Here is a 230,686-nt window from a genome sequence, read left to right on the forward strand (position 1 = left end):
GGCGCAGCGCCTGCCGGGCCCCGGGCATCCGCGGCGAGGTCTCGGGGACCAGGATCGTGCCGATGGCCTCGATCGCGAACAGCACGATCAGCACCAGGTACACCGTGTGCCGCGGCCACGGCAGGAACTGGACGAGCGCCGCGGAACCCAGCGCGCCGACGGCCAGTCCCGCCACCGGGGCGACGCTGTTCACCAGCGGCCCGTGCGGTCGTTCCGCGTCCAGAATGGCGGCGGCGAGCGCGCCGGTCGCCGCGCCGGTCGCGAGGCCCTGCACCATCCGCGCCGCGATCAGCAACGGCACCCCGTCCGCGGTGCTGAACACCACCATGGCCACCACATCGAGTCCGATGGCGGCCAGGATCACCGGGCGGCGCCCCACATGGTCGGACAACGACCCGACCGTGAGCAGCGCCAGCAACAGGCACACCGCGTAGACGCCGAAGATCACGGTCAACATGCCCGAGGAGAACGCCCATCGCGCCTGGTAGACGCGGTAGAGGGGCGTCGGGGCGCTGGACGCGGCCAGGAACGTCAGCATGGTCGCCGCGGGCACGACGGTGGCCAGTCCGGACGATATGCGCCGGGTGGCCGGAGCGATCAGCATGGAGAACTCCCACATCGACTAAAGCAAAGAGCGTTGCTTTAGTAGACGGTACACGGAGCCGGAGTTAAAGCAAATACCTCTGCAATAATGGTCGCATGTCGGCCACCACACCAGCCCGCCGGCCGGGCGGGCGCAGCGCGAAGGTCCGCGACGCCGTCTACACCGCCGTCGGCCAGCTCATGGGCGAGGGCAAGGCGGACCGCATCACGATCCCGCTGCTGGCCACCCGCGCCGGGGTCAACCCGACCAGCATCTATCGCCGCTGGGGCGACCTGGACGCGTTGCTGGAGGAGGTCGCCGTCGCCGCCCTCACCAAGGACGGCGACGAACCGCCCGACACCGGCTCACTGCGCGGCGACCTGTCCGCCTGGGCCGGAATCGTCATCGACGACATCACCCAACCCCGCCGCACCCGCTACCTGCGCGCCATGATCTCCGCCCGCGACGAGATAGCCACCTGCCCGTGCTGGGAACAGCGCCGCACCCAGGCCGCGACAATGCTGGACCGAGCCCGCGCCCGCGGCGAACGCACCCCCACCGAGCAACAGGTCCTCGATCACGTGATCGCCCCCATGTACCACCACGTGGTCTTCGGCCTGTCCGCCGACCGGGAGTATGCGGAGCGACTGGTGTCGGACGTGCTCATGATGGCGTAGGGCCGCAATCCGGTTGCGGCCCAGGCCAGTACACGCGACCGGTTCGTCGGCTCCCGGTACACTCGGCAGTCGATCACAACGAGCCCGGGCGGGGAGGTCGTGAGTACACCAGAGATCGATCCGGACGACCGGCGTAAACACCTCGACTACCTGCAGGCGGCCATCACCCGGATGGCGGCGGCGTCGGCGACGACCAAGGGCTGGCTGCTTCCGGTGGTCACCGCGACCTACGGGTACGCGCTCACCAAGCGGGCGGATTCGATCGCTCTGCTCGGGGTCGGCGCGGTCGTGTTGTTCGCCGTGATCGACACCAACTATCTCGACCAGGAACGCGCGTTCCGGCGGCTGTACAACGCGGTGGTCCGGGGGACGCCCGCGATTCCGGTGTTCGAGATGGATCCGACGCTCGCCGCGCCCCCGGCGTCCCCGGTCGGCGCGGGCCGGTGGCGGCGCGTACCGACCAGGCTCCGACAGTGGTTGCCCGCGTGGCGAATCTGGACGTCGTGGGCGATCGCCCCGCTCTACGGCGCGCTGCTCGTCATGGGGCTGGCGATCTTCGTCGGCGTGCACTGATGGTCGCGAGCGGGGCCGACGTCTTCGTCAGCTATCGCACCCTGGATTCTCGATACGGCACCGCGGACGCGCACGAATACCTGGTTCAGCGATTCGGCGCGTCCCGCGTGTTCCTCGATTTCGCCTCCATGGACCCCGCCGCGCCCTACCCCGACGAGATCCGGGCCGCCCTGGAGCGAGCGCGCGTGCTGGTGGTGATGATCGGCCCGAACTGGGCCGGTCGCGCCGAGGGCGCGGCCAGGGGTGCGATCGACGATGACCGCGATTGGATCCGGCGCGAGGTCCGGCGCGCGCTGGAACGCGAAATCCCCGTTCTGCCGGTGCTTTTCGACGGCGCGGCGATCCCCCTCGAGCTGCCGCCGGACATCGCCGAACTCCGGCTGCGCCAGGCCCTGACGATCGGACACAAAACCCTCGCCGCCGATCGGGCACGACTCGCGGACACCGTCGTCGGCCGCGTACCCGAATTGGCCTTGCCGGACCTGTTCGAATCACCGGTCGAACTCCCGGCGACGCCATTGCCGAGCGAACTGCTCCGGCCCGAACATCGCGTCGTCGACTTCGATCCGTTGGACGAGCTGTACGACACCCTGCGCGCGTGGCTGTCGTCGTCGGCCCCGCTCGAGGTGCGTCTGGTCGTGGGACCGGGCGGGCGCGGGAAGTCGCGGCTCGCCGCCGAACTGATCCGCTCCGGCGAAAGTGCCGGAATGCACGCGGGATTCGTCCGCGCGGAGTTCGCCCCCGTCGTCCTCGAGCGCATACGCGTGGTGCGCGGTGGTCTGCTCCTGGTCGTCGACTACGCCGACTCCCGCCCCGGCGATGTGGTGACGATCCTGAACGCCCTGCTCGATCGCCCCGCCGATCTCGGCCCCGCGCGGGTTCTCCTGCTGGCCCGTTCGGCGGGGGAGTGGACCCGGGTGCTCGAGCGGCACGAGAACCCGGCCCTGGCCGGTCTGGCGGCCGACCTGATCTCCGCGCGCGCCGGACGGGTCGAACCGGGCGAACGACGACGGGAGCGGTTCCTGGCGGCGGTCGAGCGGTTCGGCGAGCACCTCGGTGTGGCGCCGGATCGGGCGGGCGTGCCGGGCGATCTGGACGACGACCGCTACGACCAGATCCTCGATCTGCACGCCGCGGCGTTGGCGGCGGTGCTGGACGTGCGGTATCCCGATGCGCGGCACGGGGATTCGCGCGCCCGCACCGACCCTGTGCTGCGCGTACTGCATCACGAGGAGCGGTACTGGATCCGTTCGGCCCCCCGACACGGCCTGCCCGCGCGTCCGGAAGAACTCCGGGTCGCCGTCGCCGCCGCGACCCTCGCGGGCGCCGAGGATCGCGGCGCCGCTCGCGCGCTGCTGTCGGCGCTGCGGCCGATCGGACCGGACGAACCGCGCCTTACCCGGCATCTCGCGTGGCTGACGCAGCTGTATCCCGGTGCGGCCGCGCTCAATCCGCTGCGCCCGGACCGGCTCGGCGAAGATCTCGTCGCGCTCGTCCTCACCGACGGCGAATACGCCTGTCCCACCCTCGCCGCCGACCTGTCCCCGATTTTGGACGCCCGGCAGGTCTTTCGCGCCTTCACCGTGCTCGCCCGCATGGCCGACCGGCACCGGGACGTGAGCGTCCGGGCGATGGCGGATCTGCTCGGCGCCGAGACCGCGAGCCGGGTGGGGATCGCGATAGCGGTGGCGGCGCTGACGGGCGAACCGACGCTGGCCGCGGTGATCGGCGAGTTGCGCGGCGGCATCGATCTCTCGGAGACGATCGTGGCGAACCTGCCCGACACCAGTCTCGCCCTGGCGGAACTCGGTGCGGCGCATACCGAGAGGCTGCTGGCACACGAACTCGGCCGGCCGGATTCCGATCCCGAGTTCGTCGCGGAGCTGCGGCACAACTTGGCGCAGCGGTTGTCCGAGGTCGGTGAGCGGGACGCCGCGCTGGTCATGGCGGCGGAGGCCGTGCGCGACTATCGGGCGCTGCCGCGCGGGCCGCTGGTGACGTTCGAATTGGCCGGGGCCCTCACCCTGCTGGCCGGTATGCACGGCGATCTGGGGCATCACGACCAAGCGATCGAATACGCCGAAGAGGCCGTGCGGCTTCTCGACGACGCGACCGTGGCCGCCGCGGTCGAGCCCGGCGAATTCACGAGGACGCACGTCACCGCCCTGCTGGCGTTGGCGGACATGGGTCACGAGCTGGGTCACGACGACAGGGCCGCCGAGGCCGTCGAGAAGGCCGTCGCGATCCTGCGGACGGCGCCGGAGACCGCCGACTCGGATCCGGATCGGCGGGAGCGGCTGGCATTCGCCTCGGACCTGGCGGGCTCGGTGCACCGCGACCCGGCGGCGGCGTTGCGGGCGACGCGCGACGCGGCGGACATGTACCGCGAACTCGACGCCGAGAACCCCGACCGGTATCGGGACTCGCTGGTCCGGGTCCTCGGGAACCTCGCGGAAGCCCACGGCCGCCGGGGCGATTGGCAGGCCGCCCTCGACGCCGGAGACGAGGCCACCGAACTCGCCCGCGCCATGATCCGTCGCTACGGCGAGAAACACCTTGTGGCCCTGGCGACTTCGCTCAACAACGCGGCCGTGGCGCTGCGCAGGGGCGGGCACCCGGATCTCGCGCTCGCCCGATACGACGAGGCGGACCCGATCCATCGGCGGCTGTCCGACCGGATTCCGGGGGTCCATCTGCGGACCTTGGCGGACGCGCGCACCAACCACGGCAACGCGCTGCACGACACCGGACGGCACGCCGAGGCGATTGATGCCTACGAGGAGGCGAGCGAGATCTATCGCAAGCTGTCGGGTCCGGATCGCGCGGGGGTGAACGAATCGCTCGCCGACGCCCTGGTGGGCGCGGCACTGGCTCGGATCGCCCTGAGCGACGACGACGAAAGTCTGCGCGCCGCATGGAGTTTGGCGAACGAGGCCGTCGACCTGCTCGAAAACGTCCGCGACACCCCGTCGCCTCGCCCCTTGGCGGCCGCACTGCACCTCGCGGCGACCATCGCCCGCGATCTCGGGATGACCGAATCGGCCGAGCGCGACGCGGCACGCGCCGCCGTGCTGCTGGAACGCGCGGTGTCCGGCTCCGATCCGCTCGATACGCGTTCGGAATACGGTGCGGCACTGCATCTCTGGGCGTGCACGCTCGACGAACGCGGTGACCACGATCACGCGGCGGCCGTATTCGGGCGCGCGATCGAGGTCTACCGGGACCTCGGCGACAGTGCCGACCTCGCCGACACCCTGGTCGACGCGGGGACGTGCGAAAGCGAACGTCCGGGCGGAACCGATACCGCGCTCGAATTCGTCGTCGAGGCCGTCGGCCGATATCGCGCCCTCGTCGCTGAAGGCGGCGACCCCCTCGCGCTGGCCCGCGCCCTCAACAACCTGGCCGACCTCTACCACGACAGCGGGGAACCGGACCGTGCGCGCGCCTGCGCGGCGGAGGCGGTGTCCCTGTGCGAAAAGCATTGTGCGGAACCCGAACTCGGCGTCTACGTCCGCATCACTCACGCCTACGCCGTCCATTCGCTCGATGCCGCGGCCGCCGCGCGCAGTCTCGCGGCGGCGTCGGATATCGCCCGGGGGGACAGGGCGCTGCGAGCAGTGGTCCGGGAGGCGGCTGATGAACTCGGTATCGATCCGGGCTGACGTCCGCTCGGGGTCGGCCGGGCATCACTCGAACAGCGTCGGGTTCCCCCAGGCGAGCGCGGGCAGTTTGCTCGAACGGCCCACGGCCGCGATCGCTCCCGCGAGCATCGGGTTGGCGACCGTGTCGGGGCGGTAGGCGACGAGCTTCAGGCGGAGGACCCCGCTGATGTCGTAGCGGATCTTGGCAGGTCGGCCGTACCCGACTTCGACCTGCTGTTGGGCTTCGCCGTCCAGGAAGACCTGGAAGTAGCCGAGCTGTCCGGCGTCGGTGGCGTCGTCCAAAATGCCGACGACGGATTCGAATTCGCGAAAGGTGCGGCGCAGGGTGAATTCGATGGGGCTGCGGGGGTCTCCGCAGAAGGCCGCGCAGCGGTGCACGATGCTGTTCCCGTAGTGGATGCCGTTGAGATCCGCTCCGGTGAGGCGCAGGTCGGCACCTCGGACCACGGGTTCCAGTGCGACGGTGAGCAATCGGGCCTTGCCACGGCCCGAGGCCGCGTCGCGGGACTGCTGACGGGCGAACGTCGGCCCGACATACGTTCCGCGGGGCGGGGTGGGATGTTCGGCGACGCCGCTGAACGCCGCGAGCAGATCGTTGACGCCCTCGGTGGTGAATTCGCTGATCGTGTAGCGGGTGGTGGAGTGGGCGAGGAGGAAGGTCGGGATCTCGTCGATCGAGCGTCCGGGAAGCACGATCGGGAGGATCCGGCGCGTTTCCGCGCGCAGGTCCCGGGTGAGGCCGTCGCGAATGATCGCGGCCTCGAACTGCGCGCCGCGGCCCTCGTCGGCGGCCGCGGTGCCGTCCGCGCGGCGCTTGTACTCGGGGGAGGCGATCACCAGAACGAAATCGGCCGATTCGAGTTGGTCCATCGCCCACAACGACCAGTCCCGGCGTTCGTAGTCGTCCCACACGTCGAGGCGGACGTCCACCCCGGACTCGGTGCGGAGGAAGGTGCAGAATTCGCGCACCAGACGTTTGTGTTCCTCGGTGTCGTGCGAGTAGGAAACGAAAACCCGTGGGACGCTCGTCTCCGAGGTGTGATCCGCGCTCACCATCGGCTACCGGGTCGCCCGCAGATCGCCGAACACCGCGTCCGAATCGCCACCGCCACTGAGGTCGGTCACCTGGAGACGCAGGCGCAATGGCTTGTCGAATTCGAGATGGATCGGAACGGTGGCGCCGAGTTTCACCGTCTGGTCGGCGACGACCACCCCGTCGGCGTAGATCTGGAACTGCATGGCGATGTCACTGGGCGTGGAATCGTCCCGGACCCCGAGCACACCGTCGAGTTTGGTGAACTTGCGTCCGAGGTCGTATTCGACGAAGGCCAGTTCCTTCCGATAGGGCTGGATCATGACCGATCGCGTGTAGGGCGTGCCCGACACCGTGCCGGGGCCGGTATTGAAACTCCAGTATTTGCTACTGGACAGAATTTTGAAGTCCATCAAGTATTGCACCGCGTCGGTGCTGACACCGGCCGCGAGCGCGGTGGTGCTCGACGCGGACGTGGCCGTGGCCGTGGCCGATCGGGTGGTCGTGGCGGTCTCCGCGGTCGAGGACGCCGTGGTGGTCACCGCGGCCGCGAGTGTGGTGGCGGCCGCGGGAAGGCTTGTCTGCGAGGGTGATTCACGTCGCGCCAACACCACCACCGCGCCGATCAGCACGACGCAGGCGACACCGAGCGTGCCCGCCACCAAGGGCCACCGGCCGCGCCGTGCCTCGGCCGGTGCCCGAAGATCGGCGAACACCGCGTCGAGATCCGCCTGGGTGGTGGCATTCGCGATCTTCTGGGACCGCAGATCGAACTCCTGGAAATCGATTCGCCCGGCGGCGTGATGGTCGTTCAGAAGTCTCAGTGCGCGTTGTCTTTCGGCCGTCCCTATGCGAGGCGGCGGGTTCTCCTGCATTCGGGGGAGTGTAGTGCAGTGGCGAGCGAATGCGAGTCCATTGCAACAATGCCAGCTGGTCGGTTCGCGAATTGCTCGCATTCTCATGCCTTTTGGGGGGATGAGTCACCCACTTGATCCGATACCCGGACAGGTCGCGAAACCCCGGCTAGGCTCACCGAAACGGGGACGATCTCCGGCGCCTCCGCGGCGTCGGAACCCGCCAGCAGTACCGGGAGCCGAAATGGCCGATATCGCCTTGCGACTCGACGGGTCCGGAATGGAACCCGGCACCGAGGGCGAGCAGTTCTCCGTCGGCACGATCCGCGTGACTAGGCCGCGGGTCCGGCCGATCCGCGACGCGCGGGACGAATCCGGTCGCGCCGCATATCTTCTCGAATTCGACTTCGAGCTGGAAATCGACCGTGCGGTGCGATTGTCCTGGTTCGAAATCGGTCTCGCCCTCGACGCACCCGGTGCGGCGGCGGTGGTCGACGCGATTCCGCGCACCACGCTCGAGCCCGCGAACGCGCGGGCCTACGGGGTGGACCGCCAGCTGCGGTTCGGTCCGGGCGAGACGGTGTCGCTGCCCGCCGAAGCGGCGACCGTCGATGTGTTCGGGCTGGGCGGCCGCCAGGTGCGGTGGCGCCACAGCGATCTCGCGGCGACGGGGAGCCCGGTGGGACGGCATGCCGCGGCGTCGACGGTCGTCGTGCCGGTCGGTTGCGCGGAGCTGGCGGTGGTGGTCTCGGCGCGCTTCGACCTGTCCGCGGCGGACCGAGCCGAGCGCACGCCGATCGCCGAGCAGACCGTCGTGCGGCTCGCCCTGCCGCGCGGGGACGACGCGACGGCCGTGGTCGCGGCGGGCGATCGGCCGAATCCGGCGACGCCGCGACCGGTGCGGGTGTTCGTCTCCTACGCCCACGACAGCGACGAGCACATCGAGGCGGTCCGCCGCTTCGCCGAATTCCTCGCCGAGACATGCGGATTCGATGTCCACATGGATCGCTGGGATCTCGATCGGCGGCGGGACTGGTACCTGTGGGCCACCGAGCAGCTCGGCGAGGCGGACTTCGTGCTGATCGTCGCGTCACCGCGATGCAAGCTCGTCGGCGAGGGCCGCGCGGACAACCTGGCGAACCGAGGCATGCAGTCGGAAATGGCGTTGCTGCGCGAATGGCTGCACGCCGACCGCGCGACCTGGACGCGGAAACTGCTGCCCGTCGTCCTGCCCGGCGGATCGCCGTCCGACCTCCCGGCGTTCCTGCAACCGCAGACCGCGGACCACTATTTGGTCACCGAGTTCACGATCGCGGGTGCGGAGGATCTGCTGCGCGCGTTGACCGGTCAGCCCAAGGATCGGCAACCGACCCCGACCCCCCGGCCGCTGGTCCTGCCGGGCAGACCGCGGATCGCACCGCGCACTCCGGCGAAAGTTCCGACGCCGCAACCGGATTCGGCTCCCGAGACACCCGCCCCGCCCGCCACGACCGTCGCGCACCAGGGCATCGCCACGGGAGCGATCACGGCCGGGGGCTCGGTCAGGATCAGCAACAAGGTGGTCGAGGCGGCCCGGAACCACCCGGTGCTGACCCTCGTCGTCCTCGTCGCCGTCGTGGGCGCCGTCCTGTTCGCGCTGCGGGCCGCCACCGGGGGGAACCCGTCGACGACCGCGGGAACCGTTGGCGCGGAATCGGTTCTGCCGATACCGCCGGGCACGGTCGCGCCCGCCAGCGACACGAGCGGCGGGCGGGGCATCGAGGTCGGCCCGTCGGCCCTGGTCGGGACGTGGACCTCCTCGGACGGCACGGAGGCCAAGTCGTTCACCGAGAACGGTGGCCTGTGCGACGGCTTCTTCTACTCCGGCGGTCGGCCGCTCGACATCGGCGGCCCCGCGTACTGCACGCTGTCCGCCAAACCCGACGCCGCGAATCGGTACACGCTGCTCGTGCGGCAGAGCGTCAACAGCGGACGGTACCAGGTGGTGTTCTCCTCGAAAGACCATGCGGCGGTGTACGATTCGAATGGAACCCCGCTCTACGAGCTGAGCCGATTCTGACCCTGGGCCTCAGTCCGCGGTGAGCGGGCCCAGCCGTTCGAGTTCGGCGAGCACCCGCTGCCTCCCCGGCATGTCGTGCAGCGTCGAATACCCCGCCAGGGCGCACAGCAGATGACGATGCGCTGCGGCCGGATCGTCGCGGGCGATGGCGACGAGACCCAATCCTTCGTGCCCCCGGGACTCCTCGAGCACGCTGCCCGCCGCGCGGCCGACGTCGACGGCGCGTTCGAAGGCCGCGTGCGCCTGAGGGAGTGCGGCCAGGCGCCGGTACGCCTCACCCAGTTCGGTGCACGTCATCGCCTCGTCGATCCGCAGGTCGTGGGTCGCGAACAACTCCAGCGCATCGATCAGGCGGGGTACCGCCTCGGCATGGCGGTCGAGGGCGATCTCGATCGAGGCGGTGTCGCGCATCAGGATCGCGTGGTTGCGCACACTGCCCCGCTCCGCGATGTAGGCCAGCGCGCGCAGGCTCTTGCGCAGCGCCTCGTCGAGTTCGCCGCGGTACACGTGCACCCAGGCGTGGTGGGCGAGCGCGATGTGCTCCCCGTGACCGTCCCCGACCTCGGCGAACAGTTCGCGGGCCCGGACGTACATCTCCTCGGCCCCGGCGTGCTCGCCGCGGCGGAGCAGCGCCAGCCCGAGATTGTTGCGCATCACCGCCTCCGCGTACCGGTTTCCGGCCCGCCGCGCGGCGGTCATCCCGTACCGGTGCACGGTCGCCCACAGTTCGATGTCGTTGGTGATGAACGCGTAGCCGCGCAGCGCGAACGCGAGCTGCCAGCACTGCTCGTCGCGGCCGAGGTCGTGCGCCGCCCGGGCCGCGGCGATCATATTGTCGCGCTCGGCGCTCATCCACCGCTTGGCCGTGTCGTAGTCGGGTCGCTCGACGGGCTCCGGGGCGGGCGTCATGCCGACCCGATGCCGATGCGGGGTGAGGACCCGATCCGCGGCGTCGGCGCGCGCCAGATAGTGCTCGATCACGCGGGCCGTCGCCGCGTCCAGGTCGCGGCGCGCGAGCCGCGCGGTCGCCCGTCGCCGGACGAAGGCGCGCACCAGATCGTGGAACCCGTACCGGGCCGCGCTGCTGGATTCGAGCAGATTGACCTCCACCAAGTGGCGCAGGATCTTTCGGATCGCCGCGGGCTCGACCCCGGCCGTCGCCGCCGCCGCGGCGGGATCGAAATCGAATCCGACGTGCGCGCCGAGCAGCGTGAATACCTGTGCCTGCTCGGGGTCCAGCCGCCGCACCGAATGTTCGAAGAGGTCCTCGAGGTCGCGGTCCCCGTCGTAGAACACCTCGATGCCGACCGTGCCGTCCGTGGGCTCGGCGGTCGGCCACGGCTCGGAGCGCACCAGGGCCGCGGCGATCCGAATCGCCATGGGCAGGCCGTGGCACTGCCGCGCGATCTCGGCCAGTTGCCGGTCGCTCGGTCGGTGCTCGGGCGAAAGATCCTGGGTCAGTTCGCGAATCAGGCCCGCGGACTGCCGCGCCGAGAGCGCGTCGAGCCGGACGTGCACCGCGTCGTCGAGGCCGTTGAGGTTGCTCCGGCTGGTGATCAGCACCCGGCTCGGCCCCTCCGCGGGCAGCAGCGGCCGAATCTGATCGGTGTCCACCACATTGTCGAGGATCAGCAGGATCCGCCTGCCGCGCAGCTGCTCGCGCAACAGCGCCGCGGCCTCGTCCGCGTCGGCGGGGATCGACCGCGCCGCGATACCGCTCTGCCGCAACAACTTTCGCGCGGCGTCCGCCGCCGTCACGGGCACGTCCGTGGCGTAACCCCGCATATCGACGAACAGGCGGCCGTCGGGGAAGCGATCCTGGAGCCGCCGCGCGGCGCGGACCGCGAGCGCGGTCTTGCCGATCCCGCCGAGACCCGACACGACACACGCGACGCCCTCGCCGGGATCTCCGCCGAGCGCGGTGAGGATCCGGGTCAGCGGCAGTTCGCGGCCGACGAGGGTGACGATGTCGCGCGGCAGGTCCGGGGCGTTCGCGCCCGGCGAACCGGCGGCCGCGCCCTTGTCCCGGACCGAGCGTTTGGCGATCTCGACGCGGTCGCGCAGGGCCACCAACCGCGCCGCGTCGCGATCCTCGATCTTCAGTTCCGCGAGGAGTTTGTCGAAGATGTCGGCCTTGGGCAGGGTGGTGCCCTTGAGATAGGCGTAGACGCTCCCGGCGGAGACGCTGAGCCGCTTCGCCACCTTTCCCCGATTCACCGAACCGTGCGCCTTCTCCGCGCGCAGCACCGAATAGCTCAGTGCCGCAATGTATTCGCGGAACAGGACATCGGCGTCCTCGGCGCCGAGCTCCTTCTCGGCCACTTCCACACCTCCCGCGCCGTCGGCCGACCGAGTGCAGCGTATTCAAGCGCTTTCCAGTCGTCCAGGGGCTTGAAGCCGCCGGCGTGGTCCAGTGGTCACACCGTATTCGGTACCCGAGAGGAGTCGATCATGAACCGGCACAGCGGATTTCCCGCACCGATCGTCGCGGCGTTCGTCGCGGCGGGGGTGCTCGCACTGACCGGATGTGGTGGTTCGTCCCACCCGGCCGCGAGCGCGGGCGGGGAGACCACCTGCAAGGACTTCACCGCCGCGAAGTCGGCGACGAAGGACGAGATCATCCAGAACTATCTGCGCGGCATCGGCAAGGACACCAGCCGCGGCAACGTCGCCACCACCAGGCTCTCCGCCGAGGCGTTCTGCCGAACGAGCGGGAAGAACAAGCTGGTCCGGGACATCACGACCGGCTGAGCACGGGAATCGGATAGGGATCATGGAGTTTCTGTTCATCGTCATCGTCGTCGCCTTCGTGGTGAGCCTCGTCTCCGGCGTGGTCCTGAGCGCCGCGGCGCGCAAGCAGCTCGAGACGTACTCGAAGGCCCCGCGAAACCGGGTGCGCGACACCGTCGTCGACCATTTCGGCTCCGTCTGGTGGCGCGACGTGGAGGGCCCCGGCGATTTCAACTACCAGGCGCGGGGATTCGGTCTGGCGTCCGCCGGACTGCGGCGACCGGTCGTCTCGATCGATGTCGTCACCCTGGACAACGGCAACACCAGCGTGGCCGCGTGGATGTCGGCGTGGTCGCAGCGCATGGGCATCGTCGGCTGTTGCGACCGCGTCTATTTCAAGCGCCGCGGGCTGATCAGGAAGATCGAAGCGCTCTAGCTTCGGGGCGGAAGGAGAACCGAGATGGAACCACGCTCCGGCACCGGCGGCCGCGACTGGGCGGAGATCGCGCAGGAGTATCTCGCCGGCGGCGACGACACCCAAGCGCACCGGGCGGCCCAGGAGGCGACGAACCAGCGGCCCGACGACCCCGTCGCGTGGCACCTCCGCGCGCAGGCGTCGTTGAGTCTGGGCCGGCAGGCCGACGCCTTGTTCGAGGTCAACGAGGCGGTTCGGCTCAGCCCGTACGTGGCCGAGTTCCACGCCACGCTCGGCGACGTGCGCTGCGCGGAACAGGATTGGCCGCGCGCCCGCGAGGCGTATTCGCGGGCGCGGGAACTCGATCCGGCGAATCCGGCCTATGCTGTCGGGGTCGCGACGACCCTCGTCGACGACCTCGACACGGCCGTCGCGCTCTGCGAGGAGGCCGTGCGCGAGCATCCCTCGAACACCTACTTCCGGGAGTGTCTGGTGGCGGCGCTCGCCGATTCGATCACCGAGGGGTGGAGCGAACTGGCGGACGGCGATCGCGCGATCACCAACGCGGCGCAACTGCGGCACGCGCGGGAGCGGCTCGCGCGGATAGCGACGGTGGACCTGTCGGAACCCGAATTCGAGGAGGTCCGCGCGCACCTCGACGAGATCCGCCGGATCACCGACCGGGCCGAGCGGGTGCGGTGGTACGGCTCCGACCACATGGCCGCGTATCTGGGCGGCATGGCGGTCGCTGTGGTGGCGTTCCTCATCGGAACCGGTTCCGGCAGTGGCGGTCTCGCGTTCCTCGCCGTTCTCGTCGGGGTCGGGATCGCCGCCGTCTACGTGGGGCGGCATCGGATGGCGGGGTGGCGGTGGACGCGGCGGCACGTCACCGACAGCGTGCGCAGAACGGGTCTTCAGGACGGCTCGGGCTGAGGCCGCTCACCGCACGTCGACGACGACCGCGCCCTGTTCGGTGATCACGACGATCGAGCCGTGATCACCGCAGGCGAGGTCGTTGATCGGCGCGCCGAGGCGGATGGGGCGGGGGTCGTGCGGGTCGAACGGCCGCAATTCGAGGATGTCGCCGCGGGCCAGTACCAGCCCGTGCCCGGGATGCGTTGTCAGGGCGGTGATCTCGCCGGGCCTGTCGACGCGCCGGGGGTCCCGGCGCCCGCGCAGCCGTCCGAACCAGGGCCGGGGCAGCAGCTCCCCGAGCGGCCACTCGAGCAGGAGGCCGCCGGTGTGGGCGACGTAGAGCACCTCGTTCCCGCCCGCGGTCGCGGCGAACAGGCGGGTGATCGGCAGTTCGCCCGTCGACTCCCAGACCTTGCGTCCCGTCGGCAGATCCCACGCGACGATCGTCGGGGAGAGCACACCCGCCACGAACGCCGTCGGCCGCCCGCGCAGCAGCACGGCGGCGACCACGATCCGATCGGTGGTCCCCGCCGGGACGGGGTTCTCGATGTCGGCGCCGAACGGCTCGCCGGATTCGAGGTCCACCGACCGCAGCGCCCGTTTGTCGCCGCGCACCACGACGAGCCGATCGCCCAGGGGCAGCACGTCGAGTTCCGCGGCCTTGTCGTTGACGGTCTCCCACGCCGGAAGCGGCGACATCGTGCGCGCGTACCACGCCTGCACGCCGAGATAGCCTGCGGCGAGGACGATTTCGTGGTCCGCGGCGGTGACGGTGCGCATGGCGGTCAGCCGGGATCGGGAGGGGACCGGGACGTCCACCCGCGCGCCGGTGAGGCTGTCGCGGCAGACCACCTTCGCGGCGCTGGAGGCGACGACCACGACCCGGCGACCCCGGTAGGTGGCGACCGTCCCGGCCGAGGGGTTGGCCGGATCGGTGTCGATCAACGCGTGTCCGGTCAGGCCGTCGACGCATTCGAGGGCCCCGTCCGCGCCGCCGATCACCACGGCGAGCCGCCCGCCGGAGGCGGTGACCGCCACGGGAATCCGGTTGACGAATCCGAGCCCCACCACGCCGATCGGTCCGGCGGGCGGGAGGTGGGTGTCGAGTTCGCGCACCCACACCTCGCCATTGTCGCCGACCACCAGCAGCGCCGGGCGACTCCCGTCCGCGGCGATGCGGCGCGCCGCCCGAATCCTCGCCGGAAAGTGCTGTGCCGCATGGGTTTCCCGGCGCGTGCGGGCGTCGATCACCCGCACGGCGGCGACCGCGCCGGGCCGGTCGGAGGTCGTGGCGACGATCAGGCCGGGACGGTCGCCGAACACGGCGACGCCGACCACGCTGTCGTGATCGACCGTGCCGCCCACGACCTCGGGGACGAGGCCGCCGACGATGAGATCGACCGCGGTGCACCGCGTCCGATCGGCCACGACCGCGACGGGTCGGCCGTGCCAGGTCGTGATCACCAGGCCGCGAATGTTGTTCATCCCGGTCGCGGTCGCCGGTCCCACGGGCGACCCGGTCAGCGGATCCCACGCCCGCACCGCGCCCTCGTTGTCGGCCGCGACCGTGATCGGATCGGGGCCGAGAACGGTGACATCGAGCGCGACGATCCGATGCTCCAGCCACATCCACGCGCTCCGGTCCGCGGGCCGGGGCACCGTGTCCACGCCACCGTCGACGTCGCCGGTGACGATCAGCGGTCGTCCCAGATGACTCGTGACGGCCAGCGCGGTCACGGTCGTGCGGGTCGGATAGCTGTCGTCGAGCAGCGGCGGCCACCCGCCCCGGCCGCCGCGTTCCAGATCCCAGATCCGCACGCTGTGGTCCCCGCTGCTGGTGACGATCAGGGACGCGAATTCGCCGGTGCCCGCGGCGATGTCGACGATCCGGTCGGTGTGGCCGACCAGCGCCGCCTCGGGGGCCGCCGCCGCGGAGACGTCCCACTGGCGCAGCGTGAAATCCATTGCGGCCGTGAAGGTTCGGAGCCGGGTGCCGACCTCGCCGAGCGCCAGCGCGGTGATGCGACCGGTGTGCCCGAGGTAGGGTTCGCCGAAGCGCGTGCCGCTGCGGATGTCGGTCACCAGGGTGCGGTGGTCCGCGCCGGTCGTCACCGCGAGGGCCTGTCCGTCGAGGCGGCCGACGGCGACGGCGGTGACGCTCTTGGTGTGCCGCGCCAACTCGCCGAGGAAGGCGCCGGTGCTCAGATCGTGCAGGCCCACCGAGCCGTCGAGATGGCCCACGACCGCCCAGAGGATGTCCTGGTTCGCGACTCCTCGCGCGTCCCGGAAGGGGTGGAGGACATCGATCGCGGTGGGCGAGCCGACCTCGAGCACGAGGGTGGTGAGGACGGTCCCGTCGGACAGCGCGACCACCCGCACCCGATGGTCGTCGTCGGCCGTGACCAGGACCGGTCGTCCGGCCAGGGACGCGGTGACCATGGCGGTGGTCTTACCCCCGGTCTCGATCGTCCGGATCTGCGTGCCGGTCGGGGGATGCCACACCCGCAGGCGGGGTTCGTAGGTGGCGGTGACGAGTTCGAGCCCGTGCGGTTCGCGGACCAGGTGTATCGCGACCACGCGTCGCGGGCCGTCGGGCGGCCCGGGCAGGGCCGTCGGGCGGCCCGCCCACTCTCCGGATTCCCCGCCCCGGTAGCGCAGCACCCCGATCTCGCCCGTCCAGGTGCCCAGGGCCACGTACAACGCGCCCTCGTGGATCACGGCGTGCGTCGCGGAGATGCGGTTGTCCCTGTCGTCCGAGGCGAACAGCAGCGCCCGTTCGCGACCGGTGGCCGGATCGTGGATCGCGATGGTGAACTCACCGGCGGCGACGAGGATCGGCGTGCCGTCGAGGGTGAGCAGTGCGAGGTAGTGCTCGGCGGTTCCCGGCACCACGTGCGCCGGACGCTGGGTGTTCCACCAGGCCCAGCGCGCCCGCCACGGCGCGGTGGCGGGGCCCTCGCCGATGAGCCGATCGATGTGGGCGGCGTCGACCCGGAACTTGTGCAGCGCCAGCCGAAGATACTCCCGATGCTCGGCGATCGGGTAATCGGTTGCGCGGCGGTCGAATTCGAGCACGGCGCGGACCGCTCCGGCGATGCTCTCCAGATGTTTCCCGGGTCGCCGGATGCGGTCGAGGACGACGAGCATACGGTGGATCTGGCTCTCGCCCAACATGATCGTGCGTCCCGAGCCGGGCGCGCTCGCGTCGATGCGGTCGGCGAGGACGGCGAGCAGCCCGTCGTCGTCGCCCCACACCGCGCTCACCAGGTACTCGCCCAGCCGATCGGGTTCGAGTGGGGCCCAGACGGTGTGCGGATCGGGATACAGCTGGGCGAGCCAGTCGACGATCCGGCGCACGTCGGCGTCCGCGGCGCCGCTCGACGCGGGCAGCGCGCGCACCAGCCCGGCGGCCTGGTCGCGGGTGGCGGCGCCGAAGAGGGTGAGCCCGGCGACGGCCTCCCGCAAACCCTCCGGGGGCAGCGGCACCGAATGCGCCGCGGCGGTCCGTTCCCAGTACCGGGTCTCGTGGTCGAGCAGGATCCGCTCGACCGAGGCGCCCGCGGCGCTGTCCACCGAGTCCGGGCTCGCCTGCAACAGGTCCGACAGGGCCTGTTCGTGGAGGGTCAGCGCGTGCCGGTACCTCGGCTGGCGCAGGAAGTCCGGCGGCCGCAGCCCGGACGCGAGGGCGGTCCAGTCCACCGTGTGGTAGCCGCTGAGATGGAGCATCCGGGAGGCGAAGGCGCGCACCGCGTTTCGATACATGTCCGGGACCTCGCGCGCGCTCGGGGACAGCGGTTCGAGCGCGAGCGGTTCGGCGGTGAGGTGCAGGGTTCGCGCGAGCGTGTCGAGTTGCTTCCACAGGGCGTCCGGGAACCGGGCGACCAGCAGCAGGCGGACGGGCGCGGTATGGGTCCGGTCGCGCTCGGCGCACAGCTGCAGGATGCGCACGACGGGATCGGCGGTGCGGGCGTCACCGCCGCGCCAGGCCTCGGCGTAGTCGATCACGAGCAGTACCGGGACCCGGCCCGCGGCCAGACCGCGCCGGACCTCGTCGCGGCCCAGCGCGTCGCGCATCTCGTCCAGGTCGGTGACCGTGACGCCGCACGCCCAGCCCCGGCTCTGCCGGTCGCGCAGCAGTTCCAACGCCAGGCGGGTCTTGCCCTGGCCGCCGGGCCCGTGGATCAGCATCACGCCGACTCCGGTGCCCGCGCACCAGCGTCGCAGCCGATCGAGTTCACGCTCCCGCCCGTGGAACGCGACGACCTCGTTCTGGGCGCGCAGGAGATGCACCGGGGAGACCGGGACCGGTGGCGGCGGGAAGGGGGCGAGCCGGATCAGTTCGACGGCCTCGATCGACAGGCGGTGCCGTCCCTCGGCGGTCAACGCGCGGCGAAAGTCCTCGCGCGCAAGGATTTCGGTGATCGGCTCGACGACCAGCCTGGCCTCGCTCCACCCCCGGGCGGCGCCGACGACCACGCCGACGAGCAGCCCGGAGGCGAACACCGCCGCGCCCGCCATACCCCGCCACGGGCCGCGGTCGCCGGTCTCGGCGGTCGGCGAGGTCGGCAGGGAGCGCGGCGCGGCGCTCACCTCGAACTCCAGTCGGCCCAGCACGGCCCCGGAGCCGCAGGCGATCGTCCCGACGGCGGGTTCGATCTCGCGGAAGTGGTTGCGCCGCTGGGCCTCCGGGAAGCCGTGGGCCTCGGCGGCGACGGTGCCGCTGCCGGTGATGACGCGTCCGGGGCGCAGCGGTTCGGCGTGCGCGAGTTCCTCGGGCAGATCGCCGTCCAGGCGCAGCACGGCGGCGTCGAGGCCGTCCGCACCGGCGGTGGTGCACACCACGCGGGCGGGCCGCGGCCGGGCGTCGCCGAGGAATCGGATCATCGCGTGACCGTGCGCTCGCGGGAGCAGGCTCCCGGCCGTGAGGACGGTGCGCGGTCCGACGAGACAGCCGGAGCCGTAGGACAATTCGTTGTGTCCCGGGGCGATCACCTCCACCACGCGCGAGGCGTGCGGTGCCGTCGTCGCCCGGGTTTCCGCGCTCGTCATCCGCCGGTCGTCGTTCGTCGCGTGGGGGCGGTGGCCGAGGCGTTCAGGCGCGGCCGGGGTTGACGTGCCGGAACTTGCGCAGCGCGTCGGACTCGCTCTCGTGGTCGGTGTACCACGACACCGTGCGACAGCTGTCGCTACAGGCGATGCAGAAGATGCCGCTGCCGGGCTGTTGTTGCCGACGGCAGTGCCCGCAGTAGTAGACCTCGTTCATGGTTGTCGCTCCTCGGATAGCGGTGTGTGCGTCCGGAACCGACGATAAGGGCGCCGATCGCCCCGGCGGCGTGCTCGAACGTTCAGCGGATTTCAGAGGTTTCCAGTCCCCGCCCGCGGACGCGGTCACGGGCTGCTGTCCTAAATGTGCCCCCAGTCCGCGATGAAGGAGTGCGCCCGTGCCGACCGACGACCGAGTCCCGCCGTCCGCCGAGTCGAATTCCGTCGCGCTCCTGCTCGACGAGAGCGGCGGCGGAACGGATCTCGCCGAGCCGCGCCGAATCGCTCTGGGCGCGTTGCGGATGCGGAGCTGGCAGGTGTTCCCGGTGCCGCCGCGGCCGGACGGGTTCGGCGCGCACGATCCGTACCTGCTCGAGATCGATTACGAGCTGACGCTGGAACCGGGCGGGCCGCCGCTGCCGTGGTTCGAGGTGTCGTTCGGGCTGCGGGTGGCCGGGGGCGGCGAGCCCGAGGTCGTCGACGCGATTCCCGGCTGTGTGCTGGAAACGCAACGACCGCGGACGTATGCGCTCGACAGCTACCTGACCTTCGTCCCCGGCGACGACATCGCGCTGTCACCGACCCAGCCGATCGTGGACGTGTTCGGCACCGGCGGCCCCGAGGTCCGGTGGCGCTACACCGCTCCTACCGACGCCGGGGTGCGGCCGGGCTCGTACACGGCGTGGGCGAGTCTCGTCGTGCCCGAAGGGTGTTCGCGGCTGACCGTCGACGTGCACGCCCGCTTCGACCTCGACGCCGGCTCCGCGTTCGCGCGGCGCTACGCACCGGTCTCCGAGCCGACCCGGCTGGACCTGGACCTGAGCGGGTCCGGCCGGTTCGGCGGAACGCTCGCGCCCGCCGCGGGGTCCGCGCCCGCCGCGCCGGCGTCCGTGCCGAGGGTCTTCGTCTGCTACGCGCACGACGATCCCGAACACGCGACCGCGGTGCTGCGATTCAGCGAATTCCTCGCGGGGACCTGCGGTCTCGACGTGCACATGGACCGGTGGGATCTCGACCACCGCCGGGACTGGTACCTGTGGGCGATCGATCAGATCGGCCGGGCCGATTTCGTCCTGGTCATCGCCTCACCCGACTGCAAGGCCGTCGCCGACGGCCGGACGGAGAACCTCGCTCATCGCGGGCTGCAATCGGAGCTGTCGGTGATCATGGATCGGCTGCACACCGATCGCGCGGCCTGGCGGCGCAAGTTGCTGCCCGTCGTTCTCCCGCACCGGACGATCGACGACATCCCGCTGTTCCTGCAGCCGGGCATCGCCGATCACTTCCTCGTCTCCGAGCTGACCGTCGAGGGCGCGGAGGACCTGCTCCGCGTGATCACCGAGCAGCCGCCCTACGCGCGCCCGCGACGCAATTCGGCCGTCGTGCGCCTGCCCACGAGACCGACGGCGTTCTGATTCCGCACCGCGATCGAATACCTCTGGGAGACAATAAAATTCACCTTTCCCGGCTGTTCGGGCGGGTGCGGAGCGCGGTGTCCACGGCGTCGAGGTCGCGGCCGTCGATCCAGCTGCTGTGGAAGCCGGAGGGGATGCGGCAGGGGAGGGTGACGGTGGCGACCGCGTCGCCGGTGGGATCGGTGGCGTCGAGGATCATCAGGCGGCTGGTGTCGTGGTCGGTGTCGTAGATCAGGTGCAGGAGCCAGCCGTCGTCCTCGGCGTCGCCGCGCGGGACGAACAGGGCCTCGGTGGGGACGGCGCCGGATCCGTAGTCGCGCACCAGGGTTCGGCCGGTGGTGAGGTCGTGTTTCATCACGCCCGTGGGTTGGCGGTCGGCGATGTCCTCGGGGGAGCCGGTGACGGCGTAGTAGTAGCGGCATCCGGTGGTGGTCGTGCGGGGGTGCGAGCGGGGGAGTTCGTTCATCCGGTCGTCGAGTTGCCGTTCGGAGATCCGGCCGGACGCGAGGTCGATCTCCCATTCCCACAGACAGCCGCCGCCCCCGGCCAAGGGGTCGTCGGAGTGGTCGAACATGCGCTCGTACCGGATGGCGCGCAACGTGATTCGCTCCTCCCGCTCGGTGGCGGTGACGGTGTGCAGCACGAAGCCGGGATCGATCGGGAACCAGCGCAGCGTCGCGTTGCGGCGCGAGAGGACGCCCAGCCGGGGCTGGTGTTCGTGATCCCAGCGGTAGGGCAGCTGACCGCGAATGGCCACCGAGGGCCGGAAGCGCACGGGCGAGTCGAAGAACAGGGCGTGATTCTCGGTGAAGGCGACGTCGTGCACGAGCGGGCGGCCGCCGAAATCGACGCGGTCGCGGCGCTGGACGACGCCGTTCCCGTCGACCTCCACGTATTCGCCCCAGGTGAGCAGCGGGGTGTGCGCGATCATCACCAGCCGCCCGGTGCGCGGGTCGATCTTCGGGTGCGCCGACACGCCGTGGCGCAGCCCGTGCCGCAGATCGGTGTACTCGACCGTGTCCAGCGTCGGCGTCAATCGCGCCGGGAGGCAACCCGTTTCGACCAGCGCCAGCAGCAGATCGCCGTGGCAGACGACATTGGTGTGGACGACGTCGCTGAGGAAGTGCCGCGGGCCCGGCGGCCGCGGTTCGGCCATCTCCCGGCACACCCGGCGCGAGCGGATCCAGCGATTGCGGAACCATTCCGCGCCGCCGCCGCGCAGGCGGACACCCGCGACGTGCCCGTCCTGCCGGAACCACGCGTAGTGCCGTTCGCGGTAGCCGACGGGCGGCACCACCGGATTGGGGCCGATGTAGGTGAACAGCCCGTCGAGTTCCGCGGGGACCGAGCCCGTGACGGGCAGCCCGAACTCGGTGTGCTCGGTGTAGATCGGCGCGTACGCGTCGAGAAGGTAAGGGCTGGTGGACATGTCACGCCGCTTCCTGGGAAAGCCGTGGGGTGAGCGGACCTTCGGGGCTCGGCCCGGTGCGCAGCGGCCCGGGCAGACCGGACAGCCGATGCTCGACCGCCGGATGACACGCGAGCACCAGTCCGTCGACGGTCAGCAGGCTGGTGGCGAGGAAGAAGACGATCTCCTCGATCGGCAGCCCCGCGAGCAGCAGGCCCGTGGTGTGCGCGGGGGAGACCTGCCAGGCGGCGTGCCCGATGGCCACGCGATCCGCGACCCACAGATACACCACCGGCAGCAGCGCGATCAGCCGCAGCGTCCGGAACCGGTGCAGCACATCGGCTCCCGCCGCCCGTTGCAGTGCGATCGGCACGCCCAGCCACAGCAGCGTCGATCCGAGGTACAGCAGCCGGGGGGAGGCGGCGGCGAGGACGAGCCCGGCGACCGCGATCGCGAGCCAGAGTCCCGCCGCGGCCAGCCGGGTGAGGCCCGCCGGGGCCCAGGGCCAGGGGGCGCGCGGATCGTACCCGTCCACGCGCCCGGCCAGCAGGACCAGCGTCCAGACGCCGACCACGAGCACCTGCGCCGCGATGAAGGCGTACTCCTCGAGCGGCACCCCGAACAGCGTCGCGGTGACCGAGCCCGGCGGATAGGACCAGACGCCGCGGTGGATGATCCAGCTGTCCCACGGCGTGGTCCACCCGAGGGCGACCACGAGCAGGACGCCGAGCCAGATGCCGCCGCTCCGCCAGATCGGCGTCCGGCCGCGGATCCGGATCGAGAGCGCGGCGGCCGCGACGGCGAGCACGAGCGCGGGCAGGATGAACAGGGCGAGGAAGTGCGCGTAGCTCATGCGGGGACTCCCTTCCGGGCGGGCGGCGCGCCGAAGGCGGAGCGGGCGCGCAGGTAGGCGGGGGCGGCGATCGCGGCCCGGCGCGCGAGTCCGACGCGCGCGCGGCGGTGCAGGATCTGGTGGTCGAGTCGTTCGATCGCGTCGAGGATGCCGGAGTACAACGCGTAGGCGGTCTCGACGCAGGGGCGGCTCGAGGGTTCGAGCATGTCGATCCCGGGACGCGCGGACGCGTAAATGGTTCGGGTGCGGTCGATTTCGTAGGCGATCAGCGCCCGCACCCGGTCGTCGGCGCGGGGAGCGGCGAGATCGCTCGCGGTGACGCCGAATCGGTCGAGATCCTCCTGGGGGAGGTAGACGCGCCCGCGCTCCAGGTCCTCGCCGATGTCGCGGATGAAGTTGGTGAGCTGGAAGGCGTAGCCGAGCTCCTGGGCGCGGTCGAACGCCTCGTCGTCCAGGGGACCGAGGATCGGCGTCATCTGCAGGCCGATCACCGCCGCGGACCCGTACATGTAGGCGCCGAGGTCGGCGTGGGTCGGGTAGCGGGTCACGGTCAGATCCGCCGCCATCGACGCCAGGAACGCCTCGACGTGCGCGCGGGGGATCGCCCAGGTGCGCAGGGTGTGTCGCAGCGCGCGGGTGACCGCGTCGGCCTCGGCGTCGCCGTCGAGCCGGGCCGCGACCGTGGCCCGCCAGTGATCGAATTCCGTTGCGCGCGAATCGGGTTCGCCGTTGTCGACGATCTCGTCGGCGTGCCGCGCGAAGCCGTACAGGGCGTGCACGTAGGGCCGTTTCCACGGCGGCAGCAGTTTGGTCGCCAGGTAGTAGGACCGCCCGTACCGGGCGTGCAAGCGACGGCAGTGGGCGTAGCTCGCGCGCAGTGCCGGGCCGGTGATTCCGGCCGCGTCGAGGATCCTGCTGTCGGTCGAGGCCATCAGCGGGTCCTCCCGGTGCGCCGCAGGGGTCCGGTGATGCGCTCGGCGGCGAGCCTGCCGCTGATCAACGCCATCGGCACGCCCACGCCGGGGTGCGTGCCCGCGCCCGCCAGCACCATGTTCCCGCCGATCAGGCTCTTGGTGCGGAAGGGGCCGGTCTGCCGGAACAGGTGGGCGGCGCTGAACGGCGTCCCCGCCGGGCAGCCGTCGGCCCGCCAGTCCAGCGGGGTCACCACGCGCAGCGCGTCGAGGTCGTCGAGCGCGTCGGCGTAGCCCCGCCCGCGCATCAGCCGGCACAGCCGGTCCCGGAACGCGTCGCCGTCGCGCTCCCAATCCACCGTTCCCACAGCCAGATTGGGGACGGGCAGCAGGGCGTAGTAGCAGTGCCGCCCGGGTGGGGCGAGGCCGGGATCGGACACGGTCGGCGCGCTGACCAGGAAGGAGGCGTCGCTCATGGGGTCGCCCCGGGTGAGTTCGGTGAAGGAGGTCTTCCAGTTGCGCCCGAAGTGGATGTTGTGATGGGCGCCCGGTGTCCCGCCCGCGCCCAACAGCAGCAGCAGACACGACGGCGCGTACTCGAGCCGCCGCCCGAGCGTCGCGGGTTCGCGGCCGAGCAGTTCCGGCAGCGCCACCGACGGGTCCGCGGTGAGCACCGCGGCGTCGCCCGCGACGCGTTCGCCCGCCGCGGTGATCGCCGCCCGGAACCGGCCCGCCCCCGTGGTCTCCAGGCGCACCACCGGATCCCCGTAGCGGAACCGCACCCCGTGGGTCTCGGCGGCCGCGGCCATCGCCCGGGGCAGCGCGTGCATCCCGCCGCGCGGCAGCCACACGCCGCCGACGGTGTCCATATAGGTCACCATGGCGTACATCGCGCGCGCCTTTTGCGGGGCGACGCCCACGTACATGGCCTGGAAGGAGAACAGCCGGCGCAGCCGCGGATCCTCGAAGTAGCGGTTCACCCCGGCCTGCAGGCCGCCGAACGCGCCGAGCATCGCCAGGCGCAGCAGCGGCCAGGGTGGCAGGCTGCCGAGCCCGTCCAGATTCCGGTCGACGAAGCGCGGGTACGCGTACCGGTAGATCCGCTCGATGTGGTCGCGGTATCGCAGGAACGAATCCGCCTCGGCGGCACCGCATTTCGCGGTGATCTCCGCGACCGTCCGGTCCCGGTCGGCGGACAGGTCGAGGTGGCCGCCGTCGGGGAAGTGCGCGCGGTAGGCCGGTTCGACCGCCAGCAGCTCGAGGTGGTCGCCGGACTTCTCGCCGACGGCGGCGAAGGCGTCCTCGATCAGTTCCGGCATGGTGAGCACGGTGGGGCCGTAGTCGAGTTGATAGCCCTCGGTGTGGATCGCCGCGGCCTTGCCGCCGGGCTCGGAATGCTTCTCGCACACGGTCACCTCCCGGCCCGCGCCCGCCAGATACAGCGCCGCGGACAGACCCGCGAGCCCCGCGCCGACGATCACCACCTTGTCGGTCGGATATCCCATGACTCGATCGACGCGCATGCGACTCCTCGGAACAGGTTGGGGGACAGGGGTTTCAGCGATCGCGGTGCGCCACGAACAGCGCGAGCGCCCGGAATCCGGCGAACGCGGGGGTGTCGGGAAGCGTGGCGAGCGCGGCGTCGATGCGCGCGTTCGCGGTGGCCTCGGTGCGCTCCCGGCCCCCGGCGCGTTCCACGAGCGCGGTCGCCGCGGCGATCTCGGCGGCGGTCCACGGCTCCGGCGACTCGTACCGCTGGGCCAGCCGCGCGCCCGCGGGGTCGCCGGATTCGATCGCCGCGACGACGGGGAAGGAGCGTTTGCGGCGGGCCAGGTCGTGGCCCACGGGTTTACCGGTCACCGCCGGATCGCCCCACAGCCCCATGAGATCGTCGATGAGCTGGAAGGCGATGCCGAGTTCGCGGCCGCGGGTGTCCATGGCGGTGACCTCGGACCGATCGGTTCCGGCGCACAGGGCGCCCAGCGCGCAGGCGCAGCCGAGGAGCGCGCCGGTCTTGGCCTCGGCCATGCGCAGGTATTCCGGGCCGCCGACCGCGGGGCGGCTCTCGAACGCGCAGTCGAGATACTGGCCCACGCACAGATCGATCGCCGCCCGGTCGAGCAGGGCGAGCGCGGCCGTCACCGATTCCGGCGCGCAGCGGCACAAGGTGCGCGTGGCGAGTGCGTGCAGCGCGTCGCCGAGCAGGATCGCGTTGGTGGAACCCCATCGGCGCCAGATGGTTTCGCGGCCGCGCCGCAGCGCGTCGCCGTCCATGACGTCGTCGTGGATCAGCGAGAAGTTGTGCAACAACTCCACCGCCGCCGCGGCGGGCAGGGCACGCGCGGTGTCGTCGTGATAGGCCGAGAAGGCGGCCAGCAGCAGGGCGGGGCGCAGCATCTTGCCGGTCGGGGCCGCGTCGGCCCGGCCGCTCGCGTCGCACCAGCCGAACTGGTAGCCCGCCATGAGCCGGAACGGTTCGGGCAGGGCGCGCACCGCTCGGCGCAGCTCGGGTTCGACCAGTTCCCTTGTGGCGGTGAGCATTCGGTCGATCTCGTCGGCCGCGGTCCGGCGAGTCGGCGGCGGTCGGAGCATGGGGCCTCCCGTTCGGTCGGTCAGGCGGTCGGACAGGGCGCGAGCAGCGAGGCCAGGAGGGGGTCGACGAGGAGTCCCGCGTGGCGACCCGGCCGGACCAGGTTCGGCAGATCGCGGTCGGATTCGACGTCGATCCGCACCACCGCCGCTCGCGCGCGCCCGGACAGCCGGGCCGGGATCCGGCGCAGCTCGCCGTCGGGGAAGGGCTGCCAGATCGTGAACTTCTTGCTCATCGGCACGGCCGGTCCGAAGGCCCGGATGCGCGCCGACACCCGCCACCGCACCCCGGAGGTCGAGGTGGCGGTCACGGTCTCGGCATCGGCGAGGTCGCCGCGAAACTCCGCGAGCACCTTGGGAAGTGCCCAGTTCTCGCGGCCCGCGACCAGGCTGGGCTTCGAATCCACGGAGATGAACGGGCAGTTGAAGCGCATCCGCGCGCCGACGCGCACCATGGGGGCGGCGAGGATCTCGTGATAACCCCCTACCGGGGTCTCGCGGTAGTCGATCAGCGCGTTGAGGACGGTGAGCGGCCGGCCGGTCCCCGGGGGCAGGGTGGTCGGGGTGTCCGGGGACGGGCGGGACAGCCAGATCAGGCCGACGCACCGATTCCGCCAGGGCGCCGGGGGCACCCGCTCGGGGAATTCGTCGTCGGGCCGGTCGTCGAGATCTGTTTCGGGGATTCCCCGCACCGCGTGTAGCCGCATATCGCGAAGTTAGCCGCGCGGTGCGGCTCCCGATCCAAACGAATTCGGTTCGTTCCGACGGAAAAGTTGGCCGCGGCGATTTGGCGCGAGGGTCACGCGTGTGGCGGGGAGCAGCGCGGGCGCGCGCGGGTCGCGGGGCGGGCGGCGGCGGTGAGGCGGGACAGTTCGGCGCGCAGGACGGGGTTCTCGCGGCGGAGCAGGAGTTGGAGGGTGCGCTGCGCGTCGGCGTCGTAGCGGAGTTCGTCGTCGCCGCACGCGGCGGCCTTGGTGAGTTCGTAGGTGGCGGCGACGTCCTGGTGGGTGACGGCGAAGCTGTGCGCGAGGACCACGTGGTAGCGGGAACGGCTGGCGATCGGGCAGTCGGCGGGGAGGTCGGTGTCGGCCGCCGCCGCGATCGCGTCGTGCGGATTACGTTGCGCGAGAGCGATTTCCATGCGCTCGAGCCCGAGTTCGCCGGGTCCGAAGACCACGCCCTGGACGGATCGTTGGCGGCCGAGGCGGTCGGCCAGCGCCGCGGCGGTGGTCAGCAGTGCGTCGCAGGACTCGGTGTCGGCGATCGTGGCGGCGGCCCGCGCGGCGAGAGCGCGGACGGCTCCCGCCACGGCCGCGAGGTCCGCCGTCGCGCCGGATTCGGCGAGTGCCGGCTCGGGCAGGGCGGCGCTCGCGACGCGGAGGGCGGTGTCCGCGGCGGGGGTGTGCAGGAGCGCGGCGGTGAGGTGCCAGGACGCGACGAGGTGCGCCAGCGAGCCGGGGTGGGTCAGGGTGTCCTCGAGGGCCCGGTCGGCGGCCAGCAGCGCCTCGTGCCGGTGGTGTGTAGCCAGCAATGTCTGGCTGGTCAGGTTGTAGATCTGGGGGAGGACGCGGCGGACGGTCGCGTCGTCGCGGACCAGGCGCAGGTGCCGGGCGGAGGCGAGCAGGTCGGGTAATCGGGCCATCGTCTGGCGGTGGCGGCGTGGCGAGGCGAACCATAGGTCGCGGCAGCGGAGGAGTTCGCGCTCGAGGGTCGTCGTGTCGGTGATCGTGCCGGGCGTCGTGGGCGGGGCGTGCAGCGCGCGGATCGTCGCCCGCGCGCCGGGGTCACCCGCCGGGGCGGGGTGGAGCATATCGTGGGCGCGCTGGCCGGGCACCGAGATCAGCGTCGAGATGTCGTCGATCCGGAGGACGTCGGCGAGGGCCATGATCACCTTGACGCTGTCCAGGGGTTGTCTGCCGGTCTCGACGAGACGCAGCCATTCCTCGCTGCGGCCGACGAGATTCGCGAGTATCCTCCGGGAAAGTCGCCGTTCTTTTCGGCACATTTCGATATGTTCGCCCACCGAAATTCTCCGGTCCACACGAATATCGTTGGTTGCCGGTATTTGGGCATGCTGATCCGCTCGCATCGACACAACTCGCTTTCGCGCACGATCCGCGCCCGCGGCGCGGCAGTTCGAACCGAATCAGCGACGCCCGGCATCGTGAGGTCCGGCGAAGACGGTACGGGCTGCCCGGTTGAACCCGTACGCGGAAGGGGATCAGGCGTCGCTGAACCTCATGGTACCGAACGAAAGCGCGCCGATCGGGCCGATCAGCGCGCCGAAATCAATGGCGCGAACGACCGGGTCGGTCGGTCCGATTTTCGTGATTGTGAGAATGTGCTTTCAGGCGAAATCCTCGACCGTGGCCGGGCGCGGATATCGAATGCGGGAATTCGGAACGGGGAATCGCGAACAAATCCCCGACTCGGAACACCGAGGACCGGCGACGCCGCGAATCAGCTTGGCCGGGTACGGGTTTCCGGTGCCGCGCGCTCGGGGAGGACGGGGTGCGCGGGAGCGGTCCACGAGGAGAGGATGCGGAGCTTCTCGTGGGCGGGCGTGCCGGGCTGGGCCGACCACAGGACGAGCTGTTGTTCCGGATCGCCGGTGTAGCGGAAGGTGTCCCAGTCCAGGGTCAGTTCGCCCACCTCCGGGTGGTCCAGGGTCTTGGTCCCGAATTCCTGGCGGGCGACGTGCCGGGCCGCCCACCACTGCCGGAACTGGGGGTCGGCGATCGACAGCTCGCCCACGAGGGCCGTGAGCCGGGGGTCGGTGGGGTTGGCCGCCGCGTCCATGCGCAGGATCGCGACACAGGTCTTCGCCACCGACTCCCAATCGGTGTAGCGGGTCCGCATGGCCGGATCGGTGAACACCAGGCGCACGTAATTGCGTTGCGCCACAGGCAGTTTCGAGAAGTCCGTCAGGAGTGAGGCGGCCAGGTGGTTCCACGCGAGGATGTCGAGGTAGCGGCCGAAGACCAGGGCGGGGGTTTCGGTGAGCTGATCGAGCAGGCGCTGGATCTGCGGCCGGGCGACCGGCTGGCGGCGTGGGGGAGCGACGTGATGCACGAGGCTCTCGACGTAGGCGCGCTGGTCGTCGTTCAGGCGCAAGGCGCGCACGAGCGCCTCCAGGACCGGTTCGGAGGGCGCAAGGCGGCCCTGCTCGATGCGGGTGTAGTAGTCCTGGCTGATCGCGACCAGCTCCGCGACCTCCTCGCGGCGCAACCCGCTCACCCGGCGGGTGGAGCTGCCGCGCATCGGCAGTCCGACGTCGGCGGGAGTGAGCTCACCACGCCGGGCCTTGAGGAAGTTTCCCAGTTCGCGCAGATGGGGGGCTCTCTCGGTCATGGTTCCACGCTATGCCTCTGGTCGGGGTCGTGCGGGGGAGAATACTTTCCCACCCTGGCCGCGGGCGGGACCACGCGTCCGCCGCGACCGGCGGACGCGTCGTGACAGTGGTTGTGCCTACTTCCCGACCGCGCTCAGATCCTGCTTCTCGATCCGGTCGAACGGGACGTGGGTGGCCGGGTCGAGGATCTCGTCGAGGTGTTCCTGCACCAGCTCGGGGGTGAGTTCCTTGCTGGTGAAGCCATTGTTGAAGCCGAGCACCAGCCGCTGCGCCTCGCCGCCCTGGGCCTGGATCACCTCGCCGTTGATCGCGCACGCCTCGTGGGCCAGATACGCGACCACCGGGCTGACCAGCGAGGTCGGCAGGTTGTCGCGCATGAACTGCTTGAACTCCTCCGGCAGGTCCGCCTCGTCGGACATCCGGGTCGCCGCGGTGGGCGCGATCGCGTTGACCTTGATGCCCACCGGCGCGGCCTCGAAGGCGAGGGTCCGGGTGAACGCGAAGATCGCGCCCTTGGCGGCCACGTAGGGCGTCTGCTCCGGGAAGCCGATCAGCGTGGGGGAGGTGGTGTTCACGATGCGACCCGAACCGCTCTCGATCAGATGCGGCCAGGCGGCGGCGGTGACCCCGGCGGTACCGAAGAAGTGCACCTCCATGTGCCGCTTGATCGACGGCAGGATATCCGGGCCGAAGGCGTGCACCTGGTTGATCCCGGCATTGTTGACCAGGATGTCGAGGCGGCCGAACGCGTCGATCGCCGTCCGCACGATGCCCTCGGGGTTGTCGGAGACGGAGTCGAAGTTCGCCACCGCGCGGCCGCCGTTCGCCACGATCTCGGCCACCACCTCCTCCGCCGGAGCCGCGCTGGACCCCGTGCCCTGGGCGGAACCGCCCAGATCGTTGACGACCACCGCCGCGCCGCGCGCGGCGAGGAACTTGGCGTGCGACGCGCCGAGGCCGCGCCCCGAGCCGGTGACGATGGCGACGCGTCCGTCGAATGACAGCATGAAAACTCCTCGATCCTTCGATTGATGCACGCATAATATAAAATATTGATGGCGTTGTCATGGGTATGAATTCTCCCCTCCACAGCACGAGCGGCGCGGGGCAGGCTGAAGGACGCACGGTTTCGATCCACCTGGGAAAGGAGTGCGACGATCATGTCCACCGAGAACATCGAGCGCGTCGGTATCAAGGCCCTGGCCTGGGATATCGCGGCCGACATCCACTATCCGCCGGGATTCGACCCGGGGCACGAGTACACCACGATCATCACGGCCCACCCGACCGGCAGCTGCAAGGAGCAGACCTCCGGCGAGATCTACGCCCCGGCGCTGGCCCGGGAGGGTTTCGTCGCGGTCGCGTTCGACGCCAGCTTCCAGGGCGACAGCGGCGGCGAACCGCGGCTGATCGAGGATCCGGCCTTCCGGGTGCAGGACTTCAGCTGGGTGATCGACTACCTGGTGACCCAGCCGTGGGTCGACGAGAACCGGATCGGGGTCCTCGCCATCTGCGGCAGCGGCGGCTACGCGGTCAGCGCCACGATGACCGAACGCCGCATCAAGGCGCTCGGCACCGTCACCGGCGCGAATGTCGGCCGCCGGATGCGCGAGGGCTTCACCGAATACGACCCGCTGGGCGCGCTCGAGGCCATGGCGACCCAGCGCACCGCCGAGGCGCGCGGCGCGGAGGGACAGGTCAACGATCTGCTGCCGCCGTCGCCGGAGGCCGCGCGGCAGGCCGGGCTGACCGACGTCGACCTGGTCGAGGCGACCGAGTACTACAAGACCGATCGCGGCCGTAAACCGCACGGCCTCACCAGTTTCCTGTTCTCCCGGCAGGCGACGCTGGTCGGCTGGGACGCGTTCGATCGCGCCGAGGTGCTGCTGACCCAGCCGCTGTGCATCGTGGTCGGGGATCGGCCGGGGGCCTTCGGCGCGTATCGCGACGCGTACGAGCTGTACGGCCGCGCCGCCTCGTCCGACAAGGAACTGGTGGTGCTCGAGGGCGTGTCGCACTACGAGCTCTACGACAAGCCCGAGCCGGTGCGTCAGGCGCTGGACCATCTGGTCCCGTTCTTCAAGAAGCACCTCTGATCCGGTCGCCCGGTCGAGTGTCCAAATATCTGGACACTCGGGGGTGCGGCGCCCGGACAGGATGGGTGACGCAGGCCACCTGCGACATCCGATAGGAAGGCACCGACCACCGATGAGCACCACCCCCGACCAGGCGACCATCGCACTCGCGGAGAACTGGGTCAAAGCGCTGAAGAACATCGACCTGTTCCTGGAGATCAGCTCCGAGGACTGCCAGGTGTGGCACAGCGCGGACGACAAGTGGGTTTCGGTGGCCGACGCGGTCGCCGCCGTCTACGAGCGGTCCGGTGACGGCGGCGTCCCCGACTTCCAGGCCCGGGGCATCACCTACACCGAGCACGGTTTCTTCAACCAGTGCTACACCGAGGTGCAGATGAATGGCCAGCAGGTCAAACTGCACCTGATCCAGGTCGTGGAGGCCCGCGACGGCAAGGCCGTGCGGGTGCGGGAGTACATCGGTCCCGAGATGGGGATCCAGCCCTAGCCCTGGTGAACCGCGAAAAGCGCGTCGGCCGAAACCCGGTCGACGCGCTTTTCGTATCCGCGGCAATGGTCAGAGCGGCCACTGCATGTGCTTGAGCTCGAAGAACTCGCGCAGCCCCTCCTCGCCGCCCTCCCGGCCGATCCCGCTGTACCCCGGTCCGCCCCACGGCGCGTCGGCGCGCATTCCGCCGCCGCCGTTGATGGTGACCGTGCCCGAGCGCAGCCGCCGCCCGAAGGCGATCGCCTCGGGGGTGGGTCCCCAGACATTGGCGTTCAGCGCGTATTTCGCGTCGTTGGCCATCCGCACCGCGTCGTCGAGGTCGGTGTAGGGCAGCACCACGCCCACCGGCGCGAAGAGTTCCTCCTGGGCGATCTCCGCGTCGTGCGGCACGTCGGTCACCAGCGTGGCCGCCAGGAAGAATCCGTCGTCGAGACCGGGCGGGCGGCCGCCGCCGATGGGCATCCGCGCCCCGGCGTCGCGGGCGCGGTCGAGGAAGCCCTCGACCTTCGCCCGGTGCTCACCGGTGATCAACGGCCCGAGGACCGTGTCCGGGGCCAGCGGGTCGCCGATCGTGAGACCGCTCAGGAACTCCGCCGACCGCTCGACGTATTCGTCGAAATCGTTGCGCGGCACCAGGGTTCGCGTGGTGGCGCCGCACGCCTGCCCGCTGTTGCGGGTGAAGCGGAGCACCGAGGCGGGCACCGCGCGTTCCAGATCGGTGCCGGGCAGCACGATATTGGGGGATTTGCCGCCGAGTTCGAGCACGACCTTCTTCAGCGTCGGCGCCGCCAGCGCGAGGATCTTGCTGCCCACCGCCGCCGATCCGGTGAAGCTCACCAGATCGACCCCGGGCGCCTCGACCACCCGGCTCGTGGTGCCGGGTGGCCCGAACACGAAATTCACCGCGCCGGAAGGGAATCCGGCCTCGTCGAACAGCCGCACGACCGCCTCGGTCAGCAGGATCGCCCGCGGCGAGGTGACCAGCACCGTCGAGCAGCCCGCCGCCAGCGCCGCGCCCAATTTGTACGCGCACATCATGACCGGCACGTTGTAGGCGACGATGGCGGCCACCACCCCGGCGGGTTCGCGCAGCAACATGCTGCTGGAGGTGACCGGATCGTGGTCCAGGGGCAGCGGCTGTTCGTATCCGTCGCGCGGCCCGCGCGCCGCGGCGTCGGCGAACCACCGGAAGAACTTCGCCGGAAGGTCCACGTGCAGGGTGGGCGCGCCGCTGATCGGGGTGCCGACCTCGGTGGCGGCCAGCCGCGCGATGTCGTCGCGGCGTTCCACGAGCAGATCCGCGAAACGGTGCAGCAGCGCGCCGCGCTCGCGCGGGCCCAGACGACTCCACTCGCCGCCGTCGAAGGCGCGGCGGGCCGCGGCGACCGCCGCGTCCACCTGCGCCGGACTCGTCGATGGCGTCAGCGCGAGCTGGCGGCCGGTGCTGGGGTTGATCGAGGCGATCGGCTCGCCCTCGCCGGTGACCCAGCGACCGTCGATATAACTCGCGGCCTCGCCGATCAAGGTGGTCATGATCTCAATCCTTCGTGAAAGGTGTTCGGGTGCACGATGATTCGCTCACCCGGCCAGATATCCGCCGTCGACGACGAACGTGCCGCCGGTGGCGTAGGCGGACCGGTCGGACAGCAGCCAGCAGGCCATCTCGGCGATGTCCTCCGGCTGGGCCAGCCGCGCGGCGGGGATGCGCGCCATGATCGCGTCGCCACCGCGGCGCATGGCGTCCTTCATCAGGTCGGTGTCGGTGTAGCCGGGGCACACCGCGTTGATCCGGATGGCCGGGGCGTAGTCGAGCGCGGCGGTCTTCGTCAGCCCGACGACGCCGTGTTTGGCCGCGGAGTACCCGGCGGTGGTCTTGAATCCGGCCAGCCCGGCCAGCGACGCGGTGTTCACGATCGCGCCGCCGCCCTGGGACCCCATCTGCCGCAGTTCGGCGCGCAGGCACAGCCACACGCCCTTGAGGTTCACCGCGAGGGCCCGATCGAACGCGGTCTCGTCCCATTCGCCCGCGCGCCGCCCGCCCTGACCGATCTGACCGCCGCTGACACCGGCGTTGTTGAACGCGCCGTCGAGCCGTCCGTAGTGCTCGACCACGGCGGCGACCATCGCGTCCACCGACTCGCCGATCGTCAGATCGGCCGGAACCTCCAGGGCCGCACCGCCTTTCGCGCGCACCTCGGCGGCCACCGCCGCCAGCCGGTCCGCGGCGACGTCGGTCAGCGCCAGGCGCGCCCCCTCGCTCGCGGCGAGCAGGGCGGTGGCCCGCCCGATCCCCCCGGCCGCGCCGGTGATGAGGACGACCTTGTCCTCGAGCAACAACTTCGCCATATCGGAGGTCCCTTCTCAGCCGACCCGGGAGGCGGGCCAGTCCCGGGCGGGCGAGCGCCACGCGGGCCAGTGGTCGTCGGGCTCGGGCCGGGTCACCGCCACCGGGTACAGGCACCGCTGGCACTTCACGACCATGCGGGGGCCGAGATGATTGGCCACGGGGTACCGGGCCAGGCTCGTCGCGCCGCATTCGGGGCACGTCCCCTCGACGGGGACCCGCTCGACGGATACGCGCGGCGTCTCGGGCCGGGGGAACAGGAGTCGATCGACTGCCATGAACTTGCCTCTCTCTCAGACGATCCAGGTGGTGGGATTCGCGACGGGCACCTGCCAGCGCCCCCGCTCACGTTCGGCGGCCAGATGCGCGCGCCGGTCGGCGGTGGCGGCCTCGTCGACCACTCCGTCGGCGAACACGACTCCGTATGCGGCGTAAGCGAATTCGGCGCTGACGAGCCCGGCCCGCAGATCGGCCGCGACCCGCTCCACCGCGCGGGTGAGCGGATCGCCCCAGCCCCCGCCGCCGCCGATGACGAACCGGATCGCGTCCCCGGCCCGCAGCAGCAGGTTGGAGAACTTGCCGGAGGTGTAGCGGGCGCCGCGGCCGAATTCGCCGGTGTTCGGATCGGGGCGGCCGTGCTCGTCGAACATGCCGAACAACGGTTCGGCCCCGCGCAGATCCAGCGGGTCGCCGTGCACGGCGAGGTCGAAGTTCTCGATGTACCAGCCGTAGGCCGACGTTCCCGCGCCGCCGCCCTTCGAGCCGGGCGCGCCGCGCCGCAGCCGGTCGGCGACGACGGTGACGATGGTGTCGGATTCGGCGAAGATCGAGTACACCGAGCCCAGGCCGCCGCGGAACCGCCCCGCCCCGGCGGTGTCGATCACGATCTCGTGCTGCGCGACGACCAGCGGGCTCTCGATCTCGACGTGCTCCTGCACCGACGTGCGGCAGTTGCCGATCGGCGCCACGCAGAACGACACGCCGTCGTCCTTCCACGTCCCGCCCCAGCCGCCGCCCGCGAGACCGTAAGCGCCCCAAGGGGTTCCCTCATGTCCCGGGCGGGTGTCGATACCGCTGAAGCCGACGTAGAGCGCGGTGCCGGTGTCGGGCGCGAACGATTCCTCGACCGCCTGACTCAGCGCCTGGCTCACCACATTGATCGCGCGCGGGCCGATGTCGGCGTGGCTCGAGCAGCTCGACGGCGGCAGCACCTGCACCACGCTGCCCGCGGGGAGCAGCACGTCGATCGGCCGCAGGGTGCCGCTGTTGACCGGCGTGGACGGATCGACCATCAGCTTCACCGCCTCGATGCAGCGGCCCGCCTCGCACCAGGCGGTGCCGCAGTTGCCCAGCGGCTGGCGGCCCGAACCGGAGAAGTCGATCTCCATGCGGTCGCCGCGCACCTTCACGGTGACGCGCACCGGGATCGGCTCGTCGGTGACGCCGTCCTCGTCGAGGAAGTCCTCGGCGGTGTAGTCGCCGTCGGGGATGCTCGCGATGCCGCGCCGCATACTGGCCTCGGTGGCCTCGATCGCGTACCGGCCCGCCGCGCGCACCCGGTCCAGGCCGCCGCGGGCGATCAGATCGTGCAGCTGGCGTTCGCCCACGACCAGGCAGCCGTGCAGGGCGCGCAGGTCGCCGAGGACCAGCTGCGGCACCCGGTTGTTCTCCAGCAGGAAGTTGAACGTCGGGCGCACCGGCACATCGCCCGCGTAGAGCAATGTGGGCGGCAGCTTCAGCTGCTCCTCGAAGTGGGTCTGCGCGCCGTTGGAGAACCCGCCCGGGATCGGGCCGCCGAGGTCCACCAGATGCGAGGTCGACTGCAACAGGAATTCGACCCGGCCGTCGACGAAGACGGGCCGGAACAGGTTCACATCGGCCTGGTGCAGCGCGCCGCGCCAGGGATCGTTGGTGAACAACACGTCGCCGGGGCGCAGGGTGTCGATGTCCCAGTCGTCCATCACGAAATTCGCGATGTGCGGGGCGATGAAGGCGTGCTGCATGCAGCCCTCCCACAGGGCGGCTGCCTCCCAGCCCTCGTCGGTGCGCATGTGGATGACGACCGTGCAGTCGAGGATGTCGCGGCAGATGGGCGAGAACGCGCTGCGCATCAGCGAATCCAGCATCTCGCGGGCGACCTCGGTGAGCCCGTAGCGCAGGATGTCGAGCTCGACATCGACTGCGGGGCCGGTGTTTTCGATCGGGGTGGAAAGGGTCATGGCTCGTTCCTCAGCTCTGCGGCTCGATGATCAGGTTCAGGTCGTCGTCCAGCGACGCGGTCCGCCCGGGCAGCACGAGCGTGGTCGCGTACTTCTCGACGACGAGCGCGGGTCCGTCCACCCGCTCGGCGCGGCCCAGTCGTTCGCGGACGTGGATGGGGACCTCGACGGGCTCGGTGCTGCCCGGCACGGTGAGACGCGTTGTGCGCAGGAAGGATTCACCGTCCTCGGGCGTCACCTCGGGCTTGCGCTGGGCGCGGGCGATGATCGCGGTGACCTCGACGGTGGACACCACCACCGGGATCTCGGTGGCCGCGAATCCGTAGGACTCCCGGTAGAACTCGTGGAATCGGGGGATGAGGGCGGCGACGGAGTCCGCGGTGAGCGGGGCGGGGGGAATGGGCATCCGGTTGTCCCACGTCTGCCCGCGGTACATGGCGAAGACGGCGCGCTCGAAGCGGAGCCGGTCGACGTCGGCGCCCTGGGCCTTCAGTTCGTCGCGAATCCGGTCCTGGAGAGCGGCGAAGGCGGTCTCGATGGCGTCGGCGTTCGCCGGATCCAGCCCGGTCATGATCGACTGCGCCCGCGTCACCGTCAGATCGCTGCGCAGCAACCCCAGCGCGGAGAACTGGCCGGGGCTCGGCGGCACGATCACCGTGTCGAGGCCGAGGATCTGCGCGACCCGGTCGGCCAGCATCGGCCCGGCCGACCCCGACGGCTGCAACGCGAACTCCCGCATGTCCAGTCCGCGGTAGACCGAGATCGTGCGCACCTTGGCCGCGATGTCCTGGCACGCGACTTCGTATGCGGCGCAAGCGAGTTCGACGGCCGACATGCCCCACTGGGCGCCGGTCCGGGCGAGGGCGGCGGTCGCGGCGTCGACGTCGAGGCGGATCGCCCCGTTCGCGAACAGGTCCGGTTGCAGGATGCCGAGCGCGGCGCAGGCGTCGGTGAGCGCGGGTTCGGTGCCGCCGCGCCGGTAACACACCGGCCCGGGGTCGGAGCCCGCCGACGCCGGGCCGACCGCGACGGTGCCGAGCGCGCTGGGCCGGATGAGGCTGCCCGCGCCGGAACCGATGCTCTCCACGTCCACCAGCGGCATGGTCAGCGTGAGGCCGGTTTCCAGGGTCCAGGTGTCGGTGAGCGGGGTCCGGCCGCCGCGGATCGCGGCCACATCGGTACTGGTGCCGCCCACGTCGACGGTGAGCAGATTCGGCCAGCGCCCCTCGTCCGCCAGCTTCACACTGCCGCTCACCCCGCCCACCGGGCCCGAAACCAGTTGGAACACAGGGGCTTTCCCGGCGTCCGAGAAGGTGGCGACGCCGCCGTTCATCATCATGATCCACAGCGTGCCGCGGTAGTGGCGCTCGGCGAGGCGGTCCATCAGGCGGTTCAGGTAACCGACCACCGCGGGCCCGACGTAGGCGTCCAACGCGACCGTCGTGGTGCGCTCGTGCTCCTTGGTGACCGGATACAGCGCGGAGGTCTGGATGTAGGCGTGCGGAAGCTCCTCGGCGACGATCTCGGCCGCGCGCCGCTCGTGCTCGGGGTTGGTGTAGGAGTTCAGCAGGCAGACCGCGACCGACTCGGTGCCTCGTTCCGCGAGCTCGCGGGCGGCGGCGCGGACCGCGTCCTCGTCGAGCGCCAGCAGCACCGATCCGTCGTAGCGCAGCCGCTCGGCGACGCCGTAGCGCGATTCGCGCGCCACGATCGGGCGCTCCTGATGCGGGCGCACCCAGGTCGGGTCGTAGAAGCGGTCACCGAACTCGCGGTGCATCCGGCCGATGTCGAGCAGATCCTTGTGCCCGCGGGTCGAGATCAGGCCGGTCGGCGCCCCGGTGCGGCTGAGCAGCGCGTTGATGCCGACGGTGTGGCCGTGCACGATCTCGGCGATGTCGGGGATCGCCACGTCGATGGCCGCGATGCTGTCGAGCACCCCGACCTCCTGGTCGCGGGTGGACAGGACCTTGCCGTCGCGGATCTCCCCGGTGCTCTGATTCAGGCCGATGATGTCGGTGAAGGTGCCACCCACATCGATGCCGACGATCCAGTCGGCCGTCCGTTCACTCTCCGTCATACCTCTGCGCCTCCAGTCGCCCTTGCTGCCCGCGGCGTGCTGCCGCTTTGTGGTGCAGCTCACTGTCTCGCGGCGCGTCGCGCGCGACATCCCACGCGGGTCAGGGATTCGTACGACCTTCGGCCGAACGGCTCCCGGGTGGTCAGAGCCGCGCGAGCGGGGTCGTCGCGGAGGTGCGCAGCCAGATCGACACGGCCTCGGCGCGATTGGCCGCGCCCAGTTTGCGCAGGATGCGGGTGATGTGGGTCTTCACCGTGCCCTCGGAGATGGTGAGCCGGCGCGCGATGCGGGCGTTGGAGTCACCGGCCGCCATCAGGCGCACGATCTGCGCCTCCCGGCGGGTGAGGACAGAGTCGTCGGCGCGGGCGGCCGCGACGGATTCGACGATCGCCGGTGCCGGGGGCCGCCATCCGGTCAGCCCGTCGATCTGCGTTCGTATCGACGAGATCGCTTCCAGCACAGTGACTCTCGCCAAATGCTGACTCAGGCCGTCGGCGAAGGCGGACAGCACCATCCGATCGGCCTCGCCGACCACGCGCCGCTGGTGATAACAGTCGCCGTGCACCAGGCCGACCACCTCGCCGTCGACCAGCAGCGGGGCGATCCCGTAGGACGACGACCGGGTGATCTCGGCGAGCGGGCGATTCACCCGCGGGTTCTCCTGGACCTCGGGGACGAGCACCGCGCGCGCGTCGACCACGGTGTCGTTCTCGACCAGGCCGCGATCCAGCACGGGCGGATTCTCTCGGCCCACCGCGACGATCTCCTCCGCCCAGCGCGGATCGCGCACGACGCACATCGTGTGCAGCCGCCACGTCCGGTCGACGGTGGACACCAGCGCGCGGTCGAAGCCGAGACCGCACGCCGCCTCCGGGGCGCGGGTCAGCAGCGCGTCCACCGAGCGGGCGTCGGCGATCGCCGCGAGCGCGGTGCGGACCCCGGACAGGAGGCGGGTGCGGTCGGCGAGCCGCAGCCGCGCCTGCATCGCCTCCGCCTCGCGAATCCGGCCGAGCAGACCGATCATTCGGCTCAGCCGATCGGGGGTGTCGCCGCCCGCCTCGCGCAACGCCTGGGAACTCACCAGATCCCAGAGGTCGCCCAGCGGCGCCCCGTCCGGTTCCCGATCGAGCAGGTCGCCCGCTTCGTCGGCGATCTCCCGCACCGCGGCCGCCAGTTCGGCGGACTCCGATCGGATCGATGGTCTGCTCATCTCCACGCTCCCGTGATCTAGCTCACTTAAAACATAATATATCCAGCTTCGTATAGGGAGAGCCGCGGGAATTTCCCTCAGTTCGGCGCGGGAGTCTTACCGCTGATGTGCACCGCCAGGGCCAGCAGGATCGCGACCAGGACCACGACCACGACATAGGTCGGCAACCAATAGGCCACCGCCGCACCGACTCCCAGCGCGGCCGCGCCGATCAGCCGGATCCGCCAGCCGATACCCATCTCCCACCGGAAGTAGATCGCCTGGGACAGCAGATACAGCGCGGGGCCCGCGAGGACGAGCACCCCCGGCACGCCCGCCGACCGGATGGTGGTGTGGGCGAGCAGCAACTCGCTGCCCGTGGCGAACAGCACCAGACCCGCGACCACCCCGTAGATCGCGTTGATGCCGACGTGGACCGCGCGAATGGGGTTCTCGATCTCGACGGCGTGGGTGACGACCAGTTGTTCCGAGCGGCCGAAGTAGACGGCCCACAGGCAGACGAGGGCGGCGGCGCACCCCAACGCCAACACGAGCGTGACGGGATCGCGGCGGTGATCGGCGATGACGCGGCCCAGCGTCAGCACCGTCTCACCCAGCAGGATGATGAGGAACAGCCGCATCCGTTCCAGCATGTGCTCGGCGTCGAACGGCAGACGCGCGGTACGGACGCTGCCCCGCACCGGATGCGCGGTCCAGGTGCCCAGCAGATCGATCAGCGCGGCGACGAACCAGAGATAGACCCGGATCTCGGAGTCGACCGCGGCGCCGATGATCCACAGCGGCGCCGAGATCGCGAACCAGACCAGCACATGACGGAAGTGGGTGCGCAACTCGGGCGTGGGCGCCGAGACCGCCGCGTACGCCGCGGGCCCGCCCAGCGCCACCAGCATCGGCACGACGAAAAGCCAAGGGCCGTCGTCGAACGCGTGCGCGATCCCGGCGTTCATGAACAGCGCCAGGCCCATCACCGCGAGGGTGACCGCCCGGGTGGCCCGGCGCTCGATATCGAGCAACGTCACCTCGAAACTGGTGAACGCCCACACCCCGCAGACCGCGATCAGCGCCACCAGCGTCTCGGCGGCCCCGCGCCAGCTCAGCTGCGCGGTGAGATGGTGGGTGAGCTGGCCGACGGCCAGCACGAACACCAGATCGAAGAACAGCTCCAGCGGCGAGACCTCGCGCCGGGTCGCCCGCGTCATCGTTCCTCCTCGGCCGCATCGACGTCGTCGCGCCGCCGCGGCTCCGGCGGGCCGAGGGCTACCCGGCCGCGCTCACCCGGAGCGTCGTCGCCGTGGCGGCCGGGGCCACCGTCGGCTCGAGGGCGCTGGGCTGCTCACGATACGTCGCCTCGCCCGCGTCACACGCGCAACAACGCGGCGAATTCCGCCGCGGGCTGGTCCAGATCACCGGCGGTGATCGCCCGCAGCAACTCCGCGCTGCGTTCCGCGCCCAGTTCCGCGACCGTCACGTCGCGGAACTTGGCGTCCAGATCCTCCTGGGACATGGGGTTCTCGGCGGTGCCCGAGGGATTGTCGACGAAGATCGCCTCGGTCGTCCCGTCGGTGTAGGTGACGGTGATGTCGCCGACCCACTTGCCGGGGTAGGCGGTGTCGAGTTCGGGTTTCACCCCGATCTTCACCCGGCGGGCCAGCTCCGCGACGGCGCTGCCCTCGCCGATGTCCAACCGGCCCGCGAGGTAGTCGTGGTGGGTGCGGAAGCCGTTGCCCAGGCCCAGCACGGACAGCGCGAACTGGAACGGCAGGCTGTATTGCAGATGCTCGATCGTCTGGGGCGCATAGGCATTGGCGTTCTTGTTGCCGATGATGAGGTCGCCGCCGGTCTGGATGCCCAGTTCGACGCTGTCGATATCGGCCGCGCGGCCGGACAGCCGGCGGCCGCCGTCGATGTAGGCGTGGTTGATACCGCAGCAGCAGTACGGCTTCACCCACACCTTGGTGATCTCGAACGGCGCGTCGAGGGCGAAGGCGGCGTCCGCGCCGTCGGCGACCTCGCGGCCGACGAAGGTGCGGTAGAAACCCTTCCCGCCCGTCAAAAACGTTGTGGGACCGGTGATTCCGGCCCCCGCCAGCTCGGCCGCGCGGATCCCGTTGCGGGTGCCGATGCCCGAATGCAAGCGCTTCACCGAGCCGCCGGTCGAGGTGTACTCGGTGGTGCCCGAGCAGTGACTGAACGCGATCGACAGCGCGTGCAACGTGCGTTCGGCGTCGAAGCCGCGCATCTTCGCCACGACCGCGGCGGCCCCGAAGTTCGACAGCACGCAGTGCGGGTGGAAGCCGCGCTCGAGCAGTTGCGGCGCGGCGAGCACGCCGATGCGGGTGTAGACCTCGTACCCGGCGACGATCCCGGTGATCACCTCCCGCATGGACGAGCCCAGTTCCTCGCCGACCGCGAGCGCGGTCGAGACCACGCAGCTGCCGGGGTGCGAGGAGCTGGCCCGGTGCGCGTCGTCGTACTCGAAGCCGTGCCCGAAGGTGGCGTTGACGAAGGCGGCGTCGGCCGCGCTCATCGCGTCCCCGCTCGCGGTGACGTGCGCGGCGCCGGGAGCGTGCGCGGCGCGGGTCAACTCCAGCACGGCTCGGCTCCACGGCAGCGAGGCGCTCGCGATCTGCAAGGCCAACTGGTCCTGCATCAGCCCCCGTGCGCCCGCGAGGACTTCGGTTGGGAGAGAGTCGAATTCGAGCTCGGTGACCAGCCGGACCACGGACTGTTCGAGCGCTGGAACGTTCTGCATCGATGAACCTTTCGAAAGTGACGTCGTTCAGGCGAGGATGTCGACGAGCTCGTCGGGCAGGCCGTAGGACTTGATCTCCACGTAGGCGTCGAAGCCCTCCGGCCCGGCCTCCCGGCCGATCCCGCTGTTCTTGAATCCGCCGATCGGAGCGTGGAACCCCACCCCCTTGCCGTTGACCTCGACCGTGCCGGTGCGGATCCGGCGGGCGACGGCCAGCGCGCGTTCGGGGTCGGCGGAGAACACCGAACCGTTGAGGCCGTACTCGGAGTTGTTCGCGATGGCGACGGCCTCGGCCTCGGTGTCGTAGGTGTGCACGGTCAGCACCGGTCCGAAGACCTCCTCCTGCGCGATCGGCGCCGCCGGATCGACGTCGGCGAAGACGGTCGGTTCCACGTACCAGCCGCGGTCCGCCCCGGAAGGACGCCCGCCGCCGACGACGAGGTTCGCCCCGGAAGCCTTGGCGCCGTTGATATATCCCTCCACCCGGGCGCGATGGGTGGCGCTGACCAGCGGGCCGATCTCGGTGGCCGGATCGAACGGATCACCGACGGGCATGGATTCGATCATCGCCACGATCCGGCCGATCACCTCGTCGCGACGCGCGCGCGGCACCACGATGCGGGTCTTGTTGCTGCACACCTGTCCGCTGTTGCGCAGCGACAGCGCGCGGATCGCCGGGATGACGACGTCGAAATCCGCGTCGTCGAGCAGCACGGCCGCCGACTTCCCGCCCAGCTCCAACGTCACCCGCCGCAGGTCGTGGCCGCACAGCGAGGCGATCCGGCGCCCCGCCCCCGTGGACCCGGTGAACGAGACCTTGTCCACGCCGGGATGGCGCACCAGATGTTCGCTGACCGCGCGCCCGGCGGGCACGATATTGAGCACCCCGTCGGGCAGACCCGCGTCCTGCAACATCTCCGCCAGCAGATAGGACGACAGCGGAGTCTCCGGCGCAGGTTTGTGCACCACGGTGCACCCGGCCAGCAGCGCCGGCGCGATCTTGATCATGGTGGTGAGCAGCGGCGCGTTCCACGGCACGATCGCCGCGACGACCCCGACCGCCTCGCGGGTGACCAGCGCGTTGCCGGTCCCGGAGCGCCGGGTGTCGGCCCACGGATACGCCGGGGCCATGTCCAGGAACGCGTCCAGCAGCAGCCGGGGACCGGCCGCCTGCATGGTGTTCGACAGCGAGATGGGACAACCCATCTCGGCGGTGACCACCCGGGCGATCTCCTCGGCCCGCGCGGCGAACTGCGCGCTGAGCTTGGTCAGCACCGCCATGCGCTCGGCGAGATCGCTGCGCCCCCAGGGCCCGGAGTCGAAGGCCCGGCGGGCCGCCGCGACCGCGGCGTCGATATCGGCCTCCACGCCCTCGGGCACCCGGGCGATGATCTCCTCGGTGGCGGGGGAGACCACGTCGATCGTGCGTTCCGACGCGGGTGGCATCCAGGCGCCGTCGATGAACAACTTGTCGTACGGTCCCTGCCGCACGGCTTCGTGTCGGCTCATTGGTGACTCCTCGTGGTGGTCGCGCGCGTCGTGGCGGGCGCGGGCGGATCGGCGTCGCACGCGGTGACGTGGGGCACGTCAGATGGCCCCGTGTGATCCGGATAATACAAAGTATATGATATTGCCGAGGTCGGCCAAGGCCCGGCGTGGGGTGGTCCGAGAGGCCGCGGCAGGGGGTGTCCAGGGGGATCGGGTGTGAGTTCGCCGTTTCACTTCCGGCACGGCAAACAATATATTATATTAAAAAGAAGACAGTCTGGAGGCATGACATGCAGCACAAGCCGCTCGACGGGATCCGCGTCCTGGAGATCGGGGGTTACATCTCCCTGCCCTTCGCCACGTCGATCCTGTGCGCCCTGGGAGCGGAGGTGGTGAAGGTCGAGAAGCCGGTGGTCGGTGAGGACTTCCGGCGCCTGCAGAACGACGAGAGCCCGTACTTCCGCCAGTACAACACCGGCAAGCGCAGCCTGTCCGTCGATTTGAAGAAGCCGGAGGGAATCGCGCTGGTCAAGGCGCTGGTGCCGCACTTCGACGTGGTGCTCGAGAATCTGCGCCCCGGCAAGCTGGCCGCGATGGGCCTCGGTCCGGAGGAGTGCCGCGCGCTGCGCCCCGATCTGGTCTACGGCTCGGTCACCGGCTTCGGCGGCGGGGGACCGTTGGCCAACCGGCCCGCCTACGACACCATCGGACACGCCTTCGGCGGCCTGTACTCCCTGTTCGGCGACGCCGGACATCCGCAGCTGGCGGGCGGTCTGAGCGCCGACCTCGTCACCGGTCTGAGCACGGCCACCGGCGTGCTGGCCGCCCTCGTCGGGCGGTTGAAGACCGGCGCGCCGCAGCGCGTGGAGACCTCGATCATGGAGGCGGTGAGCTGTCTGACCATCGACGGCATCACCCAGGCCTTCGAACTGGGAGCGGACCCGAGCCGCCAGAGCCGCCATCCGCAGGCGCAGAACTTCTGCGTCAAGACCTCGACGGGGGAGTTCCTCGCGATCCACCTGTCGTCCTCGCAGAAGTTCTGGCACGCCCTGTGCACGGCCATGGACCGCCTGGACCTCACCGAGGATCCGCGCTTCGCCGAGTACCGCCCGCGCGAGTCGAACTACTTCGAACTCGCCGCGATCGTCGAGGCCGAGTTCGAACGGAAGTCCGCGCAGCACTGGGAGCAGGCGCTCACCGCCGCCGATGTGCCGTTCGCGCCGGTGCTGTCGATGACGGGCTACCTGCGACACCCGCAGGTCGACTGGCTGGAGATGGTCGAACCCCAGCCCGACGGCCTGGCGCTGATGCGGCCGCCGTGGAAGTTCGACGGCGAGCGCCCGGACCGGCCGGGAACCGCCCCCCGGGTCGGCGCGCACAGCCGCGCCGTCGCCGCGGAGGTGTACTCACCCGAGCAGATCGAGGACCTGGTCCAGAACAAGGTGATCTACGCCGAGGAATGAGCCGGGCGGAATCGAAACAGCCTGTCCGCCAACAACAGTGAGTGAGTGCGCATGTCGAGCGACGATGTCGTGACCGACGCCTCGGTGGAGCTGGAGACGCTGCTGGACTCCCGGTGGAGTTGCCGGGCCTTCGAGTCGCGTCCGGTTCCCCGGGCCGATATCGAGCGTCTGCTCGGCCTGGCCCAGCGCTCGGCGTCGTGGTGCAACACCCAGCCCTGGCAGGCGATCGTGACCTCCGGCGCGGCCACCGACCGATTCCGCGACGCGCTCGCCGACCACGCGCGCCGCCACGACGCGCGATTCGATTTCGACCCGCCCGAACGGTATCGGGGGGTGTACGGCGATCGGCGCCGGGCCAGTGGCTGGCAGCTGTACGAGGCCGTCGGCGTGCGCCGCGGCGATCGCGCGGCCTCGGCTCGCCAGGCGTTCGAGAACTTCCGCCTGTTCGGCGCCCAGCACGTCGCGATCATCACCACCGACGCCGAACAGGGCGTGTACGGCGCGGTCGATACCGGGCTGTACATCGGCACCCTCCTGCTCGCCGCCCACAGCATGGGCATCGCCACGATCGCCCAGGCGGCGCTGGCCGGGCAGGCGCCGTTCATCCGGGAGTACCTCGACATCCCGGCGGACCGGAAGATCGTCGTGGGCATCTCCTTCGGCTATCCCGACCTCGACCACCCCGCCAACGGCTACCGCACCGCGCGCGCACCGCTGAGCGAAGTCGTCTCGTGGCGGGACGCGTGACAATATAATATATAATGTTGTAAGCTTGGTTCGACCGCGGGAAACCGGGGACGCACCGCATCGATCGGAAAGGACTCTCATGCCCGGCCTCTACTTCGAGGAGTTCGAACCCGGAACCGTCATCGAGCACGCGACGCGGCGCACGGTGACCGAGACCGACAACGTCCTGTTCAGCACGCTGACCCTCAATGTCGCGCCGCTGCACCTGGACGCGGAGTACTCCAAGAACTCCATTCACGGCCAGCGCCTGGTCAACAGTCTGTTCATCCTCGGGCTGGTCTCGGGCATCACCGTGCCCGACACCACCCTGGGCACCACCCTGGGCAACCTCGGCTTCCAGGAGGTGAAGTTCCCCGCGCCGGTGTTCCACGGCGACACCATCCGGGTCCGCACCGAGATCGTCGCGAAGCGAGAATCCAAGAGCCGCACCGATTCCGGCATCGTCACCTTCCGTCACCAGGGCATCAACCAGCGCGACGAGGTGGTCTGCGACTGCCTGCGCGCCGGACTGATGCTCAAGCGCTCCGCCGCGCCGGAGCCCGCGACCGCGTCCTGATCCCGAAAACCGGTCGCAGAGAAAGGAAGTGCCCGATGCGAGGACCAGCTCCCGCCGATCCGGACCAGCAATCGGTCTGGATGCCGCCCGACCCCGTGCGGTCCCGGAGTCGCCTGCTGGCCGCCATGACGAAATGGGGGTACGGCAGCCTCGCGGAGTTGCACCGGGCGTCGGTCGACGAGCCGGAATGGTTCTGGCGCGCGGCGATCGAGGATCTCGGCGTCGAATTCGCCGAACCCTTCGAGCGGGTCCGCGACGACAGCGCGGGCATCCCGTTCCCGCGCTGGTTCCCCGGCGGGCAGCTGAATCTGGCCACGCTGTGCGCCCACCGGCACGCCGACGGCCCGATCGCGGACAAGACCGCGGTCGTCTACGAGGGTGACGGCGGGACCCGCCGCACCCTCACCTACGCCGAACTCGACGCCCAGGTGCGCCGATTCGCGGCCAACCTCGCCGCCCTCGGCGTCTCCCGCGGCGATCGGGTGGTGCTGTTCGTGCCCGTGGTCCCCGAGGCCGTGGTCGCCTTCCTGGCCTGCGCGATGATCGGGGCCATCTCGGTTCCGGCCTTCACCGGTTACGGACCCGAGGCCCTGGCCGCGCGCCTGCGGGACTCCGCGGCCGTCGCGCTCGTCACCGCCGACGCGACCACCCGTCGCGGAAAGGTGGTGCCGCTCAAGCAGACCGCCGACGAGGCCCTGCGGTCCGCCCCGTCCGTCCGCCACAGCGTGGTGGTCCGTCATCTCGACAACGACGTCGAGATGCGCGACGGACGGGATGTGTACTGGGACGAACTACCGGAGAACCCGGAACCGGTGCCGACGGTCCAGCTCGAATCCAACGAGCCGCTGACCATCGTCTACACCTCCGGAACCACCGGACGCCCCAAGGGAATCGTGCACTCGCACGCCGGATTCGCGGTCAAGACCGCCGTCGACTTCGGCTACGCCTTCGATGTGCACGACGACGACGTCATCGCCTGGATCTCCGATATGGGCTGGCTCGTCGGGCCGATGCTCATCGCGGGCGGTCTGCAACTCGGCGCCACGGTGGTGTTCACCGAGGGCGTGCCCGATCATCCCACGCCCACGAGGATGTGGGAGATCATCGACCGCAACGGCGTCACCGTACAGGGTGTGGCGCCCACCGCGATGCGGCTGGTCATGGCCCGCGCCGAGGGCACGCCGGCCGGGCTGGACAGCCTGCGGTCGTTCGTCTCGACCGGGGAGGCGTGGGACGAGCCGACCTGGCGCTGGCTGTACGAGACCGTCGGCGGCGGGCAGCGGCCGATCATCAACTTCAGCGGCGGCACCGAGGTCGGCGGCGGCCTGCTGGTGGCCTATCCGTTCCTGCCGATCGACCCGGCCTCGTTCAACGCGCCGCTGATCGGCGTCGACGCGGCCGTGCTCGACGGCGACGGCAAACCGGTGACCGGTGAGGTCGGCGAACTGGCCGTGCTCAACACCTTCCCCGGGATGACGCACGCGTTCTGGCAGGACCGCGAGCGCTACCTCGAAACCTATTGGAGCCATTGGGAAGACGTGTGGGTGCACGGCGACCTGGCCTCGGTGGACGAGCGCGGCGTCTGGCAGATCCACGGCCGCTCCGACGACACCATCAAGGTGTCCGGGCGCCGCGTCGGGCCCGCCGAGATCGAGGCGGCGTTGCTGACCGACCGCCGCATCGTGGAGGCCGCGGTGATCGGCGCGCCCGATCCGCAACGGGGACAACGGGTCGTCGTCTTCGTCGTGGTCCGCGACGACGCCGACCACGACGATCTGGAATCCGCCGCGGTCGGTCGCATCGGCCGTTCCTTCGCACCGAGTCTGCATGTGGTACAGGCACTTCCGAAGACCAAGAACGGCAAGATCATGCGCCGCGCCATCCGCTCGCGCTATCTGGGCCTGGCCCAAGGGGATCTGTCGTCCCTGGATCCCGCCACCCCCATCGACGGCATCCCGACCAGTGAAACAGCAGGAGATCACCGATGACACTGACCGATCAGGATCTGGACCTGGTTCGCCAGAACACCCGCGAACTGGCCCGCAAATTCGGCTACGACTACTGGCGGGAGAAGGACCGCAAGGGCGAGTACCCGTGGGAGTTCGTCAAGGCGTTCGCGGCGGCCGGCTGGCTGGGCGTGATGATCCCCGAGGAGTACGGCGGCCTGGGGCTGGGCCTGACCGAGGCGGGCATCATGTTGCAGGAGGTCGCGGCCTCCGGCGCGGGCATGAGCGGCGGGTCGGCCATCCACTTCTACGTCTTCCCGCCCGCGCCGATCCTGCGCTACGGCTCGGAGGAGATGAAGCGCGAGTGGCTGCCGAAACTGGCCTCCGGCGAGATCCTGATGGCCTTCGCCGTCACCGAACCCACTGCGGGCGTGGACACCTCGCGCATCCGCACCAAGGCCACCAAGATCGACGGCGGCTGGGTGATCAACGGGCAGAAGGTCTTCATCACCAACGCCCAGAACGCGCACAAGATCCTGATCGTGGCGCGCACCTCGCCGCGCGACGAGAACAAGCCGCTCGACGGCATGACCCTGTTCTTCACCGATCTGAACCGCGACAAGATCACCGTGCGCGAGATCGAGAAGCTGGGCCGGTCGGCCATCGACTCCAACGAGCTGTTCATCGATAACCTCGAGGTCCGCGACGACGAGGTCATCGGCGAGGTGGGCAAGGGGTTCAAGTACCTGATCGACGGCCTGAACCCGGAGCGCATCGTGGTCGGCCTCGAGGGTGTCGGCCTGGGCCGGGCCGGGCTGGAGCTCGCGACCCAGTATGCCAAGGACCGCGTGGTGTTCGACCGGCCGATCGGCAAGAACCAGGCCGTCGCCCACCCGCTGGCCGACTCCTGGATCCGGCTCGAGGCCGCCGAACGCGTCTGCATGCACGCCGCCGAACTGTTCGAGGCGCACAAGCCGTGCGGTAAGGAGGCCGCGGCCGCGAAATACCTTGGCGCGGAAGCGGGTTACGAGGCGTGCGACCGCGCGCTGTCGACCTTCGGCGGCTACGCGTACTCGAAGGAGTATCACGTCGAGCGGTTGTGGCGGGAGGTTCGCCTGCTGCGCAACGCGCCGTTCTCGCAGGAGATGGTGCGCAACTACATCGCGCAGCAGGTGCTGGGGCTACCGAGGTCCTACTGATGAGCGGACCGTTGACGGGGGTGCGGGTACTCGTCCTGGCCGGGATGGGTCCGGTGCCCTTCGTCGGAATGATGTTGGCGGACATGGGCGCTCACGTGGTCCGGATCGTCCGTCCGCCGCATCGGTCCGCGCGGGCGCTCGGCCAGACCGACGGGCTGCGCGAGGAATACGACGTGGTCAACCGCGGCGTGGACGCGGTCGCGGTGGACCTCAAGGACCCCGAGGGCGTCGCGACCGTGCTGCGGCTGATCTCGGGCGCGGACGTGTTCGTCGAGGGCTATCGGCCCGGCGTGGCCGAACGACTCGGCCTGGGACCGGACGTGGTGCTCGCCCGCAATCCGGAGATCGTCTACACCCGGCTCACCGGGTACGGCCGCACCGGCCCGCTGGCGACCGAGGCCGGGCACGACATCAACTACGTGGCGCAAACCGGCGCGCTGCACGCGATGGCCCGCGCGGGGGAGGCGCCGCGCCCGCCGATCAATCTGCTCGGCGATTACGCCGGGGGCGCGGCGATCGGCGCGTTCGGGATCGTCTGCGCGCTGCTGGAGGCGTGGAAATCCGGGCGCGGACAGGTCGTCGACGCGGCCATGGTCGACGGCGTCGCCCTGCTCACCGCGAAATTGCAGGGCCTGCGGGCGGCCGGCCGCTACAGCGACGTCCCCGGCACGAACTACCTGGACTCCGGCGCGCCGTTCTACGACACCTACCGCTGCGCGGACGGCAACTACCTCGCGGTCGGCGCGCTCGAACCCGACTTCTACGCCGAATTCGTGGCCCGGCTCGGCGTCGACACCAGCGACTGGCCCGACCAGGACGACCGGGCGAACTGGCCGCGCCTGCGCGAACTCATCGGCGCCGCGCTCGCGACCCGGACCCGGGCGGAGTGGGCGGGCGTCTACGAGGGCACCGACGCCTGTGTGACCCCGGTCCTGACCTTCGACGAGGCGGCCGAGGATCCGCACAATGTCCACCGCGGCCTGTTCCAGCGCGTCGACGGAGTGCTGCACCCGGCGCCCGCGCCCCGGCTGAGCCGCACCCCCGCCCGGTCGCCCGAGACGCCGCGCACCGATCGGCTGGACGTGGCCGATCTGCTGGCCGACTGGACCGGACCCGATCCGGTTTCCGACGCCGATTATGTTGCGGCCCAAGCATTTCCGAAGGAGGGACCGGCATGACCGCGCCGCTGTCGGGCATCACCGTGGTGGGGCTCGAGCAGGCCATCTCGGCGCCGCTGTGCACCCGTCATCTGGCCGATCTCGGCGCCCGGGTCATCAAGATCGAACAGCCCGGTTTCGGCGACTCGACCCGCCACTACGACCGGGTGGTGCGGGGGATGGCGGCGCATTTCGTGTGGCTCAACCACGGCAAGGAGTCCGCCGCGCTCGATCTGACCGATGCCGCCGACCGGGAGGTGTTCACCGGAATGCTCGCGCGCGCCGACGTGGTGGTGTCCAATCTCGGCCCGGGCGCCCTGAGCCGGCTGGGGTTCGCGCCCGAGGACCTGCTGGAGCGTTATCCGCGGCTGATCGTGGTCGACATCTCCGGTTACGGCCGCGGCGGCCCGCTGGATCACAAACGCGCCTACGACCTGCTCGTGCAGGCCGAGGGGGGATCGTGCGCGATCACCGGAACACCCGGCGCGCCCGCCAAACCCGGCATCCCCGTCGCCGATGTCGGCACCGCCCTCTACGCCTACTCCAGCGTGCTCGCCGCGCTCTACGACCGGGAGCGCACTGGCCGCGGAGCCGTGATCCCCATCGCCATGCTCGATGTGGTCGCCGAGATGATGGGGTTCGCGCTGAATCAGGTGCTGCACACCGGAACCGAACCCGAACCGGTCGGCATGGGTTCGCCCATGATCGCGCCGTACGGCGCCTACCCGACCGCCGACGGGCTGACCGCCGTGCTGGGCACCACCAGCGACCGCGAATGGCGCCGGCTCACCGAGGATCTGCTCGACCGGCCCGATCTGGCGGCCGATCCGCGTTACCGGCACAACCACGATCGGGTCGCCCACCGCGCGGAACTGGACGCGATCGTCGGCGCGTGGTGCGCGCAGCGCGATCTCGCCGAGATCCAGCGCCTGGCCGACGCCGCCGGAATCGGCAACGCCCGGCTCAACGGGGTGCGGGAGCTGGCCGACCATCCGCAACTGCACGAGCGTGGTCGCTGGCGGGAGGTCGACTCGCCGGTGGGTTCGGTGCCCGCGTTGCTACCGCCCGCGCTGGCGCGCGACTGGCCGCCGATCTCCGGTCGCGTCCCCGAACTCGGGGCCGATACCGATACTGTGCGTAGGGAATTCGCTCCCGTGCCGGAGGACGCCGGACACGGTTCGCGCGACGGCTGACCGGTTCGGGCGCCGCGCCGGACTCTCGGTTTCGAAAGTATGAGGCATAATGCATAGCAGTGCCGACTGGAAAGGATCGAGCCGAGATGGAATCGACGGCCCGGAGTCTGCCGCGCAGCTCGAACTCCCAGCGCCAGCAGCTCTCGGAGGATGTCGCGACCTACGTGCGCGAACTCATCATCACCGGCCGGGTGCGGCCCGGCGACTTCCTGCGCACCGAACCGATCGCGGAAGCCGTGGGCGTGAGCAACACCCCGGTGCGCGAGGGATTGTTGCTGCTCAGCGGCGAGGGGTTCGTCGAACTCGTGCCGCGCCGCGGCTTCATGGTCTCGGCCTTCAGCCGTCAGGACGTGCGCGACATCTTCTGGGCGCAGGCGACCCTGGCCGGTGAATTGGCCGGGCGCGCAGCCAAATTGATCACCCCCGCCCAGCTCGACCACCTCACCGAGGTCAACGACCGCCACGCCGAGGCGGTCGCGCGGGGGACCGATCCGGCGCTGGTGGTCCAGCTGGGGCACGAGTTCCATCGCACGATCAATCTGGCCGCCGATTCCCGCCGGCTCGCCATGCTGCTGCGGTCGATCGTGCGGCAGTTGCCGAACCGCTTCTACAACGACATCGAGGGCCACAGCAAGGACACGATGCAACAGCATCCCGCGATCCTCGAGGCGCTGCGCAAGCGGCGCGCGAAGGCCGCGGTCACCCTCATGCGCGACCACATCATGGAGGGCGCCGACGAACTGGTCGCCATGCTGGAGGCGCAGGGCCTGTGGGCGGAGGACGAGAAGTCCACCGCATAATGCGTAATATTTGAATTTCGCGCCGGGCCGCCGCCCGCACTCGATACGATGCCGCACGCCGGTCCCCCAGGGCGGGACATCGCCCGCGACCGGTCGTCTCAGCTCGGTCTCGTTCGATGTTCGGAGGGTCACCGTTGACCATGCCACCACCCGAAACCCTGTCGTGCCCGGTCCCGTCCGGAGGCCCGGCCTCCGGCGACGGGCCCCGGACACCGCTCTACACAGCGGAATTCGCCGCCGATCCCTACCGGGTGTATCGCGAACTCCGGGCGCGTCACGGGGCGCTGGCCCCGGTCGAGCTCGCCCCCGGCGTGCCCGCCACCCTGGTGATCGGCTACGCGACCGCGCGGCGAATCCTCAACGACCCGGACCATTTTCCCGCCGATCCCCGGATATGGCAGCGCGACATTCCCGCCGACTGTCCGGTCCTGCCGCTGATGGAGTGGCGCCCCAACGCCTTTCGCAGTGCCGGTCCCGAGCACGCGCGCTACCGCGTGCCCACGGTCGACGCCCTCGCCGGGCACGACCTGTTCTCCCTGCACAGCACCGTCGAACGGATCGCGGTGCCGTTGATCGCCGAGTTCTCCGCGACGGGCTCGGCGGAACTGATCGGCCAGTACGCCTATCCGCTGACCTTCGAGGTGGTCAACACCATCCTCGGCTGCCCGGCCGATATCGGGCGCCGGGCGGCGGATGCGATGGCCGCGATGTTCGACGGCTCGGACACCGACGCGGCCGACGCGGCCATGGTCGCCGCGCTGGGCGATCTGCTCGAACGCAAGCGCGCGGAGCCCGGCGACGACATCACCTCGCGGCTGCTGCGGCATCCGGTCGGGCTCGACGACGCCGAGCTGATCAGTCAGCTGTTCAGCTTCTACGGCGCGGGCATCGAACCGTTGCAGAACCTCATCGTCAACACCCTGCGCATGCTGCTGACCGACGAGCGATTCGCCGGTGGCCTGCTCGGCGGGAGCATGACCACCCGCGCGGCCTTGGACGAGGTGCTGTTCACCGATCCGCCGCTGTCGAACATGTGCACCACCTTCCCCCGCCAGCCGATCCTCATCGACGACGTCTGGCTGCCCGCGCATCAGCCGGTGGTGATCAGCATGGCCGCCTGCAACAACGATCCCGCGAACGGCACCCGCGAATACTTCGACAACAACTCGCACCTGTCGTGGAGCATCGGCCCGCACGCCTGTCCCGCCCGGTCGGTGGCCTACCTGGTCGCGCAGGACGCGATCGACCAGCTCGTCGACGCCCTGCCCGAAATGACGCTCGGCACAACCGAATTGACGTGGCGGCCTGGTCCGTTCCACCGCTCGCTGACGGCCCTGCCCGTGACCTTCCCGCCGTCTCGACCGCTGGGCGTCGTGGATCTAACTTAAGATATAATATATAATCACTGAGTTCGGGTCGACGGTGTCGCACGCTGCCGCTCGCCGGTCCGGCGACATTCGCACAGGGGCTGACAGGTAGGAGACTCGAATGGCGGTCGCACCGTTCTCGGCGCGGTACTGGAGCGAGGTGGAGACGATCTCCGCCGCGCGGGCGCGGGCGATCCAGGACGAACGGTTGCGCGAACAGCTCGCGCACCTCGCCGCCGACAGCGCCTTCTATCGCGCGAAGTTCGCCGCGCACGGTGTCGACCCGGCGGCCGTGCGCGGCGTGGACGACCTTGCCGCCCTGCCCTTCACCGAGAAGCAGGAGTTGCGCGACAGCCTGGCGCAGTCGCCGCCGCTGGGCGCGCACGTCGCGGTTCCCGACGCCGAGATCGTCCAGATCCAGGCCTCCTCGGGAACCACCGGCAGTCCGTCGTACGTGGCGCTGACCGCCTCCGACATCGTCACCTGGTGCGAGTTGGGGGCACGGGCGTTGTACGCCAACGGTTTCCGGCCCGGCGACCGGCTGCTGCACGGCTTCGGGATGAGCAAGGGTTTCGTCGGCGGCCTGCCGATCGTGCAGATCCTGCAATACATGGGCATCGTCGACATCCCCATCGGCGCGGAGGCGGGGGCGGAACGGCTGCTGCGCGTGCAGGCCGATCAGCGGCCGAACGCGCTGATCGGGACGCCGAACTTCCTCGTGCACCTCGCCGAGCAGGCGCCGCGCATCGTCGGCCGCCCCGCCCGCGACCTCGGTGTGCGCACGATCAGCGTCGGCGGCGAACCCGGCGGCGGTTCCCCCGCGATCCGCGGAAAGCTCGAGGCGCTGTGGGGCGCGACCGCGCGGGAGATGTTGGGCGGTACCGACATCGCGTGCACCTACTGGGGGGAGTGCGAGGTCGGCGACGGAATGCATTTCCTGTCACCGGATCTCATGATCGCCGAACTCATCGATCCCGACACCGGCGACCGCGTCGAACCGGTCGCGGGCGCGCACGGCGAACTGGTCTACACCGCGCTGCGCCGCCGGGCCTCCCCGCTGCTGCGCTTCCGCACCCGCGACCACGTCGTCGTCACCGGCACCGACTGTGCCTGTGGCCGAACGGGTTACAAGGTGCGCTGCGTCGGCCGCACCGACGATATGCTGATCGTGCGCGGCATCAACGTCTTCCCCTCGGCGATCAAGGATCTGGTCCTCGAGCTCACCCCGCGCACGACGGGGGAGATGCGCGTGCGCCCCGACTTCGAGGGCCACTCCACCCAGCATCCGCTGCCGCTGGTCGTCGAGTACGCCGACGGCCTGGACGAGGCGGGGCGTTCGCGACTGCGCGCGGACATCGAACAGCGCGTCCGCTCGGCCCTCAACGTGAAGACGGTCGTGGAGCTGGTGCCGGACGGGACGTTGAAGCGCCCCGACCACGTGAAGGTCGCCCTGATCGAGCGCTGACCGCGGCGGCCCGGCCCTCAGCGGGCCGGGCCGCGCCGCCGGTCGAGGTAGCGGGCCCAGCGGTACTCGACGCGTTCGGCCGGGGTGAGCCCGCCCCAGATGCCGTGCGCCTCATGGGCGTTCAGCGCGTAGTCGCGGCACCGGACGAGGCTGGGGCAGCGGGCGCACAGGCGTTTGGCCGCGGCGGTATCGGATTCGTCGCCGGTGTAGAAGACGTTCACGTCGTGGGTTCGGCAGGCGGCGCGGAGTTGCCAGTCCCAGGCGTCGGCGCGGGGCGCCGGGAGGCGGAGGGGCTTCTCGCGGGGCAACGGAGGATCCTTCAGTGCTGGCGCAGGGAGTAGGGGCCGACCGCGCGCTGCGCGTTGGCCAGGGCGGAGGCCGTCACCGTGCCGATGACGCCGTGGCGGTCGAACGCGACCGCGGTGCCGACGGCGATGCCGTCGTGTTCGACGCGTTCGGTCAGCGCCAGGCCGAGTTCGTCGCCGCGGGGGAGACGCGCGAGGGCCAGGCTGACATCCGGATTGATGAACTCGAGTCCCGCGCCGCCCAGGTTCGAGATCAGGTTCGTCACGTCGGCGACGGAGGCGGCCAGCTGGAACGGCGTCGGGTCCTCACCGTGGACGACGGGAATCGGGAAGTGCCAGATCTGTTTTCGCTCGGCGGCGACGAAGCCGTCGGTCCATCCGCCCCATCCGTGGGCCGGGTCGAGGTACAGCCGTTCGCGATCGCCGGGCGGGGTGAGCCCGGCGGCCGGTGGGGTGGGGGAGGTGCCGCCGGACCAGACCGCCCCGCCCGGTGTCTCGCTCGGCCGCAGATACAGCGCGCTCGCCCGGGCGACCGGTTCGCCCTCCTGGAGCAGGGTGGTGTCGACCAGACACAGCCGCGGCCCCTCGCGCCGGACCGTCGCCGTGGTGGTGGATGGGCGCATTCGCGCCGCGCGGAACAGGTCGAGGGTCCAGCGCACCGGTCGCAGATCGGCGCGCCCGAGGGTGGCGACCGTGCGCTCGGCCTCGCGGGCGAGCGCGCCGCTCACGGCCGGTCCGCGCAGATGCTCCGCGCCCCAGCCGCTTTCGGCTCCCGGCTCGGGATGCAGTTCCTCGGTATCCCCGTACTTCACGCGGAAGAAGGCGCGATCCATGCTGACTCCCATCTTGTAGTACTTAATATATAATGTTTTCATTGAATTCGGTATTCCCGACCGGTATGGAAGGACGGACATGAGCCGCTATGCGCGCTTCGAACATCTGCGGGTGGACGGCCCCGACGAGGCGGGGGTCGCCGAGCTGGTGTTCGACGCCCCCAATCTGAACGCGGTCGGCGAGGGGGCGCACGCCGATCTGGCGGAGGTCTGGCGGGAGTTCGACGCTGATCCGCAGGTCAAGGCCGTGGTCCTGCGGGGCGAGGGCAAGGGCCTCTCGGCGGGCGGTTCGTTCGCGATGGTCGAGGCGATGCGCGACGACTACGAGGTCCGCACCCGCGTGATGCGCGAGGCCCGCGACCTGGTCTACAACGTGCTCGACTGCACCAAGCCGATCGTCTCCGCCATCCACGGCCCGGCCGTCGGGGCCGGACTCGTCGCCGCGATCCTCGCCGACGTCTCGGTGACGACCAAGACCGCCAAGATCATCGACGGCCACACCCGCCTCGGCGTCGCCGCCGGGGACCACGCCGCGATCTGCTGGCCGCTGCTGTGCGGCATGGCCAAGGCCAAGTACTACCTGATGACCTGCCGCCCGCTCAACGGCGAGGAGGCCGAGCGGATCGGGCTCGTCTCGCTGTGCGTCGACGCCGACGCGGACCTGCTGCCCACCGCGCGGGAGGTGGCCCGCGAACTCGCCGCGGGCGCGCCCACCGCCATCCGCTGGACCAAGCAGTCGCTGAACAACTGGTATCGGCACGTCGCGGGCTCCATCTTCGACGCCTCGCTGGCGCTCGAGTTCTACGGGTTCGGCGGTCCCGAGGTCCGCGAGGGCCTGGCCGCCCACCTCGAACACCGCAGCCCGCGGTTCTGACCCACCGTATCTCGCAGAAGGAGAAGATCTTTGAAGCCGTACCGTTCGATGTTGTTCGTGCCCGGGCACAAATCCAGCTGGGCGGAGAAGGCGGTCGCCGCCGGAGCCGACGCGCTGATCCTGGACCTCGAGGACTCCGTCCCGGCCGCGGACAAGGCCGCCGCCCGGGGCATCGTGCGGGAGACCCTCGGGCGGCTGCGCGAGCAGAACGTCCGCCCCGACGTGTGGGTGCGCCCCAACAGCTATGACAGCGGGCATTTCGGCGCCGACGTCGAGGCCGTCCTCGTGCCGGGCGTGGCCGGTCTGTTCCTGCCCAAGGTCTACAACGCCGAGGAGGTCCGCCGCATCGACGCGGTGGTCGCGCACATCGAGGAGCGCGAGGGCCTCGAACCGGGGTCGGTGGGCCTGATCATCAGCTTCGAGACCGCGGTCTCGGTGGCGCACTGCGAGGAGATCGCCGAGGCGTGCCCGCGGGTGTGGAGTCTGCTCGGCGCCACCGGCCCGAACGCCGACGTGGGGCGCGAACTGGGCTTCGAGTTCACCCTCGAGGGCCTCGAGACCCTGTATCAGCGCAGCCGTATCGTGGTCGCCGCGCGCGGCGCGGGTCAGACCCACCCGGTCACCGGGGTGTGGCAGGACATCAAGGATCTCGACGGGTTCCGCCGGTTCGCGGAGGATTCGCGGCGGCTCGGTTTCCGGGGGATGGTCTGCATCCATCCGTCGCACATCGCCATCTCCAACGAGGTCTTCACCCCCTCGGCGGAGACGGTCGAGTACTACCGCCGGATGATCGCGGCGTTCCGCGCGGCCGAGGCCGCCGGGAGCGGGGCGGTCGACTTCGAGGGCGTGCACATCGATCTGGCGCACGTGAAGACCGCCGAGGCGGTGCTCGAACTGGCCGACGCGATCGGCGTCTAGCACACGGCCACAACGGGATTCGACGAGACCGGCTCCGGACACGCTGTCCCGGAGCCGGTTTCGCCGGTTCAGGCCTCCTCGGGCACCGACCACGGGCCGGTGCGCTCCAGCATTCCCAGCACGCCCTGGGCGCCGTCGAGGATGTGCTTCTCGGTCAGTTCCCGCAGCCGGTCGGCGTCGCGGTCGCGCAGCGCCTCGATCATCCGCGGATGGTCGTTGCCGATGGCGGCCAAGCGGCCCTCCAGGGAGGCGTAGAAGCGGTTCGGCAGATGCCGGACGACCGAGCCCAGCAGCAGGGTCAGGCGGTGGGAGTCCGCGGCCAGATTGATGTGCCGATGGAATTCGTGGCCGTGCACGGCGATGGCGTCGCGATCGTCCGCCGCGATCGCGGCGTCGAGGCGGGTGTTGATCGCCTCGAGTTCGGCGATCCGCTCGTCGGTGATCGTGGTCGCGGCGCGTGCGGCCAGCTCCGCCGCGAATTGCGCCTGCGCCCAGAACAAGTCGTACACGTCCTGCGGGGTGACCGGCGCCACGACGAATCCGCGCCGCGGCACCAGCTCCACGAAACCCTCGCTGCGCAGCGCCAGCAGTCCCTCGCGCACCGGGGTGTTGCTCACGCCGACGGCCGCGGCGATCGGTTCCATCCGCAGGAACTCCCCGGCGCGCACCTGGCCGGACATGATCAACTCGCGGACATAGGACGCCACCTCGTCGGGTAGCTGCTGCCGTCCGCCGATGCCGCGGATCCGGGTCAGGTTGTCGGCCACGCCCTCGCCTCCCTGTCGGGTGTGCGCCCGGAAACGGCGCGTCAAAACATAATATAAGATGCGACGGCGCCGGGCCCGATTACGTGAGCAGCACCAAAGTGTCCGCGACACAGGCCGGTTTGGCCGCGTCGGTGGCCTGCACCACATAGCGCGTGGTGAGGATGGTGCCGCCCGCCGCCTCGCGGAGATCGGTGAAGGTCGCGGTGCAGCGCAGGGTCGAATCCACCGGGACCGGCGCGGGGAACCGCACCTTGTCCACCCCGTAATTGACTCGGGCCGAGCCGAATTCGAGCGCGAACAGCCGCGCGCCGAACCAGGGCAGCAGCGACAGGGTCAGATACCCGTGCGCGATGGTGCGGCCGAACGGACCGGCGGCGGCGCGGTCCGGGTCGACGTGGATCCACTGGTGATCGCCGGTCACCTCGGCGAACGCGTCGATCCGGGCCTGGTCGACGAGCAGCGGCTCGCTCGGGCCCAGCGGTTCGCCGAGCGCGGCGCGGACCTCGTCGAGTCCGGTGAAGGTGCGAATCATGGTGGGGGCCTTCCTCATCCGAGATCGATCTCGACGGTCGCGTGCGCGTCCCCGCCGGGGCCGAGCAGGTCGATCCGCGGGCCCGGATCGTCGCCCTGCTCGATCCGGAATCGGGCGGGCTGGGCGCAGAACAGGGGAGCGCGGTTGCGGTGCCGCAGCCCCGCCGGGCGTCCGGTCCGTCCGGCGAGGCGGTGGACCTCGGCGGCGGCGAGGGTGATCAGCGGTCCGTGCACGACCAGGCCCGGGTACCCCTCCACGCGGGTCGCGTAGGGCCAGTCGTAGTGGATGCGATGCGCGTTGGCGGTGGCCGCGGAGAACCGCATCAGCAGGGTCGGATCGGTGGCGAAGTCCCACTCCGTGTCTCCCGCGCGCCGCAGCGGGGCGCCCGCCGGGGTCAGGGCCGCCGCGTCGGCGGGGTCGGCGGTGGCAGGAGCGGCCGGGCCCGCCTCGCGGTAGATGAGGTCCTGGCGTTCGTCGAGCGCGAGTTCGCCGCCGTCGCGGTACAGCCGCGTCGAGACCACCACGACGACGAGTTTGCCGGAGCGCCCGGACTTCTCGGTCACCGATTCCACCCGCGACACCCGCCGCACGGTCTCGCCCACGTGGATCTCGCTGTGCCAGCGCACCTCTCCGCCGGCGAACATGCGCCGGGGCAGCGCGACCGGCGGCAGGAAGCCGCCGCGCACCGGATGCCCGTCCGCGCCGATCAGCGAGGAGACCGGCCAGCGCGGCAGTGCCACCCAATGCCACATCGGCGGGAGTTCGTCGCCGGGGCCGGGGACCGGCAACCCGTCGTCGAACAGCGCGGCCAGCGCGGCGACCGGGGCGGGATCGATGAGTTCGGAGCTGGTGACGGTGTGCGGTTCCCAGCCGGGCACTACATGAACCTCCCGCCGGTGACCTCCAGGACGGCGCCGGTCATGTACGACGACAGGTCCGAGGCGAGAAACAGTGCCACCGAGGCGATTTCGCTGACCTCGCCCGCGCGGCGCATGGGGATCTCGGCCATCTTCTGCTCCCAGACCTTCTCCGGCATGGCCTCGGTCATGGGCGTGCGGATGAGGCCGGGCTGAATGGCGTTGATCCGGATGCCGTGGTGGGCGACCTCTTTGGCGGCCGCCTTGGACAGCCCGACGATGCCGGCCTTGGCGGCCGAGTAGTTGGTCTGTCCGACCAGCCCGACCTTGCCCGACAGCGACGACAGGTTGACGATCGCGCCGCGTTTGCGCTCGCGCATGATCGCCGCCGCCTTGCGGGTGCCGTTCCAGGTGCCCTTCAGGTGGACGGCGACGACCTGGTCGAACTGCTCCTCGGTCATGGTGCGCATGGTCGCGTCGCGGGTGATGCCCGCGTTGTTGACCATGACGTCGAGGCCGCCGAAGGTGTCCAGCGCGGCCTGCAACAGGGCGTCGACATCGGCGGAATCGGTGACGTCGCAGCGCACCCCGATCGCCTTGTCCGGGCCGCCGAGACGTTCGGCGGCCTGCTTCACGGTGTCGGCGTCGAGGTCGCCGAGGACGACCCGGGCGCCCTCGGCGAGGAACGCCTCCGCGATGGCGTAGCCGATGCCCTGGGCGGCGCCGGTGATGACCGCGGTCCGGTCGAGCAGCAGTGGTTGGGACATGTCGGACTCCGTTTCGTCGGGATGTCAGGGACGGGGAGACGCCTGGAGCAGGATGCGCTGGGCGCGGTCGACGACCGGCTTGTCGATCATCTGCCCGTTCAGCACGGCCACGCCCTCGGTGGTGGTCGCCTCGACCACCGTTGTGGCCCAGCGGATCTCGTCGGCGCTCGGCCGGAGCGCGGCCGCCGCGGTGGGAACCTGCCGGGGATGGACGCAGAGCTTGCCCGCGAATCCGAGGCGGCGGGCGTAGTTCACGTCGGCGGTCAGCAGCTCCGGTTCGTCGACGGCGCCGGTGACCCCGTCGATCGGTCCCGCCAGCCCGGCCGCCGCCGAGGCGAGCACGAGCGCGCCGCGGGCGGGCGCCAGCGCCTCCCGGTCACCCGGGGCGATGCCGAGCTGCGCGGCCAGGTCGAAGGTGCCGATCGCCAGGCGGCGCACCGCGGGGACGTCGGCGATCGCCGCCGCGTCGAGTACCCCGCGCGCGGTCTCGATCAGCGCGACGAGGGCGGGCTCGGTCAGTTCCGCCGCGATCGCGCCCAGGGCGGCGGGATCCTCGGCCTTGGGGACCATCACGACGGCGCGGTGCCGCGCCAGCATCGCGAGATCCTCGGCGTACCACCGGGTTCCGTCGGCGTTGATGCGCACCGCGTTGCGGTTTCCCGCCGCGAGCCACTGGTGGACGTAGTCGCGCGCCTCGTCCTTGCGCTCGGGCGCGACCGCGTCCTCGAGGTCCAGCACGACCATGTCCGCCCCGGCGGCCTGGGCCTTGGCGAACCGGTCCGGCCGGTCGCCGGGCACGAACAACCACGTCGCCGCGTCGAGCGAATCCTGGTGTGCCGCCGTCATTTCCGCGTCCCGGCCGCGCGCACGAGCCCGCCGCCGATGATCAGGCGCTGGATCTCGCTGGTGCCCTCGTACAGGCGCAGCAGCCGCACATCGCGGTAGATGCGCTCGACCGGAACCTCGCGCATGTAGCCGGTGCCGCCGTGGATCTGCACGGCGAGATCGGCCACCCGGCCGACCATCTCGGTGCAGAACAGCTTCGCCGCGGACGGCCCGATGCGCCGGTCTTCGCCGCTCACGTAGCGGGCGGCGGTCTCGCGGACCAGGGCGCGCCCGGCCAGCACCCCGGTCTGCTGATCGGCGATCATGGCCTGCACCAACTGGAACTCGCCGATCGGGCGGCCGCCCTGGGTGGCCGCGGCGGCGTAGCTCACCGACTCGTCGAGCGCGCGCTGGGCCGATCCGACGGCGAGCGCGGCGATGTGCACCCGGCCGCGGGCCAGCGACGTCATCGCCGCGCGGTACCCGACCTCCTCCGAACCGCCGACCAGCGCCGCGTCCGGAACCCGCACGCCGGAGAATGTCACGTCCGCGGTCCAGGCGCCCTCCTGGCCCATCTTCGCGTCCTTGGCGCCGACCTCGAGGCCGGGGGTGTCGGCGGGGACCAGGAACACCGCGATGCCGGGGCCCGAGTCGTCGGCGGGACGGGTGCGGGCGAAGACCACGAACAGATCCGCGATCGGGGCGTTGGTGATGAAGCGCTTCTGGCCGTCGATGACCCAGTCGTCGCCGTCGCGCACGGCCTTGGTGCGCAGGCCCGCCGGATTCGAGCCCGCGCCCGGTTCGGTGAGGGCGAAGGAGGCGACGACCTCGCCGGTGGCGATCCGCTCGAGCCAGCGGGCCTTCTGCTCGTCGGAGCCGAAGTTCACCAGCACCTGACCGGCGATGCCGTTGTTGGTGCCGAACATCGAGCGCAGCGACAGCGAGGTGTAGCCGAATTCCATCGCCAGCTCGACGTCCTGGGTGAGGTCCAGCCCCAGACCGCCCCACTGCTGGGGGATCGCGTACCCGAACAGGCCCAGCTCGGCGACCTGCTTGCGCAGATCGGCGGGAATGGCGTCGGCCGCCATGATCTCCTGTTCGCGGGGCACGACCTTGGTGCGGACGAATTCGCGCACATGTGCCAGGATCGCGCTGAAGTCTTCGGGGCCCACCTCGGGCATGTCGATCACCGTCCTCTGTTCGTCTTGAAGAATATTATATAAAATGTATAAACTGCAAGTAGTGTCGGCGGCACGGACGGGTGGCTGTCCTGAGCCAATTCGATCGGAATGGGTGTGACTACGGTGTCGAATCAGCAATATGTCCGGCGGGTGGCGATCGTGCAACCCCTGCGAACCCCCGTCGGCACCTTCGGGGGCGCGCTGCGCGACGTCCCGGTGGAGGATCTGGCCGCCACGGTGGTCCGCGAGGTCGTGGAACGTTCCGGCGTCGATCCCGAGCGGATCGAGGACGTGGTGTTCGCGCAGTCCTACGCCAATTCCGAGGTGCCGTGCGTGGGCCGCTGGGTGGCGCTGCACGCCGGACTGCCGATCGAGGTGCCGGGGATGCAGTTGGACCGCCGGTGCGGCGGCGGCCTCCAGGCGCTGGTGACGGGGGCGATGATGGTGCAGACCGGGGCCGCCGACGTGGTGCTGGCCGGGGGGGTGGAATCCATGAGCCGCATCGAGTACTACTCGACGGCCACCCGCTGGGGCGCGCGGGCGGGCACGGTCTCGCTCTACGACCGGCTCGACCGGGGCCGCGAGCGCTCCCAGCCCGAGGAACGGTTCGGCAAGATCTCCGGAATGATCGAGACGGCCGAGAATCTCGCCGCCGATTACGGGATCGACCGCGACAGCGCCGACGCCTACGCCGCCCGCAGCCATCAGCGGGCCGCGGCGGCGTGGCAGAACGGCCGCTTCGACGCCGAGGTGGTGCCGGTGACGGTGCCGCAGCGCCGCGGTGAGCCGCGGGTGGTCGCCACGGACGAGGGCGTGCGGCCCGACAGCACCCCCGAGACCCTCGCGAAGCTGCGCCCGATCACCCCGGGCGGCACGGTGACCGCGGGCAACGCCAGCCAGCAGAACGACGCCGCCTCGGCCTGCCTGCTGGTGGCCGAGGACCGGCTCGACGACCTCGGCCTGACGCCGATCGGCTATCTCAACGGCTGGGCGGCGGCCGGCTGCGATCCGTCGCGGATGGGGATCGGGCCGGTGCCCGCGGTCGCGAAACTCGCCGCGCGCCAGGGGCTCGACACCCGGCAGCTGCTGAACGGGCTGGATCTGGTCGAGCTGAACGAGGCGTTCGCCGTGCAGGTGCTCGCGGTGCTCGAGGGCTGGGGCTGGCGCGATCACGACCGCCTCAACGTCAACGGCTCGGGCATCTCGCTCGGGCATCCGATCGGGGCCACCGGGATGCGGATGGTGACCACGCTGCTGCACGAACTGCGTCGCCGCGGCGGCGGAAAAGGCTTGGCCACCATGTGTATCGGCGGCGGCCAGGGACTCGCGGCGACCGTGGAGACGGCCTGACGCGCGGCCGCCGGGCAAACCAAGGAAAGAAGGAGAACGATGACCACCCTCACTCCTGACGAGCAGGAGATCGTCGCCCTCGTCGGCCGATTCGTCGACGAGAAGGTCCGGCCCCGGGTGCGGGAGTTCGAGGCCGACGACATCTACCCCGGCGAACTGATCGACGAGATGAAGCGGCTCGGCTGCTTCGGCCTGCTGGTCCCCTCGGACCTCGGCGGCGTCGAGGTCAGCACCGCGTGCTTCGCGCGCGTCACCGAGGAACTGGCCCGCGGCTGGATGAGCATGGCCGGGGCGATCGGCGGCCACTCGGTGATCTCCTACCTGATCCGCACCTTCGGTACCGACGAGCAGAAGAAGACCTATCTGCCGAAGATGGCGACCGGCGAGATCCGGGCGACCATGGCGCTCACCGAACCCGGCGGCGGCAGCGATCTGCAGGCCATGCGCACCACCGCGCGGGCCGAGGGCGACGACCTGGTGATCAACGGCAGCAAGACCTGGATCTCCAACGCCGCGCACTCCGGGCTCATCGGCCTGCTGTGCGTCACCGACCGCGAGGCGAAGCCCGCGCACAAGGGGATGAGCGTGGTGCTCGTCGAACCCGGTGCGGGCATGGTCATCTCGAAGAAGCTGCCCAAGCTGGGTTACCGCGGCGTCGAGGCGTGCGAGCTGGTCTTCGACGAGATGCGCGTCCCGAGCACGGCCGTGCTGGGCGGCACGCCGGGCATCGGCTGGAATCACATGATGCGCGGCCTCGAGGTCGGGCGCGTGCAGGTCGCCGCCCGCGCGGTCGGCGTGGCCCAGGCCGCGCTCGCCGACGCCACCGTCTACGCCCAGCAGCGCGAATCCTTCGGCAAGCCGATCTGGCAGCATCAGGCGGTCGGCATCCATCTGGCCAATATGGTCACCAAGGTGCAGGCCGCGCGGTTGCTGACCGCCGACGCCGCCGACCGCATCGACCAGGGCCTGCGCGCGGATATGGAGGCCGGGATGGCGAAGCTGTACGCCTCCGAGGCCGCCATGGAGGTGGCCTTGGACGCCATGCGCGTGCACGGCGGCTACGGTTTCTCCAAGGAGTACGAGGTCGAGCGCTACTTCCGCGACGCCCCGCTGATGATCCTCGGCGAGGGCACCAACGAGATCCAGCGCAATGTGATTGCCGCGCAACTGATTTCGCGTAACAAGGTCGACGACCGGAGCTGAGACGGGAGGATCGCCGTGCCGCGGACGATGCGCGCGCTCGTGGGTGGGCTCGGCCCGGACTGGGAGGTGCGCGAGGTCGCGCGGCCCGAGCCGGGCCCGGGGCAGGTGCTCATCCGCACCCGGGCCGCGGCGACGAACAACGGCGACATTCCGATGCTCGATCGGGCCGACCCCACCCGCGGCGGGACCGGGGAGGCGTTCGTCGCCGGATTCGAGTACGCCGGAACCGTGGCCGCGCTCGGCGACGGGACCGGTGACTGGCGGGTCGGCGACGCGGTGATGGGCTCGACGCCGCACTCGTTCGCCGAATACGTCCTCGCCGATCACCGCCACGTCCTGCCTCTTCCCGACGGCCTCGACCCGGCGGTGGCGTGCGCGCTGCCGACGGGGTTGCTGACCGAGCACGGCGCGCTCACCGCGGCGGGGTTCACCGCCGGGCAGAGCGTGCTCATCACCGGGGCGTCCGCGGGGATCGGGCTGATCGGCGCGCAATTGGCCAAGGCCCTCGGCGCCGCGCACGTCATCGGCACGACCCGCGCGCCCGGCAAACGCGCCCTGCTGACCGAGGCGGGCGTGGACACCGTCGTCGTCACCCCGGGCACCGACCTCACCGCCGCCGTCCTGGCCGCCACCGGTGGCCGGGGCGTCGACGTCGTGCTCGACCACGTCGGCGGGCCGACGTTCGCCCGCTGCCTGCCCGCCACGCGGCACGACGGGCACGTGGTCAATATCGGCCGACTCGACGGGCCCGCGTCGACCATCGATCTCGACGACCTGTCCTACCGTCACCTCACCGTGCACGGTGTCTCCTTCGGCTTCACCCGCCCCGACGAGCTCGCCGCCGTGATCGCCGGGCTGCGGCCGGAGGTCCTCGCGGCCGTGGCCCGCGGCGCGATCCGCCCGGTGATCGACCGGACCGTGCCGCTGACCGAACCCGGCGACGCGGCCGACCGCCTCCGCTCCGGGGCGGCCGTCGGCAAGATCGTATTCACCCTGCCCGACGCGTAGGGCCGCTACGCCGAGCCGATGACGCCCGCGTCGTGCAGGCGGCCCAGTTCGGCGTCGCTCACGCCCAGCACCTCCGACAGCACCTGCCCGGTGTGCTCACCGAGGTCGGGGGCGACCGCGCAGTCGCCGTACTCGGAGTCGATGCGCAGGGGGGACCGGCTGGTCAGCACCGGGCCGATGCCGGGCTGATCGACCTCGCCGAAGATCGCGGGGGAGCCCTCGGCGCGGAAGGCGGTCGCCACGTCGTGCACGGTGCGGAACTTGCTCCACAGCACGCCGGATTCGGTGAGGGCGCGGTCGATCTCGGCCAGCGGGCGGGCCGCGAACCACGGCCGCAGGACGGCGGTGATCAGGTCGCGGTGGCGGTAGCGGTCGTCCTCGGTGCGGAGGTCGGCGTCGAGGGCCTTCTCGAGGGCGTCGAAGACCGCGCCGGTGCCGGTCAGGAGGCGCAGCCCGTCCCAGTGCCGGCGGGTGAGGGCGACGACCATGACGCGCTCGCCGTCGGCGGTCTCGAAATCCGCGCCGTAACTCCCGTAGACCTGGTTGCCGTGCTTGTCCCGCGCCCGACCCCGTTCGTCGGCCTCGGCCAGCCAGCCCAGGTTCACCAGCGACGAGAACGCCACATCGGCCAGGGCGAGCCGGAGGAACGATCCGGCCCCGGTGCGGGTGCGGCGGTGCAGGGCGGCCAGCAGTCCGGTGGTCGCGGTCATCCCGGCCAGCAGGTCCCAGGCGGGCAGGACGTGGTTCACCGGTGCGGCCGCGTCCAGCGGTCCGGTCATATCGGCAACGCCCGCATCGGGATTCACCGTGTAGTCGACCGCCGCCCGGCCGTCGGCGTACCCGTCGATGTGCACCTGGATCAGATCGGCGCGCCGCGCGCTGAGCGCCTCGTAGGACAGCCACGGCCGCCCGACGGTGTTGTCGACCACGATGCCCGCGTCGGGTCCCGGCGCGGTGGCCAGTCCGATGATCAGCTCGCGGCCCTCGGGGGAGCGCGCATCGATCGCGACCGAGCGCTTGCCGCGGTTGAGCGCGGTCCAGTAGAGGCTGCGCCCGGTCCGCGCCGACAGCGGCCAGCGCGTGTAGTCGGCGGCCCCGCCGATCGGGTCGATCCGGATGACGTCGGCGCCGAGCTGACCCAGCGTCATGCCCCCCGAGGGACCCGCCACGAAGCTGGCGAATTCGATGATCCGCAAGCCCGCCAGCGGGGTCCGGGCCGAAGGGTCTGTGCTCACGTATTCCTCCACGGTGAAAAGGGTTGTGCGGCAGGGGGTTTCATGCCGCGAGCGCGAAACGGCGCACGGTGGCGCCGTCGTCGTGGCCGACCCGGCCCTGCATCGACAGGACGTCGAGGTGGGCGTCGATCTCCATGATCGCCGACAGCTGATGCTCGGGCGGCAGGTCGTCGAGCCGCAGCCCGCGACGGGTCGACGGCAGGGCGGCGGCGATGTCGTAGGCGGTCGTGGCGCCCGCCGCGACCCGTTCGCACACCTCGTCGAGGCGGTGCCGGTGGTGGGCGAGCAGCGGGGAATGATGGGGGAAACCGCCGGGCAGCGGGAAGGCGTCGATGCTGTGGCGTTCCTCGCGTCCGGTGAACAGCTTGCAGCCCAACGTCTTTCGCCACGCGCACGCCTGGGTGTAGTGATCGGCGTGATGATGGGTGGCCAGGCAGACGGCGATATCGCCGAGCGCGTAACCCAGCAGTTCCAGCGCCGCGGCGACGGCGCGTTCGGTCTGCGGGCAGGCCCAGCCCGGGTCGATGAGGATCAGCCCGTCGGCGCCCTCGAGCAGGTAGGCGTTGACCGCGGCGAGCCCGTCGATCGGCAGGGGTAACGGGATCCTGTGGACGCCGCGCACGATCTGATGCGGACCCGGTTCGGTCCAGTCGTCGGGCTGGGTCCTGATCCTCGTCATGGGCACACCTCTGTCGCGGACGGCTTCATGCACAATATATTATACGCAGAAGCGTGCGGAACCGTCGCGCAGCCAGTAGGACACCGCCTCGGCGCGATTGGCGGCGCCGAGTTTGCGCAGGATGTGGGTGACGTGGGTCTTGACCGTGCCCTCGGAGATCGACAGCTTGCGGGCGATGAGGCGGTTCGGTTCGCCCGCGGCGAGCAGTTCGATCACCTCCACCTCCCGGCTCGACAGCAGCGGATGCGGCTGGGCGGGAACCGCGACCGCGGGCCCGGCGCCGATCCGCATCCCGCCGGTGAGGTTCAGCAGTCCGCGCTGGAGGTCGGCGACGCCCTGGAGGATGCGCACCCGGTCCAGGTTGTGGCTCAGGCCCTCGGCGAACAGGCTCAGCACCGCGCGGTCGGAGTCGTCCACCTCGCGGTGGGGCAGGGTGCAGTCGCCGTGCACCATGCCCACGACCTGGCCGCGCACCGTGAGCGGGGCGACGGCGTAGGAGGTGCAGCGCGACATCTTCACCAGCGTCCGCTCGACCCGCGGATTGCGCTGCGCGTCCAGGGCCAGACCGGCCCGGCCGTGCGCGACGACATCGGATTCGATCAGGGTGCCGTCCAGGCGCGGGGGATTGTCGCGGCCGATCGCCACCATGTCCTCGGCGAGTTTCGGGTCGCCGACCACGCACATCGTGCTCAGCTTCCACACCGAGTTCTCCACGGTGGACAGCAGCACGCGGTCGAATCCGATGGTGCAGGCCGCCTCCGAGGCCCGGGTGAACAACTCGTCGACCGTCGTCGTGTCGCGCAGGGTCGCCAGCGCGTGGCGCACTCGGCGCAGCAGTTCGACGCCGTCGCGCAGCCGGGCCTCCTCGACCGCGCTCTCGGCGTCGCGGATCCGGGTGAGCAGGGCGGCGAGGTCGGTCGGCGGTTCGGGGTGCGTCCCGCTCGCGCGGGCCAGATCCGCGACGGTCGCGTCCCACAGGTAGCGCAGCATGCGTTTGGCGGCCAGCGCCCGGGAACAGTCGTAGGCCGGGAACTCCCGGCCGAGGGCACCCCCGGCCTCGACGACGAGTTCGCGGATGCGGGCGTGCAGGTCCCGGTCGAGCGCCACGTCGCGGTGGGGTGAATCCGTGGTTGCGGTTGCCACTGTCGCTCCAAAAACTCAAGGACAATATATTATGTCTGATTCTAGCGCTAGGATGGAAGTCGTCCGGCACCTTCCCGCGATCCGACGCCAGTCGGCCGAAGGTCGCAGGCGAATCGGACCGGCGGCGGATGTCGTCGCGCCCGATCGACGCCATGGTGATACCGGCAGCACAGCAGCGCGCAGCGAGGAAGGGACGCCGTCGTGTCCGAGACCATCGTCGAACAACTGGCCCGATTCACCACCGGGGTCGACTACCACCGCCTGCCCGAGGAGGTCGTGGTCGAAGCCAAGCGCATCCTGCTCGATTCGCTGGGCTGCGCCCTGGGCGCGGTCGACCAGCACAAGGGCCGGATCGGCATCGAATACGCCCGCCTGGTCGGCGGCTCGAACGGGGACGCCACCGTCATCGGCACCCCCGACCGGGTGACGACGCTCGCCGCCGCCTTCGCCAACGGGGAATTGATCAACGCCCTCGACTTCGACGCCGTGCTGCCGCCGGGCCACGTGACGCCCTACGTCCTGCCGCCGACCATGGCCGTGGCCGAGTCCCGGCAGCGCTCGGGCCGCGATGTGCTCGCCGCGATCGCGCTGTCGCACGAGATGTCGTTCCGGTTCTACAAGTCGGTCGACTACCTGCGCGACCGCACCGACACCGAGATGAACCTGTCGCCCGTGCTGGGCTACAGCAACACGGTCTTCGGCGCGACCGCGGCGGTCGGCAAGCTCGAGGGCTGTTCGGCCGAGGTGCTCGCCCACGCGCTGGCCATCGCGGCCAGCACCTCGCCGGTGAATTCCATGCGGTCGTGGCTGGCCCACGCGCCGACCGCGACGATCAAGTACTCCCTCGCGGGCGCCCTCACCAACGCCTCCCTGACCGCGGCGTACATGGCGAAGCTCGGTCACCGGGGTGACCTGCCGGTCCTCGACGACGCCGAGCTGGGCTACCGCCGTTTCATCGGCACCCGCCGCTGGGAACCGCAGAATCTCACCGCCGGTCTCGGCGAGGACTGGTGGTTCCCGGCCGAACAGACCTTCAAGCCGTATCCGCACTGCCGGATCCTGCACGCGCCGCTGCACGCGCTCACCGAGATCGTCGAGGAGAACGATCTCAAGCCCGAGGAGATCGAGGCGATCCGGTGCTGGGGTGAGGCCGCGGTCCTGCATCCGCTGTGGTTGAGCAATGTCATCGAGCACACCCACGACGCGCAGTTCAGCATCGCGCACGGGCTGGCCGTCGGCGCGCACAACATCACCCCGAGCAAGGCGTGGCACGATCCCGACCTCGTGTTCAGCCCGTCGGTGCTCGAGCTGATGGAACGGGTCACCTTCCAACCGCATCCGGACTACTTCAAGGCGCTGTCCGCGCATCCGTCGGCGCGGCCCGCCCGCATCGAAGTCGACGCTCGCGGAACGACTTTCGTCGCCGACCGGGTGTACCCGAAGGGCAGCCCGACCCCCGATCCGGAGACCCGGATGACCGACGCCGAGCTGATCGCGAAGTTCCGGACCAACGCCGAGGGCGTGCTCGCGCGGGAGCGGCAGGACGCCGTCGTCGAGGCGGTGTTCGGCCTCGAGGGCGTCGACGACTTCGCCACGGTCATGCGCCTGGTCGGCACGCGCTGACCCGCATCGACCGAAGGTCGCGGTCGAATACGACCGGCGAGGGATACCGGGCGGATGTGCGCTGCGCCACACTCGGACCACCGGGCCGCCTCCGTTCCAGGAGGCGGCGCACGACAGGACCGGTGCGAGGAGAGAAGAACATGGTCCCTCAGGGCAACTATTCGAAGCTGTTCATCGGCGGGCGGTGGGCCGAACCCACCGCCACCGAGAAGATCGCGGTGATCTCGCCCTACACCGAGCAGACGGTGGCCCACGTGCCCAACTCCGCGGCCAGCGACGTCGATCGGGCCGTGGCCGCCGCCCGGCACGCGTTCGATCACGGTCCGTGGCCGCGGCTGTCGCTGGCCGATCGGATCGAGGTGCTGACCCGGGTCAGCGCGGGGTTGGGGGAGCGGCAGGAGGAGATCGCGCAGCTGATCACCACCGAGATGGGCAGTCCGATCACGTTGTCGCGCAGCACCCAGTCGCTGGGCGCGAAACTGCTGCTGGACGCGTTCCTCGAACTCGCCCCGAGCTACGAGTGGAGCAGCATCCGCCGCTCGGCCACCGGCACCGGCCTGGTGACGCGGGAGCCGATCGGCGTCGTCGCCGCGGTGATCCCGTGGAACATGCCGTTGCAGATCGCCGCGCTGAAGCTGGGTCCGGCGCTGCTGGCCGGCTGCACGGTGATCCTGAAGACCGCCCCCGAGGCGCCGCTGAACGGCTACCTGCTCGGCGAGATCCTCCAGGCCGCGGGCCTGCCGGACGGCGTGGTCAACATCCTGCCCGCCGATCGCGGCGTCAGCGAGCACCTGGTCACCCATCCGGGCGTGGACAAGGTGTCGTTCACCGGCTCGACGGCCGCGGGCCGCCGGGTCGCGGAGCTGTGCGGGCGCGATCTGCGCCGGGTCACCCTCGAACTGGGCGGCAAATCCGCGGCGGTCATCCTCGACGACGCCGACCTGGACATCGCGCTCGGCCAGATCCGCAAGCTGTCGATGCGCAACAACGGCCAGGCGTGCAGCAACAAGACCCGCATCGTGGTGGCCCGCTCCCGCGAGGCCGAACTGGTCGAGCGGCTCGTGGCGATGGTCGAGTCGATGCCGGTCGGCGATCCGGCCGATCCGGCGACCGAGATCGGGCCGGTGGTCACCGCCCGCCAGCGCGCGATGATCGAGAGCTACCTCGAGATCGGCCGCACCGAGGGGGCCAAGGTCGCCGTCGGCGGCGGGCGGCCCGCCGGACTGGACCGCGGCTGGTTCGTGGAGCCGACCGTGTTCACCGGCGTCGCGCCCGATATGCGCATCGCGCAGGAGGAGATCTTCGGCCCGGTGCTGTCGGTGCTGAGCTTCGCCGACGAGGACGAGGCCGTGGCGATCGCCAACAACTCGACGTTCGGTCTCAACGGCTCGGTCTTCGCCGCCGACGACGAGCACGCCCTCGCCGTGGCGCGCCGAATCCGCACGGGGACGGTCGAATTGAACGGCAACGTGGTCGGATTCCATTCGCCCATCGGCGGATTCAAGAACAGCGGCATCGGCCGGGAGGCCGGGCTGGAGGGCTTCGACGGCTACGTCGAGCTCAAATCCTACGGACTGTCGCCCGCGCTGGCGGAATCGCTGTCCTGACACCCACAGTGGATCGACCCGGCGCTGGCCGGAGGTGGAGGAGTGCCGATGCGCGGCGTTGTGTTCAACGGTGACCGCAACCTCGAGATCGTCTCGTTCGACGACCCCGAACCGGGGCCCGCGGACGTGATCGTGCAGATCAAGGCGTCCGGAATGTGCGGCAGCGATCTGCGGTTCTACCGCGCGCCCGCCGGAGAGGCGTTGGCGGCGTTCGGTTTGCGCGGCGACGACGTGGGCGTCATCGCCGGGCACGAGCCGTGCGGTGTGGTGGTCGCCCTGGGGTCGGCGGTGGATCCGCGCGCGGTGCGGGTCGGCGATCGGGTCATGGTGCACCACTACGACGGATGCGGCTTCTGCGACCGCTGCCGCGAGGGCTGGACCCAGATGTGCGAGCGCGGCGCGCGGATCTTCGGCGCCACCGCCCACGGCGGCCACGCCGACTACCTGAAAGTGCCCGCGCGCACACTGGTTCCGCTGCCCGACGAGCTCAGCTTCGCCGCCGGGGCCGCGATCGCCTGCGGCACCGGCACGGCCTTCGGCGGCCTGGTGCGCCTGGGTCTCACCGCCCGCGACACCCTCGCCGTGTTCGGGCAGGGCCCGGTCGGGCAGTCCGCGGTGCAGCTGGCCGCGGCGATGGGCGCGGAGGTGATCGCGGTCGATGTCGCGAGCGAAAGGGTCTCCCGCGCAAAGGAATTCGGCGCCGCGCACGGCGTCGACTCCAGCGCCACCGATCCGGTGGCGGCGATCCGGGAACTGACCGGGGGCAAGGGCGTGAGCTGCGCGCTGGACTGTTCGGGGGCGGCCGCCGCCCGCTCCGCCGCCGTGCAGGCCACCGCCCCGTGGGGTCGGGTGGGCTTCGTCGGCGAGGGCGGGGAGGTGACGCTGAACGTCAGCCCCGACGTCATCCGCAAGCAGCTCACGATCGTCGGCTCCTACACGTTCTCCCTTGTCGGACAGGGGGATTGCGCCCGCTTCATCGCCAGCCACGGGGTCGATGTGGACAAGATCTTCACCGATCGCTGGTCCCTCGACGACGCCGAGGCGGCCTACCGCGAATTCGACAAGCAGACCGGCGGCAAGGCGGTCATCGAGTTCTGAGCGCGACGGTTCGACGAGAAACGCTCGCCCCGGCCACGGCCGGGGCGAGCGTTTTCGGTGCGGGGTCGCTAGTGCACGGCGGCGAACATCAGCCGGGTCTCGTCGGCCTCCTCGGGGGCGAATTCGGCGGCGATGGTCCCGTTCTTGGCGACCAGCACGCGATCGGACAGCGCCCGGATCTCCGGCAGGTAGGACGAGATGACGACCACCGCGACGCCGTCGTCGGCCAGCCCCCGGATCATGGCGTGGATCTCGGGGATGGTGCCCAGATCCACGCCGCGGGTGGGTTCGTCGATGATGGCGACCAACGGTTTCCGGGTCAGGCCCTTGGCGAGCACGACCTTCTGCTGATTGCCGCCGCTGAGCTCCTCCAGCGTGGCCCGGTTCGGCTCCAAGGTGCGGACCTGGAAGCGTTCGACGAAGCGTCCCGCGACGGACTTGCGGGCGCTCGGGCGCACCAGGAACGGCAGGCGTCGTGCCCCGCACAGATGCCCGAGGTAGATGTTGTCGGCGATCGTCAGATGGCTGAAGAAGCCCGACGCCTTGCGGTCCTCGGTGATGTAGACGATGCCCGCCCGGCGCGCCTGGCGCGGGGTGCCGAAGCGGACCCGCCGGCCGTTCAAACGGATTGTGCCGCCGCGCAATCGGCGTCGCTTGAGAATGCCGCTGATGATCATCGCCACCTCGCTGCGCCCCGCGCCGACCAGGCCGTAGATCCCGACGATCTCCCCGGCGTAGGCGGAGAACGACATATTGCGCACGACCGGGAGCAGGGTGACGTCCTCGACCTCGAGCACCGGCGTGGGATCGGGTTCTCGTCCGGGGAGCACCCGGCCCATCTCCACATTGCGCCCCACCATCATGCGCACCACCTCGTCGCGGGCGAACTCCGGCCGCGACACCGTGCCCTGCACCTCCCCGTCGCGCAGCACGGTGATGCGGTCGGCCTGCTCGAACGCCTCGTCGAGCATGTGGGTGATGAAGATGACGCCGATGCCCCGGCGCTTGAGCGACTGCATGGACAGGAACAGCTGGAGCCGCTCCTCGGGGGTGACCGAGGAGGTCGGTTCGTCGAGGATGACCAGCTTCGCGTTGCGGTGCACCGCCCGCGCGATCTCGACCATCTGCTTCTGGCCGACGCCCAGCGCACCGGCCGGGACGTCCGGGCGGATGTGGAAGTTGTGTGATTCCAGCAGTTCTCGCGCCACGATGTTCAGGTGGCCGAGATTGTTGAACACCTTCTCCTCGCCCAGGAACAGGTTCTGCGCCACCGTCATGGTCTCGACGAGCGAACCCTCCTGGTACACCATCGAGATTCCGGCCGCCACCGAATCCTTGGGGGCCGTGAAAGTGCGTGCGCGGCCGTCGAGTTCGAGGGTGCCGCCGTCGTGGGCGACGGCACCGGAGATGATCTTCACCATCGTCGACTTCCCGGCGCCGTTCTCGCCGAGCAGCGCGTGGATCTCCCCGGGGCGCACGTCGAAGTCGACGCCGCGCAGCGCGTAGGTGCCGCCGTAGCGTTTGCTCACCTTCGACAGCCGGATCACCGGTTCGGCGGTGTCGTGGTCCGTAGTGGGCATCCGTATCACCTCGTTCCTTCCTCGGCGGGCAGTTGCAGGAGATTGCCGAATCCCTTGGCGGCGGCCAGGATTCGGCCGTTCGCCGCGGCCACGCCGGTCACGCCGTGCCGGGGGCTGTCGACCCGGGCGTGCGCGCTCTCCGCGACGCGCCCGGCCCCGTCGAGACGCAGCACCAGCCCGCACGACCGGGCCGGGGCCCACGGTTTGACCTCGCCGAGCACGCGCAGCTGCCCCATCTGCATGGTGTCGGTGTAGGGGTTGGTGCAGCGCAGCCGGGGGACGAACCAGTCCTCGGGATCGACGCGCGCCACCATCTCCGCGATCACCGCGGGCTCGTCGAGCAGCATCTCGGTGACGCGGTTGCGGATATAGGGCGCCGCGACCCACCAGCCGTCCGCGGCGGCCGCGAGGCGGCCCGGATAGACGGGCAGGTTGCGCGCGATCGCGCGGCCCGGGCGGGCGAGGGCGGCGAGCGCCCGGGTCTCGATGCGGTGGTCGAAACTCAGCGACACCAGAACCTCGGTGGCCGAGGCGGTTTCGATGCCCGACGGCCACCCCAGGCCCTCGGCCTCGACCCGCGCCCGCGCCCCCTCGATCCGGACGATCGCCCCGGACCGGTCGCCGAGCACCAGCGCCCGCGACCACTCCGCGACGCCGTACTCGCGCGAGCCCACCGTGGCGAGCACGGACCCGTCGGCGAGCACGGCGAGGTCGGTGACGCAGGAGGCGACGGCCGCGTCGGCGCACACCTCGGTGACCCGGCCCGCATCATTCACCGCGAGCAGTCCGGCGCCGTCGACGGCGACGAGCAGCGTGCCGTCCCGGAGCGCGAGCGCCCCTGCGGGACCGGGCAATTCGGCCACGGCGCGGACCGCGCCGTCGCGCCAGGACCACACCACGTTCCCGCTGCCGAACAACACCGTGCCGGAGTCGGTGACGACCACGTCGTCGGGTTCGTGGGCGCCGGTCGGCAGTAACTCCGCCGCCTCGTCGAGGCGGAGGTTCGGCCGCAGCCCGGCGTCCATCGGCGGGACGGTGCGGTGCCGTCCCCAGGCCGGATTGATCCACTCGGCCAGCGTGGCGAGCGCGCGGTTCATCGGACCGCCCCCGCCGGTGTGTGGACCGTATCCCGCAGTCCCGGAACGCGATTCGGGTCGATCGTGCCGATCTCGCTGGGGTCCAACGGGAGTCGGCCGATGCGGTTGTTGCTGACGCCGCACAGATACAGGTGCCCGGCCTGTTCCTTGACCGAGGTGACCATCGGATAGTTCTCCATCGTCTCGTCCCACAGCACCGACAGGATCCGGCCCCGATCGTCGAACTTGAGCACGCACGACATGTTCAGCTGCGGAACGACCCAATTGTCCAGCGACACTTCGCGAGTCATCCGCCGCCGCACGGCCGGGTGTTCGCGCAGCAGATCCGACATCGAGGTCCGCATCGCGCACAGCGGCAGCCAGTAGTTTCCGTCGGAGGACCGGTTGAGGTTGTCCGGGTAGCCGGGCAGATTCTCCAGCACCGGTTCCAGCTGCCCCTGTTTCGGTCCCGCGATCCACAGCCGGTCCACCCGGCACAGGCCGGTGCTGACGATCAGGATCGACTGCCCGTCGTGGGCGGTGCAGATCCCGTTGGGGAACACGTGATTGGAGACCACCACCTCGGTGCTGCCGTCGGGATCGACGCGCACCACCCGGCCGTTCGGGCGGAATTCCACCAGTTCGACGAGGAAGTCGGCGGTGTTGTTGCGGGTGGAGAAGTCCGAGGCGTAGATCGAGCCGTCGGGGGCGACGTCGAGATCGTCCACGGCCCGCAACCCGGAATCGTCGAGCAGGGAGAACGGGCTGCGCGCGACCTTGTTGGCCACCAGCTCCGGCCGACCGTCCGGTTCGATCCGGTAGATGCCCATACCGCCCACCGCGACCACCAGCCGCCCCTCCCGGTCGAAGGCGTGGCCGCACGGGAAACCGCCGGTGCGCGAGAAGATCTCGCCCTCGGTGCGGCCGGGGGTGAACTTCCACACCCAGCCGCGCTGGTCGCCGCAGAAGACGTTGCCGTCGCCGTCGACCGCGCAGTCCTCCGCCCCGCGGATCTGGCCCAGCCCGATCGGCGGCGCGTCGGTGAGGCGGCTGTTGAGATTCCACACGCTGCCCGGCTCGGTGATGTCGGGCAGCGGCGGCAGCACCAGGCGCGCCGGATCGATCCGCAGCTTCTCGACCGTGCGCTGCCGGTACTTGCCCCATTTCAGGTCGAGGACCGTGAACAGCAGCAGCACCGCCGCCAGGATCACCGTGTACCAGGACCCCTGCGCGCCCTCGGCGATGGTGGCCTGCTGGATGATCGCCACCACGAGCACGCCGACCGTCGCCCGCAGGACCGACCCGCGGCCGCCCTTCAGGCTCACCCCGCCGAGCACGACCGCCGTCAGAGCGACGATCTCCCAACCCTTTCCGACGTTCGGATCGGTGCGGCCGAGCCGGGCGGCGGTGAGCAGGCCCGCGAGCCCGGCCAGCGCCCCCGACAGCACATAGGTCCAGAACGTGACCGCGACGACGGGAATCCCGTTGCGGCGCGCGGACCGTCGATCCGATCCGACCGCGGTCACCCACCAGCCCCAGCGCGACCGGGTCAGGGCCAGGTGCGCGACGATCAGCACCACCACGAACAGGAACCACTCCGTGGGAATCCCGGCGACCTTGCCGAAACTCAGGAAATCCCAGACGATGTCGGGCCGGGCCACGCCGATCTTGGTGCTGTAGGCGCTCTGCAACGCGGTCGCCGCGCCGCCGAACGCGATCAGGGTCACCAGCGTCGTGATGAACGGCCGCATCCGCAGCCGGGCGACGAGCACGCCGTTGATCGCGCCGAGCAGGGCCCCGGTCAGCACGGCCGCGGGCACCACCAGGGCCATCGGCCAGTGCCACACCCGGTTGGCGACCATCGCGCCGAGCGCGGCCACCCCGACGACCGATCCGACCGACAGGTCGATGCCGCCGCCGACCAGCACCACCGTCAGACCGATGGCGAGCAGCCCGTATTCGGCCGCCTGATCCAGCACGAGCGGGGTGTTGTCCGCGCCGACCGGCGTGGTCGACAGCACGACGACACACAGGATCAACGCCAGTCCCAGCGGGACCGCGCCCTCCATCCAGCGCTTCTCGAACAGTTCCGACAGGGTCCGGTAGGGCGCGACGCGGTCGCGCCACCGCCCGCCGGTGAGCCCGATGGCGTTCACGCCCCGGGACCGTAGTGCGATGCCCATGGTCACCGGCCCGTGTAGCAGGCGATGGACACGTCGTCGACATTGGTCTTGTCGACCATCGCGTCGGCGACGAAGGACACGGTGTGCCCGCTGCCGGGCTTGGCGCCGGACTGGATCAGCTGCTGGGTGGCCACCGCCGCCGCCTCGCCGATGCCTTGCACGTCGTAGGCGACCGAGGCGGTGACCAGGCCCTGCTTCAGCGCGTCGCACCAGCTCCGGTCGGCGTCGAAGGTATAGGTGCCCACCGAATCCGGCGCCACCTGGCCGCGGCCGACCGCGTCGGCGACGGTCCGGCCGACGGTCACCGCGTTGACGTCGTAGGTCACCAGGAACCCGCACAGCTTGCCCTGCGACTGTTGCAGCATCGACTCGGCCGCCTGCTGGGCGATGGCGTTCTGGAACTGCGAATGGGCAACGGACAGCGTGTATCCCAGCGGTTCGAGCACGTCGCGGATGCCCTGGTTCCACTGGATCGAGGCCGGGTCGTTGCCGGGTCCGTCGATCACCGCGACCTGTTTGGGCGCGTTGCGGCGGCCGCAGTCGTCGGCGGCGCGCTGGGCGATGGTGCGGGCGGCGTGCGCGACGTCGACGCCGATGAACGCGTCGCCGAGCCGGGTCGACATCATGTTCAGCACCACGGTGTAGATCCCGGCGCGCTCGGCCTGTTCGATCACGCTGTCGAGCAGGCCCAGGTCCTGGTTCTGGAGCACGAGCACGTCGGCGGCCTTGCGGGCGATCAGGTCGTTGATCGTGCTGATCATCCGGTCGCTGGAGAAGTTGGAGTCGTAGACCTGGAAGTCGGCGCCGAGGTTGCCGAACGAGCGCTGCATCGTCGAGCCCCAGTTCTCGGTCAGCGCATAGCCTTTGTAGAGGATCGGGACGAAGGCGACCCGCTTGCCCTTCATCACGTCGTGGGCCTTGCGCACGGCGTCGTTCATGTCCACGTTCGCGCCGAAGGCGGCGTCGCCCGAGGCGGCCCCGGACGAGCCGGAGCGGCTGTCCACCGAACATCCGGCGATCGCGAACGCCGTGAGCGCGGTGGTCACCAGGGCGAGTGTCTTCTTTCGGTTCATCGTCGAACCCTCCTGTCGTGGGCGGTGTCGTGCTTGGAAGTGGTTGTGGGAGAAGCCATTACAGTTCGCCGGACTTCTCGGTCTCGACATTGCGGGGATGCAGCCAGGCGTCGAAGGCGATGGCGCCGATGAGCACCGCGCCGCGGATGAGGTCCTGGACCGCGGTGGTGAGGCCGTGCAGCACCAGCAGGTTGTTCAGCACGCCGACGAACAGCGAGCCCGCGAGCACGCCGAGGATCGTGCCCCGCCCGCCCGACAGCGACACCCCGCCGATCACGGCGACGGTCAAGGCGGTGAACAGGATCGGATCGAAGGAGGTGACGGTCGTCTGCACGCTGCCCTGGATCGAGACCGCCACGTATCCGGCCAGCACCGCCAGCGCCGCGGCGATCACGTAGGTCAGCACCTGCAACGGGCGCACCGGCGCGCCGGTGGCGCGGGCGGTGTCGAAGTTGTCGCCCATCGCCCGGATCAACCGGCCGGGCGCGGTGTAGGAGATGAACAGCCACGCCAGCGCGAACACCGCGGCGGCCACCAGCACCGGGCGCGGAATCCCCAGCAGCGAACCGTGATTCAGCGCCGCGATCCACGATCCGGCGGGCACGTTGTAGACGTTGCGGCTCAGGAACAGGATGTCGACGCCGCCGATGGCGAGCATCCCGGTGGCCAGCGTCGCGAACAGCGCGGGCACCTCGAGGTAGGCGATCAGCACGCCGTTGAGCACCCCGACCAGCAGGGCGAGCCCGGCCATGAGCAGGATCGCCCGGCCCTCGGGCATCCCGCGGTTCATGAACGCCAGGGTCGCCTGCGCCGAGCCGAGTCCGATCCCCGCCACCGACAGGTCGATCCCCTTGCCGAGGATGACCACCGCCTCACCCACGGCGAGGATGCCGAAGGCCGCCGAGAGCGCGGCGATGCTGGCGAAGTTGTTCAGCGACAGGAAGTTCGGCGTCGTGAGTCCGCCCACCAGACAGATCAGCACGGTGCCGCCGAGCACCAGATAACCCTGTTCGATCCGCGCCAGCCGGGCCCGGGGCGCGAGCTGCGGGCGCGTGTCCAGCGTGGCCGCGGTCATCGCCGACCACGCTCGTCGTTGTCGTATGGCTGCATCGCCGCTCCTCGTCGTCATGTGATGTGGCTGACAACTGTGTCGGAGAGCACAGCCGCGCGACATCCGGCGCGAGTCGGATTCGGCTACGACGTTCGGCTGATCGATCGTCGGTAACTGCGGGCGATCAGCGCCGAGCGCAGATACCACAGTCCCGAGGCGCGCGAGGCGTCCAGGCCGGTGAGCTGCGCGATGCGTTTGAGCCGGTAGTCGACCGAATTGGGGTGCAGGTGCAGGCGGCTGGCGGTGCGTTTGCGGCTCTGGTCGTTGACGACGAAGACCCACAGCGTGCTCAGCAGGTCGGGGTGGTCGTCGAGCGGATCCAGCAGCGCGCTCAGCTGATCGAGCCCGGGGCCGGGCCGGGTGAGCTGGTATTCGAGCGCCAGGTCGTCGAAGCGGTGCAGTCCGGTCATGCCGAGCCGGGACGCGAGGTCGAGCAGTTCGTGGGCGCGGTCGGCGGCCGCGGGGATGGCGGAGATCTCGGCCCGGGCGACGGTGGCGGTGATCGGCACCCCCGCGATCCGGGTGAGGTCGGCGACGAGGTCGTCGAGTCCGGAATCCTCGGCGAGCGTGGTGGGCACGAGCACGGTGCCGCCGTCGAGGGACAACACGTCCAGGGCGGTGCCACGGAACCGGTGCGCGAGTTCGCTGCGCAGGCGGCGGATGGGTCCGGCGGTCGGGACGCCGGGATCCACCGCGGGCGCCACGGCCAGCACCCAGTACTCGTCGGCGATGTCGATGCCGCCGTTGCGGGTCAGCGCCGAGGTGGGGCGGCCCTCGATCAGCGCCGCCGCCAGCGTACGGGCCGAACGATATTGTCCCGCATGGGCTTTCGGCTGCCGCTCGTAGGCGCCGGTCACCGTGGAGGTGATCGTGGCCAGCAGATCGAGCACCGCGGCGCTGTCGATGGTCTGGCGGCGGCCGCCCGGCTCGTCGAGCTCGAGGGCGAGGCGGACGCCGTCGTGGACCAGCCGCAGGATGGTGTCGATCGGAATGCCGTCGCGCGCCCAGCGGGTCGCCTCCTGTCGGAGTCGACGCAGGTGCTCGGGTCGTTCCTGTCCTGCCAGGATGCAGATCGACAGTTCGAGGCATTCCTGCACGGCGTGCGTGAGGCTGTGACCGTCGCACCGCGACGGATCGCGATGCGGCCGGTCCAGTTGTCGTTGCGGCACTGCTCCTCCTCCCCGGAGTCGACGGATTGTCGCGTTCTGGCGAGGTTATGGGGGGTGCCGGGGGTACGGTGTTCAAGTATTTGGACACCCGCAATGTGACTTGCGCCATTTAATACATAAAATATAATACTGCTCACACATGCTCTTCCTTCGCGAGACAAGGTGGTGTCGCGTGCCCTCGACATCGACGTATCCCGGCCTCGGTCCGGCCCGGCCGGAGATCGCCTCGGCGTGGTCCCGGTCGCGGCTCAACGGCCTCGACGAGAATGTGACCCCCCGGTTCGATCCGGACGCCGTCGCGGTCGACTCGGCCCTGCTGCGCGCGGCCCGGCCGGCGCTCGAGCGGGCCTGCGCCGAACTCGAGGGCACCTCGGTCACCCTGTTGCTCGCCGACCAGCACGGCCGGGTCGTCGATGTCCGCTGCGCGGATCGCTCGACGCTGCGCGGGGTGGCCGATCTCGGTGTGGTGCCGGGCATTCGGCTCGCCGAGGACGAGGTGGGCGCGAACGCGGTGGGCACCCCGATCGAGACCCGGCAGGGGTTGCTCGTGGCCGGGCCCGAGCATTTCATGGCGGCGTTCCAGGGCTTCACCTGTTACGGGCATCCGATCGTCAATCCGGTCACCCGGCGGCTCGAGGGCGTCCTCGACATCAGCGGCCGGGCCGGGGACGACCACCGGCTGTTCCCGCCCTTCGCGCGGCGCGTGGTCCGCGATATCGAGGAACGCCTCCAGCTGGACGCGTCGCGCTCGCAGCGGCAGCTGCTGACCGCCTTCCAGGCCGCGGCCACGCACCGCAAGCGCGCGGTCGTCGCGGTCGGCCACGGCCTGGTCCTGGCCACCCCCGCCGCGCTGGACCTGCTCGAACCGGCCGACCACGCGGCGGTGCGCCTGTGCGCGACCAGCGGCCGCGTCGCCGACGCGGTGACCCACCGGCTCACGCTGGCCTGTGGGCGCGACGTCCGGTTGCGGTGTGTGCCGGTCGACGACGACGGTGTGCTGGTCGACATCCTTCCCGAGCAGGACACCGGGCGCGGCGGCCGCCGGGCTCCGCGCGCGGTGGGCTGGCCGCTGCTGGTGGTCGGCGAATTGGGTTGCGGCCGAACGACGGAGGCCCGCCGCGCCGCGGGTTCCGGCGCGGAGATCCTCGACGCCACCGAGACCGTGCGGATGGGCGAGCGGGCCTGGGCCGCCAATGCCGCGCGCCTGCTCGACGGCGCCGGATCGGCCGTGGTCGTGGAGAACATCCAACTGCTGTCCGACCAGCTGACGACCCTGCTGGCCCGGTGCCTGCGCGCCACGAGCCGCAATGTCGTGCTGACCTCCACCCCCGGCGATCACCTCGACGCCGACCACGCGGCGCTGGCGGTGCTCTGCGCCGACCGGCGGGACCTGCTGCCGCTGCGCCGCCGTCGCCACGAGATCCCGCTGCTGGCCCAACGCATGCTCGCCGAGGCGAGCCCGGGCGGCCGCACCCGGCTGACCGCCGAGACGCTGCGCGTCCTCGCCGAACAACCGTGGCCGGGCAATCTGGCGGAGCTGCGGCGGGTGATCACGGCCGTGGCCGAGCTGCGCTCGGCGGGCGACATCATCCCCACCGACCTCCCCGCCTCCCACCGCGGCCGCCACGCGCCCGGCTCCCCGCTGCGCCAGGCCGAGCGCGAGGTCATCGTCGCGGCCCTCGCCGCCGCGGGCGGGAATCGACTCCAGGCGGCGCGGGCGCTGGGAGTCAGTCGCTCCACGCTCTACAACCGCCTGCGCGCGCTGCACATCGACTGATCCGGCTCCCGCATCCCCGCCGGATGCCCCGAGGCTTTCCTTATATTCCTTATATTCGGCGAATGTCCGCGAGGACCGGGCGCAGCTTCCCCTCACAGGCGCCGGATACCCGCGAGGACCGGGCGCAGCTTCCCCTCACAGGCGCCGGATACTGGCGAGGACCGCCTGCGGCTTCCCTCACAGGCGGCGGATACCGGCGAGGACCGCGCGCAGCAGGTCGAGGTCGGCCGCCGGGGTCGGGGCCGGGGCGTGCAGGGTCAGGCGTCCGGTGTCGACCAGATCGCCCACGAGCACCTTCACCGCCGACACGAAAAGCCTTGTGTGCGCGGACAATTCGGCGATCGAGAGCGGATGCTCGGCGCACAGCCGGAGGATCTCGCGGTATTCGGGATCGAGCGCGCCGAGATCGGCGGGGACGCCGACCGCCGACACGAGGGTCGTGATGTCCAGCTCGCGCAGGCCGCGGCGCGCGACCCGGCCGCGGGTCACGGCGTAGGGCCGGACCAGCGGGCCGGGATCGTCGTCCGCGGTGCTCACCGCGGTGGCGGGGTGACGCCGCGGGAGAGTCCGGCGTGAATCCGGTCCGGCGGCAACGCGATCTGCGGTGCGTCGCGATCGATGATGTCCCACGGGAGCAGCACGATCGCGGTGATGCCGCCGTACACCGATTCGGTGAGGCGCACCGAGATGTCGTGCCGGGCCGCGAGCCGGCTCACCACGAACATGCCCAGATGCCGCCGCCCGGCCAGCGCCATCTCGTGGAATTCCGGTGGCTCGCGCAGCATCTCGTTGAGCCGCGCGCGTTCCTCGGCCGCGATGCCCAGCCCCTGATCCACGATCTCCACGACCAGCCCGCGCCCGGCCATGGTGCCGTGCACCGTGATCGGACACTCCGGCGGGGAGAACGTCGCCGCGTTGTCGATCAGTTCGGCGAGCAGATGCAGCAGGTCGGCGACCGCGGGACCGACCACACCGGCGACGGGCAGGCGCACGGTGTGCACGCGGGCGAAGCCCTCGGTCTCGGCGGCCGCGCCGCGCACGATCTCCTCGAGTCCCACCGGCTCGCGCCAGCGGCGGCCGGGCTGGCGGCCGCCGAGGATCAGGAGGTTCTCGGCGTTGCGCCGGGCGCGGGTCGCCAGATGGTCGAGCCGGAACAGCATTTCGAGGTGTTCGGGATCGAGCTGTTCGGCCTCGGCCACGTCCAGCACGTCGAGCTGCCGCCGGACCAGGGCCTGACTGCGGAAGGCGATATCGAGGAAAACCTTGTTGAACCCCTCGCGCGTGCGCGCCTCGCCCACGGCGGCATCGATGGCGGTGCGTTGCGCGATCGCGAAAGCGTCCGCCAATTCCCCGATCTCGTCCGCGCCGCGATCGGCGGCCGTGCTCGCCTCGGACACGTCCACGGTCTCGCCGCGATGCAGGCGCGCGAGGATCGCGGGCAACCCGTCGCGGGCCATGGCCAGGCTCGCCGCCCGCAGCGCCCGCAGCCGGCGCACCAGCCGGTTCGCCAGCAGCACCGCGAACGCGACGGCGACGAGGGTGGCGAGCACGATGGCCGTGCCCACCGCGAGCGTGCGGGTGAACGAGTGATCGGCGATGTCCCGGGAGGCGGCCACGGAGAGTCGATACTGGTGACGCAACAGTTCGACCAGGTGCGCGCGCACCGTGCGCTCGGCCGCCAGCCAGCGGTCGGCGGGCAGCGGCAGCGTGCCGTCGGCGGCCAGCGCGGCGTGCGCGCCGTCGAGCAGCGACCACTCCGGGGCGCGGGTCAGCTCCCGGTACTCGGCCTCGACCTCGGGCAGCAGATGGGGTGCGAGCATGTCGAGCTGCTGGCGATAGCCGCCCTCGAGTTGGGTGACCGTGCGGCGGGCGGCGGGGTCGAGCGGACCGTCGACCAGTCCGGCCGCGATGTGCGCGACCATCCGCGCGTGGGTGTCGCTCGCCCGCAGCAGCGCGGTCCCGGTCACCTCGGCGGCCACGAGGGCGTTGTCGGGGGAGGTGTGCACGGTGCTCTCCTGGCCGCCGTCGGCGATGGCCGCCACGAGGCGGGTGTAGAAATCGTCCACCTCCGCCAGATTGGTGGTGTGCCCGTCCACCGCCTGCCGCACCGCGGGCAATCGGCTTATCAGTGCGCCGAATTCGACGCTGAACCGCGAGATCCCCGCCCCGTCCAGGTGCTGGGCGCTCGCGGAGATGCGGACCGTCTCCGCGAGCGCGGCGTCCAGGGCCTCCCGCCGCGCCCGCAGATCGGTCGTCGCGGCGGGCGCCCGGGCGATGGTCAGCATGCTCGCGGTCCGCTCGTCCTGCACGGCGCCCACGAACCCGAGCAGCGGCTCGATCACCGTCGCCCGGTAGCCCGACCAGTCCCGCACCGTGGCCGCGTGCGCGGTGAGCGCGGCCACGGTGACGGTGCAGACGAGGAACAGCGCGGCGCCCGGGACGAGCGCGATGGCCAGCACCCGCGCCCGGATGCCGGGCGGCCGGAAACGTATGCGCGGCAACGACATCGGTCCAGACTCCGGTATCGGCTCAGGCGCCCGCGGCCGCGGGATCGGGATCCGTGGACGTGGGATCGGCGACCGTAGACGTGGGATCGGCGACCGCGGACGAGGGATTGGTGACCGCGGACGTGGGATCGGCGACCGCGGACGAGGGTCCGGGGTCCGTGGCCGCGGGATCGGCGTCCTCGAGCCGGGCCGCGCGCGTCTCGGGCAGCGCCAGCACGCACACCAGCGACAGCACGCACAGCGCGGCGAGGAACAGCCCGAAGGCCAGGCCGCCGTAGGCCCGGGTGAGCGCGGACGCGACGAGCGGCGGAACCGCGCCGCCCAGAATCCCCGCGATATTGTAGGTCGCCCCGCTGGCGGTGTAGCGGTACCGGGTGCGGAACAGCTCCGGCAGGAACGCGCCGACCGGACCGTAGCCCACCCCCGCGATCGCCGTGGTCACCGTCGCGCACACCGCGTACGCGACCACCCCGCCCGCGTCCACGAGCGGGAACAGCACCAGCGCCCACCCGACGGCAACGGCGTTGGCCCACACCAGGATTCGCTTGCGCCCGATCCGATCGGACAGCCACGCGCTGACGGTCATGGCCACGCCGAACATCACCCCGGGCACGATGCTGATCGCGAGCACGGTGGTGCGGCTCAGCCCCAGATGCGAGGTGCCGTAGGTGAGGAAGTAGCTGACGGCGATGTAGTAGAACGCGAACACCATCACCAGCAGCCCCGACGCGAACAGCACCTCGCGCGGCTGCCGCCGGATCGCCTCGGCCAGCGGCACCGCGGCGGTGCCGTGCCGCGCGGCCTCCGCGGCGAAGACCGGCGTCTCGTCGATCCGCAGCCGCACCAGCAGACCCACACCGACCAGAATCAGGCTGGTGAGGAACGGGATTCGCCACCCGTAGTCCTCGAACGCGCGCCCGCTCATGGTCGCCCCGGTCACCAGGAAGGTGCAACTGGCCAGCACCAGACCCACCGACCCGCCGAACGAGCCGAACACCGACCAGAATCCGCGCCGATCCCGCGGCGCGTTCTCCGCGGCCATGAGCGTCGCGCCGGTCCACTCGCCGCCGACGGCCAGCCCTTGCAGGAACCGCAACACCACCACGATGATCGGCGCGAGCACCCCGATCCGGTCCGCGGTCGGCATGATCCCCACCGCGGCGGTGGCCAGCCCCATGATCACCAGGGTCGCGACGAGCGTGCGCTTGCGCCCGATCCGATCGCCGAAGTGCCCGAACAGGATCGACCCGACCGGACGGGCGACGAACGCCACGCCCAGGGTCGCGAACGAGGCCACGGTGCCCGCGGCCGCGCCCAGGGCGGGGAAGAACACCCGCGGGAAGACCAGCGCCGCGGCGGTGGCGAAGATGAAGAAGTCGTAGTACTCGATGACGGTGCCGATGCCGCCCGCGATCGCTATGCGTCGCATGTGGGTGGAGTTCGTGTTCTGGGTGCCGATCACGTTGTGTGCCTTGCTTTTCGAGATTTCGAGGGGTGATGCGTGCGCGGATGCGCCTACGGGGTGAGGGCGACGACGGGGCCGTCGGACATGATCACCCCGGTGTCCATGTCGGGAGCGCCGGTCGGGGCGAGGCTCCCATCGGGCCGGATCGAATAGGAATGCACCATGGTCGTGCCGTGCAGGGTGAGCACGTCGGCCAGATAGAGATGGCGGCCGTCGGGGTGCAGCGCGACCTGGCCCGGCATGGTGCCCGCGGGCGCGGGATACGGCGAACCCGGCAGCGGGGTCAGCGCGCCGTCGTCGTGGATGTCGAATCCGGCGATCGATCCGCCGACCGCGTTGGGCACGTAGAGGCGTCGCCCGTCGGTGGTGATCATCGCGCCGTGCGGCACGCCGCCGGTGGGGTAGGGCGAGCCCGGCGTGCGGGTGAGTTCGCCGTGCGCCCCGATCGCGAAACCGCTGAGGTCCGTACCGAATTCGTTGCTGACGTACAGGTAGCGGCCGTCGGGGGTGAAGCGCGGCGCGACCGGGCCGAGCTCGACCGGCGTCGCGCCCAGCGGGGTGAGTTCGCCGTGGTCGCCGATCGCGTAGCGGGACATGGTGTTTCCGATGTAGGTGACCACGTTCAGGTAGCGTCCGCTGGGATCGACCGCGGCCATGCCGACGGCGCTCAACCCGTCCACCGGAACCGGCGGCGCGCCGGTCGGGGTCAGCGCGCCCGACGGGTCGACCGCGAACGAGACCACGTGTCCGGGAACCCCGCCGACCACCACGAACAGGTGAGAGCCGTCCGGTGCGATGCTCGCGGCGGTCGGCGGGCCGTCCAGCGCGGCGACCGCGCCGGAGATCGGGTGCAGCGCGCCCGCGTCGTCGAGCCGGTAGCCGGTGACCGTGCCGTCCCCGGCGTGCGGGACGTACACCGTCCGGCCGTCGGGCGCCACGACCAGCGACAACACGCCGAAGCCGGTGGGGAACGGGCTGCCCGGCACCGGCGACAGCGTCGCGTCCTCGTTCACCCGCAGCACGCCGATGTGCATCGACGCGGTCCCCGCGACCAGTAGGAAGCGGGGCGCCTCCGCCGCCGCGGCCCGGGGTGCGGGAGTCGCGACCAGGCTCGCGAGGCCGATCAACAGGACGATGAATGCGCGTGCGGCGCGGCGTGTTCCGGGCGGTGCGGACATCGATGTCTCCTCGGGCGAAATGTCTGCCTGAAGATTGCCCGGGTCCGCGGCCCGTGACTGTCCAACTATCTGGACAGTCGGAGCGGGAGACGTGAACTTGACTTGCCCGACATGACCTCTCAGACATCGAGACGTGCCCGTCGTCGTGGTCGGACCGCCGGGGTGTTCGCGATGGCCGCCGCCGTCGTCGCGTCGCCCGTCCTCGCCGCCGCCCCCGCGACGGCCGACGCGCCCGGCTACCACCTGTACGTGCACGGTTTCCTCAGCGACGGCCTGATCGGTTTCCACGCCACCGACACCGCGATGCCGGTGCCGATTCCGGGTGCGGCGCGGTCGGGGATCGCGGCTTGGCCGCAGGCCGCCTCGCCCGACGGGCGACTGCTGTACGTCGCGTCGGGCACGCCCGCGCAACTGCTCGCCTACACCATCGAGCCGGACGGCCGGTTGACCCCGCTGCCCGGCGCGGCCCTGCCGCTGCCGGACATCCCGGTGGACATCGCCTTCGCCCCCGACGGGCGGCACGCGTATCTGGTGCTCGGCGTGACCAACGCGACCGTCCTGCCGGTGACCGTCACCGCCGGTGGCGCGCCCGTCCCGGCGGGTCCGCCGGTGTCGTTCGGCTCGTCGGCCGACGGCATCTCCTCGGCCGTGGTGAGCCCGGACGGTCGCCACCTCTACGCGGCCAGCTATCTGCTCGATCAGATCGTGCTGTTCGACGTCGACTCCGAGGGCCGCGTCTCGGGGGAGCGGCAGCGCATCGGCACCGGTTCGGGCCCGATCTATCCGACGATCACCCCGGACGGCCGCCACCTCTACATCGCCAACGAACGCGGAACGAGCCTGTCCGGGTACGTGATCGCCGCCGACGGCACGCTCGCCGAACTGCCCGCCTCGCCGTTCCCCGCCGGACAGCTGCCGCACGTGATGAGCGTGACCCCGGACGGCACGCACCTCTACGTCCCGAACATGGGCTCGAACAAGGTCAGCGCCTACACCGTGGCCGACGACGGCACGCTGCTGCCGCTGCCGGACGCGATGGTCGGCGACGGCCCGCTGGGCGCGCAGCCCGAGGCCACCGCCATGTCACCGAGCGGGGACGCCGTGTGGGTGTTCGCCACCGACCCCGCGCGGGCGGGTCAGAACACGTTGCGCCGCTACCGAATCGGCGCGGGCGGCGTCCTGACGCAGGAATCGGTCACCACGGTCGACACCGGCACCCGGGTGGCGGACGGTCGCACGCTGACCCTCGTACCCGCCTGAGGACGACGAAAACCGGCCCCCGGGAAGGACTTCCCGCGGGCCGGTTTTCCGGAGTGAGCGTCAGCCCTGCTCGCCCGGCGCGGGCAGCAGGCCCAGCTGGGTCAGGAACGCGGCGTTGTCCCAGTAGCCGCGATGTTCGACCACCTTGCCGTCGCGCATCGTGAAGGTGTCCACCAGCGGGAAGCGCACCGCGCGCCCGGTCGGCGGGACCTCTCCCGCGGGGGTGGCCAGCGGGCCGGTGTGGGTGCCGGAGAAGGTGATCTCCGCGATCGCGGTGTCGCCGTCCTGCCAGACGTTGCGACGCTCGATCCGCAGATCGGGAAAGGCGGTGATGAACGCCTGAATGAGCCCTCGCAGCGCGTCGATGCCCGCGAGCGGGCCGGAGGGGAATTCGGACGCGACGTCGGCCGAGAACGGGCTCGCGGCCAGGTCCACATCACCCGACTCCAGGCCGTTGTAGTGCGCGGTGACGAAGTCGAGCAGCTCGCTCATGGTTGATTGCCTTCCGGATCGATGGGTCGCCTCGGGATGAGGACATCGAACACAATATTTTCTGCATCAACTACATCTGTCCAGAAGTTTGGACAGTCGGCGGCGAGGCCGGGGCCGTAGGTTCACAGCGGATAACGAACGAGCAACAGGGAGGTTGCGATGAGAGTCCGAACGCTCACGGCCGCAACGATTCTGGCCATCGGCCTGGCGGCGACCGGCGGCGGTCCGACGGCCGCGGCGCCCCCGCCCGGCGTGCGCTACATGCTGATCGGCGGCACCGGATCGGCGAATATCGCCGTCCTGCGCGAGACGAACGGCCACCTGAGCAACACCGGGCCCACGGTGCCCACCGGCGTGGGCACGCTGTCCATCGCGGTCGCCGCCGCGGAGCATTTCGCCTATGTGGCGCATACGGTTTCGGGAACGTTGCAGGGTTTCCGCGTCACCGACTCCGGCGGGCTGATTCCCCTGCCCGATGCCTATCTGGCCCCGGGCGAGCCGGTGGTCGGCGCGATCGCCAGCCCCGACGGCCGCTGGCTGTTCGTCACCGTCGGCGGCCTCACCAACAGCGTGGAGACCTACGCCATCGGACCCACCGGCGGACTGAGCCGAGTCGCCGCGGCGCCCGTCCCCGGCGCGACGAGCGGCCTGTCCATCCCGGTGGTCTCCCCGGACGGCCGATACCTGTTCGCGCCCAGCTTCATCGGCGGGACCATGGACTCCTTCGCGATCGGCGCCGACGGCCACCTCACCCCCGCGGGTCCCCAGGTCCGCACGGGCGACCGCCCGGCGCTGCCGATCGTGACCCCCGACGGCCGCTACGTCTACATCACCAACGAGGGCACCAACGACATCTCCGGTTTCCGCATCGAACCCGGCGGCGCCCTCACCTCGATCGGTCGTTTCCCGACCAAGGCGGTCCCGCACGGCATGGCCATCACCCCCGACGGCCGCCACATGTACCTGCCGCAGACCGGCGGCCCCGGCGTCAACGGCTTCGACATCCACGACGACGGCTCGCTGACGCCCCTTCCCGGTGCCGAAATCATCAGCGCGCCAGGTCATTTCCCCGGCCGCGTGGTGCTGAGCCCGGACGGCGCGCGCCTCTACGTCATCGACACCCTCACCCTCGAGGGCACCGCCCGGGTGTTCACCTACCTCGTCCAACCGGACGGCGCCCTCGCCCCCTCGGGCGACCCGGCCGTGGACACGGGCGTGTTCTTCTCCGACGGCGCCACCGGGGTCTTCACCCCGGAGTGAGCGGGGTGACCGGGGTTTCGGCGATCTCCCGGCCGTGTTCGGTCGTGGCGAAGGCCCGGTTCATCAGCGGCCGCATCGGCGCGGACTGGACCGCGCGCATCACCCACGCGTTGACGCGGATACCCAGCGCCGACTTCGGGGCCGCCGCCGCGATCCGGCCGGGCGGAAGCCGTTGCGCCGACACGGTTCTGGGGCGCATGACCCGTTCGAACTCGGCCAGCGCGGCCGGCAGGCGGCCGGGGTCGTGGCGGACTCCGGCGGCCCGCAGCGCGGCGGCCAGTTCCGCCGCGCCCCGCAGGGCCAGGGCCGTGCCCAGGCCGCTGAGCGGGCTCGCGCACCAGGCGCTGTCGCCGAGCAGCACCACCCGCCCGGCGTGCCAGCTCGGCAGGTGGATCCGATCGACGGTGTCCATGGCGAAGTCGGTGGCCGTCCGGGCGGCGGACACGAATTCGGCTGTGCGCCAGCCCATTCCGGCGAAGACCCGCGCCAGTAGCGCGAACCGGGCCGGGTCGTCGTGCCGCGACGGCAGGGTGTCGGCGGCGAAGGTCAGGCCGATCTCCTGCTGGCCGGGATGGCCGGGCCGCGCCCCGACGCCGCGGCGGCCGGGAGCGTTGTGGATCAGGAACCAGCCGTCGAGGCTCGGCGTCGCGGGCGTCTCCGTGAGGGTGAACCAGGCGTGCGCCAGACCGAGCGGCTCCCGGTAGCGCCGCTCCGGCCCGAAACGCAGTTCGCGGACCCGGGAGTGCGCGCCGTCGGCGCCGACCACCAGGTCGAATTCCCTTGTCGCACCGCCGCGGAACCGCACCAGCACCCCGGTGTCGGTGTCGGTCAACGCGTCCACGGTCTCGCCGAACCGGTGCGTCACCCCGGGCCCGGCCGCGTCGTGGATGATGCGGGCGAGATCGCTGCGCAGCAGCTCCGCGGATGACACCAGGCCGCGCCCGCCGAACGCCGTCACCGGCATCTCGGCGAGCCGCCGCCCGGACGCGTCGATCCACGCGGCGCCGCGCTGCGGGACGAGGCTGTCCAGCGCCCGCCCGAGCAGCCCGGCCCGGTCCAGCACCTCCCGCGAATCGCCGCGCAGGTCGACGGTCTGACCGCCGGTGCGCGGGGCCGGGGCGATCTCGGCGACGGTGACCGACCAGCCGTCCCGCTCCAGCAGGAGCGCGAGCATGTCACCCGCGATCCCGCCGCCGACGACGAGTACCTCTGCCATGACATCCTCCAGCCGCTGATGCGAACAACTCGCGTTAAGCGTACGGCTGGCTCGGCGCTAAACGCAATAGATTCGCGCTAAGATGCGAGGGTGCAAGCGACAGGAACCAGCCGCCCCGGTGGCCGCACGGCCCGCACCCGCGCGGCCGTACACGCGGCCACCCGTGCCCTGCTGGCCGAATCCGCCGACGGCACAGTCGATCTCGCCGAGGTCGCCGCCCGCTCCGGCGTGCACCTCGCCACCATCTACCGCCGCTGGCGCAGTGCCGACGGCCTGATCATCGATACGCTCGTGGACGATCTGGCCGATCGCTCGCCGCTCCCCGCGACCGGCGACCTGCGCGCGGACCTGCTGTTCTGGATCACCAACCTGCTCACCGGCCTGACCCGCCCCGACAACCTGGCCTTCGCCCGCGCACTCCTGCGCGCCGGGGGGCAAGGGGCGAGCGGGCTGGAATTCGTCGAACCCCGGGTGCGCCAGATCCAGGCCACCCTCGACGCCAGCGACACCACCGTGCTGACCTGGATGGACGTCTTCGAACTGGTCCTCGCCCCGGCCTACCTGCGGGCCCTGCTGTCGATCCCGATGGACCCGGCCGCCGACGCGGCCCGCCTGGTCGACAACCTCATGGCCATCCGCTCCGCGCGGGAGCGGGGGTGAGGCTCGCTCACACGTACTTCTTGTCCTCCGCCCAGCGGTTCGGGTTGAGTCTGCCCAAGGCGTAACCCTTTTCGATCATCGTGTCCGCGATGAACAGCGCGATGAGCTGATAGACCGCCTCGGTCGGGTGGCCGGCGTCGGTGGTGGTGAAGAAATTCCGGGCCTTGGCCATCTCCTCCGTATCCTGGTCGGCGCCACCGTATTTCGGGGTCAATTCCTTTTCCTGTTTGATCGAACGCAGACCGAATTCCGCGGCGTGCAGGGCGATGTAGCGCAGCCGCTCGAAGATCGGGACGAAGGTGACATTGTTCGGCAGCACGCCCGACTCGGTCTCCTTCCAGCCGTCGAGGGCCACGCAGCGCAAAATCTTGTTGAAGCGATCGGTGAGATCGACGTATCGTTTCACCGTCTCGAGTTCGCCCTCGGACTTCATTTTCACGATGCGCGGCGCGGTATTCGGATCGGGCAGGCTCAGGAACATGAAATGTTGTTCGTGGTTGGCGTCCGGGAACGCGGCCACGATGCGATTGCACACCTTCACGATGTCGAGGACCATCGGCAGCACGCCCTCGCCCGCGGTCGTCCCCGCGAGGACCTGGCCGATGACGTATTCGGGATCGTGCTCGGCGAGCAGCGGCGTCTTCGGTCCCGCCGACACCTTCCGGCGCAGCGGTTCGAGCGTCGCGACGTCCGCGGGCGCCTTGTCGTAGACGAGCTCCGGACCGAGGAGGGTGTCCGGCCGGTTGCAGGTCACGATGTCGTTCAACCCGATCCAGATGATGTGCAGCGTGGCGCCGGTGAAGGCCGTGCCCAGCTTCGTGCGCTCCTCGATGTACCGGGTGCACTGGGCCTCCAGATGCGACAGCGCGCCGCCCTTGGCCGCCACGTCCGAGGCGGCCACGGCCCCGCCCTTGGCCAGATTGGCGTAGCGCACCAGGGGACCGTTCTGCACGGTGTTCGACAACGGGATCTGCGATTGCGCGGTGAGCGACCGGAATATCGTGGACTTCTCCCGCGTGGCGTCGGCGTTCAAAACGACCAGTTTGTCCGAGCCCACCCACTCGTAGAGGAAATCGGTCCAATTCCTGCCGTCGCTGTAGCGACCGGTCTCATTCGTCGTCATCTTCCGGGCGGCCTTGGCGATCGTTCCGAGAACGGTGATATCCATGGTCCCGATATCGGAGAGGCTGTCGCCGAGAACGATGAGATTCTGCAACGGGATGGTCCGGGGTTGTGTCATGACATACTCCGTGAACGCGGCGGCCGAGGACCGCGCAAAGAAATGGGGAAAGATCGACGGCGAACCCGAACCACCGACCCCTGCGAATGCTACTCGTCTCGATACCCCGCTTTCTCCGATTCGCCCCGAGAGCGGAAATTTTCGTGTCCCGAGCCCCGGGGGACGGCCGTCCGGCCCGCGTACGCTGACCCTCGTGGATTTGCTCGTTGGCATCGATCTCGGCACGGGGAGCAGCAAGGGCGTTCTGGTTCGGCCCGATGGGGTGGTGCTCGCCGAACATCAAGTGTCGCACGAGATCTCGCTGCCGCGGCCGGGATGGGCCGAGATCGATCCCGTGGGCGTCTGGTGGGCCGAGGTGTGCGCGATCAGCCGAGCGCTGGTGGCCGACGCCCCGACCGGGTCGCGTATCGCCGGAATGTGCGTCAGCGGCGTCGGGCCGTGCCTGGTGCTGTGCGACGACGAGCTGCGGCCGGTGCGCCCGGCCATCCTGTACGGCATCGACACCCGCGCCGCCGCGGAGATCGCGACGTTGACCGACCTGTTCGGCGCGGCGGAGATCCCGCGGCACGCGGGCAAGTCGCTGTCCAGCCAGGCGGTCGGGCCGAAGATCGAGTGGGTACGCAACGCCGAACCGGAGGTGTTCGCGCGGGCGCGGCGCTGGTACGGCTCGAACTCCTTCGTGGTGGCGAAGCTGACCGGCGAATACATCCAGGACCATCACACCGCCAGCCAGTGCGATCCGCTGTACTCGATCCGCGACTTCGACTGGCACCACGCGTGGGCCGAACGCGTCCTCGGCGGCCTGCCGCTGCCGCGGCTGGTGTGGCCCGCCGAGGTGGTGGGCACGGTCACCGCGGCGGCCGCGGAGCAGACCGGCGTCCCGGCCGGAACGCCGGTGGTGGCGGGCACGGTCGATGCCTACGCCGAGGCGTTCAGCGTCGGCGTGCGCGAACCCGGCGATCTGATGCTCATGTACGGCTCCACCATGTTCCTGGTCCAGGTGCTCGAGACGTTCCACACCCATCCCGGACTGTGGACGACGACGGGCGTCAAACGGGGCACGTTCGCGCTCGCGGCGGGCACGTCGACCGCGGGCAGCCTCACCCAGTGGCTCCAGAAGCTCACCGGCGGTGCGCCTTTCGACCAGCTGATGGCCGAGGCCGCCGCCGTGCCGCCCGGATCCGAGGGACTCGTGGTGCTGCCGTATCTGGCCGGTGAGCGCACCCCGGTCTTCGATCCCGACGCGCGCGGCGTGGTCGCCGGGCTCACCCTGCGGCACGGGCGCGGCCACCTGTTCCGGGCGTCCTACGAGGGCATCGCGTTCGGCGTCCGGCAGATCCTGGAGCTGTTCGACGACGCCGACTCCCCGGTGACCCGCGCGGTCGCCGTCGGCGGCGGCCTGCGCAGCCCCGTGTGGACCCAGGCCCTCAGCGATATCACCGGCCTGACCCAGCTGCTCCCCGAACAGGCCGTCGGCGCGAGCTACGGCGACGCCCTGCTGGCCGCCATCGGCGTGGGACTCGTTGCGCCTGAAACCGATTGGGCCCGCATCGCCCGCGAGGTTCCGCCCGACCCCGCCCACCGCGAACGCTACGACGACCTCTACCGGACGTGGCTCCAGCTCTACCCGGCCACCCGCGACCAGGTGCACCGCCTGGCCGAATTCGGCTGAGCGCGTGCTCATCCGCCTCGGTCAACCCTCACAGTCTCCGGACGACCCCGTTGTGGGGACTGAGCAAAGTCCTCGCTCGGGCTGACGAATCGGCCGAACGCGAGGAGAATTCCGGTGATTCACGCGCTCGGCCGAACGACCCCGGGGGGACCTTGAAACCGCTACGCACCGCCGTCACCGTCACCCTGGCCGGTTGCCTGTTCCTCGGCCAGCCCCCGGCGGGCGCCGACGAGGACACGCCCGGTCCCTCGTCCTTGCAGCAGTGGATCGACAGTGTCGTGCCGCCACCGGCCCTCCCCGCCGCGCCGGCCCCGCCGACCGCCGCCGACCTCGCGCCGACCACGGCGGCGCTGTGGCGGGCCGTGCTGCCGCCCGCGACGGGCGATCCCGTCTTCGACGCGTGGCCGGAGGGACTGGACCGTTTCGCGCCCGGCGACCTCCTCGAGGTGCGGGATGTGACGGCGACGGCCGCGCCGCTGGCGGTGGTGCCCATCCGGCGCGCGCTGTTGCTGAAGTTCCGCTCGACCGCCGGGTCGGGCGCGCCGTCGTACGGCACGGCGACGCTGGTGATCCCGGCGGCCGCCTGGACCGGTCCGGGCGATCGGCCGGTGCTGATCAACGCGCTGCCGATCAACGCGCTCGGCGCGCGGTGCACGCCGAGTTACTCACTGGCCCACGGGATCAACGACAAGTTCAACGGCGGTGACCTGTTCCCGCCGACGACGTGGTGGGGCCTGCAACGCGGCTACGCGGTGCTCGTCCCCGACCACGAGGGCCCGTGGATGTCCTACGCCGAACCCGCGGTCGCCGGGCACGTGATCCTCGACGCGATGCGCACGGTCCGCGCGCTGCCCGGAAACGAGTTCGGCGACAGCCGATTCGCCGTCACCGGCTACTCGGGCGGGGCGATCGCCTCCTACGCCACCGCCATGCTGCTCGGCGAGTACGCCCCCGAACTGCGCGACGCCCTGGTCGGCGCGGCCGCCGGGGGACTGGTCACCGACTATCGGGGCCTGGCCCGAAAGTTCAACGGCAACATGGCCTCCGGCATCCTGCTCGCGGTCTCGCTGGCGATGTCGCGCGAGCACCCCGAACTGCTCACCGTGATGAATCATCTCGCGCAGTGGGTGGCGACCTCCCCGGTCAAGGACACCTGCGGCGACAGCAACGGCCCGCTCGGCGTGGCGGGCATCCCGCTCGAGGTCGCGACCAATACCGCCGACCCGCTGAACGCCCCCGTCGCCGACCGGATCCTCCGCCAGGTCGACCTCACCGACCGCACCGCGGCCGCCCCCCTCTACATCTACCACGGCGCCAGCGACATCTGGATCCCCCTCGAACCCGCCCGCGCGCTCTACGAACAACAGTGCGCCCGCGGCGTTCCCGCCGCCTTCCACGTCTACCCCGGCGAACACCTCATCGGCGCCCTCGCCGGTTTCCCCGACGTCCTCGACTGGCTCGACGCCCGCCTCCGCGGCCAACCCACCACCGGCGAATGCCCCACTGCGCCACCGTCTTCCGGCCACTAGCCGGACGTCACCGGTACCCGAGCCTCAGGCCGGGTACGCGTGGATCTCGCTGGCCTTGACCGCGGCCCACATCCGCGTGCCGACGCGCAGCCGCAGCTCCGCCACCGCGGCCGGGGTGATGTCGGCGAGAACCGGTGGGCTGCCGTCCAATCGGACGCGGGTGAGGTGGGCGTGTTGTTCCAGGCCGACGACCGTGACCGGCCAGGTGTTGCGCGGGCTGCCGGTGGGCCGCTCCGGATGCAGGCCCACGGCCGCGGGCGGGAACGCGACGAAGACCTCCCCGGTGGCCGGGGCGGCGGTGGTGAGCCTGCCGCCAGTGGCGAGATCGACGCCGGTGGGGGTGGCGGTGCCGCGAAACAGGTTGAGCCCCACCAGGTTCGCGACATAGTCGGAGCGGGGACGGCGGGCGACGTCGGTGGGCGGGCCCTGCTGCACCACCACGCCCTCCTCCAGGATGACGAGCCGGTCGGCGAGCACCATGGCGTCGAGCGGATCGTGGGTGACCAAGACGGTGTGTCCGGTGTAGTCGCGCAGGTGCCGGGCGAGGTCCGCGCGCACCTGGAGCCGGGTGCTCGCGTCGAGGGCCGCCAGGGGTTCGTCGAGCAGCAGCAGCTGGGGTTCGGTGGCGAGCGCGCGGGCCAGGGCGACGCGCTGTGCCTGACCGCCGGACAGCTCGCGGGGCGTGGCGCGGGCGTGCTCGCCCAGACCGACCCGCTCCAGCCAGGTCGCGGCGCGGGCGCGGGCCGGGGCGCGGCGCATCCCCCGGGCCCGCAGCCCGAACGCCACATTGTCGAGCGCCGAAAGATGCTGGAACAGCAGGTAATCCTGGAACACCACCCCGGCCCGGCGACGATCGGCCGGGACGAACACCGACGGCGGCGCGTCCCAGACCCGATCCCCGACCGCGATCCGCCCGCCGTCGAGCGGCAACAGCCCCGCCAGCGCGCGCAACGCGGTGGTCTTGCCCGCCCCGTTCGGCCCGAGCAGCGCGACCACCTCGCCCGGTTCGGCGGTGACGGCGATATCGAGCCGGAAGCGCCCGCGGTCGACGCGCAGTTCGGCGCGCAGGGTCATACCGCGCCCCGAATCCAGCGCTCCCGCAATGTGATCAGGACCGCGACGGACACCACCAGCAACACCAGGCTGAGCACGATCGCGGCGTCCGGATCGGTCTCCAACGCCAGATACACCGCCAGCGGCATGGTGGTCGTGCGGCCGGGGAAGTTCCCGGCGAAGGTGATCGTCGCCCCGAACTCGCCGAGCGCGCGCGCCCAGCACAGCACACCCCCGGCCACCACGCCGGGCAGCACCGACGGCAGGGTGACGCGCCGGAAGGTGTACCAGGGCGACGCGCCCAGCGTCGCGGCGGCCTCCTCGTAGCGAGTGTCGCTGGCGCGCAAGGCCCCTTCGACCGAGATCACCAGGAAGGGCAGGGCGACGAACGCCTCCGCGACGATCACGCCCGGCGTGGTGAACGGCAGCGAGAGCCCGAACCAGTCGTGCAGATACCGCCCGAGCAGCCCGCGCCGCCCGAACACCAGCAGCAGCGCGACGCCCCCCACGACCGGCGGCAGCACCAGCGGCACGGTCACCAGCGCCCGGATCACCCCGCTGCCCGGTATCCGCCCCCGGGCCAGCAGCCACGCCAGCGGAATGCCCAGCAGCAGGCACACCACGGTCGCCGCGCTCGCGCACACCAGCGAAAGCCGCAGCGCCGCACCGACTTCGGCGCTGAACAGCCGATCCGTGAGCGAGGTCCAGGGCGCGCGGACCAGCAGCCCGATCAACGGGACGATCAGGAACGCCAGCGCGCAGACCGCGGGCAGCACGAGGACGAGCGGTCGCCGCCCGCGCACCGCCCGCCGCCGCGCCGCGCCGCCCGTCACGGGGTGTCGAATCCCGCGTCCGCGAACACCTTCTTCGCCTGATCCGAGCGGACGAACGCGACGTACGCGGCGGCGCCGGCGGCGTTGGGCGCCTTGGCCAGCGGCGCGATCGGATAGGCGTTGATCGCCTTGTCCGCCTCCGGGAACGCGATGCCCTCCACCTTGTCGCCCGCGGCCCGCACGTCGGTGCGATACACCAGCGCGGCGTCGACCTCGCCGAGGGTGACCTTGGTGAGCGCGGCCTTCACATCCTGTTCGCGGGTGTCGGGCTGCGGGGTGATCCCCGCGACCTCGAAGACCTTCTTCGCGGCCGCCCCGCAGGGCACCTGCTCGGCGCACAGCGCGAGGCGCGGTTCGGTCCGGCCGAAGTCGGCGAGCCCGGTGATGTGCCCGGGATTGCCCTTGGGAACGGCGATCTGGAGGCGATTGCTGACGAAGGTCGCGGGCGCGGCGGTGACGTCGCCGGAGTCGACGACCTGCTGCATGTTCGCGGGCGCGGCGGAGGCGAAGACGTCGGCCGGGGCGCCCTGCCGGATCTGCTCGGCCAGGGCGGAACTGCCGCCGAAGCTGTACACCACCTTCACCCCCGGATGCGCGGCCTCGAACTGTTTGCCCAGCGTGGTGAAGGTCTCGGTCAGCGAGGCCGCCGCGAAGACGGTGACGGTCCCGGAGATCCGGTCCGCTGCGGGGGAGGGGGCGGTCGAATCGTCGGAGCCGCAGCCCACCAGCCCCGCGGCGACGGTGAGCGCGGCGGCGGCCGCGGCGAGTGCGCGCAGTGTCTTCATCCTCGTCAACTTTCTGGTACCTCGACCACGACATTGGTCGACTTCACCGACGCGACAGCGACGCTGCCGACTTCCAGGCCGAGCTCGTCGGCCGATTCCCGGCTGATCAGGGAGGTGAGCCGGAACGGCCCGGCCTGCATCTCGACCTGCGCCATGACCGTGTCCTTGACGACGCGGGTCACGATGCCGCGCAAGCGATTCCGCGCCGACACCGCGACCGTGACACCCGCGGTCGGGCCCTCGGCGTACTGCTCGCGCAGCACCGCCGCCAGATCCGCGCCCCGAACGCCCTTGCGCCCGTTGTCGAGCCGGATCTCCGGCAGCCTGCCCTGCTCGATCCAGCGCCGCACGGTGTCGTCGCTGACGCCCAGCAGGTCCGCGGCCTCACTGATCCGCAAATTCGTCACGATCGGAACTATAACGACTCGTTCGCGGAGAAACCCGCCGGACGACCACGCCCATTGACGCAACCGGTCGGTTGCCATAGTATCGCAATCAATTGGTTGCTACTCACGGAGGTTGTCATGGGATTTCCCGATCGCATCGAGCGGACGATCGAGCTCGCGCACCCGCCCGCCAAGGTGTGGACGGCGCTGACCACGCCCGAGGGGTTGGGCACGTGGTTCGGCGACGAGGCCGGTATCGAGCTGCGGCCGGGCGGCAAGGCGTGGATGCGCTGGAAGGAGGGCGGATACGCCGCGGACATGCGGGTGGAGCGGGTGGAGGAGCCGCACGTCTTCGGCTTCACCTGGCACATCTTCGGGCTGCCCGAGGAGGATCCGCGGCGCACGTATGTCGAGTTCACGCTCGAGCCGACGGCCGGGGGCACGCGGCTCACCGTGGTCGAGACCGGGTTCGCCCAGCTCGCGGACGACGCCCACACGACGGCGTTCGACGGCAATGTCCGCGGCTGGCGCAGCGAACTCGACGAACTGGTCCAGTACCTCGATGCCGCCTGATCAGGAGGCGATCGCCGAGCAGGTCTTCGTGGCGCTGGCCGATCCCAGCCGCCGCGCGATCCTCGCCGCGCTGGCGTCGGGGGGACCGGCCACGGCGACCGATCTGGCCGCTCGCCTGCCCATCACCCGGCAGGCGATCGCCAAACACCTCGCGTTGCTGTCCGAGGCCGGTCTGGTGACCGCGGAGCCGGGGGAGCGACGCCGGGTGCGTTACCGACTGCGGTCCGCGCCGATGCGCGTGGCGCAGCAATTCCTCGCCGCGCTCGCCCGGGACTGGGACGGCCCGCTCGACGCGTTGAAGAACGTTCTCGATCGCGACTGATCGATCCGACACCGAACAAGGAACACGTCATGAAGACACCACCCATCGTTTCCCGAACCGACTGGGAGACAGCGCGTCTGGAGCTGCTGGCACAGGAGAAGGAGGTGATGCGCGCCCACGACGCCCTCGCCGCCCGGCGTCGCCGCATGCCGTGGCTGCCCGTCGACGAGCGCTACGTGTTCGACGGACCCGACGGCCCGGCGACCCTGCTCGACCTGTTCCACGGCCGCCGCCAGCTGATCGTCTACCGCGCGTTCTTCGAACCCGGCGTCGTCGGCTGGCCCGAGCACGCCTGCCGCGGCTGTTCCATGATCGCCGACCACGTCGGCGGTCTCGCGCACCTCAACGCCCGCGACACCACCCTCGTCTTCGCCTCGCGCGCACCGCAATCCGATATCGCGCGGGTGCGGGCCCGGATGGGCTGGACGCACATCCCCTGGTACACCATCACCGACACCTTCGACGTGGATTTCGGCGTCGACGAATGGCACGGCACCAACGCCTTCATCCGCGAGGGCGACCGCGTGTACCGCACCTATTTCGTCAACCGGCGCGGCGACGAGTACTTCGGCAACACCTGGAGCTACCTCGACCTGACCGCCCTGGGACGACAGGAGAACTGGGAGGATTCCCCCGAGGGCTACCCGCAGACCGCGCCCTACGAGTGGTGGAACTGGAACGACGAGTACACCGCCGCGGTCGACGCCACCGGCGCGGACTGGCTCGACCGCGTCGCCAACGCCATCGACCGGGGTGAGGCCGGGGGCCGCGAGAAGGGGCAGGCGCCCCACGACTGCTGCGCGCACCCCGCGTCGTGACGGTCCCGCCGACCCCGGCCCGGTCCCGAGCGGGCCGGGCCGGAGCGGCCCTGTCCCTGCTCTCGGCGACCCTGCACGCGGTGCACGAAAATCATTGCGCCACAGTGTGGTTGGTCGTCGCGCCGACGCTGATGGCGCTGGGCTGCCTGTGGTGTGCCTGGCATCTGTGGACGCGGCCCGCGCCGCGCGCGTGGGCCACGACCGCGGCGATGAGCGCCGCGATGCTGGTGCTGCACACGGCCGTTCCGATGTCCGGCGCGCTGCCGCGGGCGGCCACCGCGGCCGCCCTCGCCGACCTGCTGCTCGCGACCGGGATGCTGCTGGGTGCCACCGGTGCGACGGCGCGCGCCGTACGATGGGGATCGTGATCGCGCCCAGCGAAACCTTCGACGGCACATGGCCTTTCCCGCCCGGTTTCACCGAGGCGGCGGGGTTCCGGCAGCACTACGTCGACGTCGGCCCCCGCGACGCCGCGCCGGTGGTGCTCCTGCACGGGGAACCGACCTGGGGCTACCTCTGGCGGCACCTCATCGGCCCGCTGTCGCGGACCCGGCGCGTCGTGGTGCCCGACCACATGGGCTTCGGCAAGAGCGCCACCCCCGCCGACCGCGACTATCTGGCCGTCGAACACATCGACAATCTCGACACGCTGCTCGCCGGGGAACTCGACCTCACCGACATCACCCTGGTCATGCACGACTGGGGCGGCCCCATCGGCACCGGTTTCGCGCTGCGCCACCCCGACCGGATCGCACGTATCTTCGCCACCAATACCGTTGTGCCGCTGGGACTTCCGGGCTACGACGAGTTGATGATCGCGAACTTCCTGGAGAGCGCCTGGTTCCGCTGGGCCGCAGCCGCGCAGGCCGACGGCACCCTGGAGCAGATCCTCGGCAACGCCGGTCACACCGTCTGCCATCTCATGCTCGCCCTGCAAACCATCGCCCGGCCCGAGATCGTCACCCCCACCTGGATCCGCGCCTACGCCGCTCACTTCGACGGCCCGGCGGCCTGTCGTGGTGTCATCCGCTTCCCGCAACAGGTGGTCGCCCCCGGCGAACCTGCCCCGCCCGCACCGGATCCCGACGCCGTCGCGGCCCTGCGCGCGAAACCCGCGGTCCTGGTGGAGGGTATGCGGGACACCGCGCTCCTCCCCGCCCACATCATCCCGGCCTTCCGGCTCGCCTTCCCGGACGCGCCCGTGCTCGAGCTCCCGCACGCCGGGCACTTCACCGCCGAGGACACGCCGGGCGAACTGCTGGCCGCCCTCGAGCTGTTCCTGCACACCTGAGAAGTAATCGATCGTTCTGTCTCGAATCCGGCTACGCAGGCGCTCGTGGACGAGTATGTTAATGATCATTCTCGCCATGCAGGACACGCGTGGCGATCCGCGACACGAAGGATCGACGATGAACCCGTTCTTTGTCTGGCTCCAGAACCTGCTGTACCGCATCGATCTGGGCTCCGCGAATTTCACACAAGGGTGATCCGATCGCCCCGTGCTCGTAAGGTCGAGGCATGAGCGATGTTTCGGCGCGGGACATGTGGCGGGTGCTCGAGCCGCCGCACGGGGTCACCTACTTCGCGCCCGCGTGCCTGACCGCCCTCAAAGCCGTTGGGCTGCGGGGCTTCTGGATGGGATACTTCGCGGGACGCGCCGCGCCGCTCGGCGCGGTCGGGCCCGGCGTGGTGGAGGCCGTCTTCTACAACTTCCGGTCCGACATGGTCCGGCGGGCGATACCCGACGCCTGGACGTTCGCCGCGCCCGAGGCGGTCCTCGAAGCCCGCCGCACCTCCGCCGCGCGGGTGCTCGGGGAACTCGTGCCCGACCTCGCCGATCTCGCGACCGCGGCGCTGCCGCCCCTGCGCGCGGCGATCGAGGCCGCGCCCGCGTGCGGCCGTGCCCTGTTCGCGGCCAACCGGGACCTGCCCCTGCCCGATGCACCGGGCGAGGCGCTCTGGCAGGCCGTCACCACGCTGCGCGAGCACCGCGGCGACGGCCACTTCGCCACGCTCCTGGCCGAGGGCCTCGACGGCTGCGAGGCCGTCGTGCTGTTCGCCGCCGCCACCGGCACCGCGCCGGACATGTGGCGCGACATCCGCGGCTGGAGCGAAACCGATTGGGCCGCGGCGGCTTCCCGGCTGACGGCCCGCGGCCTGCTGTCGGAATCCGGCGCGATCACCGACGCGGGGCGCGCGCTCGGCGAGCACATCGAAGCCCGGACCGACGCCCTGGCCGCCACGGCCTACCGCGACATCCCCGGACTCGAGCAGGCCCGGCGCGCCCTGCTGCCCGCCGCCCGCGCGGTCCAGGAGACCGGGCTGGTGCGGTCCGCGGACTTCCTGCGCGCCGGGCCGGTGTAGGTCGGCGACGGGTCAGGGGAGGGGCCGACGGCCCGTCACCGTGAGCAGAATGTCCTTGGCGGACAAGGGGATCGGTGTCCCGGACCCGACGGCGATGTCCGCGTCGGTGGCCTCGAGGCGGCGTCCGGTGAGATCGACGCCGAAGTACGCGAACTGATTCGGCGCGGCATTGCCCAGCACGAGGGCGATGCGCCGCGGGGGCGCGGGCGGCAGGCCGAGGGGTTCGGTGATGTCGAGGCCGTGGATGACGTCGTGGCTCAACGCCCCCGCGGCGCCGCCGCGCGGCGGTCGCCACGGATGCTCGATATTGTCGCGCAGCGCGGTCAGCAGGTCGGCGTCGCTCAGCCGCGCGGTGTCGGCGCGGGCGGCCTTGTCGGCGTAGCGGTCGAACGAGAAGCGGGCCGCCGCGAAGCCGAGCAGGAACCGCGGCAGCGAATACCGGTAGGGCATCGTGATGTGGGCGACCACCTCGCGGACCCGCCATCCCGCGCACAGCGAGGGGGCGGCCCACCCGTCGGCATCGAGGCCGCCGAGCAGGTCGGCGAGGCGTTCCCGCTCCGCGATGGTGTGTTCGCGCAGCGTGTCGGTGGTGTTCGAATCGGTCATGTGCTCGTCGTTTCGTCGAGGGAACAGGTCACCACTGATACGACGGGCGGGGACCGAACTCATCGGTCCGGCGCGATCACAGCGTCGCGGGCAACCCGAATCGCGCGAACCGATCCCGCGCGGTCAGGAATGTCGTCAGGCTCGCGACGCGCCCGTCGCGGGCCTCGACGGCGAGCAGGGCGAACGGGCGCGGCACGCCGGTGTCGTCGGGACGGTACTGACCGAATCCGGCCGAGCCGTTGACCCGCGTCGGCACCAGCCGGTCGCGGGCGCAGTCCTCGGCGACGGCGAAGATCCGCAGCCACGCCGCGCTCCCGGTGACCCGCCACAGGAACGGCGGCATGCTGGTCTCGGCGTCCTCGCACAGCACCGCGGCGAGCCCGTCCACGTCGTGCGCCTCGAAGGCGGTCACGAAGCGCCGCAACAGGTCCCGATCCCGCGGATCGTCGAGATCCAGGGCGTCGGTGGGCGCCGGGCGGGCCGCGGCGACGGTCGCCCGGGCGCGTTGCAGGGCGCTGTTCACCGCGGCCACGCTCATCGCGAGCATGGCCGCGGTCTCCGCGGCGGTGAAGGCGAGGACGTCGCGCAGCACCAGCACCGCGCGCTGGCGCGGTGGCAGTCGCTGCAATGCCGCCACGAATGCCAAACGCACCGATTCGCGGTGCACGACGGTCTGCGCGGGATCGCTCGCCTCGATCAGTTCCGCGTCGGCGGCCGGTTCGATCCAGCGATCGGCGGGCAGCACCGCCTCCGGATCGAACCCCTCGCGAGTCGGGCCGTCCCACACCAGCATTCGGCGCCGCGCGGACCGCAACATGTCCAGGCAGATGTTCGTCGCGATGGCGTGCACCCACGTCGACAGCCGCCCGCGCTCCGGATCGAAGGTGTCGCGGCGCAGATAGGCGCGCAGCAACGTCTCCTGCACGGCGTCGTCGGCGTCCGCGGCGGACCCGAGCAGCCGATAGCAGTAGCCGGTCAGCGGAATCCGCAACGCCTCCAACGCCTCCGGGTTCGGCGGTGCCACGTCATCACCCCTTTCCCCGCCCACGCTACCGCCCGGCGCCCGGCCCGCCGCAGATCCCCGCTCACGCTACCGCCCGGCGAGCGGCCCGCCGCCGAGCGGTGGGTAGGTTGGATCTCGCCAGCGCTCTCGATGCCGCCGAGGAGGAGACGACACCGCCATGCCCCGCAAGATCGCCACCAACACCCGCGTCGACCTCGACGGACTTCTCGACTTCGTCCGCCCCCGCCACCGCGCCCTGCTGCTGACCCGCCGCCGCGACGGATCGCCCCAGCTCTCGCCGCTCACCCTCGGCGTGGACGACGCCGGCCGCCTGGTCGCCTCCACCTACCCGGACCGCGCCAAGACGGCGAACGCGCGCCGCGACCCCGCGGTGAGCGTCGTCGTGCTCTCCGACGACTGGAACGGCCCGTGGGTCCAGATCGACGGCGACGCCGAGGTACTCGACATCCCCGACTCCGTCGAACCGCTCGTAGAGTACTACCGCAACATCTCCGGCGAGCACCCGGACTGGGCCGAATACCGCGCCGCCATGCTCGCCCAGGGCAAATCCATCATCCGCGTCACCCCCCGCCGCTGGGGTCCGATCGCCGTCGGCGGCTTCCCCGCCCGCCTCGCGGACTGACCTGGTGTGCGGTCTGCCAGGGGAGACGGACCGCAGTGGTGATAATCCCGGAGACCCGCGTCCCTTCTTCCCGCGCACTCGGAATCGGCCTTACCGTCGCAGCGGTAATCGAGTGCGAACAAGGGAGTATCGACAATGAATCGGTTCCGCCGGACATCGGTGGGTACGGTCCTCGGCCGCTCGGCGGCGGCGACCGCCGTGCTGACCACCGTCGCCGCCGCGGGTGTGCTCACCGCGACCGCGACGCCCGCCCGGGCCGCGGGGTGCGCCGACGTCGAGGTCGTCGCCGCGCGCGGCACCAACGAACCGCTCGGGGCCGAGCCCGGTCTGGGCAGCGTCGTCGGCAATCCGGTCTATCACGCCCTGGCGAAACGGTTGCGAATCTCGCACAGCGCCTACCGGGTCCACTACCCGGCCGACTTCACCGAACCGGCGTCAGTGCAGCAGGGCAACCGGGACCTGGTCGAGCACGTCACCGCCGCCGCCGCGGCCTGCCCGAACCAGCGCTTCGTGCTGGTGGGCTACTCCCAGGGCGCGAACGTGGTCGACAACTCGATCGGCATCAGCAGCGTGGGCGCGAAGGTCGGCGGCCCCATCGTCGCGACCCTGCCGTCGGAACTGCAACCCCGGATCGCCGCGATCCTGTTGTTCGGCAACCCGATTCGCGGTATCGGCCGCAGTGTCACCGGCCCGTACGCGGACCGCACCTACGACACCTGCTCCGTCGGCGACCCGGTCTGCGACCCGCACGGCACGAACTGGAACGTGCACATCACCAGCTACGGTCCCAAGGCGGGCGAGGCGGCCGATTTCGCGGTCGCCCACCTCTGAGCCGATAACGAGTAGCCCACTACTCGTGTGGTTCACGTCACACCTGGCATAGCGTTCGACCCGCGAGGTCGGCATTGCTAGGAGGTAACCGTGGACCCGAAGGAGCTGGCGTCTCGGGTAGCGGGACTGCTGTGGGGGCTGGCGGATCGATCCGCCGCCTCCCTGGGGGACGTGCTCGGCGGGCTGAAGGCGGTGGCGGGGGAGACCGAACCCGCGTTGAACGGGCGGTTGCTGGAACCGCTGACCGAACTCCCGCCCCGCGACAGCCTGCTGAAACTGATCCTCGATCTGCTGGGCGACCCGACCGACGCGGGCGCGCCGGTACGGGCCCACGGCTGGCGGCGGGCGGACGGCGTGCCGCCCGGCATCGCCTTCGTCCTCGCGAAGAACGGCTCCCGGGCCGTGCTCGCGGTGTCCCCGGGGCCGGTGATCGATCTGGTCGTCACCCCGAACGCCACCCTCGACCACACCGCGCTCGGGCCGGAATGCGATCTGCGCGTGGAGGTTTCGACCCCGACCGCGTGGACGGCGACCTTCACCCCGGGTGGGGCGGCGGTCACGCCGACCGGCACCGCCACCGTGACCATCGGCCGCAAGCGGCTCGCCCTCGAAGCGGGCGGACCCGGCGTCACCACCGGCCGGGTGGAGGCGAGCCTGCGGGTCTCGCCCGCCGCTCCCGCGCACGTCGACATGACGATCCAGGACTTCCGGGCGCGGCTGCTGCCGGACGCGCTGGCGGGTTTCCTCGGCGGCACCTCCGCCGCGACCACCACCCCGACCGATCTGACGCTCGCGCTGAGCCGGGCCGACGGCCTGCGCTTCGTGGAGGGCGGCGTGCGCGTCGAGAAGCAGGTGACCCTGTCCCTGCCCGGAATCACCGTGCGCGGCTTCGCGATCGAACTCGGCGTACACGGCGACGGCGTGACCCTGACCCCGACCCTGTCCCTGTTCGCCCAGCCCCCGGGCCTGCCCCTCACCGCCGCGCTCGACGGCCTCGGCCTCGGCGTGCCGGTGCTGCTGCCGGACCGGTTCGGGCTCGGCGCCGACCTGACACCCGCGCTGCCGACCGGCATGGGGATCGACCTGGCGCTGGGTCCGGCGTCCGGCGGCGGCTTCTTCCAGCAGCGTCCCGGTGACGCCTATGCGGGCGGCCTCGAGGTGAACCTCGGCGTCGTCCAGGTCCAGGCGTTCGGGCTGCTGCAACTGCCCAGCGGGACCAAGCCGCTGTCGCTGCTGGTCCTGCTCGGCGCCGAATTCCCTTATCCCGGAATCCAATTGGGCTTCGGCTTCGCGATCGACGCGGTGGGCGGCCTGGTCGGGGTGAACCGGCGCGCGGACACCGACCGGCTGCGGGAGCTGGTGAGCGGCGGCAATCTGGACCGAATCCTGTTCCCGGGCAACGCGATCGCGCGGGCGGACGAGATCGTCGGCGCGCTGGAGGGCGGCTTCCCGGTGGCGCGCGGGCGTTCCCTCGTCGGCCCGATGCTGCGCATCACCTGGGGCGGCCGCATCGTGAGCCTCGCCGTCGCGGTGATCATGCAGCTGCCCGATCCGGGACGGGTGCTCATCCTCGGCCGCGCGCTGATCGCGCTGCCCGATCCGGCGGCGCCGCTGATCCGCTTGCAGGCCAGTGTGTTCGGCAGGATCGACGCGGGCGTCCCGGAGGTCGAGTTCCTGGTGTCGCTGGCCGGGTCGTGGATCGTCGGCATCCCGGTCACGGGGGAGATCTACGCGCTGTTCCGCGGCGGGGACTCCGCGGCGTTCGTCCTGTCCGCGGGCGGCTTCCATCCGAAGTACGTCCGGCCGCCCGGGGTGCCGGGACTGCGACGGCTGACCATGGATCTCGGCGGCGGCGTGCTGGGGTTGCGCGCGGAATCGTATCTGGCGCTCACCTCCAACTCCCTCCAGTTCGGGGCCGAGTTGCATCTGGACGCGACCGTCGCCGAATGCGGCCTGGAGGGCTGGCTCGGGCTGGACGCGCTGTTCGTGTGGGAACCGACACTGGCGTTCAGCGCGCACGTGCGCGCCGGGGTCGCGGTGCTGGCGTTCGGCGAACGGCTCGCGGGCATCGGCCTCGACTTCACGCTGGAGGGCCCGGCCCCGTGGCACGCGTTCGGCCGGGGCGGTATCGAGGTGTTGTTCTGGGAGGTCTCCCTCGACTTCGACGTCCGCTGGGGCGATCCCGCGCCACTCGCGCACGCCGCCGACGACATCCCGGGACTGCTGACCGCCGCCGTGCGCCGCCGCGACTGCTGGGCCCTCGCCCGCCCCGCGAGCGAACGCGCCGGAATCCGGTACACCCCGACCGCGCACCGCGAACTCGCGGCGGGCACTGTGGCACAAGCGGATTCGGCGCTGCGGCTCACCCAGTCGGTGGTGCCGCTGGATCGCCCGTTCGACCGCTTCCACCGCCTGACCGTCCCGCAACAGACCTGGCGGATCGGGACGGTCCGCTTCGGCGGAACCGTTGCCGCCCAGGGCAATCCGGTGACCGAACGATTCGTGCCCGGTGAGTACTTCGCGCTGCGCGACGAGGAGCAACTCACCCGGCCGGCGTTCGAGGACATGACGAGCGGCGTCGAACTGTCCGACCCCGAACCCGCACTCGGCCCCGCGCACCTGGTGGACGACAGCTACGAAACCGGCTACGAGGTCGAACCCGGCTGGTTCCCGGCCCCGCCCGGAAACCGCCGCGTCGTCCTGGTCCTGCGCGCCGCCCACCACACCGAACTGTTCGCCCGGCCTCCGCGCGCCGCCGAACGCGTCGACCGCTGGCGGCTCGCGCAGCGCGCCATGGACGCCGTCGCGCCGAAGGTGGTGCTGAACCGATGACCCGCCGCTGGTTCCTGCCCTCGGTCACGCTCGGCGCGGCCGCCTCCGCGCACACGGTGACCGCCGCCCGTCCGACCTTCGCGCCGAGCGTCGAGTTCACCTCCACCCTCACCGACCGGCCGCTCACGATCCCCGGCCCCGACCTGCAACTGCTCGGCCCCGGCGACACGCTGGGCTTCGACCCCTCGATGGTCGTGCGCCGCGAACCGCCGCCCGGCCGCGCCGAGGGCATCGGGGACTACCTCGCCCAGATCGAGTTCTCCGACGCCGCCCTGCCGTGGCTGTTCAGCACGCCCGCGCCGGTACGGCTGCCGTGGCTGACCCTGCTGGTGCTGCGCACCACCGAAGGCCAAGTGCGCCAAGGCGATCCGCTGCCGACCGTCGACGTGCCCGCCGCCGCGCGCCCGGACCTCGCGCACGCCGCGTCCTGGGTGCACGTCGAGGCCCGGGTGGAGGGCGACGACCTGCCGGACGCCACCGTGAAACAGGACGTGCGCACCGGCCTCGACACCGTCGTCGCCCGCCTGATCTGCCCCCGCAAGCTGAGCGCCGGGGACTGGATCGCCTGCGTCGTGCCCACCACGACCGCGGGTGTGGCGGCCGGACTCAACCAGGCGGTCCCCGCCGACGGCGAGCGGCCCGCGTGGCATCCCGGACAGCACGAGACGCTGACCCTGCCGGTCTACGACTGGTGGGCCTTCACCGTCGGCGACGGCGCGCAATTCGAGACGCTGGCCCGGCGGATCACCCCGATCGTCGCCGCCGAACAGCCCGGCCTGGGCCGCCGCCTGGTGAACGTGCGCACCCCGTGGCCGCACGAGCAGCCGCCCGCGGACACCCCCGCCGACGTCACCGTCGAGATCCAGGGCGCACTTCGATTGCCGGACAGCGCGATTCCCGCCGAGGTGTGGACCCACCCGCCGAGCCAGCAGACCTTCGACCGGCTCATCCGCCAACGCGTCGACGCGCCCGCCGACCGCCGCGACCGCGTCGGACAGCCGCCCACTCAGGGCCCCGCGGCGGTCGCCCCGCCGCTGTACGGCGGCAATCACACCGGCGCGCAACGCATTCGGCCGGGCGGCTGGGAGGAGACGCTCAACACCCAGGTCCGCTACCGGGTCGCCGCCGCCCTCGGCGCCCGCTACGTGCAACTGGAACAGGAATTCCTCATGGCCCGCGCCTGGGAGCAGGTCGGCGCGGTCGACGAGGCCAACCGGCTGCTCGCCGTCGCCGAACTCGCCGAACAGGGCGGCGAGAGCGCCCAGGGCAAACACCTCGCCACCATGCGGTCCGCCGCCCTGACCGGTCTGGCCGCCGTACTGAGCGCGAAAGTGCCGGTGCCCGAGGCGGATTCGCTGCGCGCCGCGTTCGTCGCCGCGGCCACCCCGGACGGCGCGGAGTCCACCGGCTTCCTGCGCCTCACCCGCCCCACCGGCGGCCTGGCCCGCCGCTGCGCGCGCGCCGCGGGCACCGTCCCCGCGCGCATGGCGACCGGGTCGGTGCTGACCGAGACCGTCGGCGGCGCCGAGGTGGTGCTCGCCAAACCCGCGCTGTATCTGGCCGCGATCGACGCGGCGCCGAGCGGCCCGATGGCTCCGGCCGGGGTCGCCCGCGACCGCGCGGCGCTGTTCGCCGCCCAGACCATGGTCGGACTGTTGGGCGCGCAGCGCGAGAGTTTCGCCGTGCGAGCCGGTTTCGTCGGCGGCGCCGGACTCGCCGGGCTGGCCGAGGTCACCGCGACCCTGTCGGCGTCGATGGCGGGCGGCGACGAGGCGGTGCCGCGGCCGATGCTGCTGCGCGGCCTGCGCCGCGCGGTCGTCGCCGAGGCGGTCACCGAGCCCACGGCCGTCGAATTCGGCGTCACCATGGGCATCGACACGCTCGCCGACAGCGTGCGCACCGCGATGACGCCGATGCCGCAACAACTCGCCCGCGTCGGGGCGCTCATCGGCACCACCGCGCTGCCCGGCCGCGCCGGGACCGAGGCGCGGCCGCTGCGGCCCCTCATGGCCCACCCCGAATTCGGTTTCCCGATCGGCGCGGAGATCCTGCACCGCTGGCCGGAGTGGGCGATCCCCGGCATCACCACCTTCCCGGACAACAGCGCCACCCTGTTGCAGATCAACTCCCCGTTCGTCGAGGCGCTGCTGGTCGGGCTGAACCAGGAGTTCAATCGGGAACTGCGCTGGCGGGAATACCCGACCGACGAAGCGGGAACACCGTTTTCGCGGTTCTGGCCGCCAGGTGGGGCGCAACCGCAGTACGGCGAGATCGCGCGCTGGCCCTCCGAGATCCCGCTCGGCGAGCACGCCGCCGAACTGAGCGATCTGCTGGTGCTGCTGGTGCGCGGCGACGTCCTGCGCCGTTACCCGGGCACGGTGGTGCTCGCCGCGAAATCGGTCGACAGCCGGGTGGAGAGCCCCGAGGTGCAGTGGGAGTACCCGCGTTTCGTCCTGCCCGTGGACGAGCACACCAGCCTGTTCTGCTTCGATCTGACCCCCGCGCGGGCGCGGGCGGAGCGGTGGATGTTCGTCGTGCGGGAACCCCTGCGCGGCACCCAGTTCGGATTCGGCCCGACCACGCGGCCCGAATACGAGACCTGGTCGGATCTCGGCTGGGATCGAGTCCCGTTGGACGCCAACGGTTTCGTCGACGTGAGCGGCGCCGTCGCCGCGCCCCAGCGGCCGGATCCGGCGGCCTGGCCGGGCGCCGACGCGGGCGATGTCGCGCGCATCGCCTTCCAGCGCGCGTTCCAGGTGGCGTTCTCGCCCAACCGGATGCTTCCGCCCCAGTAGGAGACCCGTCATGTCCACGACCCACACCGTCGTCGCCGGGGACACGCTGTCCGCGCTGGCGCAGCGTTTCTACGGCGACGCCGCCCTGTTCCCGGCGCTCGCCGCGGCCAACGCGATCACCGATCCCGACCGCATCGAGATCGGGCGGATCCTCGTCGTCCCGGACCTGACCCGCACCCACACCGTGGTCGCGGGGGACACCCTGTCGGCGCTGGCGCAGCGCTTCTACGGCGACGCCGCCCTGTTCCCGATCCTGGCCGGGGCCAACGGAATCGCCGACCCGAACCGGATCGCGGTCGGGCAGGTGCTGGTGGTGCCCGACCTCGCCGCCGGACAGTCGCCGGCCCCGGCCCTGAGCCGCTCGTACACCGTGGTGGCGGGCGACACCCTGTCGGGGGTGGCCGAACGGTTCTACGGCAACGCCGGGCTGTTCGGCATCATCGCCGCCGCCAATCACCTCGCCGACCCGGATGTGCTCGCCGTCGGGCAGGTGCTGGTCATCCCGCCGCTCACCCGCACCTACGTCGTGGTCGCGGGCGATACCCTGTCCGGGCTGGCGCAGCGGTTCTACGGCAATGCCGCGCTGTTCCCGATCCTGGCCGCCGCCAACGGGATTCCCGACCCCGACCGCATCTTCGTCGGCCAGGTGCTGCTCGTCCCGGATCTGGGCGGCGACCCGCCCCCGCGCGGCAACAGCCCGTTCATGTTGCGCCGCACCGTCGATCTGATCCGGCTCGAGCACGACAACAAGCTCGCGCTGGCCGACGACAAGGAATTCGAACTCGGCCGGGTCCGGGACTGGGTGGCCGGCGATCCGGCCGAGGCCCCGCACGGCAACACCCCGCAATCCATCCTCGCCTCGGTCGAACTCGCGCAATCGGCGCGCCGCGCGGAACTCGACCAGCTGCGCGCCCGGCTGGCCGACGCCACCGCCGCCCTCGCCGCCGCCCTGGACGCGGAGCAACCGCTGTTCGGCACGCACTGCGCCGACCCGATCGCGCTGCTGCCGGTGCGCCTGGAAACCCGGTGGACCGCCGACGGGCGCGCCGTGAAGGTCCGCGTCTACCCCGACGACCTGCACGTCGACAGCTTCGAACCCGCCCTCACCGACGCGGAACTGGCCGCCGCGCAACGCTATTGGGCCGATCCCGGCGAACCCGCGTGGCAGCGGCTGCTCGACGACGTGCGACCGGCCCGCGCGGCCTGGATCACCCGCGCGACCCGGCCCGGCGGCCCGCCGCCCGCGCTGCGGGACGCCGGGCGGCGGCGGATGCCCGAGGTCACCACCCTGCCCACCCGATGGCGTTTCCTCGGCCTGGTCGGCGGTCTGGTCGTGGTCGACCGGACCGGCGCCGACATCCCGAATCCGCTGTCGCTCGGCCTGCTCGCCGCCGACGAGGCGGCCCCCGACCGCGAACACGCCGCCTGGGCCATCGATTTCGACGAGGCGGTGCGCCAGGGCATGGCCGCGGTGCTCGACCTGCCCGACGACGTCGACCACCTCGACGAACTGTTCGTCGTCGGCGTCGCCCAGGACCCGCCCGATCGCGCGGCCGCCCGGCTGCGCGACACCCTGCACGGCCACGCCTGGACCGACGGGCTCGCGTTCCTGCCCACCGGCACCCCCACCAACAACACCCCGCAGAGCCGCTCCGCCTGGTCCTCGCGCCCCACCGGCACACCGCCCGGACCGACCCCGCCGCGCGCTCCCGACATCGCGCCGCGCACCCACACCGTGCGCTCCGGCGACACCCTCTCCGCGCTCGCGCAGGAGTGCTACGGCGACGCCGCCCTGTTCCCGATCATCGCCGCCGCCAACCACATTCCCGACCCCGACGTCATCGACGTCGGCCAGGTCCTGGTCATCCCCGCGAAACCCGGTGCGCCCGAACCGAATCCACCCGCCGCCGACCGGCTGGCCCGCGCCCTCGGCCTGCCCGACGCGGGTTTCCTCACCGAATGCGCCGGGGCCGACGACATCGGCGACGCGGAGGCCGGGGCCTTGGCGCTGTTCGCCTGGTGGGGGCTGACCCAGGAGCTGATCCGCGACCAGAACCTCCTCGACGGCCAGGACCCGACACCCGGCCTGCGGGCCTGGCTCGCCGTGCGCGAGCAGCTGATCGGATTCGTGCGCGGCCGCGGACCGCTGCCGACCCTGCGCGTCGGCCGCCAGCCCTACGGCGTCCTGCCGGTGTCCACCCTCGACGAATGGGTGCCCGACGACCCCGACGACCCCGACGACGCGGCCACCGCGCTGCTGTCGTGGCTGCTGCGGTTGCGGCACCACTGGCGCGGCGCGCTCATCTCCGGCTGGATCCCGCGGGTCACCGACGCCCGGCCCGCCGACCAGGTGGCGGCCGAAATCCTCTCGCGCGTCCCGGTTTCCGTCGATCTGCTGATCCGGCGGGTGCTGTCCACCGGCGGCGGCCGCGAGAAGTTCGACAAACTCGATCTGCGCGCCCCCGGGCCCAGCGTCGCGATCGGCGGCATCCTGTCCGGGCTGCGGTGGGCCACCCCGACCGAGGACGTCAGCAATCTGGGCTGGATATCCGACACCGCCCCGACCGATTACGCGGCGGTCACCGAACGGCTCGCGCCGAACCGGGCGCTCTATCGAGAACTGTTCGCGCACAGCCGGGATCGGTTCCGTGACGCCGTGGGCGTGCTCACCGGCGAGCTGACCCACGAGGAGTTCACCGCCCGCTGGCCCCTCAGCATCGACGGCGTCTCCCCGGACCGGCCGCACACCCTGTTCGGCGATGTGGGATTCACCGACGACACCGGATCGCCGACCGACCTGCTGCCGTGGCTGGTCACGGTCGGCCAGGAGATCGCCGGGGGTTCCGATCCGGCGGCGCTGGATCTGGCCCTGGCGATACCGAACACCGTCGACCGGCTGCTGAGCCAGCTGATCATGGCGCCGGAGACCCCGCCCGCCGAACTCGACGCCATCGTCGAATTCGGCAGGCGCGGACTGCCCGCCGCGGGCGCCGTCCTCGCCGGGCTCGACGCGCTGAGCACCGTCGCCGACGACGCCTTCGTCCCGCTGCTGTTCGAACTCCTCGACCTCGGCTCGCACCGGCTCGACGCCTGGATCACCTCGCTGGCCACCCGGCGGCTCGCCCGCACCCGCGCGTCCGGCGGGGCGGGAATCCGCGTCGGCGGCTACGGCTGGCTGGAGAATCTGCGACCCGGCACGGTCCGCGCGTCCGAGGGCTACATCCACGCCCCCTCCCAGCACCACGCCGCCACCGCGGCCGTGCTGCGGTCGGGATTCCTCGCGCACGAGGACGATTCGACCCTGGCGGTCGATCTCACCTCGCGCCGCGCCCGCACCGCCCGCTGGCTGCTCGGCGGGGTGCGGCGCGGCCAGAACCTCGGCGTGCTGCTGGGCTACCGGTTCGAACGCGCGCTGCACGAGGCCGGTCCGGACGTGGTGAAGGAGGCGTTCCGCCGCGTGTTCCCCACGCCGGTGGTGGCCGAACCCGCCGACGGCCACGAGCGCCCCGACCTGTGGGAGCGCAGCTCCGAGGCGATCGCCGCCGCCAATGTCGTCGACGGGGTGGCGTTGGTGAGAAGCCGTGACCTGCACCAGGTTTCGGCGCTGCTGGCCGAGCGCGGCTACCCGTTCGGCAACCCGGCGCTGCCGTCCGCGGCGGAGCTGCCCGGGGTGCTGACGCCGCTGATCGACGATCTGGCCGACGCCCTCGACGCCGTCGGTGATCTGCTGCTGGCCGAGAGCGTGCATCAGCTGGTCGGCGGCAACCCCATGCGCGCGGGCCTCGCCGCGGACACCCTGGGCAGCGGCGGGGACGTCCCCGACCGCTTCGACGTGCTGCGCACCCCGCACCGCGGGCGCGCGATCCCCCACCGGCTCGCGAGCGTGCTGCCGCCCGATCCGCCGCGCCCGCCCGGCTGGGGCGTGGACGCGTTCGCCCGGCTCGAGCCGAGGGTGGAGGCGTGGGCGGCCGACCTGCTCGGCGCCGCCACCGACTGGCGGCTGACCGGGAATCTCACGAAAGACGAACGCACGGAGGCGTTTTCGATCACCGTCGACACGCTGGGCCTCGGCGCGCTCGGGCTGATCGTCGACCTCGCCGTCGGCGGGCGCCGCCGCGCCACCGCGGTGCTGGCCGAACAACACGGAATACCCGGCGCCACAGCGGAATTCGACGGCGACTTCGCCGAACTGCACGCCGTCGCCGAGCGGATCGTCCGCCTGCTCGGCGGCGCGTCGGCCCTGCTGCCACGGCACCTGCTCGGCGACGCCGCCCGCGCGCCCGAACCCGAAGTGACGGAGACACGCGACAGGCTCGCCGCCTTCCTCACCGAACTCGACGATCCGGCGCGGCGCGCGGCCCTCGGCATCGACGGCGACGTCCCGAAACCGTTGCGCGAGTTGATATCCGACGCACCCGGTCCGGGCTGGCTGGGCGCGGCGTCGCGGCTGCTGGCCGACTTCCTCGGCGTGGCGATCCCGCTCACCGCCGACCTGCCCGGGATGCCGCTGCCCGACCCCGCCGCGACCGGCGCCGCGGTCGCCGACTGGGTGCGCCGCTTCGCCACCATCCGGCCCGGCGTGCGCACCTGGCACGAGACGCTGCTGCTCGCCGGGGTGCGCGCCGGTCACCCGGCCGCGCTGTCGGCATCGCAGACACCCGCCGACGGGCACTGGATCGGGGCGCCCTTCCCGCCCCTCGAACGCCCACCCGCCCGGACGCACCTGATCCGGCACACCCCGTTCCCGCTGCCCGCGGACCAGCCGCTCGCCGGACTGGTCTTCGACGAATGGGTCGAGGTGCTGCCCGGCTCGGACGCGCTGGCGACGACCAAGACCGGCCCCGACGCGGTGCCCGTCGAATCCGAACTCACCGGGCTCGCCTTCCACTTCGACCGGCCCGATGCCAAAGCGCCGCAAGCCATTCTGCTCGCCGTCCCGCCCGACCCGCGGCGCGGCTGGACGGCCGACGGCCTGGCCCTGGTGGTGCGCGACACCCTCGAACTGGCCAAGCTGCGCGCCGTCGACCTCGGCGACCTGCCGCTGCTCGACGACGTCGCACCGGTCGTGCGGCTCGACGGACAGGGCGGCGAATCCGGCGTGCTGATCGGCGAATTCTGGCGCGAACTGGCGGAGGACTGACCCATGCCGCGACGTATGACCGATATCCTCGGCAACCCTCGATTCCGGCTCGACGACCGGTTCCGGCTGGAACCGGTGACCCGCAGCCGGGAGGTCGCCACCGGGCTCAGCGCCCGCGTGCACGATCCCGCCTGGGCGCTGACCCGGCAGTGGCAGTTCGGCGAATTCGCCGGACAGGACGCGGGATCGCCTGTGCTGGTGGAACTCTCGGGCCACAGCACCCTCGTCTCGGCATGGCGGCCCGCGCCCCGGGCGGGGGAGGAGGACGCCGCCGTCCCGGACTGGCACCCCTACGACCCGCGATCGGGCCCGCTGGACGAACTGGTGGAGGCCGAGGACCCGGCCGCGCCCGACGAACTGCGCCGCGTCGAGGGCGGGGCGCAGTTCCTGCGGCTGCTCGACGAGCACGGGGCGGGCGACCGTACGGGCGAGGTGCTGGCCGCCTACGGATTCACCGAAACGATCACCGGCACAACGGATCTCGTGTCTTTGCTCGCCGCGCGGGTGCCCGACGCGTCGCGCATCGCCGCCGAACCCGGCCCGGCCGGATTGGAGGCCGTGCGCGACGAATGGCTGAAGTGGTGGCAGGGACTGTTCCCGCCAGACCTGCCCGACGCCTTCGACCCGCACCGCTTCGAGCACCGCGTCGATCTGTCCGTCGGCGACAAGGTCTTCCACGCCGAGGAGTACCTCGGTGACGGACTCGACTGGTACACCGTCGATCTCGCCCCCGACGCCGCGCCCGCGCCGACGCCGCCCGAGGCGCACCCCTTCCACCGCGAGGCCATCCCCGCGACGGTGCGCTACGGGGGCGTTCCCGCCGACCGGTTCTGGGAGATGGAGGACGCGCAGATCGACCTGGGCGCCACCGACGTCGCGACCCTCGACACCGGGCGGCTGCTGCTGATCGCCTTCGCCGAGGTCTACGGCAACGACTGGTTCCAGCTACCCCTCGAGGTGCCCGCGGGCTCGCTCACCGTCCTGGACCGCCTCGTCGTCGCCGACTCCTTCGGCGAGAAACACGAGATCCCCAGGGCCGGAACCGAAGACGCGGGCTGGAATCTGTTCACCGTCTCCGGCGCCGAGGACGGACTGCTGGTCATGCCGTCCGAGCGCGGCGCGGCCGGGGAGCCGCTGGAAACGGTGGCGCTGGTCCGCGACGAGCTGGCGAATCTCGCGTGGGCCGTCGAGCGCGACTACACCGACGGGCACGGGGTTCGGGTGGATCGGCGCGCGGACTGGCTGCGCCGCGCCCCCGAAGGCCCGCCGCCCACCGACCTGGGGGCCTACGCCGTGCAGACCATCGTCCCCGACTTCTGGCTGCCGCTCGTCCCGCACGCGGTGCGCGCCGCCGAGATCCGCTTCGCGCTGGTGCCGCTGCTCCAACCGGGACTGGACTCCGCGCCGCGCGGACGGCTGCTGCGCCCCGACGCCTGGGTGCACGAGGAGGAGATCCCCCGCGACGCGGCCGTGGTCTCGCGCCGAAACGTGGTGTCGCGCTGGTTCGACGGCTCCTGGCACGCCTGGGTGCGGCGCGAGAAGAACCCCGGCGGCGGCGAGGGCTCGAGCGGCCTGGCCTTCGACATCGTCCGCCCCTCCGAACCCTGGCCGTGAACACGAGGAAAGCAGGTATCACCCATGGGCACCATCACCGCCCCACGCTTCGAGGGACTCCGGCAGTTCGGGCTGTGCCTGGACGGCGCACGGATGACCGAGGCGGGTTTCGACTCCGACGGCAACCTCGTCGTCGACGAACCCAACGACGCCGACACGGTGTTCGCCGTGCAGGAGGCCCTCACCGAACTCGGCTTCGCCGTCGCCGCCTCCGGCGTCTACGACGCCGACACCGCCGAACAGGTGCGGCTGTTCAAGAACGCCCAGAACCTCGCGCTCCCACCGGGTCTCGTCGCCCACGACGGCGTCCTCGGCCCCGGCACCAGCAAGCGGCTCAACGAGATCTTCACCCCGCCCGACCCGGTCGAGGACCCCGAACTGCGCTACACCGACCGCAAATCCTTCTACACCAACCGCGCCCTGGCCAACGCCAACGACGCGAACCACCTGCCCTGGGACCCCGACCAGGGCTTCGCGTTCAACCGCCCGCGCATCGTCGACCTCTACGCCTACTACCGCGACCTCTACCTCCGCGCCCCCACGCAGTTCCTGTGGGCCGGACTCGGCCGCATGGCGGGCGGCGCCGTCGTCGGCGGCCTCGACGCCGACCCCGGCTTCACCGACCAGGCCGTCATGGTCCGCATCGGCCGCGACATCTTCTTCGACCTCGCCTGGCAACACGAGGCGTTCCTCGACGACCCCGGAATCATCCTGGAACTGGCCGACTTACACGACCGCTTCAACCGCTACCCCCGCTACGACGCCAACGGCCCCATCCCCGCCCAACCCGGCAGCCCCCGCCGCTCCTACCGCGCCGCCTGGGAGAAGATCCTCACCGGCACCGACGACGCGATCGCCGCGGGCAACCGAGACCTCCTCGAGAACGAACAGTTCTCCATCATCCAACCCCACTACGACTTCCTCCGCACCCACGCCTTCGCCGGCCTCCCCACCCCCTTCGTCAACGAAATCCACCCCTACCACCGCGCTTTCATCATCGAACGCCCCCAAGGCGACATCCTCGTCGCCGACGACCGCTGGTCCTGGATCAGCGACCGCATGTGGACCAACTGGGTCGCCGCGGGCGTCGACGAACGCTCCCGCCTGGTGCGAATCCCACTGGAGCGCACGAGCCAGGGCGACTTCGGGGTGCCGGGACGGCCGGATCTGCTGCCGCCCGGCGGGCCGTAGGGCGTCCGGATCGATCCCGCAAGGCCCGCGCCGATATTCGACCATCCAATTTTCGATATTCCATCCAGGAACTCCGCCGCGATTCGCCGAATTCTCGCCGAATCGAGCGGCGGGGGCGGCTCCGATGGGCGACGCTCGGGACAAGGGACATCCATCCAACGAGGAGCGGGAGCCGCTGTGTCGGAATCAAGCATGAATCCTGTTGCGCCGCAAGAGAACAGCGCGGAACCGGTGGACTATCGGTGGACGACGATCGTGACCGAGGCGAACGGGCGGGAACGGCCGCCGCGGCACGGCGAGGGCCGGTTGGACCAGACGGACGGCTACACCGGGGGCACGTACGACAGTCACGCCGAACTCGCCGCGTCCGTCTTCGCGGACATCTGCGCCGAAGCGGTCGAATACCACCGCGACGCGCTGCTCGACGCGCGGGTGGACGGGGAACCCGACCCCGCCGCGCCGGTCACGGTGACGACCACCGTCCACGACGCGGACGGCACGGTGATGGCCGTCCTCGCCGGACGACTGCGGCATCCATCGATCACCGACGACGACATCGACACCGCCGCGGCCACCCTGGGCCGGATCGCTGTCGAGGACGCCCGCCTGGAGCTCGACCGGCTGCGCAAGGCCGTCCCGATCGCCGCCGACCCCGAACCGACCACCGACCCCGACCTGTCGGAACGGCTGCGCGCCCTGCGCGCCGCCGCGACCGAATTGCGCGCCGAGGTCGACGACCCCGAATACTGCGACCACCGGCTCGCCACCCTCGAGGCCGCCCCCGACCGCACCCCCGACGTCCCGATCGATCGGCAAGCCCGCGTGGACCGTTGGCGCCGCCTGCGCGAAATCTCCACCGAGGCATACCGCGACGCGTCCCGCCTCGACGACGCCGCCACCCGCCTGCGCCGCGAACTCCGGCCCGCGCGCTGACCAGGTGAAACCGAAAGTCCGTGTCCGAGGCCAAGATCGGCTGGGACACGGACTTCCGGCTCGGGCACCGGTTCGTTTCCCCCCTAAACCGTCCGGTCTGTAGTCACGGTCCGGTGACAACTCGCCACAAATCGCCCCGGACACGATTAGCGTGCGAATAGCTGTTCACTGTCGAGCGGTGGTACGGAGATCGGAGATTCGCATGAGCAAGACCGATGTGGCGGCGCGACTGAATCTGGTGTTCGAGATGTGGGAGCGGGCGAACGGAACTCCGCTCGCGGATTCGACCGTGGCTCGGTGGGTGTGCGCCTGTGGCTGCCCGGTGTCGGGGGAGGAGATCGCGCGGGTGCGGCGCGGCGAGCAGGACGCGGTCTCCGGGGAATTGCGGCTGGTCCTGGCGGATGTCTTCGATGTGGATCCGGATTTCTTCGCCGCGCGGGCCGTGCTGGAGGATCCGCGCGACCTCGGGGTGGTGGCCGAATTCGACAACGGCGCGCTGCGGCGGCTCGGCCGGGCCGCGTCCGGACTTTCGGTGCGCACGCTGCTGTATCTGGGTTCGGTGGCCGACGCCCTGCGCCGTGCCGAGAATTTGCCGGATGTCGCCAGCACGGCCCGTATTTGAGTATCGCGGTCGCTACTTCGCGGTGATCTCGGTGTGCCGATCGCCGGCGTTCCAGGTGATGCTGCCGCCCGCGTAGTGACCGACCTTGCCGTTCGGGGCGTTCTCCTCGTCGGTGGTCGGGTAGCCCAGCGCGCCGTTCACGCCCCCGGCGCTCTCCCATCGCTGCCGGATGTCGCCCCAGGTGATGTGGGCGCCGGTGGCCGGACTCCAGCAGATCACACCGCCGGTGAACTCCTGGCACGAGCCGCCGTCGGGCCCGGGGACGGCAGCGCCGGTGGGATCGCCGAGAACGCCTGTGGGACCGCCCGATCCGGTGTACTTGCCGAGAACCTGTCCGGAGACGACGATCTCACCGTTCGGGGTGGCGATCCGCGTTTCCGGTGCCGCGGTCCCGGCGGCGGACGTCGTGGCGGGGCTCGCAGAGGTGCTCGTGGCCGATGTCGAGGCGTCGTTGCCGTCGCCGCAGGCGGCAATCACCGCGGCGGCGCCCGCCAAAGTCAGTGCGGCGGTGGCGATTCGGGCTCGGCGCATTCTTTCCTCCCGGAAGGTCTTGTCCGCGAAGCGGTTCGAACGACGCGCCCTAGCGTAGAACACATAGCTATCATTTGGCTAACTCTACCGAAAGGTTCCTGCCGAGAACCGGCGCGGCTCGTAGAGCGTGGCGGAGAGGCGGCGCCACGACCACGGGACCGAGATCGCACCCCCCGGACCGCCTGCCTCCCCGCCACTTCGACGCCACCACAGGGCCGAGGTGCTCCACCCAAGCTCTCGCCGAACGCGGTGACCGCCCCACTGTAAAGCCAAGCCCACCCATGACAGCAAACTTCCGGCGTTTCGCGGTGTGTCCCGCCACCGGATCAGGCCAGCGCTCCTTCTCGCCCGCGCTCGCCTGGTGGACCGTCGGGCGCGAGCATAGGTCCACGTCCGCGGTCCCCTCGTGGAGCGTGGGGCGTGGGGCGCGAGCGTAGGTCCTCGTTCGCGCTCGGCGAGCGTTGGGCGCGAGCGTAATCAGCGTGTGGAAGCCGCTTCGCGGTGGGCGGCCCAGAGCCCGGCGGGCGCGTGGGGGAGTCCGGCCTCGGCGAGGGTGAGGATCCCGGCGGGGGCCCGCGCCACGTCGAAGACCGAGCTGACGGCGGGCATGGCGGTCATGGTGTCCCACTCGTGGTTGCCCCAGGTGTCGGGTGGGACGAAGCGGATGCGGGTGTGGACGTCGGGTTCGCCCTCGATCGTGATGCGGTAGTGGTCGTCGTCGAAGACCCAGTTCTCGTTGAGTCGCTTGGTCAGGTACCAGGCGACGTTGGATCGAATCACGGTGCGGCCGTGGAACTTTCCGTGCCAGGTGCTGCGCAGCGCCGCGATGGTGTCCTGCTCGATGCGCAGCCAGCCGAGGTCCACGGTCTCCGCGGCCGTCGCGTACTCCACGGAGAACTCCAGATCGTCGAGGTCGAAACCCAGCGCGACACCCATGCGCCGCACCGAATCCCGGAACGTGCTCATCCAGAGCTTCGCGATCTCGACGAGTTCCGGTGTCGCCGCGGCCCGCCCGATCCCCAGCGCCCCCCAGGTCTCGGCCGACTCGTACACCGACACATCCGCCGACTCCGCGATCGACACCGACCGGACGTCCCGGCACACCGCCGTCAACGCTGTCACCACCGCGTTGACCCAGCCCGGATTGATCCCCGTGATGTGCAGCGAACTATCCCCCCGCGCGCACGCCTCGGCCAGCCGCCGCTCCGTATCCCCTTGTATCCCACCGACATTGAGGAACAGATTCGTGCTGATGACATCGAGCCCGCTCGCCAGCAGCCGCGTCACATGGTCGAGATCGGCCATGAACGGCGTGTAGACGACGGTATCGGCCCCCAGCGCCAGTAGCGCGTCGATATCGGTCGTCGCGACCACACCGGTCTCGGGCCGCCCGCACAGCGTCCCCGCGTCCACCCCGGCCTTGTCCGCCGAATAGGCGTACACCCCGGCCAGCTCCAACCGCGGATCGTCCAGAATCCCCCGCAGACTGAGCTTGCCGACCTTGCCGGTGGTCCATTGGATGACTCGCAACCCACGACTCCTTCTCCCGGTGGCCGAGCGAGAATGACATTCTCGTGAACGGAATATAGACCTACCACCCCGCCGCTGGCAACGAATCCACCCGGCCCGCCACCGCGCAAACTGCGCGATTGTCGAATCCTGTTCTCGCCGATAACTTTCGGAGGTGGCTAATTCAACTGGGCCGCGGTCGGTTCTCGTCACCGGCGGTAATCGCGGTATCGGGCTCGCCATCGGGCGGCGGCTGGCATCGGACGGACATCGGGTCGCGGTGACGCATCGGGGATCGGGGGCGCCGGACGGATTGTTCGGGGTCGCCTGCGACGTCACCGATTCCGAATCCGTGGATCGGGCGTTCGAGGCGGTCGAGGACAGGCAGGGCCCCGTCGAGGTGATGGTGGCCAACGCCGGGATCACCGACGACACCCTGCTCATGAAAATGGACCAGGAGCAATTCGACCGCGTGCTCCGGGCGAATCTGTCGGGCGCGTTCCGGGTGGCGAAACGGGCCAACCTCGGCATGCTGCGCGCTCGCTGGGGCCGGATGATCTTCCTGGGATCCGTTGTGGGGCTGGGCGGTTCGGCCGGTCAGGTCAACTATGCCGCGTCCAAGGCGGGCCTGGTGGGGTTGGCGCGGTCCATCGCGCGGGAACTGGGATCCCGCTCGATCACCGCCAATGTCGTGGCGCCCGGATTCATCGAGACGGACATGACGGCCGCGCTCGGGCCGAAGGTGAAGGACGCGGTGCTCGGCGCGATTCCCCTGCGGCGCATCGGAACCCCGGACCATGTGGCGTCGGTGGTCAGCTTCCTGGCCTCCGACGACTCCGAATACGTCAATGGGGCGGTCATCCCGGTGGACGGCGGCCTCGGAATGGGACATTGATCGGAATGGGACACTGAGATGAGCGGACTGCTGGCCGGGAAGACCATCGTCGTCACCGGCATCATCACCGACGCGTCGATCGCCTTCCACGTCGCCCGCGTCGCCCAGGAACAGGGCGCGCGCGTGCTCGTCACCGGCTACGGGCGGCTCGGGCTGGTGAACCTCATCGCCCGGCGGCTGCCGCGCCCGGTGCCCCCGGCGCTGGAACTCGACGTGCGCGACACCGCACAGCTCGCGACCCTCGCCGACCGGGTGCGGGCGCACGCCCCGGAGGGGATCGACGGGGTCGTGCACTCGATCGCGTTCGCGCCGCCGTCCTGCCTCGGCGCGGACTTCCTCGCCGCGCCGTGGCCGGATGTCGCTGTGGCGGTGGAGGTTTCGGCCTATTCTTACGCCGCGCTGGTGCGGGCGCTGCTGCCGGTGCTCAATCCGAACGCCGCGCTCGTGGGGATGGACTTCGACCCGCGCACCGCCGTGTCGTTCTACAACTGGATGGGCGTGGCCAAGAACGCCCTCGAGGCGGTCAACCGGTACGTGGCCCGCGAGGTCGGCGGCAAGGGCATCCGCTCGAATCTCGTCGCGGCGGGACCGATCCGGACGCTGGCGGCCAAGGCGATCGCGGGGACCGCCCTCGGCGCGGGCGACGAACTGGCGGAACTGAACGAGTCGTGGTCGCGGCGCGCGCCGCTGGGCTGGAACATCGACGATCCGCTCCCGGTCGCGAAGTCGGTGTGTGCCCTGCTCTCGGACTGGCTGCCCGCCACCACCGCCTCGGTGGTGTACGTCGACGGCGGCGCGGGCCACATCAGCTCCTGAACCGCGAGACACCAAGGCCGCCACCCGGTTTCGCCGGGTGGCGGCCTTCGTGGCGCGGCGACTAGCCTCGTTCGCCGACCACGTGCGGATCGGATTCGCGCGCGTGCCAGCGGGTGAACGTCGTCGGAGTGAGGAACATGTCCCGCGAATCGGGATTGGTCAGCGCCCACCGGAACCCGGACCGCGCCACCGCGAGCGCGGCCTCGCTGAGCTCGATCTCGACCGTGTGCCCCGACCGCTCCAGCGCCTCGCGGGTGATGCGGATCGGGAACTTGTACTCGTCGGCCACCGCGAGGATCGTGCGCGCGGTCTCACCCGCGCCCGCCGCGCCCGTCCGGTAGTCGTCGAGCAGCCCCACCGCGCGGTCGAAGAACGCGCGATAGTCGGGATCCTCGAAGTCGGAGAACACCGGATCGGTGCTCTCCCCGGACAACTGCCGCGGATCCCGGGTGCGGGTGTACTCCGCGAGCGCGTTCATGATCCGGAACTCGGTCGGCACCGTGGCCAGCCCCCACACCCGCAGCCAGCTGTTCCACAGGTCGAAATCGGCCGTCGCCGTGAAGGCCCCGGCCACGAGGCGATCGTTGAAGCTCAGCACCCGCCGGTGCAGATCCTCGAGGTGGGCGAAGCGCTCCTCGGCGAAGTCGTCGTCGCGCAGCGCCGCGAGCAGCGGATCGATCAGGGCGGCGGTCACCTCGAGGGTGTTGATCAGCCCGCGCGAGAACAGCGGGTCCAGCGCGCCCGACGCGTGCGACATCATCGACCAGCGGTAGCCCGCCGACCGGCTCGACGAGAACTGCAGCCGATCGGTGTTGACCCACGGCCGCACCGTCCTCGCCTCGGTGAATTGCGCCGCGACACTGGGGAACCGGTCGAGGAACTGCTGGAACTCGTCCTGCGCGCCGACGTCGGCGGGCTTGGGATACAGCCGCGGGTCGACGGTCAGCCCGACGCTCACCAGCGGATTCGTCGAGCCCTCCCGGTTGTTGAACGGGATCACCCAGAACCAGCCGCCCTCGAACACGTGATGCAGGGTGCTCTGCTCCCACGGCACCGACATCGGCGTATCCGGTTCGAACACACCGACATCGACCATGTGGGTGAACATCGACCGCGAGTGGTGGGCGAACCGCGGCGGCCGCTCGCGCAGCTTGTAGTGCTCGGCGACCACGCTGCGGAAACCCGAGCCGTCCACCAGGTAGCGGGCGTGGACCGTGCTCTCCGTGCCATTGTGCACCGTCCGCAAACGCACACCCGACGCATCGATATCGATGGCGGTGACCCGGGTGTGCTGGCGCAGCACCGCCCCGTACCGGACCGCGGCGTAGGTCAGCCAGGAATCGACGTCCTGGCGGAACAGATGGTTCTCGTCCTTGGAACTCGTGCCGATCGCGTAACTCTCGCGCGGATCGTGTTCCGCGCCGGGACGGTGATAGGCGAAACCGAAACTGCGTTTGATCCCCGAGGTCGAGGCGACCTCGGAATGAATGCGTTCGGGATAGGCGATCGTCTCCAGTTCCGGGACGTCGTAACGCTCGGCGAGCAGGCAGCTCAGCAACGAGGTGTGCGGAATCGTCGATTCGCCCACCGCGAAGCGCGGATGCACGCCGCCCTCGATCATGATGACGCGAACGCCGTGCCGGGCGAGAATCATGCCCAGCACCGCGCCGCTCATTCCGGAACCGATCACGGCGACGTCGAAGGAATTATCGAGGTCTCGGATCATCGGCGCACTCCTGTCCGAAAAGATTGTCCCGCAACGCATTCGCGCGGCGGATGAGGATTTCTACGATCTCGTCGCGGCCCGGAAAAGTCGAGGCGCGGCGTTTATACAGCGGGCGTGGTGCGCGAATCGGCCAGCCGCCGCGCGGAGGCGTCGAATTCCCGGCATTCGTCGTCGCCGGGCGCGGCACTGCGCAGCCAGCGGTGGTCCGGGTCGGGTGCGCAGCGCTGCCCGAATTTCAGCAGCGTGTGCGACGGGCCGAGTTCGACGAACACGCTCGGTTCCGCGGCCGCCGCCCGCAGCGCGCCCGCGAAATTCACCGGTTCGAGGCAGTGGCGCATCCAGAATTCGGGGGCGGCCAGCATGTCGGGTGCGGGTTCGGCGGCGGTGAGCGCCGAGATCAGCGTCCGCGTGGGCGGCCGGAACCGCAGTTCCTCCGCCACCGGTCCCAGCCCCGCCGCGGCCTCGGCCATGAGGGGCGAGTGGAACGCGTGCGACACCTTCAGCGCGCTGTGCGGGATCGCGTGTTCGCGCAGCAGCCGCACCGCCGCCGCGATCGCCTCCGGATCGCCGGACAGCACGCAGCGGTCGGGGGCGTTGAACGCGGCGAAAGCCGGTGCGGCGGAACCGAGTTCGGCGAGCCCGGGCCGCACCCGGTCGGCGCCCGCGGCGACGGCGACCATCGCGCCCGCCCGCGCGACGCCCTGCATCAGCCGTCCGCGCGCCGCGACCAGCCGCACCGCGTCCGGCAGCGCGAGCACGCCCGCCAGCGCGACGGCCACGAGTTCGCCGATACTGTGGCCGAGCACGACGTCCGGCGTCACCCCGCGCGAGCGCCACAGCCGCGCCAGACTCCACTCGAAGGCGAACAGGGCGGGCTGCTGATACGCGGTCCGCTCCAGCAGTTCGGCGGCCCCACGGCGCACGCCGTCGGCGTCCGGGAGGTGGTCGGCCAGCAGCAGATCCGCGACCGAGACCGGCAGGTGGGCGCGGAAGTGCTCGTCGCATTCGGCGAGCGCGTCGGCGAACTCCGGGAACCGCCGCGCGAATCCCGCGCCCATGCGCGGATACTGCGAACCCTGCCCGGTGCACAGGAACACGGTGCGCATCAGAACTCCCCGATCCACTCCGCGTCGCCGTCCGCGCCGTCGAGGAAGTCCACGCCGCGCAGCACCCGGATGTAGTCGCGACGCCAGTACCCCAGCGGGAACCGCCGCGGATCGGTGGCGCCCGCGATCACCCGGCCCAGCACGATCACATGGTCACCGGCCGAAACGATGTCGTGCACAGTGCATTCCGCGTGCGCGAGGGCGGTCTCGATGAGCGGCATCCCGGTCCGGGGCGCGGGCCGCCACGCGATCGTGGCGAACTTGTCGGCGGCGCGGCTGGCGAAGGTGTTCGAGATCGCGTGCCCGTCGACGTCGAGCAGCGACACCACGAACGCCCCCCGGGCGCGGATCGCGTCCAGGGTGCCGCTCGGCGTCTTGACGCAGAACAGCAGCAACGGCGGCGTCAGCGACACGCTGCACACCGCCGAGCAGGTGAGCCCGCAGGGCGCCCCCGAGGCGTCCCGCGCCCCGATGATGCTCACCCCGCTCAACAACGACCCCATGATCCCGCGAAAGGCATCGGGATCGACATCGCCCTCCGCCCCGGAAACCGTTGTCGCCCCGAAGGATACGTCTGTCTCAGCCATGATTTCCTCCCACCACCCCCCGGCTCACAGTGAACCCCCGTGTCCCGGATTCCGTCGACGATGTGCATTGCCCGAGTCGCGGGGCGCGGTGTGCAACTGCGGGTCCGCCGCGGTTGGTCGGCCGGGGCGGGCGAGCAGGACGTGGCAGCGGTGTCTGCCGTGCCCGGCGTGGTGGTGGGCGGCGACGCGCAGGCCGGCGGCGTGGACGGCGTCGCGGATCGCGGCGAGCGGGCGGATCCGGAAACCGTAGCGGGTGAACGGCAGTCCCGTCATCGCGATCGGGTCGCCGAATACCAGGACCAGGCGGCCGTGCGGGGCGAGCAGGCGCGCCCATTCGGCGCAGGCCCCGGCCGCGTCGTCGAGGAAGTAGAGGGTGTGCACGGTGAGGACGGCGTCGAGCGAGTGATCGGGCAACGGCACCCGCAGGATCGAACCGCCGTGCAGCCGCAGGGTGCCCGCCCGCAGCGCGGGCCCGAACCGGCGGACCGCGCGGCGCAGCATCGGCGTCGAACGCTCCACCCCGTGCACCAGCCCGGCCGGACCCAGCCGGGGCAGCAGGGCGGCGATGCCCGCGCCGCCCCCGAACCCGAGTTCGGCCACGACCTCCCCGGGCCGCGGGTCGAGGGCGGCGACACCCGCGTGGATGGCGTGCCGGTTGCCGAGGTCCAGGCCGGGCCCGAGCAGCGGTCCGGGCGGTCCGTGGGGCTCGCTCAGTTGCCGGGCCAACCCGGCCGCGAACGGGGGAAGTGCGACCATGTGTGTTCTCCGAATCGGACGTGCATCGATAGGGACGCGAAACAAGCTCTCTCGCCTGTATTTACGCCGCGGAGTCGCGGCAGCCCGCGAACTTCGCAAAAGTGATTCCGTACGCGAAAGTATGCCGCACAGCAGTTTTCGCGGCTGTAACCGTCCGTGCCCGAAGCGTACGATCGTGCAGACTCGCCCGGACGTTGATTCGAGGTCGGAATTGGCTGTCTCACACCTTGATCGGTACTACTCACACATCATTGTCGGTGGCGGATCGGCGGGCTGTGTGCTCGCCGCGCGACTGTCCGAGGATCCGGCCGCGGAGGTATTGCTCCTGGAGGCGGGGCCGGTCGATCGCCATCCGGGTATTGCCGTCCCGGCGGCCTTCGCGAAGACCTGGCACACTCGACTGGACTGGTCATATTACACCGAACCGCAACGCCATTGCGCGGAACGAAAATGTTACTGGCCGCGGGGCCGGGTGCTCGGCGGCAGCTCGTCGATCAATGCCATGGTCTATATCCGCGGGCACGCGGACGATTTCGACGAGTGGGCCCGATCCGGGAACGCGGGCTGGTCGTATTCGGAGGTTCTCCCGTATTTCATCCGCAGTGAGGACAATTCGCGCGGACCGTCGCGCTGGCACGGGGTGGGCGGCCCGCAGTCCGTATCGGACCTGCGCAGTCCGCATCCGTGGTCGGAGGCGTTCGTCGCGGCCGGGGACGCGGCCGGGCTGGGCCGCACCGACGACTTCAACGCCGAGCGACAGCTGGGCTTCGGGCTCTACCAGGTGACCCAGCGCGACGGCACCCGCTGCTCCACCGCGCGCGGATACCTGCGCGGCGCGCGCACCCGCCCGAATCTGCACGTGCGCACCGGAGCCCTGGCCACCCGCCTGCTGTTCACCGGAAACCGTTGCGCGGGTGTGGAATTCGTGCGGCAGCGGCCCGGTCGCCGCGACCGCCACCTCCGCTACAGCGCCCACGGCGCGCGGACCATCGTCTGCGGCGGCACGGTCAACTCCGCGCAACTGCTGCTGCTGTCCGGGCTCGGCCCCGCCGAACACCTGCGCGAACTCGATATCGAGGTGCGCCAGGACCTGCCGGTCGGCCTCGGCCTCCAGGACCACCCCATGGTGCAGGTGGCCTACCGCTCCAAGGGCGGCGGCAGTCTGCTCGGCGCCGAGAACCCCAGGGACGCACTGGAGTTCGTGGTGCGCAGGCGCGGCAAGTGGACCTCCAACGTGAGCGAGGCGGCCGGATTCGTGCGCACCGCGGGCGGGGCGGGCGCGCCGGACATCCAGCTGAACTTCCAGCCCGCCCTCATCCGGGGCCACGAACAGCCCACCGCGCACGGCTTCAGCATCGGCGTCGTCCTCGTCGACGTCGCCGCGCGCGGCCGAATCCGGTTGCGCAGCACCGATCCCGCCGATCCGCCGCGCATCGATCCGAACTACTACGGCGAACCGGAGGATCTGCGCGCCGCCGTGGCCGGGGTGCGGCTGGCCCGGCGGGTGGCCGCCGAGTCGCCGCTCGCGGACGTGGCGCTGGCCGAGGACTGGGCCGGGGCGGGCGCCGACGGGGACGACGAACTGGCCGCCGCGGTGGCGCGGTCGACCGAGACGCTGTTCCATCCCACCTCCACCTGCCGGATGGGCACCGGCGCGGACGCCGTCGTGGGCCCGGAACTGGGCGTGCACGGTGTCGACGACCTGTTCGTCGTGGACGCGTCGGTGATGCCGCGAGTGCCGCACGGCAACACCAACGCGGCGACGATCATGATCGCGGAACGGGCGGCCGATCTGCTGCGGTCCGGATCCGCCGGGGCCACCCCGCCCGCCGCCGACGCGCGGCGGGCGGCACGACCCCGATGACCGCGAACCGGGGGGAACACGATGGACACACAGCCCGGAGACCAGGGTGGGCAGGCGCGCTGGATCCTGCTGGCCGCGCACCGGGGGCGGCTGGTCGAGATCGCCCGCGTGCGGCTGCCGTCGCTCGCCGACGCCGAGGACTGCGTCTCCGAGGCGATGATCAAGGCGTTCGCCTACGAGGCGCTGGATCTCGACCGCGTCGGCGGCTTCCTCACCACGGTCGTCATCCGGCTCTGCGTGGACTACCACCGCCGGGCCGAGCGCACCGAACGGCTGCTGACGCGCCTGCGCGAGAGTGAGGCGATCGCCGGGCCGGAGCAGTCCGTCTGCGCCGACAGCGCCGTCCAGGACATGCTGCGGGCGGTCGCGAGACTGCCGGTGCGCCAACGCCAGATCGTGATCGCGCGGATCGCCGGTTCGTCCACGGCCGAGGCCGCCGGGCAGCTCGGAATCAGCATCAAGGCGGCCGAGAGCGCGTTGACCCGGGCCCGCGCCCGGCTGGCCGCCGAACCGGGGGTGGCGTGAGCGCCGCGGACCCGCCGCGCGCGGGCGTGAACTGGTGGCGCGCCGCCGCGGGCCCGCGCCGCCCGGAACTGACCGGAACCCGGCGCTGCCGCACCGCGATCGTCGGCGGCGGGCTCGCGGGCGTATCGGTCGCGCTGCATCTCCTCGCCGCCGATCCGGGACACGACGTGGTGCTGCTGGAGGCGGACCGGATCGCCGCGGGCGCGAGCGGACGCGGCACCGGTCTGGTCGGCCCGCGCGTCGGGCCGTCGCTGCGGACCGCGCGGCGCCGGTTCGGCGACGACCTCGCGCGCGCGGCGTATCTCGACTCGGTGCGCGCGGTGTCGCGGGTCGGCGAGCTCGTGGCGCGCTACGGGGTGGACTGCGCGTACCGTCCGGGAAGCCAACTGCTCGTGGCCGATTCGGCCGCGGCGGAGCGGCTGGCCGCCGAGGCCCGGGCCGCGTGGGCGCTCGGGCTCGACGTCACCCCGGTGGCCGATCCGCCCGGCGCGTACCGGCTCGGCATCCGCTACACCCCCGCGGCCACGGTCGATCCGGCCGCGCTGACCCGCGGGCTGGCGGCCGTGTGCGAGGGGCTCGGGCTGACCGTGTTCGAGCGCAGTCCGGTCCGCGCGGTCGGCACCGGCGCGCGGATCGCGCTCGAGACGCCCGCGGGCGCGCTGCGCGCCGATCGAGTCGTGTTCGCGCTCAACGCCTTCGGTGGTCTCGGCGGGTCGGGCGGTGTGCTCGGCGTGCGGGTGCAGGCCGGGGCGACCGCGCCGCTACCCGAGGCCGCGCGGGCCGAACTGGCCGGGCTGCGCGACCGCCCGATCCTCGAATACGGTTCCTCGGCACCGTATTTCCGGCTCACCGCCGACGACCGGCTCGTGGTGGGCGGGGGACCGGTGCGGCGCGGCGTGCGGGGCCGCGACGCGCTCGACCGCGCGTGGTTCGCGCCCGCGCTGCGGCGGATCGGGGTGCGCGACAGCGCGATCGCCGTCACCGACGTCTGGTCCGGCCCGATCGCGATGACGCGCTCGGGGTGGCCGGTGGTGGGTTCGCCGGACGATGACCGGTCGGTCTTCGTGCTCGGCGGCTGGAACGGTCACGGCCTGGCCGCCGCCGTGGCGGGCGGCGCGCGAATCGCCCGCATGATCAGCGGAGACGCCGCCCCCGGGCCCGTTTTGCCATGGCATCGCGGCCGGGCCGAACCGATGCCCCAGCACGCGGTGGCTCAGCGGGTGCTGGACCGCTATCTGGCCGTGACCTCGTGGCGGGCGGCACGGCGAATCCGTGATCGGAGGGATTCCGACGGAGGGTTCGGGGCGGGTCGGACGTAATCAATGTGGTTGGGGGATAACGTACGGGAGAAGTTCATGGGATCTCCGAATGAGCAGAGCTACGACGTCGCGATCGTCGGCGGCGGCATCGGCGGGGCCGCGCTGGCCGCCATCCTTGCCCGGCACGCGGTCCGGGTGCTGCTGATCGAGGGCGGCGGGCATCCGCGCTTCGCGATCGGCGAGTCCACGGTCCCGGAGACCACGATCGGGCTGCGGGTCCTCGCCAAACGCTACGACGTGCCGGAAATCGGCAATCTGTCCAACAACACCGATCTGCGGCACCGGGTGAGCAGCGCCTGCGGGGTGAAGCGCAACTTCAGTTTCGCGTATCACCATGAGGGACAACGCTTCCGGCCGCGCGAATGCACCCAGTACCCCACCTGGGGTCCGCCGATGGGTCCCGATTCGCACTTCTTCCGCCAGGACGTCGACGCCTACCTCTACGCGGTCGCGCTGTCCTACGGCGTGACCGGACGCACCCACACCCCGGTCACCCGGGTGGACTTCGGCGCCGACGGCGCGGAGCTGCACACCGCCACCGGCGAGACCTACCGCGCATCCTTCGTGGTCGACGCGGGCGGGATGAAGAGCCTGCTCGGCGAGCAGCTCGGGCTGCGCGTGGATCCGCCCTACCGCACCCGCTCGCGCACCATCTTCAGCCACTTCGTCGGGGTCGAGCCGTTCGACCGGATCGTCCCGCCGCGCCGCGAACACGAGATGCCCAGCCCCTTCGGGCAGGGCACCCTGCACCACCTGTTCGAGGGGGGCTGGGCGTGGGTGATCCCGTTCGACAACCACGTCGAGTCGACCAACCGATTGTGCAGTGTCGGAATCAATCTCGACATCGACCGGTACCCCGCGCCCGCGGACCTGTCCGCGGCGGACGAATTCTGGTACCACGTCCGGCGATTCCCCGATTTCGAGCGCCAGCTCGCGCGGGCCAGCGCGGTGCGGCCCTACGTCGCGAGCCGACGCAGCCAGTTCGCCTCCCGGCAGGTGATCGGGCCGCGCTGGTGCCTGCTGCCGCACGCCTCCGACTTCATCGATCCGCTGTTCTCCAGCGGGCTCGCGGTGACGGTGATGGCGCTGAACGCGTTGGCGCACCGGCTGATCGACGCGGTGCGCGCCGACGACTTCGCGGTGGAGCGGTTCGAGTACGTGCAGCACTGGACCAAGCGGATGTTCGACTACTACGACCGGCTGGTGTCGAACTCCTACACCTCCTTCGACGACTTCGAACTGTGGAACGCCTGGAACCGGGTCTGGACGATCGCCACCCTCTACGGCGCCAACGCGCAGATCCAGACCGTGCTCGAATACGAGCGCAAACCCGGACCGTGGGTGTTCGACGCGCTCGAGCAGCCGCCGTACCGCGGCCTGCAGGGCATCGACAATCCGCACTTCGCCGAGCTGTTCGACACGGCGTGCGCGGCGATGGCGGCCTACCGCGACGGCGAGATCAAGGTGGACGAGACCTGCCTGCGGATCTACGACGCGCTGCGCGCGAGCGGACTCGTGCCCGCGGTGTGGGGCACCCTCGATCCGGACGATCGCTGCCCGGCGGGGACCTTCACCCTGCCGCCCATGCACGCGATCCAGTTGTGGGGCAAGCACTTCAGCCCGCCGCACGTGCGCGGGCGGTACTTCAACGGCAGCGCGCGGGTGGTCGCCCGCGAGGCCGTCCGGTACTACAACGAGCAGGTGTTCCGCAGCGTTCGGTCCGCGCATCAGGCGATGCGCGATATCTGGATCAATTGGAATCGCGATTGGCGAAAGGCTGGTGGACCCGTCCGATGACATCGGCCGTTCTTCTCGGCCACGGTTTTCCGAGAACGTAGAAATTCGGCAGGCGATCCCTGCCGGTCCATGAATCCCGCCGGGTTCGCCAGGGACACGATCCGCCCGGCGGCGGTGGCACGCACACATCGCCTCGCACGAGTGCGCAGGTTCGTCGTGCGATGAATACGATCGCCGTCCAGCGGAGGGGCGGGCGATCGGGCATTTTTCGAGAGGGGTTCGAATATGGCCGTTGAGACCGAACAGTGCGTCGACGACGTGGGGGTCACCGAGCGGCGCGACCGTCCCGGGCGGCGGGCGGCCGCCCTGCACGTGGTCGGCGACCGCGGGGTCGACATGGTGCCGCTCGAGCGGCTGGCCGGATCGGTGACGCCGCGGCTGGGCGGCGAGGACCCCGATCACGTGCTGCGGCTGGCGGAGGTGGGCGAGGACCTGCCGCCGATTCTCGTGCACCGGCCCTCGATGCGGATCATCGACGGCGTGCACCGGGTGCGGGCCACGGCGCATCGGGGGCTGAGCGAGATCGCGGTCACCTTCTACGACGGTCCGGCCGAGCACGCCTTCGTGCTCGCGGTCGAGGCCAATGTGCGGCACGGCCTGCCGCTGTCGCTGGCCGAGCGGCGCGCGGCGGCCACCCGCATCCTCCGGACGCATCCGGACTGGTCCGACCGGATGATCGCCAAGACCACCGGGCTGTCCGCGCGCACCGTCGGCGTGCTGCGAAGTTGTTGTGCAACCGCCGATTCGGAGCGGTTGAACACCCGGATCGGCGCGGACGGCCGGGCCCGGCCGCTGGTCTCGGCGGACAGCCGCCGCCGGGCCGCGGAGATGATCGAGGCCCGTCCCGACGCGTCGCTGCGCCAGGTGGCCCGCGCGGTCGGACTGTCGCCGGGGACGGTGCGCGACGTGCGCGACCGGATGCGGCGCGGCGAGGATCCGGTGCTGCCGCCGCGCACCGTCAACCGGGTCGACCAGCAGCACCGCTTCGCCGAGGCCATCGTGCCGGAAGCGCCACCGCCGGTGGACGTCTCGCAGGTGCTCCAGGCGCTGTGCAAGGACCCGTCGCTGCGGCTCAACGAGAGCGGCCGGGAACTGCTGCGGTGGCTGCATCTGCACGTCATCGATCCCAGCGACTGCCTGTCGGTGACCGAGTCCGCGCCCGACCACTGCGTCGGGGTGATGGCCGAACTCGCGCGCGGCTGCGCCTACAGCTGGGCGCGGATCTCGCTCGAACTCGCGAAACGGATACCGGACTGATGACGCTCGCACAGCCGGCGGCGGGGCCGCTGCGCATCGACGACGAACGCCATCCGCTCGGCCGCCTGATCGCGCTGTTCGACGCGAATACCCTTCGGCTGCTGGATGATTCGCTCGATTCGACGGAGTCGGGCGTGCTGGCCGGGACGGGCGCGGTGGCGGGCGTGGCGACCGTGGCCTTCGCCACCGACGGCCGGGTCATGGGCGGGGCGCTGGGCCGGGCGGGCTGCGACCGGATCGTCGCCGCCATCGATCACGCCGTGCGTCGCGGATGTCCGGTGGTCGGGGTGTGGCATTCGGGCGGGGCGCGGCTCGGCGACGGGGTGGCCTCGCTCAACGGCATCGGCGGCGTGTTCGCGGCCATGACCCGCGCCTCCGGCCTGGTGCCGCAGCTGTCGCTGGTGCTCGGCGCGGCGGCGGGCGGCGCCGCCTACGGGCCCGGACTCACCGACCTGGTCGTGATGGCCAGGGGCGCACGGATTTTCGTGACCGGACCCGATGTGGTCCGCGCGGCCACCGGTCAGGCCGTGGACGCCGAGACCCTCGGCGGGGTCGAGGCGCACGCCCGCTCGGGGGTGGCGCACGTGCTCGCCGAGGACGCCGCGTCCGCCTACGCCGAGACCCGCGCGCTGATCGGCCTGCTCGCCCGGCCCGGCACGGTCGGCGCGGCCCACGACCCCCCGCGCGGACCCGCGGAGTTGTTGCCCGCCAACCCTCGTCGCGCCTACGACGTGCGGCCGCTGCTGGGCGCGCTGCTCGACGACGGCGCGTGGGTCGAACTCCAGGCGGGGTGGGCGGCGAACATCGTCATCGGCCTGGGCCGTCTCGGCGGGGGCACGGTCGGCGTGGTGGCCGACAACCCGTGCCACGCGGGCGGTTGCCTCGACGCCGCGGCGGCGGAGAAGGCCGCGCGATTCGTGCGGATGTGCGACGCGCTGCGGGTGCCGCTGGTCGTGGTCGTCGACGTCCCCGGCTATCTGCCCGGCGCCGAGCAGGAGTACGGCGGGGTGGTGCGGCGCGGGGCGAAACTGCTGCACGCGTTCGCGGAGGCCACCGTCGCCCGGGTCACCCTCATCACGCGAAAGGCGTACGGCGGGGCCTTCATCGCCATGAACTCGCGCGCCCTCGGGGCCACGGCGGTCTACGCCTGGCCCGACGCGGAGGTCGCGGTGATGGCGGCGGAGGCGGCGGTGGACATCGTCTATCGGCGGCGGCTCGCCGCGGCCCCGCCCGCCGAGCGCGCGGCCCTGCGCGCGGAGCTCGTCGCCGAGCAGCGCGCCACCGCGGGCGGGCTGGCGCGCGCGGTGGCCGAGGGCGCGGTGGACCGGATCATCGATCCGGCCCGCACCCGGTCGACGCTGGCCGCCGCGCTGGCGGGCGGATCCCGCGCGAACGGCCATCGGCCGCACGGGAATATCCCGCTCTGATTTACACAGATTGCGAAAACCGCACGGCCCCAACGACACTGAATGTGCTCGAATTACGAAACGGGAGTCTGAAATGATCGAGACAATTCGTGAATCGATAATCACCGCCCTCCGCGAGATGAATTACGACACCACGGAGATCACCGGCGAAACGGTGTTGGGCCCGGCGGGTATGGATCTGGAATCGCTGGCCGTCGCCGAACTCGCGGTCCGGCTCCAGGACGAATACGGCGTCCGGTTCCAGGACGAGGAAATGGTCGATTTCGCCGCCGCCACCCTCGACGAATTCGCCGCCATCGTCGCCGCGCGCATCGCCGAGCAGGCGCCCGCGGCGGACGTGAAGTAAGCGGACGGCGAGGAGACAGCGGCATGGACGCAGGGTCGCCCCCGCGGGCGGTGGTGACCGGCATCGGCGTGGTGACGCCGGTCGGTCGCGCGCTCGACGAATTCTTCACCGCGGTGTGCGCGCCGTCCTCCGGGCTGGTGCGCCCGCCGGAGGGGCATTTCGCGGCCGGACTGATCGAGTCGGCCGGCATCGCCCCGGTCATCGATCCGTTCGAGGTGGTCGCGCGCACGGATGCCGGTGTGGTGGACCGGTTTTCGCTCATGGCGGTGGCGGCCGCCGACGACGCGCTGGCCGACGCCGGGCTGAAGATCGGCGAGGACGTCGACCCGCTGCGCGTGGCGGTGATCGTGTCCACGGGCGCGGGCGGCATGGAGACCTTCGAACAGCAGGCGATCGTGCAGAACGATCGGGGCGTGGGCGCGGTGAGCCCGTACCTGTTCGCCGGCTTCCTGCCCAACATGTCCGCGGCGCGCATCGCGATCAAGTACGGCGTGCGCGGGCCGAGCGCCACGATCTCGACCGCGTGCGCGGCCAGCGCGCACGCGATCGCCGAGGCGCTGCGGCTGATTCGCGCGGGCGACGCCGACGCGGTGATCTGCGGCGGCACCGAGGCGTCGCTGGGCCCGACCGGGCTCGGCGGCTTCCGCAACGCCCGCGCGCTCGCCTCGGGCTGGGACGACCCGACCGCGGCCAGCCGCCCGTTCGACCGGCGCCGCAACGGTTTCGTGCTCGGCGAGGGCGGCGGCATCCTCGTCGTCGAGCGCGCCGACCTGGTCGACGCGCGCGGCGGCACCGGCTACGCCGATCTCACCGGCTGGGGCGCCACCACCGACGCCTACCACCTGGTCATGCCGCGCCCGGACGGCACCAGCGCCGCCGACGCCATGCGAATCGCGTTGCGCGACGCCGACTTACGGCACACCGACATCGGCTATCTCAACGCCCACGGCACCGGCACCCGGATCGGGGATCTGGCCGAGGCCAAGGCGATTCGCGACGTGTTCGGCGACGACCAGCCGAAGGTGAGCTCCACCAAGGGCGTCACCGGTCATCTGCTCGGCGGCGCGGGCGCGATCGAGGCGGCGGCGACGGTCCTCGGCCTCGCGCACGGGCAGCTGCCGCCGACCCGTAATCTCGACGACCCCGACCCGAAATGCGATCTGGACCATGTGCGCGGGACCGCGCTGGCCCGGCCGATCGCGGCGGCCATGTCGAATTCGTTCGCCTTCGGCGGTCACAACGTGAGCCTGGTGTTCCAGACCGCCTCCACCGTTCGTCGTCATCCGGTCGCGCGGCGATGAACATCCATGCGGCCGCGCCGATTCCGCCGCTGTCCAGCCACGCCCTGCTCGTGCTGCTGGTGCAGCTCGGGGTGCTGCTGGCGGTGGCGCGGGGCCTCGGCGCGCTCGCGAATCGGCTCGGCATGCCCGCCGTCGTGGGCGAGCTCACGGCCGGGGTGGTGCTGGGGCCCTCGGTGCTGCTCCCGCTGGCGCCGCCGGTGTCGCGGTGGCTGTTCGCCGCCGATCCGGTGCAGCTGCATCTGCTCGACGCCGTCGGTCAGGTGGGGGTGCTGCTGCTGGTCGGCATCGCGGGAATGCAGATCGACGCCGGGCACATTCGCGCCCATGTCGGTCCGGCGCTGAAGGTCAGCCTGTGCGGGCTGTTGATCCCGCTGGCCCTCGGCGTCGGCGTCGGGCTGCTGCTGCCGGTTCCGTTGCGGCCCGAGCACACCGGGCCCGGGGTGTTCGCGTCGTTCCTCGGCATCGCGGTGTGCGTGTCCGCGATCCCGGTCATCGCCAAGACGCTGCTGGAGTTGCGGCTGACCCATCGCGACGTCGGGCAGTTGATCATGACCGCGGGCGTGGTCGACGACGCCGTCGGCTGGATGCTGCTGTCGGTGGTGTCCGCGCTCGCCACCACGGGCGTGCGCACGGGTACCGTGCTCGGCTCGGTCGGCGCGATGGCGGCGCTGCTGGCGTTCACCGTGCTGATCGGGCGGCCGCTGGTCCGGGTGGTGCTCACCCGGGCGCAGGCGCGCGGCGACGCGGGCGCGGTCGTCGGCGCGGCGGTCGTGCTGTTGTTCGCCAGTGCCGCGGCCACCCACGCCATGCGGTTCGAGGCGATCATCGGAACGTTCCTGTGCGGCATCCTGATCGGCTCCTGCGGCGTCGATCTGCGGCGGCTGGCACCGCTGCACACGGTCGTGATGGCGGTGCTCGCCCCGATCTTCTTCGCCACCGCGGGATTACGCATGGATCTGGCCGCGCTCGCGCACGGGCCGCTGCTGCTCGCCGCGCTCGGCGTGCTGGCGATCGCCGTCGTCGGGAAGTTCGTCGGGGCCGCGCTGGGCGGGTGGCTGAGCGGGCTGGGCCGCGCCGACTGCCTGGCCCTCGGGGCGGGCATGAACGCGCGCGGGGTGATCGAGGTGATCATCGCGATGGTCGGGCTGCGCCTGGGCGTCCTCGGGGTGGAGGCGTACACGATGCTCGTGCTCGTCGCGATCGTGACCTCGGTGATGGCGCCCCCGATCCTGCGCCGGGCCACCGCGCGTTCGGAGGTCACCGCCACCGAGGCCGCCCGCGCCCAGCGCGCCCTGCGGCTCGAGGCCAGTTGAGGAGCGAGCATGACCGAGACCACCGTGGCGCACGCCGCCGACGTCCACACCGATTTCACCGCCACCGCGCGAGCGCATCCGGCGCGCACCGCGATCCTGCACAACGGCACGCCGATCACGTACGGCCAACTGGCGCACCGGGTTCGGGCGCTCGCCGCCGGACTCGCGGCGGCGGCCGGGGAGTCGCGCCGGGCCGCGATCCTGGTGTCGCGATCGCCGGAGACCCTCGCGCATCTGCTGGGCGCGCTGTGCGCCGGAGTCGCCTACTGTCCCCTCGACGCCGCGCTCCCACCCGCCCGGATCCGGCAGCTGGTGTCCGCGCTCGGGGTGGAGCGGGTCGTGGCCGCCGCGCCCGGATCGCGGGCGCCGGAGGGCGTCGAGACGCTCGCCCTGACGGACGGCGAAACAGTCTGCACGCCAACGCATTCCGAGGAAGATCCGGCCTACCTGCTGTTCACCTCCGGCTCCACCGGCCACCCCAAACCGGTGATCACGCCCCGGCGCGCGCTCACCGCCGCCGTGCGGGCGCTGCGCGCCGAATTCGCCCTGACCCCCGCCGACCGCGTCCTCCAGTTCGCCGCGTTGAGCTGGGACACCTGCTTCGAGGAGATCCTGCCCGCGCTCACCGCGGGCGCGTCGGTCGTGGTGGACGACGAGGCGTACGCCGGATCGTTCCCGCGCCTGCTGCGGATGCTCGGCGAGCGCGGCGTCACCGTGCTCGACCTGCCCACCGCGCTGTGGCACGAACTGGTGCTCCACCTCGACGAGGAACGCGCCCGGCTGCCGGAATCGGTGCGGCTCATCGTGATCGGCGGCGAGGCGATCAACCCGGCCCGCCTGCGCCGCTGGCGCGACCTCGGCACCGACTCGGTCGTGCTGCTCAACACCTACGGCTGCACCGAGACCACCCTGGTGACCCACGCCGCGCGCCTGGCCGGACCGGGCGCGGAGTTCGGCGGCGGCGACGACATCCCGCTGGGCCGCCCGCTCGCGCACGTCCGCGACCACATCGCCGATTCCGGGGAACTGCTCGTCGCCGGACCCGCGCTGGCCACCGGCTACCTCGGGGCGGCCGAGCAGACCGCCCGCGCCTTCGTCGTCGCCGACCACGGCGACGGCGCGCGGCGCTGGTTCCACACCGGCGACCTGGTGGCGCGCGGCGACGACGGGTTCGTGTACCCGCGCGGGCGCACCGACGACCAGCTGAAAGTCCGTGGCGTGCGGGTGAATCCGGTCGAGGTCGAGGCCCAGCTGCTCGCCCACCCGTGGGTGGCCGCCGCGGCCGTGGTCGGCGACCGCGGCCGGGGGCATCTCGCGCTCACCGCCTACGTGGTGCGCCGCGCCGACGCGGTGGGGGTGGCCGAGCCGCGCGCGTTGATCCGGCATCTGCGCGACCGGCTGCCCGGCCAATTCGTCCCGGGCCGAGTGTGTTTCGTCGACGCGCTGGCGTACACGGCCAGCGGGAAGGTGGACCGGGCCGCGACGCAGCGGGCCGCCGAAACGAGCAAGGAGTGAGCGGGTGACAGCCGAGCGGATCGTCCAGATCTTCCGCACCGTACTACAGACCGGCGAGGTCGAACCGGCCTCCGATTTCTTCGAACTGGGCGGCGATTCGCTGCTCGCGACCCGGGTGCTCAGCGCGATCGCCCGCGAATTCGGCGCCGAACTGTCCTTCGAGGACTTCGCCGAGGCGCCGTCGGCGGCCGCGCTGTCGCAGAAGGTGGGGGCGGCGGCGCGATGAGCGGATCCACGCATCGGGTGGCGGTGATCGGGGCCGGACTGGCCGGACTTACCGCGGCCCGCGAATTACGTTCGGCCGGAACGGATGTGGTCGTGCTCGAGGCCCGCGACCGGGTCGGCGGCCGGGTGCGCGGCATCCCCGTCGCGCCCGGCGTCGCGGTCGACGCCGGGGCCGCCTACCTCGGCGCCCGGCACACCGCGCTGCTGGCCGCGCTCGCCGCGCACGGGCTCGGCACCGCGGCGACCGAGATGTCCGGGCGCAGTACGTTTCTCGTCGACGGCCGGCGGGTCACCACCGCGGGCCGGGTGCCGCCGCTGCGCGCCGTGGCGCTGGGCGATCTGTTCGACCGGCTGGCGGCGCTGGTCGACGGCATCGATCCCGAGCGGCCGTGGCGGGGCGCGGACGCCGCGCGCGCCGATCGCACGACCGTCGCGGACTGGGCGGCCGAGCAGCTGTCCGACCCGGACGCCCGCACCTTTTTCCCGCTGTTCCTAGGCGAGATGATGGCCGCCGATCCGGCGCGAATCTCCGTGCTGCACATGGCCTTCTATCTGCGCTCCGGCGGCGGCATCCGCTACCTCAACGCCTTCGAGGGCGGCGCGCAGCAGTGGCGGGTGGACGGCGGGGCGCACCGGCTGTGCGAGGCGCTCGCGGCCGATCTCGGTCCCGCACTGCGGCTCGGCCACGCCGCGCGCGCGGTCGACCAGGACGACACCGGGGTCACCGTGCGCTGCGACGGTCCCGCGGGCGCGGTGGCCGTGCGCGCCGACGCGGTGATCGTGGCGATCCCGCCGCTGCTCGCCGACGCGCTCACCTACCGGCCCGAATTGCCCACGCCCCGAGCCACATCGGTGACCGGGCGCGGCTGCGCGGTCAAGGCGCACCTGGTGTATCCGGCGCCGCTGTGGCGGGCGGCGGGCCTGTCGGGCTGGTCGATCTCCACGCGCGGGCCGCTGCTGTCGACCGTGGACGATTCGCCCGCCGACGGCTCCGCCGGGGTGCTCACCGGATTCGTCACCGGCGCCCAGGCCCGGCCGTTCGCGGCGCTGCCGCCCACCGAGCAGCGGGCCGCGGTGCTGGCGCACGCCCGCGCGCTGTTCCCGGCGCTGCCCGAACCGGACCGCTGCGTGATCACCGACTGGGTCTCGGCCGAATACAGCCGCGGCTGCTACGCCGCGCTGTTCGGCCCGGGGGACTGGTCGCGGCTCGGGCCGGGGCTGACCGTTCCGCACGGCCGGGTGCACTGGGCCGGGACCGAGACCAGCCTCGAATTCTTCGGCCTGATGGAGGGCGCGATCCGCTCCGGCCGCCGCGCCGCGGCCGAACTGTCGCCCGCCGCCGCGCGGGCCGCCACCGAACAGGATGTGCTGCAATGAGTACGCTCACCGATCTACGCCGCGGCGGCTACCTCGCCGCGACCGACCAGCCCTACCGCTACACCCGCCGCGAACTCGTCGAACCGGACTGGCGGCGCTTCCCGGGCTGGGCCGGGGTGGGCGTAGCCGAATGGCACGACCCGCAGTGGCAGCGCGCGCACTGCGTCAAGACCAGCGCCCAGCTGCGCGCGGTCACCGGGACGCTGCTGGCCGAGAGCTTCTACGCCGACCTCGCCGCCGACCACGAACGCTTCGCGACCATGTCGATGCTGCTGCCCCCGCAGATGCTCAACACCATGGTGCCGCGCGGGGCGGGCGGGCAGCGCGCGTTCACCGAGGCGTTCGTCGCCGATCCGATCCGCCGCTACATGCTGCCGATCCACAGCGACCGCGACCCGCGGTGGACCTCGCACCCGTACTCCGAACGCGATTCGCTGCACGAGGCGCAGATGTGGGTGACCGAGGGCCTGACCCACCGCTACCCGACCAAGGTGCTCGCCGAACTGGTCTCCACCTGCCCGCAGTACTGCGGCCACTGCACCCGCATGGATCTGGTCGGCAACTCCACCCCGACCGTCGCCAAGACGCGGCTGGAACTGCGCCCGGCCGACCGCCAGGACCGCATCCTCGACTACCTGCGCGCCACCCCGGGCGTGCGGGACGTGGTGGTGTCGGGCGGCGACGTCGCGAATGTGCCCTGGCCGCAACTGGAGTCGTTCCTGGAGCGGTTGCTCGCCATCGACAGCGTGCGCGACATCCGGTTGGCCACCAAGGCGCTGGCCGGGCTGCCGCAGCACTGGCTGCGCCCCGGCGTGCGCGAGGGCATGGCCCGCGTCGCCCGCACCGCCGCCGACCGCGCGGTCAATCTCGCGGTGCACACCCACATCAATCACGTGCAGTCGGTGACCCCGCTGGTGGCCGCCGCGTCCCGGGCCCTGCTCGAGGCCGGGGTCCGCGACGTCCGCAATCAGGGCGTGCTGCTGCGCGGGGTGAACACCACCGCCGACGATCTGCTCGATCTCAGCTTCGCCCTCCAGGATTCGGCGAACGTGCTGCCCTACTACTTCTACATGTGCGACATGATCCCGCACGCCGAGCACTGGCGGATCGCGCTGTGGGAGGCCCAGCAGTTGCAGGAGGCCGTCATGGGCTACCTGCCGGGCTTCGCGACGCCCCGGCTGGTCTGCGACGTCCCCTATGTCGGCAAGCGCTGGGTGCACCAGGTCGCCCACTACGACCGGGTGCGCGGAATCTCGTACTGGACCAAGAACTATCGCACCGGCGTCGACGGCGACGGCGCCGACGTCCTCACCCGTCGTTACCCCTTCTACGATCCGATCCGCACCCTGCCCTCGCTCGGGCAGCGGTGGTGGCGGTCACAGTGGGAGCGGCGATGACCGTCTCCGCGCCCGTCCGGGTCCCCGCGCCGGACGAACCGATCGAGGTCACCACCGGCAAGGTCCGCGAATTCGCCTGCGCCATCGGCGAACTCGGGCCCGTCCATCACGACGTCGCCGCCGCGCGCGCGGCCGGACATCCCGGCCTGGTCGCGCCGCCCACCTTCGCGATGGTGCCGCTGCTGCCGTTCATCGAGGCCGCGCTCGACGAGGTCGGCATCGACCGCGCCACCGACGCGGTGCTGCACACCGAACAGCGCTTCGACTACCACCGGCCGCTGTGCGCGGGCGACGCGGTGCGCTGCGTGGTGCGCGCCGACCGCGAACGCGACACCACCGCGGCCGACGGGACGCGCGTGCTCGGCCTCGACATCCGCGCCGAACTGCGCGTCGCCGACGAGGTACGGGTCACCGTGCGCACCCGGCTGCTCGTGCGATTCGGCGCCGCCGGAAAGGAATCGGGGGAATGACCGCCACCCTGGAACCGGGCCTGCGGCTGCCCACCCGGACCTATCGCATCGATCGCGGCGATCTGGTCCGCTACGCGGGCGCCTCGGGCGACTTCAACTCCATCCACTGGAGCGACCGCGTCGCCGCCGCCAAGGGACTGCCCGGCGTGATCGCGCACGGCATGCTGCTCATGGCGCTGGCCGGGCGCGCGCTCGCGGACTGGACCGGCGCCGAATTCGACTGCTACGACCTGCGATTCAGCCGCCCCGCCGTCGTCCCCGACGACCGCGACGGGCTCATGATCGAGATCCGCGGCCGCGTCGTCGAGCACGACGGCGTCAGCGCGCGCATCGTCGCGACCGTCCACGACGCCACCGGCGCCACCCTCGCCCGGGCGAGCGTCGCGACCCGGATCGGGTGAAACGCCATGGCGCTCACCGAGATCGGGGTGCTGGGTCCACTGCGGCTGGCCGCCGACGGCGTCGAGACGCCGCTGGCGGGGGCCAAACTCCGCGGCATCCTCGTCCTGCTCGCGCTCGGCACCGACCGGTTCGCGCGGCGCGACGAGCTGATCGAGGAACTCGGCCTGTGCGGCACCACCAAGAACGCGACCAACGCCCTGCACGCCCACGTCGCCCGGCTGCGGCGCTGGCTCGCCGACGACGGCCGCGGCTGCGTGCTCGAGACCCTGCCGTCGGGCTACCGCCTGCACATCGACCCCGCGGCCGTCGACGCGACCCGCTTCACCGCGGCCGTGGATCGCGCGCTGGCACTGGCCGATCGGGGCGGGACGCGCGGCATCGGCACGCCGTCGGTGGTGGCGGCGATGCTCGAGGAGGCACTGGGGCTGTGGCGCGGCGACGCGCTGGCCGACACCGCCGACGGGCCGCGGCTGGCCGCGCTGGCCGACGAGTTGCATCGCGTCCGGGCGGTGGCGCGGGAAACGCTGCTCGACGCCTGGCTCGCGGCGGGCCGCCCGCGCGAGGTCGCGCTCGCCGCACCCGCGTTCATCGCCGACGATCCGCTCGACGAACGGTTCCACGAACAGTTCGTCGACGCCCTGCAACGCCTCGGCCGCTACGCCGAGGCGGTCGAGGCGTATCAGCGCGCGGACCGGCTGCTGCGCGACGAACTGGGTGTCGCGCCCGGACCAGGGTTGCGCACCCTGGTCCACGCGATGATCGGCGGCCCGTATCACCCGGCGTCGGCCGGTTTGCGCAGCCGGTACACCAGGTAACCGCGCGCGCCGGTGGCCATTTGGGTGTAGATCACCGAGTTCTGCACCGCCACCAGATCCCGGAACGCGCCGCGCAGCATCGGCGGCACGTCGTCGCGAATCTGTTTCTCCCGCAACGGCGTCACCCGGTCCAGCGCGGCGAGCACCTGCGCGCTGATCACGTGCTGGGACTCCCGGCGCAGCCCCGCGTCGTCCATGGCGCGTTCCAGCTCCGGAATCGCCTGCGGCGTACGCAGATCCGCGAACGCCACCGCGCCGCCGGGCCGCAGCACCCGGAACACCTCGGCGAAGAACGCCGGAACCGACGGATAGGTGTGCGAGGACTCGACATTGACCACCACGTCCACCGAGGCCGCGGGCAGCGGGATCGCCTCGGCGCTGCCCTGGATCCAGGTGGCCCGCTCGTCGCGCAGCTGGTGGCGGCACCACGCGATCGCGTTGGCCGCCAGATCCAATCCCACATACGAGCGCGGCCGGTGGTAGCGCAGCACGTAGGAGCCGCCGCCCCCGCGCCCGCAGCCGACTTCGAGCACGTCCTTGCCGGTCAGGTCCAGGCCCGCCAGCGTGTGCGCGTACAGCTGGATGGGGTAGCGGTGCGGTTCGTCCACCGACCGCAGCTCCAGCTCGTCGGCGCCGTCGCTGTAGCCGAGGTTCATGAACAGCATCCGCCCGGTGGGGTCCTTGGTCGCCAGCGTGTTGTAGACCGAACCCCACACCGCCCGCCGAATTCTCGGAAAGCGTTGCGCCGCACCGAATATCCCCGCCGAGAGCAGACTGGGGCGGCGCCCGCGGGCGGCGTCGCCGGTCCGGATCGGACCGACCTGACCGCACAGCGAGCCGGGGTCGGCGGGACGGGACGTGGTGTCGATGGGGTCCATGCGAATCCTCCTGCGGACGGACGGACGAGGGATGGCGAGGTGTGCGGAAGGGGCAGGATTCGAACCTGCGAGGGCGTGGACCCGTCCGGATGACTCCGGACCCCGTTGGGCCGCTTCGGGTACCCTTCCTCGATCGGAGGTCACAACAGGTTGATCGCGCGCAGGAAGCCGAGCACGGCCCCCGGCGCGATCCGGCCGCGGAAGGCCACGTACTCCGGAATCGTCACCGAGGGAAACCATTTCAGCTTGTAGTCGAGCTGGCTGTGCGCCGGATACAGCAGCCCGCCGCGGTCCTGCACCGCCCGCAGCAGGGCCGTCGCGGGCCCGCTCGCGCTGGTCGTGCGGAACTCCTCGGCCAGCCCCGTGAACGGGGTGAAGCCGAAATGCAGCCAGGGCGAACCGCTTTCGCGGAAGCGTTCGACGGCGGTCAGGTTGATCGCCTCCATCACCCCCGGCGGGGCCTGCGGTACCCGGCGGCTCAGATCGTGCAGCCAGCCCGGCCGCGACCCGTAGGCGGGCGCGTAGGAGATGTAGCCGATCGGCTCGTCGTCGATCAGCCCCAGGAACAGCCGCCGCCACGCCTGCGCGGGCCCGCCGATCTCACCGACGGTGAACGTCAGCGGTTTCGCGCCCTTGCCCGCGAGCCAGCGCTCGTCGATGGCGGCGAGGGCCGCGGCATAGGTCGTCGCGTCCACCTCCTCGACGCGCAGCCCGGCACGGCGGGCTCGGGAGATCTTGTTGCGCAGCCGCACGAACCTTTTCCCGCTCAGCGACCAGTCGCGCAGCTCAAGCGCGTAGGACGCGCCGAGCTGATTGACCGAGAATCCTTGCGCCGCATATAGTTCCGCGTCGTCCGCGCCGACCTGTACCGCCATGGCGCGACGGCGGGCGGCGCGGGTGTCGGCGAGGAACGCCGCCAGCAGCCGTTCCCGGTCCGGCGGCGCCGCGAACGGCCCACCGAACTGGACCCGGTAGCGGCCCACCCGGCGGTAGGCGACGAAACCGTCGATCCCCGGCACGGTGAACCGCTCCTTGTCCCGGTTGAGGGCCAGGAACGCGCTCGGATTGTCCCCGTGTGCCCGCAGCACCTCGACCGCGGCGGCGAGGCCGGTGGGCTGGAGGGCGTCTGGTGCGGTCACGAGAAGCAGTGTGCGACACCGGGTCTGACATTCGGATGAGACGGCGCGCGCGGCGGTTTCATCGCCGTGTCAACGCCGCCGCCCAGACTGGGCGCATCCGAGCAGAGGAGCGCCACCGCCATGACAGCAAGCATCACCGAGCACGGCATCGCTTCGTACGGCAGCTACATCGGGGGCAAGGACGTCGACGGCGAGCACTGGGTGTACGTCCTGTCGGCCGCCGCGATCATCGACGACTCCTTCGCCATGCTCAAACTCAAACGCCGCCTCGAACGCGGCGACCCGTCCGTCCCCGCCGAACTGCCCGACGCGGTGGTCGGCCGCGTCGCCGTCGCCGACGCCGCCGCGGTGGACGACGCCGTGGCCGCGGCGGCCGCCGCCTTCGCCCGATGGCGTTCGGCGCCACTGGCGGTCCGCTTCGACGCCCTCGGCGACCGTATCCACGCCGGACTCCTCGAACACCGCGAGATGATCGAGCACCTGATGGTCGAGGAGGGCCATCCGCGCGAGCTCGCCCGCTGGGAGGTGGCCTCGGTCATCGACGCCTACGGCCCCGAGGCCCGCGACTACCTGCGCGGCCAACTGTGGTGGGAGACCCGGAGGGCGGGGCGGCGCATCATCATTCGCCGCCAGCCCGACGGCGTGGTCTGCGTGAACCCGCCGGCCAACGCGCCCATGACCGGAGCGATGGTGTTCGCCTCGGCCGTCATGGCGGGCAACACGGTGGTGATGCGCGCCCCGCGCACCGTACCGCTCGGGGTCATGTACGCCATGCGGGAGGTGATCGCGCCCGCCCTCGACGAGGTCGGCGCCCCGCCCGGCACGCTGAACGTCGTGTGCGGGCAGCCCGCCCCGATCCTCGCCGCCTGGCTCGCCAGCCCGCACGTGGCCGACCTCATCCACGTCGGCGGGGTGGAGAGCGGGCTGCGCTACCAGCGGGAGTGCGTGGCCGCGGGCAAGAAGCCGATCCTGGAGCTGGCGGGCAACGACGCGGTCACCGTCTGGTCCGACGCCGACCTGCCCGCCGCGGCCCGGGTGCTGACCGAGAGCTTCTACGCCTCCGGTCAGGTGTGCATGCTGCCCAACCAGGTCCTCGTCCACCCGGCCGTCGCCGACCGCCTGATCGAGCTGATCGCCCGGTGCGTCACCGATATTCGGCCCGGCCGCCCCGACGAACCGGGGGTGCTGCTCTCGCCGGTGCTGCGGCAGGACGGCTACCGCCGCTGCCTCGCCGACGCCGTCGCCAAGGGCGCGCGGGTGGTCGCGGGCGGGCACGGCATCGACTTCGACGGCAACCGCGACGAACACGGATTCTTCCTGGCGCCCACCGTCGTTCGCGTCGACGGGCTCGCGGGCGCCCGGGAGATCGACGCGGTCCGCGAGGAGACCTTCTTCCCGCTGCTGCCGATCGTGGTGCCCGCCGCCGACAGCGACGAGCGGCTGCTCGACGACATCGTCGACTTCGTCAACTCCAACACCTACGGCCTGCGAAACTCGTTGTGGGCCACCGACCCCGCCGTGATCGACCGCTTCGTCGCCGAGGTCAACAACGGCGGCGTGCTCAAGATCAACGACTCGCACATGGGCTTCCTCGCGCCGCTGCCCACCCACGGCGGCACCGGCGACACCGGCGGCGTCTTCGGCGAGGCCAACTACCCCATGCTGCGCACGACCCGGTTGCAGGCCGTGGCGATCGCCGAATCCGGTTCGGGCACACCGGCGATCGTGCCCGGCGCCGAATCCGTCCCCGGAGGTGAGTCCTGATGTACACCCTCGACCAGGCCCGCGAGCGCTGCGACGCGCTGCTGCCCGGCCTGCTGGACAAACTGGCCGACCAGCCGCTGGCCGAACGCGAACGGCCCGGCAATCCCGGTCTGGAACTGTTCCGCGGCAGCGGCGGTCCGGGACTGCTCATCCCCGCCGAGTACGGGGGACTGGGCGCGGGCCCGCGCGACGCGATCCAGGTCCTGCGCGCGATCGGCGCGACCTCGCCCTCGCTCGCCGTCGCGACGGCCATGCACCACTTCTCGCTGGCCAGCCTGTTCGCGGCCTCGGACACCCTGCAACCCGGTCCGGAGGAACGCGCGCTGCTGGCCGCCATCGCCGACCAGAACCTGCTCGTCGCCTCGGGATTCGCCGAGGGCAATCCGGGCCAGGGCATCCTCACCCCGACCATGACCGGCGTGCGCGTCGACGACGGCATCGTGGTCACCGGCGCGAAGAAGCCGTGCAGCCTGTCCCGGTCGATGGATCTGTTCAGCGCGAGCGTGTCGGTCCCGGCCGCCGACGGCGGCACCGAACTGATGCTGATGCTGATTCCCGCTGCCGCGCAGGGCATTTCGGTCCATCCGTTCTGGCGGGCCGAGGTGCTCGCGGGCGCGGAGAGCGACGAGGTCCGGCTCACCGACGTGTTCGTCGACGAGCGGCTGCTCATCCCGGCCACGCTCGGCGACCGCGGCGAGATCGACGCCCTGCAGACGGTCGGGTTCATCTGGTTCGAAATGCTCATCACCTCCTGCTATCTCGGCATCGCCAGCGCCCTGGCCGAGCGCGCGTTCGCCGACATCCGGCGCGGCGGCGACCTGCTCGCCCGGCTCGGCGTCCGGCTGGAAACCGCCGCGCTGCTGCTGGAATCGGTGGCCCATCGCCTGGTCGGCGCCCCCGCGGACAACGCGTTGCTGACCACCGCAGTCACCGCGCGCTACGGCGCCCAGGACGCCATCACCGACGCCGTCGCGCTGGCCCTCGAGGCGATCGGCGGCATGGGCTTCCTCGGCGATCCGGACGTCGGCTACCTGGCCACCGCGAGCCGCTGCGTGGTCTACCATCCGCCCTCGCGGGTCTCGGCGCACGCGGCATTGGCCGCGGCGTTCCGCGGCGACGTGCTGCGGCTGGCATAGGCGGCCCGCGATGACCCCGGAAAGCACCGAAACCACCGAAACCGATTGGGTCGCAACGACGTACCGGCGGTCGCTGTCCAGCGGCCGGGCCCGGCTCGCCGCCATGCTCGGCGGCCACGTCGAGGTCGCCTCGGCCGGGGCCTGGGTCACCACCAGCGACGGCGAGACGTACCTGAACGCGGGCGGATACGGCGTATTCCTCACCGGCGCGGGCCATCCCACCGTCGTCGCCGAGGTGGAACGGCAACTGCGCACCCATCCCGTCGGCACCCGAATGTTCCTGGAGCCCACCGCCGCCCGCGCCGCGCGGGCGCTCACCGAGGTGACCCCCGAGGGGCTCGATCACGTGTACTTCGCCTGCTCGGGCGCCGAGGCGGTCGAGGCCGCGATCAAACTGGCCCGGCTCAACGGCCGCCCCCGGCTGGTCTCGACGATCGGCGGCTACCACGGTAAGACGATGGGCGCGCTGTCGGTGACCGCGCGCCCGACCTTCCAGGACCCGTTCCGCCCGCTGCTGCCCGGCGCGGTGAGCGTGCCCTACGGCGATTCCGCCGCGCTGGCAACGGAATTGGAACGCGCCCCCGGCGACTGCTGCGTCATCGTCGAACCGATCCAGGGGGAGGGCGGGGTCGTGGTGCCGCCGCCGGACTACCTGTCGACCGTGCGCGCGCTGTGCTCGGAGTACGGCGCGCTGCTGGTGCTCGACGAGATCCAGACCGGCCTCGGGCGGCTGGGCGCGTGGTGGGGCTGCGCCGAGGCCGGGGTGCGGCCCGACATCCTGCTCACCGGAAAGGGTTTGGGCGGCGGCGTGCTGCCGGTGTCGGCGGCGGTGGCCGCGCCCGAGGTGTTCGCGGCGCTGGACCGCGACCCGTTCCTGCACACCTCCACCTTCTCCGCCGCGCCGATCGCCATGGCGGCGGTGTGCGGGGCGCTGCGCGCGATCACCGAGGACGGGCTCGTGGCGCGGGCCGCGATCCTCGGCGAGCGGATCCGCGCCGGGATCGAGGAGATCGCCGCGCGCAACCTCGCCGCGCACGACTACCGGGTGCGCGGGCGGGGTCTGCTGCTCGGGGTGGAACTGCCCGACCCCGGACTGACCGGCGCCCTGCTGGTCGAACTCGTCGCCCACCGCGTCATCGCGAACCTGTCGCTCAACTCCGACCGGGTGCTGCGGCTGACGCCCCCGGCCGTGCTCACCGACGACGAGGTCGGCTTCCTGCTCGACGCCTTCGACAAGGCCACCGGCTCGATGATTTTCCGCAGATAGAACGAGGGTGAGAACCGTGCGAACAGTGGAACTGCGCATGCGCTCGGAACGGATCGACGCCGACGAGGCGTACCGGCGCATCATCCGGATGGACCGCTATCCCGACCTGTCCGAGGACGTCCGCTCGGTCGTCGTCCACCCGGGCGCCGACGGCGAACCGAGCACCAGCGACTGGGAGGTCTACTTCCGCAACGGCCCGCTGTGCTGGACGGAAGTGGACTACTTCCAACCGGATCGGCGCCGGATCAGCTTCGAGCAGACCGAGGGCGACTTCGACAGCTTCCGCGGCTCGTGGCGCATCGAACCCGCCGGAGCGGGCTGCGAGCTGTACTTCGAGACCACCTTCGACTTCGGCATCGCCAGCCTCGCGGGCATCATGGAACCGCTGGCGGAGAAGGTCCTCAAGGAGGGCCTCGCCATCGCCGTGCACCGATTGCTCGGCGACGCAACGGTTCTCGACGATCCGACGGTCCTCGCGGCGGTGACCGAACGCGTCGCGGTGGGGGAGTGAGGGTCGTGGACGCCTGCAACCACTTCGAGAGCCAGGTCACCTTCCGGCTCATGCGGCTGGAACAGCTCGCGGCGCTGTTCGTCTCGATGGGCCTGTTCTTCTGGCACATCACCGAGGTGCGCTGGCTGCCCGCGGTCGTGCTGTTCGCCTACATCGACCTCATCGGGTACCTGCCCGGCCTGCTCGCGCAGCGCCGCTCACTGGCCGCCGGGAACGGCGGGCGGATCGCGCCGGTCTACTACGTGCTCTACAACGTGATGCACAGCTTCCTCACCCAGGGCGCCGTGGTCGGGCTGTGGGTGCTCATCGCCGGATGGGAGTGGGCGCTGCTGGTGGTGCCGATCCACTTGTGCGGGGACCGTTCGGTTTTCGGCAATTCGCTCAAACCGCTCACGGTGCCGTTCGACACCAAACGGCCGCTCCCGGCGTTCGTCGAATTCGAGCGCCGGCTCGTCGCCCGGCCCGCGCTCGCGCCCGAACCGGCCTCATCGCGGTGACTCCGCCGCCGCGGCGGGCACGAACAATCCGTCGACCATGCGATCGACGACCTGCCACGCCTGCGCGGTCGCGGTCGCCGGGTCGTCGTGCTGGGAGATCGCGCCCGCCGCGGACAGCAACAGCGAGTACACGATGCGCGCGGTCATCGGGATGGACAACTCGGTGCGCAGATGACCGTGCTCGGCGATCAGCTCGAGCTGCCCGCGGATGAGGGGGAGTACTTGCCGTTCATCGATCTCGCGGAGCCCGTCCAGTCCGAGCACCGCCGGGCCCTGCTGCATGAGCGACCGCTTCACCGGGTCGTTGCCGAACAGGGTGAGCATCTCGTGCGCCCCGGCCTTGGCGAAGGCGCGACCGTCGAACGCGTCGGCGGTCTGGGTTCCGGTCGCGCGCACCACCTGTTCGATGCCCGCGCGCAACTCGTCGCGCAGGATCTGCTCGAACATCGTCCGCTTGTCCGGAAAGTGGTGGTAGACAGCGCCTTTGCTGACGCGCGCGCCCGCGGCGATGTCGTCGATCGAGGCATCGGCGTAGCCGGGATCGACGAACAGGCGCTTCGCCGAGTCCAGGATCGCGGCCTTGGTGAGTGCGGCGTATTCCTCACGACGTGTCTTGACCACCATAGCGACCGCAATTATAGTTACCGACTGACGGTATGTTTATGTACCCTCGGTCGGAACGCGAAAAGGTGGCGTCGCCGTGGTCACGAATGTGGGGATCTTCGCGAGGCTCGGTGGGTTCGCCCTGCGCGCGCCGCGCCGAATTCTGGCCGCGGCATTGCTGTTACTGGTGGTCGCGGGCGCGTTCGGCGCGCCGGTGGCCACGCACCTGCCGGCGGGCGGGTACGACGATCCGGGCTCGGAGTGGGCCGCCACCGAGCGCGCGCTCGCGCAGACCTTCGGCGTCGGCGGCATCTCGGTCGTCTTCACCGTCGCCACCCCCGAGGGGGTGGACAGCCCGGCCGCGCGCGCGGGCGGCGAGCGGGTCGTCGACGCCCTGCGCCGGTCCGGCCACGCCAACGAGATCGTCTCGTACTGGACCACTCCCGCGCCCTTCGCGACCCCGCTGGCCTCCGCCGATCACCGCACCGGCGTGGTGAGCGCGCTCATCGCGGGCACCGACAGCGAGGCGCCGGTGCGGGCCAAGGAGATCGCCGACCGCGTCGTCGGCGCCTCGGGCGGGTTGACAATCGCCGCGGGCGGGCAGGCGATCGCGATGAACGAGATCAACCTCCAGTCCCGCGACGATCTGGTCCGCATCGAGATGATCGCGATCCCGTTCACGTTCCTGGTGCTGGTGTGGATCTTCGGCAGCGCGGTGGCCGCCCTGCTGCCGCTGGTGATCTCGGGCTTCTCGATCGCGGTGTCCACCGCGCTGCTGCGGCTGTTGCAGTGGACCACCGACGTGTCCATCTTCGCGCTCAACCTGACCGTGGCCCTGGGCCTGGCCCTGGCCGTCGACTACTCGCTGTTCATCGTCAGCCGCTACCGCGAGGAGCTGGCCGCGGGCAATCCGCCCGATCGGGCGCTGATCCGCACCATGCGCACCGCCGGGCGCACGGTCACCTATTCGGCCCTCACGCTGATCCTCACCGTCTCGGTGATGCTGGTGTTCCCGATGTACTTCATGAAGTCGATCGCCTACGCCGGGCTGATCGGCGTGACGCTCAGCCTGGTCGGCGCGCTCGTGGTGGCGCCCGCGCTGCTCGTGGTGCTCGGAGATCGCCTGGCGGCGTGGGACATTCGCGGTCCGGTCCGCCGGTTGTTCGGCCGCCCCGCGCATCCGCCCCGGCTCCGCCCGGAGCAGACCCGCTGGTATCGCATCGCCGGATTCGCGGTGGACCACGCCGTGGCGGTCGTGCTCGCGGTGGCCGTCGTCTTCGCGGTGCTCAGCCTGCCGTTCCTCGGTATCCGGCTGGGCAATCCGGACGACCGGGTGCTGCCGGAGACCGCCTCGGCGCGCCAGGTGGGGGATGTGCTGCGCGAGCAGTTCGGTCAGGACATCGCCGGGACGGTGCGCATCGTGCTACCCGACGGGGTCGGCGGCGTGGGCGAACTCGGCCGCTACGCCGCCGACCTGTCGCGGGTCCCCGACGTCGGCGGGGTGGCCGCGCCGGACGGAATCTACGTGGGCGGCAACCGATTCGGCACCGCGAACCTCGGCTCCGAACAGCGCGGCGACGCGGCCTATCTCACGGTCACCACGACCCGCGACCCCTACTCCCCGGCGGGCAAGGATCAGCTCGCGGCGCTGAAAGCCGTTCCCGCCCCGGCGAAGACGACGTTCGGCGGGCTGGCCCAGCGCGATCTGGACAATGTCGCGGGCATCACCCGGCACATCCCGCTGGCGCTCATCCTCATCACCCTCGCGACCTTCGTGGTCATGTTCCTGTTCACCGGCAGTCTGGTGCTGCCGGTCAAGGCCCTGATCATGAACGTGCTGGCGCTGTCGGCGGCCTACGGGGTGATCGTGTGGATCTTCCAGGACGGCCATCTCGGCGCGCTGGGGACGCTGAGCACGGGCACGACCTTCGCCGCCATGCCGCCGCTGATCGCGTGCACGGCGTTCGGATTGTCCATGGACTACGAGCTTTTCGTGCTCTCGCGCATGCGGGAGGAATGGCAGCGCACCGGCGGCGACGTCCGCGAGTGGGTGTCGATGGGGCTGGGCCGCACCGGCGCGATCGTCACCGCCGCGGCCACCGTCATGGCCGTGGTGTTCTTCGCCATCATCGCCTCGCGGGTGTCGTTCATGCGCTCGTTCGGTCTGGCGCTCACGCTGACCGTCCTGCTGGACGCCTTCCTCATCCGCATCCTGCTGATTCCCGCGTTCATGCGCCTGCTCGGCCGGGCCAACTGGTGGGCGCCCGCGCCGCTGGCCCGCTGGTACGCGCGGATCGATCTGGGGGAGTCCGACGCGGAACCCGCGTTCCGCCGCTAACCATCTCGACAGGAGCTCCGATGTCCAGCTATCGCTCGATAGTCGTCGGCATCGACGGCGTGACGGGTTCCCCGCACGCCGTCGCCACCGCGGCCAGGCTCGCCTTCGACACCCAGGCCCTGCTCACGCTCGTGGGCGCGTATCCGCGGCTGGCCGGGCACGATCGGGCCGAGATCTCCGACCTGCTGGGACCCGACATCTACAGCGTCCTGCCCGGCGCGAGCCTGGACGAACTGCTGGAGTTCCTCGCCTGCGGCATCCGCGACCGCGGCGTGGACCGGGTCGTCCCGCACAGCGAACGCGGCGCGCCCGCGACCAATCTGCTGCACGTCGCCGATTTCGTGGACGCCGATCTGATCGTGGTGGGCCGCAAGGATTTCGACACCCCGTGGCGGCGCCTCGGCTCCTTCCAGAGCGAGGTCGCCCGCCGCGCCGACCGCGACCTGCTGATCGTCGCCCCGCAACACCGCGCCGAACCGGCCCCGGAAGCGTAAGCGCCGCATATATTTCTCGCATGTCCCGCGGTCGTCGTTCCCGCCTCCGGAGCTGGCCCGCGGCCGCGCTGCTCGTGGCCGGTCTGCTCACCACCACGGCCGCGACCGCGGCCGCGCTTCCCGAATCATCGCCCCGGACCGACGTTCTGACGTTCGACGCCCCGGCGATCGACACCGCCGCCCCCGGCGGCACTCTGCTCCACGGTCGCACCCGGCTCGAGGTCGATGTCCGCCTGCCCGCCGGATACGATCGGCACCCCGACGCGACCTACCCGGTGCTCTACCTCCTGCACGGCGCGCAGAACGAACCGCGGACGTGGACCGACCGCCCCGAACTGCGGGAGTCCCTCGACGCGACCGCGGCGATCGTGGTCATGCCCGACGCCGGGAACGTCGGGATGTACACGAATTGGCGCGCGCCGGGCGGCCCGCGGTGGACCGATTTCCACCTCGGCACCGTCATCCCTCGCATCGAGCACGACTTCCGGGTCCGCCCCGGCCGCGAATGGCATACCGTCGCAGGCGTTTCCATGGGCGGCCAGGGAGCGCTCCGCTACGCCGAACTCGCGAGCGACTACTTCGGCTCCGTCGCGGCGCTCTCCCCGGCCCTGCCCGATATCCGGTCGCCCGAGATGTCGACGCTGTTCCCGCTCGCCATGGGCGCGGCCGCCGGGCGCGTCGTGCGCTACGAGGACGTGTGGGGTCCGGTCACCGGCCCGTACGCCACATCGATGAACCCCCTCGATCAGGTGGCGAGGCTCCGCGATACCCGAATGTTCGTCTCCGCCGGGGGTTTTCCGTGCCCGGACGAACGCGACACCAACGTCTTCGGCGTCGCCGAACCGTTGATCAGGCTACAGGTCCCGCGCCTCGCGGACGCGGCCCGCGCGGCCGGCGCCGACGTCACCGTCCGCTACGACTGCGGCCTGCACAGCTGGGCCGAGTTCGGCCGGGCCCTCCACCAGGCCGTCGCGGACTGGGGGATGTTCGGCTGAGTTCGGGGGTCCATTTCGCGGGAACGAGGACCACTCGGTCCGGCCACACCTCCAGCACACGCAGGCAGCGGTACCGGTAGCGGAAGGTCTGCCCCTCCGCGTCGGGCAGCCGGGTCTCGCTGACCAGTTGCGGTGGCGCGTACAGCCTTTCCTTGGTGTCGAGTTCGACAACGGTCTCCCGTCGCCACAGCCCGGCGGCGGTCCGCTCGGCCCCGTGCAGCCCCGACCAGGTGGCGTAGATATTGGTGAGCCAGAACAGCGCGAGTACGATCGCCGTCGCCGCGACCCCGAGGGTGACCCGGCGGTGCGTCGGCGAAAACACTTCCGCAGCAACGGGCTTCAGCTGAGCGAGGATCCACAGCCCCGCCAGGACCAGCCCGGCACCGACGGCGAGGGCACCGGGCGTGAGACCGGCGAAGGTGATGATCTCCAACGCGGGAGCCGTCACCCCCAACACACCGCGGACGAGCAATACCGCGCCCACCCCCAGACACGCGATGCCGAACCAGCGAATCACCCTGCGCCGCCGCCCCTTTCCGATCGCCCGCCGCAGCAGCGCGCCCACCGAGATCACCACCCACACCAGCACGAGCGACGCGATCGCGGGCGGATACAGCACACCGACGCTGCGGGTCACATAGTCCCCATTGGTCAATCCGAGCGCGTTGGCGTCGAGTCCGAAGTAGCCGTAGTACTTACGCGCCTCCACGAGCCCGAAGTAGTAGGCCAGCCCGGTGATGAGCGTGGTCGGCGCGAGCACGGCCGCGACCACACCGATCCACTTCTCGATCCCCGCGGTGGGTCGCTCGGCGTCGCGGCTCATCGCGTTCCGCTGGGCGGGGGCGGCGGCGTACCGCCGGTGACTCCCGAGTGGGACGTACTCGGGGGGACGGGTTCGGTGGTGGATCCGACCGTCGGCGGCGTCGGGGTGGTCGGTCGTTCCGGGCAGGTGCCCGGATCGGTCGGGCGCGGACCGGTGCTGTGGTTGGGAATCGAGAATGTCGACGGCTCGGGCACGAGGGGTCCGTGCGTGGTCGTCTGCTCTCCGCCGGTCGGCCCGCCGTCGGTCGAGGTCGGCAGGGGACCGTTGCCGGTGGTCCGGACCGAACCGCCGCCGGGCGTCGGGCCGTCGGACCGATCACCGCATCCCGTCAGCGGCCACAGCAGGACGACGGCGACCAGGAGGGCGCACGCGGTGGTTCGTCTCGCAGACATCTGTCGGTCCTCGGCTCGCTGCGTTCGGCGGAGCCCGATCATGCGCCCCGCGGCCACCCGAGCGCTCGGGTAATCGACTACCCGAATTCGTCCCGCCCCGGACGTGACAGCGAAAGCGCGTGTCGCTGGCCACATTTCGACGCTGTCACAGCGGGCGGGCGGTCGGCATCTTGTGTGCGTACGACAGCAACCCATCACAGCGAGGACGAAGTCATGGAACAACGATTCACCCTCACCGACAACGCGCTCGGCGCGAAGTTCGCCAAGCGGTTCGGCAACGCCAGCCTGGTGGTCGCCCAGTCGACGCTGCCCAAGGCCACCCAGGACCTGGTCATGCTGCGGGTGAGCCAGATCAACGGGTGCGCGTGGTGCACCGACGTGCACAGCAAGGATCTCGCCCACGACGGCGAGCCCGCGGAGCGCGTCAACCTGGTCGCGGTGTGGCGCGAGGCCACGGTGTTCACCGAGGCCGAGCGGGCGGCGCTGGCCCTGGCCGAGGAGGGCACCCGCATCGCCGACGCGCACCGCGGCGTCTCCGACGAGACCTGGGCCGCGGTGCGCGCGCACTACGACGACGATCAGACCGCCGCCCTCGTCGCCCTGGTCGCCCAGATCAACGCGGCCAACCGGCTCGGTGTGATCGTCCGCCAGCAGGGCGGGTCCTATCGGCCGGGCAGGTTCGCCGAGATCACCGCCTGAGCGGACGGCCGCCCCGACCGGGGGCCGGGGCGGCTGTGTATTCAGTTGTCCCACAGAGCCTTTCGGCTACACTGCGGCCCGCTCGCCTTTCAGGTGCCGGACGAAGAACCGCTGGGCGTTGTCCGCCGCGAACCACGGCACACCGGTGTGCCCGCCCATATTCGCCTGCAACGTCTTCTCCGTCGAGCCGAAGGCGTCGAACAGGTCCAGGGCGAGTTGGCGGTCGTTGCCCTCGTCGTCCCATTGCAGCAGGACGTGCAGCGGGATGGTGATCCGCCGGGCCTCCGCGAACATCGCACGGGGAACGTAACTTCCGGCGAACAGGAGGGCGGCGGTGATGCGGGGTTCGATGACCGCCAGGCGGATGCCGAGGGCGATCACGCCACCGGAGTACCCGACCGGTCCGGTGATGCCGGGCAGGTCGAGGACGGCGTCGATGGTGGCCTGCCATTCCGGGGCCGCCTTGTCGACCAGCGGGGTGAGGAGCCGTTCGACGATCTCGTCGGCGACCGGCCCCCCGGCGGTGATCGCGGCGCGCAGGTCCGCGCGGGCCCGTTCCGCGTCGGGCGACGCGGGACGGTCACCGCTGCCGGGCAACTCGATGGTGACCGCGGCGAAGCCCTCCGCCACCGTGTGCCGGGCTCGGGCCGCGAGCCGGGGATACATCCTGCGCACCCCGCCCGGATGCCCCATCAGGACGAGCGGGACCGGTTCGGTGATCGTTTCGGGCGTCCACAGGATGCCGGGGATGTCGCCCAGGGTGAACTCGCGTTCGACGACGCCGTCGTCGAGACGCCGTTCGGAAATGAATTGCATGGTCGTGCCTTTCGGGAGTCGCACTCGAAAACGGCGCTCCCGGACGACCTATCGCCCGACCGTGACCCCCAAGGGGAGCACCCATATCACTACTGTGTTCACGGGTACCACCTCCTCGTTCTCCGGCACGGCTTCCGGAAGGTTAGCAGTGGGCGGTCGTGATCCGCCAACCCATTTTCGCCGTGCGCCGATGAGTTTCGATCCCCCGAGAGGTCTACGTGTCATGAGGAAACTGATCTACGACTTCAGCGTGTCCCTGGACGGCTACATCAACGACCGCGACGGCCGCATCGACTGGTCCGATCCCGACGAGGAACTGCACATGTTCCACAACGATCGCTACCGCAACCTCGAGATCTCCCTGCACGGCCGCCGCCTCTACGAACTCATGGCCGAGTACTGGCCGCACGTCCCCGCCGACGCGCATCCCGTCGAGCGCGACTTCGCCGAACTCTGGACGAACAAACCCAAGTACGTCTTCTCCCGCACCCTCACCGAGGTCCACTGGAACAGCACCCTGGTCCGCGAGAACGCGGTCGAGAAGGTCCGCGAACTCAAGGCCGCGGGCGACGGGGTGATGGAGATCGGCGGCGCGAACCTCGCGGCCAGCATCCTGCCGCACGACCTCGTCGACGAGTACCAGGTGTTCGTCCTGCCCGTGATCCTCGGGGGAGGCACCCCGATGTTCCCGTCGCTGCCGAAACGCACCCGCCTCCGGCGCGTCGAGACGAGGGAGTTCAACACGGCGGTGATGTCGCGGTACGTGGTCGACCGATAGCCTTGGCGCGCAACGTGTTCCGTGCCCGTGATGGTCCTGGGCCGCATTGTAAAATACCTTGATGGGCATATGCGCATCCAACGATGTGGACTGCTCATGTCGCAGCGGTGGAGTCGCTCACTTTGAAAACAAGCCAAGGAAGGGGAGGGGCCGCCGAGTCCGGCGGTTTCGCCGACGAGCTCGGTGGTAGCGCGCACGGGAGCGGAGAGGACGCCGGAGCCACGGGAGGTGCCATGTGTCGTTTGTTCGGGATGACGGCGGGTCGGCAGCGGGTGCACGCGACGTTCTGGTTGCTCGACGCCTCCGACAGTCTGGCGCGGCAGAGTCGCCGTGAACCGGACGGCACCGGCCTGGGCGTCTTCGAACCCGACGGGACGCCGGTGGTGCGCAAGCAGCCGATCGCGGCCTACCGGGACAGCGCGTTCGCGCGCGAGGCGAAGGAGTGCGAGTCGGGTACGTTCCTCGCGCACGTGCGGTACGCCTCGACGGGGGCGACCACCACGATCAACACCCATCCCTTCGAGCAGCGGGGACGGATCTTCGCGCACAACGGGGTGGTCGGCGACCTCGGTTCGCTCGAGCGCGAACTGGGCGACTACCGGGACCTGGTCGCGGGGGACACCGACTCCGAACGGGTCTTCGCCCTCATCACCAAGAGGATCGACGAACGCGACGGGGACGTGCGCGCCGGTATCGCGGCGGCCGCGTCCTGGATCGCCGACCACCTGCCGGTCTTCGCGCTCAACCTCCTCCTCACCACACCGGATGAGCTGTGGGCGTTGCGCTATCCGCGAACCCACGACCTGTTCGTGCTCCAACGCGCGGCGGGCGGCGCGCAGGGCACGCGGCATCTGGAACACGCCAGCGCCGCCGGACGCATCCGCGCCCGCTCCGGCGACCTGGCCGCCCACCCCGCGGTCATCGTCGCCAGCGAACGCATGGACGAGGATCCGGGCTGGCGCGAGCTGCCGGTGGGCCGGCTGCTGCACGTCGCACCCGACCTCGCGACCACCCTGCACCCGATCCTCGACCACGCTCCCCGCCACCCGCTCACCCTCGCCGATCTGGGCGAGCACGCCGCCGCGTCCCAGTCGGGGACCTGATCCGTCGCTCGACCACGCTCCCGCTCACTCGGTGGTCAGGCCGCCGCATCTCGATCCGGGACCGGACGTGCCGATCACGAAAACCGTTGCCGCCGTGCCGGTTACGTTCGAGCAAACGGTGGTAGGCGGCCGGTGTCCGAACACCGGAGACCCTCGAGGAGGGACATGTTCACCCACAACAAGGATCTGCAATTCGATGTGCGGGTCAGCGGCCCGGATCCCCGGTTCGCCCGCCTGCTCCAGGAACAGTTCGGCGGCGCCAACGGTGAGCTGAAGGCGGCGATGCAGTACTTCACCCAGGCGTTCCTGCTGCGCGGCAAACATCCGGAGATGTACGACCTGTTCATGGACATCGCCACCGAGGAGTTCAGTCACCTCGAGATCGTGGGCAGCACGATCACCATGCTGCTCGACGGGCTGAACGACGACCTGAAGCAGGCCAACGAGCGCTGCGACTGGATGCCCGTGGTGGCGACCGGCGACGGGCGCGAGGAGGCGATCCATCAGGTCGCGGCCGATCCGCTGTATTTCGCGCTGACCGGCGGCGGCCCGGACGTCTCCAATTCGGCGGGCACCCCGTGGTCGGGCGCGTTCGTCAACGCCAACGGCGAGCCGTCGGTGGATCTGCGCAGCAACCTCGCGGCCGAGTCCCGCGCCAAGATCGTCTACGAGTACCTGAAGCAGTTCACCAAGGACCGGGCGTGCAGGACACGTTGACCTTCCTGATGACCCGCGAGGTCGCCCACTTCCAGCAGTTCACCGCCGCCCTCAACGACCTGCCCACGAACTTCCCGCCCGGACAACTCCCCGGCGACGACCGCTTCCAGACCGTCGCGTTCAACATGTCCAACGGCGCCGAATCCGCCCGCGGCCCCTGGAACGAGGGCCAGGGCCCCTGGCCCGACGGCATCGAATGGCACTACGTCGACCACCCCACCACCGAATGGCTCGGCACCGACCACCGCGAGAACCGCGGCGACCGCGACAACCCCGAGGGCGCCCCGGCCGTGACGACCGGCAGCAAACCCTTCACCCACGAGGCCCACATAGCCGACGGCTGACGTAAAGCCTCCCGGCCACCGGCTCCCCATCAGGACCTCGAGTTGCCCGCGCACCCGCTGGATCAGCAGCGGTGTGCGCGGCGCGAAAGGCCAACGGGCGCTGGGGGATTCCCCCCGGATCACACTCCCGCTGGCAGCGGATCCTGACCCAGGAACCGCTTCCCGTCGGCCGCGCCCGCCCGGACGGCGGCGAAACCGTAGTCGATCATGCGGCGTTCGTAGGCGCGCACGGCGTCGAGGGGGTCGGTGGTCGTGAGGGCCTGGGTGAGGGTGGCGGCGTCGCGGAGGGCGGTGCAGGCGCCGGAGCCGGAGGCGGGGGTCATGGCGTGGATGGCGTCGCCGAGGAGGGTGGTTCGGGTGGTGGGCCAGGGTGGGGTGGGGACGCTGGTGCGGAGGGGGAGGGCGAACAGGGAGTCCGGGGCGCAGGCGGCGACGAGGGCTCGGGCTCGGGGGTGCCAGTCGCGGACGGCGGTGGCGACGATCGCGTGCAGGTCGGGGCCGGGCAGGGTGAGCAGCCGGTCCCGGGTGGGGCCGAACCATTCGGCGCGGGCGCCGAAGGAGCAGGTCATGTAGTCGGTCGCCGGGGGGAGGGGGCGGCCGGTGGGGGTCAGGCGGGCGGCGGCGGACGCGGGGTTCTCGGGGAACTCGACGGGGGCGACGCCGAGGAAGGTCCCGTCCGGGCCGGTGATCATCGTGAAGACGCCGAACATGGTGTCGTCGAACAGGTTTCGGGTCTCGGCGGTGAGCGGGATCCTGCCGTAGATCTGCCACACACCCGTCTCGACGACGCGGGCGTGCGGCAGATACCGCCGCCGCACCACGGAGTTGATGCCGTCCGCGCCCACCAGCACATCCCCGCGCGCGGTCGTGCCGTCGGCGAGGTCGACCGTCACCCCGTCGTCGTCCATCCGGAATCCGGCGACCGCCCTGCCGAACCGGACCCGGTCCTCGATCCCGCTGAGCAGGACGGAGCGCAGCGTCAGCCGATCCACCGCGTAGGCGGGCCCCTCCGACTCCTGCGCGAACAGCACCCGAAACGTGTTGTCCAACAGCGTGAATCGCGCTGCCGGAGTCCCGGCCGTGGCGTCGAACAGCGCGGCCGGACCCGCGGGCAGCACCCGGTGCAGGGCGTCGCGCGCGGCGGCGTCCAGATGCAGCCGGTAGCCCTGCCGCCGCGAATCCAGTGCCGCGTCCCGCTCGTACACCACGGCCTCGATACCGTGGCGCAGCAAGCCTTGGGCGAGCGCCAGCCCGCCCACACCCGCACCGGCGATGATGATGACAGAAGACATGGTCGTCCCTTCGCATACAGCTGTCGTGGAAGGGACGCACAGGTCACGGAATCGTGGTGTTCACACGCTCGGCGTCGCCGGGACTAACCCATACCCGGCACTGTCTTCGCGCGTCCACCGCCCACCCTAACCGCGTTCGACGGCGGCCGCGAGTTCGTTTCGCGCGTCGAGGAATCCGATCACCTTGGCGTGGAACGCCTCCGGCGTCTCGCCGGGAGCGCCGTGCCCCGCGTCGATCTCCGCGTACCGGGCATCCGAGATTCCCGCGAGGAGCCGCCGTTGCTGTTCGGCCGGGATGAGCCGGTCGTGGGCGCTGGCCAGGATCAGCGTCGGGGCGGTGATGCGGGGGAGCAGGGGCGTGAGGTCCACCCCGCGATCGACCTCGATCTGCCGCGCCGCGCCGGGCGCGATCGCCTCGGCCAGTGCCGCGACCAGCGCCGCGTTCTCCTCGGCGGTGACCCGCTCCCAATACCCCGGACCGAACGCCAGCAACGGCAGCATCCCCGCGAACAGCCGCGCCCCACCCGTCGCCAAAAGGTCGAGCCAGTACCGGAATTCGGCGTCCATCCGCGCGTCGGTGCGCACCCAGCCCGCGTGCATCAACAGCGACCGCACCCGTTCGGGTTCGGTGGCGGCCACGTGCGCGGCGATCACCGCGCCGAGTGAGTGCCCGACCAGATCGAACCGATCCACCCCCGCGTCGTCGGCCACGGCCCGAACCTCCGCCGCGAGATCGGCGACCGTGAGCGGGCCGCCGTGATCGACGGTGTCGCCCGACCCCGAATAGTCCAGCGCGAGCACGGTGCGGCGATCGGCGAGCCGTTCGGTGAGCGGCCCCCACTGCTCCCGCCCCGCCGCCGTCCCGTGCACCAGCACCACCGCGGGACCGCTGCCGGTGCGGTCGTAGGCGACGGTGGCCTCGCCGCCGCTGAGTCGAACTGTCGTGGTACGCATCGAAATCTCCTGTCCAGCAATCGTTATCGAACGGTGGGGCGAGCCGCGGTGAACTCCCGCAGCGCGCCGCGCAGGGCGGCGTCGAATTCGGCGGGCCGCTCCTGATGCGGCATGTGACCCGCCCCGGCGATCACCGTCACCCCCGCCCCCGGTGTGCGCGCCGCGCACTCCCGCGCCACCTCCACCGGGATCTCCGCGTCCAACTCGCCGTGCACGTAGTGGATCGGGGTCCGCAACTCCGACAGCCGAGGCCGCGGATCGTAGGCGGCGAATTCCGCGAACTGCCCGTCGATGTACACCCCCGAGTCGAGGATCTGCCCGATCGTCCAGTCCACCAACGCCCTCGGCGTCCCCGGCGCGTACCAGTTCGGCACCCATTTGCCGACGAAATCGGCTCGCCGATACCGCATTTCGGTGATGATCTCCGCCAGCGGCATACCCTGCCCCGGCCAGTACCCGGGTCCGTCCACCGCGACCACCCCGCCCAGCAGATCCGGGTGGGCGAGCGCGAGTTCGGTCGCGAAGGTCGCGCCGATCGAGGACCCCACCACCACCGGCCGATCCAGCCCCAGCAGCCGGACGACCTCCGCCAGATCCGCCACGACCCCGGCCACGGTATTGCCCGCCACCGGACGGTCCGACCGGCCGCACCCCCGCCAATCCAGCGTGACCACCCGGAACCCGGCCACGAACTCCGCCTGCTGCGCGCCCCAGACCCGCCCGCTCGTACCCCACCCGTGCACGAACAGCAGCGCCTGCCCGACGCCCTGGTCCTCGTAGTAGAGCCGCGTGTCCGCGACTGTCAGATAAGGCATTTCGCCACTCCTCGCTCTCGTGCTCCCCGTGCCCTCAGCGAACCCCGATCGGCGATCCCGAAAAACCACCGGATCGAGCTGGCAGTAATCACGGAAAGTGATTAATCTTCCGGCGTGGAGCTCCGGCAGTTGCAGTACTTCCTGACCGTGGCCGAGGAGTTGCACTTCGGCCGCGCGGCACAACGGCTGCACATCGTGCAGTCCGCGGTCAGCCAGCAGATCACCCGCCTCGAACGCGACCTGGGCATGCCCCTGTTCGACCGCACCACCCGCACCGTGCGCCTGACCGAGGCGGGCGCCCGCCTGCTCCCGCACGCCCGGCAGGTGCTGGCCACGGTCGCGCGGGCCCGCGAGTCCGTCGCCGAGTTGCGCACCGAACGCGCCGCGACGATCCGGCTGGGCACCAGCACCGGACTGGGCGCGCGACTGGAGATCATCCTGCGCGAATTCGCCTGCGCCGCACCGGATGCCCACCTCGAACTGGTCACCGCCGACGCCGACGAGCGCATCCGACGCGTCCGCACCGGTGAGCTGGACGCGGCGGTGCTGCGGGGCGCGCGCGACGTGCCGGACCTGGAACTGCTGCCGCTGTGGTCGGACCGGCTGCTCGCCGCGCTGCCCGCCACCCACGACCTGGCCGTCCGGCGCGAGATCGAGCTCGCCCGGTTCGCGGACCTGCCGTTGCGCATCGTCGGCCGCACCCGCAATCCCGCCCTGCACGACCTGATCACCGACTGCTGTCGGCAGGCGGGATTCGAACCGATCCTCGGCCCCGAGTTCACCACCGAACAGGACACGTTGGCCGCCATCGGATTCGGCGCGCCGAGCTGGACGGTGTACTACGCCGCCCAGACCGCGCGCCTGTCGTTCCCCGGGGTGGTCTGGCGTCCGCTGCGCGATCCCGAACCGATCATGCCGAGTTTCCTCGCGGTCCGGCCGGATCCGCCGCGACCGGAATTGCGCGCGTTGATCGCGGCGTGCCACGCCGCCGCCGACTGAAATACCGCGTTTCGAAAATACCGACCGGCTGCGACCGTTTCTGTCGAAATCCGCTCGCGCACAACATCGTAACTCCACCCCGAATACCGACTCGACGGACCTATACTGTTGCTGTCTTTTCATCGGGCGGCCCGTGGGATATCGCTCGGGGCGCGGGAGCCCGAGTCCCACCACGCCAGGAGAAGGTCATGCTCGATCAAATGGAAATCGCCCGCGCGCTCGAGGACATGGATTACTTCCGATCGCTTCGGCCCGACGAGCGGGACGCGGTCGTCGCCGCCGGCGGGGTCGGCGCCGCCGAACTCAGCGACGACAGCCTCGAATCCGTGAGCAGCGGACTCGAGGGCGGCGCCCAGATGCTCTACACCGGCACCGATTCCCAGGAGGAAGGGGAATCGCAGGCAATGGTGATTTGTACTTGCTGAGCGATTCTCGATAATGGCTGCGGATGAGCGGGGGCATCCGCGGCACGTCGCGATGTGGTGGAACGCCCTGACACTCGACGAACGCCGCATTGCTCCGGACGCCCCGGGACGCGGATTCGACAATGCCGACCGGGCCGCCACGGCGCGACGCCGCCTGGAACAGTGGCGCGCCCAAGCCCCTTTTCGCGACGACGAATATTTCGCTCGCCGACTGGAATTCGACGATCTCGACGAGCCGACCTTCGTCGCGCTGCTCGGCGAATCCGCCGACGCGCTCCGAACCCGGATGCCGCGCCCGCCGCCCTGGCTGTCCGATCTGTACCGCGCGTACGAGATTCCGCACGCCCGGCCGATCCCGGTCGTCGGTCCCCTCATCGGCCGGGCACAGACCGTATTGACCGACACCGCCGCCGAACTCGCGAGCCGCCGCCCGGACGCGGACATCCACTGGGACACCGTGATCGAGCGGCTGCTCGACGCCCTGACCGCCCGGCTCGACGACCGCATCAATCGCGCGGTGATCCTCGACCTGCGCGTCGCCACCCTCCGGGGAACGCTGCCGGAGCGGGATTCGGCCGCGCGGTTCCGCGGCTATGTGGACCGCTTGCGCGCCCCCGCCGAGGCGCTGCGGTTCCTGGCGCGATATCCGGTCCTCGCCCGAGCGCTGACCGAATGCGTCGAGGACTGGACCGGGGCGACCGTCGAACTGCTGCGACGCGTGTGCGCCGACTGGGACGCCCTGACCGCCACGTTCGGGCCGGGACCGCTGACGGGCGTCGAGACGGGACTGGGCGATGCGCACCGCCGCGGCCGCGAGGTCTGCGCCCTGCGTTTCGGAGACGAGCGCCGCGTACTCTACAAACCCCGGCCGCTCGGCATCGACCGTCACTTCGGTGCGCTGTTGAGCTGGCTGCACGCCAAAGGCGCGCCCGCGCTACGGGTTCCGCGAACCCTGGACCGTGGCGCGTACGGCTGGGCCGAGTTCATCGCGCACGCCCCCTGCCGCGACGAGGCGGCGGCCCACCGGTTCTACCAACGCCAGGGCGCCCTGCTCGCGGCCCTGTACCTGATGAACGCCAACGACTTCCACTACGCGAATCTCATTGCGGCGGGCGAGTTCCCGGTCCCGATCGACCTCGAAACGCTCGCCACTCCCGACTTCGGTCAGGCGTGCGCGCACTCCTACGACTCCGACGCGGAATTCGAGCTGGCGACCTCGGTGATCGGCACGATGCTGCTGCCCTTCCGCGCCGACGACAACGCCGTCGACCGCAGCGGTCTCGGATCCCGCGAAGGACAGTTGTCGGCCGACCCCCTGCCGCGGTGGGAGCGGCTCGGCACCGACCGGGCCCATCTGTCGTTCCGGCGGCGCACACTGTCCGGCGCGCGAAATCTCCCGGAGCTCAACGGATCCGCGCTGCACGCAGGCGATTTCGTCGCGGACATCGAGGCGGGTTTCACCTCCGTGTACCGAATCATCGGGGCGCATCGCGACCGGCTCGCGGCCCCCGGCGGTCCGCTGGCCGCGCTGCGCGGCGACGAGATCCGCGTGGTCTTCCGGGCCACCGGCTTCTACGACAAGATCATCCACCAGAGCTTCCACCCCGACCACCTGCGCGACGCCCTCGACCGCGAACGCCTGATCGATCGCCTCTGGTTCGGCCTCGACCGCACCCGATACCCCCACATCGCGCTGCGCCTGCTGCCCAGCGAACGCGACGACCTGCGGCGCGGCGAGATCCCGTACTTCCACACCCGCGTCGACGCCCGCGATGTGTGGACCAGCGAAGGCGAGCGCGTCGAGGGCCTGTTCGTCCGCTCGGGCTGGGAGATGATCCATTGTCGCCTGGCCGGTTTCGGCGACACCGACCTGCGCAGACAACTCTGGTACATCCGCGCCTCGATGAGCACGCTGGACCTCAATCGCCAGACCACCTTCCGGCGATACCCGCGGCCGTCCGCGACATCCCCGGCCGACCGGGACTGCCTGCTCGCTCAGGCGGCGGCGGTCGCGGACCGCGTCGTGCGGCTCGCCCGTCGGCGCGACGGCCGCGCCTCGTGGCTCGGACTGTGCTACGCGGAAGGCCGTGGCTGGCAACCGCGTTCGCTCGGTGTGGACCTCTACGGCGGCCTGCCCGGCGTCATCCTGTTCCTGTCCTACGCCGAGGCCCGCCTCGGCCGCGCGGAGTTCGGGATCGTGGCCCGGGAAGCCTGGGCGACCCTGCGCGCGATGCTGGCCCGGCGGCCCGGCCCGGACGGTATCGGGGCCTTCGACGGCTGGGGCGGACTGCTCCATCTGTGGATCCACCTCGCCCACCTGTGGAACGACCCGGCCGTACTCGCCGAGACCGAGGCCATGGTCCGTCGCATCGAGGCACGGGCGGACGCCGACGAACATCTGGACGTGGTGCGGGGAACCGCTGGAGCGATCGTCCCGCTGCTGCTCCTGCACCGGACCACGGGCGATCCGGGCCCGCTCGATCTCGCCCGCCGACTCGGTGACCGGCTCGTCGCCCGCGCCCAACCGTCCGCGGGCGGCGCGGGCTGGGTAAGTGCCTCGTCTCCCGTCCGTCCCCTGACCGGTTTCTCGCACGGCGCATCGGGCTTCGCGTGGACCCTGACCGAACTGTTCGCCCATACCGGTGTGGACGCCTACGCCCGCACCGCGCTGGACGCGGCCGCCTTCGAACGCGCCCACCGATCGGACGGGAACTGGGCCGACCTGCGGCGCCCCCGGCGCGCGCCCATGACCGCCTGGTGTCACGGGGCATGCGGGATCGGGCTGAGCCGCCTGCGCATGCGCGCCCATCTCGACGACGAGCGCCTCACCGAGGACCTCGACATCGCCGTGCGGACGACGTACGACAACGGCTTCGGCGCGAATCACTCGCTCTGCCACGGCGACTCGGGCGCGCTCGATCTGCTCCTGGAGGTCAGCCGGTCCCTGCCGGAAGCCGACCGGAAAACCGCACTGGCCGAACGGGTTTCGTACAGTCTCGCCGCAATGACCGAGCACGGCTGGCGTTGCGGCGTGCCCCTGGACGTGGAGACCCCCGGCCTGTTGGACGGCCTCGCCGGAATCGGGTACGAGCTACTGCGCCTCGCCGAACCGGACCGGGTTCCCTCGGTACTGCTCCTGGACGGACCGCCACCTGCGGAAGGAACTGGCCACCATGACGCATCGAGAGCATCCCGGCTTGGAGACATTGATCGCTCCGGTCACGAAACACGAGTTCCTCGAGGACTATTGGGGTAAGGCGACCCTGGTCCGCCAGCGCGGCGACCGGAACCATCTCGGCGGCCTGTTCTCCCTCGCGGACTTCGACGCCTGCCTGATGACGGCGGCCAACCGCACGTCGAAGATCCTCCAGATCATTCCCGCCGCGGGCAGCGGGCGCGCGCCGACGCTCACCGCGGTGTCGGCCATCGGCAAGGACCGGCTCTACGACGCCTTCCTCTCCGGGGACACCCTCCGGCTGATCGGCGTCGAAAAGCTCTGGCCGCCACTGGGTTCGCTGGCGGCCGGATTGCAGGAGGCGCTCGACGTGGGGATCGGGTTCAATCTGTTCCTCACCCCGCCCGGCGCGCAGGCGTTCCCGACGCACGCCGACACGCTGGACTCGTTCATCGTGCAGCTCGCGGGATCCAAACGCTGGTTCATCTGGGATCCGATCTACGAGCGGCCCCTCGGCTCGCAGCGGTCCCATCAACACGTCCAGGGGCTCGACTGGACGGAGGAGGAGCTGACGCTGCGGGAGAACCCGCTGCTCGAGGCGGGCGACGTCGTCTATCTGCCGCGCGGCTACTTCCATAGAGCCGTTGCGGCGGAGGAGGTTTCGCTGCACCTGACGATCTCGCTGCATCCGGTGGGCTGGGTGGACTTCTTCACCCGCGCGCTGGAGTTGGCGGCGCTCGAGGATGTCGATCTGCGTCAGGATCTGCCCCCGGGGTTCGTGGGCGACCCGCGGGTGCGCGAACGTATGGCGCCGGTCTTCGCGGAGCTGCTGGAGCGGCTCGGGAAGACGCTGTCGTTCGAGGCGACGCTGCGGTCGCTGGTGGAGGAGCAGGTGGGCGCGCGGACCTTCCCCGCGGACGGGCACTTCGCCGTGCTGGCCGGGCTGGGGGAGATCGGGCCGGATTCGGTGGTCGAGCGGCGGGCGGGGCTGGTCTGTCTGGTGGAGAACTCGGGGGATGCCGCCGTCATCACATTCGGGCCGAAGCGGGTGCGGGGGCCGAGGGAGATCCTGTCCACGCTGGAGTTCATCCGGGACCATCGCGCGTTCCGCATCGATGAGCTACCCGACACGATGAGTGTGCGCAGTCGAATCGTGTTGGTGCGGAGGCTGATTCGGGACGGTCTGCTGCGGCCTCGTTGAGCGGCGTTATGTCAGGGCGACCACGCAGGGGACGCGGTCGGGTGCGTGCAGGCGGGTCAGGGTGTAGCCGATTCCGGCGAGGCCGGGGAAGAGGCGGGGGTCGCCGGTGATTCGCAGCGCATACCGCGCGTTCCGGCGGGCGCGGGTCAGCATCCGGTCGGTGAGGTCGGCGGCCTGGTCGAGATGGCGCGGTTCCCGAAGCGCGGTGGCGGCGTGGACGAGCACGTCGATCCGGCCGCAGGTGCCGCAGCAGAGGTCGTCGGTGTCGGAGAGGACCGGGGCGGCCGCGGCCTCGAGCAGCGGCGCGGCGAGCTCGGGCCGGTCGAGGTGGGCGAGAGCGATTCCGGCGGCTCCTTTGCACCAGGATCGGGGGAGGTCCTTGTACCGGGGTCGTGGGTCGCCGGTGTGTGCGCCCAGCCGCGTCAAGGCGGTGTCGATGCCCGCTCGGCCGTGGCAGAAGCCCACTGCCGCAGGGGTTTCGGCGATCCTCCAGCTGTCGGCCGCGTCGAGTCGCCGCCCGTAGTGCCGGGCGAGGTCGAGGGGCCGTTCTCCGCCGGGGAGGGGGTCGGGGTGTCGCGCGTCGAGGGCGAGCAGTGCCAGGACGGCACCGGCGGCGCCGATCATCACATCGTGTTCCTCGGGTGTGTCGGTGCGGCCGGGCAGCAGCAGGGCGGCCGCGAGCCGGGCGTCGTCGGCCAGGGTGTCCGCGCCCAGCAGATCACCGATCCGGACGAGGGCGTAGACGAGGGACCCGATGCCGGTGAGGCCGCCGACCGGCTGTCGTAGGGGCCGGGAGTGGTCGGCGTGGAGGTCCGCGCGCAGGGGTGCGATGGCTCGAAGCGCCGTGTCTCGAAAGGTGTTGTCGCCGAGGACGTTCCACGCGGCCGCGAAGAACAGCGCGATTCCGGTGGTTCCGGCGTAGAGGTGGGGGCCGAGGAGGGCGGGCCGGTCCCAGTACAGGTTCCCGTCGCGGGCGGTGCGGGCGCTCGCGTGCAGCGCGGCGGCGATCTCCCGGGTGGCCTGCGGCGAGGTCAGCGGAGGCTGCTCAGGCCGTGGACGCGCAGCTCGACGAGCTGGTCGGCGGGGACGTTCGCGTAGCCGAGGTCGCGCAGGTGGCGGATGAATTTCGGGGTGACGCCGTGCGCGCGCAGTTCGACGAGTTGGGGGAGGGGGATCCGTTCGTATCCGAGGTCGCGGAGCTGACGCACGAAGGCCGGGGTGACCGCGTGCAGGCGCAACTCGACCAGGTCGGCGACGGTGGCGTCGTCGTAGCCGAGATCGTCGAACGCGCCGACGAAGTCGCGGCCGATGTCGTGGATCGCCAAGGTGAACAGGTCTTCCGGCGTCGCGGGTTCCGCCGCCGCCGTGAAGGCGAACTCGCCGCGTCCGCGGCCCTGACCGACCTGTCCGTCGAAGGCGAGCACCCCGGCGTCGCGGAGGATCCGGAATCGGGCGGGCGCGTCCGGGGCGAGCAGCTGATCGAGGGACAGACCCGCCAACGCGGCCAACGGGATATCGGTTTCGCCGAGGAAACGGCGGCCCGCCGGGAGTGCGCGGCGCAGGATCAGATGGACCAGCGCGTCCGCCGTCACGGACTCGATCGTCCATGTGCCCGTGATCGGGACGGCTGAACGTTCATCCATGCCCTACAAGGCTACGCTCGCGGCTCGGCGCGCGGAGTCGAACAAGCCATTGTGGCTCACGGTTTTCTACCGCTCACCACATACACGACCGCCCCGCCCGCGCAATGGTATTCGCCGCGCGCGATCGCGTCCCGCGCGCGGTCCGCGTCGGCGCGCAGGGCGGCGATCTGCGCGTCGAGCATCGCCTCGGACCCGCCCCCGGCCAGCAGATACCGTCGCAGCTGATCGCGATTCCACGGCCCCGTCTCCTCGTCCTCCCACGCGCGGACCGATTCCAGGGTCGCCCGCTGCTCGGCACTCGCGTACGGCGGAAGGACCGGAAACGCCGTGTCCCGCAGCCACACCCGCACATCGGTCAGCCCCGCCCGCGCGAACATGCCTGGCAACGCCTCCCCGATGGAGATGTCCCCGAGACCCAGCGCGGCCCGTCCCCGCTGATACCGCAGCCAGAACTCGAACCGCCGCACCAGCGTCTCGGTATCCTGTTCCGCCGCAACCGAATCGAACGCCGTCAGATTGAACAGATTGCTCGGCTCCACACACACCACCAGCCCACCCGGCTTGGTCACCCGAATCATCTCCGCCAACCCCCGCCCCGGCTCGGCCAGATGCATCAACAACGTCTGACACGTCACCACATCGAACGAATCCCCGGCGACATCGAGCCCCAACACATCCCCCGTCCGGAACTCCACCCGCCCCGCCGCCACCGCCCCCGGAAAAACCTCCCGAAACATCTCCCGAGCCCGCCCCACCCATTCCCCCTCCCGATCGATCCCCACCAACCGCCCCCCACCCCCCAAATGCGGAAACAACACCCGCCCCCAATGCCCCACCCCACACCCCACATCCGCCACCACCCCCACATCCCCCAACCCCCACCGCCGAGCCAACAACCCCACAAAGTCCTCGTTCCACCAGAACTCCCGCTGCTCCCGAAACCACGACGACGAGCAAGAATCCGATGTCCCCACGCCGCCAACATACGCGCTCGGGGCGGCCGTTCGGCCCGTATCGGCCGCGGGAACCGAATCGACGGGCCTGCGAAAATGTCGAGCATGACCGGTCGCGACGAACACCCCACGCTGCGATTGACCGCCCGAGAGTACCTCGGTCGGATGACCGACGATCTCGGCGACCTGGAGATAGTGAACGGCCGGCTGATCCCTCCGACCGCGCAGAGCCCCACGCACAGTCGAGTGGTCCGTCGGCTCGCTGGAACGCTGGAGGCCGCGCGACGGGAGAACGGGCCCCGCCTGATCGTGGACTCGGACATCGCGGTGCGTTTCGCCGACGCGGAAGCGGCCGCGGAAGATCGGCGCCTGAACATCCGGCACCCCGACATCCTCATCCGGGACTGCGACCCCTACGACGTGAACACCGTGCGCGACCACATCCTGCTGGTCGCGGAGGTCACCTCCGAATCCACCATCGACGCGGACATCACCGACAAACGAATCCAGTACGCGACCGCGGGCATTCCGCGCTATCTGATCGTCCGACTGGACCAGAAGGAAGAACGCATCGAGGAGATCGAAGAGTACCGACTCGACTGGTCGGGCCGCCGGTACCGAGCCCACACCGTCCACCGCCGCGTCCTGCTGCTCGACGATCCGGTCGAGGCGACAATCCCGTTCGACGTCTTGGAACAGCCCTAGGTCCAGGTGTTGTCCGGCGCGGGTCGAGCTGCGCATGCGGTGACGATCCGCTATGCTGCTACTCGACCCACTCGGGTCGTTCTCCCGAAACCAAAGTAGATGTAACTCGCGGTTACACTTACTTTCGCGCCGCCACCGGTAGCTCGCGCAGGATCGTGTCCACCACTGCCCGGGCGGTTTTCGCCACCGACTCCATGCCGCCGTCGCCGAAATTCTTCACGCCGTCGCCGACGTTCCACAGGTTCGGGATCGGGGTGGCCGGGGGGAGGTCGGTGCCGGGGGCGGCGTGTTGGCCCGGCCAGTCGTCGCGGTTGACGTTCACCGAAAGTATTCGGGCCGAATCGAATCCGGGTATCGCGGCGGTGAGGTCCTCGAGCAGGAGGCTGGTTTCGTGTTCGGCGTCGAAACCGGACCCGGTCGTCGCGGGCAGTCCCCAGCCGAGGTAGAGGTGCCAGCCGGGTGGGGCCATCTCCGGGCAGGTCGCGGTGAAGTTGATCAGCTCCAGCAGGCGGTTGTGTCGGGTCGGGCCGAATGTCATCGCCCCGAAGCGGCCCAGCGATTTCGGCATCGCGAAGTTGACCGCCAGCAGCGGCGCGGGGCGCGCGTTCTTCACTCCGCGCAGGTACTCCTCCGGAAAGTGTTGCGCGCCAACCAGTTCCACCGTTCCACGCGGCCCGGCGTCACTGATCGCGGCGCGGCACTCGATGCTCACCTCGGTGCCCTCGGCGGCGAGCACCGCACCGGTGACCCGGCCGTCCTCGATCCGCAGCGAGGTCACCTCGGTGGCGGTGCGCAGCCGGCCCCCGAATTCGGTGAACCGGTCCGCCAGCGCCCGCGACACCCCGACGCTGCCCTCGGGATGGAAACCGAAGCGCCGCAAGCCCGTATTGCGCGCGAAGAACGTGAACACCGCCGCCGCGGGCAGCTCGTCGGCCTCGGTGCAGAAGAACGACGCCAGCGGATTGCGCAACATGGCGTAGATCGCGCGGTTTTTCGTGAACCGGTGCAGCCACTGCTGGAACGTCACCTCCTCCGGCCGCACCCCGCGCTTGGCCGCCAGGCGCGGCAAGCGGTCCAGGCTCACCCGGCAGATCCACCGGAACACCGGATTGGCCCACCCGCCGAGCACCGGAGTCAGATCGACCTTCATCCGGCCCAGCCGCAACACCACCATCGGCCGCGGCACCCGCACCCCGTACGGCACGCCGACCGTCTCGCACACCCGCTCGAGCGCGCCGCCGAATTCGAACGCCGCCGCGCCGGTGTTGACCAGGAACCCGTCGATGTTCTCGGTCGAGGCCCGGCCGCCGAGACGATCGAGCCGCTCGGTCAACAGGACTCGATACCCCTGCTGCGCCAGCAGCGTGGCCGCGCACACGCCGCCGATGCCCGCGCCGACCACGAGCACGTCGTAGTGTTCATCGTTCGCTTGCATGACTGCCTCCCGGGGACGTCGGCCACCAGTTCCAGCGTCCCATCAGTTTCATCGCCGCGGGCACGATCACGATGCGCACCAGCGTCGCGTCCAACGCCACCGCGACCGCCAGGCCGATGCCCATCTGCTGCATGAGCATGTTCCCGGCGAGTCCGAACGCGCCGAACACCACGATCATCAGGACCGCGGCGCCGGTGATCAGCGGCGCGGTGCGGGCCATGCCGCGCGCGACCGCCAACCGGTTGTCCCCGCTCGCGCGGTACTCCTCGCGCACGCGGCTCAACAGGAACACCTCGTAGTCGGTGCTCAACCCCACGATCATCGCCAGGATCAGCGACGGCACGAACGACACCAGGAATCCGGAGTGGTCGAAAAGCCCACCGCTCCAACCGTATTGGAAGAACATCACCAGCACGCCGAAGCTCGCACCCACCGAGAGCACGTTCATCGCGATGGCCTTCAACGGCAGGAACACCGACCGGAACGACACCAGCAACACCACGTACACCGCGATCAGCATCAGCCCGATCACCAGCGGCATGCTGTCGGAGATCACCCGGTTCACGTCCTGGGAGCGTTGCGCGATCCCGCCCACCTCGGCGGTCAGCGGCGCGGGCAGCTCGTGCGCGCGGTCGGTGACCCGGTTCAGCAGCCGTTCGGTCGCCGGGTCGGCGGGCTGGGTGGACGGCACGACCTCCACCACGAACCGATGCGCGTCCGGGGTCACGAAATACCGCACGCCCTGTTGCGCGTCGGCGGGCAGCCGGTCGTAGGCAGCCGGGTCCAGGGCGCCGAACGGATTCGCGGGGGAGACCTGCCGCGCGGCGGTGAGCGCCGAATTCACCACCTGCACATCGGGTAACGTGCCCAGATCGGCCACGAACCGGGTCAGCGCGTCGGCCGCCGCCGGATCGGTGACCGGCCCGGGACTCTGCACCACCACCTGGATCGGCAGCGCCGCGCTGGGCCCGAACTGGTCGGCGATGTGCTCGGAGCCGATCCGCACCGGCGAGGACTCCGGCAGCATCCGCAGATCCGGCAGCGACAACGTCATGGAGAACGCCGGAATCGCCAGCAGGATCAGCACCGCGCCGCCCGCGGCCAGGAACGCCAGCGGGCGGCGCATGACCGCCAATGCCGCACGGTACCAACGATGTTCGGTGAGTTCCTCGTCGCTCGCGGTCTCTGCGCCGCCGCCGAGGCGGGCGGGCAGCCGGACCGCGCCCTTGTTGATCCGATGCCCGAGCAGATGCAGCAGCACCGGGGTGAGCAGGCTCGACACCAGCACCGCGATCGCCACCACGAGGGCCGCGCCCGCGGCCAGCGACACGATCGCGTTGAGCGGCACCACGAACAGCGCGGCCGCCGCGGCGATGATCGTCACGCCCGAGGCGACGACGGTGTGCCCGGCGGTGGACAGCGTGCCCGCGACCGCCGCGGGCACGTCCCGCCCGGCGGCCAGCTCCTCCTTGAACCGTTTGATCATGATCAGCGAATAGTCCACGCCCACACCGAGACCGAACATGAGCACGACGTTCTGCACGAACACCGACAGCTCGACGTGCCGCGCCACCACCCCCAGAATGCCCAGGGCGAACACCACATTGGTCAGCGTCGTCGCCATCGCCGCCACCACCGCGACCACGCTGCGGAACAACAGCAACAGCACCAGCGCCACCAGCGGCAGCGCGATCGCCTCGGCGCGCACCAGGCTCAGGATCGCGTCCTCGTTCACCGCGCCCTGGAAGATCTGCACGTTCACCAGCGCCACATCGAGCCCCTGCGGGTCGAAGCGGGCGTGCAGATCCTTCTCGATCCCGGGCAGCTCCTTGGTCGCCGCGTCGTCGTCGAGGCCCGACCCGATGGAGGTCACCGCCGTCGCCCGGTCCTTGCCGAGGAAGGTGCCGCGCGCGAGCGGGGACAGGGTGCTGTAGCCGAAGCCGCTCTCCGCGCGCAACCGCGGATCCGCGCGCACCTGGTCGAACACCTCGCGGGTGCGCTGATCGAAGGCCGGATTCGAGGCGGTGTTGTCGCGGTCGTGGACCACGAGCACGGCGGTGGTGGCGCCGCGCCCGTGCAGTCCCTCCGACAGCAGCTCCCGCACCGCGACCGTGCCGGATCCGGCGACGTCCCAGCCGCCGGAGCGCAGCGTGCCGGTGAGCGAGACCGCGCTCAGCGCGCCGAGGACGAGCAGCAGCACCCACACCCCGACCAGTCGCCACCGATTGCGTTCGGCGAAGCCCGAAACCGCTGCCGCCCAGCCCGTTCCCGCGGCCGCGGGCGCGGCGCCCGGATCCTCGGGCCGGTGCTCGGCGGGCGCGGTGTCGGACCGGCCCGTCATCGGTCGGTTCCGGGGGCGATCACGTCGCGGGCGGCGAGTTCGCTCACCATGTCGACGGTGTCGCCGATGGTGCGCACGCCGGCCAGTTGCTCGCGCTCGACGGTCCGGCCCAGTTCCGCCTCGAGCAGTTCGATGAGATCGACGAAATCGATGGAATCCATACCGAGATCGTCTCGCAGATCGATCTTTTCGTCGTCCAGTTCGTCCGCCGACATACTCAGCGTGTCGCTGAGCATTCGGATGACCCGCTGGCGAATGAGGTTGCGATCCAAGAGTTCCTCCTCGATGGTCGGGCGTGTCGGGTTCGTCCGAACCCGGCTAGGGGGTTCCGCGGCCGAGCCGGTGTTGCAGGGCGCCGCACACCTCCCCGGCGGCGGTGACGAAGCGGTCGATATCGGCCTCGTCCACCACCAGCGGTGGCTGGATGCGCATGACCTGATTGGTGTTGGCGGTGATGAAGGTCAGGATGCGATGGTCGGAACCGAGCGCGGACACGAACCGCATGCACAGCAGATCGGTCAGCGCCCCCTCGACGGCCGCGCCCGCCTGCCGCAGGCTGTCGCGCACCGCGTCGGGCAGGGTGTCGGCGAGGTCGAACAGCCCGCCCGGCAGCCGGGTCAGCGCCTCCGACACCGCCGCCCCGGTCGCGCCCGCGAAGTAGCCGGGATCGAAGGCGATCGCGTTCATCAGGCCCACCCCGCGCGTCTCGGCGATGAAGTCGAACGGCGCGCACACCCGTTCCAGTCCGGCCCGCAGCCGCTTGCCGAGCCGGTCGGCGCGCGCCGAGAGTTCCTCGCCCACAATCACATCCAGGGTGGCCAGCGCGACGGCGGCGGCGAAGTTGCCGCCGCCGAAGGTGGAGGTGTGGGCGATGGCGCGGGTGGGGGAGGCGTAGGCGGCGTCCCAGACCTCCGCGGAGCTGAGCGTCGCCCCGATCGGCACCAGCCCGCCGGACAGGGATTTGGCCAGGCACAGGATGTCGGGCTCGACGAGCTGGGATTCGCAGGCGAACAGCGTGCCGGTGCGGCCCAGCCCGGTCTGGATCTCGTCCACGATCAACAGCGCCCCCGCCTCGCGACAGATCCGCGCGGCGGCGGCCAGGTAGCCCGGCGGCGCGACGATGACACCGCCCTCGCCCTGCACGGGTTCGACGATGAACGCCGCCGCGCCCGTGATCGCCGCCCGCAGCGCCGCCTCGTCGCCGAACGGCACCCGCTCGCAGTCGGGCAGCAGCGGCCCAAACCGGGCCCGATGCGACTCCCGGCCCGTGACCGACAGCGCGCCCAGGGTCTTGCCGTGAAAACTGTTGTCCGCGTACACGATTCGCGTGCGCCCGGTGGCGGCGCGGGCCAGTTTGAGCGCGGCCTCCACCGCCTCGGTGCCGGAGTTGCTGAGGAAGACCCGTTCCATCGCGCCCGGCGCGAGGTGACAGAGCCGTTCGGCGAGTTCGCCGGTGCGGGCGGGCACCGAGGTGTACTGCACGAAGGTGGGCTGCCCGCCGGTGAGGAAGCCGCGCGCCGCGCGGGTGACCGCGGGATGGTTGTGGCCCACGTTGAGGCAGCCGTAGCCCGCCACGAAGTCGAGGTACTCGGTGCCGTCCGCGGTGGCCAGCACCGCGCCGTGGCCCGCGGTGAACACCCGATCGATGCCGTGCACCGAATACATCGCGCCCACTTGCGGATTCATGTGCCGGGCGAAGCGCTGCCGGGCCAGCGCGCCGTCGCCGCCGACGGTGCGGGCCCGCCCGCGCACGGCCGCGAACTCGGCGAGCCGCCCCGACGGCAACGGCCTGCCGAGCGCCGCCGGGGCGGCGACCCGGAAGCCGTGCCGCGCGGCGAGCGCGCCGATCTCCGCGACCCGCGCGATATCGAGTTCCCTTCCGAGGGAATAGGATTCGGCCCGGCCCTCCAGCGCGAGCACGATGGTCTCGGCGAGGCAGCCGTTGAGCTGTTCGCTCAGCCCGAAGCCCGCGCCCAGCGCGGTGCCCGCCGCCATGAGACCGCCGTCGAGCAGCAGCACGTCCGCGCGCGGCCGCTCCGCGCGGACCACGTCGCGGGGCAGCGCCACATCGATGACGACCGTGCCGGGCCGCAGCGCCGACTCGGCGATGATGCCGCCGCTCGAGGACGCGGCCAGCACGATCGACGTGCGGGCCAGGCAGTCGGTGAGATCGTCGGTGATCGTGACCCGGGCCCGATCCCGTTCGGGGAAGTCGGCGAGCATCTGCTCCGGATTCACCCGTCCCTTGCGGCAGGCCAGCACCACCGAGGCCCCGTCGGCCAGCGCGAGGGCGGCCAGGGCGCTGGCGATCGCGCCGGGCGCGCCCACCACCCCGATCGCCGCGTCCTCGATCGCCTCGCCGGAGGCGTCGAGCACCTGGTGCAGCATGCGGTGCGCGGCGTGCACGGTGAGGGAGTTGCCGCTGGTGACGGGGATGTCGACCTGTTCGGCGATGCGCACGCCGCGATTGCCGATGATCGAGGTGGCCCCGCCCAATCCGACGAGTTCGGCCCCGTTGGCGCGCAGCGACCGCACCTGCTCGACCACGTAGGCGACCGAATCCGACACCCGGCCCAGCAGATCCGGCGCGGTGTAGGGGATGTAGCGCACCTCGCCCGAACAGGTCGCGCCCGTCGGGGACACGACCCGGCCGAAGGAGGGCACCGGCAGGAACGGGGCGGCCGGACCGCGCCCGGCGCGGCCGGCGATGGTCGCGGTCAGCAGGGTGGCCGCGCGGATCATGTGCTGCTGGTCGGCCGAGACCGGATGCACCAGAAAACCGAATTTCACGTTGGCCTCCCACCCGGCAGCACACCCGCCAGAGACAGTGCGCGCCCGGACAATTCGTCGCGTTGCCAGCTGAACGCCGACATCATGGACAGCCCGTCGCCCTCGTTGTTGTGCCCGAGCAGCACGCTGTACAGGTCGATGCTGTGCGGCCGGGTCAACCGGTCCGGGTCGAGGTCGTCGAAGGACAGCACCCGGCGGTGCCGCACGTTCAGCTCGCCGACCGTGCGGTCCCAGTCGTCGTCGAGGAAGCCGAGCACGCTGGTCTGGGTGCCGATCGCGGCGAGCCGATGGCTCTCGCGGTAGGTGCGGATCACCGAGTGGCCGCCGTTGACGAACCGGAAGATGCTCAGGTTGTGCGCGAACGGCGACCCGTCGACGGCGATCTGCTGCACGAGCGTCGGCACGATGTCGGGGGTGAGGGCCGCGGCGCCGTCGCCGATGAAGGCCAGCACATTGGTGTCGCGGCGGGTGATCACCCCGGGCAGCGCCTGCAAACCGTCGCCCATGAGCGCGCGCCCGAACCACCCCGAGTAGCCGACTCCGGTGCGGGGCAGATTGCAGGTGGCCGACAGGCCCGCGCGGCCCACGTCATAGACGCCGACGTAGTCGTAGTTCTCGTCCTCGATGAGCCGCACCAGCTCCGCGCGCAGGCGGCGGATGAAGTAGTTGATCGTCATCGGCCGGATCGGCAGCAGCCCGATCACATCCGAGCGGGAGTCGGTGGTGGACGCGATCGCCGCGCGGCGATGCGCGAGCACCCCCGGGTCGACGTCGACCCGATCGAGCAACGCGCGCAACGTCTTCTCGATGTGCCCGGTGACGACCGGTCCCGCGAAGGGGGCGCGGTCGCGCTCGTCGGACACCAGCTGGGCCGGGGCGAGCCGCCGCAGCGCGGGTTCGGAGAACGGGGTGTCGATCTCCGCGATCGGGGTGTCGACGAACAACAGCGCCTGGTCGGCGGCGGGCCGCACCCGGCCGTCGGCGTGCAGGTACTCGTAGACGCGCGACGAGTAGCCGTACAGGCTCATCGTGCCCAGGAACTCCGGCACCGGCGCGCCGCGATGGTAGGCCCCCACCGCGCCGGGCCGGGTCAGCGAATCCGCCAGCGCCATACCGGTTTTCGCGGCCAGCGCGTAGATCAGGTCGCGTCCGGTGTCGGTGAGTTCGGCGGGCTGGCACAGCAGCCGCTTCGGTGCGGAGCCGAGCAGGCCCACCAGATCCTCGAAGGCGCTCGGGCGCACCTCGATCGGATCGGCGCGGGGCGGGACGGACGCGACCTCGACCGGTTCGAGTTCGCCGGAGACCTGCAGCACGTCGCGGGAGGCGAGGATGAGCACCGGTCCGCGCCCCGCCCGGAAGTGGGCGAACGCCTCGGCCAGCCCACGCGGGATGTCGGCCGCGACCGCGATGTGCACCAGCGCGAAACCCCTGGCCCGCAACGCCGTTCGCGAATCCTCGTGCCGGTGGATGGTGCCCTGGAACGGATACCATTGTCCGGGACGGGAATCGGCGCAGACGATGAACCCCGGCGCCGCCGCGCGGTGCAGATTGGCGAGGGTGCCGCGGAACTCGTCGTGCATCCCGCTGGTGGTGACGATGAGGAACGGCGCGCGGTCCAGCGACCAGCGCGCCAGCGCCGAGCAGGCCAGGCTGTGCTCGCTCGGGCCGCGCACGACCGGATTGCCCTGTGCGCGTGCGTGTTCGGCGAGATCGTCGATGAACGAGGCGACCACCGAACCGGTGTAGTAGTGCAGGCCCCACGCGTCGCCCGCGCGCTGGTCGAGGAACTCCGCGAGCGCGGCGGCGACGGTGCTGCGGCCGAGGTCGGGCCGGAACCGGTCGGTGCGGTGCGCGTGCACGGAATCGGTGACGGCGCAGGCGATGTCGGCGGTGACGACCCAGTCCTGCGCGGGCCGCCAGCGCGGGGTGAACCGCTCCAGCGCGACGAACGGGTCGACGTGCGGATCGGTGTAGATCTGCACGGTCGTCGGGGAGGGCTCGAACACGATCGTCTCGGGCAGCGCGGCCGCCAGCTCGGCGAGCCGCCGCTCCGGCACGGCCGGATCGGTGACGCGGTAGCGGTGCTCGGCGTGATCGACGACCAGCAGCGTCAGCACGCCCGCGTCGACGCCCGCGGCGGCCAGCGCGTCGGGGATCCGCTCGAGCGTGGGCGCCTCGACCAGCAGGAACGTGTCGTCGGGGGTGGCCAGGGTGAGGAAGCGCCGAGCCCGCGCGAGCACCTGCCGGTACTCCTCGCGGTCGGGTTCGGGGGCCGGTCGGGGACCGAACCGCGCCGATCCGGTGAGGTCGGTCAATGCGCGCGCGGCGGCCGCGGCTACCTGATCGTGATCGCTCACGATGACGATCAATCTGCATTGGGGTCGATTCGACGCGGGCAATAGCGACCTCCCCGATATCTGGTGTGGTGCGATTACGCCACCCACCGGTACGAGTGAACCAGTCCGCTCGGTCCGCAGTCAACCGTACCCGGAGGAGCGATTTTTCGAGTGAAAACTGATCGTTTTCGAATTCGGCCACCCCGCGTCTGTCCAGCCCCATTGACTGGGGGCACGCCGACCGGAAACCGCAGGACGGCGACCGCGTGCAAACTCGGTAACCCACCCGTAGCAACGGTGTTGATCATTTCGCCGCCGCGGCCCTGCCGACCAGGCTCTCGCTGGTTCTATAACGGTTTAACCCATCGATTTCGACCGAGGAGTAAGAAACGCCGGAATGGGTGCCGCGGACCGGGCGGCAACGCATGGGGAACCATATATCAAGATCGCCGGACTACCGTAAACAGACCTCGCTGTCCAGCGTTGACACGTTCTTCGAGATGGCAGTACCGTGATCGAAGTCCGGCGTCCCATGGTCCGGGGGAGACTCGAATCCCGAGTCGGCCAATTCAATCCGTGTCCGGCAGACAACGCCGTCAGCAAATCCTCCGGCACATTCCGGCGCATTTAACTGTTGATCGAAAAGGGGCTGATCAGTGATTACTCTCGAAGAGGTCGAAACCAAGATCAAGCAGAAGCTCAAAGGGAATTTCCCGGCCGGTCTGGTGCTGACCGCGGAGACTCCTTTGCAGGACCTCGGCCTGTCCAGCCTGCAAACCGCCGAGATCGTCTTCGAAATCGAAGAGGACTACGAGATCGAATTCGATCCGGCCCGGGCGGCGGACGTCAAGACGCTGGGCGCGCTCGTCGATCTCGCCAATGAGATCTTGGCCGAGAAGTACCCCTCGGAAGAGGAGGTGCCTCGATGAACGGTCGCGAACACTACATCTATATTCTCGTCGCGTCCCTGTTACCGTTCGCGGGCGTGCTCGCGGCGATGGTGCTGCTGTGGAATTCCCTGGTCGGCCCGTCCGATATCGCGGTCTTCGTCATCATGAGCGTGATCGGCGGATTGGGCGTCTCCATCGGATATCACCGGCTGCTGTCGCACCGCTCGTTCAAGACCTACCGGCCGATCAAGATATTCTTCGCGACCGCCGGGGCCATGGCCGGGCAGGGTCCGCCGCTGATCTGGGTGGCCCACCACCGCCGCCACCACCGGGTGGCCGACAAGCCGGGTGATCCGCATTCGCCGTATTTCGACGATCAGGTCGGGATTCGCGGAGTTCTCAAGGGACTGTGGCATTCCCACTTGGGGTGGCTGTTCGACAAGGATCTGAGTTCGGATCCGGTGCGTTACTGCCCCGATCTGTGCCGCGATGCCGATATCCGTTTCCTGTCCATCCGATTCGTGCCGGTGGTGCTGGCCGGACTGCTGCTGCCGGGCGTGCTCGGATTCGCGTTCACCGGCGGCACCCTCGCCGGATTCCTCACCGGAATTCTGTGGGGCGGTCTGGTGCGGATGTTCATCGGCAATCACGTGACCTACGCGGTGAATTCGATCGGCCACTACTTCGGGCACCGCCGCTTCGACACCGCCGACGAATCGCGCAACGTGTTCTGGCTGTCGCTGCCGTCGTTCGGCGAGTCCTGGCACAACAACCACCACGCGTTCCCGCGCTCGGCGCGGCACGGATTCCGTTGGTGGGAAATCGATCTCAGCGCGATCACGATCTACACGCTGGAGAAGCTGCACCTGGCCTGGGACGTCGTGCGCATCGACCCGGAGAAGGTGCGGATGCGCGCCGACGGGCTCACCCGCGTGGGCAGCGGCCGCGCCGCCCCGCATCAGCCCTCGCGCCCGCTGGCCGAGCGGGGGCAGGCGAGCACGAAGGATCTGGCCCCGGTCGACGTAGCGGATGTCGAATGAGTCTGTGGCAGCGACTGATCGCCGACGCGCGATCCTACGATTCGTGCGCCCGGTTCTGGGTGGACGGCGGCTACACCTCGGTGCGCTGGGGTGACCTGGTCGCCGAGGCCCAGCGCACCGTCCCGGCGCTGCGGCGGCTCGGCGTCGGGCCGGGCACGCGCGTCGCGGTCGTGCTCGCCAACGGCCCGGGCGCGGCCCGGGCCCTGGCGGCGGGCTGGATGTGCGGGGCGGCGGTGGCCTCCCTCCCGGTCCGGGTGCCCGGCACCGACCCCGAGGGTTACGCCGAACACCTGCGCACCATCTGCGACCATCTGGAACCCGTTGCGCTGCTGGCGGATTCGGCAACCCTGGCAGGGTTGCCGCGGCCGCTGCACCCGACGGTCCCGGCGCACGCGTTCGAGGACCTGGCCGCCGACGGCGACGCGGTGGACCCGACCCCGCCCGGCGACGACGAGATGGCGTTCATCCAGTACTCCTCCGGCAGCACCGGAACGCCCAAGGGCTGCATGCTGACCCCGCGGGCGATCGCGGCGCAGCTGGACATGCTGGCGCGCCTGACCGCCGCCGAACCCGGCGAGACGGGCGCCACCTGGCTGCCGTGGTCGCACGACATGGGCCTGTTCGGCGGGCTGCTCAGCGGCTGGTGGAACGACGTCACCACGTATTACTCGACGCCGCAACGGTTTCTGATGTCACCGCGCACCTGGTTCGAGGACATCGCCCGCTACGGCGCGCACTACACCGCGGGCAGCCCGACCGCCCTCCAGGTCGCCGCGCGGGTCACCGCGCTGCGCGCCAGGACGCTGCCCGGATCGCTCGCGCAGCTCAAGGCGGCCATCATCGGCGCCGAACGGGTGCACTGGGAGGTGCTCGAGGCCGCGGTGGCCGACCTCGGCCGTTTCGGGCTGCGGCGGCAGGCGCTCATGCCCGCCTACGGCCTGGCCGAGGGCACCCTCGCCGTCACCGCCACCCCGATGAGCGACGAACCCCGGTTCGTCGCCATGGATTCGGTGGCCCTGGCCGCCGGTCGGCTGCGCCGGGTCGATCCCGGCGCCCCGGGCGCGACCAAGGTGGTGAGCGCGGGCACGGTCTGCGACGGCATGGAGCTCATCGAACCCCGCCCCGGCGGAGATCGCCTGGCGCCCATCAGGTTCCGTTCGACGTCGCTGGCCACCGGCTACTACGGCGACCCGGACCGGACGCGGCGGCAGTTCGTCGACGGCGTGTTCGACACCGGGGACCTCGGATTCGTCGTGGACGGGCACCTGTATCCGGTGGGCCGCAGCGACGACATGATCTCCGTCGCGGGCCGCAATGTGTACCTGCGCGAGGTGGAGAAGGCCATCGAGGAGGCGGACGAACTGCGGTTCGGCTGCTCCACCCTGGTCGACGCCCAGCTCCCGGGCCGCTCGCGGCTGACCCTGCTGCTCGAAACGGGCGGCGCGCGCATCGATCACGACGCGGTGGCCCGCCGCGCCGCGACCGCCGCCATGTCCGCCGCGGCGCTGACCCTCGACGAGTGCGTCTTCCTGCGCCGCAACGCGCTGCCGCGCACCCCCAGCGGCAAGATCCAGCGGCACCGCTGTCGGCAGCTGCTCGCCGAGGGCGGCTTCGCGGCGGTCGCGACCGTGCAACTCCAACAGTCGGAGGCCGTATGAATTCCCCTGCCGCCCAACGGAAACGACATATCCTGGTGACCGGCCCGTCCGGGGTGATCGGCCGCGCGCTGGTCGCCGAGCTGGCCCACCATCACGTCACCGGACTGGTGCACTCCGACACCGAACTGCCCGAGGTGGCCGAGGTCGTGCACGGCGATCTGTCCCGGCCGTGGCTGGGACTGACCGAACAGCGCTGGCACGAACTGGCCGAACGCACCGACGTCGTCGTGCACTCCGGCGCGCTCACCACCTGGGGGCAGGACCGCGCCCGCTACCAGGACATCAATATCGACGGCACCGCGCGGGTGATCGACTTCGCCCGCCGCGCCGGGGCGCCCATCCACTATCTGAGCACCTGTTTCGTCCACGGCATCGAACGCACCGGGCTCGCGGGCGTCGCCGCGGACAATGTGGTGCGCCCGTACGTGTGGTCCAAACTCGAGGCGGAGAAGCTGCTCGCCGCGAGCGGGGTGCCGTACTCGATCTTCCGGCCCACCAACCTGGTCGGGGACTCGCGGACCGGGGCGTCGAGCCGCCGCCAGATCGTGCAGGTGATGTCGGAGTTCATCTGCCGGGGCAAGGCGCCGTACCTGCCCGCGCATCCGACCAATCTGCTCGACTTCGTGCCGCTCGACGTGACCGTCGAGGCGGTGGTGCGGGCGGTGGACGCCGACGACCTGCGTGGCCAGATCTATTGGCTCACTTATGGTTCGGAGGCCATGACGGTCCCCGAGGGCCGGGAGATCCTGATCGAGCACGCCGCCTCGCAGGGCCGCGATCTCGGGGAGCTGACCATCGTCGATCCCCGGCGGCCGCTGCCCGTGCCGCTGGCGGAGCTGCATCCGCTGACCCGGTCGTTCATCAAGGTGCTCATCGACGTCAGCGAGATGACCTTCGAGGCGGGCGGCATCCTGCCCACCTCGAAAACCGAACTGGGACAACGCCTCGGCGTCGAGTTCCCGTGCGACCGCGACGCCTACCGCAACAGCCTGAAGTTCTGGGCGAACGAATCCGCCTCCGCGACCGCGACGAAGGGGAGCTGACCATGACGACGAGCGGAAGCTGGCAACCACCGGATCTGTCCGGGCGGGTGGCCCTGGTGACGGGCGCGAGCCGCGGCGTGGGCCTGGGCGTGGCGCTGGCGCTGGGCGATTGCGGCGCGACGGTGTACGTCACCGGGCGCAGCACCCGCGACGGCGGCAGCACCGAGGGCATCCCGGGCACCGTCGACGACACCGCCGACCAGGTCACCGCGCGCGGCGGCAAGGGCATCGCGGTGCGCTGCGACCACACCGACGACGCCGACAACGCCGCGCTGTTCGACACGATCGCCGCCGGCACCGGCGGGCGGCTGGACCTGCTGGTGAACAACGCGTGGGCGGGCTACGAGCGGTTCAGCGAGGAGGCGCCGTTCCACGCGGCGTTCTGGAAGCAGCCGATGTGGCGCTACGACCTGTTCGCCGGATCGCTGCGCGGACAGTTCGCGGTGAGCCGCCTCGCCGCCCCGCTGCTGATGACCGCTCCCGCCGGGCTGATCGTGAACGTGTCGTTCACCGACGGCGAGGTCTACCTCGGCCAGACCCCGTACGACATCGCCAAATACGGCTCCGACCGGATGGTCGTCGGGATGGCCTACGACCTGCGCAAGACCGCGGTCACCGCGGTCGCGCTGCACCCGGGGTTCGTGCGCACCGAACGGGTCGCGGGCGCGTGGGATCTGGTCGGGGAGGGCCCGGCCCAGATCGCGCACTCCCCGGAGTACGTGGGCCGCGCGGTGGCGAGTCTGAGCGTCGATCCCGAGCTCGCCGACTACAGCGGACAGCGGCTGGCCGTGGGCGATCTGGCGACGAAATACGGATTCGACGACGTCGACGGGCGGCGGCCGCCACCGTTCCGGCTGGAGGGCTCCATCACCCTCGCGGCTCGGATGGAACGGCTCGGGCGGATCGCGCGCACCGGTCCGGCCCCGGCTCGCGGAGGTGCGAAATGACCACCGGCACAGACTATCTCGGGGCCTCCACGGAGGCCATCCAGCATCACTACGACGCGGGCAACGAGTTCTACCGGCTCTGGCTCGACCCGAGCATGACGTACTCGTGCGCGCTGTGGGAGGACGGCGACACCCTCGAACGCGCCCAGCAGCGCAAGCACGACTACCTCGCCGTCGGCGCGCACGCGCCCGGCGCGGAGCGCGTGCTCGATGTCGGCTTCGGCTGGGGCGCGATGGTGCGGCGGCTGCGCGACACCCACGACGTACGGCACATCACCGGATTGACCCTCAGCGCGGCGCAATTGGCGACCACCGCCGCGTGGGCCGACGAGCGCTGCGATCTGCGGCTGGAGAACTGGAACGCCCATCGCCCCGACGCGCCCTACGACGCCATCGTGTCGATCGGCGCGATGGAGCACTTCGCCAACCTCGGCATGAGCCGCGAGCGCAAGATCGACGCCTACCGGCAGTTCTTCACCCGCTGCCGGGAGTGGCTGGTCGAGGGCGGGCGGCTCGGGCTGCAAACCATTGTGCGCGGCCACAATACGAACGCCGACTGGTCGATCCAGCGCGAGATGATCCGGGTCAACCGGTGGATCTTCCCGGAGTCGGAGGTGCCGTGGTTCGCGGAGGTGTTCGCGGCCAGCGAGGGCCTGCTGGACGTGGTGAGCGTCCGCAACGACGCCCCGCACTACGCCCGCACCTGCGAGGTGTGGCTGGACCAGCTGCGCGCCCGCCGCGCCGAGGCCGTGGCCCTGGTCGGCGAGGAGACCGTCGAACGCTACGAACGCTATCTGCTGGTGTCGATCGAGGTGTTCCGGCGCAGGCACGCGGGCCTGGCCCGGATCATCTTCCAGCGCTGCTGATTTCGAGAACGGACGAGATATGCCCACAGGGATCCGAGACGTCGGCAGCTATCTGCCCGGCCCGCCCGTGCCGGCGACGTTCTTCTTCACCGAGGAAGAACTGGCCAGCCCGATCGCCAGCAATCCGCTGTTCAAGGCGCCCGCGACCCGTCATCACGTGAACGGCGAACGGGCCGCGGAGATGATCGCCGCCGCGGCGCGCCCGATGTTCGAGCGGCTGGGGACCGAACCGGAAGGGTCGGTGGATCTGCTGATCACCAATGTCATGCTGCCCGACCATCCGATCACCGGATCGGGCGCGGAGACCGCCGACCTGCTCGGCTGCCGCCCGCGGTGGATCATCGACCTGCACAACGGCGGCTGCGCGTCGTTCGGGTACATGCTGAAACTGGCCGACACCATGATCGCGAGCGGGGCGGCGCGCACGGCGCTGCTGTGCAATGTGCAGAACGGCGCGGGGCAGTTCTTCGCCCAGCCCAAGGTGCGCAAGAGCCCCTATGCGGCGGTCGCCGGGGACGGTTGCGGCGTCGCCTACCTGAGCGCGGGCGGCGGCTCGGAACTGTTGGGCGCCAGCGTGATCCACGCCCCGGAGTACGCGCGGGACCTGGGTCTGACCGGCACCCGCAAGTACTGGGCGCCGGGCACCGAGGAGCTCATGGTGAGCTTCCCGCAGGACAAGCTCGGCGACATCATCGCGCGCGGGAACCGGCTGGTGCCCGAGGCGGTGACCGATGTGTGCAAGCAGATCGGGGTGGCCACCGAGGACATCGACGTGCTGATCACCAATCAGCCCAACAAGATGTTCCTGGCGAACTGGCGTCAGGCCCTCGGCGTGCCCGAGGAGCGGCACATCGACTCCTTCGAGGAGTTCGGCAACCTGTACACCGCCGGGGTGCCGGTGACCTTCGATCGCGCGCTGCGCGCGGGCGCGGTGTCCGACGGCGATCTGGTGGTGTTCGCCGGATTCGCGCACGCCGGGGACATGGCCTCCGCGGCCGCCGTCCGGTGGTGCGGATGACCCCGGGCGCGTCAGCCGATCGGGCGGTCGAGGGTGAGGTAGGTGTCGCGCAGCACCCGGCGGCCGTGCTGCCGCGCGGTGACGGCCACCAGCGCCGGGTCCCCGGTGCGGTGCACCGTCACCGCCAGCGCCGCGCCGGGCAGCACCGGAAGCGCGAAACGTGTTCGGGAGCCGACGAATTCGCCGTCCACCCCGGCGTCGGTGAGGATGCGCCGCGCCGCCGCCCACACGATCGCGTAGGTGGCCATGCCGTGCAGCACCACGCCCGGCAGCCCGGCCGCGCGCGCGACGGCCGGATCGAGGTGGATCGGATTGCGGTCGCCGGTGGCGTCGGCGTAGCGGGCGGCCAGTTCGGCGGGCAACGCGATCTCGAAATCGCCCAGGGCCGCGCCGATCTCGGGTCGCGGCGGCCGGGACGCGGCCCGATGCACCCGGGGCAGGTCGGGCATGAGCACGGTGGCGTGGCCGACGGTGTCGGCGATCCACACCTCCAGCACGAGCGCGGGCGCCGGTCCGACATCGACGAGCGCGCCGATGCGCGCGCGGATCCCGACGGTCTCGCCGATCCGCGGCGCGGCCCCGAGCCGCACGGTCTGCTCGGCGTGCACGAGCGTGGGACCCGGGCGGCCGAGGTGGCGGGCGCGCAGTTCCTCCAGGGCGGGACCGGCGAGCGCGCCGACCGCGAACAACGGCGGCACCCCGCCGTCGGCGCCGAGGTCGGCTTGCAGGGTGGCCGCGGCGTAGGCGCGGACCTGCCCGGCGGTCACCGTGGCCGTGGTCGCGACGAACGGAGTCGGCGTATCGAATTCCATACCTGTTACCCCAGCGCATCTTTCGGACGTGTCCCGACCATGGTGAACGAGGAGACCCGGTGACATCAACAGCTCAAACCAATTCCACGACAACGGATTTCGATTCGGTCCGCAAGGCGGTGCGGGCGGCGGTCCCCGCCCTGCGCACCAACGGCGTGCAGGCCGAGGCCGAGCGGCGGCTGCCCGAGGCGACCCTGCGACTGCTCGAGGAGGCCGGGGTGTTCCGGGCCGCGGTGCCCGAACGGTTCGGCGGGCTGAATCTGCCGGTCGCCCAGATCGCCCAGCTCCTCGCCGAGATCGGCCGCGGCTGCGGCTCCGCGGCGTGGGTCGCGAACTCCGCGACCGCGGGCGCCTACCTGGCCGGGCTGCTGCCGGACCGCGCGCAGGAGGAGGTGTTCGCCGACACCGACACCCGCTTCTCCATCAGCGTCGCGCCGACGAGCATGTTCACCGAGGCCGACGGCGGCGGCTACAAGCTCAACGGGGCGTGCCCGTTCGCGTCCGGATGCCGCGGCGCGGATTGGAGTTTCATCCCCGGCGCGCTGCAACGCGCCGACGGCAGCTGGGGGCAGCTGCTGGCCGCGGTGCCCACCGCGCAGCTCATGATCGTCGACGACTGGCAGGTCAGCGCGGCCGCGGGCACCGGCAGCGCGACGATCACCGCCGCCGATGTGTTCGTGCCCGAACATCGGGTGATCACCATCGAGCAGATGCTCTTCGGCGGCGACCCCAGCCGCGCCAACGCCGCCGCGCCCGGCCGCGGGTACTCGTTCATGAGCCTGGTGCTGATCGAGGCCGCCGCCGCCATCGTCGGCACCGCCCGCGGCGCCTACGATCTGCTGCTCGAACGCGTGCCGGGCAAGGCCGTCACCTACACCACCTGGTTCGATCAGGCCCAGTATCCGATCACGCAGGTCCAGATCGGCACCGCCGCAAGCAGACTCGCCGCCGCCGAGGGGCTGGTGGAGCGGTGCGCGGCGCTGTTGCAGGAGCGCGCCGACGCGGGCGTGGAGCCGACCGTGGACGAGAAGCTGGCCATCCGCGGCCACACCGGATTCGCGGTGCGGCTCGCGCGCGAGGTGGTCGACGAGTTGTACACCGCCGCGGGTGGTTCGGTGATCCGCACCAGCAACCACTTCCAGCGCTTCCACCGCGATGTGCTGGCGTTCGCCAATCACGGACTGGTGCAGCCGGGCATCGGCGCGGAGGCGTACGGCCGCAGCCTGCTCGGGCTCGAGCCCACCACCCCGCTGCTCTGAGGAAGGGACATCCGATGACCGACATCGCACCGGCTCCCACCGGCACCGCGGTGAAGCACGAGATCTATTGGCGCGAAACCGAATCCGTGACCCCCGGCCCGCCGCTGCGGGAGGACCTCCGCTGCGATGTCTGCATCGTCGGCGGCGGCTACACCGCGCTGTGGACCGCGCACTTCCTGAAGAAGGCCGATCCGCGGCTCGAGATCGTCATCGTGGAGGAGGACTACGCCGGGGCGGGCGCGTCGGGGCACAACGACGGATTCGTCACCCCCACCATCGGGCACAGCCTCGGCGCGCTAGTGCACCGGTTCGGCACCGAACGCGCCAAACTCGCCTACGCGGCGGTGGGCAAGTCGATCCTCGAGCTGAACCGGTTCTGCGCCAAACAGGGCATCGACGCGGAATTCGAATCCGCGGGCTACTACCAGGTGGCGTCGAACCCCGATCAGATCCGGCTGCTGGAACGCGACCTCGAACTGGCCGCGCGGCTGGGCGCGCAATCGGGCCTGGACCTGCTCGACCGCACCCGGGCGCGGGACCGGATCGGCTCGCCCGCCATCGAGGCGGCGGTGAAAGTCGGTGGCGCGCTGATCAATCCGCACCGGCTGGCGCGCGGGCTGTTCCGCGTGGTGACCGCGCTGCCGGGGGTCTCGCTCTACGAGCAGACCCGGGCGCTGGCGGTGGAGCCGGTCGCGGGCGGGCATGTGGTGCGCACCCCGCAGGCGGATGTGACCGCGACCAAGGTGCTGTACGCGACCAACGCCTACCAGCATCAGTTCGCCGAGTTCCGCCGCAAGGTGGTGCCGGTGTGGAGCTACGCCGCGGTGACCCGCCCGCTGACCGACGACGAGCTGGGCGCGGTGCACTGGCCGGAGCGGGAGGGCTTCGTGGAGGCGGGCAACTTCATCGTCTTCGGCCGGCTCACCGCCGGGAACCGGCTGCTGTTCGGCGGCGGGCGCGCGCACTACCGGTTCCGCCGCGACATGGACGTGCCCCGCAATATCGACAACCCGGACGCCAGCGAGGCGCTGCACGCGGTGCTGCGCCGGTATTTCCCGATGTGGCAGCACGTGCCGTTCACCCACACCTACGGCGGCTGCGTGGCCATCACCCGCGAGGTCGTCCCGCACGTGGGCGCGCTGGGCGACGGCCGGTTCTACGCGCACGGCTTCTGCGGCAACGGGATCGCGCTCACCCACACCACCGGCAAGGTGCTGCGGGATCTGATCCTGGGCCGCGACACCTCCTACAGCAATCTGCTGTTCGTGCACGGCAAGGAGAAGCCGTTCCCGCCGGAACCGCTGGCGTTCCTGGGCGCGGGGGCGCTGTCGTCGGTGCTGGCCGCGCAGGACCGCCACCCGCGGCTGATCCGCAGGCAGATCGTCTGAGCGACCCCGCGGCCGCGACCTCTCATCGAAGGGCACGAGGATGAACGACTCGCCGGAAACCACCACGCCGACTTCGGATTTCGCGCGCCGCGTCGCCGCGGCGGCCCCGAACGACCGGTTCGGGGTGTGCCTGGATCTGGTGCTCACCGAGACGGCGGCGCTGCTGGGCTGCCCGCCACACGAGGTGTCGCCGGACCGCGCCTACCGCGACTACGGCTACAACTCGCTGGCCGGGCTGGCGCTCACGGAGAACCTGAAGGCGTCCTCCGGCATCGATCTGCCGCTGACCATGCTGTTCGATCAGCCGAATCCGAGCGCGGTCGCGCGGTATCTGCTCGAATGCACCGGGTTGGCCGAGCCGGTCGCCGAAACGCCCGCGCCGCAACCGGTTCCGGCCGCTGGAGGCGACGACGACGACCGGATCGCGGTGGTCGGGATGGCGTGCCGGTATCCCGGCGGGGTGACCTCGCCGGAGGGGCTGTGGGAGCTGGTGGCCGCGGGCGGCGACGCGATCGGCGAATTCCCCCGGGATCGGGGCTGGGATCCGGACGCGCTCTACCATCCCGATCCCGCGCATCCGGGGACGAGTTCGTCGCGGTCGGGCGGCTTCCTGCCCGACGTGGCGGACTTCGACCCGCAGTTCTTCGGCATCAGCCCGCACGACGCGATCGCGATGGATCCGCAGCAGCGGCTGTTGCTGGAGGGCACCTGGGCGCTGTGCGAGGACGCCGGAATCGACCCACAGGCGTTGCGCGGCAGCCCGATCGGGGTGTTCCTCGGCGTGTGCGGCAGCGACTACGCCTATCTCACCCGGCCCGCGTCGGCGGGTCTGGAGGGCCGGTGGGGGCTGGGCCAGATGAGCAGCGTCGCCTCCGGGCGGGTGGCCTACACCTTCGGGTTCACCGGGCCCGCGCTCACCGTCGACACCGCGTGCTCGTCGTCGCTGGTGTCGGTGCATCTGGCCATGCAGTCGCTGCGGCGCGGGGAGAGCGCGCTGGCCATCGCGGGCGGGGTGCAGGTGCTGGCCACGCCGAGCCTGTTCATCGAGTTCTCCCGGCAGCGCGGGCTGGCGCCGGACGGGCGGTGCAAATCCTTCGCCGACGCCGCCGACGGCACCGGCTTCTCCGAGGGCATGGGCCTGCTGCTGCTGGAACGGGTGGGCGACGCGCGCCGCAACGGGCACGAGATCCACGCGATCCTGCGCGGCTCGGCGATCAATTCCGACGGCGCGAGCAATGGCCTCACCGCGCCCAACGGCCCCGCGCAGGAACGGGTTATCACGGCGGCGCTCGCGGACGCCGGACTGGGCGCGGGGGACGTCGACGCGGTGGAGGCGCACGGCACCGGGACGATGCTGGGCGACCCCATCGAGGCCAACGCCATCCTGGCGACCTACGGGCGGGGCCGGTCCGCCGAGCGACCGCTGTGGCTGGGCTCGATCAAATCGAATATCGGGCACACCCAAGGCGCGGCCGGGGCCAGCGGACTCATCAAGACCGTGATGGCGTTGCGGCACAACACGCTTCCCCGCACGTTGCACGTCGACCGGCCCAGCCGCGCGGTCGACTGGAACGCCGGGGCGGTGGCGCTGCTGACCGAGGCGCGGCCCTGGCCCGCCGATCCGCGACGCCCACGGCGCGCGGGGATCTCGGGCTTCGGGGTGAGCGGCACCAACGCGCACGTCATCGTGGAGGAGGCCCCGGCCGTCGACGCACCGACACCTCCCGACCGTTCGGACGATGGCCCGCTGCTCTGGGCCTTGTCGGCCCGCACGCCCACGGCTCTCGCGAAACAGGCTCGGCGGCTGGGGGAGTGGCTGGAGTCGCGGCCCGAGCATCCCCTCGACATCGCCCACAGCCTCGCCACGACGCGCGCCCAGCTCGAGTATCGCGCCGCGGTGATCGGTTCCGGCACAGCGGAATTGCGGGCCGGACTGGCGGCGCTCGCCGAGGGACGCGGGGGCGGGTCGGTGGTGTCCGAGCGGATCCGGTTGGACGGGCGCTCGTCGGCGGCGCTCATGTTCCCCGGTCAGGGCGCGCAGTACGTGGGCATGGGAACCGAACTGGCGCAACGGTTCCCGGTGTACGCGGCGGCCTACGAGCGGGTGTGCGCGGAACTCGACCGGCATCTGGACCGGCCCCTCGCCGAGATCGTGGCGGGAGAGAAGGAACTGCTCGATCGGACCGGGTACACCCAGGCCGCGTTGTTCGCGGTGGAGGTGGCGCTGTACCGGCTGCTCGAATCCTTCGGCGTGCGACCGGCGTACCTCATCGGGCATTCGATCGGCGAGCTGGTGGCCGCGCATGTGGCCGACGTGCTCGATCTGGACGACGCCTGCCGTCTCGTCGCCACCCGCGCGCGGTTGATGCAGGCGTTGCCGAGCGGCGGGGCGATGATCGCGCTGGAGGCGACCGAGGCGGAGGTGTCCGCGGATCTGAGCGGCCGGGTGGCGTTGGCCGCGGTGAACGGCCCCGCGGCGGTCGTCGTCTCCGGCTCCGAGGCCGAGGTCACCGCCGTCGGCGAGCGCTGGGCCGCGCGCGGGCGGCGCGTCAAACGGCTCACCGTCAGCCACGCCTTCCACTCGCCGCTGCTGGAACCCATGCTGACCGACTTCGCGGAGGTCGCCGCGACGGTGACCCCGCGCGCACCCCGAATCCCGGTGGTGGCCAATGTGACCGGCGCGCCCGCCGACGATTTCGGCACCGCCGACTACTGGGTGCGGCACGTGCGCGGCACCGTGCGGTTCGGCGACGGCATCGCCTGGCTCGCCGACGCGGGCGTCGACACCTTCCTCGAGGTCGGCCCCGGCGGGGCGCTGTCGGTGCTGGCCCGCGAGGGCCTGGCCGAGATCGGCCACACCGCTCTGGTCCTGCCCACCCTGCGCGCCCGCCGCCCGGAGGCCGCGACCGTGCTGACGACGGTGAGCCGCGCGCACGCCACCGGACTGCCCGTCGATCTCGCCGCGACCCTCCCGCCGGGCGGCCGCCGGGTGCCGCTGCCGACGTATCCCTTCGAGCACCAACGGTTCTGGGTCGATCCCCGCCCCGAGGCCCCGGCCACGCGCGGCGTCACCGCCACCCCGCATCCCCTGTTCGAGGGCGCGGTGGAATTGCCAGACGGCGAACACCTGTTCCTGGGCAACTGGTCGGTCGCCGAGCACCCGTGGCTGGCCGATCACACCGTCTTCGGCACGGTCGTCGTCGCGGGCGCGGCGCTGGTGGAGATCGCCGCGCACCTGGGTCGGCTGCTGGGCTTCCCGGTCGTGGAGGAGCTGACTTCCGAAGCGCCGCTGTGGATTCCGCCCGACGCGGCGGTGGCGGTCCAGGTGCGCGTCCGCGTGATCGACACGACGCACCGGTCGCTGACGGTGCACACCGACGCGGGCGACGGCTGGCGACGGCACGCCTCGGCGACGGTGCGGGCCGACGACGCGCGGCGGGAGTCGCCGACGGCGAATGGTGTTGTCCGGCAGGGCGAGACGTTCGCGGTGCCTCCGGAGGCGGAGGAGGTGGACATCAGGGGGCTGTACGCGCGGCTGGCCGAGCGGGGGCTCGGGTACGGGCCGAGTTTCCAGCGGCTGCGGCAGGTGTGGCGGCACGAGGAGGAGGTGTACGCGCGGCTCGAACCGGAGCCCGGCGGCGAACTCCTCGTGCATCCGGGCACCGTGGACGCCGCCTTCCACGCGGCGTTCCTGGCCCGCTCCGACGACGAGACGGCGTGGCTGCCGTTCGTATGGTCGGGCGTGCGGCTCGCGGCCGGATCGCCGGAGACGCTGACGGTTCGGTTGTCGGCGGCGGGGCAGGACGCGGTGGGCATGACCGCGGTCGACGAGTCCGGGGCCGTCGTGATGTCGGTGGACGCGGTGATCGCGCGCCCGGTGTCGGTGGCGCAGCTCGCGGCGGCGCGGGAACCGGACGCGCTGTACGGGCTGGTGTGGGAGGCGGTCGAGGACGCCGTCACCGGTGCCGTTCCGCCGGTGGCCCTGGTGGCGGACGCGGAGGCCCTGCCGACGGATGTGGGCGTGGTGCTCGTGGATATCGGTGCGGGGCTTCCGGAACCGAGCGTGGATGTGCCGGGTGAGACCGGCGAGCTCGCCGCCCGCGCCCTGCGTTTGATCCAGGAGTGGTTGTCCGACAGCGTGTTCGGGTCGTCGCGGCTGGTGTTCGTGACGCGGGGCGCGGTCGCCGTCGGCGCGGGGGATGCGGTCGATCCGCGGGCGGCGGCGGTCTGGGGGCTGGTGCGCAGCGCGCAGAACGAGCACCCCGGGCGGTTCGGTCTCGCGGATGTGACGGGGGCGATCGACATCGAGGGCGTCGGGCGGGTCGTGGGATCGGGGATCGACCAGTTCGCCGTGCGCGGGGCGACGGTGTTCGTGCCGCGCGTGCGGCCCGTGCGAGGATCGGGCGAGTCGTCGCCGTGGCGCGGGCTCGACGGCCGGGTGCTCATTACCGGCGGAACCAGCGGGCTGGGCGCGACGGTGGCCGAACACCTTGTGGCACAGGGGGTTCGGCGGTTGACCCTGGTGAGCAGGCGCGGTTCGAGGGCGGACGGGGTGACCGAGCTCGTGGGGAGGCTGACCGGGAGCGGGGCCGACGTGGACGTCGTGGCCTGCGATGTGGCCGACCGGGATCGGGTCACCGAGTTGATCGCCGATATCCGGGCCGGGGACGGGCTCGCGGCGGTGGTGCACGCGGCGGGGGTGCTGGACGACGGGGTGGTCGAGGAGCTGACCGGTGACCGGCTCGCCCGCGTGCTGCGGCCGAAGGTCGACGCCGCCTGGCATCTGCACGAGGCGACGGCCGATCTGGATCTGACGGCGTTCGTGCTGTTCTCCTCGGCCGCCGGTGTGCTCGGCGCGCCCGGACAGGCGAATTACGCCGCCGCCAACGCGTTTCTGGACGCGCTGGCGATCGCGCGGCGGCGGCAGGGACTGGCCGCGGTGTCCATGGCATGGGGACTGTGGGCGCAACCCAGCGGGATGACCGGGGAGCTGTCCGCCGCCGACAAGGCGCGGCTCGCCGCGACCGGCGTCCTGGAACTGGACCGCACCGACGGCCTGCGGCTGTTCGACGCCACCGCGCGGTCGACCAACCCCGTGGTCGTCCCGATCCGGCTGGACCTCGCCGCACTGCGCACACCCCGAGTCGCGGTGCCGCCCATCCTGTCCGGGCTCGTACCGCGCGACGAGTCCGCACCCACCGCGGGCGCCCTCGCGACCCGGCTGGCGGAACTCCCACGCGCCGAACGCCTTTCGGAGCTGCTGCGCCTGGTATGCACCGAGGTCGCCACCGTGCTTCGCTACCCGTCACCGGACGCGGTCGATCCCGAACGAGCCTTCACCGACCTGGGATTCGACTCCCTCGCCGCCGTCGAACTACGCAACCGCCTCAACTTCGAAGCCGCCCTGACCATCCCGGCCACCGTCGTCTTCGACCACCCCACCCCCGAGGCCATCGCCCACTACCTCGACGCCCGCCTCTTCCCGGCGCCCCCCGACCCCGACCCGACCGACCCCGCCGACGAATTGGACAGCATGGACGCCGAGGCGCTCGTGCGGCTGGCGCTGGCGGAGGACTGAGCGAAGGAGCTGACCGTCATGGCCGTCGACACCGAGGAACTGGTTCGCGCGCTGCGGGCCTCGATGAAGGAGAACGCGCGGCTGCGCGCCGACGCCGAGCGCGGCGGCGAACCGATCGCGGTGGTCGGCATGGCGTGCCGGTATCCGGGCGGGGTACGGACCCCGCGACAGTTGTGGGAGCTGGTCGCCGACGGCCGCGACGCCATCGCGGAATTCCCCGGCGACCGCGGCTGGGATCTGGCGGCCCTCTATCACCCCGACCCCGGGCATCGCGGCACCTCCTACGTCCGGCACGGCGGATTCCTCGACGGGGTGGCCGATTTCGATCCGCAGTTCTTCGGGATCAGCCCCCGCGAGGCGCCCGCCATGGACCCGCAGCAGCGGCTGCTGCTGGAGGGGACGTGGGAGCTGTGCGAGCACGCCGGGATCGACCCGAACTCGTTGCGCGGCAGCCGAACCGGGGTATTCGCGGGCCTGATGTATCAGGATTACACCTGGCTGGCCGCCAAGCACGCGGACGCGCTGCTGGGCCGGTGGGGGATGGGCATGTTGAGCAGCGTCGCGTCCGGCCGGGTCGCGTACGTCTTCGGGTTCACCGGACCGGCCCTGACCATCGACACCGCCTGTTCGTCGTCGCTGGTGGCGACGCATCTGGCCATGCAGTCGCTGCGGCGCGGGGAGACCGATCTGGCGGTGGCCGGGGGCGTCACCGTCATGTCGACGCCGACGGTGTACGTGGAGTTCAGCAGACAGCGGGCGCTCGCCCCCGACGGCCGCTGCAAATCCTTCGCCGCCTCCGCCGACGGCACCGGCTGGTCGGAGGGCATGGGGCTGGTGCTGCTCGAGCGGGTGAGCGACGCGCGGCGCAACGGACACGAGATCTTCGCGGTCCTACGCGGTTCGGCGGTCAACTCCGACGGGGCCAGCAACGGCCTCACCGCGCCCAACGGCCCCGCGCAGGAACGGGTCATCCGGGCCGCGCTCGCCGACGCGGGCCTGCGCCCCGGCGATATCGACGCGGTCGAGGCGCACGGCACCGGGACCACCCTCGGCGACCCGATCGAGGCCAACGCGCTGCTCGGCGTGTACGGCCGGGACCGGCCGGGGGATCGGCCGTTGTGGCTCGGGTCGATCAAATCCAATATCGGGCACACGCAGGGGGCGGCGGGCGCCAGCGGGCTCATCAAGACGATCATGGCCCTGCGACACCAGGTTCTGGCGCGCACCCTGCACGTCGACGAGCCGAGCCCCGAAATCGACTGGTCCACAGGAGCTTTGGCGCTGCTCACCGACGAACGGGCGTGGCCCGCCCGCCCGGACCGGGCCCGCCGCGCGGCGGTGTCGGCGTTCGGGGTGAGCGGCACCAACGCGCACCTCGTCGTGGAGGAGGCTCCGGCCGCGCCCGAGATCACGCGTCCGGGCCCCGAACCCGGTGCGCCCCTTCTGTTTCCATTGTCGGCGCGCACCGCGCGGGCGTTGGCGGCTCAGGCGCGCGCCTTGTCGGACCATCTCGCCTCCATTCCCGGTAACCGTACGGTTGACCTCGCCCACGCGCTGGCCACCACTCGCGCGCACCTCGAACACCGGGCCGCGCTGGTGGCGTCGTCGGTGTCCGAACTCCGCGCGGCGCTGGACACCCTCGCCACGCAGCCGGTTCCGGTACGGGCCGAGTACGGGAACGGGATCGCGCGCGGGGCGGGTACCAAGGGTGGGCATCGGGTCGCCTTCGTCATCAGTCCGGGAGGCGACTGGCGGCGGGCCGCCGGTGTTCTGCGTTCGGCATCACCGGTTTTCGCCGATCGCTTCGATGAATGCGCTCGCGCGCTGCGTGCCGCGGGAGGCGCCGATCCCTCGGTGGCGGGACCCGCCGCCGAGGAGGGATTGTTCGCCCTGGTCGTCGCGGCCGCCGCGATGTGGGCGGAGCGCCTTCCCGGAGCCCACCCTGTGCTCGCGGCGGGCTCGGGGGTGATCGCCGCTCGGGTCATCGACGGAACGCTGTCGATCGCGGAGGGCGCGCGCGAGATCGCCACCGGGTCAACGCGATTCGAGGCCCCGGCGGCTGCCGATATCTCGGCATTGGCGACGGCGGGCTATCGGACGTTCCTCGAACTCGGCGCGGAGGAGGCCCCGACCGTGCGTGCCCTGGACGGCGTCGAGGGCGCCGTGGTGATCGGGCACGCGGATCCGGCTCTCGCCATCGCGGCGGCCTACGCGGCCGGGGCTCGGGTCGACTGGACGGCAGAGTATCCGCCGGGGCCGACCTATCATCGAATCGAATTGCCGGGCTACGCGTTTCAGCGGCGTCGGTTCTGGCTGGACGCGGACGGGCCCCGGGTGACCCGCCCCGAGACACGGGCCGGGCAGACCTTGGGCGCGTTGGTGCGGCGCGCCGATGTGGCGGGCGATCTCGTCGGCGCGGCGACCATGCTGGCGGCGGCCGCGCGATACCGGCCCACGTTCGATTCGACGGCCGGGATCGCGCACGGAACCGCGGCCACGCTCGTGTGCGAGGGACAGACGCCGATCGTGGTGTGCGTGCCCTCGTTTCTGGCGGGGTCGGGGCCGCATCAATTCGTCCGGCTGGCAACGCATTTCGGGCGGCGACCGCGGGCGTTCGCGCTGACCCTGCCCGGGTTCGGGGCCGCGGCGGCGTTGCCGTCGTCGTGGCAGGTGGCGATCGAGGCAGTGGCCGAGACGGTCGGGGCGGCCTGCGGGGACGCGCCGTACGTGCTGCTGGGCCATTCCATCGGGGGAGTGCTGGCGCATTCGGTGGCCGAACAGCTCGACCGCGCCGGGCGGCCGCCGCGTGGACTCGTCCTGATCGACACCTTCGACCCGGAACCGGGCGGGCGGCAGGACACCTTCGGCTGGGCCATGCATCACATCCTCGCGCGCGATCCCGAGGGCGTGGTGGTCACCGACGCCAACCTGCTCGCCATGGCGAACTATCTACGGCTGTTCGAGGAGTGGAAACCCGCGACGGTGAACGTCCCGACCCTGGCCGTACGCGCCGCCGCGACGACGGATTCGGCCGCGCCGCAACGTCATTGGGAGGTTGCGGACCGGAGCGTCGATGTCGCCGCCGACCACTTCTCGATCCTGGAGGACCACGCGCCGCTCGCCGCCGGAGCCATCGAACCCTGGCTGCGAACCCTGGAGAGGTGAACCCATGACGACGACCGAACTCACCCAACTCGTCCTGCTGCGCGAACTGGAACCCGTGGTCGAGCGCAATCTCGACCGGCACCTGTCGCTGGCCAAGGACTGGCAGCCGCACGACTACGTCCCCTGGGACGAGGGCCGCAACTTCGCCGCGCTCGGCGGAACCGATTGGGAGCCCGGCCAATCCAGACTCGGCGAGGTCGCCAAGGCGGCCATGATCACCAACCTGCTCACCGAGGACAACCTGCCCTCCTACCACCGCGAGATCGCCGAAAACTTCTCCCGCGACGGCGCGTGGGGCACCTGGGTGGGCCGCTGGACCGCCGAGGAGAACCGGCACGCCGTCGTCATGCGCGACTACCTGATCGTCACCCGCGCCGTCGACCCGGTCGCCCTGGAACGGGCGCGCATGACGCATATGACCACCGGATTCTCCTCCACCGACGTCGGCGCCGACCGCAGCCTGCTGCACTCCGGCGCGTACGTCACCTTCCAGGAACTCGCCACCCGCGTCAGCCACCGCAACACCGGCAAGGTCTGCGGCGACCCCATCGCCGACCGCATGCTCCAGCGCGTCGCCACCGACGAGAACCTGCACATGATCTTCTACCGCAACCTGTGCGCCGCCGCCTTCGACCTCGTGCCCGACGCCATGATGGCCGCCATCGACACCATCGTCCGCAACTTCCGCATGCCCGGCGCCGGGATGTCGGACTTCCGCCGCAACGGCGCGCTCATGGCCAAACACGGCGTGTACGATCTGCGGCAGCATCTGGAGGAGGTGCTGTTGCCGGTGTGCAAGCAGTGGAAGGTGTTCGAGCGCACGGATTTCGGGGGTGAGGGTGAGCGGGTGCGGGATTCGTTCGCGGCGTATCTCGAGGATTTGGCTCAGGTGAAGATCCCCCGGTTCGAGGAGCAGCGGGACCGGTTGCTGGCGCGGGAGGCTCGGCGTCATGGGTAGCACGCGGGTCGATGTCGACTTCGTGGTCGACGCGCGGGTGGAGACCGTCATGGCGGCCTTGGCGGATCTGCGTCGGATGCCGGAGTGGTCGTCATTGCACCGCAATGTCTCCGTCGAATCGGTCGACGCCCAGGGGAGGCCGACCCGCCTCACCGTCGATGCCAGCTTCGGGCCGCTGGTCGACCATGAACTCATCGAGTACGAGTGGGACGGCATCGTTCGCATGAGCTGGAACGTTGTGCAGAGCACTTATCTTGCTGTGCAACGGGGTTCGTACACGTTGCGGCCCGACGGGGAGCGGACGCGGGTGACCATGGTGATGGAGATCGAGGCGAAGTTCGCCGCTCCGCGGATGATGGTGAAAGGGGTGCAGTTGGCGGCGTCGCGGACGGCGAGTAAGCGGTTCAAGGCGTTCGCTGAGGCGTATTCGGTTGCGCGGGGATGATATTCGGGGTTTCTCGATAGGTTCTCGCTGTTTGCCGCAGCAGTTTCCTGCTCTCCTCCGGGCTCAGCGCCGCGCCTTCCAGAGCGAGGAAGCTCGCCCGATATTCTCGAAGATCCGCTTCGGCGTGGAGATAGATCGCGCGTCGGTAGATCGCGATATGGACGACCGAGTGCTCTCCCGGCGCCTGAGTTTCGAAGTCCAGCAGGGAGAATGGGCCGGTCCGAACTCCGAGAGGCATCCCTGCCGAGTCGGGCAGGATCCGCACACTGATATTCGGCCGCGTGCTCATATCCGCCAGATGGGCGCACTGCTGGAACATGACCCGGGCATTGCCGACGGCTCGCCGTGCGGCCGACTCGTCGAGGACCAGGCGATACCTGATCGGGTTGTACTTGCGCGTGATCAACAGCTTCCGTCGCATTCGCCGCTCGACGCGCCGCGCGATCTCGTGATCGGACTCGTTCCGATGTGCGAGTTTCACTAGAGTACGGGCGTATTCGGGGGCTTGCAAGATCTTCGGTATCTGATCCTGATAGGACGTCAGCCCGTCCGCTGTAGACTCCAGCCCGGAATAGAAGTCGAAGTCACGGGGAATGAGCTCGCCGTACTTGTGGACCCATACCTCCGAATTAGGCTGTCGAGCAAGCACTTTGAGCGCTTCGGTAGTGGTGTCGTCCGCCCCACAGATCTGGCAGAACTTCTCGACATCGGCCGGATCGACGGTGACGGTTGCCGCAGTCTCCATCCGCTGCACAGTCGTCGTCCCCTTGCCGATGAGCTGCGCGACATGAACCATGGTCAACCCAGCGCCCAAACGCAGATCACGCAGTAGTCTGCCGAGTTCGCGACGAGGGACAGTCACTCCGATTCGCGCAAGGCCGTGCTCCGATGTGTCGATCCTCCGCATGTGAAACCTCCGATCGGCAATGAAACAGCTAGGAGTTATTCCTCGGCCTCGCGTTCGATGCGTTCGCGAATGGCGTCGACCGAGTTGTGTTTGGGCGTGCGCGACGGCCAGTAGGCGATGAGGGGGTAGATCACGAGCGACCCGACGGCAGCGAAGACGAATGTCCAGAAGAAGCCGATCACGCTTCCCCCTCGGTCCGGCCACAAGGCGCGACAAGAATCTCCGATAGCACGACCGCGGACGTCATCATGGCTGCTCCGTTCGACTCTGGGCCTCCGGAGGCGGAGGCAGTAACAGCCTCCCCGCAACACAATCAGCGAAACAATGTCACTTCCACGCCTTATCGACCCGAGGTGACATTCATCCCACGAATAGCCGACATTCAGTAATCGAGCTTGATCGCATTCGCCAGCTCCCGCATCTCGGGCGTCAAGGTCCGTCGCCGACCGACGATCTGCCCCAAAATGTCACGCGCATAGCGTTGCTGCACAAGCCATTCCGGTGCGGTGCGCTGGACGACGCGGAACTCCTCGAGCGCCTCGGAGTAGCGTCCCATCTGCGTGTGGGCGTTGGCGACATCCAGCTTGTGGCGCATTCGGCTTGCGCCCGCCGGTTCTATCGAGGGCGCGGGGACCTTTGCGGCTATCGCGAGGGTCTTCTCCGGCTCGTGAGCGATGACGAATGATTCGGCGGCGATGTACGAGACCTCGAGAGGCCCGAAGGTGCGGCCGAGGAGTCGTTCGACGTATACGTCACGGCCGATGCGGGCTGCCGCCGCGCGGGCCAGGGCGAGGGCGTCTTCGACCTCGTGGGGCTGGTTGTCGCGCACGGCCGCGTTCGCGATCTTCAGCCACAGGCGTCCCCACATGCCCACGGATTGCAATGTGGCGCGGGAGAATCGGGGTTCGATGTCGTCGGCCCACTGGACGGCCATGGTGCGGGCGTCGTCCAAGCGGCCTTGGCGCAGGAGTGCCCACAGGTGGGTGTCGATGGCGGTGGCTGCTTCCACGGCGGTCTCGGACGCCTCGAGGGCGCGGTCCAAGACCGTGTCGGCGGCCTCGAACTGGCGGGTCTGCGCGAGGAGGGACGCGACCATGTTGAGGGTCTTGAACTTCAGATGCCGTGCGTCGTCCAGGGCTTCGACGTCCCGAATCAGGTTGGGGAGCAATGCCGTGACTTCGCGATATCGATCATCGGCGATCATGGCTTGCACGGTGTCCAGCATCGCTTGGACACCTTCGGGAGTGGCGGGTTCGTCGGGGTCGGTCATGTTGCCGTGCAGGGCGTGCAGGACGGGTTGCCACTGGGATTGGGTGTCGCTGTCGGGTATTTCGTAGTCGGGGGTGGTCTGAAGCGCCGAGGTCCGGAGGTTCATCGCGACCGCGAAGGAGCGCAGCGTCTCCAGACGGGGTTCGTAGCCGCCCTGTTCGATTTTGCGCAGCTGGGACAGCGATACGCCCGCCGCGCGAGCCAGATCGCGTTGCGTCATACCCGCCCTTTTCCGGGCGTTTCTCACTCGCTCGCCGACCACGCTCATGTACACCACGTTACGACGGTCGTGTCCGTTGATTCAGGGATTCGGTGATCGACCAGCGAACCGAAGGTTTTTCAACAGATTCGTGCCATCATGCGCCCGCACCTTCGGTTCGCCGCCGTCGAGAGCGTCCAGCACACGGATGGCGAAGGCAGGCACCATCGCTTCACGAACTTCGTCCGCGGTCATCCATCGGACCTCGCGCGCTTCGTCGGTCGGGTCAGCTACCCCGGCCTCGGCCGTGCAGCGGAACACGAGGGCGACAATGCCCGCGGCCAGGTTCTTGTAGACGCCGGTGAGCCGGTCGACCTGGACGGTCAGGCCCGTCTCCTCGGCGACTTCGCGGCGGACGCCGTCCTCGAATGCTTCGTCCAGTTCGAGCACGCCACCGGGCGCTTCCCAATGGCCGTTGTCAGCGCGCCGAATCACGAGCACCCGGTTGTCGCCATCGACGACGATGCCGGACACGCTGACGGAGTGCTTCGGTAGGTCGACCATGCGGCCCTTTCCTCGTGTTATTCGTCGGTCTCTTGGTCGATAGATTCGTGAGGATTCTAGTTGTGGAGTGCGGCAAGGACTTCCAACATCACGTCCACCGGCGCGAGTTGTTCGTAGACATACCTGGCTCGATGGGCGCGCGGCGTGCGGCGCGGCAACATCCACCCGCCCGCTACTGTGGTCATGGCCGCTTCGTCCGATGTCATTTGTTGTCCTCGCGTTCGATGCGGCGCCGAATGGCGTGTACCGACTTGTCGCAGGGCCGACGAACCGGCCAATAGGCGATGATCGGGTACGCGAGGAGCGACCCGACCACGGCGAAGACGAATGCCCAGAGGAAGTCGATCACGCCTCCTCCTTGGCCAGATCCGGGCGGTATGTCGTCCAATCGCGCAGTGCCGCAGAAGGTTTCGTCATGGCTACTCCATTAGGCTCGGGGCGGCGACCGTTGCGCCGCGCTGGTCGTAACGAACGCCTTGGCTGATGCGAGCTCCCATTGGTTCCAGGTGTCCGGAGGGGGGTCCGGCGATGAAACCACCGCCCACGTTGCCGCGAACGTCGTGACGAAGCGACGACGCGCTCGGCGTCAATTCGCCCCCGACGGGGGCGACATTTCGGCGTCATTTGGTTAGGCTCTCGGCATGGGTATGCCGAATACGGCTCTGCGCGCGGTACGGAATGCCCGCATGATGAGCCAGGACGATCTGGCGCGAGCCTTGCGTGAGGTCGGTTGCGTGAGTGCGACTAAGCGGCTCGTGCAGCGGTGGGAGTCGGGGGCGACGGTCAGTCCGCGGCCCTCCCATGCTCGGGCTCTGGAACAGGTGCTGAAGCTGCCGATCGAGAGCCTCGGGTTCGGTGCGGTGATGGCCGGGCGCTCGTTGTCGGGTGATCCCGGCGGACACGATGTCGCGTCGGCGATCGGTGCGGTGCCCGCCGAACGTCATCCCGGTGCGGCGGCGACGCAGCATGCCGGGGGCTTCAACGGTGTGTGGTTGTCGACCTACGAATTCTACTCGTCGGGACGTCAGCGGACGTTCACCTCGTCACACTATGTCGTGCTGCTCCAGCACGGCGACCGGCTCACGGTGCGGAGTCTGCCCAACAGCGCGGCGGGGACCCTCGAAATGGATCTCACCGTCGACGGGCACATCGTGACCGGCGCCTGGATGGAAATCACTGCGCCGCAGGGGTATTACAAAGGCGCGAGATACTCCGGGGCGATTCAGATGCTGACTGAGCTGACCCACACCCGCCTTGCGGGCAAGTGGGTCGGCTACGGCAAGAACTTCGAGATCAACACTGGCCCGTGGGAACTCGTTCTCCAGGACCGGTCGACGTCCAAGGCCACCATCGACGCCTACGATCGTCCGCCGAGCGGCGAGTGAGCTCGCCACCGCGTCAACATTCCCCCCGACGCGGATAATCCCGCGAAATCCATTCCCGCCATTCACTTTCCGTGATAGGCGCGGGCAGCTTCCCGCACAAGGCGCGAGGATCCGGGGACAGGATCGGCACCCGGTCCACACTACCGAGCGTCACCAGAACCAGGTCGTGACCGTCGGTGGCGATGCGGCGAATTCCGCTGTCCTCGTGGGCGATGATCACGGGGGTGGGGTCGGTGCGGCGCCAGTACCAGGCCGTGCCCTCGAGGCCGCCGATGGTGAGGGCGGAGCCGTCGGGGCGGAGGGTGAGGGTGTCGATCGGTTGGGGGAGGCGGATGGTGCGGTCGATGGTGGCGTGGTGGGCGATGAGGAGGTTGCCGGTGTTGTCGGCGACGGCGATGGTCGAACCGTCTGCGCTGACAGCCACATTGGGCTTGTACTCGGGCATGGGGAGGGTGCGCGGTGGTTGCGTGGTGTCCGTCGGGACGATGGTGATGTCGGCGCCGGTGATCACCGCGGTCGAGCCGTCGGCGCTGAGCGCGACGGCCGAGACGCCGTCGCGCATTGTGAGCGTTCGGGTGGGGCCGCCGCGCCGGATCACGGCCACGGCGGAGTGGGCGGCCGCCACGACGGCGGTTCCGGTGTCGCTGACGGTCACCTTCTCGACCTTCGAGCCCACCGACACCGGCTGGTCGAGCGTGCCCTCGCGGACGATGTGCACCTGCCCCTGATCGTCGCCCGCCGCGACGGTCGACCCGTCGGCGGCGACGGCGAGCACACCGACCGGATTCGGCAGCGGGACAGCGCGCGACGGCGATCCGGTCCGATAGACGAACAGCGTCGGCGGATACGCGGCCGCGGCCGCGATGGTCGAGCCGTCCGCGCTGACGCCGACCGCCGTGAACCGCCAATACGTCCGGACGACCGGCCCGGGCGGCACCAGTACGATATCCGGAGCGTTCCGGCGCAGAATCCGTAGCTTTCCCGCACCGTCGCCGATGACGATGACACCGCCGTCGCCGCTCACAGCGAATCCGACTGTCCCCCAATTGGTTACGTCGAGTCTGCGTTCCGGCGCGTCCGCCTGAGTGATCAGCAGCGACCCCGGCGGCCCGGCCCGCACGAGGGTCGAACCATCCGCGCTGACCCCCGGATCCGACAGCGATGACGTGGCCAGCAGCGTCCGGCGCGGCACGGCCGGGCGGACATCGAACAGCACATCGCTCGCCGCCGCCGTGACCGTGGAGCCGTCGGCGGCGACCCGCACCGCGCCGATCCGGCCCGGAAGATGCAGCACCTCGTCCGGGGTCCCGGCGCGCACGACCATCAGCATCCCCCGCCCGTCCCCGGCCGCGACCACGCCGCCGTCCGCGCTGATCCCCAGTCGCTCAACGGAATCCGAGAGATCGCGGGTCCGATCGGCCTCGCCGGGGCGGGACACGACCACGTGCCCGCTGTCGTCCGCGGCGGCGACCGCGCCGCCGACCGCGTCGATGGCGAGGTGATGAACCGCCTTCGCGGACCGGAAGCGCCGCTCCGGTTCGCCGTCGCGCGTGACGACGACCTCGCCGTCGACCCCGCCGACGGCGAGGGTGGATCCGTCGGCGCTCACCGCCAGCGCCGTGCCGCCGCCGCCCGGAACGAATCGCTGATCCGCCCCGTCCCGGAACACGTACAGGTTCGCGTCGTCGTCGCGCGCCACCACGGTCGAACCGTTCGCGCTCAGCTCGACGTCCAAGAAGTTGCCGATGATCGAGGACGTGCGGGCGGGCGCGCCGTCGCGGGCGATCGACAGTGTTCCATTGTGTACCACGGCGATCGTGGATCCGTCGGCGCTGACCCGCAGGTCCCAGATCTCCGGGGCGTCCTCCCGGCTCCGCACGGGCCGCCCGGCGTGCGCGATGTAGAGGGTGCCCATGGCGTCGGCGGCCACCACGGTCGAGCCGTCGGCGCTGACCGCGACATGGGTCGGCCGGTCCTGGAGGTCGAGGTACTCCTCCGGCGCGCCGCGGCGGAGGACGAGCACCCGCGTGTCGTTCGCCGCGGCGACCGTCGACCCGTCGGCGCTGACATCCAGCGCCTTCGGCGGGAACGGCAACCGCCGCACCTTGTCCAGGTGCCGAAGCTCGTACTGGGCGTTGAGGACGTCCCGCTCGGTGGCGTCCGGGGCCAGGGCGTGGGCGGCCAGAATCTGGTGCAGCGCACGGAGATCGCCCTCGGTCCGCGCCCCCGACCGCATCTGCCACGCCTGATCGACGAGGCGGGCGGCGATGGCCTCGCGGGCGCGGGCATCGGCGCGGTCGCTCTCCCGCGATCGAAGGGCGAACGCCGTGATCGCCAGGACCAGGGCGACGACGACCACCGCCGCGGCCGCGCCCAGCGCCCGCGCGCGTCGCCGCATGGCCTCGGCGTGCCGCCGCGCCACCTCGGCCTGCCGTCGGGCCTCCTCGAGTTCGGTTGCGGCACGGCGATTTTCGTGGTCCCGGGACGCCTCGAGCAGATCGGTCACCGGCCGCAACCGGTCCCGGTATCCGGGCAGCGCGGCGAGTTCCTCGGCGTCGGTCAGCCGGGAGCCGGTCAGTAGCCATTCCGTACCCCGCCCGTGCCGCCGCCAGTCGGCCGCGTCCCGTTCCAGCGCGTCCGCGGCGCGCAAGATGTCGGCCTGCTCCCGCAGCCAGCCCGCGAGATCCGCCCACTGCCGCAACAGGCTTTCCAACGCCACCTCGACGGTGGTGTCGCTCCCGCGCCGATCCTTGACCAGCAACCGGCGCTCGACGAACCGATCGATCAGCGGCCGGGCGTCGTTCGGCAGATCCGCGTAGCGCGCGATCCGCCGCACCGGCTCGGTGGCGTCGGCGGGGAAGGCGGCCAGCCACGGAACGAACGCCGAACGCAGCAGCGTCAACTCGGCCGCACGCCGGTCCGGTTGCCGGGACAGGATGTCGTCGATCTCGGCCGCCACCACCTTGTCGATACCGCCGATCTCGCGATAGTTCTCGGGGGTGATGCGCCCCGTAGTGCTCCCGTAGTCGCGATACAGCTTCGCCAGCGTCAAGGCGAGCAGGGGCAGGGTGTCCGCCCCGCCCCGGCAGTCGGTGAGCAGTCGCTCGATCACCTCCGGATGGATAGCGAGCGGGCGGCCGGTGGCACTCGCGCGCCGGGCGGGTTCGGTGATGATCTCGCGAAAGCGTTCGCGCTCCAGCGGTTTCAGCTCGTCGAACAGGTCGCTGGTGACACCGGCCAGGGGCAGGGCGGATTGCATGCGGTCGTAGTGATCGGTGCGGACGGCGACAACGAGAACCAACGGCACCGCCTGCTCGGCCAGGATCGGGCCCAGCAGCTCCAACGCCGCCGCACCCTCGGGTCCCGCGTCGGCGGTGAACAGTTCCTCGGCCTGATCGATCGGCAGCACCAGCGTCGGATCGGAACGGCCTGGCAGCCGCGCCGTGGCGGCGGCGCGGATCTCGGTCAGCCAGCCCCGCAGCGCCTCGGAATCGCGCTCGGCGAGAACGGCTTTGATGTGGCCGAGCGTGGGTGTGGACAGCCCCAGGCGCGCGCGGGCGGTGTGCACGGCCGCGGCGAGGCCGTGCTCGCCGGAAACGGCGTGCCGTTCGGGCCGGATCGTGCCGAGCAGCGTGAATTCCCGGTCGTCGCGGGCGAGCCGGGGAATCAGCCCGGCGCGCAGGAACGACGATTTGCCCGAACCGGATGGGCCGAGGACGACGAACGCGCCTCGCCCGTCGCGGCGCGCGGTCCGCAGGCGATCCAGCCCATGCAGAATCTGCTGATCTCGGCCGAAGTAGACGGCGGCGTCGACGGCGTCGAAGGGATCCCAGCCGCGATAGGGCGCGCGGTCGCGATCGTCCGGGGGCGGCCAGGGGAATCGTTGCGCGCTGATCCCCGCCTCGCGCAATCCGTCTCGCAGGCGGTGCAGCCCGGCCGTGCGGAAGGTGATCGTGTGGCCGGTGTCCTCGATCCGGATGTCGGTCGTGGGTCCGGGTCCGGTCAGGTCGGTGCGCTGCCACTCCCGGGTGGTGTCGAAGGAGACCGGCTCGAGCCTGGCCACGAAGACCCGCTTGCCGAGAAATTCCGCCGTGCGGTACTCGCCGACGCATTCGCCCGAGGCGAGCCAGTGCGCCGACACCAGGCACACCACGGCCTCGCAGCGTGCGGTGAAGGCGGTCAGCGCGTCCTTCCAGCGCACCCCGGCGGGCAGCCCGGACCTCGGATGGATATCGAGGAAGATCTCCTCCGCCAGCTCGTGATCCTGCTCGACCAGCCACTGCCGCAACGCCAGCGCGGCCGCGTTGTCCCGGCTGGAGTGGCTGAGGAAGATCCGCGTCATCGTCCCCCTCACGACTGCTGGCGCATCATCGTATCGCCCCGCGACAGCCCGTGTCACCGCAAGCCCCCAAAAGCCGGGGCCGTCGACGACCCGTCCGCGGGTGCGGAAAGGGCTTGGTGTACACAACGTTTCACGAAAGAATCAGGAGGTGGCAGCCATTCGTGGGATCGGTGGAAGATTCGAGGGCGGGGCGGCGCGGGTGACGCGGCGGACGCTGTTGGAGGTGCAGCAGCGGGCGGCGCGGTTGCAGCCGTTCACCATGGCGGAGTTCGGGCGAATCGTGTTCGGTGTCAGCGGGATTCCGCTCCGGATCGCGGCCAGCCGGGAGCTGCCGGTGGCGGTGGCCGGGCGCTGGGTGCGCACCGCGGCCGGGGACCGGATCGAGTACGACGCCGATCTGCCCGAGATCGCCCGCATCAACACCGTGTTGCACGAGGCGGGGCACATCCTCTACGGCCATGGCGGCGTCGCGGATCGGCTCGACGCGGGGCAGGCGTTCTGCACGGTGGTGGGGCCGGAGGCGATCGAGCGGTTCGCGCGGGTGCGGTATCGGTCGGTGTACGACTCCGACTCCGAGCGCGAGGCCGAGGCGTTCGCCCGGCAGACGCTGCGCAGCATCCTGTGGAGTGATGTCGACACCGACGAGTCCGCCGGGCTGCGGGCGGGGCTCGGGTTCCCGCGTACGCGAATCGGCTAGGCGCATGGCGGTTTTCGACGCGGCGGTGGCGTTGTTCGTGCTGGTGGGCGCGGTCGGGCTGATCCGGCAGCTGCGGCCGCAGGGGGCGCGGGCGCGGCGGACGCCGGTGTTGATCCTGGTGCTGATCGCGCTGAGCTATCTGCTGCTCACCCCGGCCGTGGAGGCGGTGTTCGCGCCGATCCGCGACAACACCGCGTATCTGCTCAGCAATCTGTGCGCGATGAGCGCGATCGTGGTGACCATGATGTTCTGGCGGTTGCAGTTGGTCGCCGCTCCGCCGCGCCGGTCCCGGGTGCTGCTGGTCGCCGCGCTGTACGCCGCGGTCGCGGTCGTGCTGACCTACCTGTTCGCCACCTCACCGCAGCGGCCGCACGGCGCGGGCTTCGCGCGCGAGTTCGCGGGCAATCCGCGAATGCAGCTCTACTGGATTCTGCAAGCGTCGGTGCTGATTCCGACGCTGCTCGCGCTGGCCGGGGTGGCGGCCCGCGCCCGCACCCGCGAACGGGCGTGGCGGCGCGGGCTGCTCGGGCTGCTGCTCGGCGCGGCCCTGCTGCTCACCGTGTACGAGGTGTGGGCGCTGGTCATCGTCGTGGTGTGGCCCGCCATGCCGCCGTCGTGGGCGCAGTTGCTCACCGCCGCGCTGCAACTGGTGGTGAGCGCGCTGCTGGTGGCGGGGGTCACCGGACCCGTCGCCCTGGGCGCCCTGCGCGGCACCCGCCTGGCCCGCTCCTACCTGGAACGACTTGCGCCCCTGCATGATTGGCTCACCACCCGCTATCCGCAGGTGCGCTTCGACGCCCCCGCCAGCAGACGGGCCGAGAGCCGGGTCACCGATATGCTCATCGAGGTCAGCGACGGCCTACGCCTACTGCAACGCGACGCGCCCGCCCTGGCCGCGGCCATGCGCCTCGACCACGAGTCCGTACGCACCACCGCCGCAGGCGGCCCCCACCACATCGCCTACGAACTCGCCGCCGCCCAACACTTCTCCTCCCTACCCTCACCACCGCCCGCAGTCGCGGAATACGAACGCGCCGCGCCCCAGAGTGTTCCTGCCACGCCCTCATCGCCGCCAGCGGTCACCGGATGCGAACCAGCCGCGTCCCAATACTATTCGGCCCTGACCTCACCGACGCCCCCGGAACCCGAAATCCGTGCGGCCGAACGCGTTTCGCCCCCAGTCTCACCGCCGCCCTCGGTCGTGGAACCGGAAGTAGGTGCGCAGCGCGGGCGCGCCGAGCCGTTGCATTCGGATGCCGAGCTGGAACAGCCGACCCCGCGGATCGGGCAACATGCCGAATTGCCTGCCCAGTTCGATGAGGTCGAAGGTGCTGGTCCAGCGGGACAGCAGGCCGTCGCGCAACTCGTAGATGTCGACGCCGCGATTGTCGAAACGTCGTCCGGTGGGGGCCATTCCGAGGGGCGAACAGCCGCCGCTCATGTCGCCGGTGAAGGTGCCGCGCATTCGCCAGGGGACCGCGAGGCTGGTGCCGTCGAGGGTCAGGTGTGGGGGGCCGGCGAGTTCCCAGCGGACGTCGGGGAATGCGCGCAGCAGGGTGGCCACCGCCGCGCGCAGGCCGGGGGTGCCGACGGCGGGCTCGCCGCAGAGGCCGGGGTCGATGAGGATCACGTCCTCGGTCATGAGTGCGAGCACTGCCTCGGGGTCGTAGCGGTCCCAGGCGTCGAGCCAGCGGGTGAGCCACTCGCTCCACACGCGGGCGTGTTCGACGGCGTGCCCGGCGAACGATTCGGCCTGTGCCGGAAGGGATCTCGCGATTCCCCGTGAGTCGGCGCCGCCGACGAGCGTCGGTGGCAACCATGCGGTGTCGATGCTCATGCCGCGATCCCCAATCCGTATGACATGCCAAAGCATAGAATGTATGCTCTGGCAAAATCAACCGCGCGGAGGAGGTCCGGTGGCGAACGAGCGCGGCAGGGTCGGCATCGTCGGCGGCGGCATCGCCGGGCTGGGCGCGGCGATCGCCCTGCGCGCGAGCGGCTGGGACGTCACCGTCTACGAGCGCGCGGAGCGGTTCACCGAGGTCGGGGCCGCGGTCTTCCTGTCGGGGAACGCGGTGCGCGCGCTCGACGCGCTCGGCCTCGGGGACGCGGTGCGCGCGCACGCGGTCGCGAATCGGCCGTGCGCGGTGCGCAATTCGCGCGGACGGCTGCTGTTCGGCGTGCACCTGGACGACTTCGTGGGCGGACTGGTGGCCATCCACCGGGCCGACCTGATCGCCATCCTCGCGGCCGCGGTCCCCGACGACTGTGTGCGCCTGGGCACCCGGGTGCTCGGCGCGGACGAGACGGGTCGAATCGAGACCGATTCCGGCACAACCACATACGACTTCGTGGTCGCCGCCGACGGGGTGCACAGCCGCCTCCGGCAATCCCTGTGGCCGGGCACGCCGGTGCGCCGCACCGGAATCCTGTCCTGGCGTTGGGTTCTCGACACCCCTGCCCCGGCGAACGCCGGATTCTTCTGGGGCCGCGACGCGGAGTGCGGGGTGGTGCCCATGGTCGGGGATCGGACCGTTGTCTACGCCGCGGCCCGGTCGCCGATCCTCGACCCGGACCATTTCCGTACCTGGCCCGCACCGGTGCCGGAGCTGATCGCCGGGGCGGGTGCGGATCGGGCGGTGCGCGCCGAACTGCTCGAGATCGCGGTGCCGCGCCGGTTGTGGTTCGGTCGCGTGGTGCTGCTCGGCGACGCGGGCCACGCCATGCTGCCCACGCTGGGGCAGGGCGCGTGCCAGGCGCTCGAGGACGCCGTGACGCTGGCCGCGTGCCTGCCCGATCCGGCCCGGTACTCGGCGCTGCGCAGGCGGCGGGTCGCGGCCCTGAGTTTCGCCGCGCGCCAAGGGATGCGGCTGACCGGACCCGGTTCGGCGACAGCGGCCGCGATGCGCGACGCGGTGCTCGCGGCGACCCCCGATCCCGTGGTGCTGGTCGCGCTGCGCGCGGTGAGCCGCCGCGCGATCGGGCGGTGGAGTCCGCCGCCCGCGCCCGCGGCCTACGCGGTCTCCTCCGGCAGGTCCGGGGGATCGGCGGGCAACCCCTCCTGAACGCGCAGGAATTTGAGGTAGTCGATCAAGGAGGCCAACGACTGCTGCGACAGATCCATGGCACGGAACGCGACCGCCCGCGGCCCCGGGGCGGTGCTCAGGCGCAGATACTCGATCTCCTGGCGGCCGCGCTGCCACGCCTCGTCATCGATGAAGAACCGGATGTCGACGCCGAACGCGGCGGCCAACCCCGTGGCGTGCTTGAGGGAAGGGTTCTGCTTCAGCCCCGAACGCAGTTGCGACACATACACGGCCGAGATGGGATAGCCGAGATCGGTTGCGCGGCGGGCGATCTCGTCGGCGGTGAAGCGGCGTCCCTCGTCGTTCGGCATCGTCCGGAACAGGTATTCGAGCCGATCGGAGAAGGCGCCCTCCGCCATTCCACACTCCCTGCTGATTCGAGGCCGGACCGAAGGTTCATGCTACAGCATAGCGGTCGTGTGACCCGAGTCACAGCGACGCCGAAAGCGTGCCGTATGCCACAGCACTATTGCTATGCTGTGGCATACAATCACGCCGGAGGGTGGGGAGCATGAGTGTTCAGGTACGGGACGAGGCGGGCGCCGGTGTCGAGGGGTCGGTGTTCGAACCCGTCACCGAAACCATGGCCCGGGTCGAGAGCCTGCTGCTGGAATCGCTGTCGGCGGGGGAGGCGTTCATCGCCGAACCCGCTCTGCACCTGCTGAATTCGGGCGGTAAGCGGTTCCGCCCGCTGGTGACGGTGCTGGGCGCGCGGTTCGGCACGGACCCGGACGGACCGGCCGTACTCGCCGCGGCCGCCGCGGTGGAGATGATCCACCTGGCGACCCTGCATCACGACGATGTCATGGACGAGAGCGCGGTCCGTCGCGGCGTGCCGACGGTCAACGCCCGCTGGTCGAATACGATCGCGATCCTGTCCGGGGACTATCTGCTCGCCCGCGCCGGGCATCTGCTGCTCGACCACGCCGAGGAACGGTCGGTACTGGCGAAGATGCACGAGACCGTCACCGCGCTGGTGACCGGGCAGATGCGCGAGGCCACCCGCGCCGACAGCTGCTACGACGCGCAGATCTACTTGCGCACCATCCGGGAGAAGACGGCCGCGCTGATCAGTCTCGCCGCTTGGGCGGGCGCGACGCTGGCGCGCACGCCGCCGGAGATCGCCGCGGTGCTCGAGGAGGCGGGCGACCGGCTCGGCATGGTCTTCCAGATCGCCGACGACATCCTCGATCTCACCGTGCCGACCGATCGGCTCGGCAAGACGCAGGGCCTGGATCTGTGCGAGGGCGTGGCCACGCTGCCGGTGATCTACGCGCTCGACGAGAACACCGCCGCCGCACGGGAACTCGCGGCCCTGCTGGCCGAACCCGTCGAGGACGCGGAAACCCTTGCCCGCGCGCTGGATTCGATCCGGCGCACCGACGGCCTGCCCCGGGCCGCGGCGACCATGGCGCAGTACGTCGAGCAGGCGCAACGGCTGCTCGACGGGCTGCCCGCCTCCCCGGCGCGCGCCGCCTGGGGACGGTTGATCGACTTCGCCGCCGCGCGGACGCACTGAGAGGACGCGAGCCATGAGGAAATACGACATCGCCGTGATCGGCGGGGGACCGGCGGGCGCGGCGGCCGCGTGGCAGGCGGCGACCGCGGGGGCGTCGGTGGTCTGCGTCGACAAGGCCGAGTTCCCGCGCGACAAGCCGTGCGGCGACGGGCTGACCCCGCGCGGGCTGAGCATGCTCGACCGAATGGGGTTGAGCGCGGCCATGGAACGCTTCCCCGCGATCGACTCCGTCCGAATCCGCGGGCACAGCGAATGGCGGGTGCGGTGGCCGGATCGGCCCGGATTGCCCAGCCTCGCGCGCACCGCGCGGCGACTCGAACTGGACGCCCTGCTGCTCGCGCACGCCGCGGCGGCGGGCGCGGAGGTGCGCGCGGGCTGCGAGGCGCTCGGCCCGATCCTGGAGGGGGACTTGGTGACCGGCGTCGAGACGCGCGGCGGCGCGATCCGCGCCGATGTCGTGATCGCCGCCGACGGGGCGTACTCGCCGATCAAGAAGCGGCTCGGCCTGCGCACCCGCATCACCGGTACGACGGCGGTGGCGGCGCGGGCGGAGATGCCGTCGCTGCGGCCGGACGATCCGTGTTTCGAGGTGCATATGCCGTTGCGCCCCAACGGCCGTCCGATTCCCGGCTACGGGTGGGTGTTCCCGCTGGGCGACGGCCGGATCAATGTCGGGGTCGGGTATCTGACCACCTTCCGGGGATGGCGGGACGGGAATCTGGTCACGATCCTCGACGACTTCGCGAAATCCCTTCCGGCGGAATGGAAGTTGCCGGACCTGGGCGAGCTGCGCAGGTCCCGGGGCGTGCAGGCGTGGCGGTTGCCGATGGGCTTCACCCAGTGGCCGCCGTGGCGGCCGGGTCTGCTGCTGGCCGGGGACGCGATGGGCGCGATCAAACCGTCCAGCGGCGGCGGCATCTCCAAGGCCCTCGAGACGGGGATGGAGGCCGCGCTGTGCGCGCTGGACGCGCTGGACGGCAAAGGGCCGCACGACTTCTCGAACTATCAGCGGCTGCTGCGCCGCCGATACGGGACGCAGTACGCTGCGACCCGCCTGGCCTATCGGATCGGCGGCAACCCGTTCATGGTCGGCCTGGCCTTCGGCATGTTCGACCACTCCTGGGTGCGGCGGCTGGCGCTCGGCGGGCTGTACGGGCCGTCGGCGGTCGCGGGCTACGCGACCGGGCCGTCCGACGCGGCGCCGGAAACCGATGCGGCGCAACGCGTCGCGGGCTGAACCGGAAGGGACAGGGCACATGGGACTGCTGTCGAAGAACCCGCTGGAGACGCTGGCGCGCGCGGAGCGGACGCTGGTCGACGCGGAATCGGTGCTGCGCCGGGTGGAGGACACCTTCGCGCGCACCGAATCCGCCCTCGACGTGGTCGGGGAGACGGTGGCCGGGGCCGCGGCCACGATGGCCCGCTCCGAGGTCGTGCTCGCCGCGGTCGACGAGCGGCTGGCCGAGCTGACCGCGTTGCTGGGCGAGGCGGTGACGCTGCTGCGCGGGGTGCGGTCGGCGACGGGCGAACCCGAGGAGGCGGCGTGAGCGCGCCCCCGGCCACCCGCGCGGACGTGGCATTCGACCTGTCGCGCAACGAGATTCCGCACGGCGTGCCGCCCGGGGTGCGGGCGGCGGTGCGGGCCGAACTGGACCGGCTCGCCCGCTATCCGGAGCCCCTCGCCCGCGAGCTGTGCGCGGCCGTCGCCGAGCACCTCGGCGTCGCCGAGACCGAGGTCTTCGCCGGGCACGGCAGTTCCGGGGCGCTGACGACCGCGCTGCGTCTGGTGTCGTGGCCCGGCGCGGACGTGGTGTTCGCGACGCCGAGTTTCACCGGATACGACGCGTTGGTGCGGGCGGCGGGCGCGAGACCGCGGCCCGTACCGGGACGGCCGGGGGCCTGGCAGCCGCTGGCGGCGATGGGCGCGGCGATCGACGCCGACACCGTCGCCGTCATCGTGACCTCCCCGCACAATCCGAGCGGGGAGGCGGTCCGCGCCGACGCGCTGGCCGCGTTCCTGGAACAGGTACCCGCCGCGGTGCTGGTGGTGCTGGACGAGGCGTATCTGGACTTCGATCAGGACTACCAGCGCGCCGACATCCTGGCGCTGGTGGCCGCGCACCCGAATCTCGTTGTGACGCGGTCGTTCTCGAAGGCGCACGGGCTGGCCGCGCTGCGCGTCGGCTACGGGGTGGGGCATCCCCGGCTCATGCGGCGGCTGCGCGCGACCCTCGTCGCCTACGACGTCGGCACGCTCGGGTCGGTCGCGGCCGTCGCGTCGCTGGGGTATCCGGACGAGCTGGCGGGACGGGTCGCTCGGGTGCGTGCGGTGCGCACCGAGCTGGTCGCGGTGGCGCGGGCGGCCGGTTTCGCCGCGCCCGATCCGTACGGCAATTTCGTCTGGCTGCCCACCGCGGACAGTGTGGCCTTGACATCCGCGTTCGCCGCGAACGGTGTCGCGGTGTGCGATTATCCGGGCCTCGGGGTGCGGATCACCGCGACCACACCGGCGTCGGTGGCGGCGGTGGCCGAGGTGCTCGATCGGTTCGCGCGGCGGGGCCGATGACCATGGTGACCTCGGCGCGTGCCTTCACCGATTTCCAGCGGCATCCGCGGCACATGTCCTTCGCCGACTTCCTGGCGTTGACGCCGGCCGAGCGGATCTGGCTGGCGCGGCGGTCCGGGGACGGCGATCCGGAACTGCCGGTGGCCGATCGGGTCCGGGTGTTCGTGGCGTTCGCCCGGCCGCGCACCTGTGTGCCGATGATCCTCGCGTTCCAGCTGGGCCTGGAATTCGCCGGGATACACCAGGATTGGCGGACCGCGCTGGGCTCGGTGGCGTTCTTCGCGATCGGGATGATCGCGAACCTGTTCAACATCTACTCCGATATCGGTGAGGACAGCGCGAACCTGCCGATGCGGGTGTTCCGGCTGATCGGCTACGGGCGGGCGCGGCTGCTGCGCGACACCGTCGCGCTGTGTGCGCTCACGCTGCTGGCCGCGGCGTTCTCGACGCCGCTGTTCCTCGGCGCGGTCGTGCTGGCGTTGGTGGGCGCGCATCAGTACTCGCTGCGGCCGCTGCGGCTCAAGGAACGGCCGGTGCTGGGGATTCTGTTGTTCGCCACGGTCGTCGCCTATCCGTTCGTCAGTATCGTGGCGCTCGCGCCGGACGCGCTTGCGCGCCTGGGGGATTGGCGGCTGCTGGTGGCGGGGCTGTATCTGCTGGTGTGGTTCTGCGCCAAGGGCCTGGTGAAGAACGTGCCCGATTTCGCGGGCGACGCCGCCGTGCGGCTGTCCACCTCGGCGACGGTGTCGGCGTCGCGGGCGCGAGCGGCGCGCACGGCGGCGGTGGTGACGCTGGTCGTGTACGCGGGGGTCGCGGTGCCGATCGCCGTGGGCGCGTTCCCGATTCGAGTGCTGTTCGCCCTGCTGTGGTTGCCGGTGATCGCGTGGCAGGGAGTGCGGCTGATCCGGGCCGATACCATGATCGCGGGGAACGCGGTGCTGCGCACCGACATGCTGGTGTCCACAGGCTTCCTCGCCTCGCTCGTCCTGCTCATCGATCCCGCCCCCGCGAATATCGCGGTGGTGGCGGTGGGGGCGGTGTTGATCGTGGTCGCGGATCTGTTGCGCCTGGACAGCCGCACCGAGCGGGACGCGGCCGCATGAGCGGGCTCGATCATCTGCCGGGTCCGCCGGGGCGGCCGCTGCTCGGCTCGCTGATCCCGTACACCCGCGATCGCGGGGCGTTCGTGCGGGAGGCGCTGCGCGAACACGGCGATGTGTGCCGGGTGCGGCTGCCGGTGCGCGACGCCGTGCTGATCGGGCATCCCGAGGACGCGGCCCGCTATCTCAACGACACCTCCGGTGGTTTCCAGAAGCTCGGCTATCGCCTGCCGCTGCGGAACCTGGTGGGCGGGGTGGCATTTCAGGAGGGGGAGCGGTTCCGCGCCAAGCGCAGCGCCATGGCGTCGATGTTCGCGGGGGCCTCGCTGGCGGGGGCGTTCGGCCGGGCCGCCGACACTATCGAGGACCGCGTGGACGAGGAGATCGCCGCCGCCCGGGACGCAGACGTCGTCGATCTGCAACGGGTGGTGTCGCGGCTGGTGCTGGCGGGTCTGCTGGCGGCGCTGTTCACCGAGCCCCTGCCCGCCACGCAGGTGCGCGTCGTCGATCAGGGATTGCGGTTGGCGACAGCGGTTTTCGGGTTCATCCGGCTCACGGGCGGGCCGCCGAACCTGGTGCGCGGCCCGGACCGGGTGCCGCCGCACGCGGTCGTGCGCCTGTACCGGACCGTGGCGGCGCGGGTGCGGGGGCGGCGGGCGAGCGCGCAACCGTACGACGATCTGCTCGCGGCGATGCTGGAGCTGCACGCGCGCACCGGGTCGCCCGCCGACGATCTCGGGGTCACCAATGAGCTGGTGCTGTTGCTGTCGGCGTCCTACGGGGCGATGACCTCGGCCGTCACCCACACCTTCGCGCGGGTGCTCGCCGATCCGGCGGCGACCGAACGGCTCCGCGCGGAATGCGCGACGCTCCCGCCGGGGCCGGGCATCGAGGCCGTGCGCGACTTGCGCTGGGCGCGAGCGTGTTTCGAGGAGGCGCTGCGGTTGCAGGGGTCGGCGCCGCTGCTGCGGATCGCGGCGAGGCCGTCGATCGCGCGCGGCTACCGGATCCCCGCGGGGGTGCCGCTGGTGTTCCCGCTGGCGGTGATCCACCGCGATCCGCGCTGGTGGCCGGAGCCGGATCGGTTCGCGCCCGAGCGGTTCCTCGACTCCGCGCCCCGGGAGCGGCGGGCGGGACCGGTGTATCTGCCCTTCGGGACGGGGCCGCATCGCTGCCTGGCCGCCCAATTGGCGTACGCGCTGGTGCCTTTCGTGCTCGCGGCGATCCTGCGCCGGTACCGTCCGGCGCTGCCGCCGGACTGGACGATGGTCGAGCGACCGGGGCTCGCGCCGCTGCTGGCGGGCGGGCTGCCGGTGCGGCTCGGTGACCGATGAGGAGGGACGCGATGCGGGACACCACCGACGCGCTGGCGGTGCGGCATCTCATCTACGGGCGGCTCGTCTCCGACGCGGTGTGCGCCTTCGCCGCCCTCGGACTGGCCGAACGGATCGGCGAATCCGGCTGTAGCGCAACAGAGTTGGCGTCGTCCGCCGATCTGCATCCGGGGCGGTTGGCGGATCTGCTGCGGCTGCTGGCCGCGTACGATCTGGTCCGGTTCGACGGGGAGCTCGTCCGGCTCACCGCGCGGGGGCGGTGTCTGCGCGCGGCGCACCCCGCCTCGGCGCTGCCGACCGCGCTGCTGGTGCGGGAGGTGGTGGGTCCGGCGTGGGGCGCGCTGGAGATCACGCTGCGCACCGGGCGGCCCGCCTTCGACGCCGTCTACGGGCGGTCGTTCTTCGCCGAGATCGACTCCGATCCCGCGCTGCGCGCGGTCTTCGACGAATCCCAGGCGCGCGGAGCCGAATCGGATCTCGGCGCCGTCATGGCGCGGGTGGCCGGACGCGGGCACGTCGTGGACCTCGGCGGCGGCGACGGTTACCTGCTCGCCCGGCTGCTCACGGAGTTCCCCGCGCTGACCGGGACGCTCGTCGATCGACCCGCCGCCGTCGAACGCGCGCGGGAACGCATGCGGGACAATGGTTTAGCGTCCCGCTGCGACTGCGTGGTGGGTGACTTCTTCGCGCCGCTGGACCTCGCCCTCGGCGCGGGCGAGCTGCTCATCCTGCGGCACATCTGCCACGACTGGGACGACGACGCCTGCGTGGCCCTCCTCACCCGCTGCCGCGCCGCCCTCGGCCCGGGCGCGCGGCTGCTCGTGGTCGAACACCACCAGCCCGACCCGGACGCCGACATCGACCCCACGGCCGCCCTCATGAGCCTCTACATGGCGACCGTCACCTCCGGTCGCGAACGCACCCTCGCCGAATACGAGAAGCTGCTCGGCGCGGCCGGTCTGACCGTGCTGGACAGCAGTGCCGCCGGTGGGGTGTGCGTCATCGAAGCGGGGGCGGACCGGTGAACCTCCGGCTGCGCGAGCCCGAACCCGAAGTGGCGCGGGCGCTTTCGCGATGGCTGACCGAACGGGTCGGCAGGCCGCACCCCGACCTCGGGCGGGACGGACCGATCTGCCCGTTCGTGCTCCCGGCGCGCAAGGCGGGCGCGCTGACGCTGCTCGAACATCCATGGCGGGGGCCGCACGAGGCGGCGCGCATGGCGGAGCTGATCGTGGCCGTCGCCGAACGGTTCGAATCCGTCCCGGGGCGGGGCGATCTCGACGCGCTGCTGGTGGTCGTCACCGGGCTGCCGCGGGAGGCGTGGTGGCTGATCGACGAGGGACATCGGCAGGCCAAGACCGCGGTGGTGGAGCGGGGGCTGATGGTCGGGCAGTTCCATCCCGACTGCCGCGCACCGTCGGTGCACAATCCGCTGTTCGCGGTGAACACCGCGCCGTACCCGCTGTTCGCCCTGCGGCGCATGGCCGTGCACGACATCCTGTTCCTGGCCGAGGATCCGCGCTGGTTCCGGCGCTACCGGGAACTGTTCGGGCACCGGTTCACCCCGGCGGGCCGCGTCGGCGAACCACTGCGCGCCGCGTACGCGCGGGCGTGCCGGATCGAGCGGGAGGCGTCGTGGATGTCGAGTTGACCGAGGTGGTGCGCGAATACCGGATCGGCGGGCAGCGCGTGCGCGCCCTCGACGGGGTGGATCTGCGGCTGACCGGATCCCGGTTCGTCGCGCTGGTCGGTCCGTCCGGGGCGGGCAAGAGCACCCTGCTGCACCTGCTGGGGGCGCTGGACTCGCCGACCTCGGGACGGGTGCTGATCGGCGGCACAGACATCGGCGGGCTCGGCGACGACCAGCAGGCCGACTTCCGTTTGCGGACGGTCGGATTCGTGTTCCAGGACTTCCACCTCATGCCCACCCTGTCCGCGTGGGAGAACGTGGCCCTGCCGAGGATGCTCGCCGGGCAGTCCGTGCGACGGGCCCGCGCCGAGGCGACCCGGCTGCTCGCGCGCGTCGGCCTCGGCGACCGCGCCGCGCACCGCCCGGCCGAACTGTCCGGCGGTCAGATGCAGCGGGTCGCCATCGCCCGCGCCCTCATGATGGACCCGCCGATCGTCCTCGCCGACGAACCGACCGGAAACCTCGACACCGCAACGGGTTCGGCGATCCTCGACCTGCTCGCCGACCTCGCCCACGAATCCGGCCGCCTCATCGTCCTGGTCACCCACGACCACGACGCCGCCGCCCGCACCGACCGCACCATCACCCTCCGCGACGGCCGCATCGTCGCGGACACGGGGGCGCCGACGCTGCGGGAGGTGTCGTGACGGGGGGCTTCCTCGCTCGGATGCGGGTGCTCACCTGGCGGGATGTGGCCGCGCACGGCGGGCGCAGTGCGGCGTTGGTGGTCGTGCTCGGGGTGGCGGCGGCGTTGCTGGTGGCGGTGGTGACGACCTACTCGTCGCTGGTCGGGTCGGCGACGGCGTTGAATCGGAGCATTGCCGGGGAGTCGGATCTGGCGGTGCTCGGATATTCCGATACCGGGTTCGATCAGGA

196 protein-coding genes, 1 tRNA gene and 3 pseudogenes (2 of these 200 only partly in view) are annotated in these 230,686 nt (G+C 71.1%); 112 read left to right on the forward strand and 88 right to left on the reverse strand.

What is annotated here, in order from left to right; translation table 11 throughout:
* Positions 1-604, reverse strand: partial view of an MFS transporter gene (locus ACWDSJ_RS02015; protein WP_450028808.1) — the 5' portion only. The gene continues 572 nt to the left of window position 1, outside the view; only the first 604 of its 1,176 coding nucleotides appear in the window; its start codon is at positions 602-604; the stop codon falls past the left edge of the window.
* 95 nt (positions 605-699) lie between these two features.
* Here ACWDSJ_RS02015 and ACWDSJ_RS02020 point away from each other — a divergent pair, with 95 nt between their 5' ends.
* From ACWDSJ_RS02020 to ACWDSJ_RS02030, 3 genes are all read left to right on the forward strand, one after another.
* Positions 700-1,260 carry a TetR/AcrR family transcriptional regulator gene (locus ACWDSJ_RS02020; protein WP_450028809.1) on the forward strand — a complete coding sequence of 187 codons (561 nt, stop codon included), beginning with the start codon at positions 700-702 and terminating at the stop codon, positions 1,258-1,260.
* A gap of 99 nt (positions 1,261-1,359) precedes the next feature.
* The gene (locus ACWDSJ_RS02025) at positions 1,360-1,833 is read left to right on the forward strand and encodes a hypothetical protein (RefSeq protein WP_450028810.1); all 474 of its coding nucleotides are present in this window, start codon (positions 1,360-1,362) and stop codon (positions 1,831-1,833) included.
* Positions 1,833-5,495 (forward strand): tetratricopeptide repeat protein, encoded by a 3,663-nt coding sequence (locus ACWDSJ_RS02030; RefSeq protein ID WP_450028811.1) that lies wholly within the window; start codon positions 1,833-1,835, stop codon positions 5,493-5,495. The genes ACWDSJ_RS02025 and ACWDSJ_RS02030 overlap by 1 nt, the downstream gene beginning before the upstream one ends.
* Before the next feature lie 24 nt (positions 5,496-5,519).
* Here ACWDSJ_RS02030 and ACWDSJ_RS02035 read toward each other — a convergent pair whose 3' ends face one another.
* Positions 5,520-6,551, reverse strand: a complete 1,032-nt coding sequence (locus ACWDSJ_RS02035) for an SEFIR domain-containing protein (RefSeq protein ID WP_450028812.1) — start codon at positions 6,549-6,551, stop codon at positions 5,520-5,522.
* Between the two features lie 3 nt (positions 6,552-6,554).
* The gene (locus ACWDSJ_RS02040; protein WP_450028813.1) at positions 6,555-7,403 is read right to left on the reverse strand and encodes a DUF1707 domain-containing protein; all 849 of its coding nucleotides are present in this window, start codon (positions 7,401-7,403) and stop codon (positions 6,555-6,557) included.
* Between the two features lie 223 nt (positions 7,404-7,626).
* Between ACWDSJ_RS02040 and ACWDSJ_RS02045 the strand changes: the two genes are divergently transcribed.
* Complete coding sequence (locus ACWDSJ_RS02045) at positions 7,627-9,441, forward strand: SEFIR domain-containing protein (protein WP_450028814.1); 1,815 nt, start codon at positions 7,627-7,629, stop codon at positions 9,439-9,441.
* A 9-nt stretch (positions 9,442-9,450) separates the two neighbouring features.
* On the opposite strand, the gene ACWDSJ_RS02050 is transcribed toward ACWDSJ_RS02045, so the two are convergent.
* A complete protein-coding gene (locus ACWDSJ_RS02050; RefSeq protein WP_450028815.1) occupies positions 9,451-11,763 on the reverse strand; it encodes an NB-ARC domain-containing protein in 2,313 nt (770 codons plus the stop codon).
* A gap of 129 nt (positions 11,764-11,892) precedes the next feature.
* Between ACWDSJ_RS02050 and ACWDSJ_RS02055 the strand changes: the two genes are divergently transcribed.
* Genes ACWDSJ_RS02055 through ACWDSJ_RS02065 form a run of 3 tightly spaced genes read left to right on the forward strand, consistent with a single transcriptional unit; the run spans position 11,893 to position 13,519 of the window.
* A complete protein-coding gene (locus ACWDSJ_RS02055) occupies positions 11,893-12,192 on the forward strand; it encodes a hypothetical protein (RefSeq protein WP_387357632.1) in 300 nt (99 codons plus the stop codon).
* Positions 12,193-12,214: 22 nt separating this feature from the next.
* Entirely contained in the window at positions 12,215-12,607 is a 393-nt protein-coding gene (locus tag ACWDSJ_RS02060) for a hypothetical protein (RefSeq protein WP_387357633.1), read from the forward strand.
* Between the two features lie 24 nt (positions 12,608-12,631).
* A complete protein-coding gene (locus ACWDSJ_RS02065) occupies positions 12,632-13,519 on the forward strand; it encodes a tetratricopeptide repeat protein (RefSeq protein WP_450028816.1) in 888 nt (295 codons plus the stop codon).
* Between the two features lie 6 nt (positions 13,520-13,525).
* Here the strand turns inward: ACWDSJ_RS02065 and ACWDSJ_RS02070 are convergent, their stop codons facing one another.
* Both ACWDSJ_RS02070 and ACWDSJ_RS02075 read right to left on the reverse strand, forming a co-directional pair.
* Positions 13,526-18,550 carry a hypothetical protein gene (locus ACWDSJ_RS02070; RefSeq protein WP_450028817.1) on the reverse strand — a complete coding sequence of 1,675 codons (5,025 nt, stop codon included), beginning with the start codon at positions 18,548-18,550 and terminating at the stop codon, positions 13,526-13,528.
* Between the two features lie 43 nt (positions 18,551-18,593).
* A complete protein-coding gene (locus ACWDSJ_RS02075) occupies positions 18,594-18,764 on the reverse strand; it encodes a hypothetical protein (protein ID WP_387357636.1) in 171 nt (56 codons plus the stop codon).
* A 178-nt stretch (positions 18,765-18,942) separates the two neighbouring features.
* On the opposite strand from ACWDSJ_RS02075, the gene ACWDSJ_RS02080 reads away from it, so the two are divergent.
* Positions 18,943-20,178: an SEFIR domain-containing protein gene (locus ACWDSJ_RS02080; protein ID WP_450028818.1), complete on the forward strand. Its 1,236-nt coding sequence runs from the start codon at positions 18,943-18,945 to the stop codon at positions 20,176-20,178.
* Between the two features lie 40 nt (positions 20,179-20,218).
* On the opposite strand, the gene ACWDSJ_RS02085 is transcribed toward ACWDSJ_RS02080, so the two are convergent.
* The 9 genes from ACWDSJ_RS02085 to ACWDSJ_RS02125 form a co-directional block, all read right to left on the reverse strand.
* Complete coding sequence (locus ACWDSJ_RS02085) at positions 20,219-21,607, reverse strand: carotenoid oxygenase family protein (RefSeq protein ID WP_450028819.1); 1,389 nt, start codon at positions 21,605-21,607, stop codon at positions 20,219-20,221.
* Between the two features lies 1 nt (position 21,608).
* Complete coding sequence (locus ACWDSJ_RS02090; protein WP_450028820.1) at positions 21,609-22,439, reverse strand: lycopene cyclase domain-containing protein; 831 nt, start codon at positions 22,437-22,439, stop codon at positions 21,609-21,611.
* The gene (locus ACWDSJ_RS02095) at positions 22,436-23,371 is read right to left on the reverse strand and encodes a phytoene/squalene synthase family protein (protein ID WP_450028821.1); all 936 of its coding nucleotides are present in this window, start codon (positions 23,369-23,371) and stop codon (positions 22,436-22,438) included. The genes ACWDSJ_RS02090 and ACWDSJ_RS02095 overlap by 4 nt, the downstream gene beginning before the upstream one ends.
* Positions 23,371-24,873 carry a phytoene desaturase family protein gene (crtI, locus tag ACWDSJ_RS02100; protein ID WP_450028822.1) on the reverse strand — a complete coding sequence of 501 codons (1,503 nt, stop codon included), beginning with the start codon at positions 24,871-24,873 and terminating at the stop codon, positions 23,371-23,373. Before crtI ends, ACWDSJ_RS02095 begins: the two co-directional genes overlap by 1 nt.
* Before the next feature lie 34 nt (positions 24,874-24,907).
* A complete protein-coding gene (locus tag ACWDSJ_RS02105) occupies positions 24,908-25,942 on the reverse strand; it encodes a polyprenyl synthetase family protein (RefSeq protein WP_450028823.1) in 1,035 nt (344 codons plus the stop codon).
* 20 nt (positions 25,943-25,962) lie between these two features.
* The gene (locus tag ACWDSJ_RS02110) at positions 25,963-26,646 is read right to left on the reverse strand and encodes an acetoacetate decarboxylase family protein (protein ID WP_450028824.1); all 684 of its coding nucleotides are present in this window, start codon (positions 26,644-26,646) and stop codon (positions 25,963-25,965) included.
* A 92-nt stretch (positions 26,647-26,738) separates the two neighbouring features.
* Entirely contained in the window at positions 26,739-28,028 is a 1,290-nt protein-coding gene (locus tag ACWDSJ_RS02115) for a helix-turn-helix domain-containing protein (protein WP_450028825.1), read from the reverse strand.
* A 371-nt stretch (positions 28,029-28,399) separates the two neighbouring features.
* Positions 28,400-29,290, reverse strand: a complete 891-nt coding sequence (locus ACWDSJ_RS02120; RefSeq protein ID WP_450028826.1) for a helix-turn-helix domain-containing protein — start codon at positions 29,288-29,290, stop codon at positions 28,400-28,402.
* Positions 29,291-29,407: 117 nt separating this feature from the next.
* Positions 29,408-30,298, reverse strand: coding sequence for an SDR family NAD(P)-dependent oxidoreductase (locus ACWDSJ_RS02125; protein WP_450028827.1), 891 nt, complete (start codon positions 30,296-30,298; stop codon positions 29,408-29,410).
* Positions 30,299-30,451: 153 nt separating this feature from the next.
* On the opposite strand from ACWDSJ_RS02125, the gene ACWDSJ_RS02130 reads away from it, so the two are divergent.
* A complete protein-coding gene (locus ACWDSJ_RS02130; RefSeq protein ID WP_450028828.1) occupies positions 30,452-31,387 on the forward strand; it encodes an alpha/beta hydrolase in 936 nt (311 codons plus the stop codon).
* A 112-nt stretch (positions 31,388-31,499) separates the two neighbouring features.
* Positions 31,500-31,871, forward strand: a complete 372-nt coding sequence (locus ACWDSJ_RS02135; RefSeq protein WP_450028829.1) for a hypothetical protein — start codon at positions 31,500-31,502, stop codon at positions 31,869-31,871.
* Between the two features lie 69 nt (positions 31,872-31,940).
* Here ACWDSJ_RS02135 and ACWDSJ_RS02140 read toward each other — a convergent pair whose 3' ends face one another.
* From ACWDSJ_RS02140 to ACWDSJ_RS02180, 9 genes are all read right to left on the reverse strand, one after another.
* Positions 31,941-33,404 carry an aldehyde dehydrogenase family protein gene (locus ACWDSJ_RS02140; protein ID WP_450028830.1) on the reverse strand — a complete coding sequence of 488 codons (1,464 nt, stop codon included), beginning with the start codon at positions 33,402-33,404 and terminating at the stop codon, positions 31,941-31,943.
* A gap of 45 nt (positions 33,405-33,449) precedes the next feature.
* On the reverse strand, positions 33,450-34,217 hold the full coding sequence (locus tag ACWDSJ_RS02145) for an SDR family NAD(P)-dependent oxidoreductase (RefSeq protein ID WP_450028831.1): 768 nt from the start codon (positions 34,215-34,217) through the stop codon (positions 33,450-33,452).
* 15 nt (positions 34,218-34,232) lie between these two features.
* Positions 34,233-34,493, reverse strand: coding sequence for a hypothetical protein (locus ACWDSJ_RS02150; RefSeq protein WP_450028832.1), 261 nt, complete (start codon positions 34,491-34,493; stop codon positions 34,233-34,235).
* A 15-nt stretch (positions 34,494-34,508) separates the two neighbouring features.
* Positions 34,509-36,434 (reverse strand): hydantoinase B/oxoprolinase family protein, encoded by a 1,926-nt coding sequence (locus ACWDSJ_RS02155; RefSeq protein WP_450028833.1) that lies wholly within the window; start codon positions 36,432-36,434, stop codon positions 34,509-34,511.
* A gap of 10 nt (positions 36,435-36,444) precedes the next feature.
* Positions 36,445-38,511, reverse strand: a complete 2,067-nt coding sequence (locus ACWDSJ_RS02160; RefSeq protein WP_450028834.1) for a hydantoinase/oxoprolinase family protein — start codon at positions 38,509-38,511, stop codon at positions 36,445-36,447.
* A gap of 142 nt (positions 38,512-38,653) precedes the next feature.
* Complete coding sequence (locus ACWDSJ_RS02165; RefSeq protein ID WP_450028835.1) at positions 38,654-39,721, reverse strand: LuxR C-terminal-related transcriptional regulator; 1,068 nt, start codon at positions 39,719-39,721, stop codon at positions 38,654-38,656.
* A gap of 77 nt (positions 39,722-39,798) precedes the next feature.
* Entirely contained in the window at positions 39,799-40,920 is a 1,122-nt protein-coding gene (locus ACWDSJ_RS02170) for a low temperature requirement protein A (protein WP_450028836.1), read from the reverse strand.
* A 158-nt stretch (positions 40,921-41,078) separates the two neighbouring features.
* Complete coding sequence (locus ACWDSJ_RS02175) at positions 41,079-42,473, reverse strand: MmgE/PrpD family protein (protein WP_450028837.1); 1,395 nt, start codon at positions 42,471-42,473, stop codon at positions 41,079-41,081.
* 27 nt (positions 42,474-42,500) lie between these two features.
* Positions 42,501-43,982, reverse strand: a complete 1,482-nt coding sequence (locus tag ACWDSJ_RS02180; RefSeq protein ID WP_450028838.1) for an aldehyde dehydrogenase — start codon at positions 43,980-43,982, stop codon at positions 42,501-42,503.
* A 269-nt stretch (positions 43,983-44,251) separates the two neighbouring features.
* Here ACWDSJ_RS02180 and ACWDSJ_RS02185 point away from each other — a divergent pair, with 269 nt between their 5' ends.
* The 10 genes from ACWDSJ_RS02185 to ACWDSJ_RS02230 all read left to right on the forward strand — a co-directional run bounded on the left by ACWDSJ_RS02185 (position 44,252) and on the right by ACWDSJ_RS02230 (position 55,854).
* The gene (locus ACWDSJ_RS02185; protein ID WP_450028839.1) at positions 44,252-45,424 is read left to right on the forward strand and encodes a CaiB/BaiF CoA transferase family protein; all 1,173 of its coding nucleotides are present in this window, start codon (positions 44,252-44,254) and stop codon (positions 45,422-45,424) included.
* 51 nt (positions 45,425-45,475) lie between these two features.
* Positions 45,476-46,171 (forward strand): nitroreductase, encoded by a 696-nt coding sequence (locus ACWDSJ_RS02190; protein ID WP_450028840.1) that lies wholly within the window; start codon positions 45,476-45,478, stop codon positions 46,169-46,171.
* 79 nt (positions 46,172-46,250) lie between these two features.
* Positions 46,251-46,727, forward strand: coding sequence for a MaoC family dehydratase (locus ACWDSJ_RS02195; RefSeq protein WP_387357660.1), 477 nt, complete (start codon positions 46,251-46,253; stop codon positions 46,725-46,727).
* 35 nt (positions 46,728-46,762) lie between these two features.
* A complete protein-coding gene (locus ACWDSJ_RS02200) occupies positions 46,763-48,715 on the forward strand; it encodes an AMP-binding protein (RefSeq protein ID WP_450028841.1) in 1,953 nt (650 codons plus the stop codon).
* Entirely contained in the window at positions 48,712-49,872 is a 1,161-nt protein-coding gene (locus tag ACWDSJ_RS02205; protein WP_450028842.1) for an acyl-CoA dehydrogenase family protein, read from the forward strand. The genes ACWDSJ_RS02200 and ACWDSJ_RS02205 overlap by 4 nt, the downstream gene beginning before the upstream one ends.
* Positions 49,872-51,050 (forward strand): CaiB/BaiF CoA transferase family protein, encoded by a 1,179-nt coding sequence (locus tag ACWDSJ_RS02210; protein WP_450028843.1) that lies wholly within the window; start codon positions 49,872-49,874, stop codon positions 51,048-51,050. Before ACWDSJ_RS02205 ends, ACWDSJ_RS02210 begins: the two co-directional genes overlap by 1 nt.
* A complete protein-coding gene (locus tag ACWDSJ_RS02215; protein WP_450028844.1) occupies positions 51,047-52,222 on the forward strand; it encodes a CaiB/BaiF CoA transferase family protein in 1,176 nt (391 codons plus the stop codon). The genes ACWDSJ_RS02210 and ACWDSJ_RS02215 overlap by 4 nt, the downstream gene beginning before the upstream one ends.
* An 86-nt stretch (positions 52,223-52,308) precedes the next feature.
* Positions 52,309-53,022, forward strand: coding sequence for a GntR family transcriptional regulator (locus ACWDSJ_RS02220; RefSeq protein ID WP_387357665.1), 714 nt, complete (start codon positions 52,309-52,311; stop codon positions 53,020-53,022).
* 140 nt (positions 53,023-53,162) lie between these two features.
* Positions 53,163-54,410 (forward strand): cytochrome P450, encoded by a 1,248-nt coding sequence (locus ACWDSJ_RS02225; protein ID WP_450029019.1) that lies wholly within the window; start codon positions 53,163-53,165, stop codon positions 54,408-54,410.
* Between the two features lie 100 nt (positions 54,411-54,510).
* Positions 54,511-55,854: a phenylacetate--CoA ligase family protein gene (locus ACWDSJ_RS02230; RefSeq protein ID WP_450028845.1), complete on the forward strand. Its 1,344-nt coding sequence runs from the start codon at positions 54,511-54,513 to the stop codon at positions 55,852-55,854.
* A 17-nt stretch (positions 55,855-55,871) separates the two neighbouring features.
* On the opposite strand, the gene ACWDSJ_RS02235 is transcribed toward ACWDSJ_RS02230, so the two are convergent.
* Both ACWDSJ_RS02235 and ACWDSJ_RS02240 read right to left on the reverse strand, forming a co-directional pair.
* A complete protein-coding gene (locus ACWDSJ_RS02235; protein WP_387357667.1) occupies positions 55,872-56,162 on the reverse strand; it encodes a WhiB family transcriptional regulator in 291 nt (96 codons plus the stop codon).
* Positions 56,163-56,173: 11 nt separating this feature from the next.
* Positions 56,174-56,992 (reverse strand): acyl-CoA thioesterase domain-containing protein, encoded by an 819-nt coding sequence (locus ACWDSJ_RS02240; protein ID WP_450028846.1) that lies wholly within the window; start codon positions 56,990-56,992, stop codon positions 56,174-56,176.
* Positions 56,993-57,071: 79 nt separating this feature from the next.
* Here ACWDSJ_RS02240 and ACWDSJ_RS02245 point away from each other — a divergent pair, with 79 nt between their 5' ends.
* A complete protein-coding gene (locus ACWDSJ_RS02245) occupies positions 57,072-57,866 on the forward strand; it encodes an enoyl-CoA hydratase/isomerase family protein (RefSeq protein ID WP_387357669.1) in 795 nt (264 codons plus the stop codon).
* Between the two features lie 30 nt (positions 57,867-57,896).
* On the forward strand, positions 57,897-58,784 hold the full coding sequence (locus tag ACWDSJ_RS02250; RefSeq protein ID WP_450028847.1) for an HpcH/HpaI aldolase/citrate lyase family protein: 888 nt from the start codon (positions 57,897-57,899) through the stop codon (positions 58,782-58,784).
* 68 nt (positions 58,785-58,852) lie between these two features.
* On the opposite strand, the gene ACWDSJ_RS02255 is transcribed toward ACWDSJ_RS02250, so the two are convergent.
* From ACWDSJ_RS02255 to ACWDSJ_RS02280, 6 genes are all read right to left on the reverse strand, one after another.
* Positions 58,853-59,551 carry a GntR family transcriptional regulator gene (locus ACWDSJ_RS02255; RefSeq protein WP_387357671.1) on the reverse strand — a complete coding sequence of 233 codons (699 nt, stop codon included), beginning with the start codon at positions 59,549-59,551 and terminating at the stop codon, positions 58,853-58,855.
* A 79-nt stretch (positions 59,552-59,630) separates the two neighbouring features.
* Positions 59,631-60,083 carry a MaoC family dehydratase gene (locus ACWDSJ_RS02260; protein ID WP_450029020.1) on the reverse strand — a complete coding sequence of 151 codons (453 nt, stop codon included), beginning with the start codon at positions 60,081-60,083 and terminating at the stop codon, positions 59,631-59,633.
* A 14-nt stretch (positions 60,084-60,097) separates the two neighbouring features.
* On the reverse strand, positions 60,098-60,961 hold the full coding sequence (locus ACWDSJ_RS02265) for an FAS1-like dehydratase domain-containing protein (protein ID WP_450028848.1): 864 nt from the start codon (positions 60,959-60,961) through the stop codon (positions 60,098-60,100).
* Positions 60,961-61,707: a 3-oxoacyl-ACP reductase FabG gene (fabG, locus tag ACWDSJ_RS02270; RefSeq protein ID WP_450028849.1), complete on the reverse strand. Its 747-nt coding sequence runs from the start codon at positions 61,705-61,707 to the stop codon at positions 60,961-60,963. Before fabG ends, ACWDSJ_RS02265 begins: the two co-directional genes overlap by 1 nt.
* A gap of 24 nt (positions 61,708-61,731) precedes the next feature.
* Positions 61,732-62,553 (reverse strand): HpcH/HpaI aldolase/citrate lyase family protein, encoded by an 822-nt coding sequence (locus ACWDSJ_RS02275; RefSeq protein ID WP_450028850.1) that lies wholly within the window; start codon positions 62,551-62,553, stop codon positions 61,732-61,734.
* On the reverse strand, positions 62,550-63,713 hold the full coding sequence (locus ACWDSJ_RS02280) for an acyl-CoA dehydrogenase family protein (RefSeq protein WP_450028851.1): 1,164 nt from the start codon (positions 63,711-63,713) through the stop codon (positions 62,550-62,552). Before ACWDSJ_RS02280 ends, ACWDSJ_RS02275 begins: the two co-directional genes overlap by 4 nt.
* 114 nt (positions 63,714-63,827) lie before the next feature.
* On the opposite strand from ACWDSJ_RS02280, the gene ACWDSJ_RS02285 reads away from it, so the two are divergent.
* The 3 genes from ACWDSJ_RS02285 to ACWDSJ_RS02295 are packed head-to-tail and all read left to right on the forward strand — an operon-like array spanning position 63,828 to position 67,274.
* Positions 63,828-65,063 (forward strand): acetyl-CoA C-acetyltransferase, encoded by a 1,236-nt coding sequence (locus ACWDSJ_RS02285; protein ID WP_450028852.1) that lies wholly within the window; start codon positions 63,828-63,830, stop codon positions 65,061-65,063.
* A gap of 39 nt (positions 65,064-65,102) precedes the next feature.
* Positions 65,103-66,266, forward strand: a complete 1,164-nt coding sequence (locus tag ACWDSJ_RS02290) for an acyl-CoA dehydrogenase family protein (protein WP_450028853.1) — start codon at positions 65,103-65,105, stop codon at positions 66,264-66,266.
* A gap of 15 nt (positions 66,267-66,281) precedes the next feature.
* Positions 66,282-67,274, forward strand: a complete 993-nt coding sequence (locus tag ACWDSJ_RS02295; protein WP_450028854.1) for a quinone oxidoreductase family protein — start codon at positions 66,282-66,284, stop codon at positions 67,272-67,274.
* A gap of 5 nt (positions 67,275-67,279) precedes the next feature.
* On the opposite strand, the gene ACWDSJ_RS02300 is transcribed toward ACWDSJ_RS02295, so the two are convergent.
* From ACWDSJ_RS02300 to ACWDSJ_RS02310, 3 genes are read right to left on the reverse strand one after another with little or no spacing between them, the layout of a single operon-like run.
* Positions 67,280-68,509: a CoA transferase gene (locus ACWDSJ_RS02300; RefSeq protein WP_387357679.1), complete on the reverse strand. Its 1,230-nt coding sequence runs from the start codon at positions 68,507-68,509 to the stop codon at positions 67,280-67,282.
* Between the two features lie 40 nt (positions 68,510-68,549).
* Positions 68,550-69,188 (reverse strand): MBL fold metallo-hydrolase, encoded by a 639-nt coding sequence (locus ACWDSJ_RS02305; RefSeq protein ID WP_450028855.1) that lies wholly within the window; start codon positions 69,186-69,188, stop codon positions 68,550-68,552.
* Positions 69,189-69,227: 39 nt separating this feature from the next.
* A complete protein-coding gene (locus ACWDSJ_RS02310) occupies positions 69,228-70,331 on the reverse strand; it encodes a LuxR C-terminal-related transcriptional regulator (RefSeq protein ID WP_450028856.1) in 1,104 nt (367 codons plus the stop codon).
* Between the two features lie 201 nt (positions 70,332-70,532).
* Between ACWDSJ_RS02310 and ACWDSJ_RS02315 the strand changes: the two genes are divergently transcribed.
* From ACWDSJ_RS02315 to ACWDSJ_RS02325, 3 genes are all read left to right on the forward strand, one after another.
* Positions 70,533-71,954 (forward strand): MmgE/PrpD family protein, encoded by a 1,422-nt coding sequence (locus ACWDSJ_RS02315; protein WP_450028857.1) that lies wholly within the window; start codon positions 70,533-70,535, stop codon positions 71,952-71,954.
* A 140-nt stretch (positions 71,955-72,094) separates the two neighbouring features.
* The gene (locus ACWDSJ_RS02320; protein WP_450028858.1) at positions 72,095-73,561 is read left to right on the forward strand and encodes an aldehyde dehydrogenase; all 1,467 of its coding nucleotides are present in this window, start codon (positions 72,095-72,097) and stop codon (positions 73,559-73,561) included.
* A 48-nt stretch (positions 73,562-73,609) separates the two neighbouring features.
* Positions 73,610-74,659, forward strand: coding sequence for a zinc-dependent alcohol dehydrogenase family protein (locus tag ACWDSJ_RS02325; protein ID WP_450028859.1), 1,050 nt, complete (start codon positions 73,610-73,612; stop codon positions 74,657-74,659).
* Between the two features lie 68 nt (positions 74,660-74,727).
* On the opposite strand, the gene ACWDSJ_RS02330 is transcribed toward ACWDSJ_RS02325, so the two are convergent.
* The 6 genes from ACWDSJ_RS02330 to ACWDSJ_RS02355 form a co-directional block, all read right to left on the reverse strand.
* Positions 74,728-76,239 (reverse strand): sugar ABC transporter ATP-binding protein, encoded by a 1,512-nt coding sequence (locus tag ACWDSJ_RS02330; RefSeq protein ID WP_387357685.1) that lies wholly within the window; start codon positions 76,237-76,239, stop codon positions 74,728-74,730.
* Between the two features lie 5 nt (positions 76,240-76,244).
* Positions 76,245-77,336, reverse strand: coding sequence for a hypothetical protein (locus ACWDSJ_RS02335; RefSeq protein WP_450028860.1), 1,092 nt, complete (start codon positions 77,334-77,336; stop codon positions 76,245-76,247).
* Positions 77,333-79,471, reverse strand: a complete 2,139-nt coding sequence (locus ACWDSJ_RS02340) for an ABC transporter permease (protein ID WP_387357687.1) — start codon at positions 79,469-79,471, stop codon at positions 77,333-77,335. Before ACWDSJ_RS02340 ends, ACWDSJ_RS02335 begins: the two co-directional genes overlap by 4 nt.
* Before the next feature lie 29 nt (positions 79,472-79,500).
* A complete protein-coding gene (locus ACWDSJ_RS02345; protein ID WP_450028861.1) occupies positions 79,501-80,571 on the reverse strand; it encodes a sugar ABC transporter substrate-binding protein in 1,071 nt (356 codons plus the stop codon).
* A gap of 58 nt (positions 80,572-80,629) precedes the next feature.
* The gene (locus tag ACWDSJ_RS02350; protein ID WP_450028862.1) at positions 80,630-81,646 is read right to left on the reverse strand and encodes an ABC transporter permease; all 1,017 of its coding nucleotides are present in this window, start codon (positions 81,644-81,646) and stop codon (positions 80,630-80,632) included.
* Between the two features lie 119 nt (positions 81,647-81,765).
* Positions 81,766-82,851, reverse strand: coding sequence for a PucR family transcriptional regulator (locus tag ACWDSJ_RS02355; RefSeq protein ID WP_450028863.1), 1,086 nt, complete (start codon positions 82,849-82,851; stop codon positions 81,766-81,768).
* 172 nt (positions 82,852-83,023) lie between these two features.
* On the opposite strand from ACWDSJ_RS02355, the gene ACWDSJ_RS02360 reads away from it, so the two are divergent.
* The gene (locus ACWDSJ_RS02360) at positions 83,024-84,628 is read left to right on the forward strand and encodes a sigma-54-dependent Fis family transcriptional regulator (protein ID WP_450028864.1); all 1,605 of its coding nucleotides are present in this window, start codon (positions 83,024-83,026) and stop codon (positions 84,626-84,628) included.
* 177 nt (positions 84,629-84,805) lie between these two features.
* Here the strand turns inward: ACWDSJ_RS02360 and ACWDSJ_RS02365 are convergent, their stop codons facing one another.
* From ACWDSJ_RS02365 to ACWDSJ_RS02380, 4 genes are read right to left on the reverse strand one after another with little or no spacing between them, the layout of a single operon-like run.
* Positions 84,806-85,165 carry a DUF742 domain-containing protein gene (locus tag ACWDSJ_RS02365; protein ID WP_450028865.1) on the reverse strand — a complete coding sequence of 120 codons (360 nt, stop codon included), beginning with the start codon at positions 85,163-85,165 and terminating at the stop codon, positions 84,806-84,808.
* Complete coding sequence (locus tag ACWDSJ_RS02370) at positions 85,162-87,135, reverse strand: sensor histidine kinase (protein WP_450028866.1); 1,974 nt, start codon at positions 87,133-87,135, stop codon at positions 85,162-85,164. The genes ACWDSJ_RS02365 and ACWDSJ_RS02370 overlap by 4 nt, the downstream gene beginning before the upstream one ends.
* 22 nt (positions 87,136-87,157) lie before the next feature.
* A complete protein-coding gene (locus ACWDSJ_RS02375; protein ID WP_450028867.1) occupies positions 87,158-88,597 on the reverse strand; it encodes an MFS transporter in 1,440 nt (479 codons plus the stop codon).
* A 53-nt stretch (positions 88,598-88,650) separates the two neighbouring features.
* Entirely contained in the window at positions 88,651-89,778 is a 1,128-nt protein-coding gene (locus ACWDSJ_RS02380; protein ID WP_450028868.1) for a lactonase family protein, read from the reverse strand.
* Between the two features lie 171 nt (positions 89,779-89,949).
* On the opposite strand from ACWDSJ_RS02380, the gene ACWDSJ_RS02385 reads away from it, so the two are divergent.
* Positions 89,950-91,038, forward strand: a complete 1,089-nt coding sequence (locus ACWDSJ_RS02385) for a lactonase family protein (protein ID WP_450028869.1) — start codon at positions 89,950-89,952, stop codon at positions 91,036-91,038.
* A gap of 60 nt (positions 91,039-91,098) precedes the next feature.
* Here ACWDSJ_RS02385 and ACWDSJ_RS02390 read toward each other — a convergent pair whose 3' ends face one another.
* Positions 91,099-91,530 (reverse strand): ester cyclase, encoded by a 432-nt coding sequence (locus ACWDSJ_RS02390; RefSeq protein ID WP_387357696.1) that lies wholly within the window; start codon positions 91,528-91,530, stop codon positions 91,099-91,101.
* A gap of 159 nt (positions 91,531-91,689) precedes the next feature.
* Here ACWDSJ_RS02390 and ACWDSJ_RS02395 point away from each other — a divergent pair, with 159 nt between their 5' ends.
* Complete coding sequence (locus ACWDSJ_RS02395) at positions 91,690-92,790, forward strand: lactonase family protein (RefSeq protein WP_450028870.1); 1,101 nt, start codon at positions 91,690-91,692, stop codon at positions 92,788-92,790.
* On the opposite strand, the gene ACWDSJ_RS02400 is transcribed toward ACWDSJ_RS02395, so the two are convergent.
* Positions 92,777-94,006: an FAD-dependent monooxygenase gene (locus ACWDSJ_RS02400; protein WP_450028871.1), complete on the reverse strand. Its 1,230-nt coding sequence runs from the start codon at positions 94,004-94,006 to the stop codon at positions 92,777-92,779. The two genes, ACWDSJ_RS02395 and ACWDSJ_RS02400, sit on opposite strands and share 14 nt — an antisense overlap.
* Before the next feature lie 90 nt (positions 94,007-94,096).
* Here ACWDSJ_RS02400 and ACWDSJ_RS02405 point away from each other — a divergent pair, with 90 nt between their 5' ends.
* Entirely contained in the window at positions 94,097-94,666 is a 570-nt protein-coding gene (locus ACWDSJ_RS02405; protein ID WP_450028872.1) for a TetR/AcrR family transcriptional regulator, read from the forward strand.
* Positions 94,667-94,673: 7 nt separating this feature from the next.
* On the opposite strand, the gene ACWDSJ_RS02410 is transcribed toward ACWDSJ_RS02405, so the two are convergent.
* A complete protein-coding gene (locus tag ACWDSJ_RS02410) occupies positions 94,674-95,906 on the reverse strand; it encodes a hypothetical protein (protein ID WP_450028873.1) in 1,233 nt (410 codons plus the stop codon).
* Positions 95,907-96,099: 193 nt separating this feature from the next.
* Here ACWDSJ_RS02410 and ACWDSJ_RS02415 point away from each other — a divergent pair, with 193 nt between their 5' ends.
* Entirely contained in the window at positions 96,100-97,578 is a 1,479-nt protein-coding gene (locus ACWDSJ_RS02415) for an FGGY-family carbohydrate kinase (protein WP_450028874.1), read from the forward strand.
* Between the two features lie 152 nt (positions 97,579-97,730).
* Complete coding sequence (locus ACWDSJ_RS02420; protein WP_450028875.1) at positions 97,731-99,107, forward strand: lipase family protein; 1,377 nt, start codon at positions 97,731-97,733, stop codon at positions 99,105-99,107.
* A 24-nt stretch (positions 99,108-99,131) separates the two neighbouring features.
* On the opposite strand, the gene ACWDSJ_RS02425 is transcribed toward ACWDSJ_RS02420, so the two are convergent.
* From ACWDSJ_RS02425 to ACWDSJ_RS02440, 4 genes are read right to left on the reverse strand one after another with little or no spacing between them, the layout of a single operon-like run.
* Positions 99,132-100,181 carry an ABC transporter ATP-binding protein gene (locus tag ACWDSJ_RS02425; RefSeq protein ID WP_450028876.1) on the reverse strand — a complete coding sequence of 350 codons (1,050 nt, stop codon included), beginning with the start codon at positions 100,179-100,181 and terminating at the stop codon, positions 99,132-99,134.
* Positions 100,178-100,993 (reverse strand): molybdate ABC transporter permease subunit, encoded by an 816-nt coding sequence (modB, locus tag ACWDSJ_RS02430; RefSeq protein WP_387357704.1) that lies wholly within the window; start codon positions 100,991-100,993, stop codon positions 100,178-100,180. Before modB ends, ACWDSJ_RS02425 begins: the two co-directional genes overlap by 4 nt.
* Positions 100,990-101,778: a molybdate ABC transporter substrate-binding protein gene (gene modA / locus ACWDSJ_RS02435; RefSeq protein WP_450028877.1), complete on the reverse strand. Its 789-nt coding sequence runs from the start codon at positions 101,776-101,778 to the stop codon at positions 100,990-100,992. The genes modB and modA overlap by 4 nt, the downstream gene beginning before the upstream one ends.
* A 5-nt stretch (positions 101,779-101,783) precedes the next feature.
* A complete protein-coding gene (locus ACWDSJ_RS02440) occupies positions 101,784-102,185 on the reverse strand; it encodes a TOBE domain-containing protein (protein ID WP_387357706.1) in 402 nt (133 codons plus the stop codon).
* Positions 102,186-102,302: 117 nt separating this feature from the next.
* On the opposite strand from ACWDSJ_RS02440, the gene ACWDSJ_RS02445 reads away from it, so the two are divergent.
* The 7 genes from ACWDSJ_RS02445 to ACWDSJ_RS02475 all read left to right on the forward strand — a co-directional run bounded on the left by ACWDSJ_RS02445 (position 102,303) and on the right by ACWDSJ_RS02475 (position 106,241).
* On the forward strand, positions 102,303-102,737 hold the full coding sequence (locus ACWDSJ_RS02445) for an SRPBCC domain-containing protein (RefSeq protein ID WP_450028878.1): 435 nt from the start codon (positions 102,303-102,305) through the stop codon (positions 102,735-102,737).
* Positions 102,727-103,059 carry an ArsR/SmtB family transcription factor gene (locus ACWDSJ_RS02450; RefSeq protein ID WP_450028879.1) on the forward strand — a complete coding sequence of 111 codons (333 nt, stop codon included), beginning with the start codon at positions 102,727-102,729 and terminating at the stop codon, positions 103,057-103,059. Before ACWDSJ_RS02445 ends, ACWDSJ_RS02450 begins: the two co-directional genes overlap by 11 nt.
* 29 nt (positions 103,060-103,088) lie before the next feature.
* Entirely contained in the window at positions 103,089-103,877 is a 789-nt protein-coding gene (locus ACWDSJ_RS02455) for a DUF899 domain-containing protein (RefSeq protein WP_450028880.1), read from the forward strand.
* An 80-nt stretch (positions 103,878-103,957) separates the two neighbouring features.
* A complete protein-coding gene (locus tag ACWDSJ_RS02460; RefSeq protein ID WP_450028881.1) occupies positions 103,958-104,245 on the forward strand; it encodes a hypothetical protein in 288 nt (95 codons plus the stop codon).
* Entirely contained in the window at positions 104,242-105,168 is a 927-nt protein-coding gene (locus ACWDSJ_RS02465) for an alpha/beta fold hydrolase (protein WP_450028882.1), read from the forward strand. The genes ACWDSJ_RS02460 and ACWDSJ_RS02465 overlap by 4 nt, the downstream gene beginning before the upstream one ends.
* 61 nt (positions 105,169-105,229) lie before the next feature.
* Entirely contained in the window at positions 105,230-105,364 is a 135-nt protein-coding gene (locus tag ACWDSJ_RS02470; RefSeq protein WP_450028883.1) for a hypothetical protein, read from the forward strand.
* 31 nt (positions 105,365-105,395) lie between these two features.
* Positions 105,396-106,241 (forward strand): SCO6745 family protein, encoded by an 846-nt coding sequence (locus ACWDSJ_RS02475; RefSeq protein WP_450028884.1) that lies wholly within the window; start codon positions 105,396-105,398, stop codon positions 106,239-106,241.
* Positions 106,242-106,253: 12 nt separating this feature from the next.
* On the opposite strand, the gene ACWDSJ_RS02480 is transcribed toward ACWDSJ_RS02475, so the two are convergent.
* Together ACWDSJ_RS02480 and ACWDSJ_RS02485 are read right to left on the reverse strand one after the other, a co-directional pair.
* Complete coding sequence (locus tag ACWDSJ_RS02480; protein ID WP_450028885.1) at positions 106,254-106,847, reverse strand: maleylpyruvate isomerase family mycothiol-dependent enzyme; 594 nt, start codon at positions 106,845-106,847, stop codon at positions 106,254-106,256.
* Between the two features lie 76 nt (positions 106,848-106,923).
* The gene (locus tag ACWDSJ_RS02485) at positions 106,924-107,871 is read right to left on the reverse strand and encodes an RNA polymerase subunit sigma-70 (protein WP_450028886.1); all 948 of its coding nucleotides are present in this window, start codon (positions 107,869-107,871) and stop codon (positions 106,924-106,926) included.
* 157 nt (positions 107,872-108,028) lie between these two features.
* Between ACWDSJ_RS02485 and ACWDSJ_RS02490 the strand changes: the two genes are divergently transcribed.
* From ACWDSJ_RS02490 to ACWDSJ_RS02530, 9 genes and pseudogenes are all read left to right on the forward strand, one after another.
* On the forward strand, positions 108,029-108,493 hold the full coding sequence (locus ACWDSJ_RS02490) for a PPOX class F420-dependent oxidoreductase (protein ID WP_450028887.1): 465 nt from the start codon (positions 108,029-108,031) through the stop codon (positions 108,491-108,493).
* A 135-nt stretch (positions 108,494-108,628) separates the two neighbouring features.
* Entirely contained in the window at positions 108,629-109,324 is a 696-nt protein-coding gene (locus tag ACWDSJ_RS02495) for a cutinase family protein (RefSeq protein ID WP_450028888.1), read from the forward strand.
* A 90-nt stretch (positions 109,325-109,414) separates the two neighbouring features.
* Positions 109,415-112,156, forward strand: coding sequence for a DUF6603 domain-containing protein (locus tag ACWDSJ_RS02500; RefSeq protein ID WP_450028889.1), 2,742 nt, complete (start codon positions 109,415-109,417; stop codon positions 112,154-112,156).
* On the forward strand, positions 112,153-114,951 hold the full coding sequence (locus ACWDSJ_RS02505; protein ID WP_450028890.1) for a hypothetical protein: 2,799 nt from the start codon (positions 112,153-112,155) through the stop codon (positions 114,949-114,951). The genes ACWDSJ_RS02500 and ACWDSJ_RS02505 overlap by 4 nt, the downstream gene beginning before the upstream one ends.
* Before the next feature lie 166 nt (positions 114,952-115,117).
* A pseudogene (locus ACWDSJ_RS02510) lies at positions 115,118-115,609 on the forward strand (LysM peptidoglycan-binding domain-containing protein); the annotation flags it as partial.
* A gap of 4,485 nt (positions 115,610-120,094) precedes the next feature.
* On the forward strand, positions 120,095-121,705 hold the full coding sequence (locus ACWDSJ_RS02515) for a hypothetical protein (RefSeq protein ID WP_450028891.1): 1,611 nt from the start codon (positions 120,095-120,097) through the stop codon (positions 121,703-121,705).
* A 24-nt stretch (positions 121,706-121,729) separates the two neighbouring features.
* Positions 121,730-122,896: a hypothetical protein gene (locus tag ACWDSJ_RS02520; protein ID WP_450028892.1), complete on the forward strand. Its 1,167-nt coding sequence runs from the start codon at positions 121,730-121,732 to the stop codon at positions 122,894-122,896.
* 192 nt (positions 122,897-123,088) lie between these two features.
* The gene (locus ACWDSJ_RS02525; protein ID WP_450028893.1) at positions 123,089-123,829 is read left to right on the forward strand and encodes a hypothetical protein; all 741 of its coding nucleotides are present in this window, start codon (positions 123,089-123,091) and stop codon (positions 123,827-123,829) included.
* A 202-nt stretch (positions 123,830-124,031) separates the two neighbouring features.
* Complete coding sequence (locus tag ACWDSJ_RS02530; RefSeq protein ID WP_387357722.1) at positions 124,032-124,451, forward strand: hypothetical protein; 420 nt, start codon at positions 124,032-124,034, stop codon at positions 124,449-124,451.
* A 12-nt stretch (positions 124,452-124,463) separates the two neighbouring features.
* Here ACWDSJ_RS02530 and ACWDSJ_RS02535 read toward each other — a convergent pair whose 3' ends face one another.
* Positions 124,464-124,982, reverse strand: a complete 519-nt coding sequence (locus ACWDSJ_RS02535) for an LGFP repeat-containing protein (protein WP_450028894.1) — start codon at positions 124,980-124,982, stop codon at positions 124,464-124,466.
* A gap of 477 nt (positions 124,983-125,459) precedes the next feature.
* Positions 125,460-126,512, reverse strand: coding sequence for an NAD(P)H-dependent amine dehydrogenase family protein (locus ACWDSJ_RS02540; RefSeq protein ID WP_450028895.1), 1,053 nt, complete (start codon positions 126,510-126,512; stop codon positions 125,460-125,462).
* A 154-nt stretch (positions 126,513-126,666) separates the two neighbouring features.
* On the opposite strand from ACWDSJ_RS02540, the gene fabG1 reads away from it, so the two are divergent.
* Together fabG1 and inhA are read left to right on the forward strand one after the other, a co-directional pair.
* Positions 126,667-127,386 (forward strand): 3-oxoacyl-ACP reductase FabG1, encoded by a 720-nt coding sequence (gene fabG1, locus ACWDSJ_RS02545; protein ID WP_450028896.1) that lies wholly within the window; start codon positions 126,667-126,669, stop codon positions 127,384-127,386.
* Between the two features lie 18 nt (positions 127,387-127,404).
* Entirely contained in the window at positions 127,405-128,202 is a 798-nt protein-coding gene (inhA, locus tag ACWDSJ_RS02550) for an NADH-dependent enoyl-ACP reductase InhA (RefSeq protein ID WP_450028897.1), read from the forward strand.
* A 61-nt stretch (positions 128,203-128,263) separates the two neighbouring features.
* On the opposite strand, the gene ACWDSJ_RS02555 is transcribed toward inhA, so the two are convergent.
* From ACWDSJ_RS02555 to ACWDSJ_RS02570, 4 genes are all read right to left on the reverse strand, one after another.
* Complete coding sequence (locus ACWDSJ_RS02555) at positions 128,264-129,928, reverse strand: NAD(P)/FAD-dependent oxidoreductase (RefSeq protein ID WP_450028898.1); 1,665 nt, start codon at positions 129,926-129,928, stop codon at positions 128,264-128,266.
* A 101-nt stretch (positions 129,929-130,029) separates the two neighbouring features.
* Positions 130,030-131,034 carry an acyltransferase domain-containing protein gene (locus ACWDSJ_RS02560; RefSeq protein WP_450028899.1) on the reverse strand — a complete coding sequence of 335 codons (1,005 nt, stop codon included), beginning with the start codon at positions 131,032-131,034 and terminating at the stop codon, positions 130,030-130,032.
* Entirely contained in the window at positions 131,034-131,621 is a 588-nt protein-coding gene (locus ACWDSJ_RS02565) for a flavin reductase family protein (RefSeq protein ID WP_450028900.1), read from the reverse strand. Before ACWDSJ_RS02565 ends, ACWDSJ_RS02560 begins: the two co-directional genes overlap by 1 nt.
* 24 nt (positions 131,622-131,645) lie before the next feature.
* The gene (locus ACWDSJ_RS02570) at positions 131,646-132,377 is read right to left on the reverse strand and encodes a class I SAM-dependent methyltransferase (protein WP_450028901.1); all 732 of its coding nucleotides are present in this window, start codon (positions 132,375-132,377) and stop codon (positions 131,646-131,648) included.
* A gap of 121 nt (positions 132,378-132,498) precedes the next feature.
* On the opposite strand from ACWDSJ_RS02570, the gene ACWDSJ_RS02575 reads away from it, so the two are divergent.
* The 16 genes from ACWDSJ_RS02575 (at position 132,499) to ACWDSJ_RS02650 (ending at position 149,727) form a co-directional block, all read left to right on the forward strand.
* The gene (locus ACWDSJ_RS02575; RefSeq protein WP_450028902.1) at positions 132,499-134,241 is read left to right on the forward strand and encodes a GMC family oxidoreductase; all 1,743 of its coding nucleotides are present in this window, start codon (positions 132,499-132,501) and stop codon (positions 134,239-134,241) included.
* 21 nt (positions 134,242-134,262) lie between these two features.
* Complete coding sequence (locus ACWDSJ_RS02580) at positions 134,263-134,766, forward strand: RNA polymerase sigma factor (protein WP_450028903.1); 504 nt, start codon at positions 134,263-134,265, stop codon at positions 134,764-134,766.
* On the forward strand, positions 134,763-136,085 hold the full coding sequence (locus tag ACWDSJ_RS02585) for an NAD(P)/FAD-dependent oxidoreductase (protein ID WP_450028904.1): 1,323 nt from the start codon (positions 134,763-134,765) through the stop codon (positions 136,083-136,085). Before ACWDSJ_RS02580 ends, ACWDSJ_RS02585 begins: the two co-directional genes overlap by 4 nt.
* Before the next feature lie 36 nt (positions 136,086-136,121).
* The gene (locus tag ACWDSJ_RS02590) at positions 136,122-137,882 is read left to right on the forward strand and encodes an NAD(P)/FAD-dependent oxidoreductase (RefSeq protein ID WP_450028905.1); all 1,761 of its coding nucleotides are present in this window, start codon (positions 136,122-136,124) and stop codon (positions 137,880-137,882) included.
* Between the two features lie 225 nt (positions 137,883-138,107).
* On the forward strand, positions 138,108-139,139 hold the full coding sequence (locus tag ACWDSJ_RS02595) for a hypothetical protein (RefSeq protein ID WP_450028906.1): 1,032 nt from the start codon (positions 138,108-138,110) through the stop codon (positions 139,137-139,139).
* Entirely contained in the window at positions 139,139-140,566 is a 1,428-nt protein-coding gene (locus ACWDSJ_RS02600) for a carboxyl transferase domain-containing protein (protein ID WP_450028907.1), read from the forward strand. The genes ACWDSJ_RS02595 and ACWDSJ_RS02600 overlap by 1 nt, the downstream gene beginning before the upstream one ends.
* A gap of 73 nt (positions 140,567-140,639) precedes the next feature.
* Complete coding sequence (locus ACWDSJ_RS02605) at positions 140,640-140,912, forward strand: acyl carrier protein (protein ID WP_450028908.1); 273 nt, start codon at positions 140,640-140,642, stop codon at positions 140,910-140,912.
* Positions 140,913-140,935: 23 nt separating this feature from the next.
* The gene (locus tag ACWDSJ_RS02610; protein ID WP_450028909.1) at positions 140,936-142,213 is read left to right on the forward strand and encodes a beta-ketoacyl-[acyl-carrier-protein] synthase family protein; all 1,278 of its coding nucleotides are present in this window, start codon (positions 140,936-140,938) and stop codon (positions 142,211-142,213) included.
* A complete protein-coding gene (locus ACWDSJ_RS02615; protein WP_450028910.1) occupies positions 142,210-143,526 on the forward strand; it encodes a cation:proton antiporter in 1,317 nt (438 codons plus the stop codon). Before ACWDSJ_RS02610 ends, ACWDSJ_RS02615 begins: the two co-directional genes overlap by 4 nt.
* A 9-nt stretch (positions 143,527-143,535) precedes the next feature.
* On the forward strand, positions 143,536-145,041 hold the full coding sequence (locus tag ACWDSJ_RS02620; RefSeq protein WP_450028911.1) for an AMP-binding protein: 1,506 nt from the start codon (positions 143,536-143,538) through the stop codon (positions 145,039-145,041).
* A gap of 4 nt (positions 145,042-145,045) precedes the next feature.
* Entirely contained in the window at positions 145,046-145,267 is a 222-nt protein-coding gene (locus tag ACWDSJ_RS02625) for an acyl carrier protein (RefSeq protein WP_450028912.1), read from the forward strand.
* A complete protein-coding gene (locus tag ACWDSJ_RS02630; RefSeq protein ID WP_450028913.1) occupies positions 145,264-146,643 on the forward strand; it encodes a flavin monoamine oxidase family protein in 1,380 nt (459 codons plus the stop codon). The genes ACWDSJ_RS02625 and ACWDSJ_RS02630 overlap by 4 nt, the downstream gene beginning before the upstream one ends.
* Positions 146,640-148,040 carry a KamA family radical SAM protein gene (locus tag ACWDSJ_RS02635; RefSeq protein ID WP_450028914.1) on the forward strand — a complete coding sequence of 467 codons (1,401 nt, stop codon included), beginning with the start codon at positions 146,640-146,642 and terminating at the stop codon, positions 148,038-148,040. The genes ACWDSJ_RS02630 and ACWDSJ_RS02635 overlap by 4 nt, the downstream gene beginning before the upstream one ends.
* Entirely contained in the window at positions 148,037-148,510 is a 474-nt protein-coding gene (locus ACWDSJ_RS02640; protein ID WP_450028915.1) for an FAS1-like dehydratase domain-containing protein, read from the forward strand. The genes ACWDSJ_RS02635 and ACWDSJ_RS02640 overlap by 4 nt, the downstream gene beginning before the upstream one ends.
* The gene (locus tag ACWDSJ_RS02645; RefSeq protein ID WP_450028916.1) at positions 148,507-148,911 is read left to right on the forward strand and encodes a MaoC/PaaZ C-terminal domain-containing protein; all 405 of its coding nucleotides are present in this window, start codon (positions 148,507-148,509) and stop codon (positions 148,909-148,911) included. The genes ACWDSJ_RS02640 and ACWDSJ_RS02645 overlap by 4 nt, the downstream gene beginning before the upstream one ends.
* Positions 148,912-148,917: 6 nt before the next feature.
* The gene (locus tag ACWDSJ_RS02650; protein ID WP_450028917.1) at positions 148,918-149,727 is read left to right on the forward strand and encodes an AfsR/SARP family transcriptional regulator; all 810 of its coding nucleotides are present in this window, start codon (positions 148,918-148,920) and stop codon (positions 149,725-149,727) included.
* On the opposite strand, the gene ACWDSJ_RS02655 is transcribed toward ACWDSJ_RS02650, so the two are convergent.
* From ACWDSJ_RS02655 to ACWDSJ_RS02665, 3 genes are all read right to left on the reverse strand, one after another.
* Positions 149,685-150,605, reverse strand: a complete 921-nt coding sequence (locus ACWDSJ_RS02655; protein ID WP_450028918.1) for a class I SAM-dependent methyltransferase — start codon at positions 150,603-150,605, stop codon at positions 149,685-149,687. The two genes, ACWDSJ_RS02650 and ACWDSJ_RS02655, sit on opposite strands and share 43 nt — an antisense overlap.
* A 44-nt stretch (positions 150,606-150,649) precedes the next feature.
* Positions 150,650-150,734 (reverse strand) — tRNA-OTHER (locus ACWDSJ_RS02660).
* An 11-nt stretch (positions 150,735-150,745) separates the two neighbouring features.
* Positions 150,746-151,744, reverse strand: a complete 999-nt coding sequence (locus tag ACWDSJ_RS02665) for a bifunctional lysylphosphatidylglycerol flippase/synthetase MprF (RefSeq protein WP_450028919.1) — start codon at positions 151,742-151,744, stop codon at positions 150,746-150,748.
* Positions 151,745-151,864: 120 nt separating this feature from the next.
* Between ACWDSJ_RS02665 and ACWDSJ_RS02670 the strand changes: the two genes are divergently transcribed.
* Genes ACWDSJ_RS02670 through ACWDSJ_RS02690 form a run of 5 tightly spaced genes read left to right on the forward strand, consistent with a single transcriptional unit; the run spans position 151,865 to position 156,919 of the window.
* Positions 151,865-153,508, forward strand: coding sequence for an aldehyde dehydrogenase family protein (locus ACWDSJ_RS02670; protein ID WP_450028920.1), 1,644 nt, complete (start codon positions 151,865-151,867; stop codon positions 153,506-153,508).
* Positions 153,508-154,644, forward strand: coding sequence for an acyl-CoA dehydrogenase (locus tag ACWDSJ_RS02675; RefSeq protein ID WP_450028921.1), 1,137 nt, complete (start codon positions 153,508-153,510; stop codon positions 154,642-154,644). Before ACWDSJ_RS02670 ends, ACWDSJ_RS02675 begins: the two co-directional genes overlap by 1 nt.
* Before the next feature lie 10 nt (positions 154,645-154,654).
* Entirely contained in the window at positions 154,655-155,911 is a 1,257-nt protein-coding gene (locus tag ACWDSJ_RS02680; protein ID WP_450028922.1) for an aspartate aminotransferase family protein, read from the forward strand.
* A 16-nt stretch (positions 155,912-155,927) separates the two neighbouring features.
* Positions 155,928-156,422, forward strand: a complete 495-nt coding sequence (locus ACWDSJ_RS02685) for a type II toxin-antitoxin system RatA family toxin (protein WP_450028923.1) — start codon at positions 155,928-155,930, stop codon at positions 156,420-156,422.
* Between the two features lie 5 nt (positions 156,423-156,427).
* Positions 156,428-156,919, forward strand: a complete 492-nt coding sequence (locus tag ACWDSJ_RS02690; RefSeq protein ID WP_450029021.1) for a hypothetical protein — start codon at positions 156,428-156,430, stop codon at positions 156,917-156,919.
* On the opposite strand, the gene ACWDSJ_RS02695 is transcribed toward ACWDSJ_RS02690, so the two are convergent.
* On the reverse strand, positions 156,908-157,543 hold the full coding sequence (locus ACWDSJ_RS02695) for a TetR/AcrR family transcriptional regulator (protein WP_450028924.1): 636 nt from the start codon (positions 157,541-157,543) through the stop codon (positions 156,908-156,910). The two genes, ACWDSJ_RS02690 and ACWDSJ_RS02695, sit on opposite strands and share 12 nt — an antisense overlap.
* Positions 157,544-157,619: 76 nt before the next feature.
* Between ACWDSJ_RS02695 and ACWDSJ_RS02700 the strand changes: the two genes are divergently transcribed.
* The 3 genes from ACWDSJ_RS02700 to ACWDSJ_RS02710 are packed head-to-tail and all read left to right on the forward strand — an operon-like array spanning position 157,620 to position 161,349.
* Positions 157,620-159,860, forward strand: a complete 2,241-nt coding sequence (locus ACWDSJ_RS02700; protein ID WP_450028925.1) for an MMPL family transporter — start codon at positions 157,620-157,622, stop codon at positions 159,858-159,860.
* 20 nt (positions 159,861-159,880) lie between these two features.
* Entirely contained in the window at positions 159,881-160,354 is a 474-nt protein-coding gene (locus ACWDSJ_RS02705; RefSeq protein ID WP_450028926.1) for a universal stress protein, read from the forward strand.
* Between the two features lie 20 nt (positions 160,355-160,374).
* Positions 160,375-161,349, forward strand: coding sequence for an alpha/beta hydrolase (locus tag ACWDSJ_RS02710; RefSeq protein WP_450028927.1), 975 nt, complete (start codon positions 160,375-160,377; stop codon positions 161,347-161,349).
* Here the strand turns inward: ACWDSJ_RS02710 and ACWDSJ_RS02715 are convergent.
* Positions 161,258-162,172: a hypothetical protein gene (locus tag ACWDSJ_RS02715; protein ID WP_450028928.1), complete on the reverse strand. Its 915-nt coding sequence runs from the start codon at positions 162,170-162,172 to the stop codon at positions 161,258-161,260. The genes ACWDSJ_RS02710 and ACWDSJ_RS02715 overlap by 92 nt on opposite strands.
* On the reverse strand, positions 162,169-162,564 hold the full coding sequence (locus ACWDSJ_RS02720; RefSeq protein WP_450028929.1) for a hypothetical protein: 396 nt from the start codon (positions 162,562-162,564) through the stop codon (positions 162,169-162,171). The genes ACWDSJ_RS02715 and ACWDSJ_RS02720 overlap by 4 nt, the downstream gene beginning before the upstream one ends.
* Before the next feature lie 213 nt (positions 162,565-162,777).
* On the opposite strand from ACWDSJ_RS02720, the gene ACWDSJ_RS02725 reads away from it, so the two are divergent.
* Entirely contained in the window at positions 162,778-163,263 is a 486-nt protein-coding gene (locus ACWDSJ_RS02725) for a carboxymuconolactone decarboxylase family protein (RefSeq protein WP_450028930.1), read from the forward strand.
* 66 nt (positions 163,264-163,329) lie between these two features.
* On the opposite strand, the gene ACWDSJ_RS02730 is transcribed toward ACWDSJ_RS02725, so the two are convergent.
* On the reverse strand, positions 163,330-164,079 hold the full coding sequence (locus ACWDSJ_RS02730; protein ID WP_450028931.1) for a dienelactone hydrolase family protein: 750 nt from the start codon (positions 164,077-164,079) through the stop codon (positions 163,330-163,332).
* 223 nt (positions 164,080-164,302) lie between these two features.
* Here ACWDSJ_RS02730 and ACWDSJ_RS02735 point away from each other — a divergent pair, with 223 nt between their 5' ends.
* The 3 genes and pseudogenes from ACWDSJ_RS02735 (at position 164,303) to ACWDSJ_RS02745 (ending at position 167,021) form a co-directional block, all read left to right on the forward strand.
* Complete coding sequence (locus tag ACWDSJ_RS02735; protein ID WP_450028932.1) at positions 164,303-164,857, forward strand: dihydrofolate reductase family protein; 555 nt, start codon at positions 164,303-164,305, stop codon at positions 164,855-164,857.
* Between the two features lie 233 nt (positions 164,858-165,090).
* Complete coding sequence (locus tag ACWDSJ_RS02740; RefSeq protein ID WP_450028933.1) at positions 165,091-165,960, forward strand: class II glutamine amidotransferase; 870 nt, start codon at positions 165,091-165,093, stop codon at positions 165,958-165,960.
* Between the two features lie 165 nt (positions 165,961-166,125).
* Positions 166,126-167,021: pseudogene (locus tag ACWDSJ_RS02745) on the forward strand (manganese catalase family protein).
* 119 nt (positions 167,022-167,140) lie between these two features.
* Here the strand turns inward: ACWDSJ_RS02745 and ACWDSJ_RS02750 are convergent.
* From ACWDSJ_RS02750 to ACWDSJ_RS02760, 3 genes are all read right to left on the reverse strand, one after another.
* Positions 167,141-168,313, reverse strand: a complete 1,173-nt coding sequence (locus tag ACWDSJ_RS02750; protein ID WP_450028934.1) for an FAD-dependent oxidoreductase — start codon at positions 168,311-168,313, stop codon at positions 167,141-167,143.
* 126 nt (positions 168,314-168,439) lie between these two features.
* A complete protein-coding gene (locus ACWDSJ_RS02755) occupies positions 168,440-169,267 on the reverse strand; it encodes an alpha/beta fold hydrolase (protein ID WP_450028935.1) in 828 nt (275 codons plus the stop codon).
* Positions 169,268-169,290: 23 nt separating this feature from the next.
* Positions 169,291-170,082, reverse strand: coding sequence for an alpha/beta fold hydrolase (locus tag ACWDSJ_RS02760; RefSeq protein ID WP_450028936.1), 792 nt, complete (start codon positions 170,080-170,082; stop codon positions 169,291-169,293).
* Between the two features lie 114 nt (positions 170,083-170,196).
* Here ACWDSJ_RS02760 and ACWDSJ_RS02765 point away from each other — a divergent pair, with 114 nt between their 5' ends.
* From ACWDSJ_RS02765 to ACWDSJ_RS02780, 4 genes are all read left to right on the forward strand, one after another.
* Complete coding sequence (locus ACWDSJ_RS02765; protein ID WP_450028937.1) at positions 170,197-171,081, forward strand: LysR family transcriptional regulator; 885 nt, start codon at positions 170,197-170,199, stop codon at positions 171,079-171,081.
* A gap of 200 nt (positions 171,082-171,281) precedes the next feature.
* On the forward strand, positions 171,282-171,506 hold the full coding sequence (locus tag ACWDSJ_RS02770; RefSeq protein WP_450028938.1) for a hypothetical protein: 225 nt from the start codon (positions 171,282-171,284) through the stop codon (positions 171,504-171,506).
* A 13-nt stretch (positions 171,507-171,519) separates the two neighbouring features.
* Complete coding sequence (locus ACWDSJ_RS02775) at positions 171,520-174,762, forward strand: type 2 lanthipeptide synthetase LanM family protein (protein WP_450028939.1); 3,243 nt, start codon at positions 171,520-171,522, stop codon at positions 174,760-174,762.
* Complete coding sequence (locus ACWDSJ_RS02780; protein WP_450028940.1) at positions 174,680-175,882, forward strand: JmjC domain-containing protein; 1,203 nt, start codon at positions 174,680-174,682, stop codon at positions 175,880-175,882. Before ACWDSJ_RS02775 ends, ACWDSJ_RS02780 begins: the two co-directional genes overlap by 83 nt.
* A gap of 6 nt (positions 175,883-175,888) precedes the next feature.
* Here the strand turns inward: ACWDSJ_RS02780 and ACWDSJ_RS02785 are convergent, their stop codons facing one another.
* Genes ACWDSJ_RS02785 through ACWDSJ_RS02795 form a run of 3 tightly spaced genes read right to left on the reverse strand, consistent with a single transcriptional unit; the run spans position 175,889 to position 178,427 of the window.
* A complete protein-coding gene (locus ACWDSJ_RS02785) occupies positions 175,889-177,007 on the reverse strand; it encodes a lanthionine synthetase LanC family protein (protein WP_450029022.1) in 1,119 nt (372 codons plus the stop codon).
* On the reverse strand, positions 176,914-177,525 hold the full coding sequence (locus tag ACWDSJ_RS02790; protein ID WP_450028941.1) for a hypothetical protein: 612 nt from the start codon (positions 177,523-177,525) through the stop codon (positions 176,914-176,916). The genes ACWDSJ_RS02785 and ACWDSJ_RS02790 overlap by 94 nt, the downstream gene beginning before the upstream one ends.
* 56 nt (positions 177,526-177,581) lie before the next feature.
* On the reverse strand, positions 177,582-178,427 hold the full coding sequence (locus ACWDSJ_RS02795) for a methyltransferase domain-containing protein (RefSeq protein ID WP_450028942.1): 846 nt from the start codon (positions 178,425-178,427) through the stop codon (positions 177,582-177,584).
* A gap of 156 nt (positions 178,428-178,583) precedes the next feature.
* Here ACWDSJ_RS02795 and ACWDSJ_RS02800 point away from each other — a divergent pair, with 156 nt between their 5' ends.
* Positions 178,584-179,183, forward strand: a complete 600-nt coding sequence (locus tag ACWDSJ_RS02800) for a Uma2 family endonuclease (RefSeq protein ID WP_450028943.1) — start codon at positions 178,584-178,586, stop codon at positions 179,181-179,183.
* Between the two features lie 118 nt (positions 179,184-179,301).
* Here ACWDSJ_RS02800 and ACWDSJ_RS02805 read toward each other — a convergent pair whose 3' ends face one another.
* The 5 genes from ACWDSJ_RS02805 to ACWDSJ_RS02825 are packed head-to-tail and all read right to left on the reverse strand — an operon-like array spanning position 179,302 to position 188,106.
* On the reverse strand, positions 179,302-180,618 hold the full coding sequence (locus ACWDSJ_RS02805; protein ID WP_450028944.1) for a phytoene desaturase family protein: 1,317 nt from the start codon (positions 180,616-180,618) through the stop codon (positions 179,302-179,304).
* On the reverse strand, positions 180,602-182,959 hold the full coding sequence (locus ACWDSJ_RS02810; protein ID WP_450028945.1) for an MMPL family transporter: 2,358 nt from the start codon (positions 182,957-182,959) through the stop codon (positions 180,602-180,604). The genes ACWDSJ_RS02805 and ACWDSJ_RS02810 overlap by 17 nt, the downstream gene beginning before the upstream one ends.
* Positions 182,956-183,231 (reverse strand): acyl carrier protein, encoded by a 276-nt coding sequence (locus ACWDSJ_RS02815; RefSeq protein ID WP_387357752.1) that lies wholly within the window; start codon positions 183,229-183,231, stop codon positions 182,956-182,958. Before ACWDSJ_RS02815 ends, ACWDSJ_RS02810 begins: the two co-directional genes overlap by 4 nt.
* A 46-nt stretch (positions 183,232-183,277) precedes the next feature.
* The gene (locus tag ACWDSJ_RS02820) at positions 183,278-185,749 is read right to left on the reverse strand and encodes an aminotransferase class III-fold pyridoxal phosphate-dependent enzyme (protein ID WP_450028946.1); all 2,472 of its coding nucleotides are present in this window, start codon (positions 185,747-185,749) and stop codon (positions 183,278-183,280) included.
* Positions 185,746-188,106 carry a hypothetical protein gene (locus ACWDSJ_RS02825; protein WP_450028947.1) on the reverse strand — a complete coding sequence of 787 codons (2,361 nt, stop codon included), beginning with the start codon at positions 188,104-188,106 and terminating at the stop codon, positions 185,746-185,748. Before ACWDSJ_RS02825 ends, ACWDSJ_RS02820 begins: the two co-directional genes overlap by 4 nt.
* Before the next feature lie 635 nt (positions 188,107-188,741).
* Between ACWDSJ_RS02825 and ACWDSJ_RS02830 the strand changes: the two genes are divergently transcribed.
* The 7 genes from ACWDSJ_RS02830 to ACWDSJ_RS02860 are packed head-to-tail and all read left to right on the forward strand — an operon-like array spanning position 188,742 to position 195,547.
* A complete protein-coding gene (locus tag ACWDSJ_RS02830) occupies positions 188,742-189,014 on the forward strand; it encodes an acyl carrier protein (protein ID WP_387357758.1) in 273 nt (90 codons plus the stop codon).
* Positions 189,011-190,015, forward strand: a complete 1,005-nt coding sequence (locus tag ACWDSJ_RS02835) for an acyl-CoA desaturase (protein WP_387357760.1) — start codon at positions 189,011-189,013, stop codon at positions 190,013-190,015. Before ACWDSJ_RS02830 ends, ACWDSJ_RS02835 begins: the two co-directional genes overlap by 4 nt.
* Positions 190,012-191,673, forward strand: a complete 1,662-nt coding sequence (locus ACWDSJ_RS02840; RefSeq protein ID WP_450028948.1) for an AMP-binding protein — start codon at positions 190,012-190,014, stop codon at positions 191,671-191,673. The genes ACWDSJ_RS02835 and ACWDSJ_RS02840 overlap by 4 nt, the downstream gene beginning before the upstream one ends.
* 35 nt (positions 191,674-191,708) lie before the next feature.
* The gene (locus ACWDSJ_RS02845) at positions 191,709-192,716 is read left to right on the forward strand and encodes an SDR family oxidoreductase (protein ID WP_387357764.1); all 1,008 of its coding nucleotides are present in this window, start codon (positions 191,709-191,711) and stop codon (positions 192,714-192,716) included.
* A gap of 2 nt (positions 192,717-192,718) precedes the next feature.
* Complete coding sequence (locus ACWDSJ_RS02850) at positions 192,719-193,663, forward strand: SDR family NAD(P)-dependent oxidoreductase (RefSeq protein ID WP_450028949.1); 945 nt, start codon at positions 192,719-192,721, stop codon at positions 193,661-193,663.
* Positions 193,660-194,529 (forward strand): class I SAM-dependent methyltransferase, encoded by an 870-nt coding sequence (locus ACWDSJ_RS02855; RefSeq protein WP_450028950.1) that lies wholly within the window; start codon positions 193,660-193,662, stop codon positions 194,527-194,529. The genes ACWDSJ_RS02850 and ACWDSJ_RS02855 overlap by 4 nt, the downstream gene beginning before the upstream one ends.
* Positions 194,530-194,548: 19 nt before the next feature.
* Positions 194,549-195,547 (forward strand): 3-oxoacyl-ACP synthase III family protein, encoded by a 999-nt coding sequence (locus tag ACWDSJ_RS02860; protein WP_450028951.1) that lies wholly within the window; start codon positions 194,549-194,551, stop codon positions 195,545-195,547.
* 11 nt (positions 195,548-195,558) lie between these two features.
* On the opposite strand, the gene ACWDSJ_RS02865 is transcribed toward ACWDSJ_RS02860, so the two are convergent.
* On the reverse strand, positions 195,559-196,359 hold the full coding sequence (locus ACWDSJ_RS02865) for a MaoC/PaaZ C-terminal domain-containing protein (protein WP_450028952.1): 801 nt from the start codon (positions 196,357-196,359) through the stop codon (positions 195,559-195,561).
* A gap of 59 nt (positions 196,360-196,418) precedes the next feature.
* Between ACWDSJ_RS02865 and ACWDSJ_RS02870 the strand changes: the two genes are divergently transcribed.
* The 6 genes from ACWDSJ_RS02870 to ACWDSJ_RS02895 are packed head-to-tail and all read left to right on the forward strand — an operon-like array spanning position 196,419 to position 209,152.
* Positions 196,419-197,618, forward strand: a complete 1,200-nt coding sequence (locus tag ACWDSJ_RS02870) for an acyl-CoA dehydrogenase family protein (protein WP_450028953.1) — start codon at positions 196,419-196,421, stop codon at positions 197,616-197,618.
* A gap of 14 nt (positions 197,619-197,632) precedes the next feature.
* Positions 197,633-199,006, forward strand: coding sequence for an NAD(P)/FAD-dependent oxidoreductase (locus tag ACWDSJ_RS02875; RefSeq protein WP_450028954.1), 1,374 nt, complete (start codon positions 197,633-197,635; stop codon positions 199,004-199,006).
* A 40-nt stretch (positions 199,007-199,046) separates the two neighbouring features.
* A complete protein-coding gene (locus ACWDSJ_RS02880; protein WP_450028955.1) occupies positions 199,047-204,584 on the forward strand; it encodes a type I polyketide synthase in 5,538 nt (1,845 codons plus the stop codon).
* Positions 204,585-204,593: 9 nt separating this feature from the next.
* Entirely contained in the window at positions 204,594-207,749 is a 3,156-nt protein-coding gene (locus ACWDSJ_RS02885; RefSeq protein ID WP_450029023.1) for an alpha/beta fold hydrolase, read from the forward strand.
* Between the two features lie 4 nt (positions 207,750-207,753).
* The gene (locus ACWDSJ_RS02890) at positions 207,754-208,707 is read left to right on the forward strand and encodes an acyl-ACP desaturase (RefSeq protein WP_450028956.1); all 954 of its coding nucleotides are present in this window, start codon (positions 207,754-207,756) and stop codon (positions 208,705-208,707) included.
* The gene (locus ACWDSJ_RS02895; RefSeq protein ID WP_450028957.1) at positions 208,700-209,152 is read left to right on the forward strand and encodes an SRPBCC family protein; all 453 of its coding nucleotides are present in this window, start codon (positions 208,700-208,702) and stop codon (positions 209,150-209,152) included. The genes ACWDSJ_RS02890 and ACWDSJ_RS02895 overlap by 8 nt, the downstream gene beginning before the upstream one ends.
* On the opposite strand, the gene ACWDSJ_RS02900 is transcribed toward ACWDSJ_RS02895, so the two are convergent.
* From ACWDSJ_RS02900 to ACWDSJ_RS02925, 6 genes are all read right to left on the reverse strand, one after another.
* On the reverse strand, positions 209,112-210,059 hold the full coding sequence (locus ACWDSJ_RS02900) for a helix-turn-helix domain-containing protein (protein ID WP_450028958.1): 948 nt from the start codon (positions 210,057-210,059) through the stop codon (positions 209,112-209,114). The genes ACWDSJ_RS02895 and ACWDSJ_RS02900 overlap by 41 nt on opposite strands.
* A 35-nt stretch (positions 210,060-210,094) precedes the next feature.
* The gene (locus ACWDSJ_RS02905; RefSeq protein ID WP_450028959.1) at positions 210,095-210,241 is read right to left on the reverse strand and encodes a hypothetical protein; all 147 of its coding nucleotides are present in this window, start codon (positions 210,239-210,241) and stop codon (positions 210,095-210,097) included.
* Positions 210,242-210,441: 200 nt separating this feature from the next.
* Entirely contained in the window at positions 210,442-211,596 is a 1,155-nt protein-coding gene (locus ACWDSJ_RS02910; protein ID WP_450028960.1) for a helix-turn-helix domain-containing protein, read from the reverse strand.
* Positions 211,597-211,629: 33 nt separating this feature from the next.
* Positions 211,630-212,091: an NUDIX hydrolase gene (locus ACWDSJ_RS02915; protein WP_450028961.1), complete on the reverse strand. Its 462-nt coding sequence runs from the start codon at positions 212,089-212,091 to the stop codon at positions 211,630-211,632.
* Between the two features lie 56 nt (positions 212,092-212,147).
* Positions 212,148-212,297 carry a hypothetical protein gene (locus tag ACWDSJ_RS02920; protein ID WP_450028962.1) on the reverse strand — a complete coding sequence of 50 codons (150 nt, stop codon included), beginning with the start codon at positions 212,295-212,297 and terminating at the stop codon, positions 212,148-212,150.
* Positions 212,294-212,440: a hypothetical protein gene (locus ACWDSJ_RS02925; protein ID WP_450028963.1), complete on the reverse strand. Its 147-nt coding sequence runs from the start codon at positions 212,438-212,440 to the stop codon at positions 212,294-212,296. The genes ACWDSJ_RS02920 and ACWDSJ_RS02925 overlap by 4 nt, the downstream gene beginning before the upstream one ends.
* Positions 212,441-212,732: 292 nt before the next feature.
* Here ACWDSJ_RS02925 and ACWDSJ_RS02930 point away from each other — a divergent pair, with 292 nt between their 5' ends.
* Positions 212,733-213,476 carry a helix-turn-helix domain-containing protein gene (locus ACWDSJ_RS02930; RefSeq protein WP_450028964.1) on the forward strand — a complete coding sequence of 248 codons (744 nt, stop codon included), beginning with the start codon at positions 212,733-212,735 and terminating at the stop codon, positions 213,474-213,476.
* A 13-nt stretch (positions 213,477-213,489) separates the two neighbouring features.
* On the opposite strand, the gene ACWDSJ_RS02935 is transcribed toward ACWDSJ_RS02930, so the two are convergent.
* Positions 213,490-217,818 carry an nSTAND1 domain-containing NTPase gene (locus tag ACWDSJ_RS02935; RefSeq protein WP_450028965.1) on the reverse strand — a complete coding sequence of 1,443 codons (4,329 nt, stop codon included), beginning with the start codon at positions 217,816-217,818 and terminating at the stop codon, positions 213,490-213,492.
* 148 nt (positions 217,819-217,966) lie between these two features.
* Between ACWDSJ_RS02935 and ACWDSJ_RS02940 the strand changes: the two genes are divergently transcribed.
* Positions 217,967-218,515, forward strand: coding sequence for a hypothetical protein (locus tag ACWDSJ_RS02940; protein ID WP_387357813.1), 549 nt, complete (start codon positions 217,967-217,969; stop codon positions 218,513-218,515).
* 604 nt (positions 218,516-219,119) lie between these two features.
* Positions 219,120-219,506, forward strand: a pseudogene (locus ACWDSJ_RS02945) (DUF6545 domain-containing protein); the annotation flags it as partial.
* A 192-nt stretch (positions 219,507-219,698) separates the two neighbouring features.
* On the opposite strand, the gene ACWDSJ_RS02950 reads toward ACWDSJ_RS02945, so the two are convergent.
* Positions 219,699-220,388, reverse strand: a complete 690-nt coding sequence (locus ACWDSJ_RS02950; RefSeq protein ID WP_450029024.1) for an ester cyclase — start codon at positions 220,386-220,388, stop codon at positions 219,699-219,701.
* 43 nt (positions 220,389-220,431) lie between these two features.
* Between ACWDSJ_RS02950 and ACWDSJ_RS02955 the strand changes: the two genes are divergently transcribed.
* Positions 220,432-221,580, forward strand: a complete 1,149-nt coding sequence (locus tag ACWDSJ_RS02955; protein ID WP_450028966.1) for an FAD-dependent monooxygenase — start codon at positions 220,432-220,434, stop codon at positions 221,578-221,580.
* Here ACWDSJ_RS02955 and ACWDSJ_RS02960 read toward each other — a convergent pair.
* Entirely contained in the window at positions 221,529-221,960 is a 432-nt protein-coding gene (locus ACWDSJ_RS02960; protein WP_387357820.1) for an XRE family transcriptional regulator, read from the reverse strand. The two genes, ACWDSJ_RS02955 and ACWDSJ_RS02960, sit on opposite strands and share 52 nt — an antisense overlap.
* Positions 221,961-222,112: 152 nt before the next feature.
* Between ACWDSJ_RS02960 and ACWDSJ_RS02965 the strand changes: the two genes are divergently transcribed.
* The 10 genes in view from ACWDSJ_RS02965 to ACWDSJ_RS03010 are tightly spaced (at most 19 nt apart) and all read left to right on the forward strand, a layout consistent with a single transcriptional unit that may run on beyond the window.
* A complete protein-coding gene (locus ACWDSJ_RS02965; protein WP_450028967.1) occupies positions 222,113-223,120 on the forward strand; it encodes a polyprenyl synthetase family protein in 1,008 nt (335 codons plus the stop codon).
* Between the two features lie 13 nt (positions 223,121-223,133).
* On the forward strand, positions 223,134-224,357 hold the full coding sequence (locus ACWDSJ_RS02970; RefSeq protein ID WP_450028968.1) for a geranylgeranyl reductase family protein: 1,224 nt from the start codon (positions 223,134-223,136) through the stop codon (positions 224,355-224,357).
* Between the two features lie 19 nt (positions 224,358-224,376).
* Positions 224,377-224,667 (forward strand): hypothetical protein, encoded by a 291-nt coding sequence (locus tag ACWDSJ_RS02975; protein WP_450028969.1) that lies wholly within the window; start codon positions 224,377-224,379, stop codon positions 224,665-224,667.
* Positions 224,664-225,686, forward strand: a complete 1,023-nt coding sequence (locus tag ACWDSJ_RS02980) for a pyridoxal phosphate-dependent aminotransferase (protein ID WP_450028970.1) — start codon at positions 224,664-224,666, stop codon at positions 225,684-225,686. The genes ACWDSJ_RS02975 and ACWDSJ_RS02980 overlap by 4 nt, the downstream gene beginning before the upstream one ends.
* Positions 225,683-226,789: a UbiA family prenyltransferase gene (locus ACWDSJ_RS02985; RefSeq protein ID WP_450028971.1), complete on the forward strand. Its 1,107-nt coding sequence runs from the start codon at positions 225,683-225,685 to the stop codon at positions 226,787-226,789. Before ACWDSJ_RS02980 ends, ACWDSJ_RS02985 begins: the two co-directional genes overlap by 4 nt.
* The gene (locus ACWDSJ_RS02990; RefSeq protein ID WP_450028972.1) at positions 226,786-228,120 is read left to right on the forward strand and encodes a cytochrome P450; all 1,335 of its coding nucleotides are present in this window, start codon (positions 226,786-226,788) and stop codon (positions 228,118-228,120) included. The genes ACWDSJ_RS02985 and ACWDSJ_RS02990 overlap by 4 nt, the downstream gene beginning before the upstream one ends.
* Positions 228,121-228,131: 11 nt before the next feature.
* Complete coding sequence (locus tag ACWDSJ_RS02995; RefSeq protein WP_450028973.1) at positions 228,132-229,145, forward strand: methyltransferase; 1,014 nt, start codon at positions 228,132-228,134, stop codon at positions 229,143-229,145.
* The gene (locus ACWDSJ_RS03000) at positions 229,142-229,771 is read left to right on the forward strand and encodes a DUF6875 domain-containing protein (RefSeq protein ID WP_450028974.1); all 630 of its coding nucleotides are present in this window, start codon (positions 229,142-229,144) and stop codon (positions 229,769-229,771) included. The genes ACWDSJ_RS02995 and ACWDSJ_RS03000 overlap by 4 nt, the downstream gene beginning before the upstream one ends.
* Positions 229,756-230,457 carry an ABC transporter ATP-binding protein gene (locus ACWDSJ_RS03005; RefSeq protein ID WP_387357838.1) on the forward strand — a complete coding sequence of 234 codons (702 nt, stop codon included), beginning with the start codon at positions 229,756-229,758 and terminating at the stop codon, positions 230,455-230,457. Before ACWDSJ_RS03000 ends, ACWDSJ_RS03005 begins: the two co-directional genes overlap by 16 nt.
* Positions 230,454-230,686 carry the beginning of an ABC transporter permease gene (locus ACWDSJ_RS03010; protein WP_450028975.1) on the forward strand. 2,257 nt of this gene lie beyond the right edge of the window, so the window shows 233 of its 2,490 coding nt (coding positions 1-233); its start codon is at positions 230,454-230,456; the stop codon falls past the right edge of the window. Before ACWDSJ_RS03005 ends, ACWDSJ_RS03010 begins: the two co-directional genes overlap by 4 nt.

The sequence above is a fragment of the Nocardia sp. NPDC003482 genome, assembly GCF_053588115.1.

Bases quoted from the DNA above. Each gene is read 5' to 3' on its own strand.
- ACWDSJ_RS02165 (WP_450028835.1), bottom strand. From the start codon at position 39,721: ATGAGCAGACCATCGATCCGATCGGAGTCCGCCGAACTGGCGGCCGCG.
- ACWDSJ_RS02065 (WP_450028816.1), top strand. From the start codon at position 12,632: ATGGAACCACGCTCCGGCACCGGCGGCCGCGACTGGGCGGAGATCGCG.
- ACWDSJ_RS02290 (WP_450028853.1), top strand. From the start codon at position 65,103: ATGACCACCCTCACTCCTGACGAGCAGGAGATCGTCGCCCTCGTCGGC.
- ACWDSJ_RS02210 (WP_450028843.1), top strand. From the start codon at position 49,872: ATGAGCGGACCGTTGACGGGGGTGCGGGTACTCGTCCTGGCCGGGATG.
- ACWDSJ_RS02715 (WP_450028928.1), bottom strand. From the start codon at position 162,172: ATGAGCCGCGACGCCGAGCGACCCACCGCGGGGATCGAGAAGTGGATC.
- ACWDSJ_RS02855 (WP_450028950.1), top strand. From the start codon at position 193,660: ATGACCACCGGCACAGACTATCTCGGGGCCTCCACGGAGGCCATCCAG.
- ACWDSJ_RS02125 (WP_450028827.1), bottom strand. From the start codon at position 30,298: ATGCTGTCATTCGACGGACGCGTCGCCATCGTCACCGGCTCGGGGCGC.
- ACWDSJ_RS02045 (WP_450028814.1), top strand. From the start codon at position 7,627: ATGGCCGATATCGCCTTGCGACTCGACGGGTCCGGAATGGAACCCGGC.
- ACWDSJ_RS02060 (WP_387357633.1), top strand. From the start codon at position 12,215: ATGGAGTTTCTGTTCATCGTCATCGTCGTCGCCTTCGTGGTGAGCCTC.
- ACWDSJ_RS02035 (WP_450028812.1), bottom strand. From the start codon at position 6,551: ATGGTGAGCGCGGATCACACCTCGGAGACGAGCGTCCCACGGGTTTTC.
- ACWDSJ_RS02810 (WP_450028945.1), bottom strand. From the start codon at position 182,959: ATGACGGGCCGGTCCGACACCGCGCCCGCCGAGCACCGGCCCGAGGAT.
- ACWDSJ_RS02975 (WP_450028969.1), top strand. From the start codon at position 224,377: ATGGGACTGCTGTCGAAGAACCCGCTGGAGACGCTGGCGCGCGCGGAG.
- ACWDSJ_RS02985 (WP_450028971.1), top strand. From the start codon at position 225,683: ATGACCATGGTGACCTCGGCGCGTGCCTTCACCGATTTCCAGCGGCAT.
- ACWDSJ_RS02965 (WP_450028967.1), top strand. From the start codon at position 222,113: ATGAGTGTTCAGGTACGGGACGAGGCGGGCGCCGGTGTCGAGGGGTCG.
- ACWDSJ_RS02385 (WP_450028869.1), top strand. From the start codon at position 89,950: ATGGCCGCCGCCGTCGTCGCGTCGCCCGTCCTCGCCGCCGCCCCCGCG.
- ACWDSJ_RS02090 (WP_450028820.1), bottom strand. From the start codon at position 22,439: ATGAGCTACGCGCACTTCCTCGCCCTGTTCATCCTGCCCGCGCTCGTG.
- ACWDSJ_RS02170 (WP_450028836.1), bottom strand. From the start codon at position 40,920: ATGACGCGGGCGACCCGGCGCGAGGTCTCGCCGCTGGAGCTGTTCTTC.
- ACWDSJ_RS02645 (WP_450028916.1), top strand. From the start codon at position 148,507: ATGACCGCCACCCTGGAACCGGGCCTGCGGCTGCCCACCCGGACCTAT.
- ACWDSJ_RS02890 (WP_450028956.1), top strand. From the start codon at position 207,754: ATGACGACGACCGAACTCACCCAACTCGTCCTGCTGCGCGAACTGGAA.
- ACWDSJ_RS02490 (WP_450028887.1), top strand. From the start codon at position 108,029: ATGCCCCGCAAGATCGCCACCAACACCCGCGTCGACCTCGACGGACTT.
- ACWDSJ_RS02535 (WP_450028894.1), bottom strand. From the start codon at position 124,982: ATGCGCCGAGCCCGAATCGCCACCGCCGCACTGACTTTGGCGGGCGCC.
- ACWDSJ_RS02145 (WP_450028831.1), bottom strand. From the start codon at position 34,217: ATGGCGAAGTTGTTGCTCGAGGACAAGGTCGTCCTCATCACCGGCGCG.
- ACWDSJ_RS02640 (WP_450028915.1), top strand. From the start codon at position 148,037: ATGACCGTCTCCGCGCCCGTCCGGGTCCCCGCGCCGGACGAACCGATC.
- ACWDSJ_RS02995 (WP_450028973.1), top strand. From the start codon at position 228,132: ATGCGGGACACCACCGACGCGCTGGCGGTGCGGCATCTCATCTACGGG.
- ACWDSJ_RS02305 (WP_450028855.1), bottom strand. From the start codon at position 69,188: ATGACGAGGATCAGGACCCAGCCCGACGACTGGACCGAACCGGGTCCG.
- ACWDSJ_RS02595 (WP_450028906.1), top strand. From the start codon at position 138,108: ATGGCCGTTGAGACCGAACAGTGCGTCGACGACGTGGGGGTCACCGAG.
- ACWDSJ_RS02770 (WP_450028938.1), top strand. From the start codon at position 171,282: ATGGAAATCGCCCGCGCGCTCGAGGACATGGATTACTTCCGATCGCTT.
- ACWDSJ_RS02575 (WP_450028902.1), top strand. From the start codon at position 132,499: ATGCCGCACAGCAGTTTTCGCGGCTGTAACCGTCCGTGCCCGAAGCGT.
- ACWDSJ_RS02505 (WP_450028890.1), top strand. From the start codon at position 112,153: ATGACCCGCCGCTGGTTCCTGCCCTCGGTCACGCTCGGCGCGGCCGCC.
- ACWDSJ_RS02735 (WP_450028932.1), top strand. From the start codon at position 164,303: ATGAGGAAACTGATCTACGACTTCAGCGTGTCCCTGGACGGCTACATC.
- ACWDSJ_RS02185 (WP_450028839.1), top strand. From the start codon at position 44,252: ATGCAGCACAAGCCGCTCGACGGGATCCGCGTCCTGGAGATCGGGGGT.
- ACWDSJ_RS02915 (WP_450028961.1), bottom strand. From the start codon at position 212,091: ATGGTCGACCTACCGAAGCACTCCGTCAGCGTGTCCGGCATCGTCGTC.
- ACWDSJ_RS02110 (WP_450028824.1), bottom strand. From the start codon at position 26,646: ATGCGGCTACACGCGGTGCGGGGAATCCCCGAAACAGATCTCGACGAC.
- ACWDSJ_RS02880 (WP_450028955.1), top strand. From the start codon at position 199,047: ATGAACGACTCGCCGGAAACCACCACGCCGACTTCGGATTTCGCGCGC.
- ACWDSJ_RS02135 (WP_450028829.1), top strand. From the start codon at position 31,500: ATGAGCACCACCCCCGACCAGGCGACCATCGCACTCGCGGAGAACTGG.
- ACWDSJ_RS02775 (WP_450028939.1), top strand. From the start codon at position 171,520: ATGGCTGCGGATGAGCGGGGGCATCCGCGGCACGTCGCGATGTGGTGG.
- ACWDSJ_RS02325 (WP_450028859.1), top strand. From the start codon at position 73,610: ATGCGCGGCGTTGTGTTCAACGGTGACCGCAACCTCGAGATCGTCTCG.
- ACWDSJ_RS02335 (WP_450028860.1), bottom strand. From the start codon at position 77,336: ATGAACCGCGCGCTCGCCACGCTGGCCGAGTGGATCAATCCGGCCTGG.
- ACWDSJ_RS02095 (WP_450028821.1), bottom strand. From the start codon at position 23,371: ATGGCCTCGACCGACAGCAGGATCCTCGACGCGGCCGGAATCACCGGC.
- ACWDSJ_RS02875 (WP_450028954.1), top strand. From the start codon at position 197,633: ATGACCGACATCGCACCGGCTCCCACCGGCACCGCGGTGAAGCACGAG.
- ACWDSJ_RS02900 (WP_450028958.1), bottom strand. From the start codon at position 210,059: ATGCGGAGGATCGACACATCGGAGCACGGCCTTGCGCGAATCGGAGTG.
- ACWDSJ_RS02960 (WP_387357820.1), bottom strand. From the start codon at position 221,960: ATGGCGGAGGGCGCCTTCTCCGATCGGCTCGAATACCTGTTCCGGACG.
- ACWDSJ_RS02740 (WP_450028933.1), top strand. From the start codon at position 165,091: ATGTGTCGTTTGTTCGGGATGACGGCGGGTCGGCAGCGGGTGCACGCG.
- ACWDSJ_RS02370 (WP_450028866.1), bottom strand. From the start codon at position 87,135: ATGTCGTTGCCGCGCATACGTTTCCGGCCGCCCGGCATCCGGGCGCGG.
- ACWDSJ_RS02495 (WP_450028888.1), top strand. From the start codon at position 108,629: ATGAATCGGTTCCGCCGGACATCGGTGGGTACGGTCCTCGGCCGCTCG.
- ACWDSJ_RS02195 (WP_387357660.1), top strand. From the start codon at position 46,251: ATGCCCGGCCTCTACTTCGAGGAGTTCGAACCCGGAACCGTCATCGAG.
- ACWDSJ_RS02600 (WP_450028907.1), top strand. From the start codon at position 139,139: ATGACGCTCGCACAGCCGGCGGCGGGGCCGCTGCGCATCGACGACGAA.
- ACWDSJ_RS02990 (WP_450028972.1), top strand. From the start codon at position 226,786: ATGAGCGGGCTCGATCATCTGCCGGGTCCGCCGGGGCGGCCGCTGCTC.
- ACWDSJ_RS02280 (WP_450028851.1), bottom strand. From the start codon at position 63,713: ATGCCCGAGGTGGGCCCCGAAGACTTCAGCGCGATCCTGGCACATGTG.
- ACWDSJ_RS02790 (WP_450028941.1), bottom strand. From the start codon at position 177,525: ATGGATGAACGTTCAGCCGTCCCGATCACGGGCACATGGACGATCGAG.
- ACWDSJ_RS02205 (WP_450028842.1), top strand. From the start codon at position 48,712: ATGACACTGACCGATCAGGATCTGGACCTGGTTCGCCAGAACACCCGC.
- ACWDSJ_RS02155 (WP_450028833.1), bottom strand. From the start codon at position 36,434: ATGACCCTTTCCACCCCGATCGAAAACACCGGCCCCGCAGTCGATGTC.
- ACWDSJ_RS02445 (WP_450028878.1), top strand. From the start codon at position 102,303: ATGGGATTTCCCGATCGCATCGAGCGGACGATCGAGCTCGCGCACCCG.
- ACWDSJ_RS02835 (WP_387357760.1), top strand. From the start codon at position 189,011: ATGAACGGTCGCGAACACTACATCTATATTCTCGTCGCGTCCCTGTTA.
- ACWDSJ_RS02230 (WP_450028845.1), top strand. From the start codon at position 54,511: ATGGCGGTCGCACCGTTCTCGGCGCGGTACTGGAGCGAGGTGGAGACG.
- ACWDSJ_RS02920 (WP_450028962.1), bottom strand. From the start codon at position 212,297: ATGACATCGGACGAAGCGGCCATGACCACAGTAGCGGGCGGGTGGATG.
- ACWDSJ_RS02570 (WP_450028901.1), bottom strand. From the start codon at position 132,377: ATGGTCGCACTTCCCCCGTTCGCGGCCGGGTTGGCCCGGCAACTGAGC.
- ACWDSJ_RS02345 (WP_450028861.1), bottom strand. From the start codon at position 80,571: ATGAACCGAAAGAAGACACTCGCCCTGGTGACCACCGCGCTCACGGCG.
- ACWDSJ_RS02555 (WP_450028898.1), bottom strand. From the start codon at position 129,928: ATGATCCGAGACCTCGATAATTCCTTCGACGTCGCCGTGATCGGTTCC.
- ACWDSJ_RS02085 (WP_450028819.1), bottom strand. From the start codon at position 21,607: ATGTCCACCAGCCCTTACCTTCTCGACGCGTACGCGCCGATCTACACC.
- ACWDSJ_RS02615 (WP_450028910.1), top strand. From the start codon at position 142,210: ATGAACATCCATGCGGCCGCGCCGATTCCGCCGCTGTCCAGCCACGCC.
- ACWDSJ_RS02040 (WP_450028813.1), bottom strand. From the start codon at position 7,403: ATGCAGGAGAACCCGCCGCCTCGCATAGGGACGGCCGAAAGACAACGC.
- ACWDSJ_RS02475 (WP_450028884.1), top strand. From the start codon at position 105,396: ATGAGCGATGTTTCGGCGCGGGACATGTGGCGGGTGCTCGAGCCGCCG.
- ACWDSJ_RS02695 (WP_450028924.1), bottom strand. From the start codon at position 157,543: ATGGTGGTCAAGACACGTCGTGAGGAATACGCCGCACTCACCAAGGCC.
- ACWDSJ_RS02730 (WP_450028931.1), bottom strand. From the start codon at position 164,079: ATGCAATTCATTTCCGAACGGCGTCTCGACGACGGCGTCGTCGAACGC.
- ACWDSJ_RS02390 (WP_387357696.1), bottom strand. From the start codon at position 91,530: ATGAGCGAGCTGCTCGACTTCGTCACCGCGCACTACAACGGCCTGGAG.
- ACWDSJ_RS02260 (WP_450029020.1), bottom strand. From the start codon at position 60,083: ATGATTCGCACCTTCACCGGACTCGACGAGGTCCGCGCCGCGCTCGGC.
- ACWDSJ_RS02680 (WP_450028922.1), top strand. From the start codon at position 154,655: ATGACCCCGGAAAGCACCGAAACCACCGAAACCGATTGGGTCGCAACG.
- ACWDSJ_RS02140 (WP_450028830.1), bottom strand. From the start codon at position 33,404: ATGACCACCTTGATCGGCGAGGCCGCGAGTTATATCGACGGTCGCTGG.
- ACWDSJ_RS02075 (WP_387357636.1), bottom strand. From the start codon at position 18,764: ATGAACGAGGTCTACTACTGCGGGCACTGCCGTCGGCAACAACAGCCC.
- ACWDSJ_RS02710 (WP_450028927.1), top strand. From the start codon at position 160,375: ATGTCCCGCGGTCGTCGTTCCCGCCTCCGGAGCTGGCCCGCGGCCGCG.
- ACWDSJ_RS02115 (WP_450028825.1), bottom strand. From the start codon at position 28,028: ATGCGAGCGGATCAGCATGCCCAAATACCGGCAACCAACGATATTCGT.
- ACWDSJ_RS02670 (WP_450028920.1), top strand. From the start codon at position 151,865: ATGACAGCAAGCATCACCGAGCACGGCATCGCTTCGTACGGCAGCTAC.
- ACWDSJ_RS02215 (WP_450028844.1), top strand. From the start codon at position 51,047: ATGACCGCGCCGCTGTCGGGCATCACCGTGGTGGGGCTCGAGCAGGCC.
- ACWDSJ_RS02395 (WP_450028870.1), top strand. From the start codon at position 91,690: ATGAGAGTCCGAACGCTCACGGCCGCAACGATTCTGGCCATCGGCCTG.
- ACWDSJ_RS02725 (WP_450028930.1), top strand. From the start codon at position 162,778: ATGGAACAACGATTCACCCTCACCGACAACGCGCTCGGCGCGAAGTTC.
- ACWDSJ_RS02850 (WP_450028949.1), top strand. From the start codon at position 192,719: ATGACGACGAGCGGAAGCTGGCAACCACCGGATCTGTCCGGGCGGGTG.
- ACWDSJ_RS02760 (WP_450028936.1), bottom strand. From the start codon at position 170,082: ATGCCTTATCTGACAGTCGCGGACACGCGGCTCTACTACGAGGACCAG.
- ACWDSJ_RS02220 (WP_387357665.1), top strand. From the start codon at position 52,309: ATGGAATCGACGGCCCGGAGTCTGCCGCGCAGCTCGAACTCCCAGCGC.
- ACWDSJ_RS02930 (WP_450028964.1), top strand. From the start codon at position 212,733: ATGGGTATGCCGAATACGGCTCTGCGCGCGGTACGGAATGCCCGCATG.
- ACWDSJ_RS02865 (WP_450028952.1), bottom strand. From the start codon at position 196,359: ATGGAATTCGATACGCCGACTCCGTTCGTCGCGACCACGGCCACGGTG.
- ACWDSJ_RS02030 (WP_450028811.1), top strand. From the start codon at position 1,833: ATGGTCGCGAGCGGGGCCGACGTCTTCGTCAGCTATCGCACCCTGGAT.
- ACWDSJ_RS02935 (WP_450028965.1), bottom strand. From the start codon at position 217,818: ATGACGCGGATCTTCCTCAGCCACTCCAGCCGGGACAACGCGGCCGCG.
- ACWDSJ_RS02910 (WP_450028960.1), bottom strand. From the start codon at position 211,596: ATGAGCGTGGTCGGCGAGCGAGTGAGAAACGCCCGGAAAAGGGCGGGT.
- ACWDSJ_RS02530 (WP_387357722.1), top strand. From the start codon at position 124,032: ATGAGCAAGACCGATGTGGCGGCGCGACTGAATCTGGTGTTCGAGATG.
- ACWDSJ_RS02520 (WP_450028892.1), top strand. From the start codon at position 121,730: ATGGGCACCATCACCGCCCCACGCTTCGAGGGACTCCGGCAGTTCGGG.
- ACWDSJ_RS02275 (WP_450028850.1), bottom strand. From the start codon at position 62,553: ATGACGGCGGCACACCAGGATTCGCTCGACGCGGCGACGTGGTTGTTC.
- ACWDSJ_RS02070 (WP_450028817.1), bottom strand. From the start codon at position 18,550: ATGACGAGCGCGGAAACCCGGGCGACGACGGCACCGCACGCCTCGCGC.
- ACWDSJ_RS02380 (WP_450028868.1), bottom strand. From the start codon at position 89,778: ATGTCCGCACCGCCCGGAACACGCCGCGCCGCACGCGCATTCATCGTC.
- ACWDSJ_RS02470 (WP_450028883.1), top strand. From the start codon at position 105,230: ATGATCATTCTCGCCATGCAGGACACGCGTGGCGATCCGCGACACGAA.
- ACWDSJ_RS02805 (WP_450028944.1), bottom strand. From the start codon at position 180,618: ATGCAAGCGAACGATGAACACTACGACGTGCTCGTGGTCGGCGCGGGC.
- ACWDSJ_RS02580 (WP_450028903.1), top strand. From the start codon at position 134,263: ATGGACACACAGCCCGGAGACCAGGGTGGGCAGGCGCGCTGGATCCTG.
- ACWDSJ_RS02860 (WP_450028951.1), top strand. From the start codon at position 194,549: ATGCCCACAGGGATCCGAGACGTCGGCAGCTATCTGCCCGGCCCGCCC.
- ACWDSJ_RS02240 (WP_450028846.1), bottom strand. From the start codon at position 56,992: ATGGATCGCGCCTTCTTCCGCGTGAAGTACGGGGATACCGAGGAACTG.
- ACWDSJ_RS02605 (WP_450028908.1), top strand. From the start codon at position 140,640: ATGATCGAGACAATTCGTGAATCGATAATCACCGCCCTCCGCGAGATG.
- ACWDSJ_RS02200 (WP_450028841.1), top strand. From the start codon at position 46,763: ATGCGAGGACCAGCTCCCGCCGATCCGGACCAGCAATCGGTCTGGATG.
- inhA (WP_450028897.1), top strand. From the start codon at position 127,405: ATGAGCGGACTGCTGGCCGGGAAGACCATCGTCGTCACCGGCATCATC.
- ACWDSJ_RS02020 (WP_450028809.1), top strand. From the start codon at position 700: ATGTCGGCCACCACACCAGCCCGCCGGCCGGGCGGGCGCAGCGCGAAG.
- ACWDSJ_RS02525 (WP_450028893.1), top strand. From the start codon at position 123,089: ATGAATCCTGTTGCGCCGCAAGAGAACAGCGCGGAACCGGTGGACTAT.
- ACWDSJ_RS02895 (WP_450028957.1), top strand. From the start codon at position 208,700: ATGGGTAGCACGCGGGTCGATGTCGACTTCGTGGTCGACGCGCGGGTG.
- modA (WP_450028877.1), bottom strand. From the start codon at position 101,778: ATGAAGACACTGCGCGCACTCGCCGCGGCCGCCGCCGCGCTCACCGTC.
- ACWDSJ_RS02225 (WP_450029019.1), top strand. From the start codon at position 53,163: ATGCCACCACCCGAAACCCTGTCGTGCCCGGTCCCGTCCGGAGGCCCG.
- ACWDSJ_RS02120 (WP_450028826.1), bottom strand. From the start codon at position 29,290: ATGACCGAGAGAGCCCCCCATCTGCGCGAACTGGGAAACTTCCTCAAG.
- ACWDSJ_RS02755 (WP_450028935.1), bottom strand. From the start codon at position 169,267: ATGCGTACCACGACAGTTCGACTCAGCGGCGGCGAGGCCACCGTCGCC.
- ACWDSJ_RS02635 (WP_450028914.1), top strand. From the start codon at position 146,640: ATGAGTACGCTCACCGATCTACGCCGCGGCGGCTACCTCGCCGCGACC.
- ACWDSJ_RS02610 (WP_450028909.1), top strand. From the start codon at position 140,936: ATGGACGCAGGGTCGCCCCCGCGGGCGGTGGTGACCGGCATCGGCGTG.
- ACWDSJ_RS02350 (WP_450028862.1), bottom strand. From the start codon at position 81,646: ATGACCGCGGCCACGCTGGACACGCGCCCGCAGCTCGCGCCCCGGGCC.
- ACWDSJ_RS02780 (WP_450028940.1), top strand. From the start codon at position 174,680: ATGACGCATCGAGAGCATCCCGGCTTGGAGACATTGATCGCTCCGGTC.
- ACWDSJ_RS02950 (WP_450029024.1), bottom strand. From the start codon at position 220,388: ATGCTTTGGCATGTCATACGGATTGGGGATCGCGGCATGAGCATCGAC.
- ACWDSJ_RS02400 (WP_450028871.1), bottom strand. From the start codon at position 94,006: ATGGCAGAGGTACTCGTCGTCGGCGGCGGGATCGCGGGTGACATGCTC.
- ACWDSJ_RS02410 (WP_450028873.1), bottom strand. From the start codon at position 95,906: ATGACACAACCCCGGACCATCCCGTTGCAGAATCTCATCGTTCTCGGC.
- ACWDSJ_RS02480 (WP_450028885.1), bottom strand. From the start codon at position 106,847: ATGACCGATTCGAACACCACCGACACGCTGCGCGAACACACCATCGCG.
- ACWDSJ_RS02455 (WP_450028880.1), top strand. From the start codon at position 103,089: ATGAAGACACCACCCATCGTTTCCCGAACCGACTGGGAGACAGCGCGT.
- ACWDSJ_RS02560 (WP_450028899.1), bottom strand. From the start codon at position 131,034: ATGCGCACCGTGTTCCTGTGCACCGGGCAGGGTTCGCAGTATCCGCGC.
- ACWDSJ_RS02055 (WP_387357632.1), top strand. From the start codon at position 11,893: ATGAACCGGCACAGCGGATTTCCCGCACCGATCGTCGCGGCGTTCGTC.
- ACWDSJ_RS02970 (WP_450028968.1), top strand. From the start codon at position 223,134: ATGAGGAAATACGACATCGCCGTGATCGGCGGGGGACCGGCGGGCGCG.
- ACWDSJ_RS02515 (WP_450028891.1), top strand. From the start codon at position 120,095: ATGCCGCGACGTATGACCGATATCCTCGGCAACCCTCGATTCCGGCTC.
- ACWDSJ_RS02655 (WP_450028918.1), bottom strand. From the start codon at position 150,605: ATGGACCCCATCGACACCACGTCCCGTCCCGCCGACCCCGGCTCGCTG.
- ACWDSJ_RS02245 (WP_387357669.1), top strand. From the start codon at position 57,072: ATGAGCCGCTATGCGCGCTTCGAACATCTGCGGGTGGACGGCCCCGAC.
- ACWDSJ_RS02320 (WP_450028858.1), top strand. From the start codon at position 72,095: ATGGTCCCTCAGGGCAACTATTCGAAGCTGTTCATCGGCGGGCGGTGG.
- ACWDSJ_RS02620 (WP_450028911.1), top strand. From the start codon at position 143,536: ATGACCGAGACCACCGTGGCGCACGCCGCCGACGTCCACACCGATTTC.
- ACWDSJ_RS02190 (WP_450028840.1), top strand. From the start codon at position 45,476: ATGTCGAGCGACGATGTCGTGACCGACGCCTCGGTGGAGCTGGAGACG.
- ACWDSJ_RS02675 (WP_450028921.1), top strand. From the start codon at position 153,508: ATGTACACCCTCGACCAGGCCCGCGAGCGCTGCGACGCGCTGCTGCCC.
- ACWDSJ_RS02105 (WP_450028823.1), bottom strand. From the start codon at position 25,942: ATGCTCCGACCGCCGCCGACTCGCCGGACCGCGGCCGACGAGATCGAC.
- ACWDSJ_RS02840 (WP_450028948.1), top strand. From the start codon at position 190,012: ATGAGTCTGTGGCAGCGACTGATCGCCGACGCGCGATCCTACGATTCG.
- ACWDSJ_RS02450 (WP_450028879.1), top strand. From the start codon at position 102,727: ATGCCGCCTGATCAGGAGGCGATCGCCGAGCAGGTCTTCGTGGCGCTG.
- ACWDSJ_RS02630 (WP_450028913.1), top strand. From the start codon at position 145,264: ATGAGCGGATCCACGCATCGGGTGGCGGTGATCGGGGCCGGACTGGCC.
- ACWDSJ_RS02720 (WP_450028929.1), bottom strand. From the start codon at position 162,564: ATGTCTGCGAGACGAACCACCGCGTGCGCCCTCCTGGTCGCCGTCGTC.
- ACWDSJ_RS02180 (WP_450028838.1), bottom strand. From the start codon at position 43,982: ATGAGCCGACACGAAGCCGTGCGGCAGGGACCGTACGACAAGTTGTTC.
- ACWDSJ_RS02175 (WP_450028837.1), bottom strand. From the start codon at position 42,473: ATGCAGAACGTTCCAGCGCTCGAACAGTCCGTGGTCCGGCTGGTCACC.
- ACWDSJ_RS02800 (WP_450028943.1), top strand. From the start codon at position 178,584: ATGACCGGTCGCGACGAACACCCCACGCTGCGATTGACCGCCCGAGAG.
- fabG (WP_450028849.1), bottom strand. From the start codon at position 61,707: ATGTCCCAACCACTGCTGCTCGACCGGACCGCGGTCATCACCGGCGCC.
- ACWDSJ_RS02425 (WP_450028876.1), bottom strand. From the start codon at position 100,181: ATGACCCTGCGCGCCGAACTGCGCGTCGACCGCGGGCGCTTCCGGCTC.
- ACWDSJ_RS02705 (WP_450028926.1), top strand. From the start codon at position 159,881: ATGTCCAGCTATCGCTCGATAGTCGTCGGCATCGACGGCGTGACGGGT.
- ACWDSJ_RS02130 (WP_450028828.1), top strand. From the start codon at position 30,452: ATGTCCACCGAGAACATCGAGCGCGTCGGTATCAAGGCCCTGGCCTGG.
- ACWDSJ_RS02590 (WP_450028905.1), top strand. From the start codon at position 136,122: ATGGGATCTCCGAATGAGCAGAGCTACGACGTCGCGATCGTCGGCGGC.
- ACWDSJ_RS02565 (WP_450028900.1), bottom strand. From the start codon at position 131,621: ATGGCTGAGACAGACGTATCCTTCGGGGCGACAACGGTTTCCGGGGCG.
- ACWDSJ_RS02650 (WP_450028917.1), top strand. From the start codon at position 148,918: ATGGCGCTCACCGAGATCGGGGTGCTGGGTCCACTGCGGCTGGCCGCC.
- ACWDSJ_RS02750 (WP_450028934.1), bottom strand. From the start codon at position 168,313: ATGTCTTCTGTCATCATCATCGCCGGTGCGGGTGTGGGCGGGCTGGCG.
- ACWDSJ_RS02150 (WP_450028832.1), bottom strand. From the start codon at position 34,493: ATGGCAGTCGATCGACTCCTGTTCCCCCGGCCCGAGACGCCGCGCGTA.
- ACWDSJ_RS02330 (WP_387357685.1), bottom strand. From the start codon at position 76,239: ATGCCCACTACGGACCACGACACCGCCGAACCGGTGATCCGGCTGTCG.
- ACWDSJ_RS02160 (WP_450028834.1), bottom strand. From the start codon at position 38,511: ATGACGGAGAGTGAACGGACGGCCGACTGGATCGTCGGCATCGATGTG.
- crtI (WP_450028822.1), bottom strand. From the start codon at position 24,873: ATGCGCGTCGATCGAGTCATGGGATATCCGACCGACAAGGTGGTGATC.